Below are 230686 nucleotides of genomic sequence, written 5' to 3' on the forward strand. Positions count from 1 at the left end.
ACGAGTCCCTTGTATGCAACTGCCGTAGGCCTGGTAATGAACAGTCTTGAACACCGCAGAAATGAACCTGAAGCACAACAGGATACTGCAATTGTCGAAGAAGAAGTTATTGAGGAGCAGCCGGAAACAGCAATAGAGACAGATGAGGAAGAAGAAATAGTGCAGCCAAAAGAGAAAAAGATTAGAAAAAGCATATTTGATACTTGGGCAGAAAAGTTCAAGGATTTTCTTGATAATGCAGAATAAGAAATTGAAAAAGAAAAACATCCAACTAATAAACCGGTAAAACGATATATTATGAGCAACACAGATTTTGAAAACATTTCGTTTGATTTACCAAAAAATCAGAGCAACGTCATTAAAGTAATTGGAGTAGGTGGAGGTGGTAGTAATGCCATTAACCATATGTTTACGCAAGGGATAAAGGGAGTTGACTTTGTCGTGTGTAATACAGATTCACAAGCTCTGGAAAATAGTCCGGTACCTATTAGAATCCAATTAGGTGTAAGCCTTACTGAAGGATTAGGAGCTGGAGCAAATCCTGATGTGGGAGAAAAAGCCGCTATAGAAAGTTCTGAAGACATCAAGCAAATGCTGGGTACAAACACAAAAATGATCTTTATCACTGCCGGGATGGGTGGAGGTACAGGTACTGGTGCGGCGCCTGTAATTGCAAAAATGGCCAAGGAGATGGATGTTCTTACAGTGGGTATCGTAACTATCCCTTTTCAGTTTGAAGGAAAAATGCGTAATGAGCAGGCTCAATTGGGTGTAGAGCGTTTGCGTAGCCACGTAGATTCATTAATTGTTATCAACAATAATAAATTACGTGAGGTTTATGGTAACCTTGGTTTTAAGGCAGGCTTTAGTAAAGCAGATGAAGTACTTGCTACTGCATCACGTGGAATTGCAGAAGTAATTACACATCATTATACCCAGAATATTGACCTTAGAGATGCAAAAACAGTTTTAAGTAACAGTGGTACTGCAATTATGGGTAGTGCTCATGCAAGTGGTGGCAGTCGTGCTCAGGATGCCATTAGAAAAGCATTAGACTCACCATTATTAAATGATAATAAAATTACAGGTGCTCAAAACGTATTGTTGCTTATCGTTTCTGGTACCGAAGAGATTACTATAGATGAGATAGGAGAAATTAACGATCACATCCAAGATGAAGCAGGTCATAGTGCAAACATCATTATGGGTGTAGGTGAAGAAGAAAGTCTAGGAGATGCTATATCTGTAACAATTATTGCTACGGGTTTTAATGTAGAGCAACAAAATGAGATCGTTAACACCGAAACAAAAAAAATCATACATACTTTAGAAGATGAACAGCGTGCTCAGCACGAATTATCACCTAAAAGTACGGGAAGTCGGTTAAACTTTGATGCTCCTACTCCTGCCCCTAAAGAAACAGTTGAGCCAGAAAAGAAGCCTATAGTGCACACGTTAGATGACAGCGATGATCCTATAGATTTAATGGTGAATCAAAGTATGCAGGACTTGGGAAAGCCTAAAATGGATTTGATTCCTACTACAGATCTTATCCGCAATATTCAGGTTATTTATGAGGAGGTTCTTGATTATTCTGATGAAGAGCCACAGATGGTTGATTTGGATATGGACTTTAAAATTGTAAGTGTTGAGAAACCTACTCGTACTCCGCAAGTAAACCTATTTGAAGAAGAGGAAGAGCAATTTACGCTTTCTTTTGATCTTCCATTAAACGAAGAAAAACCGAAGCAACAGCCTGTAGAACCAAAAGCTGAAAAAAAAGAGGCAGATATTTTTTACAGTCTTGATGATGATATTAATAATATCGAAGTTAATCATCCGGTAGAAGTAGTTTCGGTTACTGAAGTAAATGAAAAGGGTGAAAAACGCTACAGTCTTGATGACTATATGGAAATGGAAGAGCATCTAAATAGAGCTAAGCCACAGCAGCCTGCAAGACAACCAGAAAAAAAGCAGGAAGAGCCTGTGGTATATGAGCGACCTGTAGTAGATAAAAAGCCTAAAGAATATACTCCAGAAGAGGATGAGAATCCTATGAACACGCCTATTTCAGAATTGCTTACAGAACGCGCTGCAGAACGTAAGCGTATGATGAAAGAATTTAATTACAAATTTCACAACAATCAATCTCGTATTGATGAGATCGAGAGACAACCAGCTTATAAAAGACAAGGGATAGATTTAAGTCAAAATCCTAGTGCTAATTCTGGATTGTCACGTACGTCAATAAGTAAAGATGATAATGATGAGATTCAATTAAGACGAAATAACTCTTTTCTACATGATAATGTAGATTAGGTGATGGCTATATACTGATCAAAACCCTAGATATTTTTATATCTGGGGTTTTTAATTTTAAATCGGTATCTAAAAGGTTTTGGTCATTTTTGAATTAAACTTTTGCAGTAAATGCTTTATAATAGCTATATTCGCTCTCCAAAAAAATACCATATTATGAGTTTACAGACAGAGGTGATGACCGCGATGAAGACTGCAATGAAAGCAAAAGATCAGAATGCTTTGGCTTCATTACGTGCCATTAAATCTGCTATTCTTACTGCTCAGACTGAAAGTGGAGCTAGTGAGGAGCTTGCTGAAGAGGAAGAGATAAAAATCCTTCAAAAATTAGTAAAGCAACGTAAAGATAGTGCTGCAATTTATAAAGAGCAGGACCGTACAGAAATGGCTGAAGAAGAATTAGCTCAAGCTGCGGTAATTGAGCAATTTTTACCAGAACAAATGAGTCCTGAAGAGATTGAAAAAATAGTTTTATCTATTATAGAGACCACTGGTGCTACAGGAATGCAAGATATGGGTAAGGTGATGGGATTAGCATCACAAGAGCTCGCAGGTAAAGCAGACGGCAAAACCATATCTACAATAGTTAGACAAAAGTTAGCTTAAGATTTAATATTTATTGGCCTCGTGGCGCAACTGAATAGCGCATCAGATTTCGGCTCTGAGGGTTGGGGGTTTGAATCCCTCCGGGGTCACTTTTAAAATCCATAAAACATTATAATTGTGTTTTATGGATTTTTTGTTTTGAAATTGTGTTTACTTCTGTCTATTATTAAAAAAATATTTCTGTCCTAAATAACTCCATTTTATTTATCTCTTTAAGTGAGTGGTAATACAAATTGATCTTCCAGTTTTAAATTCATTACTGTTTATGTTGCATAAATTGTAAAAGCAATTTCAAATACAATATGGAATTGACCGGGTAGAATAGTAAACCAGTGTGTTATTTAATTTATATTTTAGTTATAATAGTAATATAAATTGCCTAAATTCAGGAAGATAGATATTTATAGTAAAATTTCTGTTGGATGAAATATAAAGAAAGCCCTGAAATTAAATATCCTGAAAAAACAGTCTGGTTAAAAAATCTTATCTATTTAGGAGGTATTTTGATTGTCTGTAATACATTAGCTACGATCTTTTTTAATTTGACTGTAATAAGATATACTCGGTTTATCTCTTCTGTTCTCATTCTAGTGTTTTATCAATTTGTACTGCCCAAACACAACAAACTCTTCTTTTTTGCAATCACAGCATTTGTTTTAAGGGACTATTTTATGATTAGTTATGAAGATCAAAAAAACACCTATCTTTTCTTTACTTGCGGGTTTATAGCTTATACCTTATTAACTATTAAACAAGTAAGAAACTTGCTGCGATTCCGTTTTGAATTTCCACCCATATTGGCAATTGGTCTATTTGCTCTCATAAGCTTTTTTATTCTTTATGTATTAGAATCTCTTGTGAGGGGATATTTTCTGAATGTGCAAACTTCATACTTATTCTATGCGATGGGTACAAGTCTCATCTGTTTGATTTTTGTCGCTATTTACTATTATTACAGATTGGGTAATCTGAGATCTCTTGTGTTTTCATTTGGAGTATTCTCATTAATGATTTCTGATGTAAACCTTTGTGTTGCATATTACTTGGGATGTACGTCGTTAGATATTCCCGTGAGAGTTTTTTACATTCTTGGACTCGTACTTATAATTAATTATGGGGTTAACACAGTTATGCGCAAAAAGGAAATGAATTTAAAAGAAGAATTCTTCTAGAGAGTACATTTCTAATTTCATTAAAATAATCTCAGCAACCTTTGCTTCAATAATTAATTTTGCTGAGACATCCTTATTTTTTGCGTAAATTCGCAAGCAATTAAAAATTCCCATGTTAGAAAGATTAAACTTTATAAAACAACGCTTCGACGAAGTAAGTGATCTTATTATTCAACCCGATATAATTTCAGATCAGAAGCGTTATGTAGAGCTCAATAAAGAATATAAGGATTTACGCGCCATTATGGATGAGCGTGAAAATTATATAAAGCAGACCCAGCGTATAGAAGAAGCTAAAGAAATTATTGCAGACGGCAGTGATCCTGAAATGACGGAGATGGCCAAAATGCAACTTGAAGAGGCAGAATCAATTATTCCTGGTCTTGAAGAGAAAATTAGATTTATGCTTGTTCCTAAGGATCCTGAAGATTCTAAGAATGCAGTAATGGAAATACGTGCAGGTACGGGTGGTGATGAAGCAAGTATATTCGCGGGTGACATCTATCGTATGTATATGAAATACTGTGAGAGCAAAGGATGGAAAACCAGCACAATCGATTATAGTGAAGGAACCAGTGGTGGTTTTAAAGAAATTCAGGTAGAGGTTACGGGTGAAGATGTTTATGGTACGCTACGCTTTGAGGCAGGTGTACACCGTGTGCAACGGGTGCCACAGACTGAAACACAAGGACGTGTACATACTAGTGCAGCGACTGTTATGGTTTTTCCGGAGGCCGAAGAGTTTGATGTTGAAATTAATCCTAAAGAAGTGCGTATCGATTTCTTCTGTTCGTCAGGGCCAGGTGGTCAATCTGTAAATACGACGTATTCTGCAGTGCGATTAACGCATATTCCTACCGGCTTGGTAGCTCAGTGTCAAGATCAGAAGTCACAACATAAGAATAAAGAAAAGGCTTTTAAAGTACTGCGTTCCCGTTTGTACGATATGGAGTTGGCAAAAAAGCAAGAAGCAGATGCTGCTAAAAGAGGATCTATGGTTACCAGTGGGGACCGTAGTGCAAAAATACGTACCTATAACTATCCTCAAGGGCGTGTGACAGATCACCGCATCAACTTGACATTATACGATTTGTCTAATATTATAGATGGCGATATTCAACGTATTATAGACGAACTGCAATTAGTAAGTAATACCGAAAAATTAGCCGAAGGTGGCGATGCTATTTAAATAGAGCTTCTAACGAGAAAAAATATATTTCACTTGAATATTCAGCAGCTTTTTGAGCAAATAAAAAAGAAACAATCGGTACTTTGTGTAGGTTTAGACACTGATCTAGACAAAATACCGAACCATCTTTTGGAGTCAGAAGACCCTATATTTGAATTCAATAAAGCAATAATCGAGGCAACTCATTCTTATACGGTAGCCTATAAGCCTAACACAGCTTTTTATGAGGCTTATGGAATTAAGGGTTGGCAATCTCTTCAGAAAACGATAGATTATCTAAATACCCATTATCCCAACATTTTTACTATTGCAGACGCTAAACGAGGCGATATCGGAAATACATCTAGCAGATATGCAAAGGCGTTTTTTGAAGATCTGGGCTTTGATTCTGTTACAACGGCACCTTATATGGGTAAAGATTCTATGGAGCCTTTCTTAGCTTTTGACGGAAAGTTTACCATTATGTTGGCGCTTACTTCAAATCCGGGAGCATTTGATTTTCAGACTCAAAAAATTGGAAAAGCAGAATTGTATAAGAAAGTTCTAGAAACCTCTACTACCTGGGAAAATAGTAATCGTCTTATGTATGTTGTGGGAGCAACTAAAGCAGAATACCTTGCAGATATAAGGAAAATAGTGCCAGATTCATTTCTTCTCGTCCCTGGTGTAGGAGCTCAGGGCGGAAGTGTAGAGGAAGTGTTTAAGTATGGTGCTAATAGCAAGGCAGGACTTTTAATTAATTCGTCTCGCGGAGTAATTTATGCCTCAAATTCCTTAGATTTTGCTGAGGCTGCAGCTTCTGAAGCTAAAAAATTGCAAGAGCAGATGGCTCCTTATATTGCAGCTTTGTAGTAACAAAAAGTATGGCCTTATGTATGATCAGTTGGGGCGTAACGTAAGCATTACAAATCCTATAAATCGAGTAGTTTGTCTTGTGCCCAGTTTATCTGAACTGCTAATAGATTTAGGTCTAGATTCAAAATTAGTAGGTGTCACTAAATTTTGTGTACATCCTCAAGATCTAAGAGGGAGGAAGGTAGTTGTAGGGGGTACTAAAAGTATACACTTAGATAAAATTGCTGCTTTAAATCCAGATTTAATAATTGCTAATAAAGAAGAGAATTCTCAAGAAATCGTAGCATCGTGTGCAAGCCTCGCACCGGTGTATGTTTCTGACATTAACAATTTTGATGAATTTGAAATCTTCTTAAAGGATTTAGGTATACTATTTAATATCAAAGATCGAACCGATGCTTTGATGCGTAATTTTCAAAACCGACTTGATAATTTCAGAAGCAAATATAAAAGCTTACCGCGACGCAAAGTAGCTTATCTTATCTGGAAGAATCCACTAATGGCTGCCGGAGGTGATAATTTTATTAATGTAATTCTTAACGAACTTCATCTAAATAATATTTTTGAAAATAAGGCGGGTCGTTATCCTGAGGTAACTGAGAGCGAATTAAATGATGCCGATTTTATTTTTCTTTCATCAGAGCCCTTTCCTTTTTCAGAGAAACACATTCAAGAATTCAAAGATGTTACGAACACAAAAATTCTACTCGTGGATGGCGAATTTTTCAGTTGGTATGGAAGTAGACTCTTGCTGGCATTTGATTATTTTGATTTATTACTAAACGATTTGAAATAAAAAAAACGCCATCTATTAAGATGGCGTTTTAGTTATATTATACTTTGATTAAGATCCGTAAGTAGGATTTTGTTCAATTAAATTGTTAGTGTCCATCTCAGTCTGTGGAATAGGTAAAACTAGGCTTGGATCGTTGTACGGCAAACCGTCTACGTCATTTTGAGTACGTTTTAAATCGTGTAATAAGAAGCCTTCAAAAGCTAATTCTAATTGACGCTCAAGTAAGATGTCCTCTTGAGTTAGTGGTGCACTCACAATTGATGCGCCAGATCGTAATCTTAATGCATTAATATCATCCTCTGGACTTGCACCTACATTTGAGTTGGTCATTATATTTCCTTCAGCTCGTATCAAATACATTTCAGCAAGTCTTATAAGGGGAATATTGGCAAATTGATTGGTATATTTTCCAGTTAAATCATCGCCATAATCACCTATATAAGTCAGTTGTGCACGTTGATCTGATTGGCTGTCGAATAAATTAAAATAAGCTTGATTTAATACAATGTCTCCACCACGACCACCATTATCTTGCGAAGCATAGAAGGTAATAAAGTCACTATCTCCTGTTTGATTTGTAACTTGAAAATCAAATAAGTCTTCAACTGAATTGGCATCGTTGTTAAACGCACTTGCAAAATTAGGTGCTAATCTTGCTCCACTATTTACAATAACATCATTAGCTGCGTCACGTGCTCCAGCATAATTCTGCATTTGTAAATAAACCCGTGCGCGCAATGCTTGAGCTGCATACTTTGTTGCAAAAATTGTATTTGTTACAGGTAAATTAGCATATGCAGTTTCTAAATCTGATAGAATAAGTGCATAAACCTCCTCTACAGACGCTCGTTCAGCGGGTAGTGGTTGTGAATAATCTTCATAACCAGTAAGTCGTAATGGAACCCCAGGTTGGTTATTTGTAGTACCTGCTTCATAAGGAAGACCCCAAAGGCGCACCAGTTCAAAATAATTTAAAGCACGTAAAAACTTAGTTTCAGCTTCTATTACATTACGTCTGTCGTCACTACTCGTTACAATATCAAGATTATCTAAAATTAAATTTGCTTGGTTTATACTTTCGTAGCTATTGGCCCAAGAATCACTCACAAAGCTATTATCTACAAGAATATTTTTCTGTATAAGCTGTCGTGGTGCTAGAAAAGTGCCGAACCAGCTTTTTTCATCAGAAGCACCTAAAAGATCAGCGATAATTTGTAAATCTCCGCCAAAGCTAACGTCTTGGCCAGATTCTTCATAGATACCTAAAAGAAGTGCGCTTATATTTTGTTCTGAAGCTAAGGCTGTAGAACCGTCTATACTCTGTTGTGGTTCAATTTCTAAATTATCATCACAACTTTGAAAACCCAAAGCTAAAATGAATAAGAATGAAAATTTATATAATGATTTCATAGTTGTTTTTTAAAATTTCACATTAAGTCCTAATGAAATAGTACGTGCCGGAGGTGCAGAATAAAATGATTGTCCCACGCCACCTGCATCACTACGAGCTTCTGGATCGTAGCCATCGTAATCTGTAAAAGTCAATAAATTTACGCCGGTGCAATAAACACGAACTGAACTTAAACCATATTGTTCTATAGTTTCTTTAGGAATAGTGTATCCTATTGTAGCATTACGAAGGCGTACAAAATCACTCTTGTCTAAATAGCGAGTAGATTGTGCAGTACCATTGCCTCCAAATAGACGTGCTTGTGGTACATCTGTAATATCTCCTGGATTTTGCCATCTGTCTGTATATTGATCTAATGTTTGATTATCGAAGTAGTCTGCACTTGCAGATTGAAAACGACCCCCTCCATTATAGATAGATGCACCAAATTCTCCTTGAAAAGTAAATGATAGATCTATGTTGTGATAGTTTATTGTATTTGTAATACCACCATACCATTCTGGAAACGGATTGCCTACAACAACACGATTTGCTTCATTTGCGCTGTTTGTAGTTTCTCTATTTAATGATCCATCAGGATTTTCAGAATTTATGTAATAAAGCGCATCACCATTTGCAGGATCTACACCGGCATACTCTAACATATAAAGTGCGTTTACATTTTCTCCTACACGTTGAATATTTTGACCCACTACGATATCATTATTTCCGTTAGGAAGCGATAGGATCTCATTCTTGTTATAAGCTAAATTGAAACTGGTTGACCACTGGAAATTTTCAGATTGAACATTGTCTGTGTTTAAAACAAATTCTACACCTTTATTTTCTAATTCACCAATGTTACTACTTAATGTAGCCGCACCAGAACTTGGAATTAAGGGAACGTCAAATAGCAGACCATCTGTATTTTTGTGGTAGTAATCGATCTCTCCAGATATTCTTCCGTTAAAAAAGCCGAATTCAATACCGTAATCAGTTTGGGTAGTAGTCTCCCAAGTTAAATCTGGATTTCCCGGTTGAGATAATGAAATCCCGGGACGTTGATCGTAGGAAATTGCGCCAAATAAGTATCGAGAAGGGAAATCTCCAATGTCTGCGTTACCTGTTTTTCCCCAGCTACCCCGTAATTTTAAATAAGTCAATACTTCAGAATCCTGTAAAAATCCCTCTTCAGAAATCACCCAACCTGCAGAAAATGCCGGGAATACTCCATAACGTTCGTTCTCACCAAATCTAGATGAACCATCACGTCTTATACTAGCTTTAAATAAATACTTATTGGCATAGTCATAAGTAGCTCTTGCAAATAAAGAGAAAAATGCATTCTGTGAACGGTTACCGCTACCTGCAACAATATCTGCACCACCATCTACTGTTGTAAAGTCATCTGATGGAAATTGGTTTGCTGTAACGCTCTCATACCTACGCGTTGTTTCATTTAATTCTGTTCCTGCTGTAAGTCCTAAAGTGTGGAAATCTCCTAATTGCTTATCATAGGTCAAGAAACCAGAAACAATGTAGTTTTCTGCGTTAACGCTACTTGCAAACACTTCACCGTTTGTAGCTTGAAAAGGAGCATTTCTACCTGTGAAATTATCTTCTGTTTGATAATAAAGATCATAGGCGAAGTTTCCGTTAATTTTAAGACCTTCTAAAATCTCGTAATCTCCAAAGGTGCGTCCATTTACACGTCTAATGATCGTTTTGTAAAAGGAGTTTTCTTCCTGAAGTAAAAAGTTAGGATAAATTGTATTTGAATTTGGTGATCCATCCTCATTGTAAGCAGGAGAAATAGCAGGTTGTGCTATTGCTTGCAAAGGAGATACAAATGCATTATCATTTGCAATACGATCTATATCTGTACGTGAATAACTCAAGTTCATACCTATATTAAATCGATCACTGAATTTATGGTTAATATTTGTTCTACCATTAAAACGTCTAAGTGCATTTCCTTTAATTATACCTTTAGTTTCATTAAGCGACCCTGCAAAGAAAATACTTGTTTTTGCACTACCTCCGCTCATTGAGAAATCTGCATCAGATACAGATCCATTTTGGAAAGCAAGATCTTGCCAATCTGTATCTACAGCTCCATTTCTCCAGTCTGTTCCATTAGCAAGACCATCAAACGTATCTTCTATATACGCAATAGCTTCGGCGTCATCAGAAAAAGTACCATCACTTACACTATTTAAAGCAGCTTCACGGAATAGCTCAATGTATTGCGAAGAATTTAACCAGTCTCTCTTATTTGTAGCCTCGCTGATACCGTGGCTAATATTTACAGAAAATTCAGATTTACCTTCTTTACCGGTTTTGGTAGTAATTATAATTACCCCATTTGCTCCTCTTGAGCCGTAAATTGCAGCAGATGACGCATCTTTTAAAACTTCGATAGATTCAATTTCATTTGGACTAATAGATAATAAAGGATTTGTAGGAGCACCGTTGCTAGACTCATTAGCATTATAAAGTGGAATACCATCAAGTACATATAAGGGTTGGGTTCCTGCAGATATGCTGGTTGCCCCACGTACACGTATGTTTAAACCCCCATCAACCTTACCGTTAGTTTGTGTGATTTGAACACCGGCTGCTTTGCCCACTAAAGCACTTTGAAAGTTAGAAACAGGAACTTCACTAATATCTTCTGAAGTTAGTTTGACAATATTGTCTGTAAGCGTACGCTTACTTTGGGTTCCATAACCCACTACTAAAACCTCATCTAACTCATCTGCGCTAGCAGCTAAAGTAATGTTATAAGTAGAAGCTGAGGTAACAGTCACTTTTTGGTTTTTAAAACCTACATAAGAAAAGTTAAGTACAGCACCTTCAGTTGCAGATAAATTATAGTTACCATCAAAATCGGTTTGTGTACCTGTAGTAGTACCTTCTATTGCAATGTTAACACCGGGAAGCGGTACTCCCTGATCATCTTTTACAGTTCCTGATACAGACTTCGTTTGCGCAAACGAAAGGTAGCAGGTAAGCATCAAAATGAAGCTTAAAGAAAAATGTAATTTGTTCTTCATATTTAAGGGTTTAAAATTATTTAAAACTGAATAGGTCCCTAAACGTTATGATTAGGTTATAGATCATATAAATGTTGTGGGAGATAGTCAGCGCATTTGAACGCCAAAAATATGTAATTAATCGTTACTTGAGGAGCTTGTAAGTGGTAATAAGAGAATTAAGCGATATCAGTGATGATAAGGCTTGGGCAAGATTTTACGAAATTATTAAAAGCTTACATTTATATTATAAAATGTGTTTTTAAAAAGCATAATATTAACAAATTTCTATTATTTTAATATAAAAATGCAATACCTACCTAAATGTTAAATTTTGAATTTTTTTCAGAATGTACTCAAGTGGATCTATTTATTTAGAATATCAAAGTATTATGAACCATAATTAGCAACCCTGATTGCTTCTGTTTCCTCTGCGGTTTTAAAAACGTCCCAGTCTTTTCCTTGAGTACGTCTGGCTCCTAATATATTTGCAAATTGACCAGCCTTAACGGGATCATTATATTTTGCAAAGCCATACGCCAGACCGCCTGCAAAGGAGTCGCCACAACCTGTTGTGTCAACTACTTTAGAAACTTTTATAGAAGCTATCCAGTCCTTTTTCAATTGGTCATCTTCCAGCTGAAACAAAATACAGCCTCGAGAATCCATAGTTACATAAAAGTAAGAGACGCCCTTTTTGAGAACATGTAAAGCCAATTCATCTAAATGTGCGGTAGCATTATCGTCGTATATAGAGGGAATTTCGGTATCATACTCGTTTGAAAATGACATACATTGAGATTCCTCAAGATTCATTTTTAAAACATCTATATAGGGTAGCCATTCATCTTGATCGACCCAAAATTTACGGTGTCTGTGCCCTTTCACATCCATTGCTGTAGTAGCTCCGTGTGCATCAAAGATAATTGTAGCTTCGCTATGCTTTTTAATATATTTAAGTGTGCTTAGGCTAATCTCGAAATCTGTAATGGGAACAAATACAAATGCTGCAGCATCTAAGTGTTTTTTGATATGTTTGGGTCGTATGGGATTCATACAAGCCAGTTGCTTTTCTTCCCGGTTGTTTTGATCTTTAAAATCTAGCAGGATGACAGTACCACGATCTTTTTTACTATTTATACCTTGGAGATCAACATTCGGGAATTTTTTAAATTCATTAGCTATCCCATCGATATCTTTCTTGTGAATATTAGACACAGGAATTACCACTCCATTCTTGTCAAGCAATTTTGAAAGAGCAATTACAGGATGTGTTACACAACCGTATCGCATTATTATATCATTCTCGTAAGTGGAGATAGTGTCTCGAGGTATAGGTCCTGCAACGACAATTTTGAGAGGGTTTGCCATAAGTATTAATTAATCTTGTAAAGCAAATACTTTTTGAAGTAGGGTCGTAGTACGTGCGGCTGTATTTGTGCGTATATCTTTTTCTTCAACAGCTATCATTGTGTAAACCCCTTTTAACGCTTGATTTGTAACATAATCTGTCAAGTCTGGGTTAACATCATTTGTAAGAGGTAGCGCATTGTATTTTGTAATTAAATTACTCCAGATCTTATCTGCACCTACTTTATTAAACGACTGCTCTATGATAGGATTAAACTTTGCATATAAAGCCGCATTTGTTTTATTCTCTAAGTATTGTGTAGCAGAATTGTCACTACCCAATAATATATTTTTCGCATCATTGAATGTAATCTGTTTTACAGCGTCAACAAAAATGGGTGTTGCGGTACTTACGGCATCTTCCGCAGCACGATTCAAAACTTTAAGACCCTCGTCGGCCAAGCTTCCTAAGCCTACACTTCTAAGAGTATTATCAACTTTTTGCAATTCTTCAGGAAGCAAAATTTTAACCAAAGGGTTACCGTAATATCCATCTTCTTGAGTGAGTTTGGTTACTTGTTTATCTATTCCAAAATCCAAAGCTTGACGCAGCCCACTTGCAATTGTTGTATTATCAACACCTACTTGATTGGGTAAATTATTTACTACAGACTGTAGTTCTGCGCATCCACTTAAGAATAAAACGGCGATTACTGCAATTAATTTTTTCATTAGGTTAAGTTAGGTTTTTCTACTAATATTTTAAAACAAATACATCCCGCTCCAGAAAGACGGTAATACATTGTTATGTAACGTTGAATCAGGTAAACGAATATAGTCCTAGGCGAATATTACTGTTTTATTACCATATACTAAGACTTTATGTTCTATGTGTGCTTTAATTGCACGGGCTAAAACAATTTTCTCAAGATCTCTCCCTTTCAGAATAAAATCCTGAACAGAATGCACATGAGATACGCGTACAATTTCTTGTTCGATGATAGGGCCTTCGTCCAGATCTGCCGTAACATAATGACTAGTTGCTCCTATTATTTTTACGCCTCTTTCAAATGCCGCGTGATAGGGTTTTGCACCTATAAAAGCAGGCAAAAATGAATGGTGGATATTGATAATTTGATGTTTAAAATTAGCGACAAAATCATCTGAAATTATCTGCATATATCTGGCTAAAACAATAAGATCAATGTTATGTTCTTGTATGCTTTTTATTTGTTCGGCTTCAGCTTGTTTTTTAGTCTCTTTAGTTACCGGTATATATTTAAATGGAATATTAAATCGTTGTGCAACAATTTCAAGATCTCGGTGATTACTGATGATTAACGGAATTTCTACAGGTAACTCTCCGGAAGCATATCTGCCCAATAGATCATAAAGACAATGATCATACTTAGATACAAATAATGCGAGATTGGGTCTGTATAGCGCATCATATAACTGATAGGTCAATTTGTAATCTTCCTTAAATTTAGCTGCAAATTGATTTTCAAATTCAGGTATAGAAAACTCTGAACTTTCAAATTCGCACTCGAGACGCATAAAAAAGACGCTTTCTTGCCTGTCGACGTGTTGATCGAGGTAAACAATATTTCCGCTTAATTGAAGTATATAGTGTGTAATTGTTGTTACTATACCTTTACGATCGGGGCAATTAATTAAAAGTGTAATTTTCTGCATAATTCATCAAGCTATCTTAGAGCTAATCTAGAAAAATAAGCATCAAATTATAATATAAATAACACAAAATAAAACGCTTTTTGTTACCATTTATTTAAATTAGTGCCAGTTTAAAAGCCATATATTACGAATGAAACAAATAACACCATATAAGCCTGTCAATAAAGTACGTATTGTAACTGCCGCATCACTTTTTGATGGTCATGATGCAGCTATCAATATTATGCGACGCATCATACAAACTACTGGAGTAGAGGTTATTCATCTTGGTCATGATCGCAGTGTTGAAGAGGTTGTTAATACAGCAATTCAAGAAGATGCTCATGCAATTGCGCTTACCTCTTATCAGGGTGGACATAATGAGTATTTTAAGTACATGTATGATTTGCTTTGCGAAAAAGGAGCTGGACACATAAAGATTTTTGGCGGCGGTGGCGGTGTTATTTTGCCAGAGGAGATTGAGGAGCTTATGAATTACGGGGTTACCCGAATTTATGCTCCAGATGATGGTCGTGAAATGGGATTACAGGGTATGATTAACGATCTTGTAAAACAATCTGATTATGCTTTAGGTGATGCATTAAGTGATGAGTTTGATCATTTAGCTGCGCAAAATGATACTGCAATTGCTCGAGTAATTTCTGCTGCAGAGAATTACCCCGAGGTAGCCAAACCTATACTAGACAAAATCCACGATAAAAACAAAGATTCTAAAACCCCGGTTTTAGGTATAACAGGAACAGGTGGTTCTGGTAAATCATCACTTGTAGATGAATTAGTACGTCGTTTTTTAATAGATTTTCCTGAAAAAACTATTGGTATTATTTCAGTAGATCCTTCAAAGAGAAAAACCGGTGGGGCTCTATTAGGTGACCGTATTCGTATGAACGCAATTAATTCTCCACGAGTTTATATGCGTTCATTAGCTACCAGACAAAGTAATCTTGCTCTATCAAAACATGTACAGGAAGCTGTAGAGGTTTTAAAGGCGGCAGCTTACGATCTTATAATACTTGAAACAAGTGGTATTGGGCAAAGTGATACCGAAATTTTAGACCATAGTTCTATCTCTTTATATGTGATGACGCCAGAATTTGGTGCGGCGACACAGTTAGAAAAGATAGATATGCTAGACTTTGCAGATATAGTGGCTATAAATAAATTTGATAAGCGAGGTGCCTTAGATGCATTACGCGATGTTAAGAAACAATATGTGCGTAACCATCAGTTGTGGGAAACAGATCACGATGACCTTCCTGTTTTTGGTACGATTGCTTCGCAGTTCAATGATCCCGGAATGAACCAGCTTTACAAAACGATTATGGATGAGCTGGTAGCTAAAACAGAAACTGAACTTAGAAGTAGTTTTGAAATTACCGATGAGATGTCTGAGAAGATATTTGTCATTCCGCCAGCACGAACGCGTTACCTTTCTGAAATTGCTGAAAATAATAGAGCCTACGATAAAACCGCTATTGAACAGGCAGAAGTTGCTCAGCGACTTTATGGTATTTTTAAAACGATAGATACCGTTACCGGAAAGGCTCCAGAGTTAGATAAGTCAGGTTTAATAGTTGATGATAGTCAACAAGAAGACAACTTACCAAAATTATTACTTGCCGAATTTGATAGAGTTAAAATGGATCTAGATCCATATAACTGGGAAGTAATTACAGGCTGGGCAGATAAAGTAAGTAAATATAAGCAGCCGGTCTATAGTTTTAAGGTGCGTGATAGAGAAATAAAAATAGATACGCATTCAAAATCTTTATCTCATTCTGATATCCCAAAGATAGCTTTACCAAAGTATCAGGCTTGGGGAGATATTCTTACTTGGGTTCTTCAAGAAAATGTGCCAGGAGAATTCCCATATACGGCAGGTTTATATCCCTTTAAACGTACAGGCGAAGATCCTACACGTATGTTTGCCGGTGAGGGAGGTCCAGAACGTACTAACCGTCGTTTTCATTATGTAAGTATGGGTTTACCTGCAAAACGACTTTCTACAGCATTTGATAGTGTGACACTTTATGGTAATGATCCTGATCATCGACCAGATATATATGGTAAAATAGGAAATGCAGGTGTTTCAATTTGCTGTCTTGATGATGCTAAGAAATTATATTCTGGCTTTGATCTTTCAGACGCTATGACTTCTGTGAGTATGACCATTAATGGTCCTGCTCCCATGTTGCTTGGCTTTTTTATGAATGCTGCCATCGATCAGCGTTGTGAAAAATACATTCGGGAAAATGGTCTTGAAGAAGAGGTTGAAAAGACTATTGCTGATATCTACCAGAAAAACGGATTAGATCGTCCTAAATATCAAGGCGAACTTCCAGAAGGTAATAATGGTTTAGGTCTTATGCTTTTAGGTGTTACTGGAGATCAGGTGCTGCCTAAATCAGTTTACGAACAATTAAAAGCAGAAACTATACAGCAAGTACGCGGAACTGTACAGGCAGATATACTTAAAGAAGATCAAGCACAAAATACGTGTATTTTCTCAACTGAATTTGCTTTGCGTTTAATGGGGGATGTTCAGGAATATTTTATTGAGAAAGAGATTCGTAATTTCTATTCGGTTTCGATATCTGGATATCACATTGCAGAAGCCGGTGCAAATCCTATTACTCAATTGGCATTTACATTAGCTAATGGCTTTACGTACGTAGAATATTACCTAAGCAGAGGAATGGACATCAATAAATTTGGTCCCAATCTTTCATTTTTCTTTAGCAATGGCGTAGATCCTGAATATGCGGTAATAGGTCGTGTGGCCCGTAAAATTTGGTCAAAAGCTTTAAAATATAAATATGGAGCGAACCCGCGTGCTCAAATGTTGAAGTACCACATTCAAACATCGGGAAGATCATTACATGCGCAGGAGATAGACTTCAATGATATACGTACAACGCTTCAGGCTTTGTATGCGATTTATGATAACTGTAATTCGTTACACACAAATGCATATGATGAGGCAATTACAACACCCACCGAGGAAAGTGTACGCAGAGCAATGGCAATTCAGCTTATAATTAATAAAGAGTTAGGTTTAACTAAAAATGAGAATCCAATACAAGGAGCTTTTATAATTGAAGAGTTAACAGAGCTTGTTGAGGAGGCCGTTTTACAAGAATTTGATCGTATTACAGAACGGGGTGGTGTTTTAGGTGCTATGGAAACGATGTACCAGCGTAGTAAAATACAAGAGGAAAGTTTGTATTATGAAACCTTAAAGCACAATGGCGAATTCCCTATCATAGGTGTGAATACGTTTTTAAGCAGTAAAGGTTCTCCTACCGTAAAGCCTATGGAGGTGATACGGGCTACTGAAGAAGAAAAACAAGCTCAGATTGCAACCCTCACTAATTTGCATAAAGCTTATGAGAATGATGCAGAGGCTATTTTAAAAACTGTGCAGGAAGCGGCAATTCAAAATGAAAATATGTTTGAGCGGTTAATGGAAGCCACAAAAATTTGCTCGCTGGGTCAGATTACAAATGCTCTTTTTGAAGTAGGAGGGCAGTATAGAAGAAATATGTAGAGCTTATCAAATTATAAATTATAAAAAACACCTCACAGATTTTAAATCTGTGAAGTGTTTTTTTTTTCTGTATTGAATAGAAGTAGCATGTATTTCTAAGTGACACGAATATTAATAATTTACAGCTTAGTCTTCAAAATTAAAATCATCTGGATCTATAGAATCATCATCTTCTAAGTCGTTATAATTTACTCCTGGTGGATTGAAAAGTCCCCAGCGATCGATGATATAATTAAAAGGGTCAAAAGTCTTTACCCATTCTGCAAATAGAATCCTAAATGCTTCAATCTCGTTGCGTAGTAGATCTAAATATTCGGTTTCTCTAAAGCCATACATTTCTAATCCTGTCATATGTGTAGCAAGATCTTGAGCTGATTTTCGAATCAAACAGGCTTTTTCCATCTTAATATCATAGAGGTCGCAGTTAAAAGCTCCTGCAATTTTTGAAGGAATAATCGACGCATCTTCTCTAATGTAGAGCGCCTGACTTCTTAAAATTTCCTGATCTGAACTATCTGTAGCAGCTGTTTCATAAGATGCAGCTATCTCGGCTATACGATTAGAAAGTTTTAAAATTTCTGTAGCTTTTATATAAAGTGCAGAATTTTCACAACTGTTTTGTGAACTAAAATCGTCTTCTAAAGACATACGCTAATGTTTAGGTCAATCAATTTGTTATTTTGAATAGTAAGTACAAAGTATAAATTATTTAGCACAAAATAATCAGTGCTTAAAGAAATGCTTATAAAGGAAAATGTAAAGGAAGAGTTTAAAGTGTCATCATCCACTTGTGCTGAAGCTTTCTAAATTTTCTTACTTCAGAACGTAAAAGTCGCACAAAGTCTTTACCGCTACTTTCTGCACGTTCCAAGCGCTCGCAAGTAGCATATAAACTAGAAGTTAATCGGTCTAAAGATGCCGCGTGTCGTAAACGATCATCTTGAAAAGTTTGACTTTCTGCCTTGATAATTTCTGGAGCCAGCGAGTCTGAATGACGTACGATATCACCTGTAAAATACACATAAGGATTTTCTGTCCCATTAGATTCTAGGGGAGCGAGATCGTAAATCAAATAATTAGAAATTGAGCGTGAAAGTCGCAGTATTTCAATTGCTTGATTATATAAACGTGTATTTCTAGGTACTGATGACATAGCTTAATTGTGATTCAAATTTAGCAGTATTCACAGATTAATATATATGGATTTTAAAGTTTTAAATTATATTTACTTTAAATATTAAAGAAAATAACTCCTATTTATTTAAATATGCATATCGATTCAACTAACTGGAAAATTCTTCAAACACTGCAGAAAAATGCGCGTATAAGTAATAGTGCTTTGGGTAGAGCTGTAGGAATAACTTCGCCGGCTGTAGCAGAGCGCATACGTAAAATGGAAGATGCGGGGATATTAATAGGTTACAAAGCAGAAATTTCGCATTTTGAATCTGGACATCAATTAAAAGCTATAATCACATTGCGTGCATTTATGGGTAGGTTAAAACCCTTTTTAGAAAAAGTACACGAGTTTAGCGAAGTCTTAAATTGCTATCGCATTACAGGAAATGAAAACATCTTGTTAGAAGTAGTGTTGTTTGATCAATTTCATCTTGAAGAGTTCATTGATAAACTTATCACATATGGAGAAACCAAAACGCACATTGTACTTTCAACAGTAATTGAAAACGCACCCATACGCACAAGACGAGAAGACCGAATATCTAAAAAACCTAAAGTGTAGTTAGATACCAAATGCTAAAGGCTATAAGTAGTATAATACTTAATATGCTAAATGCATTTAAAAATTTACTTGGCCTATCTTCCAGAGGAACATTTTTACCATTCATTACGCAGTAATTAGCTATCGCAAAAAATGGAGCGGTTAAAAATGAGAGTATGGTGGCTATTTCAATGAGTGTTCCCATTTCACTAGTGAGTAAAAATAGAATACATCCAGTACCTAATATTAGAATCGCTAACCATATAGTATAGCTTCCTTTAATTGTTTTACCCAAAATTAATTCTACGGTTTTTGACATAACTCGTGGTGAAGCGTCGAGTGTGGTAAGGGTGGTGCTAAACATAGTTGTAAATGCGGCAATGCCTATGATATAAAACGCCCAGTTGCCGAGACTGCTAGTATAAAGATCTATAAGTTGTTTTGCAAACGAACTGCTGCTTGCGCTAAACTGGACTCCTGTGTTATGCATAACCAAAGCTCCTAATGCAATAAAACACGTACCGACAATTATTGTTCCCAGAAAACCGATGTTAAAGTCAAAGATTGCAGATTTTCTAGTAAGCTTACCTTCTTTAGCTTTTTCTAATGACCATAACGAATGCCAGATTGAGATGTCTAATGGAGCCGGCATCCAGCCCATAAATGCAATAAGAAAGGCAACTCCAGCAGCATCTGTAGGTAATACCTGAATAAAATCTATTGTTTGATGAGGTTCATACCCTGCGATCCCAACGGCTATTAATGTACTTATTGTAAGCGTTATTACAATAAACTTCATCAAATTATCCAGAAAATTGTATTTGCCTAGTAGGAGTAAGGTGGTGCAAAGTATAGTTATAACAACATTCCATGTGGTAAGACTCCAATCTACCGGAAAAACATAACTAGCAATCCCAGCGGTTACAACTGTCACCGCTGTTTGTATTGTAAATATAGTGAGCAGATTTATTATAAAGTAGGCAATTAGTACAGCTCTGTTTAGATTAAGATATCCTTCTAGCAGACTTGTGCCTGTAGCGGCGGCATACCTTGGACCATACTGAAAAAATGGGTATTTAATAATATGAATTAAAACTAGAACCCATACTAAGCCAAAACCGTAATCGGCTCCCGATCGTGTAGATTGCACGAGATGTGATACACCTATTGCAGCTCCTGCAAATAAGAGTCCAGGGCCTAATTGCTTAAGCAAAGTTTTCATAGAGATTTACGGCGTTTTTTCAATCAAGTCAGAAAGTAAGCGGCGCGCTCTTAATAATTTGACTTTGACATTGCTTAATGGTTCGTCGAGACTGTTAGCCATTTCTTTATAACTCATCTCTTGAAAGTAGCGTAAATTTATTACTTCTTGATAATGAGGTTTTAATTTTTTGATGTGGGCTAATAATTCAGATAAATTTTGTTCGGTAATTAAAGAATCTTCGGCAGTGGGATTTTTATCTACGACACTATTAAGTTTAAATTCTTTATGAAGTCGCTTTTCGGCTCGAGTTTCTTTTCGCAAAAGATCTATATGAAGATTTTTAGATATGGTAACTAACCACGTGCTAAACTTATACTTATTGTCGTAGGTGCTTAATTGGTTGAATGCCTTTGAGAAAGTTTGTATGGTAATTTCTTCAGCTTTAAAATCATCTTGTGTTCTTTTTAGCTGAAAAGAGTAAACCAGGTTCCAGTGCGAGTTGAGCAAATAATTATAGGCACTCTGGCTACCTTGTTTTGCTTCACTAATTTTTAGATCTATAAGGTTCTGGTCTAGTTCCAACGTCGGGGTTTTACCATAATATTTGAAATAAAGATAAGCATTTGGAGAATTATTAGAAATGGCTCTAAGAAAGGTAAATATTTAATGAGATCTGCTTCTCTTAATTTAGCGGCAGCTTTAGATAAAATTACCCAGAAAATAACCGTACGTATTAGAATTAAAACGACTACCAAAGTCAAAAATTGCTGATTAAATAGAACAAAAGGAATCAAAGCAAAAAATAAAAATTGTGTGATATAAAAGAGGGCTAATTGTATTTGATGTTTTTGTTTGTACAATTTCGCAACATCTGTATGCCTGCGTTTTTGAATAAACCAATCTTTCCATTTTTTTTTAGGTTCAGAATAGGTGAAAGATTCAGGATTTACGCAAATAGAAATATTGGTTGAAGTTGCATTTTCATTTACAAATAAATCATCGTCTCCTGCTCGTATGTGAGCGTGCTTATCAAATCCATTTGAGGATTTAAAAATGCCCTTTGTGTAGGCTAAATTTCGACCTACACCCATATACGCATTATTGTGAACGGCATACCCCAAATATTGCGTAGCAGTTAGCAGAGTCTCGTAGCGTATTATTTTATTAAGTAATGATTGACCATATCTTATATAACCACTATACCCCAGTACAATATGTTTCTCATCTATGAGATTTTGTATCATTAAAGCTGCCCAGTCTGTACTTATTGGAATACAATCTGCATCAGTTAAGAGTATTTTTGAATATAAAGATGCATTAATTGCTCTCGTAATTCCTGCTTTCTTGCCAGTTTCAGCATTTAGATTTATGACTTTTAAACGTGAATTCTCAATTGCAAGCTGTTGAAGAATTTCTAACGAATTATCATTAGAATTATCGTTTACAACTATAATCTCAAACAGATTAAGATTTTGAAGACTAATAAGCTGAATGAGATTTTCTAAACGTTGAGATTCATTTTTAGCACAAATAATTATAGACACCGCATCGTGTCTTTTAATATTCTGAAAGCGAGGCGTCCTGCTAAATGAAAATTTTGAAAAGTATAAGTAATAAGAACAATTTAATACAACTACACCACTGAAAATTGTTATAAACAGCTCTTCAAATAGAATAGATAGCAAAATTGCGTTTTATGAAGCTTTTGGTGCGCAATCTCCCATTTCTTCGGGCATTTTACCACACATACCACAAGCTTCACCCTCTTTATTTAAAAAAGGATTCTGACTCGCACATGTTCCTGCAAATTTACCATCTTTCTTTGCCCAGATTTTAATTGCAATCCCTGCGAAGGCTAATCCTAAAAGTACAAGAGTTATAAGAAGTAATTTCATAGCTTAAAATTATGCTGCAAAGATACGACCTAGATAAGAGAGACCCAAAGTATTTTCCGAAATCCTAATTAGTTAAATTCACTAAAAAGAAGCCTATTTATTTAACTAAAGATTAGTAGGCGCTTGATATATTGAATGTTAATTATTAATACATTTGATATTCACAAACCATTAAAAATTAATTTATGAAATTTAATAAACCTTTTGTATTCGTGTTACTTATGGGCTTTGTAGTTGCTTTTAGCTCTTGCGAAGACAATAAGAAAAAGGAGCAAATACAATTAGAGGAGCAAGAAGCTACTGCTAAAGCAGAAAGTGATGCTAAGGAAGCTGAGATGAAAGAAGCTCAGGCAAACGAAGAGAAAATGAAAGAAGAAGCAAGAACTAATAGTATTGCTGGAAAAGCAATGGCTTCTCGTGATCTTGATACCTTAGTTATTGCACTTAACGCAGCAGGTCTTTCAGATATGTTATTAGCTGAAGGAGATTACACCGTATTTGCACCCACAGATCACGCATTTTCTGAATTGAAAAAAGGAATGCTAGACGATCTTACAAAACCTGAGAATAAAGAAATGTTAGTAAGTGTTTTACAATACCACGTAATTGCAGGTAAAATGAGGTCTGAAGATCTTGGAAAAGCAATTGACGCAGGTAAAGGAAAAGCTGAGTTAACAACTGTAAAAGGTGATAAACTTACTATTATGAGAGATGGAGATCAGATCGTAATAAGAGATGGTAAGGGTAAAAAAGCTCAAATAGTTTTAGGAAATATAGATGCATCTAACGGAATTATCCATCAAGTCAATAAAGTATTAATGTCGAAATAATAATTTCGCATCTATGAAAAAGCCGCTTAACTTAAGTTAAGCGGCTTTTTTTATTTTACAATATTCACTTCAGGCTCAATATTGATTTTGAATTTTTTATAAACTTCATCTTTGATTTGAAGTGCTAAATCCCACAAATTATCTCCGGTAGCATTCCCATAATTTACTAAAACTAAAGCTTGTTTATCGTGCACGCCCGCATCTTCAATACGATATCCTTTAAAACCGGCCTGCTCTATAAGCCATCCTGCAGGAACTTTTACTTCTTCATTTGATAGAGGGTATACTGGCAAGCCAGCATACTTGCTTTGCAGTGTATCATAAAGCTCTTTACGAATTACCGGATTTTTGAAAAAGCTTCCGCTATTTCCTAATAGTTTAGGGTCTGGCAGCTTTGAAGATCTAATATGTATTACTGCTTCTGCTATTTCTTTAATCGTAGGGTTTTTTATTTCCTTTTGCTTAAGAACTTCTTGTATAGCCCCATAACCGGTATTGAGATTATGATCTTTTTTACTGAGTTTAAAAGTAACCGATGTGATAACATATAGGTCCTTAGCCTCATTTTTGAAAATAGATTCTCGATAACCGAATTTACAATCTGAATGCGTAAATATTTTCGATTCTAACGATTTACGGTTAATTGTAGAACACGAATCAAAAACATCTTTAAGCTCAACACCATAAGCTCCTATGTTTTGAACAGGGGAGGTGCCGGTATTACCAGGAATTAGCGCTAAGTTTTCTACACCGCCATAATTATTATTTACGCAGTGCATAACAAAACTGTGCCAGTTTTCACCAGCAGCAACTTCGAGCCAAATAGAATCTTTATCTTCTTTTACAACTTCAATACCTTTAAGGTTAATATGAATTACGAGCGCTTCAATATCATTCTTTATGAGCATATTACTGCCACCTCCTAATACGAATTTACGTTTGGTAGTTGTACTCAGGGCTTCTTTTAGTTCGTCTAGTGTACTTACTGATACAAAAGAACTGGCTTTAGCATCAATGCCAAAAGTGTTGTATTTTTTTAGAGAAACGTCGTGCGCAATATTCATTAATCCTTATACTGTTGTAAAGCTTCTTTTAATAAGGATACAGCTTCGATAAGATCCTCTTTTTTTAATACGTAAGCTATTCTTACTTGATTAATTCCTTCTCCTTCAGTAGAATAAAATCCTGCTGCAGGTGCAACCATTATTGTCTTTTTATTATGCTCAAAAGATTCCAAAAGCCAACGCGCAAAGTCATCAGCATTTTTAACAGGTAATTCTACTATACAGTAGAACGCTCCTTTAGGTTTAGCAACACGTACACCAGGAATAGCTTCCAAACCTTCAACAAGTGTATTTCTGCGATCTACATATTCAGAAATTACTTCGTCAAAATAGGACTGAGGTGTATCTAAGGCAGCTTCACTAGCTATTTGTGCTAGTGTAGGAGGGCTTAATCGTGCCTGAGCAAATTTCATTGCAGTTGCCATCAAATTCTTATTACGACTTACAATACAACCTATACGTGCTCCACACATAGAAAAACGCTTAGATACAGAGTCTATCATTATGGTATGCTCATCGATGCTACGTTGATTTAATACGGAACGATGTTGAAGACCATCATAAGCAAATTCTCGATATACTTCATCTGCAATTAAAAAGAGATCGTGCTTTTTTACTAATTCTGAAAGTTGATCTAATTCTTCTTGGCTGTATAAATAACCGGTGGGATTACCTGGGTTGCAAATAACAATAGCTTTAGTTTTAGCTGTTATTTGTTTTTCAAATTCTGAAATCGGAGGTAATGCAAATCCACTTTCAAATGAAGAGATCACGGGTTTTACAGTTACTCCAGATGCTGTAGCAAAACCATTGTAATTTGCATAAAAAGGTTCTGGTATTATCACTTCATCACCCGGATCTGTAACGCTTCCCATAGCAAACATTAAAGCTTCAGACCCACCTGTAGATATAATAATATCTGAAGCAGTTATGTCTATTCCCTGTTTTCCATAATATGCGGCTAACTTTTCTCGGTAACTTAAAAAACCTGCAGAGTGACTATAAGATAGCACCTCAATGTCTGCATCTTTAACAGCGTTAAGAGCGGCCTGAGGAGTTTTAATATCAGGTTGTCCAATATTTAATTGGTGTATAGAAATCCCTCTAGCTTCTGCAGCTTCTGCAAATGGCACAAGTTTACGTATAGGTGATTCAGGCATTGACTGTCCTTTGTGTGAAATCTTCGGCATAAAAATCCTTTGTTTTTAGATCTGTAAATTTGCAAATTATTAATGAGAAAATAATTTAAGTGAATTGTTTATAAAATATGGCGTAAAAGTATTAAATTGAGAGTAATTACCTCTTTTTTATGAGATATGCTCAGTTAATATATTTATTTACTGCTTTATTGTCATTAAACTGTGCTTTTGCGCAGGGAAGATTTCTTTTGCCTAAGAATGTATCTAAAGAAAAAATTAAAGTAAAAATTGTAAATAACCTGATCGTGATTCCTGTGCACATAAATGGCGTTGAGCTTTCTATGTTATTAGATACGGGTGTACGCTCGACCATTCTGTTTAATGCGAATTCAAATTTAAAGCTAAACAATGAAACAAAAGTTGTTTTAACCGGAGCAGGAGCGGGCGAGGATGCTGAAGCAATTAAATCTACCCACAATATTATAAATATAGGCACCACTTCTGCTATTAATCAGACCATTGTTCATTTATCAGACAACGAGCGTAACTTTTCTTCTAGACTAGGTTTTCCTGTTAACGGGATAATTGGTTACGCATTATTCAAAGATTTTATCGTAGAAATAAATTATGCCCGAGAGTATATTAATCTTTATAATAAAGCGGACTATAAAAGACGCAATTGCCGGTCTTGCGTTACCATACCTTTAGAGTTTCATAGTAGCAAACCTTATGCATTATTACAAATGCAAATTGGTAAAAATTCGTTTTTAGCAAAGTTGCTCGTAGATACCGGTAGCGGTGATGCGCTCTGGTTATTTGAAAAAAGTCATAAGGGCATAACAATACCAGATAATTCTTTTAAAAATAATCTTGGTTTAGGTTTTAATGGAGAAGTTACTGGTGTACGGTCTAAACTTGACCGACTTGATCTTGGAGATTTTTCTTTAGAAAAAGTAAATGTAGCCTACCCCGATTCGAACTCAATTAACTATATAAATAGACTCCATTTCCGAAATGGTAGCTTAGGCTCTGAAGTTTTAAAGCGATTTACAGTTGTGATTGATTATAACTCAAAAAAGATGCTTTTAAAAAAGAATAAGTTTTTTGATGAGCCTTTTAAGTATGATCGCAGTGGCTTAGTTATTCAGCATAATGGTTCTGATATTATAGCAGAATATGATCGTAAAATTGTAGAAGAATTTAGTGGTGATCAACAATCTGGAGGTTATGAAAGTATATTTCTAGCTACAAATACTGTTGAGTTTAAACAATTTAAATTGTCACCTAATTATGAAGTAGCAGCAATTCGCGAAGAATCACCAGGATCAAAAGCAGGGTTAAGAGTAGGAGATAAATTGATAAAAATAAATGGTAAGAAAGTACGGAACTTAAAATTACAGGATATCACACGTTATTTTTATCGTGATGAAGGAGAGGTTTTAAAATTAGAAATTCTAAGAGGAGGTATAGCTTATGATTATAAATTCACCTTAAAGAAGATACTTAAAGATTGAGCAAAAAAAAAGCGGTCGTTAAGACCGCTTTTTTACTTATATATTTTCTGAATTAATTTACCGCAGGTAAAAGATTCCCTTTTATTTTTAAAGTATAAGGCTCTGCAGATGCATTTGTATACACAGTTATTGTTTTACGTATCGGGCCTGGAGCACGATTTGTATCGTATTTTACTTTAATAACATTGCTTTCTCCAGGAGCAATAGGATCTGTTGGAGGACTTGGTACAGTACAACCACATGTTGAGTATGCTTTAGATATTACCAGAGGAGCATTACCAGTATTCGTAAATTTAAATTCACGTGTGCCGTCTGCGCCATGGGCAACATCACCATAATCAATAACATCTGATTCAAAAGCAATCTCAGCTTTCTTCTCTTTAGCTTCTTCTTGAGCTTGCAAGCCTATTGTCATAAGTCCTACAGCAAGTATTAAAACTAATTTTCTCATAATTCTAAGTGTTAATGAAGTATAAAAATAAACCTATTAAAGAGTTTATGCAATAAAGTAGCTTTTTTTTAAGAAGCTTACCTCTAGAATAAGGTTATCTAAAGTAATTGCAATCGCCAAATATCAGTTTTATTTAATTCCTCGGTTCTTTTAAAATACTTACTATAATAAGTACTTTTGCTACTTAAGTCAAAAACTAGACCAAGAATGGCATTAGCTTCAAAATATAGCTCGAAAGATGTTGAACAAAAGTGGTACGACTACTGGTTAAAACACAATTATTTTCACTCAGAGCCTAATGAAAAAGAACCCTATACAATTGTAATCCCGCCTCCTAATGTGACAGGTATTCTGCATATGGGACACATGTTGAATAATACCATTCAGGATGTTCTTATACGACGAGCTCGTCTAAAAGGTTTTAATGCATGCTGGGTGCCGGGTACAGATCACGCCTCTATTGCTACAGAAGCTAAAGTTGTAGCAAAACTTAAAGCCGAAGGTATTAATAAGAGCGATCTTACCAGAAAAGAGTTTTTAAAACACGCCTGGGAATGGACCGATAAATATGGAGGGACAATCCTTGAGCAATTAAAAAAGTTAGGAGCATCATGCGATTGGGAGCGCACACGTTTCACAATGGATGACACAATGTCTGCTAGTGTTATTGAAAGCTTTATTGATCTATATAACAAAGGACTTATTTACCGAGGTCATCGCATGGTTAACTGGGACCCTGAAGCAAAAACAACTTTGTCTGATGAAGAAGTTATTCATGAAGAGCGTCAAGGGCATTTATACTATTTAAACTATAAGTTGGAAGGCAGTGATGAGGTTCTAACTATTGCAACAACACGACCAGAGACCATTTTTGGTGATACTGCAATTTGCATCAATCCTAACGATGAGCGCTTTGCTCACTTGCGCGGTAAGAAAGCTATAGTGCCTATAGCTAATAGAGTAATACCTATTATTGAAGATGAATACGTAGATCTAGAGTTTGGTACAGGTTGTTTAAAAGTCACTCCTGCTCATGATGAAAATGATAAAATGCTGGGAGATAAGCATAATCTGGATGTCATTGATATTTTTCATGACGATGCATCTTTAAATTCATTCGGAATGCATTACGAAGGAAAAGATCGCTTTGTGGTTCGGGAAGAGATTGTAAAAGAGCTTAAAGATCTTGGTGCTTTAGTTAAAACGGAAAGCCATATTAATAAAGTAGGTACATCAGAACGCACAAAAGCGGTAATTGAGCCTAAGCTTTCAGATCAATGGTTTTTGAAAATGAAAGACTTGGCAGAACCTGCAATTAAAGCAGTATTAGAGACTGAAGAGATAAATCTTTTTCCGAAGAAATTCGACAATACGTACCGTCACTGGATGGAAAATATTAGAGATTGGAATATCTCTAGACAGTTATGGTGGGGTCAACAAATACCAGCTTTCTATTTTGGCAATGGTAAAGAAGACTTTGTAGTTGCTAGAAATATGGAGGAGGCTTTAATTTTGGCAAGAGCAAAAACAGGAAATGAAAATCTAACGCTTGCAGATTTAAAGCAAGATGAAGATGCGCTTGATACTTGGTTTTCATCTTGGTTGTGGCCCATGAGTGTTTTTGATGGTATTGCGAATCCTGACAATGAAGAATTTAAATATTACTATCCTACAAATGATTTAGTTACCGGTCCAGATATTTTATTTTTCTGGGTAGCACGTATGATAATGGCAGGGTATGAGTATACGGGAAAAAAACCGTTTACTAATGTGTATCTAACCGGTCTAGTGCGCGATGCAGAACGCCGTAAAATGTCTAAATCATTAGGTAATTCACCAGATGCTATGATGCTAATCGATAAGTATGGTGCAGATGGTGTGCGTGTAGGTTTATTGTTAAGTGCTTCTGCGGGTAACGATTTGCTTTTTGACGAAGATTTATGTCAGCAAGGTAAAGGCTTTATAAATAAAATATGGAATGCTTTTAGACTTATTAAAGGTTGGGAAGTTGATGCTACGATAGCGCAACCTGAAGCTAGTTTAAAGGGGTTGAATTGGTATGCAGAACGTTTTAAAGATGCTGGTGTTGAGATTGAAGATCACTTTAGCAAATACCGTATAAGCGATGCATTGATGGCTACGTATAAATTAGTCTGGGATGATTTCTGTAGTTGGTTGCTTGAGATTGTAAAACCTGAATATGGTAAGCCGATTGATAAGAAAACTTATGATATGGTGATTAATGCTCTAGAAAATAATCTACGCATTTTGCATCCGTTTATTCCTTTTGCTTCGGAAGAAATCTGGCAAAATATCGCAGAGCGTACTCCAGATGAGGCATTGATAATAAACAATTGGCCAGAAGTTGAGGCTGGAGATAAAGAACTACTGAATGATTTTGATCTGGCGACTCAAATAATAACGGGAATTCGTGCTATACGTAAAGAGAAAAATATTTCATTTAAAGAAGAGCTTGAGCTTTACGTGATGAATACTGAAGGTTTTACAGACCGTTTTAATGGAATAATTAAAAAGTTATGTAATCTATCTACTATTGAGACTACTACAGCTAGTAAAGATGGTGCATTGTCTTTTAGAGTTAAAGCTAATGAATATTTTATTCCGCTAACAGGAGCGATAGATATTGAAGCAGAACTCGCTAAAATTGAGGAAGAATTAAACTATACCCGAGGGTTTATGAATTCGGTAACTAAAAAGTTATCTAATGAACGCTTTGTAAGTGGAGCGCCCGAACAAGTAGTAGCGATAGAACGTCAAAAACAAGCAGACGCACAGTCTAAAATTGATGCGTTAGAAAAGAGACTAGCAGCTTTGAAATAGGATTATTTCTTTAACGGAGTAATAAAATTTAATCAGGAATATATTGAGCTACAAGCTTAATGTATTCCTTTTTTGCTTCTGTAGCAGTGAGTCCTTTGATTTGAATAAGAGCATTGTACTTAAAGGCACTTCTTAAATCATTTTCCTTTAAATTCTCAACAGGAATAAGTTTGCTTTTATGATTGCCTTTTTTGTAATAGGCGTAGAGTAACAACTGAATATCTGGAGGTAAAACAGTCTTTGTGTTACTGGCTCTTTCAGCAGCATTCTGGAAGTCTTCATCCAATTTTTCTTTACTCAAAACGATCTACTTAAGAGTTGCTATAATACTCTGTGATCCTTTAACCTTCTGATTTAATTTAACAGCCAGAGGTGTGCCTAAAGGAAGATAAATATCTACACGAGAACCAAACTTTATAAAACCGCTATCATCTCCCTTAACAGCTTCATCGCCTTCTTTTGCATAGTTTACAATGCGTTTAGCTAGTGCGCCGGCTATTTGTCTATAAAGAACATCTCCAAAACCAGTAGAACGAACTACGACAGTGGTGCGCTCATTCTCTTCAGAAGCTTTAGGATGCCAAGCTACAAGATATTTTCCTGGGTGGTATTTACTATATACTACTTTCCCAGTTACAGGATAACGGGTTACGTGAACATTGATAGGTGACATGAAAACCGAAACCTGTAGTCTTTTTTCTTTAAAATATTCTTTTTCAAATACTTCTTCAATTACTACTACTTTCCCGTCTACAGGAGAAACTACGTCTTGGGTGTTTATATCTGCTATTCTACTCGGATTTCTAAAGAACTGCAAAATGAGGATTAAAAATACTACCAGTGTCGCATAACACACATACTGAAGCCAAACTGGAGATACCCAGGTTTGCGTACTTATAAAACCAATAGCTACAATTATTAGTGTAACTATTATTATCGTATAACCTTCTTTATGAAACATATTCAAAAACTATTAGAACCAGATATATAAACGGACTTGCAAATAAAATACTGTCTAGACGGTCGTAAAGTCCGCCGTGACCCGGCATCAATGTACCGCTATCTTTAACTCCGGCTTCGCGTTTCAACTTAGACTCTATGAGATCTCCAAAAGTTCCCAAAGTACTCATTACAACTGCCAGAGACAGCCATATATTAAAATTAAGACTGCCGGTAAATTTATGAATAAAATAACTGGCAATACAAGCGAAAACTAATCCGCCAAAAAAACCTTCGATAGTCTTCTTAGGAGAGATACTGGGAAAAAGCTTATGTCTACCAAAACTTTTACCTACGATATAAGCAAATGTATCATTTGTCCATATAAGAATAAAAAGTCCGGCGACTGTGTATGGTGAAAACTCATCACCGTGAGAGGGTAAAAGTGTCAGAAACACAAAACTCGCGATAATATAAAATACCGTGATGTGTAATTTTTGAAGTTTACCATACTTTCTAATTTTCTCACTGAAGAGATTTTTCATTAGATATAGTCCCGTAACTACAGTGAAACCTAATAGAATTAAAGTGGCAATTTTGGAAACCTTAAAATAACTGAAAAAAAGTATGAAAGAAATTAAAATCGCGTAGGTGTACCAAAACTGAAAGCCTATAAGTCTTAGGAATTCTCGAAGTGTTATAATACCAAATAATAAAAACAGAAGTATATACCATTTCTCAGAATAGAGAATGGAAAACAATAAAATTATGACATACAACAGTCCGGAAAGTGCTCGTACAGTAAGTTCGCGCATACTATAAATCTTCTAGAAGCAATAAATAAAGGTTTTTTGCACTGCTTCCATAAGACATAAAATCTTTGGGTCCTTCTTTAGGTTCAAAGTTTTTTATGGTTGTTATATTAGTAGGGATGTAGCCTGTGTTTTTTTTCTTTATTCCGCGTAAGCCTTCGCCAATGCTATTTACAATTTGACTTGTAGTAGCAAAAATCACAAAGTTCTGAGGGAGTTCTTTTAGTTTCTTTTCTTTAATTTGATTTGAAGAAATGAGTAAACTACCATCGTCAGCGATTAGATTTTCACAGGTCGACAACATAAATTTTGACTCAGATTCTGTTCCGTACATCAAATTGTAGTTGCCAAAGAGGCTTTCAAGCTTATCATCTAAACAATAAACGTCTTGCTCATACCAGTCATTCTCAAGGAGTATATTGTCAAAACTTTCGTGTATTTCCTCCATGTTTACGCAGTATAAAAATTTACCGCCATTAAGGATGAAATGTTTTGTAAAACGCTCATCTGCAGGAGCGCTAATATCTGGCATATATTTCCCACGCTCAGCTTTTGTAGTGCCTGGCTTATCAGATTCTTCTGAATTTTTGGGTTTAAAGAGTTTCTTTAAAATACTCATAAATGAGTGTGTATGCTTATGTTATTAGGTGTTTATCAAATATAAAAAATCTTAACTCAACAAAGCGTTAAGTTAAGATTTAAAATTTGTACACCAGAAGTGTTTTAATTCTCGCTAACCGGAAGTGTGTTTTCTTGCATTTTTTGCTCTACACCTTCAGGTTTTTCAAATGGACGCTTACCGAAAATCTTCTCAAGATTATCTTTAAATATTACTTCTTTATCAAGCAATACTTCGGCTAGTTCATTTAATTTATCTTTATTTTCTTCAAGAATTGTGATCGCTCTCTGATATTGCTCTTCAATAATTTTTGAAATTTCTTTATCAATTAATTCAGCAGTTTTTTCACTATAAGGCTTGCTAAAGTTGTACTCATTCTGTCCTGAAGAGTCGTAATAGGTTAAGTTACCTATTGCATCATTAAGACCATAAGTAGTAACCATCATACGAGCTTGTTTCGTCACTTTTTCAAGATCGCTTAAAGCTCCGGTAGATATTTTATCAAATGTAACCTTCTCAGCAGCACGACCACCCATAGCAGCACACATCTCATCAAGCATTTGCTCTGGGCGTACGATTAGACGTTCTTCTGGTAAATACCAGGCAGCTCCTAATGAACGACCTCGAGGTACTATAGTCACTTTTACCAAAGGAGCGGCGTGCTCAAGCATCCAGCTCACTGTAGCATGACCAGCTTCGTGAAATGCAATTGCTTTTTTCTCGTCTGGCGTAATAATCTTATTTTTCTTTTCAAGACCACCTACTATACGATCTACTGCATCTAAGAAATCTTGACGTCCTACCGCTGTTTTGCCTTGTCTTGCAGCAATTAATGCTGCTTCGTTACAAACGTTAGCAATATCTGCCCCAGAGAATCCAGGCGTTTGTTTTGCCATAAACTCAGTGTCAAGTTCATCAGCAACTTTCTTCAGGGGTCTTAAATGAACTTCAAAAATTTCTTTACGTTCACGTACATCTGGCAAGTCAACATAAATTTGACGGTCAAATCTACCTGCACGCATAAGTGCTGTATCTAGTACATCTGCTCGGTTAGTAGCTGCAAGTACAATTACATTTGTATTTGTGCCAAAACCGTCCATCTCTGTAAGCAGTTGGTTTAAGGTATTTTCACGCTCATCATTAGAACCGCTAAAATTAGCTTTACCTCGCGCTCTACCTATCGCATCAATTTCATCAATAAATATAATTGCAGGAGATTTTTCTTTGGCTTGCTTGAAAAGATCACGTACACGAGAAGCACCAACCCCAACAAACATTTCTACAAAATCTGAACCTGATAATGAGAAAAATGGCACTTTTGCTTCACCGGCAACAGCTTTAGCTAATAAAGTTTTACCAGTTCCCGGAGGACCTACAAGTAATGCTCCTTTAGGTATTTTACCACCCAGGTTTGTATACTTACTCGGGTTTTTTAAGAAATCAACGATTTCCTGAACCTCTTCTTTTGCACCTTCTAAACCAGCAACATCTTTGAAAGTAGTTTTTACATCGGTTTTCTCGTCAAAAAGCTTAGCCTTAGACTTTCCGATATTAAATATTTGTCCGCCTGCACCACCTGCACCGCCAGAAGACATTCTTCTCATTATAAATATCCAAATACCTATAATAACTGCTATAGGCAATAAGGTGAGTAATATATCACCAAATACATTATTATCTGGAGGAAGTACTTTACGAGATATGTAAATTCCTTGATTTTCTTCTATTTTAGCTAATTGATCGGTAAGATCTTCAAGAGTTGCATAACGATATTCATAATCAGCACCAGAATCTGAGCTTAAAATAGACATACCATTATCTGCAGGTTTTGCATGAACCTCTTTCTTTTCAGCTTCTGCAGTAAGATAGATGTAGGCGATTTGTTTCGATTTACTGATATCTATTCGCTCAACATCACCATCCTTTGCATAAGTTAATACCTGATTCTCAAGAATTTCTTTAGGATTTCCATAATCTGAACTACTGCTGAAATAATTTAATGCTAGAAATACAAGAATTATTGCGGTATATATCCACCAGGCGCTAAATTTTGGTTTATTAGGTGCCGGCTTTTTTGATTTGTCTGCCATCTATGTGATTTAATAATTTGTTTCGATTGATGTTACTTTGGCATCTCCCCAAAGACTCTCAATGTCATAATATTCCCTCACGTGTTTTTGAAATACGTGAACAACAACATTTACATAATCCATTAGCACCCATTCAGAATTTTGCAATCCTTCTACGTGCCAAGGTTTATCCTTAATTTTTTTGCTTACGGTTTTTTGAATTGAATTTACAATGGCATTTACCTGAGTATTTGACGTACCATTACAAATAATAAAGTAGTCGCAAACCATGTTTTCTATCTCCCTAAGATCCAATATATCAATATTTTGACCTTTTACCTCTTCAATACCTTCTAGAATAGTCGTTATTAGTAGATCTGTACTTACTTCTTTTTTCGCCATTAATTCTTTTTTAGTCTGACAAAGTTATTACAATTTTGTTTCATAAGGTTTTTTGTAAGAACTTTTAAGCTATTCATATTACTCTATGCAAATAGTCAAACTTAATGCCACAACTTCTACTAATACCTACTTAAGAGCATATGCAAAAAAGCTCGACGTAGTAGAGGATACAATTGTATGGGCTGCCGAGCAACTTGCCGGAAGGGGTCAACGTGGTGCTTTTTGGGAATCTGAAAAAGATAAAAACCTCACTTTTAGTTTGTTCAAGCGGGTTGGGGAGTTGCGTATTGACCGTCAATTTTACATTACAATGGCTACTTCATTAGCAGTTTATGATGCGCTAAAGCAGTTAGGAATAGAACAACTTTCGGTAAAATGGCCTAACGACATATTGGCAGGTAGATCTAAGATTTGTGGGGTACTTATAGAAAGCGTGATACGTAATGGTCTGTATGCTGTAATTATAGGAGTGGGTTTAAATGTGAATCAACGAGTATTTACAAGAGCGCCGCGAGCTACCTCGATAGCATTAGAAACCGGAAAACATCATGAGCTTGAGGAGATTTTACATATTCTTATTTCTAAATTTTATCATTACGTAGAATTAATTGCTCAAGGACAACTTATTGCCTTGAAGAAGGATTATGAATCAAAGTTGTTTAGAAAAGATAAAGCGTCAACTTTTAAACTCCCAGATGGAAGTACGTTTACGGCTATCATCAAAGAAGTTTCAAAAACAGGAAAGCTCATCCTTCAGTTAGAAGATGAGCTTTACAAAGAATTTGACTTAAAAGAAGTTAAGATGCTCTACTAGATATTCTGTAGATTTTCTGAAAGTGTCTGTATAAATTTTGTGATAGGTGCTTTTATCATCATTGACATCATCGCATTAAATTCGCCTTCAAATTCAAAATGAGCTTCGCTGCTATCACTTGTAAGTTGTTTAATATTTGCCGTAAGTGTAAATGGTAATTTTTCACTTGCAGCCCCTAAAACCACTTTGTTATACGGGACGCTATTTTTTAATTCTAAAACAATATCGGGCATTCCTTTTAATGCAAACAAAAAGCGCTTTTCACTTAAGATTTCAAACTTACTAATGCTGTCTGGCATTAGCTGTTTGTAATTATTAACGTCTTTTAAAAACGTATAAATAACTTCAGGGCTCTTGTTAATTGTTTTTTTTGGACTTTCTATAAACATAGGTTTGTTTTGAACTGTAAAATGAGTTTAGGTTTAATTATAAATCTGCATTCCACGTGTCTGGAGAAAGACGCCATGATTGCAAAGTATGTTTTTCTTTTTCTGAAATATAGCGGGTATCTAAAGCCTGCTCCAGGAGATGCTCATAATCGCTTAATGTGTAAAGGTCCAGGTTGTACGCTTTGAAATTTTCAAGTGCGATGTCAAAACCGTAAGTGAAGATCGCAAGCATGCCTTTAACATTTGCCCCAGCTTCCTTTAAAGCATCTACCGCCATAAGACTGCTTTTGCCGGTACTTATTAAATCTTCAACAACTACGACAGATTGTCCAGAATCGAGTTTGCCTTCGATTTTATTTTGTCTCCCGTGCTTCTTTGCTTCAGGACGTACGTAAACAAATGGCACATTAAGATAATCTGCGACAAGCATACCTATACCTATTGCTCCGGTTGCAACGCCGGCAATTACATCTGGCTTGCCATATAAATGCTCTATTTGCTGAGCAATATTTTCCCGTAAATAATTGCGTATTTGTGGGTAGGAGAGCGTGATACGATTGTCACAATAAATTGGAGATTTCCAACCGCTAGCCCATGTGAAGGGATTTTGTGGTTGTAATTTAATTGCATTAATTTGCAATAACAACTCAGCTGTTTTTTTAGCTGTTTCCTTTTTTAAAATCATGGTACAAATGTATAAAGTTTTTGTAAATGATGTGCCCATTATACTTTCTACTGAAAAGTATATTGGCGCAAATTACACATCAATTCCTTTAAAACGTGCAAAAATTAAAAGCATTATTAAACAAGTAAATCTTGGACAGCTTACCTACATAAATTTGTACCATCCTAAAGGCGAAAAACTGCTTAAGTTCCTAAAGAAAAAACTTCCTGTTGTTATTGCGGGAGGAGGAATGGTTTACAATAAAAATTCAGAAATTTTATTTATCAAGCGTAACGGTAAGTGGGATTTGCCTAAAGGGAAATTAGAGAAAAACGAATCTATCGAAGCTTGTGCAATTCGTGAAGTAGAAGAGGAAACAGGTTGTAGAGATCTCGTACTTGGCGATCATATCACAACGACCTATCACATCTTTAAGAGAAACAATAAATTTAAGCTTAAAGAAACATACTGGTATAAAATGACAACGACTTACGAAGGTGACCTCGAGCCACAACCATCTGAAGGTATCAAAAAAGTACGTTGGAAGAATTTTGAAAAATCTCAAAAAGCGCTTTCAAAATCCTATGAAAATATTAAGCTACTTTTTCCTAAAGAATATTTACTACTCAATCCTAAAGATCGGGTAGCGTAAATAGGCCTCTTCCGAATTTTCAGATTTTTGATGAAGCCATTCTAGTTGAGCATACCAGTTATTACTAAAATCGCTATCATTCATTTTTTTCGTTTCAAATTCTTTTTTCAGGTTTATATCAGTATTAAGTAATTCTAGCGCTTTATCTTCCCATACATACGGAGAAAAGCCCTCTTTCTGTTGTAAAAACGTATCAAAATAATTCCAATTAAAAAATGAATCTACCGCCGTAGGTTCTAATGTTTCTAGTAAATAACGCAGACCAGATTGAGCAGTATATATCAGTAAATCTCCCGCTTTTACAGCGATGTTTTCTATACTCTTTGAGACATTTGTGTTCGAGTGTAAATAGTGTCCTTCATAGGGAGAATTACGTGTATTATAATCCTTAATATGGTAAACCGTGGCTTGTAAGATGCTATCCTTTTTAAATGTAGTATATGCGATTTTATTTTCTTTAAGTCTGTTAATTATAAGATGTTGCCCGGCAGGAACTATATAAGCAGCAGGAATTTTTACGCTATCAGTTGGCATCACATTATTATAATAAGCTACCTCCTTAGTAAAGGGTTTATCCCTATTATATTTTAAACGCTCAAATCCAGTTACGGCACTCTTTATTTTTTCACCTTCATATCCCTTAAATTGAAGTGTAGTAGTTTGAGAACTGTCTATAGCGTATTGCGTATTATAATATGTATTAGTTAGACTTCCGCTTTTATAAAGAGAGTCAATTTCAGCACGCATATGCTTAATTTTTTTTGCGTCTCTAGAGGTAAGTTTCAGCATAGATTTCATTAACTCATAAGTTCCTTCTACCCGAGGTTTATAGGGTTTTAGCATGTGTGTTTCTACCATCATACCCAGCGTATTCCATAAGGTAGAATAACCTGTAGAATATCTTGGGTAATCCATAAACTGACTAAAGCCTATTTCGGGTACTTCGTTAAATACATTTACATAGGGAGTGATTGGCCATCCTTTTGATTCTAATGATTTTTCAAGATTAGGATGTAATTCAGTATTTAAGTACGACCCTAGTTTACCTCCTAGCTTATTATGTTGAGTAAATAAATGTGTTAAAACATATTGATAATCGGCTCCATTACTTACGTGGTTGTCTATAAGTACATCTGGATTAATAAGATGGTAGACTTCTGCAAAACTGCGTGCATTTTTAGTATCTGCTTTTATAAAATCACGATTTAAATCATAATTACGGGCATTGCCTCTAAAACCATACTCTTCTGGGCCATTTTGATTAGTTCTGCTTGTGCTGTTCCTATTAAGAGCTCCTCCTATATTATAAACTGCTATAGCGCCTACCCAGACATTTTCGGGAGTTTCTATTTTACCATTTGCCAGATCCCGCATCATCATCATGGTAGCATCAATGCCGTCTGGTTCTCCAGGATGAATACCATTATTAATAAGTATACGCAGGGCATTTTCATTTTCTGAAAATTCTGATTCTAAACTCCGATTTGGATTATAGGTTACAAGTGTTAGCGGTAGTCCACTATCAGTTGTGCCTATTTCATAGGTTTTTATAGATACGTAAGCAGAATCAAGATTTTTATAATATTTTATTACCTCTATATAGGTTGGAGTTTGTGTACCATTACTTTTTTCAAATTGAGTTTCTAGATCAAAATCTTCAGGTTTTGGTTTTTCTGCACAAGCAGTTAAGATTAGGAGAATTAAGCTGAGTGTATAAATTTTCATCTTGGAAATTATTGAAAGATTAAACGTAAAAATGTTATTGAATCAAAACTGTTCTAGTAATCCTCAGTAAAGTAGGGTTTGTATTGATTCACTCTAAAATCGAATGTTGTGTATAGTGGATTTATATCCTTTTGAAGCTGATAAGCTTTCATACTGCCTATAGCACGATTCGCAGCTCCAGATGGAGCAGTCAAAGAGACTGTTTTAACTAATCTCCCGGCAATTTCAAAACTGTATATACGAGGTACTTCTGCAGAAATAACCTGAAGCTTAATTCCATTTTCTTTAGTCTGACGGCGAAAAAAATATTCAGGACCATTTTTACTATTGCCTCCTGTAAATAATAAGGTGTTGATTTGAGAATGTTTTTTAAGGATACCTATTAAGTCTCTAAGTTCTACTTGTTGCATCCCCAGATCAGAAGCGTCTATTTTTTCCCGCCACGCTGATGCTACTATATCACAAACACCTATTCTATGTTTCTTCAAAAAATTTAAGCGCTGGTCAATTGCAAATTGCGAATTGTCATATTTAAGATTGAGAGAAAATATTTGATCCAGAATGGGCCATAGCATTCCATTTTTGCTGCCGTAGCAAAAATCTACATCATCTTTTAGGAGTTCTCCGGTAGTAAATCGGGGAGGAGGTAATGTGCCTACGATGAGTTTTGTAGCCTCTTCTATATTAAATGGTGCGTAAGGATGAATATGTTCAAACATTTATTACAGATTCTTCCATTTAATACCGCATCCTATACTGGGTTTCTGAACATCACTTTGTTTACGGTTGTTGAATATATTATCTAATGCTTCTCTAAAATCTCTACCATTTACAGGAATTCCGTTTCCAGGTCTAGAATCGTCGAGCTGACCTCTGTAAACTAATTTTAATGCACTATCAAACAAATAGAAATCTGGAGTACACGCCGCATCGTATGCTTTTGCTATCTCCTGACTTTCATCATATAAGTATGGGAATGGAAAATTATATTTATGTGATGTATCACGCATAAGCCACGGACTGTCTTCGGGATATTTTTCTACATCATTACTGCTTATCGCAACAAAGCTAAACCCAAGCACACGGTAGTCATTTGCAATACGCACAATTTCATCATTAATGTGCTTTACAAAAGGACAGTGATTACAAATAAACATCACCACGGTTCCTCGTTCTCCCACGCAATCTGTAAGAGAGACATATTTATTAGTAAGCGGATTTAGCAAAGAAAAGAATGGAGCTATTGTCCCTAACGGAAGCATGTTTGATTGAGTTCTTGCCATTTTTTATTTTTAATTGAAGCTATAACCTATTAGTAGCGTAAGTATTGTAAAGTTACAAATACTAAAGTTGTTTTAATTATTTGGGGGCATTCCTACACCTTCGTAACTTTAATCTAAATCAAATAATTATGAAAAATACATATAGTTCGCTTTCAGTAGCAATAGAAGCTTTAAAAGCTAAAGGGTACGATACAGATTTTAATCTAGTAGATGAAGGAATTGAGTCAAAACATCTTAAAAAAACCTGGAAAGCAGAGCAGATAGAAGTAGAAGAGTCTTTCAGGTTTGAAGGAATGACAAATCCAGGAGATAACAGTGTTCTTTATGTAATTAACACAAAAAGTGGAGAAAAAGGGTTACTTGTTGATGCTTATGGCGCCTATAGTGGTCAAATCTCTCAAGAAATGATTCAGAAACTGAAGATTGAATATTAATGAGTGATCTCAAATGGTCAGAATTTGAACGCATTGAAATGCGGGTAGGTACAATACTTACTGTTAGCGATTTCCCTCAAGCAAAAAAACCGGCGTACCAATTGCAAATCGATTTTGGTGAGAAAATAGGTGTTTTAAAAACTTCAGCACAAATTACAACACAATATGACCGTGCTAAACTTGTAGGAAAACAGATCGTTGCTGTAATAAATTTCCCTAAGAAACAAATTGCAAATTTTATGAGCGAGTGTCTCATACTTGGTGCAGTTGATGACTCTAATGTAACTCTACTTAGTCCAGATATGCCTGTAAAAAATGGCCTACGAATTGGTTGAAAATTTTACTAAATACTGACTAATGTTTAAATAAAAAAATCTCAAATGCGTTTTTAACGTATTTGAGATTTTTTAGTTAATGTGAGGCGATAAATTGAGTTATAATTAAAGCTGCGTATGTTCAAAAGTTCTCATTTTCTGTAAATAGAGAGATAGTTTTTTACTTGACTCCTGCTGAATTTTAAGTTTCATATAATCGCTCCATCCCAATAATAGACCTTTTACTCCTAAGGCTTGTCTCGACCATTTCCAAAGATTAAAATGATCTGTATGTTGGAGAATTTTTCCATTCTGAAAATAAAATGTGCCTACTACGTGATTAACAACTTTTCTGCGATTGGGCCCAAAATAATATGTCGCTACCCATTTTGCACTACCGGTGTAATCATCTGCCTGAATATCTTCATACTTAATAGTTAGGTCATCTCCTCCACGTTCGATGAGCATGTGCCACATCGCACGAACCCGATCTCCCTTAATATGACCAAAAGCAGGATCAGCAAACGTAATATTTTTGCCATAACATGCGGTCATTTCTTTGGGATTATGATCTTTAAATGATTTGTAGAAGGTGTTAAGCAGTTCTTCGTTTGGATGCATAGAGTTGTATTAATTACTAAAGATGCGACAACTTATTTAAATAATTTTTTTATTTTCAATTAGCTACCTATTAATACGATTAAACGAAATATAGACTTTAATCTGTGATGTCATGATGTGTGACAAATACTATTGTCCTAAAAATGAATTGTAATGCTCACTAAGTGAAAACTTAAAGATAAGATGACCTGAATTTTTTAATTTTTTCTTAATTTACTAGATATTGTAGGGTATCAAGTATCAAAATTTGATAAAACGATAAATGTTGCTGGATAACTGGCACTTATTTTAATTCATATATTATGCATAAGTTGCAGTCAGTATAGAATTTAGTTATCTAAACATAAAAAGTATAAATTAAAACTATGCCTTTTTTAGGCTTTAATTAAAGTTCTTTACATTCTCTAAAAGTAAAAAATTCAATCTATTATGGAAAATCAAAATAATCATGATCATGGTACAGACGGGAAAGTCTGGGATGTGAATGAATCAGAAGCAAAATGTCCTTTTTTAAATGGTGAAATGCATCATACAACTGGAGGAGGTACTACAAACCGCGATTGGTGGCCAAATCAGTTAAAATTAAGTGTATTGCGTCAAAATTCAGAGCTTACCAATCCAATGGATCCTGATTTTAATTATGCAGAAGAATTTAAGTCTCTAGATCTGGAGGCTGTAAAGGAAGATTTACGTCATTTAATGACAGATAGTCAAGATTGGTGGCCGGCAGATTACGGTCATTATGGTCCGTTTTTCATCCGTATGGCTTGGCACAGTGCTGGTACTTACCGTATTCAAGATGGTAGAGGTGGAGCAGGTACTGCACAACAACGTTTTGCACCATTAAATAGTTGGCCAGATAATGCAAACTTAGATAAGGCTAGATTACTATTATGGCCTATTAAAAAGAAATATGGTAAAAAATTATCTTGGGCAGATTTATTAATCCTTACAGGTAATGTTGCTCACGAATCAATGGGCCTTAAAATGTTTGGTTTTGCCGGTGGTCGTGAAGATGTTTGGGAACCTGAAGAAGTATATTGGGGAGCAGAATCTGAGTGGTTAGGTAACGAATATCGTTATGCAGGTGGAGATTTAGAAAAGCCATTAGGTGCTGCGCATATGGGTCTTATATATGTTAACCCAGAAGGACATAATGGTAATCCTGATCCAGTTGAGGCTGCTCAGTACATTCGTGAAACGTTTGGCCGTATGGCTATGAATGATTATGAAACTGTAGCACTAATCGCTGGTGGTCATACATTCGGAAAAACTCACGGTGCCGCAGATCCTGCTGTTTATGTAGATGCAGAACCTGCAGCTGCTGGTATTGAGTCACAAAGTATGGGTTGGAACAACCGATACGGTTCAGGAAAAGGAGCAGATACAATTACAAGTGGTCTTGAAGGAGCGTGGACAGATACTCCGGTACAATGGAGTCATACTTATTTTAATAACCTATTTGGTTATGAATGGGAATTAACTAAGAGTCCGGCTGGAGCGCACCAGTGGAAACCGGTTAATGATGGTGGAGCAGGTACGGTGCCAGATGCACACGATCCAGACAAGAAACATGCTCCATTTATGTTGACTACAGACCTTTCTTTGAAAATGGACCCTGAATATGAAAAAATATCAAGACATTTTCATAAGAATCCACAAGAGTTTGCAGATGCATATAGCCGTGCGTGGTTTAAGCTTACTCACCGTGATATGGGACCAAAAGAACGTTACTTAGGACCAGAAGTTCCTCAGGAAGAATTGATTTGGCAAGATCCTATTCCTGCTGTTGATTACGAGCTTGTGAATAATGATGATATTGCAGGCTTAAAATCTTCTATATTAGCTAGTGGTCACAATCTTTCAGAATTTATTTCTACAGCTTGGGCTTCTGCATCTACTTTTAGAGGTTCAGATAAGCGTGGTGGTGCAAATGGTGCTCGTGTACGTTTAGCTCCTCAGAATAATTGGGAAGTAAATAATCCACAGCAATTAAAATCAGTTTTAGAAACTCTAGAAAGAATTCAAAACGATTTCAATAATTCTCAAGGTGGAAATAAGAAAGTCTCTTTAGCAGATCTTATAGTTCTTGCGGGTTCAGCAGCAGTGGAGAAAGCGGCTAGTGATGCAGGTTACTCGATTTCAGTACCGTTTAGAGCAGGTAGAGCAGATGCTTTTGCAGAGCAAACAGATGTAGAGGCTTTTGAAGCATTAGAGCCTATTGCAGATGGATTTAGAAACTATCTAAAAGAAGGAGTAAAGGTTACTGCTGAAGAATTATTAGTAGATAAAGCAAACTTACTAACTCTTACAGCTCCTGAAATGACTGTTTTAGTTGCTGGTATGCGTGTTTTAAATACAAACTTTGACGGCTCAAATAAAGGAGTATTTACAGATAAGCCGGGAACTCTTTCTAATGATTTCTTGGTATCAATTACAGATCTAGGGATTACATGGAAAGCTACTTCAGATTCAGATGCAATATTTGTAGGTAGCGATCGCAGAACTGGCGAAGTGAAATATACGGGAACCAGAGCAGATTTAATTTTTGGTTCTAACAGTGAACTAAGAGCCCTTGCTGAAGCGTATGCTGCAGATGATGCAAGAGAAAAATTTGTAAAAGATTTTGTGAAGGCTTGGGATAAAGTAATGAACTTAGATCGTTACTAATAAGTAAAATAGCGTTAAGATGGAAAGGGTAGCCAGTTGGCTACCCTTTTTTTTGATACTAACTAAAATTTTTCAAAAAACTATTCCTGAAAAGACCAGGCTACAATACGGCTTGATTTATTTCCGGTTCCCAGTGGGATGGTTTTTAATACGTTTACCTCTGCTTTTCTAAGCTGCTTGTAAATACTCTTCAAATTATCTTGTTTAGAGACTAAAGTCGTAAACCATTTGCATTGTGTGCCTCTCGTTTTACTTTGTTTAATCATTATTTTGATAAACTCTACCTCACCACCTTCTGTGATTAATTCATTGCTTATTCCTGCAAAATTCAATTCTGGTTTGGAGTTAGTAGAACCTGTAAGATTTTTTGTTTTTCTACGGGTACCTCTCAAAGCATCTTCTTGAGATGCGTGAAAGGGTGGGTTGCACATGGTAAAATCAATTTTATCATCAGGATTGAGAATACCATTAAAAATACTGTCTGCATTTTTTTGTAATCGCAATTCAATTTTACCTTTTAAGGAATCGTTAGCTTCAATAATGTTTTCTGCGGAAGCAATAGATTTTGCATCAATATCAGTAGCTATGAAACTCCAGTCATATTCGGTGACACCCAGAATAGGGTAAATCAAACTTGCTCCTGTACCTATGTCAAGTCCTTTGATTTGACTACCTTTTTGGAGTTCGCCAGTACCTTCACTTAACAAATCGGCAATAGCGTGTAAATAATCGGCGCGTCCCGGTATAGGTGGGCATAGATTAGCATCAGGGAAATCCCATTTTTCTATTCCGTAATAATGATTAAGTAAGGCCTGATTGAGTAATTTTACAGCTTCAGCACTTGCAAAATCAATAGATTCTGTACCGTACTTATTAAGTTTTATATGTTTTCCTAACTCAGGAGCTACATTTACAAGAGCTTTTAAATCATACGGTTCACGGTTGCGATTGCGCGCATGTAGAGTTGATTTTATAGTAGGTTTGATGGATTTATCTTTCTTCAAAATAGCTGTTAGGATTAGTCTATAAAATTAGTATTATGCATCACATCACTTTCTGCGCTAGCAAGCGCTGAACTGCATATACATCTATACTTTTATTAAATTTTTTAGAAACCGATGGCATATCTTCACTCGAGATCCAGATTTTTAATTCGGCATCCAAGTCAAAGGTACCTGCGGTCTCTAGTGAAAATCTTGATATATTTTTATAAGGCAAAGACTTATATTCCATTTTACTGCCGGTTAAACCTTGTACGTCTATAAGGATTAAACGTTTATTTGTAAACATAAATACATCGCGGAATAGTTTAAAGCCTAGCTCTACAGTTTCCGTTTCAATAAGTAACCTACCGTATTTTTGAGTAAGTTCTTCAGATGATACTTCACTGGCGTTACCCAGTATATTATTAAATAATCCCATTTTATTCTTATTTAAATTTCTTTTAATAACTCGACATTACGCTTGTGACGTTGCTTTGTAAATCTAGCGATTAGGTCTTTAGTTTTCCAGAAGGATATCATAAAAACTAAAAAACTGCAGAATCGATTACGAAACTGCAGTTCTATTCTTTATACAAAGAGTCTTATTTTGAGTAAGCTCCTGATGAATACGTTAATTCATAAGAGTGCGTATAAATCTCAAATACAATCCCAAACGGATCTTCTACGTAACACATTTTAAAGGGCTTGTCTTCTGGGTAATATTCACGAATAGGCATACGTTGCTTTCCGCCGTAAGAAACTATCTTCTCTATTAATTCTTCAATATTAGGATCCTGAACACAGAAGTGAAAAAGACCGGTATTGAACGGGTTAAATTCTGGAGCTTCTTTTACGCCGTTAGGAAATGAAAACAATTCAATACCCACGCCGTTTGAAGTTGCTAAATGAGCGATTTCAAAAGTTTCCCAGTCATCCCCGAATACATCAATACACATTTGTCCAATAGCAGTATCTTTTTCTTTCTTTACTAGAGAAGGTTCCATAATCGTATACCATCCCATAACTTCAGAATAAAACTCTACTGCTTTCTGTATATCTGGTACCGTAATTCCTATGTGAGAAAATGCTTTCGGATAATTTTTAGTTGTCTTCATAATCTTGTTTTAGACTACAAAATAAGTATATATTTGCTTTAATAACAATAACTTACCTAAAAGTAGTATAGTAACCAAAACGAGTTAATTACTGAAAATCAGCCGATTAGAATAGCCAATGAATACTGATAATTATTGTCCGCTAAATTATACGATGAATTTAATAGGAAGTAAGTGGAAGCCTTTGGTTTTGTTTCATTTACTTGAAGGTCCATTACGTTCTGGAATGTTGCAGAAAAAAGTACCTGAAATATCAAATAAGATGTTTACGCAGACCGTTCGCGAATTAGAAAAGGATGGTTTAATTGCTCGGAAAGTATTTCCTGTAGTTCCCCCAAAAGTAGAATATACCTTGACTGCACGCGGCAAATCTTTAGAGTCTATTTTAAAAGCCTTAGATCAATGGGGGTTGGAAGACTTGAAAAAATAGCTTTAATATTAATATGTCAAAATAATTACTTAATAATCTCTGCGCTCTACAATTTTTAAGATTCTGCCATAACTGATTTCTGCTAAATTCCATTCATAACCATTGAAATCGGTGGTGTTATTAAATTGAATAATAACAGTATCAATATCTTCATGATATTTTGCAATACTTTGATAACCCGGAAGTAAACCCGTGTGCTCATACTCATAAATACTGGTGTAAATTTCTTGTTCGCCCGCTTCAAATACAGACCCATCATTTAATGCTCTTATAAAAACACCCACGTCTTCTGCCGTGGCTATCATTAACCCGGTTTCTTCGGTTTTTAAATCTTCTTCAATTCCTACATAATACCCACTCATCAAATTAGCGATGTCTATATCCTGAATAGATCCATATGTATTTGTAAGATTTAGTGGAATTAAAATTTCTTCCTTGATGAACTGTTTATGGCTATATTCTACTGTTTTGTCAATAAGATCTGAAATTAACATGTAGTTTGTATTTGAATATCCGTAGTCTGTATCGGGATCAAAATCTGCCGGTAAGTCTAAGGCATAATTAAGAGTTTCTTCCTTGCTAGAAGGCGGATTGATATAATAATCGGGATGATCTACAAAGTTAGGAATACCACTGCGGTGTTGTAACATCATCCGTAAAGTGATTTCATTAGAATTTTCTATTCGGTCGGCTAGTTCAGGGAAGTATTCAGCTAATGTTTTATCTAATGATAAACGATTTGCCTTAACTAATTTTGTTGTAGCTACGGCTACATAAAGTTTTGTGATACTAGCAATTTTAAATAAAGCTTTAGGATTTGCAGGTATTTTGTTTTTTCGGTCGTGCCAACCAGCAGCATAAAATTCAGGTGCTTTATCACCTTGATCTATATATACGATCATACCGTCAAAACCGTAATTTAGCGCCTGATCCAGTTGTTCTTGTACGGTTTCGGGAAGAGGAAGTATCCATGCTTTTACTAAAACCCATGGTACAAAGTATAAAGAACCTATACTTGCGGCAATAAAGAGGATTCTAAATACTTTTTTTAATTGTTTTTTATTCATTTTCTAAAGGAGAAACATGTTAGATTCTGCTAATTTAATGAATTCAAAATCAAGCGAACTGATAAATATTATCTGTTAAATCTTCAGATGCTAAATCGAAAGACTACAAAATTTATTAAGGTTAATAATCTTCATAAATAATAAGAGCGACAATTTTTGGATTGTCGCTCTTGTAGTATAAATAGTTAAGAAGTCTTATTCAGAATACGCGTGTTCATACGCTTCACCTTTTAAAATCTTAAGCATATCTTGTTCCAGACTTTCTATAGGATATTCTACAATACGGCCTAGTTCTTTGCCATCCTTGCTAAATATAAATGTAGGAACTCTTATAATATTCTGACCATTTTCAAGTCCTTCCGGAGTTTTACGCTCTCGATTTACGGTAATTAAATTAATAGCTTCTGTCTTATTTACAACATCCAGAATCTTATAAAAGTGTGGCGTCTCACGCTTACTATCTTCACACCAGGTCCCCATAAAAATTGTTATATCGACATCAACTAATAATGTCTTTAACTCCTGAATGAAGCTGGTGTCTACTCCATAATTCTCATAACCGGAATTAAACCACATTCCAAATTTTTCTGTCTCTAAAGTGTTGCGTTTTGTAGGGCCCGTAATAACATCCTCATCTTGTTCTACAAGCATTTGTTCTGTGGGTTCCGATACTTGCTTAGCAATTTGATTCTTTGCTTTGCAGCTCACTAGTACCGTGACAAAAACCATTATGACCGCGTATCTTAAGTTTTTCATAGCAACTTTTCTATCTAACTAGGCTCTCCTGATCCATTACCGCAGGTTTTGCTATACCCATCATATCAAGAATAGTTGGAGCCACATCTCCTAAAATTCCGTTTTCAACAACCTTAATTTCGTTATCGACAACAATAATAGGTACCGGGTTTGTAGTATGTGCGGTATTTGGAGAGCCATCTTCATTTTGCATTGTTTCACAATTACCATGATCTGCAATAACAATGCTGCTGTATCCATGTTCTAGTCCGGTTTCAACTACCGCCTTTGCGCAAGCATCTACAGTTTCTACAGCTTTAATAGCTGCTTCTATGATACCCGTATGACCTACCATATCCGGATTTGCAAAATTAAGACATACAAAATCGGCTTCTTCTTTTTTCAATTCTGCTACAATTTTGTCGCGAACTTCAAAAGCACTCATTTCGGGCTGTAAATCATAAGTAGCTACATTAGGTGATTTTGCTATAAGGCGCGTTTCCCCTTCAAATGGTAATTCTCTTCCTCCAGAAAAGAAAAAGGTAACATGAGGATACTTCTCTGTTTCAGCAATGCGTATTTGCTTCTTGCCTGCATCGGCGATAACTTCTCCGAGCGTATTTACCAGATTGTCTTTATCAAATATTACGTGGATATTTTTAAAAGTCTGATCATAATTAGTCATTGTCACATAATACAGGTTCATCTTCTGCGTGTTCTGTTCTGCAAAATCTTCCTGAGATAGCATTCGTGTTAATTCGCGTCCACGATCTGTACGATAATTAAAAAAGAGCACCACGTCATTCTCTTTAATTTGAGCAACCGGTTTATCGTTTTCTGTAACTACTATAGGCTCCAAAAATTCGTCTGTAATACCGTTGATGTAGCTTGCTTTAATGACAGCAACAGGATCATTACTATGTGTACCTATACTATGTACTGATGCATCATAAGCTTTTTTAACACGCTCCCAGCGAGTATCTCTGTCCATTGCAAAATACCTACCGGTTATAGTAGCTAATTTTGCACCATTATTTTGTGCATAATGATCCAGATCTTCAATAAATGCCGCTCCGCTTTGCGGGTCGACATCGCGACCGTCTGTAAAAGCGTGAACATATATTTCTTTGATACCTGCCTCGTAAGCTGCTTTTATTAACCCCTTAACGTGGTCAATATGAGCGTGAACCCCACCATCAGAAACTAAACCTAATAAATGAACGGGTTTATTATTTTCTTTAGCATAAGCAAAGGCTTTTTCAAGCTCGGGTTGCTCGCGTAATTTGTTTTCTTTAAGTGATTTATTGATTTTTGCAAAATCTTGATACACAATGCGACCGGCACCCAAATTCATATGACCTACTTCACTATTTCCCATTTGCCCATCTGGCAATCCCACGTTGCCACCGTGTGTGAGTAATTGAGCATGTGGGTATTTTGTATAAAGACTGTCTATAAATGGAGTTTCAGCAAGATCAACCGCAGAAACGTTTTTATTAGGTGCAAATCCCCAACCATCGAGGATCATTAGTATAACTTTTTTGTTCATGATTTGTGTGTTGTTCTACAAAGATAAGGACTTAACAAATCAATGGCTAAAAGTTTAAACAGCAATCACGATAGCGTTTGAAATTCTTCTAGAAATAGTTGTAAAAAATAACTGCAGTAAGAAGTTTACTATGAGTTAATTTATGCGATATTTCTTAATAGCTGCCTGTATTTTCTCAATACGATTTTCAGGATCTGGATGCGAACTTTGAAACTCAGGAACACTTTGGCCACCACTTGCTTCTTTTAAAATTTGCATTACCTCAATAAGGGCTTCTGGATTATAACCGGCTTCGATCATAAATTTAACTCCTAAGTCATCACTTTCTAATTCATCGCCACGACCATTTTTTAATAATAAGGTTTGACCTATTTGTGAAGCAAGCATACCCGCATCTGCACCTACCTGAGCTCCTGTAGCAACAGTATTTGCAAGTTCGCTTTGTGCTATACGTTCTGCAGAATGCCTGCCTACAACGTGACCAATTTCATGACCTAAAATCCCGGCAAGTTGATCTTCGCTATCCAGGCGCTCCATAAGAGCGTAGGTAATAAATATCTGACCACCCGGCAATGCAAAGGCGTTTACAGTATTGGGATCACGTAAAAGATGAAACTCATATTCATAAGGTGTTTCTCGAGCAATAGTATTGTCTACAAGCTTTTTACCTACTTGATCTACAAACTCCTGTAATTGAGCATCCGGGTGAAGACCTCCATGTTGTTCTGCCATAATAGGGGCATTTTGTAAACCAATTGCTATTTCCTCATCGGTAGATAAGTTTATCGCCTGTGTGCGACCAGTATATGGGTTTTCTTCCTGACTCCCACAATACCGAACTAATCCAAATGCTACTATGGCCACTCCTAAAACAATTTTAAGCGATCTTCCTCCTAATTTCATAATGTCTGATTGTTATAGGCTATTGCCTGTGTTTATAATAATTTTGGATTGATGTCTAAAATGTTTTCATTGCGGTAAGCAGTTATGAATTCGCTTGTAAAAGCTTCACTACCTAGGAGTTTTTTTTGCTGAAGAATATGAGTAATATCAAGTTTTTTAAACTCATTTAAATAGCCTTTTGAAAGTGGAGCATAGCTAAAATGCCAAGGTTCATAATTGAACCCTTTTCTACCGTAATCATTCGTATAAACTTCGATAAAACCGAAAGATTCTGCATATTTATCTAACCAGGCTTTGAGTTCGCAAAATGGTCCATTTCCGTGAAATTTTTTAGGATCTAAAACATTTGTTGTTATTCCTGTTCCACCTTGTATAATGTCAAGATCAGTAGCCCAATGATGTCGGGATGTTCCGGGAATCGTACTGTATTCTATAATTTTCTCTATAGCTGCAATTTTTGATAAACCGCTGCTGGTGTAATTTTTAAACTTACGTTCCCAAATGCGATTTTGATGTGCATAATTGCGGTAGCTAGAAACCACTTCTATACGCAATCCGTCTTTTTTTGCTGCGGCCGATAATTTTTCAAAAGCTTCGGAAGCTTCGGGTCGCAAACGGTAGCCATTTTTTTCAATGAGTTTAGGGTTTCCTTGACCTAATAGCTCAGATTCAGGTAGGTTGATAGCCGCACTAAGTGTATTAGGAAATAAACTCAAAGCTGTTATGCCTAAAGCCGTGTTTTGAATAAAATGGCGTCTTTTCATTGTAATTTTTTGGAAAGTAAATAATGCACTCCTACATTTTCAATGTCAAAGGGTAAACCACTTATCGTAAAACCTTTCCGCAGATAAAAATTAAGTGCTTTGATACGGGCATTGCACCATAATACTTCTACTTTTAATTGCTTAAGCTTTTCTTCCCCGGCATCTATAAGTAAGCCGCCCAACTTCTTTTTTTGATGGGATTCTAAAATACCCATTCCGCGTAATTGATATTGTCTACCCGTAAATTGAGAATTTTGGTTGTTCATAAAACTGGCGACGCCTACTAGATTATTAGAATCAAATAAGCCTAAATGCAAAGTGTCTGCATTTAAATCCCCATCCATAGAGCAAGTAGCTAAAGGTCTATCAGCTCTTAGAACAGGATGACGAACCGCCCAAGTTTCTTGAGCGGTAATTTCTTTAATTGTATATGACAAACCGATTAACTATTAATTTGCGCGTACATCTGCGTACTCTGGATGCTCATCAAATTTTACCTCTGCAAAAGGGCAAAGAGGTTCAATTTTAATATTTTTTGAGCGCGCATATTCTACTGCTCGTTCCATAAGTTTACTTGCATATCCTTGACCTTCATACTCCATTTTAGTCTCGGTATGATCTATAAGAATCGTGTTTGCGTCCTTTATTGTATAGGTAAGCTCAGAAATTATCCCGTTTTCACCTTCAATTAAAAAAACTCCTCTAACGTCATTTTCTTTGTGTTGAATAGTTACTGAATCCATTATTTTTACGTTTTAGACTAAATTAAATAATTATGAGCAAACTTAATGTCAAGAGATTGTATAAGGAAGACATTAACAACTTTTTACCACTCATACAAGAGTTGATGGGGCATCGATTAGACGATGCTATTTTAAAAGAACGATTTAAAGAAATGTTTGATCATAAATATGAATGTCACGGTATTTATGTAGATGAAACACTTGCTGGAGTATTTGGTCTTTGGTTTGCAACACGTCATTATTGTGGTAAAACCTGTGAGCAGGATCACGTATATATAAAACCAGAATACCGAAGTATGGGTTTAGGCAAACAAGTCTTTAAATGGATTTATAATTATGCTAAAGAGAAAGGTTGTGAAACGGCAGAATTAAACAGTTACGTTGAAAACTACCCAAGCCACAAATTTTACCTAAACGAAAATTATGTCATTAAAGGATATCACTTTTTAAAAAGCCTTGACTAGTATTTAATCAAAATTTATAATAGAGCCAGTTTCTAGTTCATAAGGTGCTTTACCTGCTTCAAAAATACGAGCACTAAAGTCACCTTTAAGTATGTTGGTTTTATCTTTAACCGCTATCCAACTTCCTTCACGCAGGCCTACTACGGGTAGTGTGTTAAACTGGTGAAATTCTGCTATACGAGTTTCACGTGTTTCTCCCATATGTTGACTGCCAGACACAGGATCTAAATAATGCGGATTTATATTAAAAGGAACTGCACCTATTGTTTTAAAACTAGGAGGGTAAATTATAGGCATATCATTGGTAGTCTGCATCGACACACCAGCTATATTTGTGCCAGCACTTGTACCTAAATACGGTAGGCCCTCAAATATGCGTTTGCGTAATGTGGCAAATAAATCAAATTTGTATAATTGATCAACAAGTAAAAACGTATTACCACCGCCAGTAAAAACAGCTTCAGCTTCTTCGAGTGCAACTTTTGGATTGTCAAATTCGTGAAGCCCTACAACTTCGATATCCAGTTTATCAAATGCTTCTTTTGCTTTTTCTGTATACAAATCGTGAGAAATTCCTCCCGGTCTGGCAAAAGGGATAAATACTAAGCGTTCTGCTTTTTCAAAATGCGTATTAAGCTCCGGCAAAAGGTAATCTAAATAGGATCCGCCAAAAACGGTAGAGGTACTTGCTAGTATTAAATTTTTCATAGTTGCAGTTTTGATTCAAAGTTAAGTTTAATGGGCATTTAACAAAAATTTACAGGCTTTTTGATTAAAAAATTAACTTACTTGTCGTTACTTATAATTGTAAAATAACACACTTACCTATGAAATTTTATACGCTTATATTTTTATGCTTATTGGGCATCTATCCAGCTATAGGACAGCAAGTCGCACGTGTAATGGTAGGAGGCCAGATACTTGTTCCTGCAGGTGATGATCCTAGCGGAATTGTCATTTATAATGAGACTTCTATGCGTGGTACTATTACTTCCCTTGAAGGTACTTTTGAAATTGCGGTTGCAAAAAATGATGAGATTGTAATACAATCTGTACAATTTGCGCCGGTGACTGTACTTGTCGATAAAGGAATTGTAAACACTAAGAAAATGAGCATTACGTTGCGTGAAACTGTAAATGTTCTAGATGAGATTATAGTTACGCCTTACGATCTTACCGGTGATATTATTGCAGATGTTAATCGCATTCGGGTAATTGAACCTGTACCTTTTAGTGCAAAAGATATACGCATCGAGGATAGTCAATATGATAAAAACTCACCTGCAGAAAATGTAGCTATAGATAATGAGCGTTGGAGATACGGACTCAATTTTGTAAATATTTTTAAAGCAGTTTTTAATATCAATAAAGATAATGCTGATATTGAGAGTAGTGCAGAAGATGAACTTGCTGCGATGTACTCAAATCAATTTTTTCAAGAGAATTTGAATATTGAAAAGCAATCTATTGGCGCTTATATGGATTATGTTGCGGCAAATGGTCTAGATAAAGAAATGCTTGAAAATGGAAACGAACTAAATCTCATTCAATTCTTAATCGAAAAGCGAGATGACTTTATTAAAATTCAGACTCAAAATGATTAAGTAGACGTGCAACTTTTATATACTTGTCACGTATTTAAGAAAACAAATCATTAGTCCACTATCTCACGTGTTTAGGAATAAGCAATACTTTCTATTTTTTGTACTCTTCGGTAGTATGCTTATACCTTTGCATATTCAGGGGCAAGAGGCTATTCAGTTAACTGGTAAAATCACTAATGATTCTATAGATCACGAGTATCTACATGTTCTCAATTTAACCTTGCAAAAAGGGACAATAACAAATGAAAAAGGTGTTTTTAGAATTCCAGTGCGCGAGCAGGATACACTATATATATCAGCCGTACAGTTTAAGCCAAAGGAAGTTGTAATTACTTCAGAAATTATAGCTAAAAACTTTCTAAAACTAGAGCTTGAAACTAATGTTACCGAACTCGAAGATGTAAACATTAGCGATATAGATTTAAGTGGAAGGCTTGGGGATGATATGAATATCCCAAAAGTTGAGAAACCATTCAATCCTGCAGATGCAGGTCTTCCTGTATATACAGGTCCCATCATTACGCAAGAAGAGCGTAAACTATATACTGCAACTCATTCTGGTGGAGGTATCATACCGGTAAATGCTGTTATAAATGCAATTTCTGGACGTACTAAAATGCTAAAAAATCATGTTCGTATTTCTAATATGGAAATAAGAGTTCAAAAAGCACGTAATCTAGTTTCAGACAGCACATATATTTATCAGCTCAATATTCCAGCAAAATATATTGATGATTTTGCGCATTATATTTATCAGGACAAAACTGAAAACCTTCAGATAGCTTCAGAGGATAATCCGTTATCCTTAATTGAACTCCTAATGGATCAGGCACCATTATATCTTCAGTTTAAGCAAATAGATGGTGTTAATCTTCAGAAAAAGGAATAATCTAATTTTTGGAATATATTTTGTTCAGATAGATTTGAAAAAAAGTTTAAGACTTCTTTTAAAGTTTTAATTTTATAAAATCTATGAAAAAATTACTTGTTTTAATTCTCGTAGCTCTACCATTAATGGCTGCGAGCGCCCATAAATATTATTTTAGTGTAACTCAGGCAGACTACGATGTAAAGTCTAAATCTCTAAAAATAGTTACGCGCGTGTTTTATGATGATCTGGAAAAAGTTTTTCAAGAACGTTATGACAAATCCATCAAGGTAGATAAAACTTATGATCAGGAAAAATTAGATGCCTACATTCAAAAATACTTTAATTCAAAGTTCATTGTCTCAATAAATGGCAAAGAGCAGAAGCTATCCTATATAGGTCATAAGGATGAAGTTGACTACGTGGTATGTTTTGTGGAAGTTAAGAACATTACTAATCCTCAATCTATAGAAATTGAAAATACTTTGCTGATGGATATGTTTCCAGATCAAAAGAATGTGATACATCTTCAAGTGGGCAACACCAAGAAAAGTTACCTGCTTAACAAAGAAAATGATAAAGCAATGTTAAAACTTTCTGAATAATTTATTAACATATACCTAATCTTTACTTTTATAGAATTCAAAAGCACAAAATCGAATTACAATTTATGAAACAAATCAAGTACACATTATTTAGTTTGATGTTTCTAGCAGCCTCTGTAGGTTTTGCTCAGGAAGCACCAGCTAAAGAAGAACGCCAGGCTGGGCACACAAACACTAATAAGTTTAGACAACTTTATAATGAATTTGCTACGCCTAATCAATTCCGTACGGCTTCTGGAGCCCCAGGACCTGCATATTACCAGAATGAAGCTGATTATGAAATTAAAATTGAGCTTAATGATGATAATCAGACCATAAGTGGTTACGAGACCATTACATACAAAAATAATTCACCAGATAAATTAGAGTATTTATGGGTGCAATTAGATCAAAATATACGCAAAAAAGATTCTCCTGCACTAGAGAAAGATGGTAGCGGATTAGCACCGGTAAACCAACCTGGTTCAATTGTGAATAGTTATATGAAAGAACCTTTTGATGGGGGGTTCAATATTTTAGAAGTTACTCAAGACGGGAAGCCTCTAAAGCATATGATAAATTTCACAATGATGCGAATAGATATGCCACAACCACTAGCGCCAGGTGAGGAATTTGAATTTAGCGTAAAGTGGAATTTTAATATTGTTGAACATACTGTAGACAGAGCACGCTCTGGTTATGAAAGTTTTCCTGACGGAAACAAAAACTATGTTATTGCACAATTTTTTCCAAGAATGTGTGTATACAATGATGTAGAAGGATGGCAAAATTATCAGTTCTGGGGTAACGGTGAGTTCGCACTACCTTTTGGCGATTATGATGTAGAAATTACAGTTCCTGCAGATCATTTATTAGACGGTACGGGGGATCTTGTGAATAGAAAAGAGGTGTACTCAAAAGAAATGATGAGCCGTTGGGAGCAAGCTCAAAAGAGTTATGACAAGCCGGTTATCATTAGATCACAAGCAGAAGCTGTCGAAATTGAAAAAGGTCGTAGTAAAGCAAAGAAAACCTGGAAGTTGCATGCCGATAATGTACGTGATTTTGCATTTACATCTTCTCGCAAGTATATAATGGATGCTCAAGCGGTTAAGTTTCCTAAAGGAGATGTAATGGCTATTTCTATTTATCCTAAAGAAGGTAACCCGCTTTGGGAAGAATATTCAACCAAAGCTGTGGTACAAACTTTAAAGTCTTATTCAAGAATGACTTTTGATTACCCATACCCTAAAGCTATTTCTGTACACGGTCAAAATCAAGGGATGGAATATCCTATGATATGCTGGAATTATGGTCGCCCAGATGAAGATGGTTCTTATAGCGATCGTACAAAATATGGTATGATCAGTGTAATTATTCACGAGGTAGGTCATAACTTTTTCCCAATGATCGTTAACAGTGACGAGCGCCAGTGGGGTTGGATGGATGAAGGTATTAATACTTTTGTACAATATGTAGCAGAGCAAGATTTTGGAGAGAATTTTCCTGAGGCAATAGCACCAAATTCGAAGTATCCTTCACGTCGTGGAGAGCCTTCAAAAATAACAGGTTATATGGGTGGCGATCAAAATTTTATCTCGCCTATCATGTCAAATCCTGAAAATGTTTATCAGTTAGGAAACAATGCCTACGGAAAACCTGCAACTGCGCTTAATATTTTAAGAGAAACAGTTATGGGTCGTGAGTTATTTGACTATTCTTTTAAAACTTACGCACAACGCTGGATGTTTAAGCATCCTACACCTGAAGATTTTTTCCGCACGATGGAAGACGCTTCTGCTGTAGATCTTGACTGGTACTGGAGAGGTTGGTTTTATACAACCGAGAATGTTGATATGGGTGTAGAAAGCGTTAAATCATATTACTTAACAAATAAACCTACAGCTGCTGGTAAAGAAATGCTTGCAAGATATGGTGCAGACCCTGCTAATGTAGACGCTGTTTATGTTGTTGAAGAAGGTGGTGAAGATTATGATGCAGCTATGAAAGGTAAGGCTGTTACTGAAAATGCGCCTAACCTTAATGAGTTTATGATGGATAACTTTACACCGGCAGAACGTGCAAAGTTAAAAGCACCAAAACATTTTTACGCAGTAACATTTAATAAGCCGGGCGGGATACCTATGCCTATTATTGTTGAATATAGTTATGCAGATGGTTCTAAAGAGAAAGTTACATATCCTGTACAGGTATGGCGCAAAAATGATGCGGCAGTAACAAAAGTTCTTGCAACAGATAAAGAACTTGTAGGTGTTATGCTGGATCCTAATTTAGAAACTGCAGATGTTGACGTTACTAACAACAGCTGGCCAAAACAAGAGCCGGTAAGCGAATTTGATAGCTTTAAAGAAGGTTCTGAAGATTAATTAATTTAAGAATTAATTACATTAAAAAGCCGGTGATCTTTCATCGGCTTTTCATTTTTCCCCATATATTTGTAGAACTATGAATATACCATTTTTTATTAGCGGCGCAGAAATAGGCTTTATCGTTTTTATCATTGTAATGGTATTTGGCGCTGATAAAGTTCCTGATATTGCAAGAGGTCTCGGTAAGGGAATGCGTACTTTAAAAAACGCTACAAACGATATCAAAACTGAAATTACTAAAAGTGCAGATAAGCAGGGAATCAATACAGACATAGCAAAAGATGTCAAGAAAGAAATTGATGATGCCAAGAAGCACATAAGCGAGATTACAGGAAGTGTAAAGCGTAATCTGTAAACTATCAACACATTATACTTATAGTTGAATTAGATAATTATTAATAATAAGTATACTTATTGAATATTGCTTAGTTTTATTATTATTTCTGTAAGGTTATTGATGTATTATTCAAATATTAGTAATATCTTCATATTATAATAACTAACAACCGTTTTAAAATAGATAGGACTTTGTAAGATTGAAATATCTTTTTTTAGAATAATTTACTACCGTGTTAATTACCGAATCCCATCTTTTAAGATGGGATTTTTTTTCGGCTTATGGTAAGTCCGTCTCGTATTGTAAGCAAAACTGTTTCTAGTCGGGGATCTTCGGCAAGAAGTTTATTATATTCTAATAACGCGGCGGTTGAGGTGTCTTTAGGATTTAAAGTTTTTACAACTTTTCCGCTCCATAGCACATTGTCTGATAGTAAAATACCACCCGGTTTTAAACGATCTACTATAAGGTCAAAGTAAGCAGGATAATTAGGTTTATCGGCATCAATAAATACCAGGTCTAGTTCTTCAGTAATTTGGGGGATTATGTCCAGAGCATTCCCCAAATGTTGTTTGATAGTGGACCCATACCCAGATAAGTCAAAGTATTTTCTTTGAAAATCTACCAGTTCTTCATTAATATCTATGGTATGAAGTGTACCATTTGCTTGCAAGCCTTCGGCAAGACATAGGGCAGAATATCCCGTATACGTTCCTATTTCTAAAATAGTTTTAGGATTTACAAGTTTTGAGATCATACTCAAAATTCGTCCCTGATAGTGACCACTAAGCATACGCGGTTGTACCACTTTTTGATAAGTTTCGCGTGTAAGGTTTTTTAAGAGCTGCGGTTCTTTAGAAGAGTGAGCAACTGCATAATCATCAAGTTCTTCAGAAATAAAATGCATATTTTTATTCTTCTTCTAATCCTTCTACAACCTCATCGTCATGAAGCATTTTGCGGGTTTCTTGTTTTACGAGATTTAGTTTTTCTTGAAGGGTCATACTTTCAGAAAACTTCCCGTCGTAAATTAAATTTAAAATAGCTTTATCTTGAACCCGGCCTCTGCGCATTGCTTCAGAATAGCGTAAATCTTCTCTAAAAGTTACCAGAGAATACTTAGAAAAATACTCTTGCGGAAATTCATTTTCAAAGGCAATCTCTAATTTTCTTTTTTCCTGAAATATAGGCCGTGCAGTATGCGCTTTCATCTCGTGGAAGTTATCTACAGCAAGATCTGCAATCGCATCTGTATCTTCTTTGCGTTCATCCTGATAAGCTTTAAAAACTGCTTTCCAGTCTCCCTCGTGCTTATTTAAAGCTTTATCTAGGACATCAATATCTTCAAATGCAGAATTCATTCCTTGACCATAAAATGGCACTATGCCGTGCGCTGCATCTCCCAGAAGTAAAACTTTGCCATAGGCGTGCCAAGGTGAGCATTTTATAGTTCCTAATGGAGAAGTGGGATTTTCTTTAAATTCTTGTATTAAATTAGGCATTAACGCTAATGCATCTGGGAATTCTCTTTCAAAATAATCAAGTATCGCCGCATCAGAATTGAGACTTTCAAAACTGTCTTTTCCTTCGTCCCAAGATAAAAATAGGGTGACCGTGAAACTCCCATCAAGATTAGGTAATGCAATCATCATATCTTTTCCTCTAGGCCAGATATGCAAAGCATTTTTTTCTACTAAAAAACCACCATCGGCAGACGCCGGAAATGATAATTCTTTGTAGCCGTGAGTTAAAAAATCTTGCCCATAGCTGAATAAAAATTTGCGATGGTCTAGCATACTTTTACGTAACGCTGAACCTACGCCATCTGCACCCATTAAAATGTCTGCTTGATAATGTGTCTCTTTCTGAGTTTTGTAATCTTCAAATGTCGCTTTTGCTGTTTCAAGTTCAACACCAGTACATTTTTGATTAAAATGCATCGTTATATCTGGCATTTTATCACACTCATTTAAGAGCATAATATTGAGGTCCTCACGAGAAATAGAGTTGATGTATTCGTGATTTCTTCCGCTGTAGGCGCTCATAAATAATTGCCCGTCAGCACTATGAATCATACGTCCGTTCATAGGTATGCATAGCGGTAAGACCTTATCTTCTAGTCCAGCAAGGCGTAGACCTTTCATTCCGCGGTCTGAGAATGCTAAATTTATTGAGCGGCCAGAATCTACAATCTCTTCTCGTAAATCTGGACGCTTTTCCATCAACGTAACCTTATAGCCTCGCTGAGCCATGCGTAATGCTAGTAAAGAACCACAAAGTCCAGCACCAATAATTAATATATGTTCTTGATTTTTCAAAAGTGATCTATTAATGGGTGGTTGTTTAAAACGACCGTTTATTTTTTAGCTAAAAGTTCTTTTAGACGTTGAGTCATTTCATATACATCCTCAAAGCTATTGTATAGAGGAGCGGGAGCCACGCGTATAACATCTGGCTCTCTCCAGTCACAGATAATACCTGCCTGCATAAACCCGTCGTGCAGGCTTCGGTCTGCATTTTTTACTTGAATAGATAATTGACAACCGCGCTCTTCCGGATTTTCGGGAGTCAAAATAGCTATACGATCATCTTTTAAATCTTTTATTAAAAATTCTAAGTAGCCTGTGATTTTTTTGGATTTTGCACGTATATTTTTAAATCCGGCTTCAGCAAACAATTCAAGAGATGCCCGTATGGGAGCCATTGATAATATGGGCGGATTGCTTAATTGCCAACCTTCTGCACCCTCAATAGGATCAAAATCAACACGCATATTAAAACGGCTATCCATTTTATGTCCCCACCAGCCAGTAAGGCGTGGGATATCTCTATCATTTGCGTGACGCTCGTGTACAAAGCAACCGCCTATAGCACCAGGACCACTGTTTAGATATTTATAAGTGCACCAGACCGCAAAATCAGGTCCGTTCTCATGTAGGTCTGCATCAATGTTACCTACACCGTGTGCAAGATCAAAACCTACTTTACATCCATATTTATGGCCTAATTCTGTAATTGCTTTTATAGGATACTTTTGACCGGTATAGTAATTAGAATTTCCTATCATTACCAGCGCAATTTCATTACCGTGCTCCTCAATAATTGCTTCGAGATCTTCAAAACGACATAAGTGCTCCTCTGTTCTGGGTTTCCAAAGTATTAGAGCTTCGTCAGGATCGTATCCTTTTTCTTTAATTTGAGATATTACAGCATAGCTATCTGAAGGAAAGGCGTCACTTTCAATCAAAATTTTATAACGCTTTGAAGTAGGTCGGTAAAACGAAATCATCATTAAGTGCAAATTTGTACTTAGCGTGTTCATAATCACAACTTCGCTTGGCTTTGCACCTACAATGTCTGCCATAGGTTTAGTTAGCAGCTCGTGATATTCAGTCCACGGAACTTTTGCTTTAAAATGACCTTCAACTGCAATTTCTGCCCAGTTATTAAGCTCCTCTTCAACATAATCTCTGGCTTTTTTAGGCTGTAGTCCTAAAGAGTTTCCGCAGAGATAAATAAGATTTTTTCCATTCTCATCTTTAGGAAGATTAAAACGCTCTCTAAAATGTGCTAATGGATCTTCTGCATCAGCCTGTTTTGCATAGGCTAACGAATTCTGGTATGTGCTTTTTTCTTCTAACATAAGCTGTAAAAGTAGCAATTAAAATAGTTTTAGTACGTGCTTAGATTTTTGGTATTTTTCCTTTTCCAAAATTAAAGATACTATGAAAGCACTCCGTCTTGTTTTTAGCAATATGAGATACTTTACACCAGTATTTTTATTTGCTACACTAAATATCGTATTTGGTACTTGGGCTATTTACATACCTCAAATAACGGCCAAGCTGCAAATTAGTGAGGGTATGTTAGGGTTTGCGGTGTTTTTTATGGCGTTAGGAACACTTGCCACCATACCCTTTGTCCCAAGAATTATCAAATTTCTTGAACTAGGAAAAACTACGCTTCTGGCAATTTGTGGGTTTTGTATTGTCTTTATTGGTCCTTTTTTAGCTCCAACTTATACATTACTTTGTGCGGCTTTGTTTGTTGTAGGAGTATTTTCCGGGTTGCTTGATGTATCAATAAATACACTAGTAACCGAACTTGAGAAGAAAGATAAAATTCACTTTATGTCTGTTTCTCACGGGTTTTTTAGTCTAGGCGGAATGCTGGGAGCGGGTATAGGTACTGTTATACTTCCCTATATAGCTATGCCTTGGTATCACATGGCCGGGGTAATTGTTCTCTTGGTACTTGCTAATATTGTTCTAAGTAAAAACTATCTACATCTTAGAAATGTTCACGAAGAGGAAGAAACCAAGTTTAAATTAAAAAATTTACGACCGCTAGTCGGGTTGGCGGTAATTGGCTTTTTGGTTATGGCGGCAGAGGGGGCCATTGTAGACTGGAGTGCATTATATTTAGAGAAAGTAACATTAGCAACTGCTACCTTAGTAGGTATGGGTTATACTATTTTTAATGGAACAATGGCATTTGGGCGATTTTTTGGAGATACTGTGAGTTCAAAATATGGATCTCGATCCATTATGATTGCTGGCAGTTTTGTCGCCACATTAGGGTTTGCTCTCGTGCTTTATGGAGAAACTACGCTGGCATTGATAGGATTTGGTTTTGTAGGTATCGGACTTTCAATTGTCGTACCGGAACTCTTTAGATATAGTGGGAATTTAAAAGGAATTAGGGCTGCAGAAGGTATTAGCTTTATTGCGGGAACTGGTTTTACCGGTCTTTTGTTAGGTCCTGTATTTCTGGGTTTTTTAGCGGAAACTTTTAATTTAAAAGGAAGTTTTATAGCCTTGATGATTTTCACATTTCTTGCGGGTTGTGTAGCATTCACCCTGAAGCGGAAATAAAAAACCCACCTTTTGGTGGGTTAATATTTTTTTTGAAAAAGTTTATTATTACTCTTCCGTCTTAACCGCAATATCTGTAAAATATAAGTGAACAGCATTTTCCGGAGCTTTATGATCTGAAGCGATCTTTATACCGTTATAATTGTTGTAATCTTCCCAAGTAGTAACCATAGAGTATTCTGAAACATTCCCTTTTCGGTAAACCCATTCTCTTACCATATAATTTTCATCGTAATAAAAATCATAAGCATCTCCTGGAGTATAACCACCTTCGTCACCATATGTAATAGTAATTTTTTTCAGAAGTTTTTTGCTCATAGGCGCAGTTGCCGTGTCTTGTAATTTCAAATTGGTCCCGGTCTCATCCCATACCAGATGCATTGGAGCAAGAAGCCAGTATGAATCATTTATAAAACCTTTATCTGCATTCATAGCTAGGCTATCAATAGCATGACGGTTGTAGTTAACCGAATCCTTCTCACTTATCATAGTGATATCATTCGTTTTAGGACTCCATTTCCAAGCACGCTCAAAATGCGTATCTCCACGATCTACATTAAATGTAAATTCTAATTGAGATACATTTTCCCAATTTGCAAGTCCGTTAGCCTCCGCAATTTTGAAAGCCACCTCTTGTTCAGGAGTGCGCTCTTCGGTAATAATTTGTGCTTCAGTAGTAGCAGTGTCTGTATTTTTATCTGTTTCAGTTTTGCAAGAATTAAATGCAATCGCAGCAAAAAGAGTAAGTAAGGATTTTTTCATAAGATTATTCTTTTAAGTTGTAAAAGTACGACGCTTTAAATTAACATTCAGGATGACTCAATTTTAAAATGAATAGAGGTCTACGGTAAGTATGGGTAAGTTTTGAGTTGGTTTCCGACTATATTTAGGTAGTATGAATACTTATTTTTTTAATAAATATAACTGTGTAAATTATGAAAACAATTCTTCATAAATCTGATTCTCGAGGAGATGCAAATCACGGATGGTTACATAGCAAGCACTCTTTTAGTTTTGCTAATTATTACAATCCCGAACGAATGAACTTCGGAGCATTACGTGTTTTGAACGATGATAAAGTAAGTGGCGGTATGGGATTTGGCACTCATCCTCACAAGAATATGGAAATCATATCAATCCCGCTTTCTGGTGATCTAGAGCATCAAGATAGTATGGGAAATACTACAGTAATAAGGGAAGGAGATATTCAAGTAATGAGTGCAGGAACCGGTGTACAGCACAGTGAGTATAACAAGAATAAGGATGAAGAAGTTGCTTTTCTACAAATTTGGGTTATTCCTCATACTCAAAATGTGACTCCCCGTTATGATCAAATAACTTTAAACAAGGCAGATCGAAAAAACAAGTTACAGCAAATACTATCTCCTAATCAAAATGATGCTGGTGTCTGGATTTATCAAGATGCTTGGTTTAACCTTACCGATCTAGACGCGGGAAAGACTGTAAATTATACAATGAATAAAGCTGAAAATGGCCTTTATATTTTTGTATTAGAGGGCAGCGTTAAAATTAATGAACAACAACTTGACCGCAGAGATGCTTTAGGAATTATTGATGCTACCGAATTGGAGATTTCAGCTCTTGAAGATGCTTATGTGTTATTAATGGAAGTACCTATGGATTTAGCTTAAATGGAGTTACTTACTCTGCGTATCCTTAGAAATGAGAAGAAGTTTATTTGCTTTACTATAATACGATTTATAGTGGGGCTTTTTACTGTGTAATCGCTATAGATTAGCGATTATTTTTATCATTTCTATAACACTAGTTTTCCTGTTATCTTAGGTGAGTGGTCTAATTTTGCGACTTGAAATTCTTCAATGGCAAAACGTTATACTACATCCTCACGTAATCTTATTGTACTCATATTAGGAACACTAATAGCAATAGGTCCTTTCTCAATAGATATGTACTTGCCGGGTTTTGAAAATGTGGCAAATGATTTTAATGTTGATATTAGCAAAGTAGGCTATACATTAACCAGTTATCTTATTGGTATTGCACTAGGACAATTAGCGTACGGCCCATTAATGGATAGGTTTGGAAGAAGACGACCCCTTATCGGCGGACTTACCTTATTTATTTTTTCATCTCTGATTTGTGCCTTTAGTTGGAAGTTAGAAATTCTCGTAACTGCTCGATTTTTTATGGCGTTAGGAGGGTGCGCAGGGATGGTAGCTTCAAAAGCTATGGTGCGTGATTTATTTGAAAAGAAACAAGTTGCCGATGTACTATCGACACTCATGTTAATTATGGGAGTTGCACCCATTATAGCACCTACTGTAGGTGGTCTGGTTATAGGAGCATTTGACTGGGAAGCTGTTTTCTTTATACTTGCCGGTTTTGCCGTATTAATGCTATTACTTATCACTTATATTTTGCCCGAAAGTGCCAAGCCGAATACGGCAACCAGCTTACGGCCAAAACGTATTCTATCTGAATATCTCTCTATCTTAAAAAATAGAGAATTTTTCATTTTTGCGATGATACGTGGATTTTCTTTGGGTGCTTTACTAAGTTATGTGAGCAGTGCGCCCTTTATATTCTTGTCGTTTTTTGAGCTAACAGAACAGCAATTTGGATGGGTTTTTGGAAGTAATGCACTTGGTCTGATACTAGGAAGTCAAATTAACCGACTTGCGCTAAGAAGATTTTCATTATTTAATATAGCAGTAACTATTAGTATCGCACTAACGTTACTTACATTTGGCGGTTTAGTCGTAAGTAGCGTTGTGGGTGTACAATTTTGGATTATATATCCATTCTTGTTTATGATGCTTTTTTGCATCGGTTTTCAAAACCCAAATACTACAGCCTTGTCATTAGATCCATTCACAATTCAGGCTGGTAGTGCTTCTGCCTTAGTAGGAAGTATAGGAATGTTATTTGGTTCCGTAGCAAGTGTTGCTGTTTCTCAATTAGTTACAAATGGTGTAATGCCATTACTTTTTATTCTATTTTCTTGTGCACTTTGTAGTATGCTATTGATTTTATACTACAGACGTAAAATTAAAAGGTAAGTTGAGATTCAGTAATTGCTTTAATTATTAGTACTCAACTTATAGTATCAAAATAAATATGAAAAAGATAGCTTAGTGTTTTTCTGCGGAAGTTTTATGTGTAATTATACGACCACCAACACTCATTCTGTTTTCTTACAGCACTTATAAAATATGCGACCCAATTTAGATAGTATTTCAGATAATAAAAAGACCAATGTAAGAGCGTCATTTCAAGCATTGCGATTTATTCCTCGTTTTTTTAAAGAAATCTGGTCTGTTAGTCCGCAATTGTTTCTAGTAAACTTACTCTGCAGACTAATAAATTCGTTTGCTCCTGTAGTTATTCTCTGGGTAGGAAAACTTATAATAGATGAGGTAATTGCTCAGGTGGCTGCAACAGATCCAGATTACACGCAATTGTGGAATTATGTAATTCTCGAATTTGTAATTGCAGTGGTTTCTGATGTTATAAGCAGAATAATCGCTATTACCGATGGTCTTCTAGGTGACAAATACAACATACGCTCATCTGAGACAATGATTAGAAAAACAAGTGAAATAGATATGAGCCAGCTTGAAGACTCAGAATTCTATGATAAACTTGAACGTGCCAGACAGCAAACTCAGGGTAGAGTAGGGCTTATGAGCAACGCACTGGGTCAAGCTCAAAGTATTATTTCTATAGCTACACTCATTGCTGGTCTAATATACTTCGAGCCCTTGCTCATTGTACTTCTGGCTTTAAGTATTATACCATTATTTATAAACGAAATTCGATTTAGCGGTCAGCAATATTCATTATCAAGAAGCTGGACAACAGAACGCAGAGAATTAGATTATTTGCGATATATAGGTGCAAATGATAAAACAGCCAAGGAGATAAAACTTTTTGGACTTACAGATTTTATAGCAACACGTTTTAGAAATCTAAGTGAGCAATATTATTCTATCAATAAGAGTATTACCGTAAAACGAAGTATTTATAGTGCACTTTTTAATATCCTGGGTGTAATATGCTATTATGGTGCATATATAGTCATCATCCGCAGTGTATTACTAGGTGAGATTACAATAGGTGAACTTACTTTCTTATCGGCATCCTTTAACCGCCTTCGTAATAACTTACAAACCTTCTTTTCAAATTTTACGCGTATTACTGAAAGTGCATTGTATTTAAAGGATTATTTTGATTTTGTAGATTTAATCATTCCAGATCAAGATAAGAATTTTCTAGAACTTCCTACTGAAATTAAAATTGGATTTGAACTTCAAGATGTGCACTTTGGTTATCCCGGCAGTGATACTGAAGTGTTAAAAGGGGTGAGTTTTGAACTAAGAGCCGGAGAGAAAATGGCTTTTGTAGGTCAAAATGGTGCCGGGAAAACTACACTTATTAAATTGATGCTGCGGTTTTATGAACCCACTCAAGGGGCAATTTTATTAGATGGAATCAATATTAATCAATATAATAAAGCAGAATTCCAACAAATGTTTGGAGTAATCTTTCAGGATTTCTTTAGATATGAATTTACCCTGCGTGAAAATATCGCCGTAGGAGATATACTTGCCGTAAAAGATGATAAACGTATAGATAATGCAGCCCAGTTGAGTCTGGCTACTGAAGTTATTAAAGATTTACAAGACGGTTATGAGACTCAATTAGGAAAAAGATTTAAAAAAGGCCAAGAATTATCTGGCGGGCAGTGGCAAAAAGTTGCGCTTGCACGAGCTTACATGAAAGATGCTATGGTAATGGTTCTAGATGAGCCAACCTCTGCATTAGATGCAAAAGCCGAATACGAAGTTTTTGAACGGTTTATAGATCTTACTAAAGGTAAAACGAGTATAATAATATCGCATCGTTTTAGTACGGTACGTATGGCAGACCGTATTCTTGTTTTAGAAAAAGGACGTATTCTTGAACTGGGAACTCATGAAGAACTCATGAAAGCTCCCAGATTATATGCAGAACTATTTGACTTGCAAGCCCAAGGTTATAAATAGCTTACAACGCATTTGCACTTAAACCCCCATCTACTTTAATGTTTTGTCCTGTGATAAAAGAAGCTTTTTCCATAGCTAAAAAAGCTATCGTTGCTGCCACCTCTTCCGGAGATGCAAAACGTTGCATAGGTGTACGTTCTATTATCTTATCGTAACGTTCTTTTTGATTAATAACCTCTTCAACAAAGGGCGTTTGAGTGTACCACGGTGATACCGAATTCACACGTATATTATTCTGTGCCCATTCTGAAGCTAAGCTGCGGGTTTGTTGTAATAAACCTGATTTTGACATGGCGTAAGGCGTGCCACTTTTTACATCCTGACTGCCTGCAACAGAGGCAACATTAATTACAGAAGCCTTACCAGATCTTTTTAATAAAGCGTAAAATTTACGGGTAAGCTCAAAAGGCGCGATGAGATTTACTTCAAGAATTTTTCGGTATTCTTCGGTCTCATAGTGCGTAGCTTCTTTTCTAATATTAAGTCCAGCATTATTAACTAAAATATCTAAACTACCACTTCGTTCAAACACAAAATCTGTAAGACGATCCTGATCATCTTCCAGACTTACGTCAGATACAATACCGTTGCAGATATAGCTTTTTTCCTGTAGCTCACTTTCAAATTGGTCAATATCTTTTTGATTGCGTGAAGTGAATATTACCTTAGCTCCTAATGCTAATAATTCTAATACTGTAGCTCTTCCTATACCCTTAGTTCCGCCGGTAACAAGTGCTGTCTTTCCATCTAAATTCCACATAAAATCAAATTTTGGGTTGTAAAAATACAAAGCCCTAGTGGGATTAGAGAAAAAATAGGGAATAGATTGTTTTGAGTATATAATAAAAAACGGCTGTCTTTAAAAACAACCGTTGATTAATTTATTTGAAATTATAATAACTAATCTCTAAAATTAGAAATCAAAATTATCTGGATCTGGTCCTATACGTTCTTCTCTATCGAGTGCATTTATTTTTTTCATGTCAAGGTCTGAAAGTTCAAAATCAAAAACTTCACTATTGCTTTTTATATGGTCTTTTGAAGTCGATTTTGGTATCGTGATTACACCATTTTGTAGATCCCAGCGTATAACTATTTGTGCAGGAGATTTATCATATTTTTCACCGAGTTCTTTTAGAGTATCATTATCAAAAGCTTTGCCTTGCATTAAGGGTGACCAAGCTTCATACTGAATAGAATTCAGTTTACAGAAGTCCTGCAAATCAGATTGTACAAGCCAAGGGTGGAACTCTAACTGATCTACCATTGGGTTTATTTCGCAATCCTTCATTAAATCTTCAAGATGATGTTGTAAAAAATTGCTGACCCCTATTGCTTTTATTTTTCCGTCTTTATATAATTTTTCAAGAGCTCTCCAGGTATCTTTGTATTTACCTTTAACTGGCCAGTGAATTAGATAAAGATCTAGATAATTTGTATCGAGACGTTCTAGTGACTTCTCAAAAGCCTCTATTGTAGAATCATAGCCTTGATCACTATTCCATATTTTACTGGTTAAAAATAGGTCTTCTCTTGCTATTTTACTTTGTTTTATTGCTTTGCCTACACCTTCTTCGTTTTCATAAGCTGTAGCAGTGTCTATATGCCTGTAACCAGTTTCTAAAGCCCAGCTTACCGCATTTATAACCTCTTCGCCTTCGTTAGCTTTGTAAACCCCTAATCCTAAATAAGGCATTTTAACTCCATTATGCAAAGTCCAAGTCCCACTTAAACTCTCAATCTTCTTTGTATTTCTGAATGTGTTCATAGCGTATTTTTTTTCTAATTTATAAATTAGATCTCATACACCTGATATCTTTAACGGCTGTTAACGCTTGATTGTTAAGGCAATTAAGATTTAAAGAAAAAAAGTCTGTATTATAAATACAGACTTTTTTCAATTTATTTTTTAAGATTATTAATCTACAGCATCTTCAACAGCATCACCTACATCATCGGCTGCATTTTCAATTTTATCACCGGTAGTTTCAGTTTCACGGCAGCTGTATAAGGTTGTGCTTAACAATCCCGCGATAAAAAGCATTAAAAAAATACGTTTCATACTATTAATTTTTGATTTAGATTAATTAAAGGCGTCTTCCAGTTGCCAACTTATACAAAATTGCAATTACGGCAAGGACAAGAAGAATATGTATTAAACTCCCTACAGATTCTGCAAAGCCAAAATACCCTACAAGCCATCCTATGATAAGTATTACAATAATAAGCCAAATGATATCTTTCATAATTATAAATATTGGTTAGTGATATAAAAGTAATTTTTTAAAAAAACTTAAGCATAGTGCTTAACAGTGTGTTAACGTGTAAATTAGAAATTTTGTGGGTTTTTTATGATATCCTCGGCTCGATTAATAATTTTTTCCATTTGTTCTTGTGGAATCTTATCGAGCAGGTTCAACATCATTTTCATTCTATGGTTGTTAGTAAAATAGCTCTTCTTTTTTGAGAGAAAATTCCAGTATAAACTATTGAATGGGCAGGCATCATCTTCTGTTTTTTTATTAACGTTATAGTGACAACTACTGCAATAATTGCTCATTTTGTTAATATAACTACCACTTGAGATATAAGGTTTTGTAGCTACTATACCACCGTCTGCAAACTGACTCATACCACGTGTGTTTGTAATCTCAACCCATTCTATGGCATCAATATATATTCCTAAATACCAAGCATCCACCTCGTCTGGATGCGTTTCGGTAAGCAGGGCATAATTACCTGTTATCATCAAACGCTGAATGTGATGTGCATATGCATGATCTAGGCTTTGCTTAATACTGTGATGCAAACAATTCATTTTTGTATTAGCAGTCCAATAGAAACCAGGAAGCTCATTTGTGTTTTTTAATTTATTTGTCGTCTTGTAATCTGGCATTTTCATCCAGTAAACGCCTCTCATATATTCTCTCCAACCTAGAATTTGTCGTACAAAACCTTCAACCTGGCTTATATCGATCTCATCTTTATGTTCTCGCCAGTGCTCTATAACTTTATGAATAACTTCTAAAGGGTCAATAAGCTTACTATTAAGGGCAAAACTCAATCTGCTGTGAAAAAGATAGATTTCATCGGGATCCATTGCATCTTGATAATCTCCAAAATGAAGTAGTAAATGTTCACAAAAATAATTGAGTACACTTAGAGCATCCTGTCGGGAAGTGGGCCAATTGAAGTTTTCATTATCTACTGATCCTATTGTTTTGATTTGAGCTTGTGAAATGCGTTTAGCTATTTTAGTAACATCCTTTTTGAAACCTCGTTCGTGAGGAATAATGGGTTCCCCTTTCCACTTTTTTCTATTACTTTGATCAAAATTCCATTTACCACCTTCGGGATCTTTATCGGTTATCATCAATATCGAATATCGTTTACGCATATCACGATAAAAATATTCCATGGTGAGCGTTTTCTTTCCTTCAAAAAATTGCTTTAGATCTGTGCGAGAATTAAGAAAATGCTCAGTGTTAAACGTTTCTGTTTCAATATTCAGTGTTTCTGTAAAAGTTTTCAGCTGTTGATCTAGCCGGTACTCATCAGGAAGTTGATATTCAAACTTTGAAATTTTATGAGCTTTAATAAGTTTGTTTAAATTTTTTGCTAGGTCTTGTGTATTATCTGGATGATCAAGTTTGTAAAAAATGACAAGATTACCTCGTGATTCTAACCAATTTGCAAAGATTCTCATTGCTTCAAAAAATGCTATTATTTTTTGAATATGGTGTACAGCATAATCAGTTTCCTGACGCATTTCAGCAAGAAAATAAATGACATCTTGAGAATTATCATTGTACCAAGAATGCTTATGATTTAATTGATCTCCAAGAATTAAACGTAATTTTTTCAAGCTTATATTATTTAATCAAATAGATTGTTTTGAGTCCACAAACGTGTATAATTACCAGATGCATCATAGCGTTCTGTTTGCTTCTCTATATTAAAAATACGATCTCTGGGATCGTTGCCTACACCACTCGCATACATCCAATTTCCATAATTGCTGTGTACATCATAATCAATAAGCATACTTTCAAAATAAGCTGCTCCTATGCGCCAGTCTTGTTGATTTTCTTTTGACCAGAAGCTTGCAACATTTTGCCTACCGCGATTGCTCATCCATCCAGTTTTTGCGAGTTCGATCATATTAGCATTTACAAATGAATATTTTGTAGCGCCATCAATCCATTCTTTTCTTATGGAATTATTTGATTTCCATTCATATGTTGCAGTAGATATTCCGTTTATTTTGAAGATTGAATCACCATGTTTAAGCGAAATATATTTGAAGAAATCACGCCACATTAATTCAAATATTAACCAATAGGTACTGTCATTTTTAATGTATTCTTCTTCAAACTTTTTTACATACCAGTAAATAGTACGTGGTGAAATACTGCCATTTGCAAGCCACGCAGATAGTTTTGAACTATAAGCAGAACCTACAAGGCCATTGCGGGTTTCTTTATAGTTTTTTAAATTCTTAGACTTAAAAAAGTAGGATTGAATTCGTTCTAGAGCTTGATTTTCTCCACCTTTAAATGGAAATGCAGAACGTGAATCTCTTTTAAAATGCTCTAGACCTAAAGACTGTAAGGATGGTATATGAGTGGTATTATCTAAACGATTTTCTTGAGATAATTTTTTTGGAATTTTTTTTGCAGGTCTTACGCTTGTATGCTTTTCACACGTTTTTCTGAAATTAGTAAAGACCTTGGGGATTTGAGAAAAGTGATTGTAAGGGATATCATCTGGATGCCACAAGAACTGATCATATTTCTCAATAAATTTAATGCCTTGTGGAATATTTTGTTGAACATTTAGTAAAACAGCAGCTTCTTCAGACGTCCATTCTTTTTGAAGATAAATATTCTTTATATCGTACTTCTCTATTAATTCGGGTAGAATATCTTCAGGTTTACCTAAATATACGAGCAATGATATGTTTAAATTATTTAGATTTTCCTTTAAATCTGAAACGGTTTCTAGCAAGAATTGAGCTCTGTATTTTTCAGTCTTTTTAAAACCAAATTCATCAATCTGATAGTGTCGTGGATCAAAAAAGTATACTGCCAGAATAGACTCGCCAGCTCCTGAGGCATCTATTAAATTTGAGTTGTCCCGTATTCTCAGATCATTTCTAAACCAGACTAAATCCATAGGTTCTTTTTTGTACGTCTACAGCGTTCACTGCAATATTTTACATCATCCCAAGAAGTTTTCCATTTTTTACGCCAGCTAAATGGTTTATCACAGGTTAAGCAAATTTTCTCTGGAAGGTTCTCTTTTTTATGCGCCAAGGGGTTTATAGGGTTTTAATAGATTCTCCAGGTTTAGCATACGAAAATCTATTTAAAATTTGAGGCAATGCATAACCATCCAGTCCGTCTATACAAACAGTTTGAGCGCGTTCTAGATTTAACCAGCCATCTTCATCTTGAATTTCTTTATCAACATAAATATGTTGCACTTTTCCTATTACAAAAATGCAGTCATTTTCTTTAATAAAGTATTCATTTTCAAATGTACAGCCTAGTTTAATGCGACTTTGCTTTACATAAGGAGCCTTAAAATTATCGAGGTATTCTTCTTCAAGTAACGTTTCTCTAAATTCTGAAACCGTACCGGCGTATTTTGCAGAGGTTTGATGTGCTTCCTTTATAAAGTTCTGATTTACGTGATTAACTGTAAATATTCCAGATTTTTTTATATTGTCGTAGGTATTACGTTCTACTGTAGTGGGTCGCAATACAAAGCCAAGAAGTGCAGGGCTGCTTCCAAGATGTGTTACCGAACTAAATATCGCAACGTTTGTAATATTGTCTTCTGATATAGTGCCAAGTAAGTTTGCCGATTTGAAACCGGTAACACTATTAATAAAATGCGCTCTATATCTTGAAGGCATTTCTCCTATTTGCTCTGCTCTAAAATGTTTCATAAAAAAAGGGTAAGTAAAACTTACCCTAAAATTATATTTTGTTTAATAATTATGTTGTTAACATTAAACGAAATAACAAAACATTTAGATTACAGATTACGCATCTTGAGTTTCTTCAGCGTAGGTAGGATAATCAATATATCCCTTTTCTCCTTGTGTATAGAAAGTATCATCATCCCACTCTGCCATCGGTGCATTAATTGCAAAACGTTCAGCAAGATCAGGATTAGAAATATATAATTTTCCGAAGGCAACTAAATCTGCATTACCTTCTTTAATAACTTCATTTCCTTTTTTCTGATCAAAATTAGCGTTAATCATAAGATTACCCTTATAGATGGGTCTGTAGCGTTTAGCGATTTCAGTTTCTAAATACTCGATTTCACTTACGTCATTAAAAGGCTCAGATAAATGCAAGTACGCTAAATCATAATTATTCAAGCGTTCAATTATATGATCGAATGTAGGTATTGTATCTTCGGTTGCATTTATACCAAATATCCCATTTAGAGATGGATTTAAACGAACACCAATTTTATTTTCTGGACAAACTTCTTTAACCTTATCTAAAGTTTCAAAGAAGAAACGAGCTCTGTTTTCAATACTTCCGCCATAATTGTCTGTACGTACATTTGAATTTGTATTAAAAAACTGATGAAATAAGTAGCCATTAGAACTATGGATTTCAATACCATCAAAACCTGCTTCTAAAGCATTTTTTGCAGCATCAACAAACTCTTGCTGAGTTTCTTTAATTTCTTCAAGTGTCATTTCTTTTGGAGTGACAGTATCTTTAAAACCTTCAGAAGTAAAGGCCTTAGAATTAGGATTTACAGCACTGGGAGCGATTGGTTTATTTCCATTATGAAAATCTGGATGCGATATGCGTCCTACATGCCATAATTGTATAAATATTTTACCATCTTTTGCGTGTACGGCATTCACAACTTTTTTCCATCCATTAACTTGTTCTTGAGTATGAATTCCTGCAGTATGTATATAGCCTACAGCACGTTCAGAAACTTGTGAGCCTTCTGTAATAATTAAACCGGCACCCGCTCTTTGAGTGTAATATTCTACATGTAAATCTGTAGGCACATTACCTGCATTCTCTGCGCGGCTTCGTGTCATAGGAGCCATTACGACCCTATTTTTTAACGTGATATCTCCTAGTGCGAACGACTCTAATAAAGGTTGATTAGTTTTCATAAATTTTCTTTTTCAATTTTTTAAAATTATAGATTAACGCGCTTATTGCGGTTGACCTATGTTATTAACTTAGTCAATGAATTTACAGTACCCTAACTAAGTCTTCTGTTAAACGTATTATAAAAGAAGATTCGCGTATCCTATAGTATTGTTAACCTCTAGAGAGTAGATGGTAGTATATGGAAGATTTTAAATGATTATATTTTTGTAATAGGTGGATTACGAATCCTAAAATCTGAAAAATTAATCATCAATATTTTGACGCATTTCGCGTTGACGCATAGGCATTTGATCAATAACTTCAAATATTAAGCGTGGTTCAATAGCATACTGTTTTTGTAGCTTCACACCGCCATCTTTTCCTATTAAGGTAATTCCTTCATAACCTAGCGGAATTTTATACTTTTTACGTAGGGGAGCGATATGATAGGAGGAAACAACTTTAAGATCTTTGTCATAAATTCTCCCTTTAGAGAGTGCGAAAATAATAATGTTACGATCGTCTAATTTCTTTGAAGCTGATTTAAATTGATCCCATTGCGCTGTGAAATTTTCATTTTGAAGACTCGTTGTTGAAAAGACTAAAATTCTATTGCGAGATTTAAATTTTGAAAAATCCTCCTGAGCTGAAGCTGTTAAAGCGAATAAAAATAGCGGGAGTACGGTTTTTTGTATCATTAGTGTAATTTTTTATCTTTTAATACTTCGGGATAATTTTCTTTAAATTTTTTAAGTCGGGGCAATGAAACTCCTATAATATATGGATCTCGGGGATGCTTGGATTCATAATCTTGATGATAATCTTCTGCTTTCCAAAATTTTTGAAAAGGAAATACTTGTGTAGTTATATTGCCGTCGTAATGCTTCTCATTTAAATCTTTTATAGTTCGATCTATGATCTCTCTTTCATTTTCATTTTGATAAAATGCAATAGACCGATATTGTCTTCCGGTATCAGGTCCTTGGCGATTGCGTGTGGTAGGGTCGTGCGACGCAAAAAATACAGAAACTAATGTTTGGAATGATATAATTTGGGGGTTGTAAAGTACTTCTACAGCTTCAGCATGGTTAGTCTTCCCATAACTTACGTTTTCATAAATAGGATTTTCTTCTATACCACCGCTATAACCGCTAATGACCTCTTCAACACCTGCAACACTCTCAAATATAGCTTCTACACACCAGAAACAACCACTTGCAAAATAGGCTCTTGCTAATCCATTTTTGGTTTCGGTTTGAACAGGAAGCTTTTGCATCATGGCAAGATCATGTTCTGTATTGCCAGAATTTGTACACGATAAACTCATTAAGAATAGAGCGAATGTAATTAAGAAGGCGCGCATCGTGTGAATTTTCATTAAATGTAGGAGAATCTTATAGGTGTCGCTGCTAACAGCTTGTTAAACTATAATATAAGGCAAAAAAAAAGCTCCGTATTTACGGAGCTTTTTTTAATAGTTATGTGAGAATCTTACAATTTTGCAAAGACTTCTTGCATTTTCTGTTGCTCTTCACGGGCTAATTCTTCATCAACAAGAATTCTACCACTATGCTCATCGGTAATGATTTTTTTGCGACCTGCAATTTCTACCTGAACCTGAGGTGGAATTGTAAAAAATGATCCTCCAGATGCTCCACGCTCGATTGCTACGACAGCAAGACCGTTACGTACGTTAGAACGTATACGGTTATAAGCTTTAACAAGACGCTCATCTATAGAGTTTTCAAAAGCCTGGCTTTGCTCTAAAAGTGCTTGTTCTTCTTTTTCAGTTTCACCTAAAATAGCATCAAGCTCTTGTTTCTTATGCTTCAAGTGCTTTTGACGTTCTCCAACGCGCTCTTTAGTTTGATCAATCACAGAATTTTTTTGCTCTATTTGAGCACGGTATTCTCTGATATTTTTTTCAGCAAGCTGAATTTCTAATTCTTGAAATTCAATTTCTTTACTTAAAGAATTGTACTCTCTGTTATTACGTACATTCTTTTGCTGCTCAGTATATTTCTTAATTGAAGCTTTTGACTCTTCAATAAGAATTTTCTTAGCTTTTATCTGATCATCAATTAAGCCAAGTTCACCTCCTAATTTTTCAAGTCGGGTATTTAATCCTGCAACTTCATCTTCAAGATCTTCTACTTCTAAAGGAAGCTCACCTCGCACATTGCGAATGGTATCAACACGAGAATGTATCAGCTGCAAATCATATAATGCTCTGAGTTTCTCTTCAACGGTAGCTTCGGTCTTTTTTGCCATATTATAAATACTTAATAGGATTGGTGTTTTCGTCTTCTAAAACGACTGCAAAATTAGTAAATTTTTTCGTAAGAAAGTCAGTAAGAATATTTTTTGTGAATTGCTCACTCTCATAGTGCCCAATATCTACAAGTATAAGTTTATTTTCAGCTTGATAAAACTGATGATATTTTAAGTCTGCTGTTATAAAAGCATCTGCTCCTGAGTGAATTGCGGCCTCTATGGCAAAACTACCGCTACCTCCTAAAACAGCAACTTTTTTAATTGGTTTTTCTAACTCAGCAGAGTGACGAACTCCCTTAGCCTGAAAGCTGTGAGCTACAAATTTTAAAAATGAAGGGGTATCTAGTGCTTCTGGTAATTCTCCCAGCATGCCCATTCCTATATGTTGATTGCTATTATCGAGCGTGGTAACCTCATAAGCTACTTCTTCATAAGAATGCGATTCAAATAAGGTATTAAGAATAGCTTTTTCTAAGTGTGCTTCAAAAGTTACATTTAATTGTAATTCTTTTTCTACTTGTAGTTTGCCACGTTCTCCTTTTGTAGGATTACTTTCTGGTTTACCTAAAAAAGTTCCTTCGCCGTATGTGCTAAAACTACACGACTCATAGTTGCCAATAGTTCCGGCTCCGGCTTTAAATAGTGCTGTTCTCACCTTTTTGTAAATATCTTCAGGAATATAGGTGGTCAATTTTTTAATTTTTCCTTTTTTAGGAATCAGTACTTTTCGGTTTGTCAGACCTAAAGCATCACACATTCCTTTACTTACACCATGAGGTACATTATCTAATGCTGTATGAATAGCATAAATAGCGACATCATTTTTAATAGCTTTTAATACCACACGTTCGACATAATTTTTTCCGGTTATTTTTTTGAGACCGCTAAATAGTATAGGATGAAAACTTACCACCAGATTACAATGCTGCGCAATAGCATTATCAATGGTTTTTTCTAGGGTATCTAATGTTACTAGAATTCCAGTAACTTCAGTATTAATATCACCTATGAGAAGGCCTACGTTATCAAAATCTTCTGCATTTGCCAAAGGGGCAAATTCCTCTAGAGCATTAATAATTTCTTTAACTTTCATAGTATACTTAGCTTATATATTTCTCACTCAATAATCATCTCGTGGTGCGTAAATATAAAAATTATAACTTCGAGCCTGTGAAGAACGCACGTAAAATACTATGGCCAATTGCGGTTGCTTACGATGGAGTAACGCAACTGCGAAATTTCTTGTTTGATAAAGAAGTATTTAATTCTAGGGTTTACGATTTTCCAGTTATCGGGATAGGCAACCTCTCTACGGGTGGTACTGGTAAATCTCCTATGACCGAATATGTTATTTCGCTTCTTAACGATTCGTATACAGTTGCAACATTAAGTAGAGGATATGGTAGAAAAACTACTGGTTATCTCGATGTTAGTCAAAATTCTACAGCATCAGAAGTAGGTGATGAACCATTGCAGTTTGCACGTAAGTTTAAAGATGTTCAGGTTGCTGTCTGTGAAAATAGAGTAGAAGGTATTTCAAAATTACGTGAGAAATCTATTTGTCCTGATGTAGTTGTTTTAGATGATGTTTATCAACATCGTAAAGTGTCACCCGGACTTTTGATTTTACTTACTGCTTACGACGATTTGTTTTATCAAGACCTTGTGCTTCCTGCAGGCAATTTAAGAGAAAAGCGCACGGGTGCAGACCGGGCAGATTGTATTGTAGTTACTAAATGTCCTGATAACCTTTCCAAAGAAAATCAATATAAAATACGTGCTAAAATCTCTAGGTACAGCAGTGCGCCTGTTTATTTTGCAGCCATTGCATATAGCGAAATACAGTCCATTAGGGGTTCTCTTGATTGGGAAGCTTTTTTAAATAAAAGGATAACTGTAGTAACGGGTATCGCAAAACCAGAGCCATTTCTAAATTACTTAGAAAGTAAAAAAATAGATTTTAATCATCTCAAATTTTCAGATCATCATAATTTTACTGAAGACGAAATTAACAGGTTAGACGATTCTGAAATTATAATTACTACCGAAAAAGATTTTGTTAGACTAGACGGAAAACTAAAAAAATCAAAACTCTACTATATTCCAATAGCTTTTAAATTTTTGGGTGATGCTAAAAATTTTGATGAAATAATCTTAAACTTTATCGCTTCTACTTCTAAATAATGACATTTTTGCGTTTTAACGCATTGTGAATTTTAAAGAAGAATTCTTCAATTTTATAAGGCTTAGGTATAATATCATTAAAACCGGCAAGATAAAAATCATCAATATTTTCATCTATAGTTACAGCGGTTAACGCAAGAATAGGAAGGTCTTTGTTAAACTCTCTTATTTTCTGTGTTGCTTCTATTCCGCTTATTCCAGGCATATGAATATCCATAAGGACCAGGTCGTAATTTTCAAAACGTACCTTTTCAATTGCAATCTCACCATTGTCTGCAACGTCACACTCCATAGAATTTTTCTCTAAAATCTTACGGGTGATCATTTGATTGATTTTGTTGTCTTCAACTACAAGTAGTTTTCTTCCTTTTAGAGATTCGTAATCTATCTCATAAACACGCTCTTCAGGTTCTTTGTCTTTACTCAATGGGAGTGCATATTTTATATCGAAGAAAAATTTTGATCCTTTACCCAGTGTGCTCTCTAATTCAATTTTACTTTTTTGAAGATTGAGCAGGCGCTTAACAATAGATAATCCTAAGCCAGTACCACCAAATTTTCTATTAATTTGAACCGATCCCTGAGTGAAATTCTGAAAAATATCTTTTTGTTTTTTCTTGCTTATACCTTCACCGGTATCTTCAATCTCAAAGTGTAAAAACGTTTGCGTTTCATTTTTACTTAGTTGCTGAATGCGTATGAAGATAGAGCCGTCGCGCGTAAACTTATTTCCGTTACCAATTAAATTGATTAAAATCTGAGACATCATTAGGGGGTCTCCCACAATTTGTTCAGGTATTTCTTTGTCGTATTCTAATATAAGTTTATTTCCTTTTTCTTGTGCAGAACGTTCTAGTGCAAAAAGAACATCATCCACTCGTTTGCGTAAATTAAAAGTAGCTTTCTCAACCTCTACCTTATCTGCTTCAAGTTTGTTCAGATCAAGAATATTATTGATGAGAGAGAGGAGATATTCTCCAGAGAACTTTAGAGAGTCTAAATGTTTTTTTTGCTCATCTGTAGGATTTTCACTTAGCAATAAATGCGTAAGGCCGGTAACAGCATACATAGGAATACGCAATTCGTGAGTAATTGTTGATAGAAACTGAGCCTTTACTACAGATGCTTTTTCTGCATTTTCTTTAGCAATTATAAGTTCCGCATTTTTGGCCTGAAGTAGTTCGTTTGCTTTTGCACGCAGATTATTATTCTTATAAAGTGAGAGTGCTAGAAGACACAATATGGTGAATAATGCTATAATTAATACCGTTGTAATTTTATTAGCCTGTACTAATCGAGCGGGATTGTAATCTGCAGGATCTATTTCAGATAACAAAGCATTTTTTATGGTGAGCGCTTTTGTATTAGAGCCGTTGTCACCAAAATAAGTTTGTCTTTTTTGATTGTAGGTATCAAGATAGGCGAAGGCCTGCTCGTAATCTTTTGAATTACTGTAAATCGTTCCTAAAAGTGCTAGAGCATCTAATTCAATTTGCGGAAAATTGTTGTTTATGCTTATATCGTGAGCCTTAGAGGCATAATCAAGACTCTTGTCTCTATTTGTAAGACTCTCATATGCTCTGGAAGCTTGTATATAAATACGAGCAATTACATAGTAATTTTTCTTTTTCTGATTTTGCAATAAGGAGAGTGCATTTTCATATTTGGGAAGCGCTTCATCAGGTTTTTTTGATTCCTGAAGAATATTTCCGTGGTAGAGATATGCAGACGCCAGATCATCTGCTACGCCGGGATCCCGTGATCCTTTTAGAATAGTTTCAGCTTGCTGAAGAAAGGGTAGTGCCCGCTGTGACTCTTGAGTTTTAATTAAAATTTGAGCATAATACAAATAATCTTTTCCCAGTTGATCTGTTTCTTTAAGCTCCTGATGGGTGATTATTGCATCCCTGATTTCGACATTTGCTTTATCAAATTCGCCTTGTTTTAAATAGACGTTGCTCAGTAATTGACTCGCAGTTGCAACCCGGCTTTTATTATCTATTTTCTGCGCAAGGTATCTTGCTTCTTCGAGTTTCTTTACAGATTCTGTAAAATTAGAAGACGCTATTAATTTAACTGCGTTAATAATTAAAGAGTCTATTTTAATGTTGCGTTCATTTTCATTATTGTTAGGTCGTTGACCAAAACAAACCGCTGAAAACAACAGAAAAACGAGAAGTAGTTTTTTGTCGAAAAGCATTATTTTCTTCATTGAGCTACTAATATAGACACTTTGCCAAAATTAGAAACGATCTTTTATGATTTTCGTGAGATTTTTAGGATTAAATCTATAATTCGTGCAGAGTAGCCCGTTTCATTGTCGTACCAACCTATTAATTTTACGAGGTCACCAATTACGGATGTCATTTGAGCATCTAATATGCACGAATGGGTATTCCCTACGATATCTATAGAAACTAGCGGAACTGTTGTGTATTCAAGAATTCCTTTTAAATAGGTTTCTGAAGCAGTTTTGAATGCTTCATTTATTTCTTCTATTGTAGTGTCGCGTTCCACATTAAGTGTGACATCTGTCAACGAACCGTTAGGTACGGGTACGCGTATTCCGCAGCCACCAATAGCATTAGATAACTTCGGAAATATTTTTGTTAATGCTTTTGCGGCTCCGGTTGTTGTAGGAACTATCGATTGTCCTGCAGCTCTGGCTCTTCTTAAATCTGGGTGAGGCTGGTCGTGTAAACTTTGATCTGTGGTGTAAGAATGTACCGTAGTGATATAGGCTTGCTTCACACCACAAAGATCGTTTACAACTTTTATCATTGGGGCTGCGTTATTTGTAGTGCAGCTTGCATTAGAAATAATGAGTTCGTCGCCCGTGATCAAATCATCATTTACGCCTAAAACAATTGTTTTAATACGATCATCTGTAGCAGGTACACTCAATATAACTTTAGGTGCACCGGCCTCTAGATGTTTTTCTAGAAGGTCATAAGTTTTAAACTTACCGGTACTTTCTACGACAAGATCCAGTGAATGTAAGGCCCACGGAATATGCTCAGGTTCTGAAAACTGGTATAAATTTATTTCACGATCGTTAACTAGTAAGCAGCCATTTGAGAAGCTAATATCTTTGTCAAAAATTCCGTGAATACTGTCATATTTGAGTAAGTGCGCAAGCGTATTACCATCTGCACGGTCATTTATAGCAACAATTTCTATTGATGGATTGTCATATAATAACCTAAAAAGTCTGCGGCCAATGCGACCAAAACCGTTTATTCCTATTTTAATTTTAGACATTGAAAATTAGCTATAGAAGGTGTTTTTGAGCTTTATAAGAAGATCGTACTAATGCACCACTTTCTACATGTCTAAAGCCCATTTCTAGCCCTAAAACTTCATATTTTTTAAATTGGTCTGGTGTGATAAACTGCTTTACCGGAAGGTGTTTCTTTGAAGGCTGTAAATATTGACCTATTGTGACAATATCTACGTTAGCGCTTCTTAAATCACGCATGACTTGTAAAACCTCATCTTCAGTCTCTCCAAGGCCAAGCATAATACCAGACTTTGTGCGTCTAATACCATTGTCTTTTAAATATTTTAAAACACCCAGACTTCTCTCATATTGAGCTTGAATACGTACTTCTCGAGTAAGACGTTTTACAGTTTCCATATTGTGAGACACTACCTCTGGAGAAACTTCAATAATTCTATCGATGTTCCTTTCATTTCCTTGAAAATCTGGAATAAGTGTTTCTAAAGTTGTATTGGGATTCATTCTGCGTATAGCCTTTACAGTTTCAGCCCACATTATTGATCCCATATCTTTTAAATCATCACGATCTACAGATGTGATAACGGCATGTTTGATAGCCATTAACTTTATAGATCGGGCAACTTTCTCTGGTTCTTCCCAATCTAAAGTGTCTGGTCTACCCGTTTTTACACCACAAAAGCCACAAGATCGCGTACAAACATTGCCTAATATCATAAATGTAGCAGTACCTTCACTCCAACATTCTCCCATATTAGGGCAACTTCCTGATGTACAAATAGTATGCAAATCATATTTGTCTACTAATGATCTTAACTCAGTATACTTCTTACCTGTAGGTAATTTAACTCTTAACCATTTTGGCTTTGGAGTTCGTACAGGTGATGCAATAGTTTCAGTATTCATGCCTTGTTTTTTGCTGATGTAAAGATACAAACTGTAGCGTAATTACGTACGTATTCTAAACCTTTAGGTAATGCTCTTAAAATTTGACATTAAGCAGTTTTAACAAAGTATAACCAGATCGTTAAATTTATAGTAATTAGTAATTTATTGTGATTGAAAATAGGAGAATCGCGATATTTTTACAACGGATATTAAACTTAAAAACACTCATATGAAACGATTTACACTTCCTTTTTTGATTATCGCACTTATAACAGGAGTATACGGTTTTGGGGGTTTTAATCTATGGGCAACAGAAGCAGCACGCGTATTATTTCTAATATCTGCAGACTTATTTGTTGTTTCTTTATTTGCTAAATTTTTATTTAAAAAGAATCAAGATCAAGTTACCCAACGGGTAGAATCATAGAATAACAATACTTTCATTCCTAAATACAAAACTGTCTGCCAAGGCAGTTTTTTTTATTTTAAATTGTAGCATAATTATTGTTGATGATAATCTAAAAATCAAATGCGTATATTTTACTTTCTATTTATAATTCTATTAAGCACTACTCAATATTCTTTTGCACAAAAGCAAACCTTGCTAAAGGGAATGGTGACAGAAATTGAAGTGGTCTCAGATAGTTCAAACCTTGCTTATTCAATTTATTTACCGGCTAATTATACTAAGGCAACTCCTTCTAAAGCTTTATTTGTACTGGATCCTAATGGAGATGGTATGCGAGCAGCCCGTCTCTTTGTGTCGGCAATCGCTGGTGAAGAGTATGTAGTAGTTTCTAATAACTTTAAATTGAGTAAAAATTTGGATAGTCTGGATACAAATGCACAGCAGGCTGTAACAATGATGCGCGACGTGTTTGCAAAAGTGGCATTAGAATCTGGGCAAATTTATATAACAGGTTTAGGTTCTGGCGCTAAGACTGCAAGTGCATTATCGTATGTTTTAAAAAATACTGCGGGAATTCTAGTGATAGATGATATTTATTTTGCGGAGCAATACATTGAGCAAGCTAGTGGTAATGCAGTTATAGGTGTCGTAGGAGATTCATCACCTAGTTATTATCAGATGGCAAATCATTTTAATATGATGAAAAGTTTAAATAATTACAATGAACTATATACATATTCAGATCCAGGTGCCTGGCCTAGCGCAAATTTCTTAGGTATTCTTATTAATAGATTAAATCACTTCCAGGCAGATAGGTTTGACTTGCAAGTGGCCGATAGCATATGGCAACGCAATTATAATTCAGACATTGAAGCACTCGACAAGCTTGTATTAAAAGGGGAATATCTTACCGCTTATGACCTGAGTCAAGATTTAAAAGGCGATTATAGGGGCAATGTATCATTAGATAAGTTAAAAGATTTTTATAAAGATCTTCGTGGGACTGATGCTTACAAAACGGCTAAGCGTGCAAACAGATCAGGAAATTTACAGGAACTACTTCTTCTAGAGGATATTCAATACTTTCTTGATGAAGATATCACGCTAGCTAATTTTGAAAATCTTGGATATTGGGATAGCCGAATTAGTAATTTTAAAAATTCTGTTGACAATGTAACAATGGCAAACGAGCAAAAAGTAGCTCATAGAATGCTGGGTTATATCTCTTATACTATCGAAGATTTTCTGACACTAAATAAAGTGGGGTTAATTCCTCAGCGTATTTTTGGAAATGTTTTAGCTACGATGTTAGATGCTAGAAATTATCGAGCTTATTTAAATATTATCAGTTTATCTGCTCAAGATGACGATGATAATACCGCTTATTTCTATCTGGAAGAGTTGCTTAAACAAGGATATACCGACTATGAATCGTTGTATGCTATTCCAGAAACGACAACCCTTAGGATTAAGCCTACTTACAATCAAATTATAGCTAATTATCTTGGGAAATCTAAATTTTAGAAACTTCGGTAAGAAGATCGTCTTCTTTTTTTAGAAATTTTTTCACGTAAAATAAAAGTAGAAGAGCAATAAGAGTTACTCCCATCATAAAAATCCAAGTGATATCGTAACTAAACGTGTTTACAAGTTGCATACCTATATTGTGCCCAAAAATGTGAGATAAAGAGAACGACATGCTGTAAAGTCCCATATAAGCACCTTGTCTACCTAATTTAGCTCTTCTTAACGCAAGCGCATTGCCAAAAGGAAAAGCTATCATCTCTCCCAATGTGGCTACTACCATACCTACAATAAGAAAACTAGTATACTGAGTAGTGAAAAAGAATATAAAACTTATCCCTGTAAGAATTAATCCTCCTATAACACTCGATATTTGTGACCATCCTTTGCGCTCTGCAAAGGCTATAAGTGGCATTTCAAACAAGAATATGACAAGCCCGTTTAAGCCAAGAAGTAGTCCTATTTGTAGCTCAGAAAGATCCCGGATTTCTTTATAATATAACGGTACTGTAGAGAAATATTGAACGAAAACAACACCAAATAGAGCCAGGGCGACTAGAAAAATAAGATAAATTTTATCTTTATAGGGTGATAACGGATTGTCTATTAAGATCTCAGTATCTGTAACTTTTGCTTTTTTAGGATTTAAGGTATTAATTAATAAAAAACCTGCCGATATACAAGAAATTCCATCTACCCAAAACAGACCATAATATCCTATGCCAGCAATTATGAGTCCGCCAATTGCAGGTCCTGCCGAAAAACCAAGGTTTATGGCAAGCCGAATAAGAGTTAAAGAGCGTGTTTTATTTTCCGGTTTACTATAAGCGCTTAGTGCTACAAAAAATGCAGGTCTTGACAGGTCTGCAATTGCAATTAACATAAAAAAACCAATACAAATTGCCCAGAAACTGGTTATAAATTGAAGACCGAAAAAACCTAAGCCTGTTCCTATTAGGCTAATGAGTATAGTTTTATAGAACCCTATTTTGTCTGACAATATGCCTCCCAGCCAGGATCCGGCTAAAGATCCAAACCCAAAACAAGTCATAACCCATCCTACATCACCAAGGCTAAAATTTAAATCATCTCTAAGATAAAGTGATAGAAAAGGAATTACCATAGCTCCAGCACGATTCACCAATGTTATTAGCGCTAGCCACCACACCTCTCTAGAAAGACCCTTGAAACTATTGAAGTAAGAATTCAGAAACTGAAACATAATTTTAAATCATAAAAAAAGTCTGACGTTCTAATGCCAGACTTTTGTGTTTTATAAATATTATAAGGGTTAACACAAACTATCAGGCAGAGGCTTTGAGACCTTATAAGTAGCTTGATATTTTGTACTATTATTTTTCATAGTATGTAAAAACTGTATGCTGATTTTAATTGCTTAAAACTAAGGTAAATGTTTTAAAATTTTATTTAAGGGAATTAAATAATTATGAATTTTATTTCAATAAATCTTAGAGATCCAAATGCCTATAAATACTGCGGAAAATCCCAAAATCAAACTTAATAGGGTATAAATTATAAAATTGAAAAAATCGCCATTCTTTAAGAATAGATGATTTTCATAAGCAAATGCAGAGAAAGTTGTGAACCCACCACAAAAACCTGTTGCTAGAATTAAAGTTGAATTAGTAGAAAGAGAGTTAGTCTTTAGAGCCCAACCTAAGATAAATCCTATTAATAAACTTCCGATAATATTTGTAGTCAGTGTCCCGTACGGAAAACCATCAGTTGAAGGATTAAGCCATTTTGCTAGTAAATATCGAAGCGAGCTTCCTGCACCACCTCCTATAAATACTAGTAGTAATTGCTTCATAGGGCTTCAGAAGTTTGCTCTTCAACGGCTATAGGTATATACAATTCTGTTATCCACTCTGCTGGGTTAGGATTGTCTTGAGGGCCTACCACATAAATTTCAAAAGGATAGCTATTTTCAGCCTTAGATAAATTATTCTTCGCTAGGTATGTTTCAGTGTTTGACCAAGCTTCTTTTAAATTTTTGTAATCTCCTATAAGTGTAGTTTTAACTACGGTGTATGAAGGCATAAAGCCGCATAAAATAGTACTGTCTTCAGCAACTATAATTTGAGATGTTGTAGGTAAACCACTTGATATTATAGCGCTATTATTATTTAAATCTCTACTATTAAAAATTGAAAGCGGCTTTCCAGAGACGGTAATGTTATTACCTTTCATATAGTTATTAACCTGCGGAATCATTTGTTTTATTTTGTTGCGGGCTGCATCTAATGTTGTAGATGTAGTTACATACATATAAAACCCACCGCTGTATTGCGTTATACCGTCTGTCTTAATAGAATAAGCCTGCATATCTTCACGCACACTGCTATCTAGAGAGCTAAGACCGGTTTTATACATGGTGCGCATGGCTTCATCAAAATCATAGCTTGTAAATGAGAAGTAAGCCTTATCCATTAATGTATGCTCTCCGCGCATTCCCCATGTAACTTTAGTGCCATTCTCAACCTTTTCAAACTGCCAATAAACATTTGCGTGACGTTCTCCTGCGGGAGTTATAAAAGTAATCTCTTGTTCTAGTCTTTGGTTTTTTATTGCTGAGGTAGTTCGCATAGATCCATCTACTTCTTCACCGTTCCAGCTGTAGCTTGCACCTTTTCCGCTTGTTTTTTCAGGATAATTAAAAACCATTGTTGGGTCTTCTTTTTTCCAGGGTCCCCAGTTTTCCCAAGACTTGTAATCATTCACCTTGTTGTATACTAATGAAATGGGAGCTTCAATAATTTGAGACTCTTCAACTTCATAAGAGCCGTCTTTTGTAGCAAAATATATTGCTCCTGCTATAAAAAGTATGAGCAGTAAAAAAAATAAATACTTTAATATTTTCATCTAGAGGTGCGATTAGGAATTCAAATTTAACAATTAAATATGATTTAATATTTAACTGTTGTCATATTAGTTATTTGCGACTATTCTTTAAGAAATAACTTAATTGCAAATAAGATGACTACAAATACTATGAAACCAATTAAAATCCAGAAACTACCTTTATATTCTTTTTTATGCAGCTTGTTATCTTTACGATAACTCATAAACACAAATATGACAAAAGCTATAAAAAAAAGGGCTGCAAAAATTAATTGACCGGTACTAAACATTACAAAGTTTTTTAAATGAAATACGCTGAAAAATTTGTAATCTACTAAACATTTATTTTTCAATACGTAATTTACACGAACAGGTCAAAATTAACTCTTTAAATAGAATAATATGAAAAAACGACTAGCAGCTGTTCACGAATTTCATACTGCCTTTGGACTAGGTATTAATGATCGTCCAATCGCAGATTTAGGTGAGGCAAAAAACAGGCTTCGGTATAACCTTATGAAAGAAGAAAATGAGGAATATCTTGAAGCGGCAATTTCTAATGATTTAACAGAGGTGGCAGATGCACTAGGAGATATGCTGTACATTTTATGCGGAACCATTATAGAACACGGAATGCAGCACAAAATTGAAGAAGTTTTCACCGAAATTCAACGTAGCAATATGAGTAAATTAGGTGCAGATGGGAAACCTATTTATCGCGAAGACGGAAAAGTATTGAAAGGGCCTGCATATTTTAAACCTAATATTAAAGAGATACTGGATAGGTAAACCAATTAATGAGTTTTCTACTCCACATTTAAAGGCTAAATTCGCAGCCTATGAGTGCAATAAATTATGTTTCGGTTGAATCTATCGCAAAGGCTTTTGGAGAGAAGGTCTTATTTAAAGATTTATCATTTGGTATTAATGAAGGCCAAAAAATAGGGTTGGTAGCAAAAAATGGTACTGGGAAAACCTCTATGCTAGATATTTTAGCTGGTGCCGAAAATCCCGATAGTGGTCAAGTGATTTTTCGTAAGGGAATCAAAGTGGCATTTCTTCCTCAAGAACCCAATTTAGATCCTTCGTTAACAGTGGAAGAAACAATCTTTGATAGCGATAATGAAATCCTAAAAGTTATTTCAGATTACGAGCACGCACTATTAAATATGGAGGATGGTGATGCGTATCAAAAGGCTTTTGATCAGATGGAAGTTCATCAAGCCTGGGATTTTGAGACGCAATACAAACAAATTCTCTTTCAGCTTAAATTAGATGATCTTGATAGAAAGGTTGAAAAACTAAGTGGAGGGCAGAAAAAAAGATTAGCTCTTGCTAATATGCTTTTGAGCAAACCTGATTTGTTAATTCTTGATGAGCCCACAAACCATTTAGATTTAGAGATGATAGAATGGCTTGAAGCATTTTTTGCAAAAGAAAATTTCACGCTGTTTATGGTTACTCACGATCGCTATTTTTTGGAGCGTGTGTGTAATGAAATTATAGAACTTGAAGAGGGAAAACTATATAATTACAAAGGTAACTATTCCTATTATCTAGATAAAAGAGAAGCGCGTATTGCTACTGAAGAAACTGAAACAGGTAAAGCAAAACAACTCTTCAAGAAAGAGCTAGAGTGGATGCGACGCCAGCCTAAGGCCCGTACTACAAAGTCAAAGTCAAGAATTGATGATTTTGCCGAAATAAAAGATAAGGCCTCAAAAAGACGTAATGACCACGAAGTTCAACTTGAGCTTAATATGGAGCGTTTGGGTAGTAAAATTGTGGAGTTTCATAAAGTATCAAAATCATTTAAAGACCGAAAAATTCTTGATGGTTTTGAATATAATTTTCAGCGTGGAGAACGTATAGGGATTATAGGAAAAAATGGAACCGGTAAATCTACATTTTTAAATATCTTAACGGGGAGTATGCCTCCTGACAGCGGTAAGATTGTGATAGGGGAGACTATCCAATTTGGGTACTATACTCAAAAAGGAATTACTATAAAGCCCGGTCAGAAAGTCATCGATGTAATAAAAGAATTTGGAGATTATATTCCACTTAAGAAAGGAAGGCAAATATCTGCCGGTCAGTTACTAGAACGCTTTCTTTTTGATCGTAAAAAGCAGTATGATTTTGTAGAAAAGCTAAGTGGGGGAGAGCGAAAGCGTCTGTATTTATGTACTGTTCTTATTCAAAATCCTAACTTTTTAATTCTTGATGAACCTACAAATGATCTTGATATTGTGACACTGAATGTACTAGAAAGTTTTCTTTTAGACTTTCCGGGATGTTTACTTGTGGTATCTCACGACCGTTATTTTATGGATAAGATCGTAGATCATTTATTTGTTTTTAGAGGCCAAGGAGAAGTTGAAGATTTTCCGGGTAACTACTCAGACTTTAGAGTATATGATTCGGGGCCTGCTATTGAGCAGGAAATAGTTGTTAAGCCAAAAGAGGAAAAGGCCACTACAAAAGATAACTGGAAGACCGCATCAACTTCACTATCTTATAATGATCAAAAAGAATACAATCGTATTGAGCGTGATATTCAAAAATTAGAGAAAGAAAAAGCAAGTAAAGAAGCGGAGTTTCTTAATCCGGATTTATCAGGAGAGGAAATTAATAAACGTTCTATAGCGCTTCAGGAGGTACAAGATAAGATAGATGCACTTACCGAAAGATGGTTTGAATTAAGTGCAAAAATGGAAGGATAGTTCAAACTTGATCGACATTGTTAATAGTATAAAATATCAAGTTTAGAGCTAATTATGTGGTATACGCTTAAAGCTTATTTCAATTTTTTACGAGAAGCGACAAATCAGCACGGAGTACATTCTCCCTTTATTTATCAATTTGTAACAAAGTGTCTTTACGATCGCAAAGAATATACTCACTATCGAAGGTTACTAGATTACCGAAAAGGACTTTCAAATTCAAGAGAGATTATAACGGTTAAGGATTTTGGAGCTGGATCCCGAGTTTTTAAAACTAATGAGCGTTCTGTAAAGAGTATTGCAACTCATGCAGGTGCTTCATCAAAACGAATGAAGTTACTTTGCCGAGTAAGTTCTTACTTTGGTGTGAATCACGCATTAGAATTAGGAACTTCTGTAGGTCTTGCAACTGCTGGTCTTGCTTTAGGAAGTGATGCTGTGACAACCTTAGAAGGATGTTCTCAAACTGCTGAGGTTGCTAAGCAACATTTACGTAGTGCTAGTATTGAAAATGTAAATATTATAATTGGCGATTTTAAGGAGACCTTAGTTAAGCAGCTAGATAAAAATTATGACCTTATTTACTTTGATGGAAATCATAGCAAAGAGGCTACGCTGAACTATTTTGAAAAGTTACTACCAACGATTCATAATGATTCAGTATGGATTCTGGATGATATATATTGGTCTTCAGAAATGACTGAGGCTTGGGAGAATATAAAAAACCATCCTCAAGTTGTTGTAACCGTAGACTGTTTCTGGTTGGGATTTGTTTTTTTTAGAAAAGAGCAAGCCAAAGAAAATTTTAAGATTAGAGCGTAATTACTGTAACTCAAATATCATTTTGACTACTTATAGATGTAATCACCTGTTTTAATAACAGATTCAAAATAATTCTATGGCCAGTTTGATCGATATTAAGAATATAAAACGAGATTTTCCGCTAGGAAATGAAATTGTGCACGTCTTAAAAGGGATTGATCTACAGATTGATAAAGGTGAGTATGTAGCTATAATGGGCCCTTCGGGTTCTGGAAAATCTACATTAATGAATTTGCTAGGATGTCTTGATACACCAACATCTGGTACTTATATACTAAATAATAGAGATGTGAGTTCGATGACTGATGACGAGCTGGCAGAGGTACGTAACAAAGAAATAGGTTTTGTTTTTCAGACTTTTAATTTATTACCACGTACAACGGCTTTAGATAATGTAGCATTACCTATGGTTTATGCTGGTTATTCTAAATCAGACAGACACGCAAGAGCCGAAGAAGTACTTAATGATGTAGGGCTTGCAGATCGTATGGATCACAAACCTAACCAGCTTTCTGGGGGTCAGCGTCAACGTGTGGCTGTTGGAAGAGCACTAGTAAACAAGCCTTCAATAATACTTGCTGATGAGCCTACGGGGAATTTAGATTCTAAGACTTCAGTAGAAATAATGGGGCTTTTTGATGATATACACGCCTCTGGGAATACGGTTATTTTAGTAACTCACGAAGAAGACATTGCAGAGCATGCACATCGTGTAATTAGACTTAGAGATGGTTTGATTGAAAGTGATATACGCAAAAATGTACTCGTATAATTTTAGTTTGAATTATTAAACTCAATCTAACAAGCTTATTTCTGTATTCTTAAATGTTATCGAAACGTCGTTTATTAGTGTATTCGAAAATGTATTTTTGATAAAAATATAAGATATGAAAGCAGTAGTTTCTCCGGCAAAATCACTAAATTTTGATTCAAAGTTGCCTTCTTCACGAGCAACCCAGCCTATTTTTTTAGAAGAAGCAGACACACTTAATAAAAAATTAGAGCGTAAAACAAAAGCTGAGATTTCAGAATTGATGAACATTAGTGATAAACTTGCAGATCTCAATTACCAGCGTTATAAAGATTTTACAGTTCCTTTTGATAAATATAATGCCAGACCTGCTGTATATACTTTTGATGGTGATGTTTATACAGGTTTAGATGCATACACAATTCCTACCGAAAAATTTGATACACTTCAGGATACTCTACGTATTTTGAGTGGGTTATATGGTGTACTAAAACCCTTTGATTTGATGCAAGCATACCGTCTTGAAATGGGAACCAAACTTAAATCTGGGCGTACTGAGGATTTATATGAATTCTGGGGAGATAAGATTACAAATGCTTTAAATGACGAACTTGAAAATGATGAGTTGTTTTTAAACTTAGCCAGTCTGGAGTATTTTAAAGCTGTAAATGTTGAAAAACTTAAAGTGCCGGTAATTACTCCTATATTTAAAGATTACAAAAATGGCAAATTAAAAATCATTTCATTTTATGCTAAAAAAGCCCGTGGTTCAATGGTACGATACATTATCGATAAAAATGTACAAACCATTGATGACCTTAAAGGTTTTGATTATGATGATTATGGCTTTAGTGAGCAGTATTCAGATTTATCTAATAACGAATTGGTTTTTGTAAGATAATATTAAGGTTTTTTATCTATTAAACTTTTCTCAGAGGAGGCTGCATCACCGGCCTCCATTGTTTTTTTAGCGGTTTGTTTAGTAGGAACATCTGCCGTTGTAGCAGTTCTTTTATTGCGGCCTCTAGGTCTTAGTTTCCCAAAGCTTCCGCTATTAATTTTTCCACGTTTAGTTTTTTTATCACCTTTTCCCATTGTATTATTTTTAGTGTTTTCTCTAAGTTAATAAATTCGAGTAGTTTGACAAAATCACAAAAAAAATCCCGCAATTTGCGGGATTTTATATAGTATATTTAAAATTATTTTACGTCCATAAGCTCTACGTCAAATACTAATATAGCATCTGGAGGAATTACTCCACCAGCACCTCTACTACCATAACCTAAATCTGAAGGTATTACGAAGCGAGCTTTATCACCTACTTTTAAAAGTCCGATTCCTTCATCCCAACCGGCGATTACTTGACCTACACCAACCTGAAAATCTAAAGGCTGATTTCTTTTATAAGAAGAGTCAAACACGGTACCATCTGCTAATTGACCTTTGTAGTGAACAGAAACCATTTTGCCTGATTCAGCTTTTTTGCCAGAACCTTGCTGAATTATTTGATAACGCAAGCCGCTAGCAGTTTCTTTAAAACCTTCACTTAATTTATCTAATGCATCGGCTTTAGCGGCACGTTCTGCAGCAACACGCTTTTCTCTTGCTCCTTCAAAAGTTCTAAAAGCTTCAACAGCATTAAAGTTTTCTGCTTCAGAACCCTGGCGTATAATTTCAACTTTCTCCATTTTATCGCCCTGAGCGATAGCATCAACAACATCCTGACCTTCAACCACACTACCAAAAACAGTGTGTTTGCCATCTAACCAAGGTGTAGCGGTATGTGTTATGAAAAACTGACTTCCATTTGTTCCTGGTCCGGAGTTTGCCATAGATAATTTACCTGGAGCATCATGCTTTAATGAAGCATCAAACTCATCGTCAAATTTATAGCCTGGATCTCCTGTTCCTGATCCCTGTGGGCAACCTCCCTGAATCATAAAATCTGGAATTACACGGTGAAATTTAAGACCATCGTAATATGGAGTTCCTTGATTTTTCACTTTGTTTTCAAGATTACCTTCGGCAAGGGCAACAAAGTTACCTACTGTTCCCGGGGTTTTCTCGTGTTCTAGTTTTACTAAAATTTCGCCTTTTGGCGTATGAAATTTAGCATATATTCCGTCTTGCATCTCTTCAGTTTAAAATTGAATTGCAAAAATACACTTAACTATTACAAACACAAAACCCGAAACATATCGCTACGTTTCGGGTTTTAAAATTTTCAATAAAAAAATTATTAAACGGTCATTGAAGGCACTTCATAACGCCATCCAAATGGATCTTCAGCTCTATTAGCTTGCAACGAAGTTAAATGCTGTTTCAATCTAGCACCATAAGCATCCTCTAATTTTGGAAGATCAAACTCTTTATCTTTATGAGTAAATCCACAGATTGGCGAAATAACTGCAGCTGTACCAGCTCCAAACATTTCTTTTAAAGTGCCATTTTCTGCTGCTTCTACTATTTCTGAAACTTTTACAGGACGTACCTCAACATCAATACCTTCGCTCTTTGCCAACTCAATTAAGCTTTTACGTGTAATACCATCAAGAATACGATCACTTGTGGGAGCTGTAAGTAATTTATCACCTACTCTAAAGAAAACATTCATAGTGCCAGCTTCTTCCAGGTATTCGTGAGTATTTGCATCTGTCCACACTACCTGCTGGTAACCTCTTTTTTTAGCAAGTTCTGTAGGGTAGAATTGAGCAGCATAGTTACCTGCAGCTTTTGCAAAACCTACTCCACCATCTGCAGAGCGGCTGTATTGATCTGCGAAAAGTACTTTTACCTCTCCGCTATAATATGCCTGTGCCGGAGCACAAATAATAATGAATTTATATTTTGAAGATGGTGATGCAGAAACACCATTTTCTGTAGCAATTACAAATGGACGTAAGTAAAGAGAATTGTCGTTACCTGGTTTAATCCAATCGCTTTCTAAATTTAATAAGGTGTTTAGACCGTCGAAAAAATAATCTTTTTCAAAAGCAGGCATTGCAAGACGTTCTGACGATTTATTGATACGGTTGAAGTTTTCTTCTGGACGAAACATAAAGATTTTACCATTATCATCTTTATATGCTTTCATACCTTCAAAAACTGCCTGACCATAATGAAAGACTTTGGCAGAAGGATCCATACTGATTGGACCGTAAGGCACAATTTCAGGTTTTTTCCAAGCTCCGTTTTCGTATTCGCAAACAAACATATGATCTGTAAAGACCGTACCAAAAGAAAGCTTGCTGAAGTCTACATCGCTTATCTTAGATTCTGCAACCTTGGTTACTTTTATTGTATCTGTCATTATATTCAAATTTATAGACACAAATTTATCATTTTCTGCATGTCTTCGAGCTCATGAATTGATTAAATTTACGAGCTCTTTCAAATATTAATTAAGAAATCGCTATGAGAAAAATTTTTACAACCGCTGTTCTAGCATTAGCATTAGTTGCTTGTAAACAGGAAACTGCTACAAAGACTGTTGCGGAAACCGAATCTAATGAGGTGGAGTTAACAAAAATGAAGTTATACGGTGAAGATTTTAAAAATCAAGCGATGCTAACTTCTTTTGAGCTGGGAGATATATACAGTAATCTTAAAGCTGGAGATACGATTAATGTATCTTTTAAAAGTTCAGTTGAAGAAGTATGTCAGGAAAAAGGATGCTGGATGCAAGTTGACGTGGGTGCTGTAGATCCTGTAATGATAAAATTTAAAGATTATGCTTTTTTCGTTCCTAAAGATATAAAAGACAAAAGCGTAATGGTGCACGGCGTAGCTTATGTAAGCGAAACTCCAGTTGAAGAACAGCAGCATTATGCTAAAGATGCCGGTAAATCACAAGAAGAGATTGATGCAATCAAAACTCCGAAGCGTTCATTTAGTTTTTTAGCTAGCGGTGTAAAAGTCGCTCAGTAAGTTGGAGCGTAAAATAGTTAAAACAGGGGATGGTTCTACAACCATTCAAATTACCGAATGGAATGAACAATATCATTCTATGCACGGGGCAGTGCAAGAAGCTCAGCACGTATTCTTAAAAATGGGTTTAGACTATATTGTCACTCAAAATCCTCATTTAACTGAATTAAATATTCTTGAGATCGGTTTTGGTACTGGTTTAAACGCTTTACTTACGCTTATACACGCACAAGAACAGACTGCTTTACCTATTAAGTATGAAGGGGTAGAGGCTTACCCTGTCCTTAAAGATGAATTAGATCAATTAAATTATTTTGAGTTAATAGATTCTAATACGGCACCAGAATTATTTGAAAAAATGCATAATACTGCTTGGGAGCAAGCTGTAGCTATTTCTCCGACATTTAGTTTAAAAAAAAGAAAGCAGACTTTTGAAACTATTATAGATAAGAATGCGCACCATTTAATTTACTTTGACGCTTTTGGAGCACGAGTACAACCAGAACTATGGGAACAACCTATATTTCAAAAGATGTTTGATGCCTTATTGCAGAATGGAGTTTTAGTCACTTATGCAGCAAAGGGAAGTGTGCGTCGTGCAATGCAGGCAGTAGGGTTTAAAGTAGAAAGACTTCCTGGGCCTCCGGGAAAAAGAGAAATGCTACGCGCAGTAAAAATTTAACCTTTAAGCTTAAGTGTAATTTTATCTAAAAAGTTCCCAGTCTAACTTGAGTGAAAATATATTTGAATAGATAGCGGCACTTTGATCGCCAATGTCTGTAAGTGCATAATCGATGTGAATGCCTTTATACTGAAAACCAACCCCAATATTAGGTTGAAATCCAATGCGGTTGCTGCCATCAAGTTGTGTGATTTCCTGAAAATTGCCAACTCCAGCTCTTAAAAAGACTAAACCTGTATAGCCAAATTCAAAACCTGCAGCCGGGCTTGCACTTACCGAAGAACTTGAGAAAATATCATTAGTTTGCGTAAAGCGAAGTAGTAAATCTACTTCTGCCTTTATAGTATAGTCGTAGTTAATTTCCCAATTGCGATTAATACCTAACTGTATTTTTGGGATGGTAATCTCTAACGTTTCAGGTAAGTCTTGATTTTGATCTGCTACCGCATTGCTTATTTTAGCAAACTCCTCTTCATTAATGGACCAGGTATTTACTGATGTGGTAATATCGCGAGCCATTAATCCGAAATTCCAATTTCCTTTTGTGAATTGTAATCCTACATCTAGTCCAAATCCCCAGCTAGAGGCAAAATCACCTATAATCCTACGTATAACTTTAGCATTTGCACCAATCTTCAATCCTTGAACAGGTAATTCCCGAGCATAAGAAAGTGTTAAGGCATAGTCTGCGGTAGAAAATAAACTTATACGGTTGTAGTCAATATTTCCGTTGGCATCGATAAGCTGCGTTGTATTTAAGATATCATCAACTCCAAACCGGATCAATGATATCCCTAGAGCGCTTCGATCATCTAAAGGTGTCGCAAAAGCCGCATAGTCATATAAAGCAATATTTGCAAAATAACTAGCGTGCATAAGAGCAAGTTCATTATCTTCTAGTGCAACCAGCCCTGCAGGGTTCCAGTAACCACTATTTACATCTGCACTACTTGCAGTTACAGCATTTGCCATAGCAAGTGATGCGGCATCAACCCCAATATTTAAAAATTCGTTAGAGTATTTTCTAACGACTTGTGAAAAGGAATTAACAGTAATAAATAGCAAAATTAAGGGTAAAACTTTTTTCAATTCCGTCTTCTTTTTACGGTAAAGGTGGCTAAATGTGGTGAGAAGTTAAAGTTTATTTTACACGTATATCACGAGTAAGCATACTTTAGTACTTTTACAGAAACAATCAACTATGAAAATCACACGTTATATTCCTAATGCATTTACAATGGCTAATCTATTTTGTGGTATGCTGGGTACTTTTTTTGCAGCTACCGGGCGACTGGATTTTGCGGCTTATGCAGTAGTGCTAGGAATCTTTTTTGATTTTTTTGATGGTTTTTTTGCCAGACTTTTTAAAGTAGAGGGAGAGTTAGGGTTGCAGTTAGACAGTCTGGCTGATGTTGTTACTAGTGGTGTGGTTCCAGGAATGGTAATGTTTCAATTATTACATAAGCTTGAGCACTGGAATACGGGTGAACGTTGGGTAGATGCAGGGCTATCTTGGGATTCAATTTCTGTAATTCCGTTTTTAGGATTTGCAATTACACTTGCTTCTGCATTTAGGTTAGCCAAATTTAATATAGATACCCGGCAAACAACCTCATTCATAGGTTTGCCAACACCTGCAAACGCATTACTTATCATTAGTCTGCCTTTAATAATACAGTTTCAAGATATTGCGATTGCTGAAAATTTAATTACAAACACCTATTTTTTACTTGCGCTCACTGCTTTGAGTTGTTTTATGCTTAATGCAGAAGTACCACTGTTTGCTCTAAAATTCAAAAGTTGGGGTATTGCCGAAAATAAAGTTCGTTATGGATTTCTATTGCTGGCGGGAATCTTACTCTTTTGGCTTACGTTTCTAGCTATACCTATTATCATCGTATTGTATGTTCTAATATCAATGGTTACTAGAACGACTACTAGCATTTAATAGAAGTTAAAAGATTTCTTCGGAAAAAGGATAAAATGGATAGCTGATTTGTAGTCTATATTGGGCATCTTGTATGCTCACAGTAGTCATATGAGATGAGTTGTAAAACGTTCTCAAGAATTACCAGATAATGAATGATATAAATGATCAATTACTGAATGCTGTAAAGCAGATAAAAGCATTAGCTGAAGCTGGCCTTGTTTATAATTCTCAAAATTATGATGCAGAGCGTTATGAAGAAATGCGAACAGTATCTTTAGAAATGATGAGTATTCTTAGTAATCTTTCAGTTAAACAATTTACAAATTTCTACTTGCCAGAAAATGATTATCCCACTGCAAAAGTAGATGTACGGGCGCTTATCACAAATGATCGTAATCAAGTTTTATTAGTCAAGGAAACTTTAGATGATAAATGGACATTGCCTGGGGGTTGGGCAGACGTTGGTTTATCGCCGTCTGAAAATGTACTTAAAGAAGTTAAAGAAGAAACAGGATTTGATGCAGAAATAATTAGACTTTTAGCGATTTTAGATAAACGATGCTATCCGCATCCACCTCAGCCACACTACGTTTATAAATTATGTTTTTTGTGCAAAATTAAGGATGGAGATTTTGATCCTAACTTTGATATAAGCGCTGTTGGATGGTTTTCATTAGACAAACTACCAGATCTTTCTCCAGATCGTATTTTAGAAGAGCAACTTCATAAATTGGTTTCATTAGCCAATGCCAATGAGGGGATCCACGTAGATTAATTCAATTGAACGAAAAAAAAAAGGGTTGAGCAATTTCTATGTTCAACCCATTATTTTATTTTCTTAATTAAGACTAGAAAAGTTTCTTTTTTCGTAGCTCAAAATTTTGTCCCAGATAAACTTTTCTTACCATTTCATCTGCAGCTAATTCTTCGGGAACACCGTGTTTTAAAATGTTTCCCTCAAACATTAGATAAGTATGATCTGTAATAGCTAAAGTTTCTTGAACATTATGATCTGTGATTAAAATCCCTATATTTTTCTGTTTTAATTGAGCAACAATACGTTGAATATCTTCTACGGCCACGGGATCTACTCCTGCAAAAGGTTCATCAAGCAGAATAAAATTAGGATTAGTTGCTAGTGCTCGTGCAATTTCAGTACGACGACGTTCTCCCCCAGATAATAAGTCTCCTCTACTTTTACGAATATGTCCTAAGCTAAACTCATCAATGAGTTCTTCCATTTTAGCAAGTTGTTCTTTCTTACTCAGTTTTGTGAGCTGTAAAACACTTAAAATATTTTCTTCAATACTAAGTTTTCTAAACACAGAAGCTTCTTGAGCTAGATATCCGATTCCGTGCTGTGCTCTTTTGTACATAGGATATTTTGTAATATCCTGATTGTCTAGATGAATTGTGCCTCCATTAGGTTTTATTAAACCTACTATCATATAAAAAGAGGTGGTTTTTCCAGCTCCGTTGGGACCTAGTAAACCTACAATTTCTCCTTGCTGAACTTCAACAGTGATGCCTTTAACGACCTTTCGGCCTTTATAGGATTTCATTAAATTTTCTGCGCGTAGTTTCATTTCCTCAATTTACAATTAGACTAAAAAATAACAACGGGGAAATCCCAGGATAAGTATTATTTAGTAGCGTTTTCCTCTAGTGCTTCCCAAAATTCATAGGCTCTCCTTAAGTGAGGAATTACGATAGTACCGCCTATTAATGTTCCTATGCTTAAAGTTTCCATTACCTGCTCCTTAGAGATACCTTCTTTGTAGCAACTTTCTAAATGGTATTTTACACAATCATCGCAGCGTAAAACGGTAGAAGCGACTAATCCCAGAAGCTCTTTAGTCTTCACGTCTAATGCGCCGGCCGCAAAAGCGTTTGTATCTAAATTAAAAATTCTGTTGATGATCTTATTTTTATCACCTAGAATTTTATCATTCATTTTAGCGCGATATGCATTAAATGATTCTACTTGATTTTGAGAATTATCAGACATATAAGGGGTTAAATATTTAAAGTTTGTTTTTAGATTTTTCGGCTCTCTTTAATTGCCTTGCTTCTTGTCGTAATACAAATGCAGAGATTACAATACTCACTTCATATAATACAAGAATAGGTATTGAGACAATTACTTGTGTTGAGATATCTGGAGGAGTTATTACTGCAGATATGACCAGGACTATTATAAGTGCATATTTACGGTATTTACGTAAAAACTGTGGTGTGACTAAACCTATTTTAGTAAAGAAGTACATAATAATAGGCAATTCAAAGATCACACCAGCTGCAAGAGCACTAGCGCGTACTAAACCGATGTATGAATCAATATCAAATTCGTTTTTAACTTGTTCACCTACGGTAAAGTTGGCTAAGAAATTTATGGAAAGTGGGGCGATAATATAATACCCAAAAAGCACTCCCGTAAAAAACAATAGCGATGATATAATAATAAATCCACGAGAGTTCTTACGTTCTTTTTCATAAAGACCTGGAGATATAAACTTCCAAAACTCGTATATTACATAAGGAAAAGCAACTACGACTCCTACTATTATAGAGGTCCATATCGCAGCATTAAATTGCCCACCCATTGTGCGGTTTTGAATTATAAAATTCATCTCATTCACACAACCCTTATCTGAACCAAAGATATTGGCTATCTGACAAAGTAAATCATAGGAAATAAAATCGGGTCTGGCAGGTGCAAAAATTATATCGTCAAATATAAAATCTTTAAAAATAAAGGCGACAACACCTACAATTACAATAGCCAGTGTGGCTCTAATTAAGTGCCATCTAAGTTCTTCAAGGTGATCTAAAAAAGACATTTCGTCTTGGGAGGTATTTTGTTTTTTTGCCATTAGAGAATTCCTTCTTTAATTAAGTCGTGTAAGTGAACGACGCCTGTATAATTATTATTTTCATCAACAGCAAGAAGCTGTGTAATGCTATTTGTTTCTAAAACTTCGAGCGCAGCAGTGGCCATCGAATGATTTGAAATTTGCTTGGGATTGCTACTCATAATATCTTTTGCCGTTAAACCGGTAAGAATATCATTTTTTTCTAGCATTCTGCGTATGTCTCCGTCGGTAATAATACCTACTATTTGCGAATTTTCTACTACAGCCGTTACACCCAGTCGTTTCTGAGATATTTCAACAATAACATCTTTTATGGGGGCATTCTCGTTTACTTGAGGCTTATCGTGCAGTTCTACTAAATCACTAACACGTAGGTACATCTTTTTTCCTAGAGCACCTCCTGGATGGTATTTTGCAAAATCTTGAGGTGAAAATCCTCTCAAATCAAGTAATGCTAAAGCTAAAGCATCACCCATAACCAATTGTACAGTTGTACTTGTGGTAGGAGCAAGGTTATGAGGGCAAGCTTCTTTTTCAGCGTATGCTAATATAAGAGCATCAGCTTGTTTAGCTAAAAAAGATTCTTTGTTAGAGGTCATTGCGATAACCTTATTATTTCGGCCTTTTATTAATGGAATAAGCACTTTAATTTCGGCTGTATTGCCACTATTTGAAATACACACAACAACATCACCTTCTTGAATAGTACCGAGATCACCGTGAATAGCATCGGCTGCATGCATAAAAATAGACGGTGTTCCGGTAGAATTTAGCGTAGCAACAATTTTTTGCCCTATTATTGCACTTTTTCCAACTCCAGAAATAATTACCCGACCTTGAGCGTTATAAACTAGTGATACAGCTTCAGCAAATCGATTATCTAAAAGCGTAGTCAAATTAGCTACAGCTTCCTGCTCCAAAGCGATAGTTTTTTTAGCGCTTTTTAAAATCTGGTCGTAGGTATTCAAAAGATATAAGATTAAGCCGTTTGTTTGGAGTAGAAATTACTATATTTAGAATACAAATGTATGCAAATTTGAACAAGCTTTAATGACTTCAGAAGAAATAGACTTACACGCAGCTCTTAAAAAATATTTTGGTTTTAGTCAATTTAAGGGTCTACAGGAAGATGTAATCAAAAGTATTGTTAATGGTGAACACACTTTTGTGATTATGCCCACCGGTGGCGGAAAATCTTTATGTTATCAATTACCAGCATTAATTGCCGAAGGAACAGCTATAGTTGTTAGTCCTTTAATAGCATTGATGAAAAATCAGGTTGATTCTCTCCGCGGGATTTCAAAGGAACACGGGATTGCTCACGTTTTAAATTCTTCTTTAAATAAAGGAGAGATTAAACAGGTTAAAGAAGACATTTCTAATGGTATTACAAAACTTCTATATGTAGCTCCAGAATCGTTAACCAAGGAGGAAAATGTCGAATTTTTACGGTCTGTAAAAATTAGTTTTGTAGCAATAGATGAAGCTCATTGTATCAGTGAATGGGGACATGACTTTAGACCAGAATATCGCAATCTTAGACATATTATAAAACGAATAGGTGATTCAATACCTATTATCGCGGTGACTGCGACAGCTACTCCAAAGGTTCAGGAGGATATAATGAAAAATCTAGGTATTTCTGATGCAAACTCTTTTAGAGCATCATTTAATAGGCCTAATTTATATTACGAAATACGCCCTAAAACTAAAAATGTAGATGCTGATATCATTCGGTTTATCAAGCAAAATCAAGGTAAGAGTGGTATTATTTATTGCCTAAGCAGAAAACGTGTTGAAGAGCTTGCTCAGGTTTTACAGGTAAATGGCATATCGGCCGTACCTTATCACGCAGGTCTGGATGCTAAATCTCGAGCAAAACATCAAGACATGTTTCTTATGGAAGATGTGGATGTAGTGGTTGCTACAATTGCGTTTGGTATGGGTATCGATAAACCAGATGTACGCTTCGTAATTCATCATGATATTCCTAAAAGTATCGAAAGCTATTATCAAGAGACCGGTAGAGCTGGACGTGATGGTGGTGAGGGGCATTGTCTTGCTTATTATGCTTATAAGGATATTGAGAAGTTAGAGAAGTTTATGAGTGGCAAGCCGGTAGCAGAACAAGAAATTGGTCATGCATTGTTACAAGAAGTAGTTGCCTATGCTGAAACTTCTATGTCTCGCCGCAAATTTATACTTCATTATTTTGGAGAAGAGTTTGACAATGAAACAGGTGAAGGCGGTGATCTTGATGATAATGTGCGAAACCCTAAGAAAAAGCACGAAGCTAAAGATGAGGTTGTAAAGGTGCTTAATGTTGTTAAGAAAACTGGAGAAATATATAAGAGTAAAGAGCTTGTACTTACATTAGTGGGTAAGCCAAACGCTATTATTACATCTCACAAAACAGATGATGAAATCTATTTTGGGAGTGGTAAAGATAAAGATCAAGGATATTGGAGAGCTCTTTTAAGACAAATTCTTGTAGCAGGATATCTTAAGAAAGATATTGAAACCTATGGCGTAGTCAAAATTACCGAAGCCGGAGAAAGTTATTTGAATAATGCGGTATCTTTTATGATGACCGAAGATCACACTTTTGAAGGAAGAGAAGATGTTGTTGACAGAGGAGCCGTTACTGGTGGAGGAGCAGACGCTAAATTAATTGCGATGCTTAAAGATTTACGTAAAAAAGTAGGAAAGAAAAAAGGTGTTCCTCCCTATGTGGTATTTCAGGATATGTCTCTTGAAGATATGGCTATTAAATACCCTACCACATTTGATGAAATGGCAAATGTATTTGGTGTAGGTGAAGGCAAAGCAAAAAAATATGGTAAAGAGTTTATAGATTTAATTACAGTTTATGTGGCTGAGAATGATATTTTCAAACCAGATGAATTAGTTGTTAAATCTACAGGTACAAATAGTGCTTTAAAACTCTATATTATTCAGAATGTTGACCGCAAATTACCTTTAGATGACATTGCTTCCGCTAAGGGATTGGATATGAGTGATTTTGTAAAAGAAATGGAGGTGATCGTTAATAGCGGTACCAAGCTCAATATCAATTACTGGATAGAAGATATTCTAGATGAAGATCAGCAGGAAGAGCTGTATGATTACTTTTTAGAAGCTGAAACCGACAGTATTGAAGCAGCTCTTGAAGAGTTTGATGGTGATTACGATGAAGAAGAACTTAAGCTTTATCGTATAAAATTTCTTAGCGAGGTCGCAAATTAATTCTCAATTTATTCGGACTGTTAATTGGCAATTTTCTGAAAAGGAAGTTGCCAAACTTCCTTGTATTCCTATTTCATAATAAATTGTTAAGGGCTATATTTGTCGAAGTTGCAATCCCAACTAATATGAAAATTCCTACAAAAAACACCCTCTTTTCTCATAATTGGGACTTAGAACAGCGAAGCTCTATCTACTCGTCACTTTTTCCAAAAAAACTTAATATTGGTTCACTTTACAAAATAGTAGTATTAATGCTTCTTGTAATGATGAGTTCGTGTATTTCTACTAAGAAGCTTACCTATCTTCAGGAATCTCAAAACACTGCCGACAGTTTAATTCAAGTGAATGTTTTGAAAAGTCCCTACAGAGTACAGGTTCACGATGTGCTTAGTATTAGAATAAAAGCTCTGGATCAAGAACTGGTAGCGCTATTTAATCCACAAGGAGGAGAAGGAGAAGGTTCAAGCTTAGGAGAAGGTTATTATTACGATGGCTTTGTAGTTGATGACCACGGTAATATACGTCTTCCTACACTCGGTGAGATTTCTGTTTTAGGTTATACAGTTGAAGAAATACGAGAACGCGTCGAAGAAAAATTATTAGATGACTATTTTACTGAAAATGCAAACATATTTGTAACCGTAAAATTAGCCGGTATAAAATATACAATAGCTGGTGAGGTTGGAAGTCCTGGAACCAAAGTAGAGTTGGTGGAAGAATTATCATTACTCGAAGCTATTGTAAATAGTGGAGATATCACCGAATTTGGAAACAGAACTGATGTATTGATATTGCGTCAATACCCTGGTGGACGAAAGGTTCATCACGTTGATTTAACAAAAATTGAAGCTTTAAATTCGCCTTATTATTACATACAACCTAATGACTTGATTTTAGTGAATCCGCTTCCGCAGAAGTCATTAGGAGTAGGAACTACAGGTTTGCAATCTTTAAATACCATTGTTTCATTATTTACCCTAGCTGTGACTACAGTTTTATTAATCACCCGACTTTAAATGGAAGATGAGTTTGAAATAAGAGATCTGCAAAACTTCTTTGATTTTAAAGGATTTCTAGTCAAAGTAGTTAGTTGGTGGCCTTTATTTGTGATTTGCATAGGTATTGCATATTACATTGCTCATTATAAAAATGTGCGTAAACAATCTGTATATCGTATGAGTAATATGATTACAGTAAAAGATGACCAAAATCCGTTTTTCACCTCAAATACTAGCTTAACATTTAATTGGGGAGGTACGACAGATAAAGTGCAAACAGCAATTATCTTACTACGTTCAAGAAGTCATAATGAAGCTGTTGTTGAAAAGCTTCAGTTCTATGTAGATTATTTAAAACAAGGTGAGTATCATTTAGAAGACATTTATGGGTCTACGCCATTTAAGGTAGATGTAAATACCTTAAGACCACAGGTTCTGGATAAAATGGTGAAAGTGGTTTTTCTATCCGATAAAAAATATCGTTTAGAGATTGACTTTAATGGAGGTTCTGGTTCTGCTCAGAATTACAAAACCAAGGAAATAAGTTCTTTATCACTTCCTCAAAATACGATAGCAAAAGAATACAATCTAGGAGACCCTGTAGATTTTCCGTACTTCAATTTTAAGCTAAACCCTACTGATATTCCAGTAGAAATAGGAAAAGAATACCTCATCAAGTTCAATGCATTTAACGGTGTTGTAAGTCGTTATCGCGGTATAGGGCTTGATCAAACACCCACTGGATCGAGCATTTTAACTCTTAGTCTTACTGGAACTAATAAAGCAAGATTAGTAGATTATTTAAACTCTTCTGTAAATGTATTGAGTGAAACTCAGTTAGAACGCAAAAATCTTTTTGCAACTAGAACAATCAAATTTATAGATAGTAGCCTGGCGGTAAAGACTGCTGAGATGAGTAGTGTTCAAGAAGAATTAGATTCATTTAGAGACAATAACTCATCAGTAGGTATAGGCGGCAGCGAGGAAGGGTTAATAACTAAGATAACTGAACTTGATGCACAAAAGCAGAATTTAGAACAGCGACTTGATTATTATCAAGATTTAGAGCGCTATTTGAAAACCAGAGAAGATTATAGTGTAGATATTCCTGCACCTTCAATTACGGGAATAGGAGAAGGAAGTGTAACGCAGAGTGTTTCTAATATCATAGAATTAGCCGAAGAACGTAAGAGATTAGCTTATTCCGCAAAACCTAATAACCCTGCCTTTAAAGACTTAGATAGACGTATAAATGCGATTAAATCTGTTTTGTTTGAAAATATGGCTTCAAGCCAGCAAATTTTAAACAGACAACTGCGAGATGTGCGAAGTGAGATCGCGCAGACCGAATCTCAAATGCGGAAACTCCCTAATGAGCAGCAGCAGTTATTTGGAATACAAAGACGCTATAATCTGAGTGAAGGTGCTTACGGACTTTTCTTAGATAAACGTAGCCAGGCAGGAATTGTCAAAGCTGCAAATGTTTCAGATATATTAATCATTGATGAAGCCAAAGATACCGGAGATGGACCAATAGGCCCTAATACCGAGGTGAGTTATGTGATGGCAATTGTGGGAGGTACTGCTGTGCCTTTAGTTATATTGTTTTTGCTTTTCTTCTTTGATACAAATATTAGCAACCCTAATGAAATTAAGAGGCTTTCTAATATTCCAGTACTTGGTGCAATAGGTAAGAGTAGTTTAAAAAGTAGTTTAGTAGTTATTGAAGACCCACGCTCTGCAATCGCAGAGGGATTTAGGGGACTTCGATCTAGTCTTCAGTTTATATATAGGAAACAACAAATTGAAGGAGCCAAGACAGTACGTGTCACATCATCTGTGAGTGGTGAAGGGAAAACTTTTTGTAGCATTAATTTAGCCAGTGTGTTTGCATTAAGTGAACGCAAAACAGTTTTAGTTGGTCTCGATTTACGTAAACCGAAAATATTTGGAGATTTTAATTTGCCATCCGATAAAGGGGTGGTGAACTATCTAATTGGAGAAGATAATTTAGATACTATAATACAAAATACTCAGATTCCCCATTTAGATGTGATATTAGCAGGATCAGTACCTCCTAATCCATCGGAGCTTTTGATGAGTGATCAAATGGATGTTTTAATTGCAGAACTGAAACAAAAATATGACTATATAATTTTAGATACTCCTCCATTAGGACTTGTTTCTGATGCATTAGAACTTGATGAATATGTAGATGCAACTTTGTATATTATAAGGCAACATTACACTAAGAAAGGGATGCTACGTCTCATAAATGATAAGTATAAGAAGAAGGAAATAAATAATATAAGTTTCGTTCTCAATTATTTTTCAGCTAAAAGTAAAATGGGCTATGGTTATGAATATGGTTATAGTTATGGGAAGTATGGAGACGCCTACAGACAAAATGGAAATTCTGGCTTGTTTTCAAAAATAAAGAGATATATAAAAGATATTACGAAGTGGTTTAATAACCAATTAGAGAAATAATTAATGAAGGATCAAGATGAGTGGTTGTATGAGATCAATGCTAAACAACCATTAATTGATATAGATTTTAAAGAGATTTGGAGATATAGAGATTTACTCTATCTGTTTGTAAGACGGGATATAATTTCTGCTTATAAACAAACTATTTTAGGTCCTTTATGGTATTTAATACAACCTTTATTCACAGGTATTATATTCACTTTAGTTTTTAATAATATCGCAAGTATTTCAACGGGGGGTGCGCCACCGTTTTTATTTAATTTAGCTGGTATTACCATGTGGAGCTATTTCGCCCAGTGTTTAAATAATACTTCAAACACGTTTGCTAGTAATGCCGGTCTTTTTTCAAAAGTATATTTTCCTAGAATTATCTCCCCGATGTCACAGGCTATTTCAGCCTTATTTAAATTGAGTATTCAGCTTTTTATTTTTGCCTGTTTTTATATGTATTTCGTTGTTAAAGGATCAGAAATACAACCTAATAGTACGCTTTGGTTTTTCCCTGTTCTTCTGCTTATTGTGGCAGTATTAGGTTTAGGAGCAGGAATGTTGATTTCGTCTTTAACTACTAAATACAGAGATTTTAGAATTTTAATTGGCTTTGCGACGACACTTCTTATGTATATATCTGCGGTAATGTACCCGATTTCTGAAGTGCGTAATAGCGCTACTTTAGCGGAGTATACCTGGGTAGTCGAACTAAATCCTATAGCTATTCTAATTGAAGCTTTTCGATATATGACGTTGAGTGAAGGCTTATTTGAATGGCCTTTACTTACTTATTGCTCAGTGTTGAGTCTGGTTTTATTTTTTGTTGGTCTTATTGTTTTTAACAGGACGGGGAAGAATTTTATTGATACGATATAATGAGTAATATTATTCTTAAAGCAGAAAACATTTCAAAACAATATCGCTTAGGCAATGTAGGTTCAGGTACCCTACGCGATGACTTTAAACGGAACTGGGCGCGCATACGAGGGAAAGAAGATCCTTTTTTAAAAGTAGGTGCAGTTAATGACCGCAGTCAAAAATGTACGGAGGATTATGTCTGGGCATTGCGCGATATTAATTTTGAGGTTCAGCAGGGTGAAGTACTTGGAATCATCGGTAAAAACGGAGCCGGTAAATCAACGTTATTAAAGATTTTATCACGGGTAACCGCACCCAGTACCGGAGTTATTAAAAGTCGTGGCCGTATCGCCTCGCTACTTGAAGTAGGTACGGGGTTTAATCACGAACTCACCGGCCGGGAAAATATCTATCTTAATGGAGCAATTTTAGGAATGACTAAAGCTGAAATCTCTTCAAAACTTGATGAGATTATAGACTTCTCGGGGTGTGAACGTTATATAGATACACCTACAAAACGATACAGCAGTGGTATGACCGTGCGACTAGCATTTGCCGTTGCAGCTTTTTTAGAACCGGAAATTCTCGTTGTAGATGAGGTGCTTGCCGTAGGAGATGCCGAATTTCAAAAAAAGGCAATAGGTAAAATGCAGGATATCTCGCAGGGAGAAGGCAGGACGGTTCTTTTTGTAAGTCATGATATGAATGCAATTGCTCAATTGACTAACAGATTAATAATTTTAGAAAAAGGAACTGTGTCCTATACTGGTAATCCTTTAAATGGAATTGCCGAGTACCTTAAGGATGGAGAATCCCGAAATTTATTGTCTTTCAATGCTACTTCTCTTAAACCCCATTTAAAATCGGCAGTTGTTAAAACGAGTTTAGCCAATAATGTACACTTATTTGGAGAAGAACTCACTTTTGAGTTTTCAATTGTATGCCCTTCAGACGTAGATAATCTTGCCTTATCATTTCAAATTATAAACGGGCGTGATATTCCCATTACACACAGTTGGATTTTTGATGCTGACAATGAAAAGTCAAGAAAGGCAGGGGATTATATCATGAAGTGTGTGTTTCCTAACCCTAAAATATATATGGGTAATTATTATATCAAGATATTTTTAAGTAATTCATTAACTAAAGAAAAGTTTCAAGAAGTTGAAGCTATTTGCGATTTTAAAGTTAAAATGTTCAACACGAAAAGGACAGATTATAGTTGGAAGGAAGGAACCTGTGTTTATTTAGAAGATGCAAATTGGAAAATAAGAAGCTTATGATAGCTCGCCTTAAGAAAAAAATAAAATCAAAAATCTATAGTAGATATTTTGCACAGAACTCAAATACCATAACGATTGACCGATCAGAATCTGATTTTGAGGAGCATGAAGTAGAAATTATAGGGAGAGTATCTCCTTACACCATGACAGGTGCGTTGCGCATAGTTAATTTTATTAGAGCAGTAGATTATATTGAAGAAAAAAAGATTGAAGGTGCTATTGTAGAATGTGGGGTTTGGAAAGGTGGCAGCATAATGGCAGCTCTCTTAGAACTTATAAGAAAGAATACTAGTGGCAGACGTGAAATATTTTTGTACGATACTTTTGAAGGTATGAGTGAGCCTACAGAAAAAGATTGGTCATCCAGAGCAGGGTCTGCAATTACTGCATTTGAGAAAAATGATGAATCTTGGAATCGGATAAAATGTTATTCTAGTTTAGATGAAGTGGTGAAAAACATTAAGAGCACTGGTTATAATTTAGACCAAGTTCATTTTATAAAGGGAAAAGTTGAGGAGACTATACCTAAGCAATTACCAAAAAAAATAGCTATTCTTCGTTTGGATACGGATTGGTATGAATCTACCAAACACGAAATGATTCATCTATTTCCTTTATTAGTAAAAGGAGGAATTCTTATCATTGATGATTATGGGCATTGGGAAGGATGTAAAAAAGCTGTAGATGAGTATATACGTGAGCACAATCTTAAACTTTTTTTAATTCGTGTTGATTATACTTGTAGGATAACTATAAAGTCTTAGTTAATGAAACAATTTTTAAATGTAAAGTTAAGTAATAAAAATTTAGACATATATGTGATTCGAACCGCAATATTTAAGGCTATTAAAACTAACTTAAAAAACTTTGACGGTACATTACTTGATATTGGATGTGGAAAAATGCCATACAAGGACTATATTTTAAAAAACTCCAAGGTAAAAAATTATACAGGCTTAGATATTGAAAATGCATTACTTTATGATGCAACTGTAAAACCTGATTTTACATGGGATGGTTTAAAAATGCCCTTTGAAGCTAATTCTTATGATTGCGCTTTTGGTACAGAGGTTTTAGAACATTGTTCTGATCCTGATCAAATACTGAAAGAAGTTTTTCGAGTAATAAAGCCCGGCGGTATATTCTTCTTTACGGTTCCATTTCTCTGGAATCTTCATGAGGTGCCTCACGATGAATACCGGTATACCCCATTTTCTTTAAAACGTCATTTAAACGAAGCGGGTTTCCGAGATGTACAACTGACAGCAACAGGCGGTTGGCATGCCTCGATGGCTCAAATGTTAGGCCTCTGGATTAAAAGAAGTAATATTTCTAAGAAAAAGCAAGCATTTATTATTCCTATAATAAAACCTGTTATAATAAAACTTTTGAAAATGGATCGGAATCAAATGGTACATTTTAAAGAAGGTCAAATGATAACTGGACTTTCTGGTATAGCCTATAAATAAATGGATGGAAAAAACCTTAATATAGCTCTGTTTAGTCCAGCCAAGAATCCTTATTCAGAAACGTTTATTCAAGCTCAAAAGAATAATCTTAAAGGGAATGTATTTTATTTTTATGGAAGCGGAGATGATATTAAATTAGAAGGAGAAGATTTTAATATTACACAACTTAGTTTTTGTCAAAAGCTAAATAAAAAAATAAGTCATAAACCTGTCTCCCAATTTAGGGCAACTAATATAGTGCGTTCTCTCAAAAAGAATCGGATTGATGTTGTATTGGTGCAATATGGTAATCATGCACATCATCTAATGCCGGTTTTTAAGCAGATGAATATAGGAGTTGTAGTTCATTTTCACGGGTACGACGCCTCTGTCAAAAATGTTATTTTATCAACCAATACCTATAAAGAGGTATTTTCGAGATCAACTTATATCATAGCTGTTTCGAAAAAAATGAAAGAAATGCTTTTAGATTTGGGCTGTCCAGAAGAAAAACTTATTCTCAATATCTACGGACCAAACCCCTTATTTTTAAAGGTAAAACCTGCTTGTTCAGAAAAAACTATAATTGCTATAGGACGTTTTGTAGATAAAAAGGCACCGCATCTTACTATACTTGCATTTTCTAAAGTACTTGAGAAGCATCCTGATGCTATTTTATTAATGGGCGGAAGTGGAGTTCTATATAATGCGTGTGTCGATTTATCTATTGCACTTGGGTGTTTTGATTCTATACGGTTTTTAAATATCATAAAACCAGAAGAGTTTCAAGAGGTATTGTCAAGAGCGAGGTGTTTTGTTCAGCATTCAAAAATAGCCTTAAATGGAGATATGGAAGGTACTCCTGTCGCTGTACTTGAAGCATGTGCTGCCGGGGTGCCCGTAGTTTCAACATATCACGCAGGTATTCCAGATGTAATTCAACATGGGAAAACAGGTTTACTAAGTGTCGAAGGCGATATAAGATCAATGGCTGAACATATAATTCAGTTATTGGATAATCCAGATTATGCTAAACAGTTGGGTCAAGCAGGAAAGAAAAGAATTAAGAATCATTTCTCAATGGAGCGATATATAACTAAACTTGACGAATTAATAAGATTATCAAGTGGATTATAATCAAAAACCCTTAGTTTCTATACTAATCCCTACCTATAATCGAGCACACCTAATCGGGGAGACCTTAGATTCGGTATTGGCTCAGACTTATGAAAATTGGGAATGTATTGTTGTAGATGATGGGAGTACGGATAGTACGGCTGAATTGTTAGCGTCCTATGTTCAAAAAGACGCTCGTTTTCAATACCATCAAAGACCTTCTAACAGGCTCAAAGGAGCTTCGAGTTGCCGAAATTTCGGCGCTGAGAAGGCAGATGGTGAGTATTTTATTTTCCTAGATTCAGATGATCATCTTTTAAAAGATTGTATTAAAAACAGATTATTAAGAATTGAAGAATTTCCCTCTTGTTTTTTTTGGATTTTTCCAATGCTAACACAGAGTAGAGAAGATAGACTTCCTTTAAAAAGAGAAATTCCAATTAAGGTAAATTATTTAGAAGAATTTTTATCAAATCGTATTCTTTGGCAAACAACGGCCACTGTTTGGAGCAAATCATTTCTACTAGATTTAGGTGGGTTTGATGCTTCTTATCCTAGATTAAATGATCCCGAAATACATATTAGGGCTTTTATTAAGGCGGATACTAATTTTAAAGTTTTTTATAGTGCTGATGGAGACTATGTTTATAAACAAGTATTTTCAAAAGAAAAAAGAATATCGATTTATATAAATTACAATCTCTCACTAAGGATTTTAGTAAAGAAAACAGTACCTCTTCTTTTATTAATAAAGAAGGATGAGCTCATAAAATTGATGAAATCTTTTTTAATTGATTACTATACTGAGGCCTATAAACACAATTCACTTTATAGAAACATTAGACTTTTGAATGCTTTTAGAGTCTATGATGTCATTAGTTTAAAGCAATTTTTAAGAATAGTATATTACAAGTCATGTTTTTTATTAGGCTTAAAAAACAAGTCTAGAATTTCCTTAAGTCAGCTTTTCTATAAATGAATGTTTTGGTATCTATAATTGTTCCTTGTTATAATCAAGGAAGATTCCTAGGTGAATGTCTGCTCTCGATTCAAAATCAGACTTACGAAAATTGGGAATGCATCATTATTAACGATGGAAGTTCAGATGATACTTTAATTATCACAAATAAATGGACAGCTAAAGATCAGCGTTTTAGTTGTATTAATCAAGAGAATAAAGGTTTGAGTGCTTCCCGTAATATTGGTATTAAAAAAGCTTCAGGGACTTATATACTTCCAATAGATGCAGATGATAAAATAAAACCTGAATATTTATCTAGAGGATTAGCAGTATTCAAAAAGAATTTAAAACTTAAAATAGTTTATTGCAATGCTGAAAAATTTGGAATGGAAGAAGGGATATGGGATTTGCCTAAATACTCGTTACGAAATCTAGCACTAATGAACATGATTTTTTGCAGTGCAATTTTTAAAAAAGAAGATTGGTCAAACGTAGGAGGATATGATACAAAAATGGTTTACGGTTGGGAAGATTGGGAATTTTATATTAGTCTTTTAAAGAATGGAGGAGAGGTTTTAAAATTAGATTATGTAGGGTTTTGCTATAGAATTAAAAATAAATCTATGATTAACTCTATAAATGCACAACAATCATCGATTTTATTAAAATATTTAAATCAAAAGCATCAAGATTTTTATATAGAGCAGTTTGGGATTTATCATGATTTATTGAGGAAATTTGATACAGAAAAAAAAACAATTGAAAATCAACTAAATAGTAAAAGAATAATATTAGATCGCTTTCTTAAATTATTTTGTGGTATTAATATATCAAAATATATTCTAAAAAAGAGATAATAACAATGCTAGCAATTGTCATCCCTTACTTTAAAATAGATTATTTTGAAAAATGTCTTGATAGTCTATCAAATCAAACAAATAAAGAGTTTAATGTCTATATAGGAAATGATAGTTCTCCAAGTGATCCAACTTCAATAATTACTAAATACCAGAATAAATTAAATATCACCTATAAATATTTTCCGTTAAATGTAGGGCAGTACGCTCTCACTGAGCATTGGAATAGAACAATAAGTTTAATAAAAAATGAAAAGTGGATTATGGTTCTTTGTGATGATGATCTGCTCGGAACAAATGTTGTCAATGACTTTTATAAAAATATTAAAGAAGTAGAAAAAGCTGAGATAAACCTTATTCGGTTTGCAACTCAAGAAATTAATGGTAAGGGAGAAATTATTTCTAATATATATAAACATCCTGAACTACAATGTTATAGCGATGTATTTTGTTCTAGATTCATCAACAGGGGAAGGAGTTCCCTTTCAGAACATATCTTCAGAAAAAAAACGTACGAGAAGTATAAATTTAAAAATTTCCCGCTTGCTTGGCATTCTGATGATTATGCCTGGTTAGAATTTAGTGAGTTTGGTTTTGTTTACTCTATAAATACTGAATTAGTTTATTTTAGATTATCTAATTTAAACATTTCTCGGCCAAACTATTTGCTTGAAGAAAAACGGGAATATGCATTGAATTTTTTTAAACTAGTTTTAAAAAATCATATTCAAAAATTTAAACCAGAACACCAATATCTTATAATTAAACATGCAGAGATGTTGAACTATCCAGATATTAAAAGACCACTCAAATTATGGAGGGATTTTTTTTTATTGACATTGAGATATGGGGGAGTATTAGAAACTTTAAAGTTCTCTAGGCGCGTCTATTTAAATAGTTGAATTGTGAGTAAGAAGGTGTCTATTATTATTCCCGTTTTTAATAGGGAGAATCTTGTATTAGAAACTTTAGACTCTATAGTAAAACAGGATTACCCCAACTGGGAATGTATTCTTGTTGATGATCATTCTACAGATAATACTGTAAAAGTTATTAAAGCTTTTATAGAAAGCGATGCACGCTTTAGCCTATACCATCGACCTAAGGATCTTGCTAAAGGAGCAAATTCTTGTAGAAACTATGGTTTTGGGTTAAGTAAAGGTTTCTATATACAATGGTTTGATAGCGACGATCTCATGTTACCTTCACACATTAGCTCACTGATTGATGCGATTCAAACAACAAATTCAGATTTTGCAGTAGGCGATTCACAAAACTTTATAAAAGGAAAGGGCTTATCAACCAAACCTTACACCACCCCAAGGTTGGCAGGTAGTATAAATGCAACTACATATGGAATGCAGGGAATAGGATGGATTACTAATGATTTTTTATGCAAAAGAGAAGTTCTTTATCAAGTTAGTTTTAACGAAGATTTTCAAACTGACGGCGATGAATATAATTTTTTCACACAATTTCTGCATTTAAATACAAATGGAGTTTGGGTGAATAAAATTTTGACCCATCGTCGTTTACACGAGCAATCTTTGAGTGCAAGTATAGATACAAATTCCAAAAAATATTTATGGAAAATTGCAATTATAAAATTTGTTACCGCAAGAGATATAGAAATTTATGATAATTATCAATTGTCGAAATGGTTTTTAAGTGGCTATATGCAATACGCTTTTACATTATCTTTAAAAGGACACGTTCCTCCTTTTTTTAATAAATCTTTTTTAATAATCGCTAGTCATTTTGGAAAAAAACAAGCCTTATCTTTTATAGGTTCTATTTTTAGCGCATTACTTTTTAAAAGGGGTTACTTTTTATTAAAGAAAGCGATTCAATTTTAAAATATTAATGAAACCTTTAATTTCTATTATTCTCCCTACTTTTAATGGTCAGAAATATTTAGAACTGGCCATCATCAGTATTTTAAATCAAACATATCAAAATTTTGAATTAATAATTGTTGATGATTTCTCTAGTGATTCAACACCTCAAATAATAGAAAAATACCTAGAAATTGATTCTAGAATAAAAGCTATTAGAAATCCTAAAAACTTAAACTTACCAACTTCATTAAATAAAGGACACTGTCTTGCTAAAGGTGCATATATGACTTGGACCTCTGACGATAATATTTTAAAAGTAAACTTTTTAGAGTGTTTATTATTAGGTATTTTAAAAACGGATGTGGATGTTATATATTCAAATTTTGAAATAGTTGATCATAGTAATAATTTTATAAGAATAAATAAAGTGGGAACAATTGATCGCTTACCATTTGAAAATGTAATTGGTGCTAGTTTCTTGTATAAGTCAATTGTGTTCACTAATATACAGTATCGAGAAAGTTTGAGTGGAATTGAGGATTACGATTTTTGGATTCGAGCAGCTCAATCATATAAGTTTAAGATAATAAAAGATGTTCTCTATAAATATAGAATTCATACAGAAACCCTTACTTATTCATTAAGAAATGATAGGAAACAAGCAGAACGTTTTGAAGATAACTTAAAGGTTGTGATTGATAACTTAAATGAATTAAGTTACGCAAGTAAAGTGCTGCTGTTCAATTTTCATTGCCGTGAAGGTCAATGGAATTGGGATTTTTTTTTAAAGAACAGGGGTGATTTTGAAAAAGAGTATTTAGTTTGGTTAAATACATACGGTATAAAGGACTTAAGTGTTTCTAAACGTTATTTATCAATACTTAGAGAACTTTTATTACAAACCAATAGTAAAAAAATAATACTAAAACTTCTTTGTCAAAAACCGACCTTATTAAGCTCTAAATTTAGCAGTAGGACGACTCTTAAATTGCTAAAAAAACTATTTTAAATGATTCAGGCTATAGTGATAACTGCATATAAAAATTTTGATCATTTAAAATAGATAGTAAGTTACTTTGATAATAATATTGAATTTTACGTTAATATTGATGTAAAAAGTCAAATTAGCGCAGAACAAATAAATTATTTAGCTTCTTTGGTAAATGTGGCCTATATAGAAAAAAAATGGTCTATAATTTGGGGCGGTTTCAACCATTTGAAAGCTATTCTTTTTCTTACCAATCTAGCTCTACAAAATAGGAATGTTCACTATTTACATCTAATAAGTGGTCAGGACTTTCCGGTTAAAAAGCTATCTGATTTTAAAAGTTTTTTCAATCTACAGAATAAGAATTCCTACATAGATTGTTTAAAAATAGAAGATATAGGTTGGTCAGGGAATAACGGCCTAGACCGAATTCAATACTATAATTTTCATAATTGGTTGGATGCGAAAAATTTAAAATCAAGGAGTATTTTAAATAAATTTTCAGTGATTCAGAAAAAAATAGGACTAAAGCGAAAATTAGCATTTTCTCAAAAAGAACTTTATGGCGGCTCTATTTGGTGGAGTCTACCAAGAGAAACCGCAAATTATGTAGCTCAGTTTTATAAGCAACATAGACGAGTTTTAAATAAATTTCGACATACGTTATGTAGCGAAGAGTTCTATTTTCAAAGTGTGCTTAAAAATTCATCGAATTCGTTTCAGTTAGATAAGAGTAATTTAAGATATGTTGACTGGAATGCTAGAAATGGAAGTAATCCTTCTTTTTTAGATTTAGAAAATTATCAAGCAATCAAATCATCTGATGCTTTTTTTGCTAGAAAATTTCATGAGCATATTTCAAAATATTAAATAAAATTCTAGAAGAAAATACTGCTTAGGGCATATTTAAATGATAGATGTGGTTGAAATCTCAGTAATACTACCTGTATATAATTCAGAACATTATCTCAAAGATTGTGTATACAGTATTTTAAACCAGACTTTTTCAAATTTTGAGTTGATTATTATTGATGACTGCTCAAATGATAAGAGCATTAGTATAATTGAAAGCTTTTCAGATAAGCGCATACGCTTTTTTAAAAAAGAATCAAATACAGGTTATATTGAAAGTTTATCTTGGGGAATTAAAGAGGCGAAGGGTACTTACATTGCACGTATGGATGCTGATGACCTTTGTAATCCATTTAGATTTGAAAAACAACTTGATTTTTTAAAAAGTAATCCTGATGTTGTTCTTTGTGGTACTGATGCAGAAATAATTGGAGCCAATTTTGATTTTGGATATCCCGAAGAATACGAAAAATAAAAATAAATTTATTGTTTGGAAGTTCTCTCATTCATCCATCAATAATGGGAAAAAGAGAAGTATTTCTAAAATATCCCTATGATAAAAGTTTGGAGCCAGCAGAAGATTATGACCTTTTTACACGTATAGAGCTTTAACTGAAAAAATTTGCAATTTACTAGAAAAGCTTTTGAGCTATAGAGTACACGATACGCAAGTTTCAAAAACTCGGAGTCAAGTGCAGCAGGCTCATATGCGATCTAGTATGTTGCGTATGTTCAAGGTTTTTAATTATGACCGTAAGGGTTATACTGATGATGAACTGCTAAATGTTGTAATGCCTTATAGAGCTATAGATTTGAAAGAGTTTGATAAAATCATCAATTGGTTTAAATCATTGCCTGAATTAGATCGAACTAGTTTCTACGATAAGTCTCATCTTATCAAAGCCATTAAAAGAAAACAATATAACTTGATTAAGTATTATCTAGAGAATCCTTCAGAGCGAATCGATTTTGGTCCTGAATTAATGATTTTTAAAATGTTTAACTTGAATATTAAGTGGACTGTCAAATATTTTAAAAACAAATATTTAGGCCTAAGCTTATAAGTTTTGGAAAACAAAGTAATCATACTTCTAGCGACTTTCAATCGTGCGCATTTGATTTTAGAAACTCTTGATTCAATTAAAAACCAAACCTACACAGATTTTAAATGTTTAGTAACAGACGATAATTCTACAGATGAAACTAAAGAAGTGGTTACTGATTTTTGTAAGAATGACTCCAGATTTAGTTATCATAGAAAACCATCAACTTATCCTGAGGGACTATCAGCAAATCGGAATTTTGGACTGGATTTAGCAGAGGAACTGGAAGCACAATTTATACAGTTTTTCGATGATGATGATCTAATGCATCCGAAAAAGCTAGAACTTCAGGTTGCTCCCCTTTTAAAAGATAAAACTCTTGATATGACCCTATGTATGTATCGTAAGTTTGATTTAATCGAGATAATAGAATTTAATTTTGAAAAAGCAAATGACGGAAGTTGCCATATTGCTTTTAAAGATCTTTTTAAAGCATTTTTCCTAAATCAGGCAAACCTTAATTCTTTAGGTCCATTATGGAAAGCTTCTAAAATTTTAAAGTATCGATTTGATGAGGAACTTTACTATGCTGAGGAACGCGAGTTCTATTTGCGTATATTTCTACTTGAAGAAATAAGATATAAGCCAGTTGAGAAAGTGTTATTTTGGTATCGAAAACATGAAAAGGCAATTACCAGTAATCTTTATTGCGATTCTTCAATTAAAGAAAAGTCTGAAGAATTATTCGCTAAAAAATATTTAGACGCTATTTTGTCTAGTAAAAATGCTCCTTATTTTTTAGTTAAATCCTATTTGAAAATTAGTATTAAATCAAAAAGGGTTATTTGGATTAAAAAAATCAGAAAATATCTTTCAAAGCCAGAAAATTTAAAAGATCCAAAAAAAATTGCTTTATTGATATATAGCTATTTAAAGTATTGAAAAAAAAAGTATTAATCATTGGGCCTTTTGCAGAACGTGGCGGAAGAGAGATCGAGGCGGTATTTATTGCTCAAGCTTGCTTTAACAATAACTACGATGTACGTATCGTTTCAACTACTTATTTGCCTTTAAAATCAGTGATCTTAAATTATATTGATTCTAGTTTTTGCGACTCTATATACTCTCTTATTTGTGCAAATTTTAAAATCTATATTTTTGCTCTACTCTCTTACTTAAAGAATAAGTGTAATCTACAATTTGAAGCTTATGCTGCAAGTCGCGCAGTTAAGAAGTTTTGTAACTATGATTATATTTATGATCAAGAACTGTCAAAAACTATTGAAAAATCTGATTTAGTTTTATTTTTAGGACAAATATCTTCGTTGCAGGTAGAAAAAATAACTAATATCTGTTTTCAAAATCAAAAACCTCTTTTGTTTAGAATGACTGGTTATTTAGATTATAATTATCAGATCCCTAATTATTTGAAAAATATAACTGCTTTTATTCATCAAAGTGAAAACAACTTTTCTGAAAACTTATTAAAAGTCAATTCAAATTATGTAATTATTGATCAGGCAGCACTTTTTGAGCAAAGACTTTTAGATCTTCATTTAGAAAGAAGGAAAATCAAAAATTTTTTGATAATAGGTGAAATTTGTGAAGCAAAAGGCTCTAGAATATTAGCATTTCTATTTGAAAAATACTGTATAGAGGGTGAAATACTAACTTTTGTTGGTAAAGGGAATCAATCGGAAGAACTAAAAGAAAAATATTCAAAGCATAAGAACATAAATTTTATTGGGCAAATTCCTAATACTAAAATGTGTCATTATTTTTCTCAAAACGATTGCCTAATAATCGCATCATATTCAGGAAGTAGTAATTTTGAAACAGGACCATTTGTAGGGATTGAAGCAATGGCGGCCGGAAAAATTATTATGTCTACACAAGTTGGAGCTATGGAGAATAGGTTATCAAATACAGAAAATGATTTTTGGTTTGATATAGAAAACCCTAATTCTTTTCAATCAACTTTAATGCAATTGCGAAACCTAACTGATGAAGATGTCTATAGAATTGCAACTAAAGTGAGGCTTAAATATATTTCCTGTTATTCTAAAGATATAGTAAGTAAACAGTATTTAGATTTAATAAAAATTTATGCGTAAAGGCGTAAATCCTGAGAAATATAAAAATGAAAATTTGCCTCAATTTTCACATCGGGTTATCGTACCTGTTTATATACCAAATCTTGAAGAAGACTACTATAAAAATCAATTATCTGTTTTTAATGCATTTTTAGAAAATCTATTTTTAACCATTGATCTTAAAGTTTCTGCTGTTACTCTAATAGATAATAATTGTTGTACTTCTATTAAAGATCTAATAAATAGTTATTTGGATAACATAGATAAGTATATCGTTTATGCTGAAAATAAAGGAAAAGTATTGCCTGTTCTAGAAGAAGCTAGAGGCGCCCAGGAAAAATTTATAACGATTACAGATGCGGATGTACTTTTTTATAACGGATGGGAACAAGCAGTTTTTAAAATATTCAACGGTCATCCTAAAGCTGGTGTTGTTGCACCATTACCTTCCCCGTCTCTAGCTTTTTACGAAAACACGAGTGTTTTTACAGAGAACTATTTGTTCGGTAAAATAGGGTATGCAAAACTCATGACTGATACAGACGCTGAATTGTATTTATATGGTATGGGGAATAGCTCTTTACTTAATCGGGAAAATCGACCCTATTCATGGAAAGAAAAACAGTATTTTTTAAAAAAAGAGCCAAAAGCTATTGTAGGAGCCGGTCATTTTGTGGCCACTTATAAATCAGCAATGTTTAAAGGCGAAACTAATTATCCCACAAAAAAATTTGAAAATGGCTTAGAAAAAAAATTTATAGATGAATTGTGTGATCGTAAAGGTTGGTATAGATTGTCAACAGTTGATACCTTTGCGTTTCATATGGGCAATAGTATAGAAGACAATCAATTAGCTTTAGGAAATAAAGAAGGCTTGATATTTAGTGAACATCTTTTTGAGAAATCTGTCGTTTATAAAAAATCAATTATCCCCTATAATATTAGAATTTTCTTGTTTAAAGTTTTAAAAAAATTTCTGAACCTTTAGAATGATATTAAAGATAGACTTTGTTGATTTCTGGAAATATTTTGACAAAAAAGACAATCCATTTTTTAAAATATTATCACAATACTTTGAAGTCAAAATAGATAAAGATCCTGATATTCTTTTTTACTCGTGCTATGGTTGGGATTACTTAAATTATAAGTGTCCTCGAATATATTATACTGCAGAAAATAAAGCAGTAGATTTTACAGGTGCGGATTTTGGTTTTTCTTTTCGTTTTTCTAAAAATAGAAAGCATTACAGATTTCCTTTTTATGCCTATATAATTTATCAAGACAATCTACTTCCTGTCTTAACCCGTAAACTCTCTTATGATCAAGCTCGTGAAGCATGGAATAGTAAAGATAAATTTTGCTGTATGGTCATATCTAATTCCAATGCCCCTAAAAGAATTAGTTTTTTTGAAAACCTTTCTTTGTATAAGAAAGTAGATTCCGGTGGAGGTTATTTAAACAATATTGGTTTTAGAATACAAAATAAAATAAATTTTATAACAGATTACAAATTTGTTTTGTCTTTTGAAAATGAGTCTTTTAGGGGTTATACTACGGAAAAGATAATTCACGCATTACAGGTGAATAGTATACCTATTTACTGGGGAGATCCGTCAATTAATGACGAATTTAATAGTAAGCGTTTTTTAAATCTTGCAGATTTTGAAAGTGAGGAAGATTTAATAAACAAGATTTTAAATATATTGTCTGATGAGCAAGAAGCAATAAATATATTAACAGAGCCAGTTTTTAAAAATGAAGAGTTACCCAAAGCCTTAAATTTTAAGAATTTTGAGTTGTTTTTACTAAATGCCGTAAGGGAATCCCTCAAAATTAAGCCAGTAGCTATTACGTACAAAAGACATTTACACAAACTTAAAATTTTGACTGTAAAGTTTAAAAAGAAAGTATTTTTTTTAAAGAAAAAATTAAGAATCAATGGCTCTTAATGTTTTAATTCTAGCAGAAACCATAGATGTTGATACCAGTAGTGCCGGGAAAGCTAATCTTGCTCTAATAGCGTCTTTAGTAGATGAGAGTATTGCTGTTAGAGTCTTTCATTATTCTCATAAGGAAGTACTAATATCAGGCGCAGAAACTATTTTAATACAAGAGAATAAAAAAGATTTTTACTACTGGCTAAGCAGGTCGCAACGGATACTGCAGCGAATTACTAAAATCAACTTTTCTAAGCTACTTGAGGCTCGGTTTGGTTTTTCTCTTACTTTTAAGAATGATGTGAACAGCATGGTGGTTGCTTTAAATAAAGAAGCGCCCGCAGCTTATGACTTTATACTAACTTTGAGCAAAGGATCCTCCTATCGCACTCATGCAGCTTTACTCAAGCTACCTCAATGGCATAGTAAATGGCTGGCGTATATTCATGACCCTTATCCTTTTAATTGGTATCCTGAGCCTTACAACTGGAAGGAAGCCGGGAGTATACAGAAAGAGCTTTTTTTTAAAATAGTTGCACAAACTGCAATGTGGTTGGGATATCCTTCTGAGCATTTAAGGGTATGGATGGGGCAATTTGATTTAAATTTTAAAGAAAAAGGAGTATTACTTCCGCATCAAATTACGCATCGTATTTCAAAAAAAACGCTTCCAGCTTTTTTTAATTCTAATGACTTTAATGTTTTGCATGCCGGTAATTTGCTAGAACAGCGTAATCCTTTTTACCTTATAAAAGCTTGGACTGTGTTTTTAGAAGCCAGACCTAACGCCCGAAATTGCTCTCAGCTCTTACTTATAGGTCCCGGTAATTTTCATGAACCCAAGCTTTCTGAGTTGTGTATAACGGAAGAAACGATCTATCGTTATAGCGGTTTTATGGATTATGATGTGGTGCTGGAACTTGAAAGACAAAGTAGTGTAAACATTGTGTTAGAAGCTGAAGCAGATATCAGTCCCTTTCTACCTGCTAAGTTTCCAAATTTAATTATGACAAACCGACCTTTATTGCATTTGGGACCGAAGAAGAGCGAAGTGAGAAGGTTATTAGGTTTTGATTATAGTTATGTTGCAGAGGTTCAGGATATTCAAGCTATAGCAAACCAATTAATACTGCTTTTTGATAGTTGGATTGCAGGAGAACTTCATATTCAATCTTACAGTGCTGATTTAAAGTATTATTTATCGAGTGCTTATTTAAAGGAAACATTGAATCATCTAATCACAAAGCATTGAAGGTTTCGATTTGTATTGTTTCCCGAAATAGGAAGTTAGAGCTTAAACGAACTCTGGAAATCTTGCACGATTATACCGAAGCAACTCTCTGCGAGATACTGGTCTTTCTGGATGGTTGTTCTGATGATTCTAAAGATTTAGCAGCAGAATTCCCGGAATGTATTTGGGAAGTACAGGATAATTCAATAGGAGCTTCTCCTGCACGGAACTTGCTTTATCAAAAAGCTACCGGAGACTTGATTTTTGGGTTTGATGATGATGCACATCCGCTTCAAAAAGATTTTATAAATAAAGCACGGCTGATTTTTTCTAAGAATAAGCATCTGGCCGTATTAACATTTGAAGAAATTAAGGGGGTTTTTGATAATGATGCTCAAGCCTTAGAAAAGCACGTTCCAAATGAAGAATTTTATTGCAGGGAGTTTGTAGGCTGTGGTTTTGTAATTAAAAAAGCAGCGTATGAGCAGACATCTGGATTTCCAAATTGGATGAAAATCTATGGAGAAGAATCATGCCTTTCTATCGAATTATTGGACTTGGGTTATGCTATTTTATATACTTCTCAAATTTGTGTAAACCACCGGGTAAATAAGGAAGAGCGTAAGCATTTGAAGAAAACGATTTACCGATTTGAAAACCAATTGTCTAATTCTGCACTTTTCTATTTTGCGTATTATCCTAAAATTTTAATTCCTAAGCGCTTAACTGCTCTTTTATTTCACAATTTTCGTAAATATGCGTTTGAGGATATACCATTTTTTAAAGCTTTTTTTAGGGCGATGATCAATTTTTTAATCAGAATCCCAAAGGTAATTACATATAGAAAAGTGGTGAAAAAAGAGACGCTGAAAAAATCATTAGGATTACCTCTACCAAAATATGGTTAAAAATGAAAAACTACCTCGTCCTTATCCCAGCCCGAGCTGGTTCCCAGCGACTACCGGGTAAGAATATGAAGATGCTAGGCGATTTGCCTTTGATAGGGCATAGCATTTATTATGCATGTCAAGCAGGTTTTGAAGATATAACAGTTACGACAAATGATTTTGAGGTTGCTGCTTATGCTAAAAGTAAAGATTTAAACGTGATTCATAGGCCAGACGAACTTGCTGGCAACCAGGAACCTGTAATTACTGCAATTCAACATTCTTTAGAAAGTATGTCTAAAAAATTTGATGCTGTTATTCTGCTTCAACCTACAAATCCGTTGCGGCCGGTAACTCTTTTAAAAGAAGCAATTCAGATTTTTGAACAGGAAAACTGTGAGAGCTTAATGACTGTCTCCCGAAATGCCCACAAACTGGGAACTATTAAAGACAATGTTTTTGAACCCTATAATTATACTATGGGTCAGCGCAGTCAGGATTTAGAACCTTTATATTATGAGAACGGTTTGCTTTATATCTTTAAAACCGAATTGGTCAAACAAGGTAAACTCTTGGGTGAAGCGAATTACCCTTTAGTCGTTGAGCATCCATTTGCTGAAATAGATATTGACACGAAAGCGGACTTTAGAAAGGCTGAGATGTACCTTAATTTTTATAAAGACAATTACTAATTCTAAAAGTACTTAATTCCTTGAACCCATACATACAAATAGCACATCGTAAAATAGGATCAGATTATCCGCCACTGCTGATCGCAGAAATTGGCATTAATCACGAAGGCTCCCTACAAGTTGCTAAAGAACTGGTGGATGCTGCTGCTCGAGCAGGGGCTGAAGTGGTAAAACATCAAACGCACATTGTAGAAGATGAGATGAGTGCTGCGGCCAAAAAAGTGATTCCGGGAAATGCAGACGTTTCCATTTATGAGATTATGCGCCGTTGCGCACTCGATGAAGCAGATGAGCTTGCCTTAAAAAACTATGTCGAAGAAAAAGGAATGCTCTTTATTTCGACACCCTTTTCACGAGCTGCGGCAAACCGACTTCAAAAAATGGAAGTCCCCGCTTATAAAATAGGTTCCGGAGAGTGTAATAATTATCCCTTGCTTAAGCATATCGCGAGTTTTGGTAAACCAGTAATCTTGAGTACGGGGATGAATACTCTTGAGAGTGTATCTAAAGCGGTACAGATTTTTAAAGAAGCGCATACGCCACTAGCACTTTTGCATACAACCAACTTATATCCTACGCCTATTCATTTAGTGCGATTTGGAGCGATGACTCAATTGCACGAGGCGTTTCCTGAAGTTCCATTCGGGTTGTCAGATCATACCTTAAATAATAATGCATGTCTGGGCGCAGTAGCGCTTGGAGCCTCTATTCTCGAGCGTCATTTTACAGATCATAAACAGCGTACGGGACCGGATATTGTGTGCAGTATGGATGAGGCTGAATGTGCAGCATTAATTAAATCTAGCACAGAAATATGGCTGATGCGTGGCGGTATAAAAGCTCCTGCCGCAGAAGAGCAGGTTACCATAGACTTTGCTTTTGCCACAGTTTGTACGATTGCTTCTGTTCAAAAGGGCGAGCGGTTTACCGAAGAAAATATTTGGGTTAAAAGACCGGGAACGGGTGAGATTCTTGCAGAGGATTTTGATTCTATATTAGGCAAAATAGCTACTAGAGATATTGCAGTAGATGAGCAATTAAGACGAGATGATATACTGTGAGAAAATTGAAAATTGCATATTCAAGAGTTTTTAATTTTTTAATTTACAAATACTTTGAATTAAGATTTAAGAAGAATAAAGAAATTCTCGAGAAGAATTTTGATAATGGAAGATTTGCGATTGAAGTATTTTCTAAAATGGGATTTGGAGCCAATTTAATTTGGGTTTTAGAGATATTAGCGTTTTGTGAGGAGAAAAACTTAACTCCGTATATTAAATTTAGAAATCCTTCGAAGCGAGTTGGTGCTACCAGTTTTTCTGAAATTATAAAAGTTCAACCTGAAAATTGTGAATCTGCCACAATTAAATATGTCGTAATACGTAAATTTTCAGAACTTAATCTTCCAAATCCCTGGGACTATAACGCACGGTTAACGATTGAACGTGCAAATTTTCTGGTAAAAAAATATATAAAATTAAACCCTCAAATACTTCGTGAAGTAAACACTTTCGAAGCATTAAATTTTAAGGGTCACACAGTAATAGGAATTCATTATAGAGGCACAGATAAGATAACTGAAGCACCTGCGGTACGTTATGATGCGGTTTTATCTGTCATTCAACAGCAAATTATTGAATTAAAAAAGGAACTCAAATTTTTTATTGCCAGTGATGATCAGGGTTTTGTAGATTTTGTAAGAAAAAATATTCCGGAATCTGCACTTATAATTCGTTCCTTAAAACGTTCAGGTAACGGTAAACCTATACATATTTCTTTTAAAAACTATAGGGCAGTAAATAGGGAAGCTCTGATTGATTGTTTACTGTTATCAAAATGTTCAAAGCTTTACAAAACAGCTTCTATATTAAGCGGTTGTTCTGTAATTTTTAATCCTCAGCTTAAGGTAGAAATGTTAAATGAGCCTTATCCTGAATACAGATTTTTTCCAGAAAAATTTCTAATAAGTAAACCTAAAATTTGAAAAAAATAGCCTTCTTAAGTGGTACCCGCGCAGACTTTGGTAAACTAAAATCCCTGATTCAGGCGGTTCAGAAAGGTGCTGAATTTGAATACGGCATTTTTGCAACAGGGATGCATTTACAAGAGAAGTACGGGATGACGGTGATTGAGATTGAAAAAGCGGGATTTACAAACATTCATCGCTTTGAAAATCACACCTCAGAAACAACAATGGATCTTACTTTGGCTAAAACTATTGAAGGATTTTCGGCTTATGTAAAGGAGTTTCAACCAGATTTAATTGTTGTTCACGGCGATAGGGTAGAAGCGCTTGCAGGAGCTATTGTAGGCTCTCTAAATAATATTTTAGTTGGGCATATTGAAGGAGGCGAACTTTCGGGTACGGTAGATGAGTTGATTCGGCATTCGGTGAGTAAATTGAGTCATATTCACTTTGTATCCAATAAAATGGCGGCTAAGCGACTGGTGCAAATGGGGGAGTTAGAGTCGTCTATTTTTACCATAGGTTCTGCAGATTTAGATGTGTTGTTCAGTTCGCAGTTACCTTCTTTGGAAACTGTAAAGGCCTATTACGACATTTCGTTTGATGAATATGCGGTGGTCCTTTATCATCCGGTTACTACAGATTTATCAAATACTAAATCGTATGCTGCACATTTTGTAGCTACTTTACTTCAGGATGACACTAACTATATTGTAATTTATCCAAATAACGATTTGGGTTCTAACGAGATTTTAGCGGAATATGAAAAACTGAAGAACAATCCCAGATTCCGTATTTTTCCTTCCTTACGATTTGAATACTTTATCACGCTTCTTAAAAATGCTAAGTTTCTAATAGGTAATAGTAGTGCAGGTATACACGAGGCACCGTACCTAGGAATCCCAACGGTAAATATTGGTAGGCGACAGGAAAACAGGGACTTGCATACAAATACGATCGTTCACGTTACAAATACTGTTGCCGCTATTTTAGAAGGAGTTGATACAGCTAAAAATATGCAGGCAAGCCCTAAAAAACGTAAATTATTGCAAAATGCTGCTGCTCTTTTTCTACAAAATCTTTCTTCTCAAAAACTTTGGGAGATAGATCATCAGAAGCAATTTAGAGATCTTTAATTTCTAAAACAGGTTTCATTACGAGACAACATACTTCTATTCTCGTAAACTCCTCAAAAATGGCTATTTTCGTCTTGCCCAAATTAAGTTCATGAAAGCTGATAATAATTCCTTAGGTATCGTTATAACAGATGGTGTTGGTTTTCGCAATTTTGTACTCAGTACTTTTTTAGAAAAGGCCGCTAACGACTTCTCTAAGATTATGATTTTTTCAGGCCTACCTATTTCCGCATATCCACAGCTTGACTCTTCTATTTTTAATATTGTAGAATTACCTGTTTTTGTTGAAACGAAGCAGAATTGGTTTTGGCGTAAACTCAAGGAAATTGCTCATTTGCAAAATCACAGGCAGAATCCTGGGATTGCAGATAATTACCAGATGAATAGGAGCAAAGGCAGGAGTCCTCATGCCATTCTGGTGAAAGCAGTTTATGGGATTAGTCGGTTTTTTCATTCTGAAAAGAATATTCTTTTTTTTGAAAAGCTGCAAGAAACCAGTTTTGCAAATGATCCTATAGTAAAGCAGTATGGTGAGATTTTGGAAAACTATAAAACGGACTTATTATTCTTTACACATCAGCGGCCACCCTTTATCGCAACCTTAGTTTATTGGGCGAAAAAATTAAATATACCCACCGCATCTTTTATTTTTTCGTGGGATAATCTGGCTTCAAAAGGGAGAATGGCTGCAACTTTTAATTATTTTTTGGTATGGAGCGATTTAATGAAAACGGAATTGCTTCGGTTTTACCCGCTTACACATGCACAACATATTTCGGTAGTAGGTACTCCGCAATTTGAACCTTATGTTTTGCCAGAATATGAGCTTTCTGAAGCAGAATTTTACAGGGAATTTAATCTCTTTCCGCAGAAAAAAATAATCTGCTACAGTTGTGCAGATGCCACTATAGGTCCTAACGATCCTTTGATTATTGCTACAATTGCTGAAGGTTTACAAAATGGGGAAATTAGTGATGCCCAATTATTGGTGCGTACTTCCCCGGCTGAAGATGAACGCCGTTTTGCTGAAACGAAAGCCCTTTATCCTGAAATAAAATGGAATCACCCCAAGTGGGAGCTTACCCGTGACGGTCATCCAGAACCCTGGTCACAGCGCATTCCAACTCAAAAAGATCTTACGGTTCTTAAAGCTGTTTTGCAGTACTCAGACCTAAATGTAAATATGTTATCTACAATGAGTCTCGATTTTATGCTTTTTGATAAGCCGGTAATTAATACAGCTTTTGGAAACCCGGAGAACGGATTGTATAATGATCAGCGCTTTTTAAGCTACGAGCATTACGATAATGTAGTTAAAAGTGGAGCCGTAAAAATCGCGACCAATAAAGAGGAACTTTATAGCGCCATTAATACCTATTTGCAAAATCCTGAAAGTAATAAAAAGGAGCGAAAAGATCTAATAACTATGCAAATAGGACAACCTTTGAATAAAACCACACAAGCCTGTGTAAATGCTTTAAAAGCAATTTTATGAGTAAAAAAAAACTGGCAGTAGTTTGTAATTATATATTGCGAACAGACCGTATAGGTGGAATGGATCGTTTTTTTGTTGCTTTTGACACCGCTGCAAAAAAGATTAATTATGAGATTGACTGGTTTTTTCCAGATGCCGAAACTTTTGATTTTTATAGAGATTTAACTGTTTTTTCTGCGGAGGACAAACTTACAGTTGAAGCATTTTTCTTAGATCACCTCACAACTTCTAAAGCTAAATATAACGGCTTAATTACACATTTTACTGAGCTGAGCACTCCATTTTATAAGGATGCTAAAAAGCTGGGGTCTATAAAACAGATAATTGCAGTAGATCATAATCCCAGACCTTTAAATGGGTTTCCGCTTAAAAAGCAACTCAAAAACAAATTAAAAGCATTTTTATACAGTAAGGCAATCGACCGTTTTATAGGCGTTTCCAGTTATACAGCTAAGCATATCGTCAAAGACCTGGGCAAAACCGTTTCTCTAAAAACCGGCGTTATTTACAATGGGATTGATACTTCGGTATTTAAAAAAAGGGAAGGTGAGTCTGAAGCCAAAACAGCGTATAAATTTATAGTGGTTTCACATTTACGTGAATCTAAAGGAATTCAGGATTTAATTGATGCGTTGAGTTATTTGACAGATGCAATCAAGATGCATATTCACATAAGTATTTACGGGGAAGGACCCTTAGAAGAAGATTTAAAACATCAGGCCCAGGATCTTGGGGTTTCTGAACTATTGGAATTTAAAGGCAGTTCGTCTGAAATTCCTCAGATACTTGCTAACTACGACTACCTGATACAACCTACGTATATGGAGTGTTTCAGTCTTTCTATTTTAGAAAGTCTTTCAGCAAATGTGCCTGTTATAACGACAACGGTAGGAGGTAATCCTGAGATTATTACAGATGGAGTTAATGGCTTTCTTTTTCAGCCTAAAGACAAAACAAAACTTTCTTCGATACTTACAGATATAGTAAAAGGCGATCTAAAAATCACAAATGAGACATCCGTATTGATAGAAAAAGAATACGCTTTAGACCGAATGGTTGCAGAACACATCAATCTCTTAAACTAATGCACGTTGCCTTTTTAACTCCTGAATACCCTCATCCTGAACTTAAAGGTTCAGCGGGTTTAGGAACGAGTATTAAAAATTTGGCAGCGGGTTTGATCGCTAAAGAAATACAGGTTACTGTTTTTGTTTATGATCAGCAAAAGGATGTTGTTTTTAATCACCACGGAATAACAATACACAGCATTGCAAAGCGCAAGTTTAAACTGGGTGGCTGGTATTTGTATCGTAATTTTTTACAGCGTTATGTAAATAAATTCATCACGCAAAATGGAATACATGTATTAGAAGCTCCAGACTGGACCGGGATTACAGCATTTATGTCATTTAAATGTCCGCTTATAATACGCCTGCACGGAAGCGATGGCTATTTCTGTAACCTGGAAAATAGACCCCAAAAAACAAAGAATCGTTTGTTTGAAGAATCGGCGTTGAGAAGAGCAGATTACATTCTTTCCGTAAGTCAATTTTGTGCAGATTTAACAGATAAGATTTTCAATTTAAAACGGGATATCAAAGTGATTCCTAATGGTGTAGATACTGCTGCTTTTACGCCAGAGAAGGAGTCTGAGGTTGATTTTCAGCTTTTATATTTTGGCAGTATCATTCGTAAAAAAGGGGTTTTGGAATTGGCTAAAATTATGAATCTTGTTTTTAAAAATGAGCCAAAGACACATCTTGTTTTAGCAGGCGCAGATGTTAAAGATATTTTTACGCAACGATCTACTCAAGATCTTTTTTTAGAGGAGGTTGAACCTCAATTTCATAAGCTTATTTTTTTTAAAGGTGGTTTGCTTTATAATGAGATAAAAGCAGAGATTGCAAAAGCCTCGGTAGTAGTTTTGCCAAGTTTTGCAGAGGCTTTACCTATGACCTGGCTAGAAGCGATGGCGATGCAGAAAGCACTAGTGACTTCAAATATTGGCTGGGCAAAAGAAGTGATGATTGATGAGCAGACCGGTTTTACGGTAGATCCTAAAAATCACGAAAAGTATGCACATCGTATTCTGGAGCTTTTAAGTAATTCTGCTTTGCGGGAGAAAATGGGAGCTGCTGCACGTAGGCATGTGGATTCTAAATTTGCTTTAGAACACGTAGTAGATCAAAATATATTATTTTACAAAAAAGTAATAGCAGATTGATTGTTTTAATACATAACGGGCAAAAAGCCATATCGGTTACAGACCGTAACACGTGGAAAACCATTGCTGTAAATACTCGTATACTTCCTGAAATACTTATAGAATTAGCGCAAAAATTTAGTGGTCGTAAACTTATATGGGTGCATCAGGAAATAAGTGAGCTGGTAGATTTTAATTTTATTCGCTCGCAGAAAAATGCTCAAACTCTATTAAGTTTTGCGGTTGCACACCCCTATATTTTGAATGAAGAATTGGGGTTTGTAGATCAATCGGTATTTTTAACTGTTAATCAAGCTGTTTGTTATCCTACGTATTTAATGAGTGCAGATGTGGGGTGTATTACATCAAATACGTTACTACATTTTGCACCACATATCCCTGCATATTCAGATTTCAATTTATTTCTAGCGGTCTTAGCAAAATTAGGAATGCCCAAAGGCCTTTTGTGTTATAGTGAGCCACGATTAATACAATCTAGAAGTACTAATTTCAAATTGCGTTTTTCTAAAAATCAGAAATTCACCTATTCTTTTATTGCTGCCACTAAGAGTAAAGCCTGGCTACTACTTTATGAATTTCAGCGTCTTATTTATACAAAATCTATAAGTCCGTTTTATTTATTAAATGCTTTAGGTCAAGAACAAATTGATACCTCTTCGATTCAGTATTTACCTAAAACTGAAGTCAAGGAGTCCTTTAATTTTATTATACAATCTATTGATGTAGTTATACCTACAATAGGTAGAAAAGCAATATTGTATCAAACTTTACTAGACTTAGCTGCCCAGAGCGTGACTCCCAAAACAGTGTTGCTCGTAGAGCAAAATCCAGATTTAGGGACTTTTTCAGAGTTAGATTACTTGCAGACTGAAAATTGGCCGTTTGAAATTAAACACGCATTTACACATAAAACAGGTGCGTGTAATGCACGTAATTTGGCATTAGATCAGATTACTTCAGAATGGGTTTTTCTGGCTGATGATGATTTAAGAATTTCTTCAGATTTTCTGGAGGAGGCATTACAATTTATTGGGCAAGCTAAACCTGAAGCCTTTACGGTAAGTTGTTTGCAAAAAGACGAACAAGAAAGGGTTAGATCTGTTATTCAGTGGGAAGCTTTTGGTTCGGGGTGTAGTTTTGTAAAAGCTTCGGTAGTTAAAAAGATACGTTTTGATACGACTTTTGAATATGGTTTTGGTGAAGATGCAGATTTTGGAATGCAATTACGCAACTCCGGAGTCGATGTATTGTACAATCCGTTTTTAAAATTAATACATCTTAAGGCGCCATTAGGAGGTTTTAGAACGCAACTAAAAAAGCCCTGGGAGTATGAGGAGATTCAACCAAAGCCTGTTCCTACAGTGCTTGCTTTCTTTTTAAAACATAAAATTGATTCTCAAATATTAGGATACAAAACCTTGTTGTTTCTAAAGTTTTATAAGAATCAATCGGTAAGAAATCCATTTTCTTATCTTCGGCAAATGCAAAAACGCTGGAGCTTGAGTAAATCCTGGGCAGAAAAACTCCTTTCAGAAAAACAATGAATTTTTCACTAATCATTTGTACGTATCAAAGACCAGATGCCATTACGAATCTTTTAAATTCAGTAATAAATCAATCTGTCTATCCTAATCAAATTATTGTTGTGGATGGATCTGAAGGTATAGAAACGCAAAATCTTTCTTTAGAAAAAACATTTAAAAGTTTAGAGTATTTTAAAGTAGAAGATGACGTTCGTGGTCTTACGAGACAGCGTAATTATGGTATTTCGCGGTTAAATGAAGAAGCTGAGGTAGTTTGTTTTCTTGATGATGATGTGATTTTAGAAACTAAATACTTTGAAGCGGTTATAAAAACATTTCGAGATCGTAGCGATGTTGTAGGAATAGGTGGTGTTGCCACAAATGAAAACCTTTGGAAACCTTCAGATAGAATTGAATCTACAGACAAAGTTTATGTTTTAGATGGTTTTGAACGCAACGAATCTCAGCGTTTTTACCTTCGGAATAAACTAGGTTTACAATCTCCAGACTTACCTGGGATTATGCCTTCTTTCTCTCACGGGCGTACATATGGTTACCCACTTACGGGTAAAGTTTATGAAGTTGATTTACTTATAGGAATGGCGATGAGTTTCCGCATAAGTGTAATAGATGCAGAAAAATTCAGCTTGTATTTTGATGGTTATGGTCTTTATGAAGATGCAGATTATAGTCTTAGAGCCCTTAAATATGGAAAGAACGCTATCTGTACATCTGCAAAACTCCAGCATTATCACGATCCTGCCGGTAGACCAAAACCCTATAAATATGGTATAATGGTTCTGCGTAACGGCTGGTATGTATGGCGTATAAAATATTCTAATCCAGATCTCAAATCCCGATTAAAATGGAATGCTACGGCACTTTTATTAACGCTCATTCGCTTTAGTAATGTGTTTACAACTTCTGCAAGAAAAGATGCTTTTTTAGAAGCTTCAGGCAGAGTGGTGGGTTGGTTTAGTTTGATTTTCAGTAAACCACGGAGTTAATGAGATTTGCAGTAATTACACAAATTGAACATTATAAGGCAGACAGAAAATATTACTCTTATACGCCTTATGTAAAAGAAATGAATCTGTGGTTTAATCATGTAGATGAGGTTTGTATTGTAGCACCCTTCAATCCTGGAATACCTACAGAAATCGATAGTGATTATAACTTAAATGAAATTGAGTTTAAGAAAGTATCAGCTATTAATCTTACATCATTTTTTCAAGTTGTAAGAGCTCTTATGAAGCTTCCTGGTATATTAATTACTATTTATAATGCGATGTCAAAAGCAGATAATATACATCTAAGATGCCCGGGTAATATGGGTTTATTAGGTGCATTTGTACAGATTTTATTTCCGCGGAAGCGAAAAACAGCAAAATATGCAGGTAATTGGGATCCAAAAGCCACACAGCCTTGGAGCTATAGGCTTCAGAAATGGATATTGAGTAATACTACTCTCACTAAGAATATGCAGGTTTTAGTTTACGGAGATTGGCCCCATCAAACTGAAAATATAAGGCCATTTTTTACGGCCAGTTATTCAGAAGCTGACAAATATGATATTCCGTTAAGAAAGTATGATTTGCCGCTACGTTTTTTATTTGTAGGAAGTTTAGTGAGTGGTAAGCAACCCCAATATGCTATTGACCTTATCGAAGAACTTATTTTAAAAGGCTTTCCCAGTGAATTACATTTTTATGGAGATGGTGTTCTAAAAAAGTCATTAGAAGAAAATATTAATAATGAAAATTTAAAAGGCTCATTATATTTCCACGGAAATCAAAAACCGGAAGATGTACAGGAAGCTTATCAAAAAAGTCATTTTTTAATATTACCATCTAAAAGTGAAGGTTGGCCAAAGGTAGTTGCGGAAGCGATGTGGTGGGGAACAATACCCATTGTCACACCTATTTCTTGTGTGCCCTATATGCTCGGTGAGTCGAAGCGGGGAGTACTTATCAGTAATGATTTAAAATCAGATTTAGATAAACTAATTCCAGTATTAAAGAACAAAGATGCGTTGAAATCAATGGCTATGGAGGCATCAAAATGGTCTAGAACATATACTTTAGATCGTTTTAATAATGAAATCGAAAAGCTCTTATAATGCGTGTTCTTCAGTTAATAGATAGTCTTGAAGTGGGAGGGGCAGAACGTATGGCTGTAAATTACGCAAATGCTTTATTGAATGAGATTGAAGTTTCAGCATTATGTACTACACGGGCCGAAGGAGATTTAAAAAACCTTGTGCAACCTGATATTCCCTATTTATTTTTAAATAAAAAACATACATTAGATCTTTCTGCCTTTTTACGCCTGCGTCGATTTGTAAAGAATCATAAGATACAGATTATTCAGGCACATGGCAGTTCTTATTTTACTGCTGTTTTAGTAAAAATAATAACACCAGCTCTTAAAGTCGTTTGGCACGATCATTATGGCAATAGTGAATATTTAAAGGAAAGAGAGACCCGGTTTTTAATGCCATTAAGTCGATTTTTTGATGCTGTTATTTCTGTAAATGACAAATTGAGCCGCTGGTCTAATGAATATTTGAATATTGAAAAGCATATTTTTTTAAAGAATTTTATTGCTGATGCGTGTCCATTAGATCAAGATTTTAATCCTAATGGTATAAAAGGAAAGCGATTAGTTTGTGTTGCAAATCTTAGACCTCAAAAAAATCATACGCTTTTATTAAAAGCTTTTGAGGAAGTGCTCAAGAAGGATGATGAATATACTTTGCATTTGTTTGGAAGCAAGGTAGATCCAGTTTATTCACAAATGATCCTAAGCAGCCTTAAAACTCCTCACTTTAATGGCAAGATATTTTATTACGGGACGCATCTCAAACTATCCGCTGTGTTGCCTTATTTTGATATAGGTATTTTAGCATCTCATTCTGAAGGTCTGCCTTTAGCTTTATTAGAATATGGACAAGCGGGTCTTGCTGTTATAGCAACCGATGTAGGGGATTGCGCTAAAGTTCTTGACGGCTGTGGACAGGTTATCCAACCTGGAAATTTAGACAGTTTAGTGGCGGCGATTTCAAAATACGCTGAGGAACCAGAATTAAGATTGAAATATGCGACATTATTAAAAGAACGGATTGATACTGAATATTCTGATCAGGCTCAAGTAAACCAACTATTATATTTATATGAGCACATCATCCACTAATTATAACAAAACCTACATACAACTCATTGCATTACACATTGCAATAGGTTTTGCTATATACTTGTTTCAGTTTCTTGGGATGATCTACTTTCTTGGATCTGTAGCATTATTAGTGTTTTGGGTTTTTCAAACTGGGAATAAGCAAAATCAAGTGCTTATTGCAGCTGCCTATATGACTTCTGGCGAAGTCTTTTTTAGAATGACAGGCGGCAGTATTATACCTTGGGAAGCAGGTAAATATTCTGTTATATGTTTTATTTTATTAGGGTTAGTTTTTAGCGGAACTTCTAGAAAATCATCCATTTATTGGCTCTATTTATTGCTTCTAATACCGGGTGTAATTTATGCGGCATCTACACTCAATTTTGATACAAATGTTAGAAATGCTATTGTATTTAACCTAAGCGGACCATTTTGTTTGGGTATTGCAGCTCTGTATTGTTATGATCGTAGAATTACTAGAAATCAGTTGCACCATATCGTCTGGGCGTTATTGATGCCGGTTGTTGCCTTAGGATCGTATCTATACTTTTTTACTCCGGACACTCAAGATGTTTTAAATGGAACTCAATCTAATTTTGCATTATCTGGGGGGTATGGCCCCAATCAAGTGGCAACTGTTTTGGGAATCGGGATGTTTGCGTTAACGATACAATTATTTGTAAATGGGAGAAATAAGCTCATATTCGGATTAAATCTGGCCTTACTGATGTTTCTTACTTATCGTGCCATTATTACATTTTCCAGAGGGGGGATATTTACAGCTGCTATTATAAGTGTTGTGTTTATGTTTTTTTATTTTCAAGGTGTATCAAAGAAAAAGAAAAACGCGCTTTCCTTTTATATGATTGTTCTTGGAATTGCCATTGCAATGACTTGGTTTGTATCCTCAGTGCGCACAATGGGTCTTATTGATTTGCGCTATGCAAATAAAGATGCTGCAGGTCGTATTAAAGAAGATATTTCTACGGGTAGGCAGGAATTAGTGAGTTCAGAGCTTAACTTCTTTATTGAAAATCCTGTGATGGGTATTGGAGTGGGTAAGACCCGGGAATACCGCGAAGAAAAATTAGATATTCTGGCAGCTTCTCATAATGAACTCAGTAGATTATTATCTGAGCACGGAATATTTGGTTTGTTTGCCTTACTTATTTTATTAATTGCTCCGTTATTTTTTAGAATAAGTAATAGGAAAAACTATCTGTTTTATTCATTTTATGGTTTTTGGTTTCTCACGATAAATCACTCTTCAATGCGTATAGCAGCACCGGCTTTTTTATATGCGCTTGCGTTAATTAATATTATTGATGAAAAAAAAAATCCTGTACATAGGAAACAAATTAGCGGCTAAGGGTGCTACACCCACAAGTATAGATACGCTAGGTCCTAAGTTAGCGGCATCGGGATTTTTATTACGTTATGTAGGGACTAAAACCTCAAAGGCAAAACGTTTAATCCAAATGTTATTTGCGATTTTTAAGAATAGAAATTGGATTGATTATGTACTTATAGATACCTACAGCACTCAAAATTTTTGGTTTGCCTATTTGTCAGCAAGATTATGCGTTTTTTTTCAACTGAAATATATTCCTATTCTTCACGGTGGTAATTTACCGTATCGCTTAAAATCTAATCCTAAGGCGAGTGACTTCTTATTTAAAAAGTCATACTTGAATGTGAGTCCATCTTTGTATCTCAAAGTGTTCTTTAATAGCCAAGGTTATTCGGTTATTCATATTCCTAATGCTATAGAACTTGAAAAGTATAAATTTAAAAAGCGTGAATTATTGCGACCAAAGTTACTTTGGGTAAGATCATTTGCTGAATTATATAATCCTCTTCTTGCTTTAAAAATTTTTGAAAGTTTGAAGCAATCTTTTCCCTTAGCAGAACTTTGTATGGTGGGGCCTGCTAAAGATGCAAGCTTAAATGAGTGTAGAATTTATGCTGCTAAAAATAAATTGCCTGTGACATTTACAGGAAAGTTGTCAAAGTCGGAGTGGATTGCTCTATCAGAAAACTATGATATCTTTATTAATACTTCTCATTTTGATAATTTCCCTGTGAGTATTATCGAAGCAATGGCTCTTGGTCTGCCAGTAGTAAGTACTAATGTAGGTGGAATTCCCTACATGATAGAAGATAAGACTACCGGATTTTTAGTTGAAGATAATGATCTCGTAAATTTTGTAGAGAAGATAAAGTTCTTATTGAATAATTCTCAGAAAATCTATGAAATAACAGGCAATGCACGTGCACAGGTAAAAGACTTTAATTGGTCTGTTGTTGAGAATCAATGGATTAAAATCTTACAATAAATAGGCTATATTTGAAAACCACAAATGCCCCTTAAAATGTCTTGGATCCCTAAAATCCATTTTGAAATATCAGAGCGTAAAATCCTGTTGCGCCTATTTGATCTTGCGGCCATCTTTTCTATGCTGGCCTTTTTAGTCATTTTTTTTCAGTTTGATTATTTTAAAATTAATTCAGAACGTTGGGAGTGGACCTTAGTTTTAGCCACTTATTATTCGGTATTTGCCGTTATTTTTGAGATGTATGATTTGCAGAAAGCAGCATCGTTTCAGACAACTCTTCAAAATGTAATACTAACCGTTTCTGTAACGGTTTTGTTTTTTATACTTACTCCGTTTTTAACACCCGTTTTGCCAGAAAATAGACTGCAAATTGTCTATTTCTATTTTGCGATGGTTTTAGGACTTTTAATATGGAGGTATGCGTATATAACTTTAATCTCTGCGCCTAGATTTAATAAAAGAATACTAATCGTAGGGAACAGTTATGACATAAATTTAATTGCTGAAAATCTTCATATTGCCGATCCTAATTATCGGGTTATAGGATATATAAACACAGATGCAATTAAGAAAGATGCGCTTGATAGAAGACTAAAGGCTATCGAAGTTTCAGATTTAGTAGATTCAATCTCAAAATTTTCAGTATCAGAAATTGTTGTTGCTAGTCCGTCTAAAGGTGTAGGAATAGACCTTTATAATCAGTTAATGTTGCTCTTAGGAGAGGGATTTCCTATTAGAGAATATACGCAAGTTTATGAAGAAATTACACAACGCGTACCCGTGCAACATGTAGAACGTGACTTTTATAAATACTTCCCATTTAGTCGCAGCAATAAAAATAGATTCTACTTAACGATAAGCAGATTATTCAATATCATATTTGCCATAGGAGTACTTATTATAGCAATCTTTTTACTGCCGCTGGTTCTGGTGGGTAATATGCTTGGCAATCGCGGGCCATTACTATATTTTCAGGACCGTGTGGGTCAAAATGGTAAGCTTTTTACTATTTTAAAACTGCGCACGATGGTGAAAAATGCTGAATCTAATGGAGCACAATGGGCTCAAAAATCTGACCGAAGAATAACTCCCTTCGGAAAAATTCTTAGAAACACCCGCGTTGATGAAATACCTCAATGTATAAATATATTAAAGGGCGAAATGAGTCTTATCGGGCCTCGACCAGAACGTCCGGTTTTTGTTAAAGAGCTATCTCAAAAAATTGCTTTTTATGATATTAGACACGTAGTGAAGCCGGGTTTAACAGGGTGGGCGCAAGTACGTGGACGCTATGTAAACTCTGTGGATGACACCCTAGAAAAGCTTCAGTACGATTTGTTTTATATTAAGCATCGCAACTTATTTTTAGACTTAAATATTCTTCTCAAAACCATTAGTACTGTAATCTATTACAGAGGGCAATAGGTGCTATTTTTTCCGTCTAATAAAAGAAAGTAACAGAATAATTCCCGCTGGTATAAAAGCCAACTTCGGAATATAATCTCCATACTGGGTATAAAAGGTGAACGTGTCTGAGCTATTTATAGTTCCTTTTAAAGTACCCTTTAATCCATATCCAAGCTCTTTTTCAATTTCACCTTTTTGATTAATAAGTGCAGATATACCGGTATTAGCGCTTCTAGCGATACTTCTGCGATTTTCAATTGCGCGCAAACGGGCATAGTTTAAATGTTGTTTATGTCCCTGCGTATTCCCCCACCAGGCATCATTTGTCATAATTGCAAGAAATTGCGCACCCTCCTTCACATAACCCGTTACATAATCTCCATAAACAGATTCATAGCAAATTACTGGAGCTACTTTTGTGCCATTAATTCCTGTAAAAGCAGTTCTGTTCTTTTGAATTGTTTTCATAGATACAGTACCGCCGAGATCTATCATTACATCTCCTAAAATAGGTTTTAATATACTCTGATATGGAAAATTTTCTACACCTACAACCAGTTTACTCTTATGATAAATCTGGGATTTTTCAGTTCTATTTAGCAGAAATGCAGAATTGAAAAAATCTGCCCAAAGTGGATTTCCCAAGCGATCATTACCCACAAAATTACTGGTAGGCAAAAGATCGTTTTCATTAGTATAAAGCCTGTAAAATTGTATTCCCGCCATATAATTTAAGTCAGGATATTTTATTAAAAATTGTTGAGCCTTGTCTTTTTCTGCACTGTATTCAAAGTTTCTGAGATCTACACCTGCACCTTCTGCTAAAACTGTTTCAGGAGCTATTAAAAATTCGGTGTTTGATGTTAGCGAAGCATTTGCTTCTTCAAATAATAAATCACCGATGCGATCATTAGTAGTGTTGTATTTTTCAGTATAGGGATCAATATTGGGTTGTAACAAAACCACCTCTATAGGATTATTTACTTCAGTATAGGTGTGGTAAAGAATTTGGCTAATTGCAATTGGAAGTACGATTACAACTAATGGTAACAAAAGATTTTTAATCAGTATTTTAAGGTTGTTATTCTCATTGTAAAAAATTATGGCTTTGAAGATCAATACATTTACCATCCATACCCATAGCGTGCCTCCAAAGGTTCCGGTATATTCATACCATTGAATCCAGCCCGTTGTGATTGCAAAAGCATTTCCTAGATTTAACCATGGCCAGGAGAAATCCCAGTTTAGATGTAAATATTCAAAAAGCATCCATAATGTGACTAAAAATAGCAAACTAAGGTTTGTATTAAAGCGTTTGGAAATGCGTACATAGAGTAACCACACCGATGTCATTAAAAGAGCATTTGCAAGTACAGCAAACCACATTCCAAAACCAGTAGAGTTGTATAGCCACCAAGTCGTAATTATATTGAATATGAAAAAGCTTACGTATGTGCTGCCAAATATTTTTAATGCAGGTCTTTTAATACCTGTTCTTATGTAGTTGCGAGTAGCTATAAGTAAGGGTACAAATCCAAAGAATAATAATAGTGGAAATCCATATGTAGGCCACGCGATTGCGAGTACAATCCCTGAAGAAATGGCTAAGAAAAAGTTTTTCATAATACGCTAAAATGATGATGCAAGTTAAGATTTCGATTTTTTAAATCGTGGAGATAATCAAAAACCTACACATAAATTTAATGATGTTAAAGCTGTTCTAAATATAATTTGAAGCAGGGATATAGTGAGTAATTTAGAAAAAAAACGAGATGAGTATTTTAATAACAGGGGCAACAGGATTAGTAGGAAAAGCTTTAACCGAAGAATTGTTAAATTCTGGTAAACAGGTCAATTATTTGACTACAAGTCCTAATAAAATAGAGACGAAGGAAAATTATAAAGGTTTTCTTTGGAATCCTAGCGAGGGAGAAATCGATGTGAGATGCTTTCATGGTGTAACCGCTATAGTACATCTGGCAGGAGCAAGTATAGCAGAACGTTGGACTGAGGCGTATAAGTCTATAATTGTTGACAGTAGAATTGAAACTGCTCAGTTATTATGTAGTACATTAAAAAATATTGATCATACTGTCGCTCATTTTGTATCTGCTAGTGCTATTGGAGCGTATCCATCTTCTAAAACAAATGAGTATTCTGAAAATTTTGAGGTTTATAATTCTGGTTTTTTAGGCGATGTTGTAAAAGTATGGGAGGAAGCAGCAGACCTTTTTAAAGAATTAAATATTAAGGTTTCTAAGATACGTATTGGCGTTGTTCTATCAAAGAAGGGTGGTGCCTTAGAAAAATTAATTCAACCTATCAAAATGTATGTAGGAGCCCCATTAGGAGATGGTGAGCAATGGCAATCTTGGATTCATTTAAAAGATTTGGCTCGCGTATTTAATTATGTGGTAACTCACGAACTTGAGGGTATTTATAATGCTGTAGCGCCTTCACCAGTAACTAATAAAGAAATGACTAAAGAGGCGGCTTCTGTTCTCAACAAGCCTCTATTTTTGCCAAAGGTACCTGCATTTATGCTCAAATTATTATTGGGTGATATGGCTGCTATAGTTTTAGAAAGTCAAAAAGTAAGTTCTAATAAAATAGAACAAAAGGGTTTTGATTTTAAGTTTAAACAAGTAGACGTAACGCTACAGGATTTATTAAAATAAAAAAAGCCCAGCAATGCCGGGCTTTTTTTGTTCTATACTAAATTTTACATCTGCTGATTTGCAACAATTGTAAATTCTAATTCAATATCATCATTAATAAATTTATCACCTAAATTATCAAATACAGATTTTGATCCGTAGTTAACTCCCCAATCTGTACGGTCGATTGTAAAAGGCTCAGACTTTAAGGTTAATGTATTTCCGGCAACTTCATACATTACAGGGAATTCAATATTTTTCTTAGATTCCTTGATAGTCAAGTTTCCAGACATCATTTTCTTACCGTCTTTTTCTGTAACACCGGTAATTTCAAATGCAGCCGTAGGGTATTTTTTCACATTAAAGAAGTCACCTTCTTTACCAGCAACTGTACCCTTTAAATGGTCTTCTAGACTTACTTTTTGATCTCCTTCTAAATCAGTAACAACAATTGAAGTCATATTAATAAGAAAACTACCACTTATTTTGTCTCCTTCTAAGCGAACAACTCCAGATTCTACAGCTACAGTACCCGTGTGAACTCCTGTAGGTTTTTTACCTTCCCAGTTAATTGTAGATGCTTCTTTGTCTAGCATATATTTTGCAGCTTCCTGAGAAGCCTCTACAGCAGATTCTGCATCTGTTGCTTCAGTCTCATTTTTTGCTTCATTCTTGCAAGAAACGAAAGCTGTAACAAGCACAGCCATAGTAAAAAGCGATAATAATTTGATCTTCATTTGATATACCTTTAAGTGTTAATTTTTAGCAATCAAATTTATAAGATTGTACGAGATAACCTCTTAAATAAAATATAAATTATCTCAGTGACATTTTGACATTTTGATAATATTGGCAGCAATTTTGCCTATGCAAGAGAAATTACAATAAAAATGAGTTCAGAAAATAGAGACGATATAGTAAATGATCAGGAAGATCTAAATACAGAGACTAGCAATCAAGAAACTGAAGTTTCTGAAAATGAATTAACTGTAGAAGATCAAGTGCTTAATTTACAAGCAGAATTAGATAAGGAAAAGGATAAATTTCTTAGACTTTTTGCAGAATTTGAGAACTACAAAAGACGTACTGGTAAAGAACGTGTAGAGATGTTTAAAACTGCGGGGCAGGAGGTTATGCAATCTATGCTTCCGGTTCTTGACGATTTTGACAGAGCACTTATTGAAATTCAGAAAGCAAAAGATAAAAATCTTCAAAAGGGAGTAGAGTTAATATCTAACAAATTGCGAGAGACTTTAAAGTCAAAAGGACTTAAGGAAATGGAAGTTTCTGCTGGAGATGTTTTTGATGCAGATATTCACGAGGCAATTACTCAAATTCCTGCACCTAAAGACAGCTTGAAGGGTAAAATTGTAGATGTTATCGAGAAAGGCTACGAACTTGGTGAAAAAATTATTCGTTTTCCAAAGGTTGTTACCGGTAAATAGTTAACCTGCAAAACGAGGCGAAGAATACGATTTAAATTATTGAAGAGACGATTGGGATGAAAGAAGATTATTACGACATATTAGGATTAAGTAAAGGAGCAACTGCTGCCGAAATTAAAAAGGCATACCGTAAAAAGGCAATTCAGTATCACCCGGATAAAAACCCAGGAGACAATGAGGCCGAAGATATGTTTAAAAAAGCAGCGGAGGCTTATGAGATTCTAAGTGATGAGAATAAGCGTGCGCGTTACGATCAATATGGACACCAGGCCTTTGAAGGTGGCGGTGGCTATGGCGGTGGTAATATGAATATGGATGATATCTTCAGTCAATTTGGTGATATTTTTGGCAGCGCTTTCGGCGGCGGAGGCGGTGGCTTTGGAGGTTTTGGTGGCGGCTTTAGTGGCGGTCAACGTAGAACCAAAGGTAGCAACCTACGCATACGGGTAAAGCTTACGCTGGAGGAAATTGCTAACGGCGCAGAAAAGAAAATAAAAGTAAAGCGTAAAAAGCAAGCAAGTGGCACCACGTACAAAACGTGTTCTACTTGTAATGGTATGGGGCAAGTTACCCGTGTTACCAATACGATTTTAGGTAGAATGCAAACAGCATCTCCTTGTACAACTTGTGGAGGAAGTGGTCAGATTATAGATTCAAAACCTGCAGAAGCAGATTCTCAAGGTATGCTTACTGAAGAGGAAACCGTATCTATAAAAATACCTGCAGGTGTTGTAGATGGTATGCAACTTAAAGTAACCGGAAAAGGTAATGAGGCTCCCGGTAATAATGGGGTTTCGGGAGATTTACTGGTTGTAATTGAAGAAGCTCCTCACGAGACTCTTAGTAGAGAAGGCGATAACTTACATTATGATTTGTATGTGAGTATTCCGGAGGCAGTTCTGGGAACAAGTAAAGATATTGATACAGTTACTGGTAAAGTGCGTATTAAGATTGAAGAAGGTGCGCAAAGTGGTAAAATTTTACGCTTACGCGGAAAAGGGATTCCATCTATAAATGGTTATGGGAAAGGGGATTTATTAGTACACGTAAATGTCTGGACTCCTAAAAATTTGAATAAAGAGCAAAAAGAATTTTTTGAAAATATGCTCGATGATGAGCACTTTTCTCCTCAACCTCAAAACGAAGATAAATCGTTCTTTGAGAAGGTGAAAGACATGTTTTCTTAGATTTTAAGAGCTTATTAAGAAAAATGTGTATATTTGAATATCACTAATCACTAGTTAGTGATATTTTTCTTTTTCATAGCAATTTTTTTCCCATCCTTGATGCAAATTAAGGGTGGGTTTTTGTTTTAGGCTAATTTGTGTTGAAGAATATTCACCTAATAAATTGCAAACTAGTTATTTGATTGACTATTTTTTAAAACGAGTATCTAAAATTATTTTTTATTGGCTTACTAAATATATCATAAGAAGCCTGTTGGCTCTAATCATTTCAATATCTTTAAACTTTATTTCTTTTTCTATGACAAACCTGCTAGTCGCTGATAATATACACAAGAAATACGGCAACTATACTGCACTAAATAACCTTTCTATTTCAATTCCAAAAGGAAGCATATTTGGTCTTTTAGGACCTAATGGAGCTGGTAAAACCACTTTAATACGTATCATAAATCAAATAACGATACCAGATTCTGGAAATGTGTTGTTAGATGGAGAACCTCTTAATGCTAAACATATTGCCAATATAGGGTATATGCCCGAAGAGCGCGGACTTTACAAATCTATGAAGGTAGGTGAGCAGGTTATTTATCTTGCTCGATTAAAAGGACTCTCTAAAGCTGAAGCTAAAGAACGCAGTCTCTACTGGTTTGAGCGATTAGGGATGTTAAGTTGGTGGAATAAAAAAATTCAGGAACTTTCAAAAGGACAGGCCCAGAAAGTACAATTTATAGTTACGGTATTGCACCAACCTAAGTTGTTAATTTTTGATGAACCCTTTAGCGGATTTGACCCTATTAATGCTTCGCTTATTAAAGATGAGATTCTAAAACTTAGAGATGATGGTGCGACGATTTTATTTTCTACCCATAGGATGGAGTCTGTAGAACAGATGTGTGATCATATTGCCCTCATAAATAAGAGCAATAAAATTCTGGATGGTAAATTATCTGACATAAAACGTGACTATCGCACACAAACTTACGAGGTGGGAATTGAAACAATAGATGACAGCCGAAGTAGTTTAGAAAATCTCGAAAAAATACTATTACCAGAAATGGCAGCACATTGGGAAGTCACTCCTGCTAATTTTAAAACTATTAATGAAAATGATCTTAAGATGATTGTAAAAATTCCGCAGGAATTGAAATCTAAAGATTTACTACTTTATCTTTCTAACAAAGGTTCGATAAATCATTTTGTAGAAGTTATACCTACAGTAAATGACATTTTTATTCAAACGATAAATGCAGATTGATGGGAGCACTGGGTTTAATTATTAGACGTGAATACAAAGCGAGAGTAACAAACAGGTCATTTATTATAATGACATTTTTGAGTCCGTTGATAGTGGTAGGAATGATTTTTCTTATCACTTATCTCACACAAGTTAATGAAGCGGGTAAACGTACGATCGTAGTTGTAGATGAGAGTGGTTTGTTTTATAAAGATTTTGAAAGTACAGAAAGTATAGACTATGTAGATTTATCTCCTGCAGGCCTTACCGTTGCAAAAGATCAAGTAGAAGATAATAATTATTTCGGTCTCTTGTATATACCGGCAAATATTAAAATTAATACTTCTGGAGTAAGGTTTTATGGCAATGAAGTACCTGGATTTGCTACGCTAGAAAGCATTGAAAATCAAATATCTGCAAAATTAACTAACGAGAAATTACTTGATCGTGGTGTAGATTTAGATATGATTGATGAGTCTACAACTTCCGTTTCTGTAAGTATTGAAGATTTCGAAGGAGAGCGTACTTCAAAAATATCAAACTGGATAAAAGCAGGTTTTGGAGGTGGAGCAGGTTATCTGTTAATGATGTTTATAATTATTTATGGCAATATGGTTATGCGTTCTGTTATTGAAGAAAAGACAAACCGTATAATCGAAGTAATTATCTCCTCTGTAAAGCCCTTCAAGTTAATGATGGGTAAAATATTAGGTACTACACTGGCCGGTATTACACAATTTATGATTTGGTTAATTATAGGTGGAGGGTTATTGATATGTCTTACTTTATACCTGGGTCTTGATCCTGAAACAGCTAAAACTCCGGTGGGCAATATGGCAGCAACAGATCTTGATAAAATCGAACTCATTCTATTAGATATTTTGAGACTACCCCTATTAAAGTTGGCTGGTTTCTTCTTGATTTATTTTATAGGAGGTTATTTTCTTTATAGTTCAATATACGCAGCAATAGGTGCGGCAGTTGACAGTGAGACAGATACACAACAATTTATGTTGCCTATAATTATGCCGCTTATGCTGGCAATTTATGTAGGCTTCTTTGCGGTTATAGACAACCCAGACGGTTCGGTAGCAACTACATTTTCAATGATACCACTTACTTCTCCTATTGTAATGCTTATGCGTATACCATTTGGCGTGCCGTGGTGGCAGTTAGTCCTTTCTATAGGGATTTTAGTAGGTAGTTTTTTATTTACTGTGTGGTTTGGTTCAAAAATATATCGAGTAGGAATTCTTATGTATGGTAAAAAGCCCACATATAAAGAAATTCTAAAATGGATTAGGTATTAGAATGATTCAGGAAAACGTAAAAGAAACGGTCAAGGACGGTGCCGAGAAGGTAAAAGATGTCATACAAGAAGATATCTGGGGTACAATTTTAGAATTTTTGTCTATCGGTTTTCATTTTAAAAGTGGTAATAGTACTATTGATTTAACGATAGGACATTTATTGCTCGTTATTCTTGCTTTTATAGTTGCTAGCGGTATTCTTAGGCTTATTAGGAGTTTAATTACCCGCAAAATGGACCTGGAGAATGAGCTCAAGTTTAAAAGTATATTTAAGTTTATACGATACCTTGTTTATCTTACTGTTATACTAATAACGCTTAGTGCTTCAGGAATAGATGTTACGGTATTATTAACTGCTTCGGCAGCACTTTTTGTAGGTCTTGGTTTAGCATTACAAGATTTATTTACAGATATCATAGGAGGAATTTTTATTATGCTAGACAAATCACTTTCAGTAGGTGATGTGATAGAAGTAGAAGGAAAAGTATCTCGGGTATTTGAAATAAAATTACGTACAACTCGTGCTTTAACCAGAGATGATAAAGTTATCATTATCCCAAATCATAAGTTTATAAGTGATATTGTTTTTAATTTCACGCAAAATCATCGTACAACTCGTGAGGCTGTCAAAGTGGGAGTAGCTTACGGAAGTGATACAGATCTGGTAAAGAAAATATTGCTTGATTGTGTAGCTAATCAAAATGGCGTGCTTAAAAGCCCTAAGCCCTTTGTTCTTTTTGAAGATTTTGCAGATAGTTCGTTAGCTTTTGGAGTCTATTTTTTTATAACAGATAGCTTTTCAGACCCGCGAATAAAAAGCGAAATACGCTTCAGAATAGACAAAGAGTTTAGAAAGAACAATATTTCGATTCCCTTTCCGCAGCGGGATGTACATGTTATTAAAACCCCAACATCAATTTAATACAATTAATAAAATGATTAAGAGGCTTCTTGTAAGTTTAATAGTGGTTCTTGCAATATCAAATATGCAATCGCAAAGTACAGATATTGCGCGTGTAGAATATATGCATATCCCGTTTAGTAATTCTCAAAATACGGTGAGTAGATTTAGAGGATTAGTACAAGTGCCTATTCCTTTAGATAAAGAACTCGATAAAATTTTTGTAGTAGGTTTTGAATATCAGAATATTAATATTGATATTAATGATGAAACTCCACCTACCTTTAATACTAGAGATGTGGGAACGCTACATCGTATAGATGGATTTCTAGGTTACACCTGGAAATTAAATGAAAATTGGAGATTAGGTGTTAAAGCTGGTGCCCGAATTAGTTCTAATCTTCAAGATGGTTTGATGGGTGATGATTGGATTTATACAGGTTCTGTATATCTTATAAATGATATGAAAGACGCTACATCGGTAAATAAACCATATCGATGGATTTTTGGATTGGATTATTCAACCACTCCAGGGCGTAATTATCCATTGCCTCTCATAAACTATTATAGGGAGTTTCATCCTAATTGGACATATACTCTAGGAGTGCCTAAAACAAATGTTAGGCACTATTTAAATAACAATCATAAAGATGCATTGCAGGCATTTGTAACCTTAGACAACTTTTTTGCTAATATTCAAAACAATGTGGTTGTTGATGGAAATACCGCAGAAAATATATCGATGACCATTATATTGGGCGGATTAGGCTATGAGCATTTTTTTACAAAGCATTTGTTATATTACGCTTACGCAACACATTCTATTAGCAATGATTTTAGATTGCGAAATAATGAGCGTGACGATATTTATACAATAAACAGTGAGAATACCTTTTACTTTAGATCTGGAGTAAAATTTAAATTTTAAAAATGGCAAAGATTCTAATTATTGAAGATGAAGCTGCAATTCGCAGAGTTTTAAATAAAATCCTATCTGAAGAAAGTAAAGACTATCTGGTTGAAGAGGCAGAAGATGGGCTTGCGGGTATGGAGAAAATTAAAGACAATGATTATGATCTTGTTTTGTGTGATATCAAAATGCCAAAAATGGACGGAGTTGAGGTTCTTGAGGCTACAAAGAAAATAAAACCAGAAATTCCAATGGTTATGATCTCTGGTCATGGAGACTTAGACACCGCTGTAAATACAATGCGTCTAGGTGCCTTTGACTATATTTCTAAACCGCCAGATCTTAATAGACTCCTTAATACGGTACGCAATGCATTAGATCGTAAGAATCTGGTTGTTGAAAATACCATGCTCAAGAAAAAAGTGAGTAAGCAATATGAAATGATTGGAGAGAGTGATGCAATTTCAAAAATTAAAGAAATAATTGAAAAAGTAGCACCTACCGAAGCTCGTGTACTTATTACAGGACCTAATGGTACGGGTAAAGAACTTGTGGCGCACTGGTTACACGAGAAAAGTGAGCGTGCAAAAGGACCATTAGTTGAGGTTAACTGTGCCGCTATACCGGCAGAATTGATAGAGAGCGAATTGTTTGGTCACGTGAAAGGTGCATTTACTTCAGCAAACAAAGACCGAGCTGGTAAATTTGAAGCTGCAAATGGTGGAACAATATTTTTAGACGAGATAGGCGATATGAGTTTGTCTGCTCAGGCAAAAGTGTTACGTGCGCTTCAGGAGAGTAAAGTGTCTCGCGTGGGTAGCGATAAAGATATTAAGGTTAATGTGCGTGTCCTAGCAGCAACAAATAAAAACCTTCAAAAAGAAATTGCCGATGGTAATTTTAGAGAAGATTTATATCACAGACTAGCAGTTATTCTAGTACCTGTCCCTGCACTTAATGAACGTCGTGATGATATTCCTCTTTTAATAAACCATTTTTCTAGTAAAGTGGCGAGTGAACAGGGAACTGCCTTAAAAGTATTTACGCCTAAAGCTATAGAGAAGTTACAAGAGTATGACTGGACGGGTAATATTAGAGAATTACGCAATGTGGTAGAGCGACTAATCATTCTTGGTGGCTCAGAGGTTTCAGAAGAAGATGTAAAATTATTTGCAAGTAAATAGAAATTATGAAAGCATCAGATTATCAAATTACAGCACCCATACATTTAAAGGATAGAAAGACTCACGAAGATTTTGGCAAAAAAAGTGAACTGGAAGATGAGCTCGATTCTGTAAGTAAAGATATTGCGGAAATTCAAAATGCCATGTACGCACATGGTAAGTATGCTGTGTTGATTTGTATACAGGGTATGGATACCGCAGGGAAAGATAGTCTTATACGAGAAGTGTTTAAAAATTTTAATGCGCGCGGGCTGGTTGTACATAGCTTTAAAGTTCCTACAGATTTAGAACTCAATCACGACTATTTATGGAGACATTATATTGCGCTTCCCGCACGGGGAAAATTTGGGATTTTTAATAGAACGCACTATGAGAATGTTCTGGTGACTCGTGTGCATCCTGAGTATATTTTAGGTGAAAGAATTCCGGGGATTAATGAACTTTCAGACATTGATGAAGCATTCTGGGAAAAACGTTTTGAGCAAATAAATAATTTTGAAAAGCACATTGCTGAAAACGGTACCATTATATTTAAGTTCTTTTTACACCTTTCCAAAGAAGAGCAAAAGAATAGATTATTACGCCGTTTAGATAAGCCCAACAAGAATTGGAAATTTTCTCCGGGGGATTTAAAGGAACGTAAACTTTGGGATACCTATCAAGAGTACTACGAAGATGCGATTAATAAAACTTCAAAGTTTCACGCTCCTTGGTACGTGGTGCCGGCAGATGATAAGCCTACAGCAAGACTTATACTAGCAAAAATAGTTTTAGAAAAACTCAAGGCTTATACAGATATTAAAGAGCCTGAGTTAGATGCTAAAACTGCTGGAAATATTGATGAGTATAGAAAACAACTAGAATCTGAATAGTTTCGATTCTAAAACGAGAATAAAAAAAATCGCTTCTTTGGAAGCGATTTTTTTGTTTAAGGCAGTATTTAACAAATGAGTAGCTTATTTTTAAAATTCAACTATAAACAAGATATTTTGAAAAGACTGGTACTTTTAGTGTTATTAACTACAAGCAGTATTGCTTCTGCTCAAGTTAAAAATGATTCAACACAAATACGTGACTTTTACGATTTAGCATTACTCGAAGGGCAAAGTTATCAATGGTTAGATGATTTGTCTAATGATGTAGGACCGCGACTTAGCGGTAGTAAAGGCGCAGAAAATGCTGTTAACTGGGCGAAGTCTGAATTAGAAAAAATAGGGCTCGATAAAGTATGGCTACAGCCAGTGATGGTTCCTAAGTGGGAACGTGGTGCTGCTGAAAGGGCTTATATAGAAGGTCCTGACGGAAGAATAGAAGTTCCTGTTTGTGCTTTGGGAGGTTCTGTAGCCACTGTACAAGATGGTCTTACTGCTGAGATTATAGAAGTTCAAGGTCTGGCTGATTTAGAAAAATTGGGTACAGATAAAATAAAAGGAAAAATTGTTTTCTACAATCGTCCTATGCAAGCAAATTTAATTCAGACGTTTTCAGCTTACGGGGGTTGTGTAGATCAACGTTATTCTGGAGCGAGCGAAGCTGCAAAATATGGTGCTGCAGGTGTTATCGTGCGCTCTATGAATTTGAGAATGGATGACTACCCACACACCGGTGCAATGTCATATGGTGATTTGCCTAATGAAAAGCGTGTGCCTGCTGCTGCGATTAGTACAAATGGAGCAGCATTATTGAGTAAAATGCTCAAGCAAAATGATAAAACACAATTCTATTTAAAAATGAATTGTAAAAATTACGAAGATGTTCCTTCATTTAATGTTATTGGAGAACTTACAGGTAGTGAGCGACCTAAAGATTTTATGGTAGTAGGAGGGCATCTTGATTCTTGGGATTTAGGAGACGGAAGTCACGATGATGGAGCAGGTGTGGTACAAAGTATGGAAGTGCTACGATTAATGAAGGCCGCAAACTATACTCCAAAGCATAGTATAAGAGTAGTTCTATTTATGAACGAAGAAAATGGTCTTCGTGGTGGAAATGAATATGCCGCAGTAGCAAAGAAAAAAGGTGAAAATCACGTATTTGCTTTAGAAAGTGATTCTGGTGGTTTTACGCCAAGAGGTTTTTCTTTTGATGCTGATCCTGCAAATTTTGCGCAAGTTGAAAGTTGGTCTTCACTTTTCAAACCTTACTTAATTCATTATTTCGAACTGGGTGGTAGTGGCGCAGATATCGGTCCTTTAAAAAATGAAGCAATTGTATTAGCCGGTCTCAGACCAGATTCTCAACGCTATTTTGATTATCACCACGCTAGTAATGACACATTTGATGCAGTTAATAAACGCGAACTTGAACTGGGTGCAGCGACTATGACAAGTCTGATGTACTTGTTTGATACCTACGGCGTAATTCCTGTAAATGAAAGATAGTATACTGCTTAATTGACAAATGACTGCTAATTTTATTTATGAAAAACCTCAAATTTCCTATAGACCTTGTTTTTAAAATAGGAACTTTTTCTAATGATTTTACAGCAACAGATGCTAACGGAATCCTATTGGCATATGCTCGCCAGAAAATGTTTAAGCTTAAAGAAGATATTCAGATTTTTGCTGACACTTCTAAAAATCAATTGAACTATCAGATAAAAGCAGATCGTTGGTTAGATTTTTCAGCGGCTTATGCCTTTTATGATGCAAACGGAAATGCTTTCGGTAAGATTGTAAGAAAGGGGTGGCGGTCGATATGGAAAGCAAAGTATCAAATTGTAGATGCTAGCAATAATCCCGAATATACAATCGAAGAAGAAAATGGATGGGTCAAAGTAGCCGATTCTTTATTGGGTGAAATACCTGTGGCAGGTGCTTTTACCGGCTATTTATTTAATCCTTCTTATAGCGTGACAAATTTGAAAGGCGAGAAAATAGCTAGACTTAAAAAGCAAGCTTCGTTGTTTGGGCGTAAGTTTCAAATTACAAAGCTGGGTGAATTAGACGAGGGTGATAGTGAGCGAATTATGCTAGGACTTATGATGCTCATATTGCTTGAGCGCAGAAGGGGATAATAGCTGATGGTTATTAGCAGTTGAGAACAGAATAATAGCTGTTAGAGAAAGCTTTAAAGAGTCCGCAGATATATGATTTGTAGCTACGGACTTGAAACGCATAGCCAAATCTAAAGGGGGATTACTCCAATTAAATTGATTCAATTTATAGCAACATATTCTTGTTAAACTTCTTATAACTTGAGACCTCGTTTTTACGAGGTCTCTTAATTTTGAGAATATCCAAAACAAACTATCCAATGGCAATCTTAGGCGCACTTATAAAAGGAATAATTGATATTTCAGATAAAATTATAGCAGAGTCAAATCCTATTGATGAGCAGCGAGAAGTCTTAATAGAACTGCTGAGGAAAGCCAAAAACACACAGTTTGGGGAGCATTACAATTTTGAATCGCTTTTGGATTCTGAAAACCCATTGACTGCATTTGCTGAGCAGATACCTTTTTTTGATTATAACAGCCTTAACAAGCAATGGTGGTCAAAATTACACGAAGGCGAAAGCGATGTTACCTGGCCGGGAACTCCAGATTATTTTGCCTTGAGTAGTGGTACTACTGGTAAAACCAGCAAGCGTATTCCGGTTACAAATGAAATGATCGATGCAATACGTAATGCAGGTATTAAACAAGTAGGAGCACTGGCCCATTTTGACTTGGAAGCAGATTTCTTTGAAAAAGAAATTATGATGTTAGGTAGTTCGACAGATTTAGCAGAAAAGGATGGACATCAGGAAGGTGAGATAAGTGGAATTAGCGCTAGTAATATTCCGTTTTGGTTTAGAGGATATTACAAGCCCGGAGAAGAAATTGCTAAAATTGAAGATTGGGATGAGCGCGTACAGCACATTGCAGAAAAAGCCGAAGATTGGGATATAGGAGCTTTAAGCGGCATTCCCAGTTGGATTGAGTTGATGTTAGAAAAAGTGATTGAACATCATAATTTGAATAACATACACGAGATTTGGCCTAATCTTCAGGTTTATACTTCTGGCGGAGTTGCATTTCAACCTTATGAGAAAAGCTTTAATGCATTACTAGGGAAGCCTATAACCGTAATCGATACGTACTTAGCTTCAGAGGGTTTTATTGCATTTCAGGCACGACCAGAAACCGATGCGATGAAGTTGGTTACAAATAATGGGATCTATTTTGAATTTGTACCTATGAATCCAGACTATATTAATGAAGACGGATCTATTGTACAAGATGCACCTGTTTATACACTTGCTGAGGTTGAAGAAGAAAAAGATTACATTTTAATTATTTCTACAGTTTCTGGGACTTGGAGGTATCTTATAGGTGACACCATAAAATTTACAGACAAAGCAAGAGCGGAAATTAAAATAACCGGCCGCACCAAATTTTTTCTAAATACTGTAGGATCTCAGTTATCTGTTAATAAAATGGAAGCTGCTGTACAGGAGCTTGAAGAAGAATTTGATATTAAAATTCCAGAATTCACTATTGCCGCAAAGCGCAATCCTGTTGACGACGAATTTTATCATTATTGGTATTTGGGAACTGAAACTACAGTCCCAAATGAAGAACTAGCTAGTAAGCTGGATGCTAGTTTGCAAGCTGCTAACAAAAATTATGGTGTTGCCCGCAGTAAAGCTTTAAAGGGAGTTTTTGTAAATACCGTAAAGCCCGAGATATTTTATGAGTGGAGTGGTGCCAATAAGAAAAAAGGAGGTCAGGTTAAAATGGAAAAAGTAATGAATGAAGAGAAATTTGCCGAGTGGGAAGCTTTTGTTAAAGAGCATACGCAAGGCTAATATTTTATTCTTTAGCTACGTATTGCGAATAGTACTTACTAATCTTTGTTTATAAGATTCATAATTTCTTCTGGAGAAAGATAGAGGTGTTTAATACGTGCTTTATATCCTTCTGAAATATGTGCGTGGTTTAAAATAAAGTCTTTAGTTTTCAGGATATATTGACCCATTCCGTGAGCAACTGCAAATGTATCTGCAGCACGTTCTGCTTCCTTTATAAATCTTGAAAAGTATAGATATTTAATACCGAAGATAACCAGACCTAAACTACTACGCTCTCTATAATCCATTATATGCCCCAGTTCATGTCCTATCCATCCTATAAGAACATCTGAAGGGATGTCGGTAATTTTAAAAGATTCTTGTTCTATCTGAACTTTTCGGCTAATAAAAATAAAATACGATCTGTTTTTACGTGATTTTAGTAAAGACTTAAATGCCGGTTGAGCCTGCATCGTAGACTTTTTAATATTGTCTTTGAATTTAAAAGTGATGGGTGTTCCTGCTAACTGTGGATAATACTCGAGAGCAATTTTAATTTCGCGCTCAATACTTTCAGGAATTATTTTGTTGTCAAAGTCTATTTTCTTTAGCATAATCTTCAAATTTAAGAATACAACTAGCGATGCGTTGTTAAGGCTTCGGTAAATTAATAATTCACTACAATTTGATTAAGCGGGTTTACTTGAGTGATACCTATCTTATACTTTAAGCTTACTTTTGCACATCTCAAAAATACCTTGTTTTGTTAGCTGATTATACAAAAGAATTTCGTCAAAATTTAAAAATCGCCTACCCTGTTATGCTGGGTCAATTGGGCCATATTTTAGTTGCACTTGCAGATAATATTATGGTGGGTCGTCTTGGTGCTGCGCAGCTAGCCGCTGTATCACTAGGTAACAGTCTTATATTTATCGCCTTGTCATTGGGAATTGGTTTTTCATTTGCTATTACACCATTGGTTGCAGAATCTGATGGAACAGGAGATACGGCTATGGGGCGTAATTATTTTCATCACGGTATTGTTATGTGTACGCTTAATGGTATACTTCTTTTTATACTCTTGCTTTTAGCAAAGCCTATTCTCTATTATCTTGATCAACCTGTAGAAGTTGTAGAACTGGCTATTCCTTATATGGAAATTGTAGCATTTTCTCTTATTCCATTGATGGTGTTTCAGGCATTTAAGCAATTTGCAGATGGTTTATCTAATACAAGTTATGCGATGTATGCTACCTTAGTTGCAAACGTGGTTAACGTGTTTTTTAACTTTATACTCATTTATGGATTCTGGATTTTCCCAAGATTAGAACTTGTAGGAGCTGCATATGGTACTCTAATTTCTAGATTTTTTATGCTTTGGATGCTTTATTATATTCTTAGCAAGAAGAAAAAATTTAAGCCTTATTTTATCTGGACAAGGCGTAAAGCCTTCCAACTCCCCATTTTTAAAAAATTATTTGATTTAGGGTTTCCTACTGCAATGCAGATGCTTTTTGAAGTGTCGCTTTTTACCTCGTGTATTTTTCTTTCGGGAATTTTAGGTACAAATGCACAGGCTGCAAATCAGATTGCATTAAATCTTGCGGCAATGACATTTATGATAGCAGTAGGTCTGGGAGTTACCGCAACTATACGTGTAGGTAATCAAAAAGGAAAAGGAGATTACAAGAATATGAGACGTATAGCGATCTCTTTATTTCTTCAGGTTTTTTTAATTGAAGCTGTCTTTGCAATCGGATTTATTCTGCTAAAAGATATACTTCCTATTTTCTATATAGATAATATAGAGGTGATTGTTCTTGCATCACAGCTTCTAGTTGTTGCTGCATTATTTCAATTAAGCGACGGGTTGCAAGTTGTAATTTTAGGAGCGTTACGCGGACTTCAGGATGTGAATATACCTACGGGAATTTGTTTTATTGCCTACTGGTTAATTGGGTTTCCGGTAGCCTGGTATTTTGGAAAAGAAGATATGATGGGAAGCCAGGGAATTTGGTATGGTTTACTCGCCGGGTTGAGTGCTTCGGCAATATTACTGTATGCGCGATTTATCTATTTAAGCCGAAAACTTATTCAGAAAACATCATAAAATAGAATATTATGAATGATCTAATCACCGATCAAAATTACAGAAGGATCAATTTTAAAGAGGAACCCATAAAGGCAGATTTTGAATTGTGCACGTTTGAAAATTGCTCATTTTCAGAAGCTACTATATCACACCTAAGTTTTACAGAATGTACTTTTGAAAATTGTGACCTTAGTGGCGTGAAAGTGATAGCGACTGCTATTCAGGAGTGCGAATTTATAAGCTGTAAAATGCTGGGGATTAATTTTGAAAATTGTAATAATTTTTTATTTCAGCTAAATTGCAAGGATTGTACCTTAGATTTCAGCACATGTTATAAAGTAGATTTAAGATTGTCTCAATTTACAAACTGTCAATTAAATCAAGTAGATTTTACAGAAGCAAATTTAACAGGCATTACCTTAGATAAATGTGAGCTTGGAGGTGCTATTTTTCAACAAACAAATCTTTCTAATGTAGATTTTTCTTCAGCTACTAACTATAACATACATCCAGAGCAGAATAAGATAAAAGGTGCAATTTTTAGCAATGACGGTGTTAAAGGATTATTACAAAGCTATAATATCAAAATAATCGACAATTAAAAAGTCCGTTTAAAACGATCTGTTTCAAACGGACTTTTTATAATACTATCGTCAGTTAACTACTGAATAGGCTTAAAAGAAAATTTTTGTCCGCCTACTGCAGCTTCAGCCATCAAGCCAGCTTTAGGCATAGCAAATACGGCAACACCATCCTTATATTGAGCATTTTCAGCTTTACCAGACTTTACAACTACCGCTGATGCCTGTGCAGAAAATTCAAACTCACCTTGCTTAAAGTCTGCAAGTGCAGCTTCGTCTTCAAAGAAAATTACTTCAGAAATCGCTTGACCACCTGCTTGTAATCCTATGTCGAGTTTCTTTAGATCTGCCATTCCTACAACTGAGCCATTTTCATAAACAACTCCATTTCCAGAAGCACCACCCACTATAAGACCTCCTTTTCCTACATTTGGGAAAATTACATAACCTGCAGATTCAGAAAAGAAATCCTCTAAACCTTGATCTTCAGCAATCATTGACTTCATAGCAACTTCTGCATCAGCTATAATCTTTTGATCTTTTTCGTTTTGTGCTTGTAAACTTGTGCCTACAAATAATATTAATAGTGCACTTAAAATTCCTAACTTTTTCATGATTTCTAGTTTTTTTATTAGTTAACACAAAGCTAGGAGCATTATCTGTTAACTAGAGTTAATGCTATGTTATAGACTATCTAAATCTCTGAATGATGTATAATTTGAGATTAGCAGCAACTTTAAAACGTACTTATGTTACCTTTGAAAATTGTGAAAATATAGTATGAATCCAGAAAACTTAATAGAATTAGCACACTATAAAATGCCCTTTGGTAAATATCAAGATCGCTATTTAGTTGATTTACCAGAATACTATTATACGTGGTTTAAACAAAAAGGATTTCCTGAGGGGAAATTAGGGATGATGATGCAGCAGATGTATGAGATAAAAGTAAACGGATTAGAAGAACTTATTTATAAAATAAAGAGCCAATATCCTGCCCCTAAGCTAAAAACAAGACCAAAAAAATAATAGACAATTCGGTTAAAAGGGTTCGCCATTAAATCCCTACCTTTGCATCCCGTAGACGTGCTCAGATTGTTAAAGTGAGCATAAATAATCAAGATACAGATGGCAGATACTAAGTACATCTTCGTCACGGGCGGGGTTTCTTCTTCATTAGGTAAAGGTATAATCGCAGCTTCATTAGCAAAGCTGTTACAGGCACGTGGTTATCGTGTTACAATTCAAAAATTAGATCCATATATAAATGTTGATCCGGGTACATTAAATCCATATGAACATGGGGAATGTTATGTTACAGATGATGGTGCAGAGACCGACTTAGACCTTGGTCATTACGAGCGTTTTTTAAATGTAAATACCTCTCAGGCAAATAACGTAACTACCGGGCGTATTTATCAAAGCGTAATTGAGAAGGAAAGACGTGGGGAATTTTTAGGAAAAACTGTTCAAGTTGTACCTCATATCACCAATGAAATTAAAGAACGTATTAAAACTCTAGGTAATACGGGTGATTATGATATTGTTCTTACCGAAATAGGTGGTACTGTAGGTGATATAGAATCACTTCCTTATATCGAGGCGGTACGTCAACTTAAATGGGAACTTGGAGATGAGAATGCCTTAGTTATACACCTTACTTTGGTACCTTATCTTTCTGCCGCCGGAGAGTTGAAAACCAAACCTACCCAGCATTCTGTAAAAACCCTAATGGAAAGTGGTATAAAAGCAGATATTTTGGTTTGCAGAACAGAGCACGAATTAAGCGACGATCTACGTGAGAAGTTGGCTTTATTTTGCAATGTGCGTAAAGAAGCAGTAATTCAGTCTATAGATGCATCAACAATTTATGATGTGCCTAATATGATGCTAGAAGAAGGACTAGATACAATTACTCTTTCAAAATTAAATTTATCTGCAGAAAACGAACCTGTATTAACACGCTGGAATGAGTTTTTACGCAGACATAAAAATCCTAAGGCTGAGGTTAGAATAGGATTGATTGGAAAATATGTTGAGCTTCAGGATTCTTATAAATCAATTTTAGAAGCTTTTATACATGCAGGCGCTGAAAATGAAGTGCGTGTAATTGTTGAGCCTATACATTCAGAATTTATTTCTCAGCAGATAATAGACAATAAAATATCAAAATTAGACGGTCTATTAGTCGCACCTGGTTTTGGAGAGCGTGGTATAGAAGGTAAGATTAAAGCTGTACAATATGCGCGTGAGCATAAAATTCCTTTTTTAGGTATCTGCTTAGGTATGCAAATGGCTGTTATCGAGTTTTCTCGCAACGTAGCTGGTCTTTCTGATGCAAATTCTACAGAAATGCAACCTGGCACTACCACGCCGGTTATTAGTCTTATGGAAGATCAAAAAGATCTTAAGCATATGGGAGGCACAATGCGTTTAGGTTCGTGGGATTGTAGTTTAGCTGAAGATAGCATTGTATCTGATGTGTATCAAAAAGCTACTATTACCGAGCGTCACCGTCATCGTTATGAATTTAATGATGCTTACCGAGCTCAGCTAGAGAATGCCGGACTTAAAGTTACCGGTACTAATCCTAAAACTGGACTTGTAGAAATCATTGAAATAGCAGACCATCCTTGGTTTGTAGGTGTACAATACCACCCCGAATATAAAAGTACAGTCGCTAATCCGCATCCACTATTTGTAGCTTACGTACAGGCTGCTGTAAAATATAGCCAGTCAAAAAGTACAGACAATGTGGCACATAACTAATCTCTGGGATTGTTATTGCTTCTAAGCCGTTTGTAGATTTTCGCTGTAGCGATAGGTATGCACGCAAGTTTATTAAAAATTAGAATAGGCACTTTGCCGCACAATTATGGAAGAAAAGAAATTTGACAAACAGTCAATGATAGGGTTCCTTTTAATAGGAGCAATTTTATTATTTATGCTTTGGCAAAACCAGCCATCGCCAGAAGAGCTGGCTGCAGAAAAAGCTAAGCAAGAGCAAATAGATGCAGAAAAGCGAGTAATAACTCCTACAGCTACAAAAAATACCGAACTTGCTGATGCAACTCTACCACAAGATTCAGCGGCAATGGAACGATACAAAGCAACATTAGGTAGTTTTGCCTATTCTGCTTCATTACCATCTGCTACAGATAATATTACCGAACTTGAGAATGATGTTTTAGCTCTTAAAATTAGCAATAAAGGAGGTTTTATTGTTGAAGCTCGTTTAAAGCAATTTAAAAGTTATGACTCTTTACCGGTTTATTTAATAAAGGACGGAAACAGTCGGTTTAATCTAAACTTCGCTACTACAGATAACAGAACTTTAAATAGTGAAAACATGTATTTTGAACCTTCGCTAAGTAAGGAAGGAGAAAATCAGGTTCTTTCTATGAAACTGAAAGTTGCTGCAAATGAATATCTAGAATACCGCTACACGTTGAAACCAGATGATTATATGATGGGTTTCGGTATAAAAACGGTAGGTCTTCAAAGTGTGATAAATACTTCGCAGCCAATAAATTTAGACTGGGAGCTTAAAGGGTATCGTCATGCTAAAAGTATTAGTTATGAGAATCGTTACACACGTTTAACGTACGAATATGAAGAAGGTGATCACGATAAATTAGATCAATCAGGTGAAGATGACGCTATTGAGACAGATGTAGACTGGTTAAACTTTAGACAACATTTCTTTAGTTCTATCTTATTAACAGACCAGCCTTTTGAGCAAGTAACTTTTAAATCTCAAAATCTAGTTGAAGATGAGGAAGTAGATACAATTTTTACTAAGAAATACGCTGCAGAAATGTTACTTACTCCGGTTAATGGAGAGCTTAATTATGCAATGGATTTCTATTATGGTCCTACAGATTATCAAGTTCTTAATAACTATGATCGTGATATCGATGAGGCTATGCCTTTAGGATGGGGAATTTTTGGATTTATCAATAAGTATTTAATTATACCATTCTTTAACTTCCTGATCGCTTATTTTCCTGCAGGAATTGCAATTATATTATTAACGATTGCTATCAAATTATTACTTTCTCCAGTTCAGTACAAGCAGTATTTATCTCAGGCAAAAATGAAGGTTCTAAGACCTGAAATTAATGAGATTAACGAGAAGTATGCTGATAATGCGATGAAAAAGCAGCAAGAAACTATGAAGATTTATAGTAAAGCTGGCGCGAGTCCATTAAGTGGATGTATCCCAGGATTACTACAAATACCGGTTTTCTATGCTTTATTTACATTTTTCCCATCTGCATTTGCATTAAGACACGAAAGCTTTTTATGGGCAGACGATTTATCAAGCTATGATAAAATAGCAGACTTACCGTTTTCAATTCCGTTTTATGGTGATCACGTAAGTTTGTTCCCAATTTTAGCTTCTATTGCGATATTTATCTATATGACAATGACTACCGGTCAAAGTATGCAACAGGCACAACAACCGGGGATGCCTAATATGAAATTTTTAATGTACTTGTCGCCATTAATGATGTTGTTTTTCTTCAACAACTACGCTAGTGGATTGAGTTTATACTACTTTATTTCAAACTTAATTACCATTGGAATTATGCTGGTAATCAAAAATTTCATCTTAGATGAAAACAAGATTCACGCAAAAATCGCTACAGCAAAGGCAAAGCCGAAAAAACAAAATCGTTTCACTAAGAAGTTTTCTGAAATGATGGAGCAAGCCGAAGCGCAACAAAAGAAGAAATAATAAAGCAGCAATGCTAAATAAAAAAGCCCTTCAAGTTAACTTGAAGGGCTTTTTTATTTAGGGTGTAATTGGTATATATTGATATAACTAAAGGGATGCTTCTATAATAGTTATGTTTGTTGAAATTAGGATTCTATACGATGACACGGATGTAGTTGCATACTATGAGACTATGTTTCGTAATTTTGCAAAACATTTTGCGACTTAAAAAAATCAAATAGAAGTTTATGAAAACCGTAGTTGTAGGTCTTAGTGGTGGTGTAGATAGTAGTGTTTCTGCATATTTGCTAAAGGAAGCAGGTTATAATGTGATAGGTCTGTTTATGAAGAACTGGCACGATGATTCTGTGACCATATCAGATGATTGTCCTTGGCTTGATGACAGTAACGATGCTATGCTAGTAGCCGAAAAGCTGGGTATACCTTTTCAAACTGTCGATTTAAGTGTTGAATATAAAGATCGCATAGTTGACTACATGTTTAGGGAATACGAGATGGGAAGAACGCCTAATCCTGATGTATTGTGTAACCGAGAAATAAAGTTTGATGTCTTTATGAAAATTGCACTAGAGCTAGGAGCAGATTTTGTAGCAACGGGACATTATTGTCAGAAAGGAGAAATTGAAGTGGATGGAAAACCGATATTTCAATTAAAGGCAGGAGCAGATGATAATAAAGATCAATCTTATTTTTTATGTCAGTTATCTCAAGAGCAATTAGCAAAAACGTTATTTCCTATTGGAAGTCTGCAAAAGAGTGAAGTACGCAAAATAGCCAAGGAGCAAAACCTTGTTACAGCCGATAAAAAAGATTCTCAAGGTCTTTGTTTTATAGGAAAAGTTCGTCTTCCAGATTTTCTACAGCAGCAGTTAAAGCCGAAGGAGGGAGTTATTGTAGAAATTTCTGCAGCAAAGGCTCAGGAAAAATTAGATTTAATACAAGAAGAACAAATAGATAGTGTTGCAATATCTGCTGCTGCGGTTTCAGTACTTGCTGAAAAACCAAAGTATACCATCACTGATGGTAAAGTTGTAGGTAAACATCAAGGAGCTCATTATTTTACAAAAGGCCAGCGTAAAGGTCTTGCGGTAGGCGGTACTGCAGAACCTTTATTTGTCATCGATACTGATGTCGAAGAAAATATAATTTATACAGGGCAAGGCAAAGATCACCCGGGTTTATTACGTTCTGCACTATTTGTTCAGGAGAGTGAAATTCATTATATACGAGAGGATTTACATCTTGAAAATGGAGAAATTAGAGAGGTCGAAGCGCGTATTAGATACCGTCAGCCACTCCAAAAGGCGTGGCTTCACAAAGAGAATAGCGGTTTGTATGTTTCGTTTGATGAACCTCAGGCAGCAATAAGTGAAGGACAATTTGTAGCTTGGTATGATGGTGCCGAATGTCTAGGCTCAGGAGTTATATCATAAAACTATAGCATTGAATAAAATCACATCACTTTTCAAAATACAATATCCACTAATTCAAGCGGGAATGATCTGGGCCAGTGGCTGGAAACTAGCTAGTGCGGTAAGTAATGCTGGTGGATTGGGGATTTTAGGAGCAGGTTCTATGTATCCTGATGTTCTTAAAGAGCATATTATTAAATGTAAAAAAGCTACCACAAAACCCTTTGGTGTTAATGTTCCTTTATTATACCCGGATATTGATAAGCTAATTGAAATTATAATTGCTGAAGATGTTAAGATAGTATTTACCAGTGCGGGAAATCCAAAAACCTGGACTTCCTATCTTAAGGAAAAAGGAATTACTGTTGTACACGTAGTAAGTAGTGTGAAATTTGCACTTAAAGCCGAAGAAGCGGGTGTTGATGCCGTGGTAGCTGAAGGTTTTGAAGCAGGCGGACATAATGGACGTGAAGAGACTACAACATTTACTCTTATACCTATGGTTAAGCAGCATCTTCGTATTCCGCTTATTGCAGCAGGAGGTATCGCTACAGGCACGGGTATGCTTGCAGCAATGGTGCTGGGAGCAGACGGTGTACAAATAGGCAGTAGATTTGTAGCTTCTGATGAGGCTAGCAGTCACCTCAATTTTAAAAATAGTGTGCTGAAAGCTCAAGAAGGTGATACAGAGCTTACACTTAAAGAATTAGCGCCGGTACGTCTTCTTAAAAATAAATTTTATGATGAGGTTAAGGAGCTTTATAAAAAATCACCAACTAAAGAACAGCTAGTAGATTTATTAGGAAGAGCTCGTGCAAAAAGAGGAATGTTTGAAGGAGATCTGGATGAAGGCGAACTCGAGATAGGTCAAATAGCAGGACTCATTAATACGATTAAACCGGCAGCAGATATAGTGAGAGAAATAATGTCTGACTTTAACCAAGCAAAAATTAACGCAGCTAAACTTTAATAAGTACCCATAAAAAAACCGCTTTCTTATTGAAAGCGGTTTGTATTTACTTTAATCTCGTTAAGTTACGCAACAACCTTTTCCCATTCCATCGTTTCTAGGATATCGTGAATCATTGTTTTATACGCTTTACTATCATCTCCTTTCACAGCTAGAGCAACATCAATATAAGTATCTTCAGTTTCCTCATCATTAGTAATTTTCACTAAGTAATGTTCTACTTGTAATCCTAAACTATTAGGAGCTGAGTATTTGAACATCTCATAATTACCTATTAATTCAGGAGTTGTACTTTTTATATATTTTTGAGAATCCTCATTATTTACAATACTTACAGTCATATTAAATCCGTCTGTAAGACCTCCATAAAAAGAATTGTTTTCTCCAGAATATTTCACCATTAATTGATTCCCAACTACATCGACAGATGCTTTTTCAGGATGAATCATAGTTAATTTCCATTCTTTATTTAACGTTCCACTTTTATAGAGTTCGTATCCTTCAGGAATTACTAGAGCGGGTGGTTCTGGTTTCTCAATTTTTACTTCAGTTTGTGTGTTTTCCGCCACATCAGTGTTTTTTACATCTGTGTTACAGGCAGCAATTGATAACCCTAAAACTGCACTTGTTGTATATAAAAATAATCGTTTCATTTCTTTAGATTTTAAATGTTATAGCTAAACTAGTCACATTTAAACTCGTGTATTGCCTATGATTTACTAAAAAAAATAGCAATATGTTAAGCAGTGTTAAGAGTAAATTCAAAATTTTTAGATAATTTAATAGTGTAGATATCTTAATATTAGCTAGTTATGATTAAAATTTATTTAGGGTTTTCAAGATGTTAAACTTTAGCATATTTATCTAGAATCTTCCCCATTTTAAAAAAAAACGAGTTGAATTTGGGCGATTTAAACTCTTGGCGAAGGGAACAAAAAAAACGGATTGAAAATTAATTCAACCCGTTTCTTGATTTCAAATTGCTATAGGTTCTAGGGAAAACAATTCAACAACTTGAAGACTTATTTTGTAAGTTATGCAGAAATTCTTTCCAATAGAAGCTCTGCAACTTTTTCTGATGAAGCAGGATTTTGACCCGTGATTAAAAGACCATCTTCCTGAGTAAATACGCTCCAGTCATCACCCTTGGCATAAAGACCTCCGTTATTCTTCAACATATCTTCTACAAGAAAAGGAACCACATCTGTTAGTTGAACAGCTTCTTCTTCGGTGTTAGTAAATCCGGTTACCTTTTTACCTTTTACAAGAAAGCTGCCATCTTTAGCTTTTGTATGTTTAAATACAGCAGGCGCATGACAAACGGCGCTTACGGGTTTATTGTTAGCATAAAAAGATTCAATTAATGCGATCGAGTCTTTGTCTTCTGCTAAATCCCATAATGGACCGTGACCTCCCGGATAAAATATGGCATCAAAATCATCCTGACTTACTTTTGATAAGATGATGGTATTAGCCAATTTCTCTTGTAAAGCTGTATCGTCATTAAAACGTTTTGTTGCTTCAGTCTGTGCATCATCTGCAGCGCTTTTAGGATCTATAGGCGGTTGACCTCCTTTAGGAGAAGCAATAGTGATATCTATATTCTTATCATGAAGTAAGTAATATGGAGCTGCAAATTCTTCAACCCAGAAGCCAGTTTTTTCTCCGGTGTTGCCTAATTCAGAATGACTCGTAAGAACAAATAATACCTTTTTCATAATTGTTATATTTTAAAGTGTAGCTAAACACCATTTGTTAAATTTATTTTGGCAAAGCTATGAGCATAAATCTTTTTAAAAATTGATCTATGATAAGTAGCTGTGTTAAATAAAAGTTGATGGAATATATAGCCTCACTTTAAAATTTATATTTCCCACTAAGACCACAACGTTCTAATTATTTTTTTTCAAGTAAAACAATCGTATAAGGTGTGTTAATTGAAATTTTTCCGTCTTTAACTGTTGCTTCCGTATTAGAATATGCATCTCTTAATAATACTCCCTCACCAAAAGTTTGCGGGATACTTATCGTCTTTTCGCCTTCAGCTAAATCCAATCCTACAATTACATAATCTTCTACATTCTTCTTATTATACGTTCTTGAAAACAAGTAAGGTTTAGCTTGAAGCATATTATGTCTTCCTGCTCCAATAGCTGGGTGATCTCTACGGAATCTTCCTAATTTTTGCCAGTGTTCTAATATGTCTTTAGTAGCAGTGTTATTTAAATCTTCCCATGGCATCATACTGCGTAGTGTTGCATCGCCTTCTGCATTTTCAACAGTAAGATTACGAGCAATCTCGTCACCATAATAGACTTGAGATAAACCTGGAGTTAGTAATAATTTGGTTCCTGTTTCAAGAGACTTACTACGATCTTTATCAAATGGCTGACCGTCATCGTGAGATGTTGCGTAGTTTAAAATACTTTTATCTTTAAGTTGGTTGTTAAGTATAGAGTCGTACGTGGCAAACATAACTTCATAGTCTCCAGTCGCATCATACTTAAATTGAAAGTTTATTAAGTTGTCAAAACCGTGGGCAAAGTAATCTACCTTCTTAGAACCAAAATCATAAATTCTACCACTTCCTATATTATAATTGTAAACCTCTCCAAGCATAAAAAAGGCATTGTCATCCAGAACTAATTCTGGGTTGTTTTGCTTCCACGTCTCAAATGCGGAATCTGCCTGGGTTCTTAAAACAGACCACGACTCTTCATCTACGTGCTTAACAGTGTCTACTCTAAAGGCGTCTATTCCCAGATCACGTATGTAATCTGTAAGCCATTTAATAATGTAATTGCGAGGAGTTTTTGTCAAACCGCTGTTTGCAAAAAATGTATTTAGCTCTTCAATCTCAGTTTCATAACGCCCTTCTTTTTTCCATTTGTCAATTAAGAATTGAGGTAATTCTACAACCGCATCACTTTCCGTTTTAATATCTGGCAGATTTCTAACCAATGTACATATAGTTGTGGCGTCATAACTGTCGTATGTACATTGTGGCTCTTGTCTAGCCCATTCTTCTCCCCAGAAATTATCTATGCTGGTAACCGGCCCAGTGTGATTAAGTACCACATCCATAACGATGCGTATTCCGTTTTTATGAGCTGTTGTAACTAATTTCTGAAGTTCTTCGTAAGTTCCAAAATTAGGGTCAAGTGATGTCCAATCGCGTGTCCAGTAACCGTGATAACCATAAGTAGCTCCCGTTCCTTCATTAACCAAACCGTGTACTTGCTCAACAACAGGAGTAAACCATATTGCATTTATGCCCAGCTCTGTAAAATAACCGTCTTCAATTTTTTGAGTAATGCCTGTAATATCACCACCTTCAAAGCCCCTAAGAATTGCAGTTTCTTCGGTACGCTCAAAATTGATATCATTACTTGTGTCACCATTATTAAAGCGATCTGTAAGTAAAAAATAGATATTGGCAGCCTCCCATATAAAAGGAGTCTGTGTATCGGCGCTGTCTGTTGTAGCTACCGTTTTAGAATTGTCATTCTTAGATTTGCAACTTAATAAGCAACAGCTTAAAAAGATAAAGAGTACTATTTGTTTCATGTCTACTTGAATTTTAAAAAATGAAAAGTAAGTATTTTGAGGTAAACTATAAGATTTTAGAAATTGATTTTAAAGCTTAGTTCATTGAAGTGCTTCCCTAGTGAGATTTTAATATACGGGTAGATAAGACTACTTTTACCTATAAAGTATAAGTTTTATGACACGAGTAAAAGCGTGGATTTCTGCAGCCAGATTGCGTACACTTCCATTGTCTGTTTCAGGAATTATTGTAGGCAGTGCGTTAGCTTACAACGCCGGAGCATTTAGATGGAGTATATGTATACTCGCATTACTGGCAACGCTGGGATTTCAAATTCTTTCTAATTTTGCAAATGATTACGGTGACGGTATTAAAGGTACAGACAATGAGGAGCGCATAGGACCTGCACGTGCAATGCAAAGCGGACTTTTAACTGCTAATCAACTAAAAACAGGTATTGTTTTTACAGCAATTTTGACCAGCCTCTTGAGTCTTGCATTAATTTATACTGCCTTTGGCTCTGATAAATTCATACAATCATTATTGTTTTTTATTTTAGGCCTGTCTGCAATACTTGCAGCGGTAAAATACACTGTAGGTCGCGGTGCTTATGGATACCGAGGTTTAGGAGATTTTTTTGTTTTCATATTTTTCGGACTTGTCGCAGTTGTAGGTACTTATTATATGTACACACTTAATTTGCGAAAGGTTGTTTTTCTTCCAGCATTAACCATAGGCTTCTTAAGTATGGCAGTGCTCAACCTCAACAATATGCGTGACCGATTATCTGATTCCAGATCTAAGAAAAATACACTTGCTGTTATTTTAGGAGAGAAAAAGGCAAAAATTTACCATTACAGCTTAATTGGTGGAGCTTTTATTGCAAGCCTGATTTTTTTTCAGCTTACAAACACTTTTAAATATTCTGCAGCCGCACTGGTTGTTTTTATTCCCTTAGCAAAGCATATTAAAGTTGTGAGAGCAAATCACAGTCCGGCGCTTCTGGATCCTCAATTAAAAAAGGTGGCACTAGCAACATTTTTCTTTTCATTATTGTTTGCTTTGGGATTTCTTTTTTAACGAAACCTTATCAGCTTAGCGGTAGAAGTAAAATAGGGGTTTTCGTAAATTTCGAATATTGAAAAATAGCAAACGAAACTATTATGAAAATTACTTATTACGGCCAGAATTGCTTTGGTTTTAAAACTGAAAATAATTTTATACTTACAGATCCATTTATTACAGGAAATGATTTGGCTAAAGATAAAATTGATATAAAAGAGCTTAATCCAGACTATATATTTTTAACTCACGCGCATCAAGATCATACTTTAGATGCTGAAGCGATTGCTAAGCAAGCCGGCGCAACCATAGTAAGTAATTATGAGATAGCAAATCACTATTCTGAAAAAGATATTGAAACGCATCCTATGAATCATGGTGGGAGCTGGGAGTTTCCATTCGGGAAGGTAAAATATGTTAATGCAATTCATACCAGTTCTTTCCCAGATGGAAGTTATGGAGGTCAACCCGGAGGTTTTGTTTTTAGTATAGGCGACAAAACTATTTATATGGCAGGTGATACCGCACTTACGATGGATATGAAACTCATACCCTTAGAGTTTAATCTGGATCTAGCAGTACTACCTATAGGTGACAATTTTACGATGGGAATTGCAGATGCTGTACGCGCTAGTGATTTTATAGAATGTAATAATGTTATAGGATGTCACTATGATACATTTGGCTACATAGAGATCGATCATGATGGTGCCAGAAAAGCATTTGAGGCGGTAGAAAAGAAACTTACTCTTTTAGAAATAGGAGAATCGTTCGAACTATAAATACGAGTAGTTGAAAGCAACTTATAAAAAGTACATACTCGACTTTAAAAAACCCAGTGGGACCTCACGCGGTATTCTCAATCAAAAGGAAACCTGGTTTATAAAGATTGAGGAAGCCCAAAATATTGGTATTGGTGAATGCGGAATTCTGAGAGGTCTTAGTGTAGATGACCGACCCGATTATGAAGAAAATTTAAAATGGGCGTGTGATAATATTCACTTGGGCGAGCAAACACTATACGATCGACTAGTTGATTTCCCGAGTATACAATTTGGAATTGAAATGGCTTTTAGATCATTTCATGCAGAGAATCCATTTATACTGGATCCTTCAGACTTTACAAATGGAACATCAGGAATTTCAATTAACGGACTTATCTGGATGGGTAAGCCGGAATTTATGCAAGCTCAAATTGCCGATAAACTGGACTCTGGTTTTGACTGTATCAAAATGAAAATAGGAGCAATTGATTTTGATGCTGAAATTAAAATTTTAGAAGGAATCCGTGAGAAATTTTCCGCAGAGCAAGTTACTTTGAGAGTTGATGCTAATGGAGCATTCAAACCTGAAGAAGCGTTTCATAAGTTAAAACGACTAGCCGCATTAGATTTACATTCTATAGAGCAACCTATAAAACAACGTCAGGAAAATGCTATGGCGCAACTATGTGCTGACACTCCGTTACCTATAGCTTTAGATGAAGAACTAATAGGGGTTTATGGTTATGAGCGACAAAAGCAACTTTTACAACAAATTAAACCGCAATACATAATTTTAAAACCCAGTCTAATAGGTGGTTATAGAGGTTGTGATGCTTGGATACAGCTTGCAGAAGAACAAGGTATAGGTTGGTGGATTACTTCGGCATTGGAAAGTAATATAGGCTTAAATGCCATCGCGCAGTATACGTATTCTAAAAATACGATAATTCCGCAAGGCCTTGGTACTGGCGGGTTATACTCAAATAACGTATCTTCCCCATTAGAAATAAAGCAAGGAATGTTGTGGTACAATCTGCTTCAAAACTGGAGCTTTCAATTTTAGTTTATGTTTATAGAATTAGCTTATAAGTCGTTACACAATTTTTGGAGGTATCTTTTAGGTTCTTTGCTTGTTATTCTAGCCTCAACAATAGGTCAAATACCCTTAACAGTGGCAGTCCTTTTCAAGATGGGATTGTCAAAGATTGACAATCCTGAAGAGATGCAAAGCTCTATGGAAAACTTAGATCAAAATGCAATTATGGGGGTTTTAGATAAAAATCTCACGTTGTTTTTAATCTTGATCTCCTTCGTCTTTGCTCTGGGAGGCTTACTATTTGTTTTAAAATTTATACATCAACAGCGTTTTAAGGATATAATTACAACTCGAAAACAATTTGATTGGGGCAGGGTTTGGTTTTCCTTTGGTATGATCGCAATTTATACAGTTATAACCGTGCTTTTATCTTACTTTTTTGCTCCAGAAGATATGCAGGTTTCTTTTAATCTCGTTCCTTTTTTAATTTTGGCAGTAATTGCTGTGCTATTTATACCTATTCAAACAAGTGTTGAAGAGTTTGTTTTTAGAGGTTACTTAATGCAAGGTTTTGGAGTATTGGCTAAGAATCGCTGGTTCCCACTTTTACTTACTTCGTTTATTTTTGGGGGGTTACATTATTTCAATCCGGAGATTAGCGCTATGGGAGATATTGTAATGGTATTTTATTTTGGCACCGGTCTTATTCTAGGAATTATGACATTAATGGATGAAGGGATGGAGCTCGCGCTAGGATATCACGCTGCAAATAATCTTATTACAGCATTACTGGTTACTGCAGATTGGACAGCCTTTCAGACAGATTCTATCTTTAGAGACATATCAGATCCTAAAGCAGGCATACTAGATGTGTTGCCCGTATTTATTATTTATCCTATATTTTTAGGAATTCTAGCTTATAAATACAAGTGGACAGGATGGAAAGAAAAACTTTTTGGAGCTATTAATGAGCCGGAAAGTCCTAAATTAGAAGACCATTTTGTGGCAGATTAAAAACTTAGGCGATGTCTAAATATGAAGTGCATCCAGATTTTAAATTAAACGGCAAGTCGCTGCGAGCAGTAGACTTAAAAATCTTAGCGACAGAACTTATTGAAAGTGGCGAACTCTATGAACAAGAGCTCGCCTCTTTTATTTTAGACTGGCTCAACGATAAGGATTTTGTATTTGTAAATACATCTGGTTCTACAGGAGCACCTAAAAGTATTAAACTGCTTAAAAAGCACATGATAAATAGTGCTAAAGCAACAGGAAAACAGTTTAAACTAGATGCGGGAACTACCGCGCTACATTGTTTACCCACGCGATTTATTGCGGGTAAGATGATGTTTGTACGTGCTGTAATTTTGGGATGGAAACTCGATGTTGTTCCACCTTCTTCAAATCCATTAGATCAGGTTTACAAGCGGTACGATTTTTCTGCAATGACTCCTTTTCAGCTAGATAATAGTATTGCAAGGTTGCATCTTCTAGGTAAATTGATTATAGGCGGTGGTTCTTTTTCTGAAAATCTAAAAGAACTCGTTAAAGATAGTACTGCAAAAATATATGAAACGTATGGTATGACAGAGACCATTACTCATATTGCAATACGCCGAGTGAATGGAAAGAAAGCTAAAGATCAGGAACCTCCATTTAAAACCTTAAATAAGGTTACCGTAAGTCAAGATGATAGAGGATGTCTTATTGTAAAAGCTCCCAAGGTCACGACAGATCCAATAATTACTAATGACCTGGTAAATCTTCTTTCTTATAAAAAATTTCACTGGTTGGGACGTATAGATAATGTGGTAAACAGTGGAGGTATAAAGCTATTTCCGGAGAGTATAGAAAAAAAGTTGGCACATCAAATAGATGTGAATTTTCTCGTTGCCGGTATTGCAGATGACCAGTTAGGAGAGCGTCTTATATTGATTATGGAGTGCGATAGTTTTGATGCTTCTAAACTCAACTTCGAGGTTTTAGAAAAATATGAAGTTCCTAAAGAATTATTTTGTGTTCCTAAATTTGCACGTACTCCTAATGGAAAAATTAAGCGGAGCGATATTATAACCGGCTTAAAATCAGATCAAAAAATCTAAATTAGTATCGTTTAAGATCTTTGGCAGGAAAGTTGATATTTTCAATATCGAACTTTAAAGCAAACATCAGATGCAAAAATTTACTTTATTCCTATTACTACTCTTATTAATTGGAGCAAGTTCCACTTCCTGGGCGCAAGACAAATTATCTATTTCTGGTATCGTAACCGGCAAAGGTAAACCACTTTCTGGAGTACAAGTAACAAGCAAATTAACTAAACAAAAAACCAGCACAGATGCAAAGGGTATCTTTACCATTGCAACGCATTTAGGTGATACATTAGCTTTTAGTTATCTAGGATTTGAAACAGAATTTATAGCAATTAAAGAAGGAACTTTTTTAAAAGTTGATTTACGCTCCTCTCAGTCTTTAAATGAAATTGTAGTAGTCAATGAAGTTTCTGATATAGCTATTAGAGGATATGCCTCCAATTCTTATTCTAAAACAAATCTAATTGCAGATTATTCATCGTCCGTTAGAAATACAGAGAGTTATGCACGTATAGATGAAAATCAGTTTGAACACGTAGGCACAAATCCCTTGTCTACCTTTTCTGTAGATGTCGATCGTGCCGCATATAGCAACATTCGTAGGATGATTAATGCAGGACAAAAAATTCCTGTAGATGCTGTACGTATAGAAGAAATGATTAACTATTTTAATTATTCTTATAAACAACCCGATAGTAACGAGCCTTTTTCTATACAAACAGAACAGGCACAAACACCTTGGAACGCAGATACGCAATTAGTGAAGATAGGAATCCAAGGAAAAGAAATTCCGGTAGGAAATTTACCTCCTTCTAATCTTGTTTTCTTACTAGATGTATCCGGTTCTATGAATAGCCCTAATAAACTACCCTTACTTAAATCTGCATTTAAAATACTTGTGAATCAGTTGCGCGAGCAAGATAAAGTGTCGATTGTAGTCTATGCCGGATCAGCGGGAACGGTATTAAAACCTACTAATGGATCAAACAAAACTGAAATTTTAAATGCTTTAGATAACCTTAAAGCAGGTGGAAGTACCGCGGGAGAAGAAGGCTTAAAGTTAGCGTATACTTTAGCTGAAAATCATTTTGTCGATGGCGGGAATAACAGAATTATTTTAGCAACAGATGGAGATTTTAATGTAGGCTTATCTAGTGATCGCGAGATGGAAAATCTTATTACTGAGAAGCGAAATTCTGGAATATATTTCACGGCCTTAGGTTTTGGGATGGGGAATTATAAAGATTCAAAGCTAGAATTATTAGCCAATAAAGGAAATGGCAATTACGCCTATATCGATACCATGCAAGAAGCTCAAAAAGTTCTTGGAACTGAATTTGGTGGGACGTTGCATACTATTGCAAAAGATGTGAAAATACAAGTTGAATTTAATCCCGCAGTAGTGAGTGGTTATCGACTTATAGGATATGAAAACAGGCTCTTAAATGATGCAGATTTCAATGATGATACAAAAGATGCCGGCGAGATAGGAAGTGGTCATAGTGTAACTGCCCTTTATGAGGTATTGCTTGCAGGCAAAGAATCTAAATTTCTAAAGCCAGTTGACGATCTTAAATACACAAATACTAAAGCTGTAAAACCGAATTCTAAAGGTGAATTATTTACGGTTAAACTGCGTTATAAAGAGCCTGATGGAGAAATAAGTAAATTAATAGAAAAGGCTGTTTCTTTTGAAGATAAAAAAATTAAAAGCACTTCAGACGATTTTAATTTTGTTACTAGCCTAGCCCTTTTTGGAATGCAGCTAAGAGATTCTCCCTTTAAAAATGATGCATCCTTAGCATTAACACTTGACCTGGCTGAAAAAGGTAGAGGGGATGATAAGGAAGGATTTAGAGCAGAATTTATAAGGTTAGTTAAGGCGTCTAATTAATAATATTTTTATTCCTTTGTATATAAATTAGAATTATGAAGTATTTATTTTTCATTGCAACTGTAATTTTTTTAGGTATTTATGATGCATCAGCGCAGTATGGTTACGGTGGTGGAGGTTATGGAGGTAACGGTTATGGTCGTAGTCGTATGGGAAGTAGTATGATGGGAGCAGGGGCTTCTCAACAAGGACCTCGTGAAGAACCCAAAACTTCTGCAGAATTAGTGGATGAGCGAATTAATGATTATGTGACAACATTTGAATTGGATCCTTTTGAAACCGAAGTTTTACGTACCTATCTAGAAGATCACTTTGATAATGTAATGGGATTGCAAAAAGATAAAACTAAAGATGCCGAAACGTTGCGTAAAGATTTTGAACGTATGCAAACGGAATTTAAAACAAACTTGAAGTCCATTCTTACTGAAGAGGAAATAGAAAAATTTATTGCAATGGATTTTTCTTCTTCAGCGGTTCGAAAGCGAAAAAAAGACAGAGATAATTAGTTGTAAAAGGTGCCTTGAGCACCTTTTTTTATTGGGGGTTAATACGTACTTTCGGCTAGAAATTTATTAGGTATGCGTTATTTTCAATTCTTCTCCATTTTCATTTTTTTAATTTTTAGTAATGCGCAAGCTCAGATTTTACCAGAGCGTGATCGTGCAAATCTGGTAGACAAAATTCTGGCAGATCGGTTTGATAACGTGTTGCCTAATTTAATGTATCGTACTGGGATAGATATGTGGGTGTTAATATCTAGAGAGTATAATGAAGATCCGGTTTTGCGAACAATGCTTCCGGCAACTTGGCTCAATGCCCGCAGACGCACGATTCTTGTTTTTTATTGGAACGAATCTAAAAACAAACTAGAAAAATTAGCTGTTTCCAGATATAACATAGGAGATAATATTACTTCTGCCTGGGATAAAGAGCAGGAGCCCGATCAGTGGAAAGCTTTGGTTAAGCTTATAGAAGAGCGTAATCCCAATAAAATTGCTCTTAATTATTCAGAAGATTTTGGCATTGCAGATGGTATTGTAAAGACAGATTATGAGGCTTTTATAAATGAATTGCCCGGGCAATATGTTTCAAAAGTTGTATCTGCCGAACCACTAGCTGTTGGTTGGATAGAAACTAGAAGTCCATTAGAAATTCAGCTTTTTCAAGAGCTCGTAGGTATTACTCATTCGATTATTAAGGAAGCTTTTAGCAATTCAGTAATAAAACCGGGAACCACTACTACCGAAGATGTAGTTTGGTTTTTACGACAAAAAGTAACAGATCTTGGCTTGGAGACTTGGTTTCATCCCACAGTTGATATTCAGCGTGCAAATGAAAAACTAGAGAGTCATCTTACAGCATTTACAAATCACAACGCGGCTCAAGTAATTTTACCCGGCGATTTAATTCATTGTGATTTTGGGATTTCCTATTTGAGGTTAAATACAGATTGTCAGCAACACGCCTATATTTTAAAAGAAGGAGAATCAAGTGCTCCTCAATTTCTAGTTGATGCTTTTGCTAAGGGAAATAGACTACAGGATATTTTAACTTCCAATTTTGCGACTGGTAAAACAGGTAATGAAATTCTTGAAACATCTTTATACCAAGCAAAATCTGAAGGATTAGTACCTTCAATATATACTCATCCATTAGGCTTGTACGGTCACTCGGCTGGTACCACCATAGGAATGTGGGATGCACAAGACGGCGTAGCAGGAAGCGGGGATTACAAATTGTTTCCAAATACGGTTTATGCTATCGAACTTAATACAACCGTGACTTTAACAGAGTGGAATAAGGATATTCGCATAATGCTTGAAGAGGCCGGATTATGGAGTTCAAAAGGTTTTAGATATGTAAACAAGCGTCAGGAAGAGTTGATACTTATTAAATAATTAAACGCTTTCGGTACGAAGTAGTAACTGTTTTCTATGATAGATTACTCCTATTGATAGACCCACACCACATAAAGCAAGTATAGCGCCTACAAGTTCTGGGGATGTATAACCATAACCAGCTGCGATAGGTAAACCACCCAGAAACGCTCCAAGTGCATTGGCTACATTAAACGCTGCCTGATTTACAGAGGAAGCTAGCATCTCAGACTCTTTTGCAGATTTAATCATAAGCATCTGTATAGATGGAGCTGTTGAAAAGGCAAATGCTCCCGTAACAAATACCATTATTAACATCATCCATTGTATAGGTGCTATAAAATATATAGTAATTAAGCAGAGAGTCATTACACTAAGAAGTATCGCCGTTGCCTTTATAGGAGAAAATTTATCTGCTAATTTGCCGCCCAATACATTTCCAAAAGTCATTCCCAGACCCGCGAGCATTAGTATAAATATCACCATACCGTCATCAAAATTACTCACTTCGGTAAGTAAGGGAGTTATGTAACTATACCACGCAAAAAAACCACCGGTTCCTATAGCAGTAATACCGAGAATTAACCAAAGCTCTGCTCGCTTAAAGATCTTTAAGGCGTCTTTAATAGGGATAGGAGTATTTTTTTCTATTTTGGGTAACCAGAAAAGAATGGCCAATACAGTGATTATCCCTACTGCTACAACAATCATAAATGTATAACGCCAGGATATATTATGGCCTACGTATGTGCCTAACGGAATGCCGATAATGTTTGCTACGGTTAATCCACTAAACATCATTGCAACTGCACTGGCAGCTTTTTCTTTAGGGACAAGTCTACTGGCTACAACAGCTCCCACTCCAAAAAAGGCTCCATGAGGTAGCCCAGAAAGCAAACGGGAGAGAAACATAAAGTTGTAAGAATTAGCAAATATTGATAGCGAATTAAAAATTGTAAACGCTACCATAAGAGCAAGCAATATTTTTTTAGGAGAATAGTTTCCAGCTATTGCCACCAGTATGGGGGCACCTATTACAACACCAAGCGCGTAAGCCGATATAAAATGCCCAGCTTGAGGGATGCTTATGTTGAGGTCATTAGCAACATCAGGTAAAATACCCATCATAACAAATTCGGTCATTCCTATTCCAAAACCACCTATTGCAAGGGCTATTAGACTCTTTTTAAACATAATACTGTTTTAAATTACCATTAATACAATGAGAATGGATAGTATCGCGCAAATATATGATAGATTTTAGGGCTGAAACTATGTTTGCTTAACCGATTTAGTTAGTTAATTGTAGTAGAGGTAATGTAATAAAAATGATTTTAGATTTGTTTTCGTACTTTGAAAGTTATGATGAAAGTCGTTCCGACATTAAGCTGACTTGAAACATCAATTGTTCCCCCAAGACTGGTAACGTGATTATAAACTAAATAAAGTCCTATTCCTTTACCATCGATTTCAGCACTTGGATTGAAGCGTTGATGAAGTTTAAAAAGATTCTCTCCTGCTTTTTCTAGATCGATTCCTATTCCATTATCACTAAATATCAATTGAACATTATTTCCGCTCTTTTTTGAAGAAATTCTAATAATCGGACTTACACCAGATCGGGCATATTTAATAGCATTAGTGATAATATTCAAAAAAATACTTTGGAGGTAATCTGGTGAATAAACGACACTTGGAGCCTCACTAAAATCAGTGAGAAATATTACTTGATCTTTACGTATTAATTCATTTATAGCGTTCTTAGTTTTATTTAAAACATCATCAAACTTGATTTCTATAAGATCCAGGATCAGTCGGTCTTTCTTAATCCATTTCTCCATATAGGAGCTAATGATTTCATTCAGATTTTGAGTAGATAATTTTAAAAGCGCAATATATTCTGCGACTTCTGGGTTTTCAATAGCACTGTCATCTAAAAGTTGATGTAAGGCCAGAAGATTACTTAGTGGAGATCTCAAATCATGGGAACTAGAATAGTTAAAATGCTTGAGGTCTTTATTCGTCTCATTTAATGTCTGCAACAACCTATTGCGTTCAATTTCTATATTCTTCTTAACTGTCACATCTTTAGCAACTGCATACACTACCTGCTCATTTTGTAATGCAATTGAAGACCAGCTCAACCATATGATAGCGCCATTTTTATGCTGGTACCGGTTTTCAAAATGAGTAAGAAGATTGCTTTTAAGTAAGTTTTCCCGTTTTGATTTTGTTATTGCCCGATCTGCCTGAACAATAAATTCTGAAATAGGTTTGGCAAACAATTCAGCTTCAGTATATCCCAATGTGTTTATAAAAGAAGGGTTGACTTTTTTAAAGTATCCGTCAAAACCGGCTACACACATTAAGTCTGGAGAAAGCTCAAAGAAATATTCAAGATTTAAATCTGATTTATCAGTAAACTTTTCTTCAGTGTGCATATTAATTACTGTAAAGGTCTGGGGTTATTTTTAATGTAACTGCCGGTAAACTATCATATCCAAAATAATGATAGTAAAGTGTAATTTTCTTTTCTCTAAAGTAATCCATTTCCGGATTATTTTTTAAACGTGCAATGAGTGCTGGTTTCACATATTTTGTAACGGTGTCCTTATTAACAGCATCAGATCTGTAAATAAGCGTATAGTAATATGCAAAGCTATTTTTATTCATTGCAACAGCACTGTCAAGAGTAGTCTCCTCATCCAGTTGCAAAGGTGTTTGAGTATTAATATAGGCAGCTTCTTTTTGTAGCGATTGAAAAATATCTGATTTATCTCGTAACAGGTACTGAATCACCAAAAATGAAATTACCGCAGTAGGAATTGCTACTACTGCGGTAATTAAGATTTTTTTAAATGTTGTAGTCATCAAATTACACTTGAATAATCCCCAAGTTAAATTTTTTCTGAATAGGTGCGTGATTTGCAGCATTAATTCCTGTTGAAATCCATTTTCGCGTATCTAACGGATCTATAATCGCATCCGTCCAAATACGTGATGCAGCATAATATGGAGAAACCTGCTCATCATAACGCGCTTTGATTCGGTCGTAGAGTTCTTTCTCTACTTCTTCAGTAATTTCTTTTCCTTGTTTCTTTAGAGACGCAGTTTCTATTTGTAAAAGAACTTTTGCAGCACTATTACCACTCATTACTGCTAATTCCGCCGAAGGCCAAGCTACAATTAATCTGGGGTCATAAGCTTTACCGCACATCGCATAGTTTCCTGCACCATACGAATTGCCAATTACAATGGTGAATTTTGGCACTACAGAATTACTTACTGCATTAACCATTTTAGCACCATCCTTTATAATACCGCCATGCTCACTTTTGCTACCTACCATAAACCCGGTAACATCTTGAAGAAAAACAAGAGGAATTTTTTTCTGGTTACAATTAGCTATAAATCGAGTTGCTTTATCTGCGCTATCGCTATAAATCACACCACCAAATTGCATTTCACCATTTTTAGTTTTCACTATTTTACGCTGATTGGCAACAATACCTACTGCCCACCCATCAATACGGGCATAAGCAGTAATTAGAGTTTGACCGTATGCTTCTTTGTATTCTTCAAATTCAGAATTATCAACTAATCGTTTTATGATATCTTTCATATCATATTGATCGCTCCGTTTAGCCGGTAAGATGCCATAGATATCTTTAGGGTCTTCTGTAGGTTTTGAAGATTTAATGCGATTAAATCCTGCCTTATCAAAATCTCCTATTTTACCCATAATATTTTTTATTCGGGTAAGTGCGTCCTTGTCGTCAAGTGCTTTATAATCTGTAACACCACTAATTTCGCAATGGGTAGTAGCTCCTCCTAAGGTTTCATTATCTATCGATTCACCTATTGCAGCTTTAACTAAATAGCTACCTGCTAAAAAAATGCTACCGGTTTTATCAACGATCATAGCTTCATCGCTCATAATAGGTAAGTATGCCCCACCGGCGACACAGCTACCCATTATTGCACTTATTTGAGTAATTCCCATACTACTCATTACGGCATTATTCCTAAAAATACGGCCAAAATGCTCTTTATCTGGGAATATCTCGTCTTGCATAGGCAGGTAAACTCCAGCGCTATCAACCAAGTATATTATAGGAAGATTATTTTCTATGCTTAACTCCTGGGCTCTTAAATTTTTCTTTCCAGTTATGGGAAACCAAGCGCCTGCTTTCACGGTAGCATCATTAGCAACAACTATACATAACTTGCCACTCACTTCCCCTATTTTAACAACGACACCACCACTGGGACAACCCCCGTGCTCTTCATACATACCGTCACCCGCAAAAGCAGCTATTTCTATTGCTTTCTCCGAGTTGTCCAGTAAAAAATTTATACGTTCTCTAGCGGTAAGCTTACCAGCGTTGTGGTGTTTTTCTATACGTTTTTCACCACCACCTAATTTTACTTTAGCGAAGCGTCTTTTTAAATCAGATACGAGAAGTTTATTATGGTCTTCGTTTTTGTTAAATTTTATATCCATTCAATACGTGTATTATGTTCAGATCAAGCTAATAACTGAAAAGAAAAGCCCTTATTATAAGAGCTGATTACTTGCAGAACAGGGCCTGATTGTATAGTAACGAAAATACGAAATCGCTTTCGTAACTTCGGTTATATTTAAATGAAAAAAAGGCGATATTTGCTTTTTGCATTATATTCCTGATTGTAGCTGCGTTGCAAAAAGAAAAACTTATACTTAGATTATATATCCAACGCAGTATTTAATAAATCTTTCAGTTTCTCGATGTTTGCAAATTAAATCTATTACTCATGATGAATAAAAATACAGTACTTAGTTGGGCAACTTTTATAATGATAGTTGTGGGACTGGCACTTATAGCATTAGGTGCTTTTAGATATAATGAAATTGCAGGTTATGGTTTTGCTGCTGTGGGTATTGGCTTTTTTGCCATTGCCTGGGTTTTCAACGCATTAAAGGGACGGGTTTAATGATAGAAAATACGATCAAAGACCAACTTTTAAAACATCTCAAAGGGGGCGAAGCATTCATCTCTATTGATGAATTGCTTGAAAAAATAAGTTTTAAAAGTATAGGTGATCGTCCGGTAGGTCTTCCATATTCATTTTATGAAATTTTCTATCACATACGTTTTGCACAACGGGATATTCTCGATTTCTGCATTTCAGAAAATTATATACTTCCTAATTGGCCAGCAGATTACTGGCCATTAGAAAATACTGCTAGTTCAAAAAAAGAATGGAAAGAACTTAAAGAAAATTTTATTTCAGAACGTTCTGCCCTTTCAAATTTTATTGAACAGGAAGATGTTGATTTATTAGCTGTGGCAAAACACGGTGAAAAACAGTCTGTACTTCGAGAGCTAATGCTTGTTGTAGAGCATAATGCTTATCATACCGGTCAATTAGCACTTATATTAAGACTGTTGGGTCTGCACTAGGCTACTTCAATTTTTGTTTTCATTATTTTTTCGGGTGTAATAGGTAGGTCACGTACGCGTTTGCCGGTGGCATTAAATACTGCATTTGCAATTGCTGCAGCGATGCTGGTGATTCCTAATTCACCTATACCTTTAACTCCCATAGGATTAGCGATATAATCATCTTCTGGTAAAAAGATTACATCAATTTTACCTAAATCTAAGTTTACAGGCACGTGATAATCTGCAAAAGAACGCGTGATGAAATTTCCGTGGTTAGGTTCAACTTGCGAATGTTCGGTTAATGCTTGTCCTACACCCCAGGTAATACCTCCTATAATTTGACCATATGCGGTTTTTGGGTTCAGTATTTTTCCTGCAGATCCAACATTTACAAAGTGTTCAAGGCGCACCATACCACTATACTCATCAACCCACACTTCACAGAAGTTGGCGCCAAATGAATACACCGAATAATTCTCAAATTCTTCAGTAGGACCTGCCGTTCCTTTTGCTTCAAATTCAGTTAAATCAGCCTTCTTCATTAATTCTATCACCGAAAGATCTTCACTGGTACTCGCTAATGTCTTAAGGGTGCTTATGGCATTGTCACAAGCTACTTTTACACCATTTGTATAGGATGCAGCACCCCAGGAGCCACCCGATCCAGGTGTTTTTGGAAATTTTGAATCTCCTAACTCGACACTTATTTGTTCTAATGGGATATCAAGATATTCTGAAATAGTTTGCCCAATGATAGTGTAACTTCCGGTGCCTATATCGGTAGCATCTGTTTGTACAGTTACTTGCACTTTATCGTTGTCTAGTTTTAACTTTATAAGCGCAGAGCTTTCCATATAGGGCGATTGTCTAGAAGAACCACTCATACCGTAGCCTACTAACCAATTTTCTTTTTTAGTATGTCCGGGTGTAGGTTTCCATTTATTTTTCCAGTCAAATTTCTCTGCCCCTATGCGTATACATTCTACAAACTGTCTCGATGAGAACGGTTTGTCAACGCTAAGATCGTGCTGTGTATCATTTTTAATACGGAATTCTGCCGGATCCATTTGTAATTTATAAGCTAGTTCATCCATTGCAGATTCTAGCGCAAAACTTCCAGGAGCTTCACCGGGAGCTCGCATCCATCTCGGGGATGGTAGATTTAATTTCATTAGTTTATGAGTAACTAATGAGTTTGGAGTGTTATAGAGTGTTTGTGATATAGCGCCACAAGGTTCCTGAAATTCTTCATAAGTAGATGTAGCCGCTGAGGTCTCATGTGATAATGCAGTGAGGTTACCTTCTTTATCTGCTCCCAGACGCATATGTTGTCTGTTATGCTGTCTAAAACCTACTGCTGTAAACATCTCGTGTCGCGTTACAGTTAGTTGTACAGGTCTCCCGATCATTTTAGAAGCCATTATTCCTAAAGTTCCGTGCTCTCGTAATTGCAATTTAGAACCAAATCCTCCACCTACGTAGGGTGTAATAACACGCACGTTATCTTCTGGAATTTCAAAAGTATCTGCAATTGTTTTCACGGCGTGAGCTACTATTTGTGTAGAGGCATAAGCAATAACTTTATCCCCTTCCCAAGTTGCTATTATATTGTGAAGCTCCATGGGGTGATGGTGTTCTACAGGAGTGTTGTAGGTAACATCAATGGTTTTGTAAGCATCCTTAAGTCCTTTCTCTACATCGCCCCATTGCGTATTTGTTTTGGCTTTATCGTTGATTTCTTTGGGCATGTAGAGTTCGTCTAAATGCTCATCAAAAATAAATTTCGGCTCGCTTTTAGCGTAGGTAACTTTGACTAGATTAGCAGCATATCGAGCTTGCTCAAAGGTTTCGGCTACTACCACGCCTATATATTCTCCATAGTAATGTACATCTGGGGTTTGAAGACTAGGAGAGATACTTTTTGTGTCTGGTTCTTCAAAGCGCCCACCGTAACCTTTAAGTTTTAAAGCATTTTCGTGGGTTATAATTTTAATCACGCCCTCTTGTTTTTCGGCCAATGAAGTGTCAATGCTCGTTATTTTTCCAGCTGATATCGTACTTTGTATTCCTTGGGCAAAAGCTAAATTATCAATAGCAAATTCTGAAGAATATTTTGCCTTACCCATTACCTTTAAAGCACCTTCTAAACGATTTACTGAAGCGCCTGTTTTTGATTTTGTTTGATCTTTCATATACCGGTTTTAACTTCTAGAGGTTGCTTGTAAAAGTGCACGAACGAGCGTTTTTTTTGCAAGTTCAATCTTATACGCGTTATGTTTTAAAGGTTTTGCATCTTGCAAGGCTAACTCTGCAGCCTGCTCAAAAACTTCTTTAGTGGCTTCTTTTCCTATTAAAAATTGTTCAACCTTTTCTAGTTTCCAGGGTTTATGAGCAACTTTTCCTAATGCTAGACCCGCTTTTCGTATTGTTTTACCGTCAAGTTGCAATCCTACTGCGGCTGAAACCAAGGCAAAAGCATAACTAGAGCGCTCTCTAACTTTTAAATAATAATAATGAGTAGGGAATTCTGATTTTGGTAATTCTATACTGGTAATTAATTCTGAATCACTAAGTGTTGTATCTTTTTCCGGACGATCTTCTGGAAGTCTGTGAAATTCGGTAAAAGGAATCCTGCGAGATTCTCCATTTTCACTTTGAACAACCACTGTAGCATTTAAAGCCGCGAGAGCGACACTCATATCTGAAGGATGTGTTGCTACACAAGATTCGCTCCATCCAAAAATGGCATGCTTGCTATTCTCACCATCCAAAGCGCCACAACCCGTACCGGGTTCACGCTTATTGCACGGCATTGAAGTTTCAAAATAGTATGGACAACGCGTGCGCTGTAGCAAATTACCGCCATTAGTTGCCATATTGCGTATTTGCTCTGTAGCCGCAGCTAAAATGGCCATTGATAAAAGCGGATATTTGTTTTTAACTTCAGTATTATTAGCGGTGTGCGTGTTACTCATCATTGCACCTAATGCGAGTCCGCCTTCAGAAGTGGATTTAATATCTTTATATGGAAGATCTGCAACTTCTATTAAATGCTCGGGACGTTTTACATCTTCCTTCATTAAATCGAGAAGATTTGTTCCTCCACCAAGATAATGTGTTTCCTTATTTTTAGTATGTTGTACTACAGCTTGAGAAGCAGATTGTGCACTATAAAATTCAAATGGTCTCATTGGTTTATTTTTTAGTTAATCTGCAGATTTACTGTTTGTTAATTGTTCTTCGGTTGCAAAGCTCCATTTTGTACTAGTGCTTTCTCCTAAGTGTACTTCTTTAATTGCGTCCAGGATGTTGTTATACGCTCCACATCGACAAATATTACCAGACATACGCTCTCGAATTTCTTCATCTGAAAGTATAGTTACCTTATCTTTTACGTTAGGAGTTACATAGCTTACTTCACCGCGTTTTGCTTCATCTAGTAATGCGACTGCAGAACAAATTTGGCCAGGAGTACAATATCCGCATTGAAACCCGTCGTGTTTTAAGAAAGCTTCCTGCATAGGGTGCATTTTATCTGCGGACGCAATACCTTCTATAGTTTTAATTTTTTTGTCTTTGCAGGATGCAGAAAGGGTTAGACAAGACAGTTTACGTTCCCCGTCAATTATTACTGTACAAGCTCCACATTGACCGTGATCACAGCCTTTTTTTGTTCCTGTAAGATCTAGTCTTTCACGCAGGGCATCAAGCAATGTCATTCTTGAATCTACTTGGAGCGGATAGGTGTCGCCGTTTATTTGAAGTTGAACTTCAATCGGGTTGAGAAGTGCTTTTGGTTCCAATGGCAAAATATTTTTAGTTTTTTGAGCAAATAAGTCTGATGAAAAATGGGGTAGGGCTACAAGACCAATGCCTGCGGCAGACAACTGACCTAAAAAGGAACGTCTGGCAGTACCGAAAATTCCCAGATCGTCTAAAATTTTTTCCTCATCATCAAGCATTCGCTTATTGGTATTACTTTCAGTGCTGTCTTGAGAATTATCCATTTGCAACCTTTGTTAAATTGGGTTAGTAATTACATAATCTATTATATGATAAAGGATTATGAAATTTAATTTTGTAACAAGCAGTTTATTGTTGCTTAGTTATAAATTTCAGTAATATTCTTTAAGCTTAGTTTCTATATGCTGTTATAATTTTCCCAAATAACAAAAAATGGGAAAATAATGAAGTTAATAAATGAGCCGAATTCAGCTTAATAAACAGTTTCTAAACACACGTCTTTTCAATACCTTTGCACCGCTGCAAAACAATTGTAGAAAGTGATTTTTGCAGTTTTCTAACTAATTAATTAACGCATATGAGCGACGATAAAAAGATCATCTTTTCGATGACCGGTGTGAGTAAAACCTATCCCGGAGCAAATACCCCGGTATTAAAGAAAATATATTTAAGTTTTTTCTACGGAGCAAAAATTGGTATTCTAGGTCTTAACGGATCTGGTAAATCTACTTTGATGAAAATCATTGCCGGTTTAGATACAAATTTTCAAGGAGATGTAACATCAGATAAAGAGTTTACGGTAGGATATTTAGAACAGGAGCCTAAATTAGACCCTGAAAAAACTGTACTAGAAATTGTAAAAGAAGGTGCAGCAGAAACGGTAGCTATACTTGAAGAATACAATAAAATTAATGATTCATTTGGTCTAGAAGAGGTTTACTCTGATCCTGATAAAATGGATAAATTAATGGCTAGACAAGCTGTGTTGCAAGATGAGATCGATGCACGTGGGGCTTGGGAATTAGATAATAAACTAGAGGTTGCAATGGATGCATTACGCACCCCACCAGCAGATCAAAAGGTTGGAGTATTGTCTGGTGGTGAAAAGAGACGTGTAGCCTTGTGCCGTTTATTATTACAAGAACCTGATGTATTATTACTGGATGAACCTACAAACCACTTAGATGCAGAATCTGTACATTGGTTAGAGCATCACCTTGCACAATACAAAGGAACTGTAATTGCGGTAACTCACGACCGTTATTTCTTAGATAATGTGGCAGGATGGATTCTTGAGTTAGACCGAGGTGAAGGTATTCCGTGGAAAGGTAATTACTCTTCTTGGTTAGACCAGAAGTCAAAACGTATGGCTCAGGAAAGTAAGACAGCCTCAAAACGTCAAAAAACCTTAGAGCGCGAACTCGAGTGGGTACGTCAGGGTGCTAAGGGTCGTCAAACTAAGCAAAAGGCACGTCTTCAGAATTATGATAAGATGATGAGCCAAGATCAAAAGCAGGTAGATGAAAAATTAGAGATTTATATTCCTAATGGTCCTCGTCTGGGTACAAATGTGATTGAGGCTAAAGGGGTGAGTAAAGCTTTTGGAGATAAATTGCTGTACGAAGATTTGAATTTTAATCTTCCTCAAGCTGGTATTGTGGGAATTATAGGACCTAACGGTGCAGGTAAAACAACCATTTTCAAGATGATTATGGGTGAATTAGAAGCAGATAAGGGCGCTTTTGAAGTAGGAGACACAGCAAAAATTGCCTACGTAGATCAAAGTCATAGTAATATTGATCCCGATAAAACTATATGGCAAAATTTCTCTGATGAGCAGGAACTTGTGCTAATGGGTGGCAAAGAAGTAAACTCGAGAGCGTACTTAAGTCGTTTTAACTTTAGTGGAAGTGAACAAAACAAAAAAGTTTCAACATTATCTGGAGGAGAGCGTAACCGCTTACACCTTGCAATGACTTTAAAAGAAGAAGGTAACGTACTTCTTCTCGATGAGCCTACAAACGATCTTGATGTTAATACATTAAGAGCCCTTGAGGAAGGTCTTGAAAATTTTGCAGGATGTGCTGTTGTTATTTCTCACGACCGTTGGTTCTTAGACCGTATCTGTACGCATATTCTGGCTTTTGAAGGAGATAGTCAAGTTTATTTCTTCGAAGGAGGGTTTTCAGATTATGAAGAAAACAAGAAAAAGCGCCTTGGTGGAGATTTAATGCCAAAGCGTATTAAATATAAAAAGCTAGTTCGCTAAGTTGCGCTAACCTAATTGTAAGCCCCAGTATGCAAATAGTATGCTGGGGCTTTTTTATGAGTTCAATTCTGAAGAGCTTGAATGTGATAACGAGAAAATATTTTTATTTTTATTAAGTCTAAATAGTTCAAAGTCATTTTGATTTTTATATTTGCGCTTAATTCGATAAATAATATCACTCATTAGATTAAGGTTACTTATAGCTGATTTCACAACATGAAGAAAAAAAAGAAATACACTTTTAGAAAATTTTTAAATGATGTTCACTTATGGCTAGGACTTGCAAGTGGTATTATTTTATTTTTAGTATGCTTAAGCGGTACAATTTTAGCTTTTGAACATGAGATTAAAGATGCATTTGCAAGTGAGTTAGTTGTTGAACCTAAAGGAGAACAGTTAAGTATTACCTCTTTAACTGAAAAAGTTACAGCTGCAAATAAGGGGGTTCTAACGAGTATTAACATTCCTGCAAGTGCTGATGAACCCTATATATTTTCAATTAAGGAAAATCCTAAAGAAAGACGTGGAACAAACCTTATGGTTAATCCCTATACTGCCGAAACTTTAGTTCCTGAAGCAAACCCGGCAGATGCCTTTTGTTTTTTCTTTTTTAAAATGCACCGCTGGTTATTGCTCGACAGTACAATAGGTAGACCTATTGTAGGTGTAGCAACAATCATTTTTCTTATTCTAGCGGTTACTGGCCTAGTGCTCTGGTTTCCGAAGAAGGTAAAATGGAAAAATGTAAAATCTGGTTTTAAGATAAAAACTAAAGCTAACTGGAAACGGGTTAATCACGATTTGCATAACACCTTAGGATTCTATTCATTAATCTTTGTTGTGATTATGGGTATTACCGGATTGTGCTGGTCGTTTGAGGGATATAGAGAAGGATTAAGTAAAGTTATAGGTGCTGAAATTTTTAATAGATCTTCTCCAGAATATCAGGTAGATATGTCTGATGAAAAAGTGGCCACATTACCAGAAGTATTATCTACTGTTAACACTGAGCTTGACTATGCTGGGGAGGTTTCTGTTAGTTTGCCGGGAGGTCGTTCTCCGTACTATAGTGTGAGAAAATACAATACGGCTAACTTTTCACCAGTAACCTATGATGTAGTGTATTTATCTAAGGCGGGTGCAGTTTTAGATGTAGAAAAGTTTAGTGATAAGCCATTAGGCATGCAAATAGCATCGTTAATTAAACCACTACATACTGGTGAAATTTATGGCTATTTATCAAAAATAATTTATTTCATCACGTGTCTTATTGCTACAAGTTTACCCGTGACTGGTACGCTTATCTGGCTTAATAAAATGAAAAAGAAGAAAAAATAAAGGTTCTGTTATTTTATCAAAAAGGCAATTCTACTTATGTAGAATTGCCTTTTTTTATTCTAAATTTTCAATCTTCTTCATAATAACATCTGCTTCAGCATATTTGTTGTCACTGGCAGAACGGTTACTGGTAGATAAATCGTAAGCTTCTTTCATGAGCTTTTTATACGCTTCCTGTAATTTCTCTTTCTCGTTTTTCTTCTTGAATAGTCCAAACATATTTTAAGTTTCAATTTTTATTTTGAAGATAGTAAGAATATTTCTGATGATGAGTAGAACACTTAATAAGTTGACTGCCTCCGCTAGTAAATAGTACTTTTACATCTAATTCTAAATAATATACATTGAATTTAAACGAGATTAAGGTTATAGCCTTCGATGCAGATGATACCCTTTGGGTTAATGAAACTTTTTTTAGAGATGCAGAAATAGCATTTGCAAAGGAGCTATCTGCGTATGGTGATGAAGAAGATATCGTACGTATTTTATTAGATACCGAAATTAAAAATCTGGATACTTATGGATACGGCATAAAAGGATTCACATTATCTATGCTTGAAACTGCCCATCGTCTTATGGGAGATAAAATGAATTCTGAAATTACAGAGTTTATTTTAGAGAAAGGAAAGCAAATGCTGGCTGAGCCTGTGGACCTTTTACCTCATATCGAACTTGTCTTAGAGCAGCTTTCAAAGAAATATAAACTAGTGGTTGCCACAAAAGGAGACCTCCTAGATCAAGAACGTAAATTAATAAAGAGCGGTCTAATTGATTATTTTCATCACGTAGAAATAGTTTCTGATAAAAAAGAAACACAATACAAAAAACTAGTAAAGCATTTAGATATTAAGCCTAACGAATTTTTAATGATAGGTAACTCACTAAAGTCAGATGTTATACCGGTGCTTGCTATGGGAGGATATGCTTTTCATATTCCATTTTACACTACCTGGTCTCACGAGCAGGTAGATGAAGCAATTAATCACTCAAAATTTAAAGCGCTCTCTAATGCAAAAGAACTTTTAGAAATACTCTAATTATTGGCGTTTTGGTAAGAAACTGCGTAAAATATAGATCAAAGCAGCGAGCCCTAAACCTAGTAAAAGTCCTTTGCCAAAGCTGGCATTAAAAAACCATACAATTATTGCTATTACTGCTAATGCGCCAAAAAGAATGCTAGCGCGTTTGTGTTCTTCTTTCATAAAACAAAGATAGGAATATGAAAAATATTACTTAATTCATTTTTATAATATTAAACAAACGTATTTGTCTTTTTTGTAAGTTTGCTCGCTTTTTTAGGGAACAATTCTGTTGTTATAGTTAAAAAACAGTAAATTATAGTTTCTGTTTTTAAAACTTTTACACACTTTTGAATCTTGAAACGCGTTAACAATTAATTAAGTAGAAAAGCTTAAACTAATCAAATTTAGAATTTATGGAAAACGAGAATAAAAATAACGGTATAAAGATAGTAACGGGTATTCTAGCCGTGCTTCTTATCATTGCCGGTGCTTTTGCAATTAAACTGTATAATCAGGAAAAAAATACGAAGGCCGAATTAACTGAAGAGAAAGAACTAGTACTTAATGACCTTAAGCAAATGGTGACTAAGTATGATGCTGTTATCGAAGAAAACAACCTTAAGGATACAGAGCTTAATCAAGCTAGAGATCGTATACAAACGTTGATCGATTCTGTTCAAAAAATGGAAGCTAACGTTTCTGTATTGCGCAAATACCGCGATGAGGTTTATAAACTTAAGAAGGAGCGCGATTATTTATTTGCTCAAAATGATAGTTTGAAAGGAATGAACCGTGTATTAGCGATGCGTGTAGATAGTACATCTTATGAATTAGAAGTGTCTCAAATGAAGCGTGACAGTCTTGCGTTAGCAAAAGATGCCCTTGCAGAAAAAGTAGCTTTAGGCTCTTCTCTTGCAGCAAACAAGCTAGTAGGAACAGGTGTAATTGTTAGAAATAGCGGTAAACTTGTAGAGAATGACAACGCGCGTCGTGTAGATCGTATTAGAGCTTGTTATACTGTACCTCAAAACAGAATTGCTGAAGCTGGTGACAAACAATTATATGTGCAGGTTTTAGATCCTCAAAATAACATTTTAGGAGACAATAAAACTGTAAAAATTGATGATGCTACTAGCATTACTTACAGTACAATTTCTAAGTTCTATTATGAAAATACAGCGCTTGATATCTGTGAAAATATCGCGCCAAAAGGAAGCGATTTTCCAAAAGGATTATACAAGATCAACGTATTTGATGGAGGTAAAGTAATTGCAACCACAAGTCTTGTTTTAGACTAATAAGCGACTATAAATAAATTAAAAAGACCGTTTTAGATTTCTAAAACGGTCTTTTTTTATATTCTAAATCATTATTTACTTACCGCCATTAGCGCGTAAATCTTCGAGGCAAAATTCATCAAACGCAGGTAGGGTTGTCATTCTTCCACCTAAAGCGTCTCCTACCGTCTGAAAGTACATTAAGCAGTCTTCTTGATTACAGTGCTTATTATCTTTTATAATCTCATTATTACTTGAATCTGGCTGCTGATCTTCGTGTGGTCGTACCATTTCAGTTCCTAAGTTTACTAAACCAAACAAATGACCAAATTCGTGCTGGGTGGTTATACTTTCTAGTAGCGTTAAATTGGCTCCGCCAATGCGACCACTAAATTCCTGAAGGGTTTTTTCATATATGATACAAGATGTATTTAGATATGCGGTTCCTAAAATACGCGTGTTGCCTTCATCACTTTCAGAATTTTGATCTGCAAAAAAGATCCATACTGCAAGCTCGTCTCCTGTATTAAATAAGGTTCTGTTATCATTTTCAATTTTGACGTATTCTTCACGATTCAGGCTCCCTGAAGTAGTAGCCGGCACAATAGTTTCTTTAAATGTAATACCGTCTGGCTTATTAAGGCGTTTATTAAAGAATGTTCTTAGGTTATTAAGAGTTGTAGTCGATGGCTTAAAACCTTCTACATATGCGATCTCTACACTCAATCCTGTATATTCTTCGGCACTCAAAAAGTCCCTGGCCGATGATCCTAAATTTTTATTATTAGGTTGATCTACTACTGGAGTGCTACTGTCTGATGAACAAGAAAGTATAAATAGGGTTGCAATTAGGGTAAGGTAGGGGGTAATCGAATTTAATTTCATTAGTCAGTTTTGAAAAATGCTAAAAATAATTTAAAGCTTATTTAAACAAGCCTGTATAGCAGGGTTTAGGATAGATTTAGCATTGTTAACGTATATAATCTACGCAGTAGCGAGGTTTAAAGTTTTGTAAGACGCGCTAAATATTCATAATGCGATCCTTCTAAGATTTTCTCACATTTGAGACCTACTTGCACTGACTCCTTCTCAAGACTATCGAAGTCAAGATATAACCAGTCAAATGCTTCAGATGTTTGATTTTTATATTTGATTTGAAAAGTTACTTCTCCGTAGTAATCTCTACTTGCATCACGCCAATAACTGCCATCTTCTTCTTCATACATAAATGATATATCAGATGAGTCAACGAGTATTTGTCCATTATCATTAAGTAGTTCCTTAAGATGTTTTAAATAGTTCTGAGTATACTCTAATCTCTGAAATATACCGGTGCCATTCATCATTAATAATAACGTATCATAAGTACCTTCCTTAAAATCTAAAATATCTGAAACACTAGTTTTATGTACACCTCGTTTTGAGCACACTTTTATTGCTCCCTTAGATTGATCAAGAGCCAACACATCAATACCTTGCTCTTGTAAATATAAGCTGTGGCTACCGGCACACGCACCTATATCTAGCGTTTTACCTACCGTAAGATTTAAAGCCGTCTGCTCTATTTCTGGCATTTCTGTATAGGCTCTAAATAGATAAGGGACGGGTATTTCATCATTTTCGGTAAGGGAGGAGATAACAGTAATATCTTCAGTATAATCATTGGAATGGTAATCGAGCAAAGCAGAACCAAAAATATCAGGATTATCAGAATCTTTTTTCAGCATAAATTAGAGGCGGTTTATTTACTTATTTTTGTCTTATGGATGAATTTATTGAGCAGTTGCCCAATCTTGCCAAAGATAAGCATAAAGAAAATGCTGCCTATTTTAAAAAGCTAAAGCGCAAACCACCAAAAGATCTTGATTATAAAATGCAAGAATTGCACGAGGAGGAGTTTGCTGAAACAGATTGTTTAAAGTGTGCAAACTGTTGTAAGACTACGGGACCGTTGTTTACCGATAGAGATGTGACTCGCATCGCAAAACATTTTAGAATGAAAGATGCGCAGTTTATAGATGCTTATTTGCGCATTGATGAAGACAATGATTATGTTCTACAAAATTTGCCCTGTACTTTTTTAGGAGCAGATAACTACTGTATGATTTACGATGTGCGCCCTAAAGCTTGTGCCGAATTCCCGCATACCGACCGTAAAAAATTTCAGCAAATCACCAATATTACCTTAAAGAATATTCCTGTATGTCCAGCAGCGTATAACATTGTTGAGAAAATGAAGGACCGTATTAAATTAAAATAGATATTATGAAAGTTGAAATTGCAATTCTTACAGGTTTAATTACAATGCTAAGTCATAGCCAAAATATTCCGGCAGAAAAAAGTGCTTTTGCTCATACTTTTTCAATTGTAGCACGAGATGCTGCTACAGGAGAAATGGCGGTGGCGGTTCAAAGTCATTGGTTTAGTGTAGGGTCGCTGGTCTCCTGGGGAAAAAGTGGTGTTGGGGTAGTAGCCACTCAATCTTTTGTAAATCCTGCCTACGGACTTAAGGGCTTACAATTAATGGAAGAAGGCCTGTCTGCCGAGGAAGCTTTGCAAAATCTTATAGCTGCAGATGATGGCAAGGATTACCGTCAGGTAGCATTTCTTGATATAAACGGAAACGCATCAGCTTACACTGGAGCAAAATGTGTGATTTATGCAGATCAGATTACCGGTGATAATTTTTCGGTACAGGCAAATATGATGCTTACCGATCAAACGGTACCTGCAATGGAAAAGGCATTTAACGAAAATAAAGGAATGCCACTGGCTGAACGCATGGTAGCAGTTTTAAAGGCGGCAGAGCAAGCTGGTGGAGATATCCGCGGAAAACAAAGTGCGGCTCTAATTGTTGTAGGTCCTGATCTAGTTGAAAATCCGTGGGAAGAATACCGAATTAATTTACGCGTTGATGATCATGAGAATCCTATAGAAGAACTCGATCGTTTATTAAAAGTAGCCCGTGCTTATGAATATATGAATAAAGGTGATCTTGCTGTCGAAACAGGTGATATGCCCGAAGCATTAAAACAATACGGCACTGCGGAAGAACTGTTTCCAGATAACTTAGAAATGAAATTTTGGAAGGCAGTTGCCATGGCAAATGATGGACAGCTTGAGATGGCTAAACCTATTTTTAAAGCAATATTTGAGCAGAATGAAAACTGGCGCGAGATGATAGGAAGGCTAGTAAAACCGGGATTGCTTACAGTAAGTGAGGCAGAAGTTATGGAAATTAAGAATCTTTAAAAATTTAACGTGCAGGTGAGAAGTACTGCAATTAGCAATATTAAAAAAGAGCCTTGAGAATAATCTCAAGGCTCTTTTTTTTAAATCATATTAATGTGATTTATTATTAATCATCAAGTCCGCCACGTCTCGTGCTATCGCGAGCTTCAGGCCAAGTCATTTGCTCACCTGTACGCTTACTTATAGGTAAGACAATCTTATCACGTGAAGTTTTATCTTCATCTTCACTAGCCATATAAGCTAAGACTGCAGTAAGAATGGCATTGTTCTGCACATCATCCCAAACAATTTTATCATAAGTATCGCGGTTAGTATGCCACGTATAATTCCAATAATCCCAACTTAATGAACTTAGGTTAAATGCCGGAGCACCAGCTGCAACAAAAGATGCATAGTCAGATCCACCACCACCAGGAATACCTGGGAAATTAGTTTCAATACTTGCGACCTCATCAGGAACAGCAGCTAACCAGCTACCCACATAATCGTAAGCATTTAAAAAGCCATTACCTGAAATGGTCGCCACACGACCGGTTCCATTATCTTGATTAAACACGGCCTGAACACCTGCTACAATTTCCGGATGATCCTTAACAAATGAGCGCGACCCATTAAGACCCTGCTCTTCACTTCCCCAGTGACCTACTAAAATTGTTCGTTTAGGATTAGGATATACTTTTTTAAGAATACGCATTGCTTCCATCATAACTAGGGTACCAGTACCATTGTCTGTTGCTCCCTGAGCTCCATCCCAAGAGTCAAAATGCGCAGAAAGAATTACATATTCTTCTGGTTTTTCAGATCCTTTAATTTGAGCAATTGTATTAAAAGTAGGTACTTCACCTAGATCTTTTGATTGTGCCATTACTTTGATTACTGGTTTATCACCATATTCAGCAAGACGGTATAGAAGTCCGTAATCTTCAAGAGCGATATCTACCATTGGTATTTTCTCTGTATATGCCGAAAAGATTTTGTTTACACCAAAACCTCTAGACCAGTTGCTCGTTACGATTCCTGCAGCACCAGCTTTTTCCAGTATTTTAGGTAATTCTCGTGAAGAATATCCCGTCGTTTTAATACGTGCATTCCAAGCATCATTTTGAGCTTCTCTTTCCATTTTCATTTTTTCGAATGATTCTGGCGTAGCCCATTTTTCCCAATTGTCATCAGGTCTTCCGGTAGGTTGAGGCATTGAGATTAATACAAATTTGCCTTTAACCGAATTTAAAGTTTTCTGAAAACTAATAGAGTCTTTTGCCTCAGGGAGAATTACCACTTCAGCTTCAATTCCTTTAGATGAAGTAGAAGGACTCCAAGCAAGTTGCATCCCCTCTAAGCTTACACTACGCGGGCTTACCATATCTATATGCGTAATTCCGCGGTCCCAGCCTCTCCAAACACCCCATTGTTCATTCTCTGCAGGAATGCCCCAGTCTGCATATTTTTGAACAGCCCAGTCGTGCGCATTTTTCATTTCTGGAGACCCTACTAATCGTGGCCCTACCACGTCGAGTAATTCGTGAGCTAGATTTTTGAGTTGTGAGTTTGTAGTTGCCTCACTTACAATGTTTTTAACGGTTTCTTTCTGGTCTTGAGCAAATAGGCTTGTGCTCAACATAAGACCTAAAACCGGTAGATAAAAGGTTTTTTTCATTAAAATAGATGTTAGTTATGTCTTAAAAATAATGCAACTATTTTTAATAAAATAATTTACTAGTTACGATTTAGTAACACTGATGTCTATTCTATGTGATTTTTCAATGATTATGTGGTTTATTAACTACTTAATTAAATTTATAAAATGAGCATTCTGAAATATTTGCTTAGTTAGATGGATAAGCTAATCTTTGATTAAAAATTTATTGAATCCTTTAGAATTACTGAAAAAAAAATACGCCCTGAATAAGGCGTATTGGATTTATAATTGAACTCTTTTCTGTAATCTACTCACTGTTTTTATTTGTAGATCCTATTGATATAATTCTACCTGAAGATTTTAATAATTTTGAACTATTAAATTGCTCTTCTGAAAGTTTGATTTTATTATTTTGAGATTCATATTCCTCTAGAGTAAGCGTGCGTGTTTTGTAACCTACCATATTAAAAAGAATCGTATCCTCTTTTTTTAAGCCATCTGCTTGTTCAAAATAGAAGACCCCATCGTTTTTTGAAGTAACACCTTTCTTTAAAGATTTTATAAAAACATTTACTCCCGCAATAGGTTGATCTGTTTCTGCGTCAGAGATAGTACCGTAAAGACGTTGCCCATAAAAGTTAGCTGAAAACAGTAAAAAACAAGAAAAAAGTAATAAATATTTCATTTCTGGTCTGCTTAAAATAAATTAGCTCATATACTAGGCCATAGCATATTAGCGCGTAAGATATTAAAATTACAGAAATATATATCGTTTTCGTAATTAATTTAGAAAATATTATAGTTAAAATACTATTGATTTATTTGGGGTTATTCTGCAAGAATTTATAAATAAAGCAGATATTTCTGGCGTATTTGCTTAAACTTCTCCAGATCTTCTTGCCAGCCTAATTGTATTTCTTCAAAAGAAACTCCTTCTTGAATTTGTTTTTGAAGTTTAGGAGTACCAGCATGCGCAGTGAAATTCTTTGTATCGAAGAACGTGTCTTTTTGTGAATAACTAGTATAAGCATCTATAATAAATCGAAGATTTACTTCTCTAGGATTTTCTAGTGATCGCAAATCTAATCCGTTGCAGGTAACACCATTAAACTTAGGATTTTTGGAGCCAAAATTAGGTTGAGGTGTATAGGTTAATTTATATAAGTTAGAGGGCAAAAATGGTGAACCGATAACCTGAAATTGCATTTCGGTGCCACGACCTGCATTGAGAGCAGTGCCTTCACAAAGTCCTAAACTGGGATATAATAGTACCGCTTGATCGTTGGGTAAATTAGGTGATGGTCGTACAGGTAGCGAATAGGGCATTGTATGCTCGTAGTTTTCCATAGGAATGACCTGTAGATTTATTTTTTTAGAAGTGTTAAGCCAACCTTCAGTAGCCATCATTTTTGCATACTCACCTATCGTCATACCGTGAACCAAGGGTACGCCTGCATGCATCCCTAAAAAACTGATGTGTTCTTTTTGCATTACAGGGCCATCAACATAACTTCCATTAGGATTAGGTCGGTCAAAAACAAGTACCGGAATGTTAGAATCTGCGGCAGCTTCTAACACATAATGTAGAGTTGCTATATAGGTGTAAAAGCGTACACCAACATCCTGAATATCAAATATGATTATATCAATACCTTCTAATTGTGCTGATTTTGGTTTTTTATTGTTTCCGTATAAGGAGATTACATCGAGCCCCGTCTTAGGATCTTTACCATTTTTAACAGCTTCGCCAGCATCGGCATTTCCTCTAAAGCCGTGTTCTGGTGAAAATACTTTAACCACATTTTGATTAAGGCTCAACAGCGAATCAACCAGATGTGTGTAGCGTTCTGGCTTTTTTGAGTCTTTTAAAATCAACGAACTCGGGTTACCTACTATAGCAATTCTTTTTCCCGAAAGTAAGGGTAGATAAGTTTCAGTGCGGTTTGCCCCTAAGATGAGATGTGGGTTTTCAAGATCTTCGGAATTTATCTCTTGAGGTAATGAAGCGGAGTTAGAACCTGCTTTTAAATCATCAGTTTTTGTCTGTTTACCGTTTCCGCAGGAAATTGCAATTACAAAAACTAAAAAAAAGGTACTTTTGAGCGAACGAAACGCCATAGGATTGAATTTTGAATATTTTACAGCTAAACGCATAATTGGCGCAAAGAAGTATAAAAGTACTGCTTCAACACCTATTATTAAAATTGCCATAATAGCTATTATTTTGGGGATGGTAATGATGATGATTACCATTGCTACTGGAGTAGGTCTACAACAGAAAATTAGAGAAAAAGTCTCTGCTTTTAATGGAGATATTATAATCTCACAGTTTGATGGGAACAACAGTGATATTACCTTAAACCCAATCCCGTTAGAACAATCGTTTTATCCCAAATTCACTTCAGTTCCTGAAGTAAGCCATATACAAGCTACAGCCACAAAAGCTGGAGTTATACGCACCCCTTCAGATTTTGAAGGTATCATTGTAAAAGGAGTAGGTGCTGATTACAAATGGAGTTATATGCAGGAATTTCTTATTGAAGGAAGAATTCCAGATTATTCAAGTTCACTTAATACTGAAGTACTTGTTAGTAATTATCAGGCCAATCGTTTAGGTTTTAAAAATGGTGATAAAGTCATTGTTTTCTTTTTAAAAGATGATGGAGGATTTTTGAATAGACGTTTTGATATTGTAGGTATTTATGATAGCGGGTTTCAGGAATTTGATGAGACGTTTTTGTTTGCAGATATTAGACATATACAAAAATTGAATAAATGGAACAATGATCAAGTAGGTGCTTTTGAAGTATTTGTTTCTGATTTTGATCGTCTTGATGAAATAGGAAATGCTGTTTTTGAGAATACAGGTTCCTTTTTAAATTCGATGACTATTACAAATAAATACTATTCAATTTTTGAATGGTTGTCTTTATTTGACTTTAATATCGCGCTTATCATTGTGGTTATGATTATTGTTGCTGGCATTAATATGATTGTAGCCCTGCTTGTGTTGATTTTAGAGCGTACCCCAATGGTAGGTATTCTTAAAGCTTTAGGTGCAAGTAACTGGAGCATACGTAAAATATTTATGTATAATGCGCTCTATCTTGTGGGTATAGGTTTATTCTGGGGTAATGTTATAGGTATTGGGTTATTGATGATTCAAAAATATTTTGGGATAATTACTCTCAATCCAGAAACTTATTATGTGAGTCAGGCACCGGTATATTTAGATTGGTATTATATCGTTCTTCTCAATTTAGGAACTTTCTTGCTCTGTGCTATAATGCTTTTAGTACCGTCTTATGTGATAACTAGAATATCACCTGTCAAGACCATTAAATTCAATTAAGAAGTATTATTTATAAAGAACACTTCAGGTTGAAAATTCTACAGTTGGGTAATTACTTATTTTTATAATAAGTAGATCTCTTCATATTTGATTTTATTAAAGATTTTAAATATGATTGAGACAGTAATTACATTAGCCATTTATGTACACGCCCTATTTGGAGGAATAGGTTTAATTGCCGGCACACTTAGCGTTATCACAAAAAAAGGAAGTTCATTACATAGAAAATCAGGTAAATGGTTTGTAATCGGTATGTTGTTGAGCTCTGGAATTTCTCTTCCTATTGCATGCATGCCGGGTCATATTAATCTGTTTCTATTTTTGATTGGTCTCTTCACCATATATATGGTAGTAGTAGGAAAGCGTGCTTTGCGCTATAAGTTTAGAAAAAATAAGGTTGCTCGATTAGACTGGACAATTACTATAGTTATGTTTTGTATTTCAATAGTAATGATACTTTGTGGTAGTCTCATGTTTGAGAAGGTTTCAGTTCTTTATATATACTTCGGAATAGTTGGAGTTGTGTTATGTATTTCAGACTATAAATTTTTAAGAAATCCTCACAAAACGAGAAATATGTGGTTGGTACAGCATATAGGTAAAATTATGGGAGCTTACATTGCTTCTGTTACGGCTTTTCTAGTAGCAGGATTAAGTATCTCAGGTGTGGCAATTTGGATAATTCCTTCGTTTTTTGGTACAGCAATCATTATATATTATATAAAAAAGGTGAGAAGAACATCGCTACGACCAGAAGTTAATTGAAGTACTAGTTATGCAGTTGTTCCTAGGAGAATTAAGTGTGATCCTGCTGCTGAAAATGTAATTTGTATCTCTAAAATTTAACTTATTTTTCGAATTAAATACTGTGATGCGTGATTATGTAAAAATCTAATAAAATTATACCTTGCACACTTAAGCTAAAATTTTATGCAATACGCTCAAAATATTCTTGAAACGATAGGTAAAACACCTCTTGTAAAACTTAATAAACTAACTGCAGAACTGCCTTGTTTAGTTCTTGCTAAGTATGAGACTTTCAATCCGGGAAATTCAGTGAAAGATCGCATGGCTTTGCAAATGGTTGAAGATGCAGAAGCAGCCGGCATTTTAAAACCTGGCGGAACCATTATCGAAGGAACTTCTGGTAATACGGGTATGGGGCTGGCATTAGTGGCTATAGTTAAGGGGTATAAAATGGTCTGTGTTATCTCAGATAAGCAGAGTAAAGAGAAAATAGATATTTTAAAAGCTGTGGGTAGTGAAGTAATTGTATGTCCTACCGATGTTGAACCGGAGGATCCGCGCTCGTATTACAGTACATCTAAACGTCTAGCCGAAGAAACTCCCAATTCTTGGTATGTAAATCAATACGATAATCCAAGTAACAGCAAAGCTCATTTTGAATCTACAGGTCCTGAAATTTGGGAACAAACTGAAGGAAATATAACACACTTTGTAGTAGGTGTAGGAACAGGCGGAACAATTTCTGGAGTAGGTAAATATTTAAAAATGCAAAATCCCAATATTAAAGTATGGGGAATAGATACATATGGTTCAGTTTTTAAAAAATACCACGAGACGGGAATTTTTGATAAAAATGAAATATATCCATATATAACAGAAGGGATAGGGGAGGATATTCTTCCTAAGAATGTGAACTTTGATGTTATCGACGGCTTTACAAAAGTTACAGATAAAGACGCAGCTGTTTACACACAACGTCTAGCAAAAGAAGAAGGTTTTTTTCTTGGAAACTCTGCCGGTGCTGCAATCAAGGGTTTATTACAACTCAAAGATCATTTTAAGAAAGATGATGTTGTAGTAGTCCTTTTTCACGATCACGGTAGCCGCTATGTAGGTAAAATGTATAACGACGAGTGGATGCGTGAAAAAGGATTTCTAGATTAATTACTGGTTCTCACGAGTAACATTCATCTCTTGTATTTTAAAATCGCCATCATCTCCTTTTTTGGAGATTGTGGCGTATCCATTATAGGATTCAGTATTGCCTTGTTTTGTTTTTACAACATATCGTATAGGTAATTTAATGTCTGTGTTATCACCTTGCATGGACACTTCACCATCTTCAGTAAAACTTAATTCTACAGATTCGATATTTGCATTTTTTTCTGAAAAAGAAGAGCGTGTACCACGATCGCTAGAAGTAGCCATTTCTTCATAGGCTTTTAAATCATCACCATTATTAAGCGCTTCAAAATATTTGTTTACCTGATTTTTAGCGCTGTTAATTGCAGCAAGTTCGTCAGGATCTTGTGATGAAACGCTCAATCCGGTTTGGTCCATTTCATCTGGAGAGATTTTTTCAGCCTTTTCTTCTAGCCGTATTTCATCAGTGTCTGTTTGTCTGTTGCCGCAAGAATAAAATGCTAATGTTGTAGCGAGGCTACATATAAAAATTGATTTTCTCATAGTAATATATTTAGTTGTTATTTAAAAGTAGTAAGCCTTATTGGTTGATGTTATTAAGGTTATGCTAAAATTGAATTATATTTATAGTAATGAAAGAATCATTACTTCATTATTTATGGAAATTCCGAAAGTTGGGAGCTAGCCCATTATCTTCCCCTCTTGTTACCACCTCGGGTGAGATAATAACAGTCATCAATACCGGAATTCATAATCATCAATCTGGGCCAGATTTCTTTAGCGCACAATTACGTATAGGAGAACAACTATGGGCGGGTAATGTCGAAATTCACGTAAAAAGTTCAGACTGGTATTTGCATAATCACGAAAATGACGTTGCCTATTCTAATGTTATTTTGCACGTAGTCTGGGAAGAAGATTGTGAGGTGTTTAATAGATCTAATCAAGCAATCCCTACATTAACACTTAAAGATAGGATAGATCCTCCACTGCTCATTAATTACCAAAAATTACTGGAAGCAAAATCTTACAATTTTATAAATTGTGAAAAGCAATTTGCTGAGGTAGATACAATCATAATTAACAATTGGTTAGAGCGTATTTATTTTGAACGATTAGAGCGCAAGGTAATTGGTGTCGATCATTTATTAGAAGTAAAAAAAGGAGACTGGGAGGCTGTTTTGTTTACTATGTTGGCTCGTAACTTCGGAACCGTCATTAATGCTGACGCGTTTGAAGAATTAGCAGAAGCACTAAACATAAAAACAATTCGTAAGCTTACGCAAAGTAGCGGCGAATTAGAGGCGGTGTCTTTTGGTATATGCGGATTTCTAAATGAAATAGAACATTTAGATTCTCAAACTCAAAGTTGGAAGGAGACATATACATACGCAAAAGCAAAATATAATTTCAAACCTACTTTGCAGCACCGTATCGAATTTTTCAAGTTACGCCCACCTAATTTTCCCACCATTAGACTTTCACAATTGGCACGCCTATATGAAAAGAATGAATCCTTATTTTCTAAAATTATTACGGTAAGTAACCGAAAAGAATTTCACAAGCTGTTTAACATAACCACATCAGAATATTGGAGCACACATTATAATTTTAAAAAACTACACAAAAAACGTGTCAAAAAACTTACCACTTCTTTTATAGACCTTTTACTAATTAATACACTCCTTCCTCTAAAATTTGCATATGCAAGGGCAAAGGGAGTAACTAAAGAAGATGACCTCTTAAAATTAGTTAGAAGTATTCCTTCAGAAAAAAATACGATAGTTACAGGATTTCAAGAACTGCAGAATTTTAAAAATGATGCCTTACATTCACAAGCTTTTATAGAATTGAAAAAAAATTACTGCAATAAGAATAGGTGTTTGTCGTGCCAAATAGGAAATTTTATTCTCAACAAAACTTAGTATTCTGGCACAGCATTAATTTTAGTAATTTGCAGAAGCTTCGAACCTCTGATAATGGAATTGATTTATAATATTAGGCACTTTTTTGAGCGCAATGGATTTTACGTTTCTTCACGTCTTGCAGATCGCATGGGGATTAGGGCTAAAAATGTACGTTTATTTTTTATCTATCTTTCCTTTGCAACAGCTGGCTTAGGTTTTGCTGTTTATCTGGTATTGGCCTTCTGGTTTAAACTCAAAGATCTGGTTTATACAAAGCGTACATCTGTGTTTGATTTATAACAATGGAGACTATTTTTAAGAATAGAATTTATGTAGCAATTATACTGGTTATAGGAATGCTTTGCCTGGGAATAATGGGGTTCCGTTTTCTGGCATTATATACCTGGACAGATGCTATTTATATGACTATAATCACCATTAGTACGGTGGGTTTTGGTGAGGTGCAACCGCTTAATGATACCGCAAAAATTTTTACGGTAATTCTCATATTAGTAAGTGTATTTGTACTGGGTTATGCCATTTCAATAATTACTGAATATATCTTAAGCAGGAGTAATGTAGAATTATTAAAAAAGCGGAGAGTGCAAAAAAAAATTGATAGTCTTAAAAATCATATTATCGTTGTTGGCTATGGTCGCAATGGAAAACAAGCGGTTCAGAAATTAACAACTTACGGAAAGCCTTTTGTTGTTATTGAAAAGGATGAAGAAGTTGTAAATAAATTTCAATCTGAATCCATGCCGTTTATACAAGGTAATGCTAATGAAGATGAGGTGTTGATCGAAGCTGGAGTTTTTCGAGCATCTACTTTAATATCTGCACTCCCGGATGATTCTGACAACTTATTTGTAGTATTGTCTGCAAGGCAAATGAACGCATCTATGAAAATTATAAGCAGAGCATCTGAAGAGACTACTTATCAAAAGCTAAAATTTGCTGGAGCCGATAATGTCATAATGCCAGATAAAATAGGCGGTGATCATATGGCTTCTCTGGTGGTCGTTCCAGATTTAGTTGAGTTTCTAGATAATCTACAAGTTACAACTGCAGGTCGCGTAAATGTGCAGGAAATTACATTTGAGGCTGTGTGTCCTGATTACGTTACACGCACAATTAGAGATATTGACTTACGTAATAAGACTGGTTGCTCTATTATAGGCTACAAGGCTCCTAACGGAGATTATGTGATTAATCCTGAAGCATCAATGTTGCTTGAGAAAAATTCTAAACTTATAGTAATAGGTAGGCCAGAACAGATTGAAAATTTACATAAAGAATTTGCTATTTAGTAGTATGTTTACTAAATATTGATGAGTAAGCAACATTATCAGTAATGATTTAAGGATTGCTCTATTTTTAATTAAATGTATTTTCAATTTTATGAAACAACTCTCTTTAGCAAGTTTCTTGCTTTTATCTGTATCTAATTTGTCTGCTCAAGAAACGGTAGAAATAGGTATCGACCAGAAAATTGATCAGGCTTTTGCTCCGATTTCAGACTTCTTCTTTAACCTTATTTTTTTCAATGTTTTAGGAATACCATTTGTACTGGTCCTTTTAGTATTTAGTGCATTTTTCTTTACTATTTATTTCGGATTTCCAAATTTTAAATATTTCTGGAGAGCAATACAAACAGTTCGTGGTAAGTATGAAGACATAGAAAACCACGGTGCAAAATTGCTTTATGGTGAAGATGGGATTGCAAATGGGGTTGATCTAAATAAAGTAGATATTGAAGAACATATTGAGCAATTAGATGATAACCTTGCAATTGATGGTGATATTGTAGATACGATACGAGATGAGGCTTCTGCAGGAGAAGTTAGTCACTTTCAGGCTTTAGCTACAGCCGTTTCAGGAACTGTAGGAAATGGAAATATTGCAGGTGTTGCTTTGGCCATTGCACTGGGTGGTCCCGGAGCAACATTCTGGATGATTGTTTGTGGCTTACTGGGAATGTCGACAAAATTTGTAGAATGTACACTAGGTGTTCAATATAGAGATGTTGGTGAGGATGGCACTGTGTATGGTGGTCCTATGTATTATTTGACTAAAGGTCTTAAAGAAAAGGGATTTGCGACTTTAGGAAAAATCGCAGCTGTCATTTTTGCGATTTTTTGTATTGGTGGTTCTTTTGGAGGAGGGAATGCGGCTCAAAGTAATCAAGCAACTATAGTATTAAAAGAGTTATTTAACTTTCAAAGTGCAGGAGCTGGTTTTTGGATTGGTGTAGTAATTGCTGTTCTGGTAGGTATAATAATAATAGGTGGAATTAAAAGAATTGCTCAGGTAACCGAAAAAGTAGTTCCGTTTATGGCTATTATGTATTTAGTGGCTTGTATTTATATTATAGGATCTAATTTCTCGCTAATTGATGATGCTTTAGCCCTTATTGTAGAAGAAGCTTTTAATCCTACAGCTTTAGGCGTAGGTGGTGTAATAGGAGTACTACTCGTAGGTTTTAAGAGAGCGGCATTTTCTAATGAGGCAGGAGCCGGTTCTGCATCTATTGCACACTCTGCAGTACGTACTAAATATTCTGCTAGTGAAGGACTTGTTGCGCTATTAGAACCTTTTATCGATACGGTGGTAATATGCACAATGACTGCTTTAGTAATTATAATTTTCAACTTTGGCGGATATTTTGAATATGGTGGTGATGGTACAGGAGCTGTTATAATAGATGGGTTATCTTATGAAGGAGCAGGTATAACATCAAAAGCTTTTGATGCTTATATCCCATTTTCAAATATCTTTTTAACTATAGCTGTTGTTCTTTTTGCGGTATCAACAATGATTTCCTGGTCATATTATGGCTTACAATCTTGGAAATTTCTTTTCGGAAGAGGAAAGCTGGCAGATTTAGTTTACAAAATGTTGTTTTTGACTTTTATTGTTATTGGTGCAGCAGCAAATATGGGATCTATATGGCAATTTTCTGACGCTATGATTTTTGCTATGATTTTTCCCAACATGGTGGGGTTGTTTTTCTTATTTCCTGTAGTTAAAAAACAATTAGACAGATACTTGGCTGCTATCAAACTTAAACGAGAAGCAATTAAATAATAGCTATTTAACTTAACTTTAAAGCTCTGTTTGTAATTTACAAGCAGAGCTTTTTTGATTTGATACCTTGCTGAAATTTTAAGCTTCACATTGCTAAAGATGATAGATATTAATTGCAGGATTCTAGGTAAAATCCAATTAACGTTTCATTTTTAACGAGCCTGATCTTTGAGAAGGTCTTTTTTTTTAGCATATTGCAACTTTTGACAAAATAAATATTGAACTTAATACGAACTATGAAAGTAAAATTATTTCTTTTGACCTTCGTCTTACCAATTATGGTATTCGCGCAAGATTTAAAAGTAACAGCAGAAGCTTCAAACCCTACTTCAAAAATTAACGACGGTGTTGCAAAAATTTCAGTAACTGGAGGTCAAGCTCCATACACCTACAAGTGGAGTGATCAGAGTACCGCCCTAACTTCTAATGAAGCTACCTCCCTTACAGAGGGTGTTACCCATAAAGTAATGGTTACCGACGCTGCAGGAACAACTATTACAAAAGAATTTAAAATTGAAGCAGAAGCTATAACAGAAATATTTAATGGTACTATGACACCGGCGGTAGCGGCGATGGGTTCAGTATTATTTTGGGATCCTTTTGCGGCCCTAGGTATTTATGATCCTATTATATATGCAGATTTAAAAATGGTTTCAATACCTGGATGGACTGCAGATACACAGGATACATTTACTTTAAATGAATGGCTTGTAGCTGATGGGGCGAAAGTTAAAAAAAATCAGGAGATTGCTGTTATTTCTGAAAGCAACGGGACTGAAATTGTAGTCAAGGCAGATGCTAATGGTACTATTAAGCATCTTGAGGAAGCAGGTAATGTTATATACAACGCGAACAATCAAAAGCATTTAATTCAAACAAATGCCGATGTATTTGCAGAGATTTTTTATGATGAACCGGTTCCGCTAGTATATGCTAATGGTGATGAGAAAACAAATAGTATTCCTTTTATAGTCGTGTGGTTAATATTTGGAGCAGCATTTTTTACCGTTCGTATGGGCTTCATAAACTTTAGAGGTTTTAGTCATAGTCTTGAATTGGCTAAAGGGAAATATGATGATCCTAATGCTCCGGGAAGTATAACTCATTTTCAGGCATTGGCAACCGCAGTTTCAGCTACTGTAGGTTTGGGTAATATAGCGGGTGTGGCTGTGGCAGTTTCTTTAGGGGGTGCAGGAGCTACATTTTGGATGATCGTCGCTGGTCTTCTGGGTATGTCATCAAAATTTGTGGAATGTACCTTAGGGGTAAAGTATCGTGATATTTTACCAGACGGTCGAGTTTTTGGTGGTCCTATGAATTATTTACGTTACGGTCTAGAAAAGCGTAATATGGGCGGATTCGGTAAAGTGCTTGCAGGAGCTTTTGCAATTTTGGCAATTGGAGCCTCATTTGGTGGAGGTAATATGTTTCAGGCTAATCAATCTTTTGAAATCTTAAGTGGGCAGTTTCCGGGGTTAGAAGGTAACGGTTTTTGGTTTGGAATTACCGTGGCGGTTCTTGTAGGTGTCGTTATTATCGGTGGAATCAACAGTATTGCTAAAGTTACAGGTAAGATTGTACCTTTTATGGCTGGAGTATATGTGCTTGGAGCGTTAACCGTAATATTCATAAATATAGAAAATATAGGTCCTGCATTTAATGCAATTATAGATGGTGCATTCAGCCCAAGTGCACTTAAAGGGGGTATTCTTGGAGTTTTAATTGTAGGTTTTCAACGTGCTGCATTCTCTAATGAGGCTGGTGTAGGTTCTGCAGCCATTGCACATAGTGTGGCTAAAACCAATCACCCGCCTTCTGAAGGATTTGTAGCATTATTAGAGCCTTTTATCGATACTGTAGTTGTATGTACACTTACAGCTTTAGTATTGATATTTACAGGGATGCACGAAGTTACAGGGGTAGCAGGAGCAGATTTAACTTCAGATGCTTTTGGTAGTGTTATCTCTTGGTTTCCATATGTACTGGCTGCGGCAGTATTCTTATTTGCATTTTCTACTATGATTTCTTGGTCTTATTACGGAATGAGAGCCTGGACCTACCTATTCGGAAAAAGTAAAAAGATGGAATTATTATATAAAATTTTATTCTTATTTTTCGTAGTGGTAGGTGCTTCGGTAAGTTTAGGAGCCGTCCTCGATTTTTCAGATATGATGATCTTAGCTATGTCATTTCCTAATATTATAGGACTCTATATTATGAGTGGGGAAGTGAGAAAAGACTTGAGAGAGTATTTTAGAAAACTTAAGGCTAATGAATTATTTAAAAAGCAACGTGTAGCTCAGGAAAAGAGTTAATCTCAATATAAAGATAAATGAATCTAAAATCCCACTTTCAGCTTGATAACAAAAAGCGAAGTGGGATTTTGCTTTTAATAGCAATTCTTATTTGTTGCTGGTGGGCATACTTCAGTTTAGGAAAAATTGAACAAGAATCCATATCAGATTCCGAAGTACTATTAATTCAACGGCAAATAGATTCACTTCGGAGTAGTAAAGCTGCTGAAGAAACAATAAAAATCTTTCCGTTCAATCCTAATTTCATGACAGATTATAAAGGATATACTTTAGGATTAAGTCCGGAAGAGATTGATAAACTACTTGCATATAGATCTCAAAACTTATGGATTAATTCTGCTTCAGATTTTCAAACTGTTACAGGGGTTTCAGATTCACTATTGGCTACCATAGCACCTTTTTTTAAATTTCCAGATTGGGTTAAGAATGCTCAAAGTAAAAAGAGCAATACTAATTCAGCATATAAATCATTGGCTAATAAACGTGATCTAAATAGAGTAACCTTTGCAGATTTATCTAGCCTTCCAAATTTTACCAACGAAAGCGCGAGGCTTGTCTTAAACTATAGAAAAAAGATAGGTGGTTTTCTTGAAGATGATCAATTGTACGACATCTACAATTTAAAGCGAGCTCAAGTTTTTGAGGTTAAAAAAGAATTTACCGTAAAAACAAAACCAAATATTGATCGTTTAAATGTGAACGAGGTCAATGCTTCAGATCTTGCAACTATTCCATTTGTGACATTTGATATTGCAAGAAGTATAATTAATTATCGCATCTTAAATGAAGGAATTGTAAATCTTGATGAACTACTAAAAATTGAAGGTATAACTGCATACAAGTTAGATCGAATTAAATTATATTTGTCAACCAACCAATAAAATGCAGGTTTATTTGAGAATAATGCAATTTCTCCTTGCGAAATTCCCTTTCCAGTGACCTTATAATAATATAAAGCGTAATTAAATGAAAAATATATACTTTTCAGAAGAGCACGAGCTCTTTAGAGAAAGTCTTAGAGGATTTCTACAAAAAGAAGTTGTTCCTAATATTGATACTTGGGAAGAGACCGGTACTATAGATCGTTCTATCTGGACTAAGATGGGGGATATGGGATATTTCGGCTTGGCCTCTCCAGAAGAATATGGAGGTTTAGACCTCGATATTTTCTATACGGTAATATTTCTCGAAGAATTGCAACGAATAAATAGTGGAGGTTTTGCTGCTGCTATGTGGGCTCACGCTTATTTAGCAATGACCCATTTGAAGGCAGAAGGAACATCGGCAATAAAAGAAAAATATCTTCCAGCTAGTATTTCAGGAGAGCTTATAGGTTGTCTTTGCATTACGGAACCGTTTGGAGGCTCTGATGTTGCAGGAATGCGCAGTACGGCGGTACGCAGTGGAGAGCACTATATTTTAAATGGATCTAAAACTTTTATTACTAATGGAGTTTATTCTGACTATCTTATTGTTGCGGCTAAGACAGATCCTGAAAAGGGAAATAAAGGCTTAAGTATATTTATAGTAGATAGAGATACCCCTGGCATAAGTGCAACAAAACTGGATAAGCTGGGATGGCGTGCATCAGATACGGGTGAGATTGCTTTTACTGATGTAAAAATTCCTGTAGATAATCTTATGGGGGAAGAAAACAAAGGATTCTCTTATATTATGCAGCATTTTGCATTAGAGCGTCTAATTATGGGTGTAAACGCTCATGCAAGAGCTGAATATGCTCTCGATTATACATTAGGTTATATGGCCGAACGTACAGCTTTTGGGAAAACTATTGATAAATTTCAAGCTTTGAGACATACTGTGGCTGAGATGGCTAGTGAAATTGAGATGGTTAAATCTTTCAATTACAGCATTGCTAACAACCTTAACAGTGGAGATTATGTAGTGAAGGAAGCAAGTATGTCTAAGTTGTTGTCTACAAAAATTGCAGATGAAGTAATTTATAAGTGTCTTCAAATGTTAGGTGGATATGGTTATATGGAAGACTATCCGCTAGCAAGAATGTTTAGAGATAGTAGGCTGGGGCCAATAGGAGGAGGTACTTCAGAGATATTAAAAGAAATTATAGCCAAGATGGTTATTGACAAAAAAGAATATAAGCCAGCAGCAAATTAAGCGTAGCTAATAATAAAATAAAAACAGGCTTGCTAGTTTTAAAGTTTAGATTATATTTGCAGCCTGTAAACTGAAAAGAATTTTAAAGAAAGGAGGTACCACTATGTTAATTATACCAGTAAAAGACGGAGAAAATATCGATAGAGCGCTGAAGCGTTTCAAAAGAAAATTTGATAGAACGGGAACAATGCGTAAGCTGCGTGATCGTCAAGCTTTCACAAAACCTTCTGTTTCTAGAAGACGTGAAATTCAAAAAGCTTCTTATATTCAAGGACTTCGCGATCAAGAGAATATTTAATAATTTCCGTCTGTAAGAATTTTTATTCTTACTAGGATTATTAACAGAGAGACTAATCCTCTTTCAACAATATAAAATCCGCTAAGAGTATTTCTTAGCGGATTTTTTTGTTTTGTATCTTCCTGTTCATTTTTTAATTTATGTATTTAGAGGCATTCTTAGATTATCTTAAACTCGAACGTAATTATAGTGCTCATACTATTCTTGCATATAATGCAGATATACAAACATTCTTTAATTTTCTTCAGGAAGAATATCAAATTGAAAACCCTAAGCTAGTGGAATATGTGTTTATAAGAGCTTACGTGGTTCACCTCTCTACGCGGAAATTAAGTCATCGAAGTATAAACAGAAAAATAGCTTCTATAAAGGCTTATTTTAAATTTTTACAAAAAGTAGGAGAAATACAGATATCTCCATTATTAAAACATAAATCCTTAAAAATTAAAAAGGAAATTCAAATTCCTTTCTCTCCAAGTGAAGTAAATCAAGTCATAGAGAACTTAAGTAAGTCAGATGCTTTTGAAGGGAAAAGAGATTATGTGATTATCTCAATATTTTATGCTCTCGGGATAAGGAGAAGTGAGCTAATTAATATTAAGATCTCTGATATCGATTTTTCATCTCATGTGATCAAGGTTCTAGGAAAGCGCAATAAGGAGCGTTTAATACCTATGATAAAATGGTTAGAAGGTCTCATAGAAGAATATATCAGCCTACGAGCACGAACTTGGGGTAGTGATCATTCGCCATATTTATTATTAACTAATAAAGGAGATAAACTATATGAAACTTTTGTTTATAGGGTCATAATTCGCTATTTTAGTGAGGTGTCTCAAAAAACTAAAATAAGTCCGCATATGCTAAGACATACATTTGCTACTCATTTATTAAATAATGGAGCAGATTTAAATGCGGTTAAAGAGCTATTGGGTCATTCCAGTTTAGCGGCAACTCAAGTTTATACCCATTCTAGTATAGCTGAATTGGGAAAGGTTTATAAAAATGCCCATCCAAGAAATCTTAAAAATTAGTTTTTTGATGTATTAATTAACTTTTAAATCCAAATCTATGAAAGTAAATGTCCAAACTCCCCATTTTGTAGCCGATCAAAAATTGATTAATTATCTTCAGAAGAAGATGAATAAATTAGATCAATTTCACGATCAGATCATTTATGCTGATATTTTTTTAAAAATTCAGAATACGAGTAGTAGAAATAATAAAATTGTCGAAATATTGTTGAGTATTCCGGGTAACGAGCTGATTGTTAAAAAACAAGCTAAATCTTTTGAGGCTGGTGCCTATAGTTGTGCGAGCTCATTAGAGCGTCTTCTAATTAAGCAAAAAGAAAAAAATAGAGCAATTGCATAAAAAAATTTCAAAAAATGTTTTGGTAATATGTTTTTTGTTTTACATTTGCACTCCGTTAGAAACAGCGGAGTTTTTTACTCCTCAAAATCTAACAAAAAGCCGATGTAGCTCAGCTGGCTAGAGCAGCTGATTTGTAATCAGCAGGTCGTGGGTTCGAGTCCCTCCATCGGCTCTTTTTAAACTAGAGTTTTTAAATTGTATAAGTTTAAAAACTTGCGCTAAGCGCGGTAAAAGCGTTTTTTGAAATATTGATTTACCAATATTGGGGAGATACTCAAGCGGCCAACGAGGACAGACTGTAACTCTGTTGTTTTACGACTTCGCAGGTTCGAATCCTGCTCTCCCCACAATTTATGCAAAACGTATGATTTATCATATTGTTAATGCGGGAGTAGCTCAGTTGGTAGAGCGTCAGCCTTCCAAGCTGAATGTCGCCGGTTCGAACCCGGTCTCCCGCTCTAATTGCTGTTAATTTAATTAATCGCAAGCAAGGTCGTTAGATTTACATCTTCGGTCTTATTAAACCAAATCTGATAGGCTTTGGTTGTAGTCATTATATGACTTTTATGAGCCCTTTAGCTGAGAAGGTCGGTCCTGGGTAATTCTGACTTCGGTCGTTTTGATGGGAAGTAATTTAAGCCGACGTAGCTCAGGGGTAGAGCGTTTCCTTGGTAAGGAAGAGGTCACGGGTTCAAATCCCGTCGTTGGCTCAATAGCAGTCGCTGCTAATTAAACGAGTGTAGTTTTACGCTCGGTTTTTTGCGTTTTGTAAAGAATCTATAATCAGCGTGTCAGGTAAGTTTAAAAAATAAACACTAATAATAACTAAGATTAAAATTATTTAAATCATGGCAAAGGCAACATTTGATCGTTCCAAACCTCACTTAAATATTGGTACTATAGGGCACGTTGACCACGGTAAAACTACCTTAACTGCTGCTATTACTACTGTACTTGCTAACGCAGGTCTTTCTGAAATGAGAAGTTTTGACTCTATTGACAACGCTCCAGAAGAAAAAGAAAGAGGTATTACTATTAACACTTCGCACGTAGAGTATTCTACTGCTAACCGTCACTACGCTCACGTTGACTGTCCAGGTCACGCGGATTACGTTAAGAACATGGTTACTGGTGCTGCTCAAATGGACGGTGCTATTCTTGTTGTTGCTGCAACAGATGGTCCTATGCCACAAACTCGCGAGCACATCCTTTTAGGTCGTCAGGTAGGTATTCCTCGTATCGTTGTATTCATGAATAAAGTGGATATGGTTGATGATGAAGAATTGCTTGAGCTTGTTGAGATGGAAGTAAGAGATCTTCTTAGTTTCTATGAGTATGATGGTGATAATGGTCCTGTTGTTCAAGGTTCTGCTTTAGGTGCTTTAAATGGTGAGCAAGTTTGGGTTGATAAAGTTATGGAGCTTATGGAAGCTGTAGATAGCTGGATTGAACTACCTGCTCGTGATGTTGATAAGCCATTCTTAATGCCTATCGAAGATGTTTTCTCTATTACTGGTCGTGGTACTGTTGCAACTGGTCGTATTGAAACTGGAGTAGCAAATACTGGAGATCCTGTGGAGATCATAGGTATGGGTGCTGAAAAACTTACATCTACTATTACTGGAGTTGAAATGTTCCGTAAGATATTAGATAGAGGTGAAGCTGGTGATAACGTAGGTATCCTTTTAAGAGGTATTGAAAAATCTCAGATCACTAGAGGTATGGTTATTACTAAGCCAGGTTCAGTTAAGCCTCACTCTAAATTCAAAGCAGAGGTTTATATCTTGAAAAAAGAAGAAGGTGGACGTCACACTCCGTTCCATAATAACTACCGTCCTCAGTTTTACGTTCGTACAACTGACGTAACTGGAAACATTTCTCTTTCTGAGGGTGTTGAAATGGTAATGCCAGGAGATAACTTAACAATCAATGTAGAGTTAATTCAGCCAATAGCGATGAATGTAGGTTTACGTTTTGCGATTCGTGAAGGTGGTAGAACTGTAGGTGCAGGTCAGGTAACTGAGATTGTAGAATAATTACGGATTATAATTTATAGAATTAAGGCGTCCGTTTATACGGATGCCTTGATTTTTATTAAGAAGACAGCTCTTTAGCTAATTCTTAATTCTTACGGGCTTAGCTCAGTTGGTAGAGCACTGGTCTCCAAAACCAGGTGTCGGGAGTTCGAGCCTCTCAGCCCGTGCAGACTTATTAAAATCTATTTAAATTTTAATAATATTTATTCTATTACTAATAAATAGTAATGGTTAGTTTAAAAGGTATAGAGCCTTATAAATAATATACAATAATATGGCCGGATTAGTTAATTACATTCAAGAGTCTTATAACGAATTAAAAAATCACGTAACCTGGACTCCGCTATCTGAGGCGCAACGTTTGACTGTTGTTGTTGCTGTTTTCACAATTATTTTTTCGTTAGGAATTTGGGGTGTTGATACTGTTTTTAGCAGGGCTATAGAGGCGTATTTTAATCTGGTAGGAGCTTAAAATAATTACAATGGCTATAGTAAACAATACCAAAGATAAAGACTGGTACGTGGTAAGGGCCGTTAGTGGTCAGGAAAACAAAGTTAAAGGATATATAGAGCAAGAGATTTCTCGCTTTAACCTTGAGGATTATATTGAGCAAGTTCTTGTTCCTACAGAGAAAGTTATCCAGATACGTAATGGTAAAAAGATAAATAAAGAACGTGTTTATTTTCCTGGATATATTATGATTCATGCAAACCTTGGTGGTGAAGTGACTCACATGATAAAGTCTATTAATGGCGTTATCGGTTTCTTAGGTGAAACTAAAGGTGGTGATCCTGTTCCATTAAGAATCTCAGAGGTAAATAGAATGTTAGGTAAAGTAGATGAATTATCTGTAAAATCAGATAGCGTCGCTATACCTTTTGTTATTGGAGAAACTGTCAAAGTTATCGATGGTCCTTTTAACGGTTTTAATGGTTCTGTTGAGAAGGTTAATGAAGAAAAGCGTAAGCTAGAGGTGATGGTTAAGATTTTTGGTAGAAAGACGCCTTTAGAATTGAGCTACATGCAAGTTGAGAAAGTATAAGTGTTACACATATATTAGGTATTGTTCTACTGCTTCCACAAATGAACGTATCAAACTAAATTTTTAAAAATGGCAAAAGAAATAAGTAAGGTTGTTAAGTTGCAAGTTAAGGGAGGAGCCGCAAACCCTTCCCCACCTGTTGGACCAGCTTTAGGTGCTGCCGGAGTAAATATCATGGAGTTTTGTAAGCAGTTTAATGCTCGAACTCAAGATAAAGCCGGTAAAGTATTGCCTGTTGCTATCACTGTTTACGGTGATAAATCTTTTGACTTTGTGGTTAAAACACCACCTGCTGCCATCCAATTGATGGAAGCAGCTAAGATTAAAGGAGGTTCTGGTGAACCAAACCGTAAAAAAGTTGCTAGCGTAACATGGGATCAAATTAAAGCTATCTCAGAAGACAAAATGCCAGATTTAAACGCTTTCACGATCGAGAGTGCTATGAAGATGGTTGCAGGTACTGCAAGGTCTATGGGAATAACTGTAAAAGGACAAGCTCCTTTTTAACATCCAAAAAAGCAATTTAAAATGGCAAAAGTAACAAAAAAGCAAAAAGAAGCCCGCGCTAAGGTAGACAGTAGTTCTGCTTATACACTAGCGGAAGCTTCTGCTTTAATAAAAGAAGTAAGCAAAGTTAATTTTGATCCTTCTGTTGATTTGGCTGTGCGTCTTAATGTAGATCCACGTAAAGCAAACCAAATGGTTCGTGGAGTGGTAACACTTCCTCACGGAACTGGTAAAGACGTAAAGGTTCTTGCTCTGGTAACTCCAGATAAAGAAGCTGAGGCTAAAAAAGCTGGAGCTGACTTTGTAGGTCTTGATGAATATCTAGAGAAAATTAAAAACGGTTGGACAGATGTTGATGTTATCATCACTATGCCAAGTGTTATGGGTAAATTAGGTCCTTTAGGACGTGTGTTAGGTCCTCGTGGCTTAATGCCAAACCCAAAAACCGGTACTGTAACTATGGACGTGGCTAAGGCTGTTTCTGATGTTAAAGCTGGTAAAATAGATTTCAAGGTTGATAAGACTGGTATTGTACATGCTGCTATAGGTAAAGCATCTTTTGATGCAGATAAAATAGCAGATAACGCAAGAGAATTGATAACCACATTAGTAAAATTGAAGCCTACTACGTCTAAAGGTGTTTATATTAAAAGCATCTTTATGTCTAGCACGATGAGTCCTAGCGTAGAAGTAGATTCAAAACGTTTTGCTGAGCAGTAAAAGTTAAATTATGACAAGAGAAGAAAAATCACAAGTAATAGAAGATTTGACTGCGCAGTTAGCTGATAGTGCTCATATATATTTAGCAGATATTTCTGGCTTAAATGCAGAAACTACTTCTAGATTAAGAAGAGCTTGCTTTAAGGCAAACGTAAAACTAGCCGTGGTTAAGAATACATTGCTTGCAAAAGCAATGGAGAGTTCAGATAAGGATTTTGGGGAATTACCTTCTATTTTAAAAGGAAATACATCTATTATGCTTTCTGAAACTGGAAATGCGCCAGCTAAGGTTATTAAAGAGTTTCGTAAGAAATCTCAAAAGCCTTTACTTAAAGGAGCATTTATTGAAGAAGCGATTTACATAGGTGACGATCAATTAGATGCTCTAGTTGATATTAAATCTAAAGAAGAACTTGTTGGGGAGATTATTGGTCTTCTTCAATCACCTGCTAAGAACGTTATTGGCGCTCTTAAATCAGGAGGTCAAACAATCGCTGGACTTCTTAAGACTCTTTCTGAAAAGGAAGGTTAATAATTACGTACGCACAAATAATAATAATAGAATAATTTTTTTTTAAAACGATAGAAATGGCAGATTTAAAAGATTTCGCAGAACAACTAGTTAACTTAACTGTAAAAGAGGTAAATGAGTTAGCTACTATTTTAAAAGATGAGTATGGTATCGAGCCTGCAGCAGCTGCTGTAGCTATGGCTGGTCCTGCTGGTGGTGGTGATGATGCCGCTGAAGAGCAAACTGAGTTTGATGTAATCCTTAAGGCAGCAGGTGGTTCTAAACTTGCAGTTGTAAAACTAGTTAAAGAATTAACTGGTGCAGGTCTTAAAGAAGCAAAAGAATTAGTTGACAACGCTCCAAGTCCAATTAAAGAAGGTATCGCTAAAGACGAAGCTGAAGCTATTAAAGCTCAGTTAGAAGAAGCTGGTGCTGAAGTTGAGCTTAAGTAAGCTTAACACTTATAAATACAAGGGTTTAGGTCTTTTCGATTTTTCGAAATAGACCTAAACCATTTGTCGTATATAAGGTTTTCATATTATTTACGACTATTATTGCTTTAGATTTCTTATGTTAAGAAATCAAATAGATCTGATCATACAGATCTTCAATTTATTTTAATTAAATTCCGTTCGTTGAAGATGCAAGCAAAACAAGCTGAAAGACTGAATTTCTCATCGGTAAAGAACAGACCTGAGTATCCTGACTTTTTGGATATTCAGATTAAATCCTTTCAAGATTTCTTTCAATTAGAGACTAAGTCTGAAGAAAGAGGAAATGAAGGACTTTACAACACATTTCTAGAGAATTTCCCAATTACGGATACCCGTAATAACTTTGTACTAGAATTTTTGGATTATTTTGTTGATCCACCTAGATACTCTATTCAAGAATGTATCGAACGAGGCTTAACGTATAGCGTTCCATTAAAAGCCCGTTTAAAATTATACTGTACTGATGATGAGCACGAAGATTTTGAAACAATAGTACAGGATGTATATCTTGGTACTATTCCTTACATGACACCAAGCGGTACTTTTTGTATCAATGGTGCAGAGCGAGTAGTTGTTTCTCAGTTACACCGTTCACCTGGTGTTTTCTTCGGCCAGTCTTTTCATGCTAATGGTACCAAGCTTTATTCAGCAAGAGTAATACCTTTTAAAGGTTCTTGGATTGAATTTGCTACAGATATTAATAGTGTAATGTATGCTTACATAGATCGTAAGAAAAAGTTACCTGTTACTACTCTTTTTCGCGCGATAGGTTTTGAGCGTGATAAAGATATTTTAGAAATCTTTGACCTTGCAGAAGAGGTTAAGGTTTCAAAAACTGGTCTTAAGAAATATTTAGGCCGTAAGCTTGCTGCTCGTGTTCTTAACACTTGGCACGAGGATTTTGTGGACGAAGATACAGGTGAAGTTGTTTCTATCGAACGTAATGAGATTGTTTTAGATCGTGATACAGTTTTAGAAAAAGAACATGTAGATGAAATATTAGATGCTGGTGCTAAAACGATTCTTCTTCATAAGGAAGATAATCAACTAGGTGACTATGCGATTATTCACAATACGCTACAGAAAGATCCTACAAACTCAGAAAAAGAGGCTGTAGAACATATATATCGTCAATTACGTAATGCTGAGCCGCCAGATGAGGAAACAGCACGTGGTATTATTGACAAATTATTCTTTAGTGATCAACGCTATAACTTAGGTGAGGTAGGTCGTTATAGAATGAACAAGAAATTAGGTCTTGATATCGGGATGGATAAGCAGGTGCTTACCAAGCAAGATATCATAACTATCGTAAAATACTTAATCGAGCTTATTAATTCTAAAGCTGAAATAGATGATATTGATCACTTATCTAACCGTCGTGTACGTACTGTAGGAGAGCAATTATCTACTCAGTTTGGTGTAGGTTTAGCTCGTATGGCCCGTACAATTCGTGAGCGTATGAATGTACGTGATAATGAAGTATTTACTCCAATTGACTTAATTAATGCGAAAACACTTTCGTCTGTAATTAATTCATTCTTTGGTACAAACCAATTATCACAGTTCATGGATCAGACTAACCCTCTTGCAGAGATTACGCACAAGCGTCGTCTTTCAGCATTAGGACCAGGTGGTCTTTCTCGTGAGCGTGCAGGTTTTGAGGTGCGAGATGTACATTATACACATTATGGTCGTCTTTGCCCTATTGAAACTCCTGAAGGGCCAAACATTGGTTTGATATCTTCATTAGCAGTTTACGCCAAGGTTAACAATATGGGGTTCATTGAGACTCCTTACCGTACTGTAACCGATGGTAAAATTGATCTTGAAACTGAGCCTAGATATTTAAGTGCAGAAGAAGAGGAAGGAATGTTAATTGCTCAGGCAAACAATCCTATGACCGATGATGGGTCAATTACTGAAGAGAAAGTAATTGCTCGTATGGAAGGTGACTTCCCGGTTGTGGAACCTAACACGGTACATTATGCCGATGTTTCTCCTAACCAGATTGCATCGATATCTGCATCGTTAATTCCTTTCTTAGAACATGATGATGCAAACCGTGCATTGATGGGATCTAACATGATGCGTCAGGCAGTACCGCTTTTACGTGTTGATTCTCCTATTGTAGGAACAGGTCTGGAACGTCAAGTGGCATCTGATTCTCGTGTATTGATTAATGCCGAAGGTGATGGTGTAGTTGAATATGTTGACGCCAATGAAATCACTATAAAATATGACCGTACCGAAGAGCAACGTATGGTTAGTTTTGAAGAAGATAGCAAAACATACCAATTAATTAAATTTCGTAAGACTAACCAAAGTACTTCTATTAACCTTAAGCCTATCGTAAGTAGAGGTGATCGTGTTAAAAAAGGTCAAGTACTTTGTCAAGGATATGCTACCGAAGCTGGGGAACTCGCTTTAGGTCGTAACATGAAAGTAGCCTTTATGCCTTGGAAAGGGTATAACTTTGAGGATGCTATTGTTATATCTGAGAAAGTTGTGCGTGAAGATATATTCACTTCTATTCACGTTGATGAATATTCCCTAGATGTACGTGATACAAAATTAGGTAATGAAGAATTAACTAATGACATACCTAACGTTTCTGAAGAGGCTACAAAAGACCTTGATGAAAATGGTATGATACGTATAGGTGCAGAGGTGAAGCCTGGAGATATATTAATAGGAAAAATTACTCCTAAAGGAGAATCAGATCCTACTCCAGAAGAAAAACTTCTTCGTGCTATATTTGGTGACAAAGCAGGTGATGTAAAAGATGCTTCTTTAAAAGCTTCTCCTTCATTAAGAGGTGTGGTAATACAGAAGAAACTTTTTGCACGTGCTATAAAAGATAAGCGTAAGAGAGCTAAAGATAAAGAAGATATCGCTGCTCTAGAAGCTGAGTACGATCAAAAATTTGATGATCTAAAAGCAGTTCTTGTAGATAAGTTATTCCAACTAGTTAATGGAAAAACTGCTCAAGGTGTTAAGAATGATTTAGGTGAAGAAATACTTCCTAAAGGAAAGAAATTCACTTTAAAGATGCTTAATTCTGTTGAAGATTATACGCATTTAAATCAAGGAACTTGGGCAACTGATGATACTACCAATGTAATGATCGCAGATCTGTTACATAATTATCGTATCAAAGAAAATGATCTACAAGGAAATTTACGTCGTGAGAAATTTACAATTTCTGTAGGTGATGAATTACCTGCTGGTATTATAAAACTTGCCAAAGTTTATGTTGCTAAAAAGCGTAAACTAAAAGTGGGTGATAAAATGGCAGGTCGTCACGGAAACAAAGGTATCGTTGCGCGTATTGTGCGTGAAGAAGATATGCCTTTCTTAGAAGACGGAACTCCAGTTGATATCGTGTTGAATCCATTAGGGGTACCATCACGTATGAACATTGGTCAGATTTATGAAACTGTTCTTGGATGGGCGGGTCAAAAATTAGGTCGTAAGTATGCGACACCTATTTTTGATGGAGCTACATTAGATCAAATTAATGAGTTGACAGATGAGGCAGGTATACCTCGATTTGGACATACTTATTTATATGATGGTGGAACAGGAGATCGTTTTGATCAGGCTGCAACTGTAGGTGTTATCTATATGCTGAAGTTAGGTCACATGGTAGATGATAAGATGCACGCACGTTCTATAGGTCCTTACTCATTAATAACACAACAACCATTAGGTGGTAAAGCACAATTTGGTGGTCAGCGTTTTGGAGAGATGGAAGTTTGGGCGCTTGAAGCTTATGGTGCTTCAGCAACTTTACGTGAAATTCTTACAGTTAAATCTGATGATGTAATAGGTAGAGCTAAAACTTACGAAAGTATAGTAAAAGGTGAGCCTATGCCAGAGCCAGGATTACCAGAATCGTTCAACGTATTAATGCACGAGCTTAAAGGTCTTGGACTAGACATTCGTCTAGAAGATTAGATACATTAAAGGTTTCGCTTCTTCGGAAGCGAAACTTATTATAGTATCAAAGAATTTTAAAATGAATAATTTTCGACATAAGGTATTATGGCAAGAGATAATGATAAGAATGCAGTAAAGAGGTTTAATAAAATCTCTATTGGTCTTGCGTCTCCTGAAGCAATTTTGGCTGAATCGCGCGGAGAGGTGTTAAAACCAGAAACTATAAATTACCGTACACACAAACCAGAACGTGACGGTTTGTTCTGTGAGCGTATCTTTGGTCCTGTAAAGGATTATGAGTGTGCTTGTGGAAAATACAAACGTATACGATATAAAGGTATTGTTTGTGATCGTTGTGGTGTAGAAGTTACTGAGAAGAAAGTACGTAGAGATCGTGTAGGTCACATCAATCTAGTTGTGCCTGTTGCTCACATCTGGTACTTTAGAAGTTTGCCAAATAAAATAGGTTACATATTAGGTCTTCCGTCTAAAAAATTAGACATGATTATCTATTATGAGCGCTATGTAGTAATACAGCCAGGTATAGCTAAAAGTGAAGAGGGTGATGATTTAAAGAAAATGGATTTCCTTACTGAAGAGGAATATCTTAATGTTCTTGAATCTATACCTCAAGAAAATATGTATTTAGATGACAGCGACCCAAATAAGTTTATCGCTAAGATGGGTGCTGAGTGTCTTATAGAGCTTTTAAAGAGAATAAATCTTAATGAGCTTTCTTATGATTTACGTCATAAGGCAAATAATGAAACTTCAAAACAACGTAAAACTGAAGCGCTAAAACGTCTTCAAGTTGTTGAAGCTTTAAGAGATGCAAATAAAAATCGCGAGAATCTTCCAGAGTGGATGATTATGAAAGTAATTCCCGTTATTCCACCAGAATTACGTCCATTAGTACCATTAGATGGTGGTCGATTTGCAACATCAGATTTAAATGATTTATATCGTCGTGTAATTATTCGTAATAACCGTCTTAAGCGTTTAATGGAAATTAAAGCGCCTGAGGTTATTTTGCGTAATGAGAAGCGTATGCTTCAGGAAGCGGTAGATTCATTATTTGATAATACTCGTAAATCTTCAGCTGTTAAAACAGATTCTAACAGACCTTTGAAATCTCTTTCAGATTCATTGAAAGGTAAGCAGGGTCGTTTCCGTCAAAACTTACTCGGTAAACGTGTTGATTATTCTGCACGTTCAGTAATTGTTGTTGGGCCAGAATTAAAACTTTACGAATGTGGTATTCCTAAAGATATGGCTGCAGAACTTTATAAGCCTTTCGTTATTAGAAAGCTTATAGAGCGTGGAATTGTAAAGACTGTTAAGTCTGCAAAGAAAATAATAGATAAAAAAGAGCCAGTAGTTTGGGATATATTAGAAAATGTCCTTAAAGGACACCCAGTATTACTTAACCGTGCTCCTACGCTTCACAGATTAGGTATTCAGGCTTTTCAGCCAAAACTTATTGAAGGTAAAGCGATACAGTTACATCCATTAGTTTGTACGGCTTTTAACGCTGATTTTGATGGGGATCAGATGGCGGTACATTTACCATTAGGCCCAGAAGCAATTTTGGAAGCTCAAATGTTAATGCTTGCCTCTAATAATATTCTTAATCCTGCTAATGGTGCTCCTATTACGGTACCATCTCAGGATATGGTACTTGGTCTGTATTATATGACTAAGGCACGTAAGAGTACTCCAGAGCATCCTATTCAAGGTGAGGGAATTACTTTTTACAGTGCTGAGGAAGTTGTTATAGCTCACAATCAGAAGCGTGTGAATATCAACGCGATGATTAAAATACGTACTAAAGATTTTAATGAAGAAGGTAAGCTTGTTTACCAAATCATAGATAGTACTGTGGGTCGTGTATTATTTAATGAAAGCGTACCTGACGAAGCGGGTTACATTAATGAGGTACTTACTAAGAAATCACTTAGAGATGTAATTGCACGTATTTTAAAACTTACAAGTGTTCCACGTACTGCGGAATTCTTAGATAGTATTAAAACTCTTGGTTATACATTTGCATTTAGAGGTGGTCTTTCATTCTCACTTGGTGATATAATTATTCCTAAGGAAAAGTATGAGATGATTGATGAGGCAAATACTCAGGTAGACGGAATTATGTCTAGCTATAATATGGGTCTTATTACAAATTCAGAACGTTACAACCAGGTTATTGATGTTTGGACATCAACAAATGCTTCACTTACAGAGCTTGCTATGAAGCGCATTCGCGAAGATCAGCAAGGATTTAACTCGGTGTATATGATGCTTGATTCTGGTGCAAGGGGTTCTAAAGAGCAGATTCGCCAGTTAACTGGTATGCGTGGTCTTATGGCTAAGCCTAAGAAATCTAATGATGGAGGTGGAGCAATTATTGAAAACCCAATTCTTTCTAACTTTAAGGAAGGTCTTTCAATTCTTGAATACTTTATCTCTACTCACGGTGCTCGTAAAGGTCTTGCCGATACGGCTCTTAAAACTGCAGATGCGGGTTATTTAACTCGTCGTCTTGTAGATGTATCTCAAGATGTTATCATTAATAGTGAAGATTGTGATACCTTAAGAGGTGTTGAAGTTTCTGCATTAAAGAAAAATGAAGAAATTGTTGAAACTTTAGAAGCACGTATCATCGGTCGTATAGCATTAAATGATGTTATCAATCCGTTAGATAGTGAAGTAATCGTAAAAGCTGGAGCAGAAATTACTGAAGAGCTAGCTGCTGAAATTACAAAAGCACCTATTGAATCTGTTGAAGTACGTTCTGCATTAACGTGTGAAGCTACTAAAGGTATTTGCTCTAAGTGTTATGGTAGAAACCTAGCAACCAATAAAATGGTTCAAATGGGTGAAGCAGTAGGAGTTGTGGCAGCACAATCCATTGGTGAACCAGGTACACAGCTTACACTAAGAACATTCCACGTAGGTGGTATTGCGGGTAACATTTCAGAAGAGAATAAGGTTGTTGTGAAATTTAGCGGTCGCTTAGAGATTGAAGATCTTAAGACTGTTGAAGGAGAAGCACCAGATGGTTCTATTTCTCAAATTGTTATTTCACGTACATCTGAAGCTAAAATATTTGATAGTAAAACCGGTATTTTATTAAGTACTAATAATATTCCTTATGGTTCACAACTTTCTGCAAAGGATGGTGATACTGTTTCTAAAGGTGATGTTATCTGTAGTTGGGATCCATATAACGGTGTTATTATATCTGAATTTGCTGGTAAAATCAAATATGAGAATATCGAGCAAGGTCTTACTTATCAAGTAGAAACAGATGAGCAAACTGGTTTCCAAGAGAAAGTAATTTCAGAATCACGTAACAAACGTATGATTCCTACATTACATATCTTAGGTAAAAAAGATGAAGTGATTCGTTCTTATAACCTTCCAGTAGGGGCTCACCTTATGGTAGATGATAATGATAAAATTAAAATCGGAAAAATTTTAGTTAAGATACCTCGTAAATCTGCAAAAGCGGGTGATATTACTGGGGGACTTCCTCGAGTAACCGAATTATTTGAAGCACGTAATCCTTCTAATCCAGCTGTTGTAAGTGAGATTGATGGTGTAGTTTCCTTTGGTAAAATTAAGAGAGGTAACCGTGAAATTATAGTTGAGTCTAAGCTTGGAGAAGTTAAAAAATATCTAGTTA

224 protein-coding genes, 6 tRNA genes and 1 pseudogene (2 of these 231 only partly in view) are annotated in these 230686 nt (G+C 35.4%); 140 read left to right on the plus strand and 91 right to left on the minus strand.

All coding sequences use genetic code 11. The annotated features are described in order from the left end of the window. From ftsA to DSM00_RS02850, 8 genes are all read left to right on the plus strand, one after another. A protein-coding gene (gene ftsA / locus DSM00_RS02815; RefSeq protein WP_128756495.1) for a cell division protein FtsA crosses the window boundary here: on the plus strand, positions 1 to 246 show its final stretch. Its footprint begins 1104 nt before the window's first position; 246 of the gene's 1350 nt are visible here — the last part of the coding sequence; its start codon lies beyond the left edge, outside the window; its stop codon occupies positions 244 to 246. Between the two features lie 51 nt (positions 247 to 297). Continuing rightward, positions 298 to 2319, plus strand: coding sequence for a cell division protein FtsZ (ftsZ, locus tag DSM00_RS02820; RefSeq protein WP_128756496.1), 2022 nt, complete (start codon positions 298 to 300; stop codon positions 2317 to 2319). Between the two features lie 156 nt (positions 2320 to 2475). Further along, positions 2476 to 2925, plus strand: a complete 450-nt coding sequence (locus DSM00_RS02825; RefSeq protein WP_128756497.1) for a GatB/YqeY domain-containing protein — start codon at positions 2476 to 2478, stop codon at positions 2923 to 2925. A 15-nt stretch (positions 2926 to 2940) separates the two neighbouring features. Next, positions 2941 to 3014 (plus strand) — tRNA-Arg (locus tag DSM00_RS02830). A 333-nt stretch (positions 3015 to 3347) separates the two neighbouring features. Next, positions 3348 to 4097 carry a hypothetical protein gene (locus tag DSM00_RS02835; protein WP_128756498.1) on the plus strand — a complete coding sequence of 250 codons (750 nt, stop codon included), beginning with the start codon at positions 3348 to 3350 and terminating at the stop codon, positions 4095 to 4097. A gap of 112 nt (positions 4098 to 4209) precedes the next feature. After that, on the plus strand, positions 4210 to 5286 hold the full coding sequence (prfA, locus tag DSM00_RS02840) for a peptide chain release factor 1 (RefSeq protein ID WP_128756499.1): 1077 nt from the start codon (positions 4210 to 4212) through the stop codon (positions 5284 to 5286). Between the two features lie 33 nt (positions 5287 to 5319). Then, the gene (gene pyrF, locus DSM00_RS02845) at positions 5320 to 6138 is read left to right on the plus strand and encodes an orotidine-5'-phosphate decarboxylase (RefSeq protein ID WP_128756500.1); all 819 of its coding nucleotides are present in this window, start codon (positions 5320 to 5322) and stop codon (positions 6136 to 6138) included. A 19-nt stretch (positions 6139 to 6157) separates the two neighbouring features. Continuing rightward, entirely contained in the window at positions 6158 to 6937 is a 780-nt protein-coding gene (locus DSM00_RS02850; RefSeq protein WP_128756501.1) for an ABC transporter substrate-binding protein, read from the plus strand. A 48-nt stretch (positions 6938 to 6985) separates the two neighbouring features. Here the strand turns inward: DSM00_RS02850 and DSM00_RS02855 are convergent, their stop codons facing one another. The 5 genes from DSM00_RS02855 to purU all read right to left on the minus strand — a co-directional run bounded on the left by DSM00_RS02855 (position 6986) and on the right by purU (position 14407). Then, complete coding sequence (locus DSM00_RS02855) at positions 6986 to 8347, minus strand: RagB/SusD family nutrient uptake outer membrane protein (protein WP_128756502.1); 1362 nt, start codon at positions 8345 to 8347, stop codon at positions 6986 to 6988. A 9-nt stretch (positions 8348 to 8356) separates the two neighbouring features. Further along, positions 8357 to 11383: a SusC/RagA family TonB-linked outer membrane protein gene (locus DSM00_RS02860; protein WP_128756503.1), complete on the minus strand. Its 3027-nt coding sequence runs from the start codon at positions 11381 to 11383 to the stop codon at positions 8357 to 8359. A 369-nt stretch (positions 11384 to 11752) separates the two neighbouring features. Continuing rightward, positions 11753 to 12733: a carbohydrate kinase family protein gene (locus DSM00_RS02865; protein WP_128756504.1), complete on the minus strand. Its 981-nt coding sequence runs from the start codon at positions 12731 to 12733 to the stop codon at positions 11753 to 11755. A 9-nt stretch (positions 12734 to 12742) separates the two neighbouring features. Beyond that, complete coding sequence (locus DSM00_RS02870) at positions 12743 to 13444, minus strand: DUF4197 domain-containing protein (RefSeq protein ID WP_128756505.1); 702 nt, start codon at positions 13442 to 13444, stop codon at positions 12743 to 12745. Between the two features lie 108 nt (positions 13445 to 13552). Beyond that, on the minus strand, positions 13553 to 14407 hold the full coding sequence (gene purU, locus DSM00_RS02875) for a formyltetrahydrofolate deformylase (RefSeq protein ID WP_128756506.1): 855 nt from the start codon (positions 14405 to 14407) through the stop codon (positions 13553 to 13555). Between the two features lie 130 nt (positions 14408 to 14537). On the opposite strand from purU, the gene DSM00_RS02880 reads away from it, so the two are divergent. Further along, positions 14538 to 17954, plus strand: a complete 3417-nt coding sequence (locus DSM00_RS02880; RefSeq protein ID WP_128756507.1) for a methylmalonyl-CoA mutase family protein — start codon at positions 14538 to 14540, stop codon at positions 17952 to 17954. A gap of 126 nt (positions 17955 to 18080) precedes the next feature. Here DSM00_RS02880 and DSM00_RS02885 read toward each other — a convergent pair whose 3' ends face one another. Together DSM00_RS02885 and DSM00_RS02890 are read right to left on the minus strand one after the other, a co-directional pair. Further along, complete coding sequence (locus DSM00_RS02885) at positions 18081 to 18602, minus strand: hypothetical protein (protein WP_128756508.1); 522 nt, start codon at positions 18600 to 18602, stop codon at positions 18081 to 18083. Positions 18603 to 18723: 121 nt separating this feature from the next. Further along, a complete protein-coding gene (locus DSM00_RS02890; protein ID WP_128756509.1) occupies positions 18724 to 19107 on the minus strand; it encodes a hypothetical protein in 384 nt (127 codons plus the stop codon). 114 nt (positions 19108 to 19221) lie between these two features. Between DSM00_RS02890 and DSM00_RS02895 the strand changes: the two genes are divergently transcribed. Then, positions 19222 to 19695, plus strand: coding sequence for an Lrp/AsnC family transcriptional regulator (locus DSM00_RS02895; protein ID WP_128756510.1), 474 nt, complete (start codon positions 19222 to 19224; stop codon positions 19693 to 19695). Here DSM00_RS02895 and DSM00_RS02900 read toward each other — a convergent pair. From DSM00_RS02900 to DSM00_RS02915, 4 genes are read right to left on the minus strand one after another with little or no spacing between them, the layout of a single operon-like run. Further along, the gene (locus DSM00_RS02900; protein WP_128756511.1) at positions 19685 to 20896 is read right to left on the minus strand and encodes an NRAMP family divalent metal transporter; all 1212 of its coding nucleotides are present in this window, start codon (positions 20894 to 20896) and stop codon (positions 19685 to 19687) included. The two genes, DSM00_RS02895 and DSM00_RS02900, sit on opposite strands and share 11 nt — an antisense overlap. A 6-nt stretch (positions 20897 to 20902) precedes the next feature. Further along, positions 20903 to 21460 carry an RNA polymerase sigma factor gene (locus tag DSM00_RS02905; RefSeq protein ID WP_128756512.1) on the minus strand — a complete coding sequence of 186 codons (558 nt, stop codon included), beginning with the start codon at positions 21458 to 21460 and terminating at the stop codon, positions 20903 to 20905. After that, positions 21451 to 22563 carry a glycosyltransferase gene (locus DSM00_RS02910; RefSeq protein WP_164916285.1) on the minus strand — a complete coding sequence of 371 codons (1113 nt, stop codon included), beginning with the start codon at positions 22561 to 22563 and terminating at the stop codon, positions 21451 to 21453. Before DSM00_RS02910 ends, DSM00_RS02905 begins: the two co-directional genes overlap by 10 nt. A 9-nt stretch (positions 22564 to 22572) precedes the next feature. Beyond that, positions 22573 to 22773, minus strand: coding sequence for a membrane or secreted protein (locus tag DSM00_RS02915; RefSeq protein WP_128756514.1), 201 nt, complete (start codon positions 22771 to 22773; stop codon positions 22573 to 22575). A gap of 185 nt (positions 22774 to 22958) precedes the next feature. On the opposite strand from DSM00_RS02915, the gene DSM00_RS02920 reads away from it, so the two are divergent. Beyond that, complete coding sequence (locus tag DSM00_RS02920; RefSeq protein WP_241652341.1) at positions 22959 to 23603, plus strand: fasciclin domain-containing protein; 645 nt, start codon at positions 22959 to 22961, stop codon at positions 23601 to 23603. Positions 23604 to 23653: 50 nt separating this feature from the next. Here the strand turns inward: DSM00_RS02920 and murB are convergent, their stop codons facing one another. Together murB and DSM00_RS02930 are read right to left on the minus strand one after the other, a co-directional pair. Next, complete coding sequence (murB, locus tag DSM00_RS02925; RefSeq protein ID WP_128756515.1) at positions 23654 to 24667, minus strand: UDP-N-acetylmuramate dehydrogenase; 1014 nt, start codon at positions 24665 to 24667, stop codon at positions 23654 to 23656. Next, positions 24667 to 25857: a pyridoxal phosphate-dependent aminotransferase gene (locus DSM00_RS02930; RefSeq protein ID WP_128756516.1), complete on the minus strand. Its 1191-nt coding sequence runs from the start codon at positions 25855 to 25857 to the stop codon at positions 24667 to 24669. Before DSM00_RS02930 ends, murB begins: the two co-directional genes overlap by 1 nt. Positions 25858 to 25976: 119 nt before the next feature. Here DSM00_RS02930 and DSM00_RS02935 point away from each other — a divergent pair, with 119 nt between their 5' ends. After that, positions 25977 to 27320 (plus strand): PDZ domain-containing protein, encoded by a 1344-nt coding sequence (locus tag DSM00_RS02935; RefSeq protein ID WP_128756517.1) that lies wholly within the window; start codon positions 25977 to 25979, stop codon positions 27318 to 27320. A gap of 52 nt (positions 27321 to 27372) precedes the next feature. Here DSM00_RS02935 and DSM00_RS02940 read toward each other — a convergent pair whose 3' ends face one another. Next, positions 27373 to 27771: a DUF1573 domain-containing protein gene (locus tag DSM00_RS02940; protein ID WP_128756518.1), complete on the minus strand. Its 399-nt coding sequence runs from the start codon at positions 27769 to 27771 to the stop codon at positions 27373 to 27375. A gap of 207 nt (positions 27772 to 27978) precedes the next feature. On the opposite strand from DSM00_RS02940, the gene DSM00_RS02945 reads away from it, so the two are divergent. Further along, the gene (locus tag DSM00_RS02945) at positions 27979 to 30612 is read left to right on the plus strand and encodes a valine--tRNA ligase (protein ID WP_128756519.1); all 2634 of its coding nucleotides are present in this window, start codon (positions 27979 to 27981) and stop codon (positions 30610 to 30612) included. Between the two features lie 28 nt (positions 30613 to 30640). On the opposite strand, the gene DSM00_RS02950 is transcribed toward DSM00_RS02945, so the two are convergent. The 6 genes from DSM00_RS02950 to rsfS form a co-directional block, all read right to left on the minus strand. Continuing rightward, positions 30641 to 30913, minus strand: a complete 273-nt coding sequence (locus tag DSM00_RS02950) for an acyl-CoA-binding protein (RefSeq protein WP_241652342.1) — start codon at positions 30911 to 30913, stop codon at positions 30641 to 30643. 6 nt (positions 30914 to 30919) lie between these two features. Continuing rightward, positions 30920 to 31573: a phosphatidylserine decarboxylase family protein gene (locus tag DSM00_RS02955; RefSeq protein ID WP_128756521.1), complete on the minus strand. Its 654-nt coding sequence runs from the start codon at positions 31571 to 31573 to the stop codon at positions 30920 to 30922. Then, complete coding sequence (locus DSM00_RS02960; RefSeq protein ID WP_128756522.1) at positions 31563 to 32366, minus strand: phosphatidate cytidylyltransferase; 804 nt, start codon at positions 32364 to 32366, stop codon at positions 31563 to 31565. Before DSM00_RS02960 ends, DSM00_RS02955 begins: the two co-directional genes overlap by 11 nt. Position 32367: 1 nt before the next feature. Then, positions 32368 to 32982 carry an LUD domain-containing protein gene (locus tag DSM00_RS02965; RefSeq protein WP_128756523.1) on the minus strand — a complete coding sequence of 205 codons (615 nt, stop codon included), beginning with the start codon at positions 32980 to 32982 and terminating at the stop codon, positions 32368 to 32370. Between the two features lie 104 nt (positions 32983 to 33086). Then, complete coding sequence (gene ftsH / locus DSM00_RS02970) at positions 33087 to 35072, minus strand: ATP-dependent zinc metalloprotease FtsH (RefSeq protein WP_128756524.1); 1986 nt, start codon at positions 35070 to 35072, stop codon at positions 33087 to 33089. 9 nt (positions 35073 to 35081) lie between these two features. Then, positions 35082 to 35453, minus strand: a complete 372-nt coding sequence (rsfS, locus tag DSM00_RS02975; protein WP_128756525.1) for a ribosome silencing factor — start codon at positions 35451 to 35453, stop codon at positions 35082 to 35084. Between the two features lie 85 nt (positions 35454 to 35538). Here rsfS and DSM00_RS02980 point away from each other — a divergent pair, with 85 nt between their 5' ends. Next, positions 35539 to 36267 (plus strand): biotin--[acetyl-CoA-carboxylase] ligase, encoded by a 729-nt coding sequence (locus DSM00_RS02980; RefSeq protein ID WP_128756526.1) that lies wholly within the window; start codon positions 35539 to 35541, stop codon positions 36265 to 36267. Here the strand turns inward: DSM00_RS02980 and DSM00_RS02985 are convergent. After that, positions 36264 to 36656 carry an SRPBCC family protein gene (locus DSM00_RS02985; protein WP_128756527.1) on the minus strand — a complete coding sequence of 131 codons (393 nt, stop codon included), beginning with the start codon at positions 36654 to 36656 and terminating at the stop codon, positions 36264 to 36266. The two genes, DSM00_RS02980 and DSM00_RS02985, sit on opposite strands and share 4 nt — an antisense overlap. Positions 36657 to 36693: 37 nt before the next feature. Then, positions 36694 to 37341 (minus strand): orotate phosphoribosyltransferase, encoded by a 648-nt coding sequence (gene pyrE, locus DSM00_RS02990; RefSeq protein ID WP_128756528.1) that lies wholly within the window; start codon positions 37339 to 37341, stop codon positions 36694 to 36696. Positions 37342 to 37348: 7 nt separating this feature from the next. Between pyrE and DSM00_RS02995 the strand changes: the two genes are divergently transcribed. Next, a complete protein-coding gene (locus DSM00_RS02995; RefSeq protein ID WP_164916286.1) occupies positions 37349 to 37972 on the plus strand; it encodes an NUDIX hydrolase in 624 nt (207 codons plus the stop codon). Here the strand turns inward: DSM00_RS02995 and DSM00_RS03000 are convergent. Genes DSM00_RS03000 through DSM00_RS03010 form a run of 3 tightly spaced genes read right to left on the minus strand, consistent with a single transcriptional unit; the run spans position 37943 to position 40980 of the window. Next, a complete protein-coding gene (locus tag DSM00_RS03000; RefSeq protein WP_128756530.1) occupies positions 37943 to 39697 on the minus strand; it encodes a M14 family metallopeptidase in 1755 nt (584 codons plus the stop codon). The genes DSM00_RS02995 and DSM00_RS03000 overlap by 30 nt on opposite strands. 53 nt (positions 39698 to 39750) lie before the next feature. Next, entirely contained in the window at positions 39751 to 40416 is a 666-nt protein-coding gene (locus tag DSM00_RS03005) for a uracil-DNA glycosylase family protein (RefSeq protein WP_128756531.1), read from the minus strand. 3 nt (positions 40417 to 40419) lie between these two features. Continuing rightward, the gene (locus DSM00_RS03010) at positions 40420 to 40980 is read right to left on the minus strand and encodes a thioredoxin family protein (RefSeq protein WP_128756532.1); all 561 of its coding nucleotides are present in this window, start codon (positions 40978 to 40980) and stop codon (positions 40420 to 40422) included. 128 nt (positions 40981 to 41108) lie between these two features. Here DSM00_RS03010 and DSM00_RS03015 point away from each other — a divergent pair, with 128 nt between their 5' ends. Both DSM00_RS03015 and DSM00_RS03020 read left to right on the plus strand, forming a co-directional pair. Beyond that, on the plus strand, positions 41109 to 41414 hold the full coding sequence (locus tag DSM00_RS03015; protein WP_128756533.1) for a phosphoribosylpyrophosphate synthetase: 306 nt from the start codon (positions 41109 to 41111) through the stop codon (positions 41412 to 41414). After that, positions 41414 to 41749: a tRNA-binding protein gene (locus DSM00_RS03020; protein WP_128756534.1), complete on the plus strand. Its 336-nt coding sequence runs from the start codon at positions 41414 to 41416 to the stop codon at positions 41747 to 41749. The genes DSM00_RS03015 and DSM00_RS03020 overlap by 1 nt, the downstream gene beginning before the upstream one ends. A 105-nt stretch (positions 41750 to 41854) precedes the next feature. On the opposite strand, the gene DSM00_RS03025 is transcribed toward DSM00_RS03020, so the two are convergent. After that, a complete protein-coding gene (locus DSM00_RS03025; RefSeq protein ID WP_128756535.1) occupies positions 41855 to 42349 on the minus strand; it encodes a nuclear transport factor 2 family protein in 495 nt (164 codons plus the stop codon). A gap of 429 nt (positions 42350 to 42778) precedes the next feature. On the opposite strand from DSM00_RS03025, the gene katG reads away from it, so the two are divergent. Next, complete coding sequence (gene katG / locus DSM00_RS03030) at positions 42779 to 45019, plus strand: catalase/peroxidase HPI (protein WP_128756536.1); 2241 nt, start codon at positions 42779 to 42781, stop codon at positions 45017 to 45019. 80 nt (positions 45020 to 45099) lie between these two features. Here katG and rlmF read toward each other — a convergent pair whose 3' ends face one another. The 3 genes from rlmF to DSM00_RS03045 all read right to left on the minus strand — a co-directional run bounded on the left by rlmF (position 45100) and on the right by DSM00_RS03045 (position 47117). Next, on the minus strand, positions 45100 to 46023 hold the full coding sequence (gene rlmF, locus DSM00_RS03035; protein WP_241652343.1) for a 23S rRNA (adenine(1618)-N(6))-methyltransferase RlmF: 924 nt from the start codon (positions 46021 to 46023) through the stop codon (positions 45100 to 45102). 40 nt (positions 46024 to 46063) lie between these two features. After that, on the minus strand, positions 46064 to 46441 hold the full coding sequence (locus DSM00_RS03040) for a PH domain-containing protein (RefSeq protein WP_128756538.1): 378 nt from the start codon (positions 46439 to 46441) through the stop codon (positions 46064 to 46066). A 163-nt stretch (positions 46442 to 46604) separates the two neighbouring features. Continuing rightward, entirely contained in the window at positions 46605 to 47117 is a 513-nt protein-coding gene (locus DSM00_RS03045) for a VOC family protein (RefSeq protein WP_128756539.1), read from the minus strand. A gap of 118 nt (positions 47118 to 47235) precedes the next feature. Between DSM00_RS03045 and DSM00_RS03050 the strand changes: the two genes are divergently transcribed. Then, the gene (locus DSM00_RS03050; RefSeq protein WP_128756540.1) at positions 47236 to 47547 is read left to right on the plus strand and encodes a winged helix-turn-helix transcriptional regulator; all 312 of its coding nucleotides are present in this window, start codon (positions 47236 to 47238) and stop codon (positions 47545 to 47547) included. Between the two features lie 29 nt (positions 47548 to 47576). On the opposite strand, the gene DSM00_RS03055 is transcribed toward DSM00_RS03050, so the two are convergent. From DSM00_RS03055 to DSM00_RS03085, 7 genes are all read right to left on the minus strand, one after another. After that, the gene (locus tag DSM00_RS03055; RefSeq protein ID WP_128756541.1) at positions 47577 to 48614 is read right to left on the minus strand and encodes a serine hydrolase domain-containing protein; all 1038 of its coding nucleotides are present in this window, start codon (positions 48612 to 48614) and stop codon (positions 47577 to 47579) included. A 195-nt stretch (positions 48615 to 48809) separates the two neighbouring features. Beyond that, positions 48810 to 49370: a thioredoxin family protein gene (locus DSM00_RS03060; protein WP_128756542.1), complete on the minus strand. Its 561-nt coding sequence runs from the start codon at positions 49368 to 49370 to the stop codon at positions 48810 to 48812. A gap of 10 nt (positions 49371 to 49380) precedes the next feature. After that, the gene (gpmI, locus tag DSM00_RS03065) at positions 49381 to 50898 is read right to left on the minus strand and encodes a 2,3-bisphosphoglycerate-independent phosphoglycerate mutase (protein ID WP_128756543.1); all 1518 of its coding nucleotides are present in this window, start codon (positions 50896 to 50898) and stop codon (positions 49381 to 49383) included. Positions 50899 to 51033: 135 nt separating this feature from the next. Continuing rightward, positions 51034 to 51801, minus strand: a complete 768-nt coding sequence (locus DSM00_RS03070; RefSeq protein WP_128756544.1) for a M48 family metalloprotease — start codon at positions 51799 to 51801, stop codon at positions 51034 to 51036. A gap of 32 nt (positions 51802 to 51833) precedes the next feature. Then, on the minus strand, positions 51834 to 52565 hold the full coding sequence (locus DSM00_RS03075; RefSeq protein WP_128756545.1) for a M15 family metallopeptidase: 732 nt from the start codon (positions 52563 to 52565) through the stop codon (positions 51834 to 51836). Beyond that, positions 52562 to 53002, minus strand: coding sequence for a GNAT family N-acetyltransferase (locus tag DSM00_RS03080; RefSeq protein WP_241652344.1), 441 nt, complete (start codon positions 53000 to 53002; stop codon positions 52562 to 52564). The genes DSM00_RS03075 and DSM00_RS03080 overlap by 4 nt, the downstream gene beginning before the upstream one ends. A gap of 12 nt (positions 53003 to 53014) precedes the next feature. Beyond that, entirely contained in the window at positions 53015 to 53308 is a 294-nt protein-coding gene (locus tag DSM00_RS03085; protein ID WP_128756546.1) for a GNAT family N-acetyltransferase, read from the minus strand. A gap of 32 nt (positions 53309 to 53340) precedes the next feature. Here DSM00_RS03085 and DSM00_RS03090 point away from each other — a divergent pair, with 32 nt between their 5' ends. Further along, complete coding sequence (locus DSM00_RS03090) at positions 53341 to 53772, plus strand: GNAT family N-acetyltransferase (RefSeq protein WP_128756547.1); 432 nt, start codon at positions 53341 to 53343, stop codon at positions 53770 to 53772. Between the two features lie 3 nt (positions 53773 to 53775). On the opposite strand, the gene pepE is transcribed toward DSM00_RS03090, so the two are convergent. Then, positions 53776 to 54480, minus strand: coding sequence for a dipeptidase PepE (gene pepE / locus DSM00_RS03095; RefSeq protein ID WP_128756548.1), 705 nt, complete (start codon positions 54478 to 54480; stop codon positions 53776 to 53778). Positions 54481 to 54599: 119 nt separating this feature from the next. Between pepE and DSM00_RS03100 the strand changes: the two genes are divergently transcribed. The 5 genes from DSM00_RS03100 to DSM00_RS03120 all read left to right on the plus strand — a co-directional run bounded on the left by DSM00_RS03100 (position 54600) and on the right by DSM00_RS03120 (position 59573). Next, complete coding sequence (locus DSM00_RS03100) at positions 54600 to 55376, plus strand: peptidase associated/transthyretin-like domain-containing protein (protein ID WP_128756549.1); 777 nt, start codon at positions 54600 to 54602, stop codon at positions 55374 to 55376. Between the two features lie 115 nt (positions 55377 to 55491). After that, complete coding sequence (locus DSM00_RS03105; RefSeq protein ID WP_128756550.1) at positions 55492 to 56265, plus strand: peptidase associated/transthyretin-like domain-containing protein; 774 nt, start codon at positions 55492 to 55494, stop codon at positions 56263 to 56265. Positions 56266 to 56348: 83 nt separating this feature from the next. Next, positions 56349 to 56849 (plus strand): DUF6702 family protein, encoded by a 501-nt coding sequence (locus DSM00_RS03110; protein WP_128756551.1) that lies wholly within the window; start codon positions 56349 to 56351, stop codon positions 56847 to 56849. 65 nt (positions 56850 to 56914) lie between these two features. Continuing rightward, a complete protein-coding gene (locus DSM00_RS03115) occupies positions 56915 to 59215 on the plus strand; it encodes a M1 family metallopeptidase (protein ID WP_128756552.1) in 2301 nt (766 codons plus the stop codon). Positions 59216 to 59294: 79 nt separating this feature from the next. Further along, positions 59295 to 59573: a Sec-independent protein translocase subunit TatA/TatB gene (locus tag DSM00_RS03120; protein ID WP_128756553.1), complete on the plus strand. Its 279-nt coding sequence runs from the start codon at positions 59295 to 59297 to the stop codon at positions 59571 to 59573. A gap of 238 nt (positions 59574 to 59811) precedes the next feature. Here DSM00_RS03120 and DSM00_RS03125 read toward each other — a convergent pair whose 3' ends face one another. From DSM00_RS03125 to kynU, 3 genes are read right to left on the minus strand one after another with little or no spacing between them, the layout of a single operon-like run. After that, a complete protein-coding gene (locus DSM00_RS03125) occupies positions 59812 to 60462 on the minus strand; it encodes an O-methyltransferase (protein ID WP_128756554.1) in 651 nt (216 codons plus the stop codon). 4 nt (positions 60463 to 60466) lie between these two features. Then, positions 60467 to 61873, minus strand: coding sequence for an FAD-dependent oxidoreductase (locus DSM00_RS03130; RefSeq protein ID WP_128756555.1), 1407 nt, complete (start codon positions 61871 to 61873; stop codon positions 60467 to 60469). A gap of 38 nt (positions 61874 to 61911) precedes the next feature. Beyond that, complete coding sequence (gene kynU / locus DSM00_RS03135) at positions 61912 to 63198, minus strand: kynureninase (protein ID WP_128756556.1); 1287 nt, start codon at positions 63196 to 63198, stop codon at positions 61912 to 61914. An 82-nt stretch (positions 63199 to 63280) separates the two neighbouring features. Here kynU and DSM00_RS03140 point away from each other — a divergent pair, with 82 nt between their 5' ends. Continuing rightward, complete coding sequence (locus DSM00_RS03140; protein ID WP_128756557.1) at positions 63281 to 64429, plus strand: MFS transporter; 1149 nt, start codon at positions 63281 to 63283, stop codon at positions 64427 to 64429. A 48-nt stretch (positions 64430 to 64477) separates the two neighbouring features. Here DSM00_RS03140 and DSM00_RS03145 read toward each other — a convergent pair whose 3' ends face one another. Next, on the minus strand, positions 64478 to 65191 hold the full coding sequence (locus DSM00_RS03145; RefSeq protein WP_128756558.1) for a hypothetical protein: 714 nt from the start codon (positions 65189 to 65191) through the stop codon (positions 64478 to 64480). 173 nt (positions 65192 to 65364) lie between these two features. Between DSM00_RS03145 and DSM00_RS03150 the strand changes: the two genes are divergently transcribed. The 3 genes from DSM00_RS03150 to DSM00_RS03160 all read left to right on the plus strand — a co-directional run bounded on the left by DSM00_RS03150 (position 65365) and on the right by DSM00_RS03160 (position 69456). Then, positions 65365 to 66081, plus strand: coding sequence for a pirin family protein (locus DSM00_RS03150; RefSeq protein ID WP_128756559.1), 717 nt, complete (start codon positions 65365 to 65367; stop codon positions 66079 to 66081). Positions 66082 to 66270: 189 nt separating this feature from the next. Then, complete coding sequence (locus DSM00_RS03155; protein ID WP_128756560.1) at positions 66271 to 67470, plus strand: multidrug effflux MFS transporter; 1200 nt, start codon at positions 66271 to 66273, stop codon at positions 67468 to 67470. Between the two features lie 153 nt (positions 67471 to 67623). Further along, complete coding sequence (locus DSM00_RS03160; RefSeq protein WP_128756561.1) at positions 67624 to 69456, plus strand: ABC transporter ATP-binding protein; 1833 nt, start codon at positions 67624 to 67626, stop codon at positions 69454 to 69456. Position 69457: 1 nt separating this feature from the next. Here the strand turns inward: DSM00_RS03160 and DSM00_RS03165 are convergent, their stop codons facing one another. From DSM00_RS03165 to DSM00_RS03220, 13 genes are all read right to left on the minus strand, one after another. Beyond that, the gene (locus DSM00_RS03165; protein ID WP_128756562.1) at positions 69458 to 70216 is read right to left on the minus strand and encodes an SDR family oxidoreductase; all 759 of its coding nucleotides are present in this window, start codon (positions 70214 to 70216) and stop codon (positions 69458 to 69460) included. A gap of 153 nt (positions 70217 to 70369) precedes the next feature. Then, positions 70370 to 71224 carry an aldo/keto reductase gene (locus DSM00_RS03170; protein ID WP_128756563.1) on the minus strand — a complete coding sequence of 285 codons (855 nt, stop codon included), beginning with the start codon at positions 71222 to 71224 and terminating at the stop codon, positions 70370 to 70372. Positions 71225 to 71374: 150 nt separating this feature from the next. Beyond that, on the minus strand, positions 71375 to 71518 hold the full coding sequence (locus DSM00_RS15500) for a hypothetical protein (protein WP_164916287.1): 144 nt from the start codon (positions 71516 to 71518) through the stop codon (positions 71375 to 71377). Positions 71519 to 71543: 25 nt separating this feature from the next. Next, the gene (locus DSM00_RS03175) at positions 71544 to 71702 is read right to left on the minus strand and encodes a lmo0937 family membrane protein (protein ID WP_117434326.1); all 159 of its coding nucleotides are present in this window, start codon (positions 71700 to 71702) and stop codon (positions 71544 to 71546) included. A gap of 83 nt (positions 71703 to 71785) precedes the next feature. After that, positions 71786 to 73321, minus strand: a complete 1536-nt coding sequence (locus DSM00_RS03180) for a cryptochrome/photolyase family protein (protein WP_128756564.1) — start codon at positions 73319 to 73321, stop codon at positions 71786 to 71788. A gap of 11 nt (positions 73322 to 73332) precedes the next feature. Then, entirely contained in the window at positions 73333 to 74631 is a 1299-nt protein-coding gene (locus DSM00_RS03185) for a DASH family cryptochrome (protein WP_128756565.1), read from the minus strand. Then, on the minus strand, positions 74622 to 74771 hold the full coding sequence (locus DSM00_RS03190) for a DUF2256 domain-containing protein (RefSeq protein ID WP_128756566.1): 150 nt from the start codon (positions 74769 to 74771) through the stop codon (positions 74622 to 74624). Before DSM00_RS03190 ends, DSM00_RS03185 begins: the two co-directional genes overlap by 10 nt. A gap of 5 nt (positions 74772 to 74776) precedes the next feature. Continuing rightward, positions 74777 to 75409, minus strand: a complete 633-nt coding sequence (locus DSM00_RS03195; protein WP_128756567.1) for a flavin reductase family protein — start codon at positions 75407 to 75409, stop codon at positions 74777 to 74779. 96 nt (positions 75410 to 75505) lie between these two features. Beyond that, positions 75506 to 76618: an alkene reductase gene (locus DSM00_RS03200; protein ID WP_128756568.1), complete on the minus strand. Its 1113-nt coding sequence runs from the start codon at positions 76616 to 76618 to the stop codon at positions 75506 to 75508. 243 nt (positions 76619 to 76861) lie between these two features. Then, the gene (locus DSM00_RS03205) at positions 76862 to 77296 is read right to left on the minus strand and encodes a DUF4174 domain-containing protein (RefSeq protein ID WP_128756569.1); all 435 of its coding nucleotides are present in this window, start codon (positions 77294 to 77296) and stop codon (positions 76862 to 76864) included. After that, on the minus strand, positions 77296 to 77976 hold the full coding sequence (msrA, locus tag DSM00_RS03210; RefSeq protein ID WP_128756570.1) for a peptide-methionine (S)-S-oxide reductase MsrA: 681 nt from the start codon (positions 77974 to 77976) through the stop codon (positions 77296 to 77298). The genes DSM00_RS03205 and msrA overlap by 1 nt, the downstream gene beginning before the upstream one ends. A 113-nt stretch (positions 77977 to 78089) precedes the next feature. Then, positions 78090 to 78869: a zinc ribbon domain-containing protein gene (locus DSM00_RS03215; RefSeq protein WP_128756571.1), complete on the minus strand. Its 780-nt coding sequence runs from the start codon at positions 78867 to 78869 to the stop codon at positions 78090 to 78092. 1 nt (position 78870) lies between these two features. Further along, positions 78871 to 79965 carry a Nif3-like dinuclear metal center hexameric protein gene (locus tag DSM00_RS03220; protein WP_128756572.1) on the minus strand — a complete coding sequence of 365 codons (1095 nt, stop codon included), beginning with the start codon at positions 79963 to 79965 and terminating at the stop codon, positions 78871 to 78873. A gap of 77 nt (positions 79966 to 80042) precedes the next feature. Between DSM00_RS03220 and lpxK the strand changes: the two genes are divergently transcribed. After that, positions 80043 to 81056 carry a tetraacyldisaccharide 4'-kinase gene (gene lpxK, locus DSM00_RS03225; RefSeq protein WP_128756573.1) on the plus strand — a complete coding sequence of 338 codons (1014 nt, stop codon included), beginning with the start codon at positions 80043 to 80045 and terminating at the stop codon, positions 81054 to 81056. On the opposite strand, the gene DSM00_RS03230 is transcribed toward lpxK, so the two are convergent. From DSM00_RS03230 to lipA, 3 genes are read right to left on the minus strand one after another with little or no spacing between them, the layout of a single operon-like run. Beyond that, a complete protein-coding gene (locus DSM00_RS03230) occupies positions 81049 to 83256 on the minus strand; it encodes a tetratricopeptide repeat-containing hybrid sensor histidine kinase/response regulator (protein WP_128756733.1) in 2208 nt (735 codons plus the stop codon). The genes lpxK and DSM00_RS03230 overlap by 8 nt on opposite strands. A gap of 56 nt (positions 83257 to 83312) precedes the next feature. Beyond that, positions 83313 to 84317, minus strand: coding sequence for a type I glyceraldehyde-3-phosphate dehydrogenase (gap, locus tag DSM00_RS03235; protein ID WP_128756574.1), 1005 nt, complete (start codon positions 84315 to 84317; stop codon positions 83313 to 83315). Positions 84318 to 84327: 10 nt separating this feature from the next. Continuing rightward, a complete protein-coding gene (gene lipA / locus DSM00_RS03240) occupies positions 84328 to 85200 on the minus strand; it encodes a lipoyl synthase (protein ID WP_128756575.1) in 873 nt (290 codons plus the stop codon). A 211-nt stretch (positions 85201 to 85411) separates the two neighbouring features. On the opposite strand from lipA, the gene DSM00_RS03245 reads away from it, so the two are divergent. Next, the gene (locus tag DSM00_RS03245) at positions 85412 to 85609 is read left to right on the plus strand and encodes a DUF1328 domain-containing protein (RefSeq protein WP_128756576.1); all 198 of its coding nucleotides are present in this window, start codon (positions 85412 to 85414) and stop codon (positions 85607 to 85609) included. 102 nt (positions 85610 to 85711) lie between these two features. Continuing rightward, positions 85712 to 87115: a hypothetical protein gene (locus DSM00_RS03250; protein ID WP_128756577.1), complete on the plus strand. Its 1404-nt coding sequence runs from the start codon at positions 85712 to 85714 to the stop codon at positions 87113 to 87115. Here the strand turns inward: DSM00_RS03250 and DSM00_RS03255 are convergent. The 4 genes from DSM00_RS03255 to DSM00_RS15640 form a co-directional block, all read right to left on the minus strand. After that, entirely contained in the window at positions 87105 to 88337 is a 1233-nt protein-coding gene (locus DSM00_RS03255) for an MFS transporter (RefSeq protein ID WP_128756578.1), read from the minus strand. The genes DSM00_RS03250 and DSM00_RS03255 overlap by 11 nt on opposite strands. 237 nt (positions 88338 to 88574) lie before the next feature. Then, complete coding sequence (gene crcB, locus DSM00_RS03260; protein WP_128756579.1) at positions 88575 to 88946, minus strand: fluoride efflux transporter CrcB; 372 nt, start codon at positions 88944 to 88946, stop codon at positions 88575 to 88577. Continuing rightward, complete coding sequence (locus DSM00_RS03265) at positions 88943 to 89998, minus strand: SRPBCC family protein (RefSeq protein ID WP_128756580.1); 1056 nt, start codon at positions 89996 to 89998, stop codon at positions 88943 to 88945. Before DSM00_RS03265 ends, crcB begins: the two co-directional genes overlap by 4 nt. Before the next feature lie 80 nt (positions 89999 to 90078). Next, positions 90079 to 90267 (minus strand): hypothetical protein, encoded by a 189-nt coding sequence (locus DSM00_RS15640; protein WP_128756581.1) that lies wholly within the window; start codon positions 90265 to 90267, stop codon positions 90079 to 90081. A gap of 112 nt (positions 90268 to 90379) precedes the next feature. Here DSM00_RS15640 and DSM00_RS03275 point away from each other — a divergent pair, with 112 nt between their 5' ends. From DSM00_RS03275 to yaaA, 5 genes are all read left to right on the plus strand, one after another. Beyond that, positions 90380 to 90766, plus strand: a complete 387-nt coding sequence (locus DSM00_RS03275; RefSeq protein WP_128756582.1) for a pyrophosphohydrolase domain-containing protein — start codon at positions 90380 to 90382, stop codon at positions 90764 to 90766. 59 nt (positions 90767 to 90825) lie between these two features. Further along, positions 90826 to 92700 (plus strand): ABC-F family ATP-binding cassette domain-containing protein, encoded by a 1875-nt coding sequence (locus DSM00_RS03280; RefSeq protein ID WP_128756734.1) that lies wholly within the window; start codon positions 90826 to 90828, stop codon positions 92698 to 92700. A 54-nt stretch (positions 92701 to 92754) separates the two neighbouring features. Then, positions 92755 to 93522: an O-methyltransferase gene (locus tag DSM00_RS03285; protein ID WP_128756583.1), complete on the plus strand. Its 768-nt coding sequence runs from the start codon at positions 92755 to 92757 to the stop codon at positions 93520 to 93522. Positions 93523 to 93598: 76 nt separating this feature from the next. Then, positions 93599 to 94294, plus strand: a complete 696-nt coding sequence (locus DSM00_RS03290) for an ABC transporter ATP-binding protein (protein ID WP_128756584.1) — start codon at positions 93599 to 93601, stop codon at positions 94292 to 94294. A gap of 115 nt (positions 94295 to 94409) precedes the next feature. Beyond that, positions 94410 to 95174, plus strand: coding sequence for a peroxide stress protein YaaA (gene yaaA / locus DSM00_RS03295; RefSeq protein ID WP_128756585.1), 765 nt, complete (start codon positions 94410 to 94412; stop codon positions 95172 to 95174). A gap of 121 nt (positions 95175 to 95295) precedes the next feature. On the opposite strand, the pseudogene DSM00_RS15645 reads toward yaaA, so the two are convergent. The 3 genes and pseudogenes from DSM00_RS15645 to DSM00_RS03310 form a co-directional block, all read right to left on the minus strand. Beyond that, positions 95296 to 95368: pseudogene (locus DSM00_RS15645) on the minus strand (30S ribosomal protein THX); the annotation flags it as partial. 104 nt (positions 95369 to 95472) lie between these two features. Beyond that, positions 95473 to 96405 carry a peptidylprolyl isomerase gene (locus DSM00_RS03305; RefSeq protein WP_128756587.1) on the minus strand — a complete coding sequence of 311 codons (933 nt, stop codon included), beginning with the start codon at positions 96403 to 96405 and terminating at the stop codon, positions 95473 to 95475. 107 nt (positions 96406 to 96512) lie between these two features. Beyond that, entirely contained in the window at positions 96513 to 97583 is a 1071-nt protein-coding gene (locus DSM00_RS03310; protein WP_128756588.1) for a branched-chain amino acid aminotransferase, read from the minus strand. Positions 97584 to 97687: 104 nt separating this feature from the next. On the opposite strand from DSM00_RS03310, the gene DSM00_RS03315 reads away from it, so the two are divergent. Beyond that, positions 97688 to 98200: a DUF4920 domain-containing protein gene (locus tag DSM00_RS03315; RefSeq protein WP_128756589.1), complete on the plus strand. Its 513-nt coding sequence runs from the start codon at positions 97688 to 97690 to the stop codon at positions 98198 to 98200. A 1-nt stretch (position 98201) separates the two neighbouring features. Further along, positions 98202 to 98882, plus strand: coding sequence for a tRNA (5-methylaminomethyl-2-thiouridine)(34)-methyltransferase MnmD (gene mnmD / locus DSM00_RS03320; protein WP_128756590.1), 681 nt, complete (start codon positions 98202 to 98204; stop codon positions 98880 to 98882). A gap of 21 nt (positions 98883 to 98903) precedes the next feature. Here the strand turns inward: mnmD and DSM00_RS03325 are convergent, their stop codons facing one another. Then, positions 98904 to 99971: a putative type IX sorting system protein PorV2 gene (locus DSM00_RS03325; protein ID WP_164916288.1), complete on the minus strand. Its 1068-nt coding sequence runs from the start codon at positions 99969 to 99971 to the stop codon at positions 98904 to 98906. A 112-nt stretch (positions 99972 to 100083) separates the two neighbouring features. Between DSM00_RS03325 and DSM00_RS03330 the strand changes: the two genes are divergently transcribed. Together DSM00_RS03330 and DSM00_RS03335 are read left to right on the plus strand one after the other, a co-directional pair. After that, entirely contained in the window at positions 100084 to 100830 is a 747-nt protein-coding gene (locus tag DSM00_RS03330; RefSeq protein WP_128756591.1) for a CDP-alcohol phosphatidyltransferase family protein, read from the plus strand. Between the two features lie 130 nt (positions 100831 to 100960). Continuing rightward, positions 100961 to 101587, plus strand: coding sequence for an NUDIX hydrolase (locus DSM00_RS03335; protein ID WP_128756592.1), 627 nt, complete (start codon positions 100961 to 100963; stop codon positions 101585 to 101587). A gap of 73 nt (positions 101588 to 101660) precedes the next feature. Here DSM00_RS03335 and lptB read toward each other — a convergent pair whose 3' ends face one another. The 4 genes from lptB to DSM00_RS03355 are packed head-to-tail and all read right to left on the minus strand — an operon-like array spanning position 101661 to position 104653. After that, a complete protein-coding gene (lptB, locus tag DSM00_RS03340; RefSeq protein WP_128756593.1) occupies positions 101661 to 102398 on the minus strand; it encodes an LPS export ABC transporter ATP-binding protein in 738 nt (245 codons plus the stop codon). A 56-nt stretch (positions 102399 to 102454) separates the two neighbouring features. Next, entirely contained in the window at positions 102455 to 102820 is a 366-nt protein-coding gene (locus tag DSM00_RS03345) for a carboxymuconolactone decarboxylase family protein (RefSeq protein ID WP_128756594.1), read from the minus strand. A 16-nt stretch (positions 102821 to 102836) separates the two neighbouring features. Continuing rightward, positions 102837 to 103685, minus strand: a complete 849-nt coding sequence (gene tatC / locus DSM00_RS03350) for a twin-arginine translocase subunit TatC (protein WP_128756595.1) — start codon at positions 103683 to 103685, stop codon at positions 102837 to 102839. Beyond that, on the minus strand, positions 103685 to 104653 hold the full coding sequence (locus tag DSM00_RS03355) for a KpsF/GutQ family sugar-phosphate isomerase (RefSeq protein WP_128756596.1): 969 nt from the start codon (positions 104651 to 104653) through the stop codon (positions 103685 to 103687). Before DSM00_RS03355 ends, tatC begins: the two co-directional genes overlap by 1 nt. Before the next feature lie 82 nt (positions 104654 to 104735). On the opposite strand from DSM00_RS03355, the gene recQ reads away from it, so the two are divergent. From recQ to DSM00_RS03535, 37 genes are all read left to right on the plus strand, one after another. Continuing rightward, positions 104736 to 106931 carry a DNA helicase RecQ gene (recQ, locus tag DSM00_RS03360; RefSeq protein WP_128756597.1) on the plus strand — a complete coding sequence of 732 codons (2196 nt, stop codon included), beginning with the start codon at positions 104736 to 104738 and terminating at the stop codon, positions 106929 to 106931. 251 nt (positions 106932 to 107182) lie between these two features. After that, the gene (locus DSM00_RS03365; RefSeq protein WP_371455852.1) at positions 107183 to 107947 is read left to right on the plus strand and encodes a polysaccharide biosynthesis/export family protein; all 765 of its coding nucleotides are present in this window, start codon (positions 107183 to 107185) and stop codon (positions 107945 to 107947) included. After that, positions 107948 to 110419: an exopolysaccharide transport family protein gene (locus DSM00_RS03370; RefSeq protein ID WP_128756599.1), complete on the plus strand. Its 2472-nt coding sequence runs from the start codon at positions 107948 to 107950 to the stop codon at positions 110417 to 110419. A gap of 3 nt (positions 110420 to 110422) precedes the next feature. Then, a complete protein-coding gene (locus DSM00_RS03375; RefSeq protein ID WP_128756600.1) occupies positions 110423 to 111286 on the plus strand; it encodes an ABC transporter permease in 864 nt (287 codons plus the stop codon). Further along, the gene (locus DSM00_RS03380; RefSeq protein ID WP_128756601.1) at positions 111286 to 112551 is read left to right on the plus strand and encodes an ABC transporter ATP-binding protein; all 1266 of its coding nucleotides are present in this window, start codon (positions 111286 to 111288) and stop codon (positions 112549 to 112551) included. Before DSM00_RS03375 ends, DSM00_RS03380 begins: the two co-directional genes overlap by 1 nt. Continuing rightward, positions 112530 to 113315 (plus strand): TylF/MycF/NovP-related O-methyltransferase, encoded by a 786-nt coding sequence (locus tag DSM00_RS03385; RefSeq protein ID WP_241652345.1) that lies wholly within the window; start codon positions 112530 to 112532, stop codon positions 113313 to 113315. The genes DSM00_RS03380 and DSM00_RS03385 overlap by 22 nt, the downstream gene beginning before the upstream one ends. A gap of 3 nt (positions 113316 to 113318) precedes the next feature. Then, entirely contained in the window at positions 113319 to 114020 is a 702-nt protein-coding gene (locus tag DSM00_RS03390) for a class I SAM-dependent methyltransferase (RefSeq protein ID WP_128756602.1), read from the plus strand. After that, on the plus strand, positions 114021 to 115136 hold the full coding sequence (locus DSM00_RS03395) for a glycosyltransferase family 4 protein (RefSeq protein WP_128756603.1): 1116 nt from the start codon (positions 114021 to 114023) through the stop codon (positions 115134 to 115136). Further along, positions 115126 to 116094: a glycosyltransferase family 2 protein gene (locus DSM00_RS03400; RefSeq protein ID WP_128756604.1), complete on the plus strand. Its 969-nt coding sequence runs from the start codon at positions 115126 to 115128 to the stop codon at positions 116092 to 116094. The genes DSM00_RS03395 and DSM00_RS03400 overlap by 11 nt, the downstream gene beginning before the upstream one ends. Then, complete coding sequence (locus DSM00_RS03405) at positions 116091 to 116933, plus strand: glycosyltransferase family 2 protein (protein WP_128756605.1); 843 nt, start codon at positions 116091 to 116093, stop codon at positions 116931 to 116933. The genes DSM00_RS03400 and DSM00_RS03405 overlap by 4 nt, the downstream gene beginning before the upstream one ends. Positions 116934 to 116938: 5 nt before the next feature. After that, a complete protein-coding gene (locus tag DSM00_RS03410; RefSeq protein WP_128756606.1) occupies positions 116939 to 117835 on the plus strand; it encodes a glycosyltransferase family 2 protein in 897 nt (298 codons plus the stop codon). A 3-nt stretch (positions 117836 to 117838) separates the two neighbouring features. After that, positions 117839 to 118789, plus strand: a complete 951-nt coding sequence (locus tag DSM00_RS03415; protein WP_164916289.1) for a glycosyltransferase family 2 protein — start codon at positions 117839 to 117841, stop codon at positions 118787 to 118789. A gap of 7 nt (positions 118790 to 118796) precedes the next feature. Beyond that, a complete protein-coding gene (locus DSM00_RS03420) occupies positions 118797 to 119780 on the plus strand; it encodes a glycosyltransferase family 2 protein (RefSeq protein ID WP_128756608.1) in 984 nt (327 codons plus the stop codon). A gap of 78 nt (positions 119781 to 119858) precedes the next feature. Then, positions 119859 to 120629 carry a beta-1,6-N-acetylglucosaminyltransferase gene (locus DSM00_RS03425; RefSeq protein ID WP_262707463.1) on the plus strand — a complete coding sequence of 257 codons (771 nt, stop codon included), beginning with the start codon at positions 119859 to 119861 and terminating at the stop codon, positions 120627 to 120629. A 49-nt stretch (positions 120630 to 120678) separates the two neighbouring features. Next, positions 120679 to 121086 (plus strand): glycosyltransferase family 2 protein, encoded by a 408-nt coding sequence (locus DSM00_RS03430; protein ID WP_164916290.1) that lies wholly within the window; start codon positions 120679 to 120681, stop codon positions 121084 to 121086. An 11-nt stretch (positions 121087 to 121097) separates the two neighbouring features. Beyond that, on the plus strand, positions 121098 to 121223 hold the full coding sequence (locus tag DSM00_RS15705) for a hypothetical protein (RefSeq protein WP_262707461.1): 126 nt from the start codon (positions 121098 to 121100) through the stop codon (positions 121221 to 121223). A gap of 32 nt (positions 121224 to 121255) precedes the next feature. Continuing rightward, complete coding sequence (locus DSM00_RS03435; RefSeq protein WP_128756611.1) at positions 121256 to 121675, plus strand: hypothetical protein; 420 nt, start codon at positions 121256 to 121258, stop codon at positions 121673 to 121675. Between the two features lie 3 nt (positions 121676 to 121678). Then, positions 121679 to 122596, plus strand: a complete 918-nt coding sequence (locus tag DSM00_RS03440; protein ID WP_128756612.1) for a glycosyltransferase family 2 protein — start codon at positions 121679 to 121681, stop codon at positions 122594 to 122596. Next, complete coding sequence (locus DSM00_RS03445) at positions 122593 to 123768, plus strand: glycosyltransferase (protein ID WP_128756613.1); 1176 nt, start codon at positions 122593 to 122595, stop codon at positions 123766 to 123768. Before DSM00_RS03440 ends, DSM00_RS03445 begins: the two co-directional genes overlap by 4 nt. Beyond that, on the plus strand, positions 123761 to 124735 hold the full coding sequence (locus DSM00_RS03450; protein WP_128756614.1) for a glycosyltransferase family A protein: 975 nt from the start codon (positions 123761 to 123763) through the stop codon (positions 124733 to 124735). The genes DSM00_RS03445 and DSM00_RS03450 overlap by 8 nt, the downstream gene beginning before the upstream one ends. A 1-nt stretch (position 124736) precedes the next feature. Continuing rightward, positions 124737 to 125696, plus strand: a complete 960-nt coding sequence (locus tag DSM00_RS03455; RefSeq protein WP_128756615.1) for a glycosyltransferase family 10 domain-containing protein — start codon at positions 124737 to 124739, stop codon at positions 125694 to 125696. Continuing rightward, the gene (locus DSM00_RS03460) at positions 125686 to 126936 is read left to right on the plus strand and encodes a glycosyltransferase family 1 protein (protein ID WP_128756616.1); all 1251 of its coding nucleotides are present in this window, start codon (positions 125686 to 125688) and stop codon (positions 126934 to 126936) included. The genes DSM00_RS03455 and DSM00_RS03460 overlap by 11 nt, the downstream gene beginning before the upstream one ends. Continuing rightward, on the plus strand, positions 126933 to 127823 hold the full coding sequence (locus DSM00_RS03465; RefSeq protein WP_164916291.1) for a glycosyltransferase family 2 protein: 891 nt from the start codon (positions 126933 to 126935) through the stop codon (positions 127821 to 127823). The genes DSM00_RS03460 and DSM00_RS03465 overlap by 4 nt, the downstream gene beginning before the upstream one ends. 2 nt (positions 127824 to 127825) lie before the next feature. Next, on the plus strand, positions 127826 to 128494 hold the full coding sequence (locus tag DSM00_RS03470; RefSeq protein WP_128756618.1) for an acylneuraminate cytidylyltransferase family protein: 669 nt from the start codon (positions 127826 to 127828) through the stop codon (positions 128492 to 128494). Positions 128495 to 128514: 20 nt separating this feature from the next. After that, on the plus strand, positions 128515 to 129555 hold the full coding sequence (gene neuB / locus DSM00_RS03475; protein WP_128756619.1) for an N-acetylneuraminate synthase: 1041 nt from the start codon (positions 128515 to 128517) through the stop codon (positions 129553 to 129555). After that, positions 129552 to 130478 (plus strand): O-fucosyltransferase family protein, encoded by a 927-nt coding sequence (locus DSM00_RS03480; protein ID WP_128756620.1) that lies wholly within the window; start codon positions 129552 to 129554, stop codon positions 130476 to 130478. The genes neuB and DSM00_RS03480 overlap by 4 nt, the downstream gene beginning before the upstream one ends. Continuing rightward, complete coding sequence (neuC, locus tag DSM00_RS03485; RefSeq protein ID WP_128756621.1) at positions 130475 to 131596, plus strand: UDP-N-acetylglucosamine 2-epimerase; 1122 nt, start codon at positions 130475 to 130477, stop codon at positions 131594 to 131596. Before DSM00_RS03480 ends, neuC begins: the two co-directional genes overlap by 4 nt. Before the next feature lie 91 nt (positions 131597 to 131687). Next, entirely contained in the window at positions 131688 to 133091 is a 1404-nt protein-coding gene (locus tag DSM00_RS03490) for a hypothetical protein (protein WP_128756622.1), read from the plus strand. Next, positions 133088 to 134176 carry a glycosyltransferase family 4 protein gene (locus DSM00_RS03495; RefSeq protein ID WP_128756623.1) on the plus strand — a complete coding sequence of 363 codons (1089 nt, stop codon included), beginning with the start codon at positions 133088 to 133090 and terminating at the stop codon, positions 134174 to 134176. The genes DSM00_RS03490 and DSM00_RS03495 overlap by 4 nt, the downstream gene beginning before the upstream one ends. Continuing rightward, positions 134176 to 135315, plus strand: a complete 1140-nt coding sequence (locus tag DSM00_RS03500) for a glycosyltransferase family 4 protein (protein ID WP_128756624.1) — start codon at positions 134176 to 134178, stop codon at positions 135313 to 135315. The genes DSM00_RS03495 and DSM00_RS03500 overlap by 1 nt, the downstream gene beginning before the upstream one ends. Then, positions 135312 to 136859, plus strand: a complete 1548-nt coding sequence (locus DSM00_RS03505; RefSeq protein WP_128756625.1) for a glycosyltransferase family 2 protein — start codon at positions 135312 to 135314, stop codon at positions 136857 to 136859. The genes DSM00_RS03500 and DSM00_RS03505 overlap by 4 nt, the downstream gene beginning before the upstream one ends. Next, positions 136856 to 137845 (plus strand): glycosyltransferase family 2 protein, encoded by a 990-nt coding sequence (locus tag DSM00_RS03510; RefSeq protein ID WP_128756626.1) that lies wholly within the window; start codon positions 136856 to 136858, stop codon positions 137843 to 137845. Before DSM00_RS03505 ends, DSM00_RS03510 begins: the two co-directional genes overlap by 4 nt. Next, positions 137845 to 138957 carry a glycosyltransferase family 4 protein gene (locus DSM00_RS03515; RefSeq protein WP_128756627.1) on the plus strand — a complete coding sequence of 371 codons (1113 nt, stop codon included), beginning with the start codon at positions 137845 to 137847 and terminating at the stop codon, positions 138955 to 138957. The genes DSM00_RS03510 and DSM00_RS03515 overlap by 1 nt, the downstream gene beginning before the upstream one ends. Beyond that, on the plus strand, positions 138957 to 140030 hold the full coding sequence (locus tag DSM00_RS03520; RefSeq protein ID WP_128756628.1) for a glycosyltransferase: 1074 nt from the start codon (positions 138957 to 138959) through the stop codon (positions 140028 to 140030). The genes DSM00_RS03515 and DSM00_RS03520 overlap by 1 nt, the downstream gene beginning before the upstream one ends. Next, the gene (locus tag DSM00_RS03525; protein ID WP_128756629.1) at positions 140011 to 141381 is read left to right on the plus strand and encodes an O-antigen ligase family protein; all 1371 of its coding nucleotides are present in this window, start codon (positions 140011 to 140013) and stop codon (positions 141379 to 141381) included. The genes DSM00_RS03520 and DSM00_RS03525 overlap by 20 nt, the downstream gene beginning before the upstream one ends. Beyond that, a complete protein-coding gene (locus DSM00_RS03530; protein WP_128756630.1) occupies positions 141338 to 142348 on the plus strand; it encodes a glycosyltransferase family 4 protein in 1011 nt (336 codons plus the stop codon). Before DSM00_RS03525 ends, DSM00_RS03530 begins: the two co-directional genes overlap by 44 nt. A 36-nt stretch (positions 142349 to 142384) precedes the next feature. Continuing rightward, a complete protein-coding gene (locus tag DSM00_RS03535; RefSeq protein WP_128756631.1) occupies positions 142385 to 143773 on the plus strand; it encodes an exopolysaccharide biosynthesis polyprenyl glycosylphosphotransferase in 1389 nt (462 codons plus the stop codon). 3 nt (positions 143774 to 143776) lie between these two features. On the opposite strand, the gene lnt is transcribed toward DSM00_RS03535, so the two are convergent. After that, entirely contained in the window at positions 143777 to 145378 is a 1602-nt protein-coding gene (gene lnt / locus DSM00_RS03540) for an apolipoprotein N-acyltransferase (RefSeq protein ID WP_128756632.1), read from the minus strand. Between the two features lie 149 nt (positions 145379 to 145527). Here lnt and DSM00_RS03545 point away from each other — a divergent pair, with 149 nt between their 5' ends. Next, positions 145528 to 146433 (plus strand): TIGR01777 family oxidoreductase, encoded by a 906-nt coding sequence (locus tag DSM00_RS03545; protein ID WP_128756633.1) that lies wholly within the window; start codon positions 145528 to 145530, stop codon positions 146431 to 146433. A 44-nt stretch (positions 146434 to 146477) separates the two neighbouring features. Here DSM00_RS03545 and DSM00_RS03550 read toward each other — a convergent pair whose 3' ends face one another. Beyond that, positions 146478 to 147149, minus strand: coding sequence for a YceI family protein (locus tag DSM00_RS03550; protein ID WP_128756634.1), 672 nt, complete (start codon positions 147147 to 147149; stop codon positions 146478 to 146480). Between the two features lie 153 nt (positions 147150 to 147302). On the opposite strand from DSM00_RS03550, the gene DSM00_RS03555 reads away from it, so the two are divergent. The 11 genes from DSM00_RS03555 to DSM00_RS03605 all read left to right on the plus strand — a co-directional run bounded on the left by DSM00_RS03555 (position 147303) and on the right by DSM00_RS03605 (position 159374). Continuing rightward, positions 147303 to 147857, plus strand: a complete 555-nt coding sequence (locus DSM00_RS03555) for a nucleotide exchange factor GrpE (RefSeq protein WP_128756635.1) — start codon at positions 147303 to 147305, stop codon at positions 147855 to 147857. 56 nt (positions 147858 to 147913) lie between these two features. Next, entirely contained in the window at positions 147914 to 149044 is a 1131-nt protein-coding gene (gene dnaJ / locus DSM00_RS03560; protein ID WP_128756636.1) for a molecular chaperone DnaJ, read from the plus strand. 298 nt (positions 149045 to 149342) lie between these two features. Continuing rightward, entirely contained in the window at positions 149343 to 150299 is a 957-nt protein-coding gene (locus DSM00_RS03565; RefSeq protein WP_128756637.1) for an ABC transporter ATP-binding protein, read from the plus strand. Then, on the plus strand, positions 150299 to 151588 hold the full coding sequence (locus DSM00_RS03570; protein ID WP_128756638.1) for an ABC transporter permease: 1290 nt from the start codon (positions 150299 to 150301) through the stop codon (positions 151586 to 151588). Before DSM00_RS03565 ends, DSM00_RS03570 begins: the two co-directional genes overlap by 1 nt. Before the next feature lies 1 nt (position 151589). Then, on the plus strand, positions 151590 to 152510 hold the full coding sequence (locus DSM00_RS03575) for a mechanosensitive ion channel family protein (RefSeq protein WP_128756639.1): 921 nt from the start codon (positions 151590 to 151592) through the stop codon (positions 152508 to 152510). A gap of 13 nt (positions 152511 to 152523) precedes the next feature. Beyond that, positions 152524 to 153417, plus strand: coding sequence for a hypothetical protein (locus DSM00_RS03580; RefSeq protein ID WP_128756640.1), 894 nt, complete (start codon positions 152524 to 152526; stop codon positions 153415 to 153417). Between the two features lie 2 nt (positions 153418 to 153419). Next, positions 153420 to 154583, plus strand: coding sequence for a sigma-54-dependent transcriptional regulator (locus DSM00_RS03585; protein ID WP_128756641.1), 1164 nt, complete (start codon positions 153420 to 153422; stop codon positions 154581 to 154583). 5 nt (positions 154584 to 154588) lie between these two features. Continuing rightward, on the plus strand, positions 154589 to 155455 hold the full coding sequence (locus DSM00_RS03590) for a PPK2 family polyphosphate kinase (RefSeq protein WP_128756642.1): 867 nt from the start codon (positions 154589 to 154591) through the stop codon (positions 155453 to 155455). A gap of 117 nt (positions 155456 to 155572) precedes the next feature. Then, a complete protein-coding gene (locus DSM00_RS03595; RefSeq protein WP_241652346.1) occupies positions 155573 to 156964 on the plus strand; it encodes a M20/M25/M40 family metallo-hydrolase in 1392 nt (463 codons plus the stop codon). Positions 156965 to 157002: 38 nt separating this feature from the next. Then, positions 157003 to 157599 carry an LURP-one-related/scramblase family protein gene (locus DSM00_RS03600; protein ID WP_128756644.1) on the plus strand — a complete coding sequence of 199 codons (597 nt, stop codon included), beginning with the start codon at positions 157003 to 157005 and terminating at the stop codon, positions 157597 to 157599. Between the two features lie 239 nt (positions 157600 to 157838). Next, positions 157839 to 159374, plus strand: coding sequence for a GH3 family domain-containing protein (locus DSM00_RS03605; protein WP_128756645.1), 1536 nt, complete (start codon positions 157839 to 157841; stop codon positions 159372 to 159374). A 38-nt stretch (positions 159375 to 159412) separates the two neighbouring features. Here the strand turns inward: DSM00_RS03605 and DSM00_RS03610 are convergent, their stop codons facing one another. Beyond that, positions 159413 to 159970: a hypothetical protein gene (locus DSM00_RS03610; RefSeq protein ID WP_128756646.1), complete on the minus strand. Its 558-nt coding sequence runs from the start codon at positions 159968 to 159970 to the stop codon at positions 159413 to 159415. A 206-nt stretch (positions 159971 to 160176) separates the two neighbouring features. On the opposite strand from DSM00_RS03610, the gene DSM00_RS03615 reads away from it, so the two are divergent. Together DSM00_RS03615 and DSM00_RS03620 are read left to right on the plus strand one after the other, a co-directional pair. Further along, positions 160177 to 161466 (plus strand): MATE family efflux transporter, encoded by a 1290-nt coding sequence (locus DSM00_RS03615; protein WP_128756737.1) that lies wholly within the window; start codon positions 160177 to 160179, stop codon positions 161464 to 161466. 11 nt (positions 161467 to 161477) lie between these two features. Continuing rightward, the gene (locus DSM00_RS03620; RefSeq protein WP_128756647.1) at positions 161478 to 162050 is read left to right on the plus strand and encodes a pentapeptide repeat-containing protein; all 573 of its coding nucleotides are present in this window, start codon (positions 161478 to 161480) and stop codon (positions 162048 to 162050) included. 59 nt (positions 162051 to 162109) lie between these two features. Here DSM00_RS03620 and DSM00_RS03625 read toward each other — a convergent pair whose 3' ends face one another. Then, positions 162110 to 162643, minus strand: coding sequence for a lipid-binding SYLF domain-containing protein (locus tag DSM00_RS03625; protein WP_128756648.1), 534 nt, complete (start codon positions 162641 to 162643; stop codon positions 162110 to 162112). Between the two features lie 166 nt (positions 162644 to 162809). Here DSM00_RS03625 and DSM00_RS03630 point away from each other — a divergent pair, with 166 nt between their 5' ends. From DSM00_RS03630 to DSM00_RS03650, 5 genes are all read left to right on the plus strand, one after another. After that, complete coding sequence (locus DSM00_RS03630; protein WP_128756649.1) at positions 162810 to 163058, plus strand: DUF3820 family protein; 249 nt, start codon at positions 162810 to 162812, stop codon at positions 163056 to 163058. 99 nt (positions 163059 to 163157) lie between these two features. Further along, on the plus strand, positions 163158 to 164798 hold the full coding sequence (locus DSM00_RS03635) for a CTP synthase (RefSeq protein WP_128756650.1): 1641 nt from the start codon (positions 163158 to 163160) through the stop codon (positions 164796 to 164798). A gap of 106 nt (positions 164799 to 164904) precedes the next feature. Next, entirely contained in the window at positions 164905 to 166770 is a 1866-nt protein-coding gene (gene yidC / locus DSM00_RS03640) for a membrane protein insertase YidC (protein ID WP_128756651.1), read from the plus strand. Positions 166771 to 166997: 227 nt separating this feature from the next. Continuing rightward, positions 166998 to 168203, plus strand: a complete 1206-nt coding sequence (mnmA, locus tag DSM00_RS03645; RefSeq protein ID WP_128756652.1) for a tRNA 2-thiouridine(34) synthase MnmA — start codon at positions 166998 to 167000, stop codon at positions 168201 to 168203. Between the two features lie 4 nt (positions 168204 to 168207). Further along, positions 168208 to 169152, plus strand: coding sequence for an NAD(P)H-dependent flavin oxidoreductase (locus DSM00_RS03650; protein ID WP_128756653.1), 945 nt, complete (start codon positions 168208 to 168210; stop codon positions 169150 to 169152). Between the two features lie 65 nt (positions 169153 to 169217). Here DSM00_RS03650 and DSM00_RS03655 read toward each other — a convergent pair whose 3' ends face one another. The 3 genes from DSM00_RS03655 to DSM00_RS03665 all read right to left on the minus strand — a co-directional run bounded on the left by DSM00_RS03655 (position 169218) and on the right by DSM00_RS03665 (position 172719). Further along, positions 169218 to 169805 (minus strand): hypothetical protein, encoded by a 588-nt coding sequence (locus DSM00_RS03655; protein WP_128756654.1) that lies wholly within the window; start codon positions 169803 to 169805, stop codon positions 169218 to 169220. Positions 169806 to 170186: 381 nt separating this feature from the next. Beyond that, positions 170187 to 170870, minus strand: coding sequence for a type 1 glutamine amidotransferase domain-containing protein (locus DSM00_RS03660; protein ID WP_128756655.1), 684 nt, complete (start codon positions 170868 to 170870; stop codon positions 170187 to 170189). Positions 170871 to 171048: 178 nt separating this feature from the next. Then, the gene (locus DSM00_RS03665) at positions 171049 to 172719 is read right to left on the minus strand and encodes an alpha-amylase family glycosyl hydrolase (RefSeq protein WP_128756656.1); all 1671 of its coding nucleotides are present in this window, start codon (positions 172717 to 172719) and stop codon (positions 171049 to 171051) included. A gap of 157 nt (positions 172720 to 172876) precedes the next feature. Between DSM00_RS03665 and menA the strand changes: the two genes are divergently transcribed. From menA to DSM00_RS03705, 8 genes are all read left to right on the plus strand, one after another. Continuing rightward, positions 172877 to 173779 carry a 1,4-dihydroxy-2-naphthoate octaprenyltransferase gene (menA, locus tag DSM00_RS03670; protein WP_128756657.1) on the plus strand — a complete coding sequence of 301 codons (903 nt, stop codon included), beginning with the start codon at positions 172877 to 172879 and terminating at the stop codon, positions 173777 to 173779. Positions 173780 to 173862: 83 nt separating this feature from the next. Then, a complete protein-coding gene (locus DSM00_RS03675) occupies positions 173863 to 174543 on the plus strand; it encodes a metal-dependent hydrolase (RefSeq protein ID WP_128756658.1) in 681 nt (226 codons plus the stop codon). A gap of 10 nt (positions 174544 to 174553) precedes the next feature. Beyond that, the gene (locus tag DSM00_RS03680) at positions 174554 to 175588 is read left to right on the plus strand and encodes an o-succinylbenzoate synthase (protein WP_128756659.1); all 1035 of its coding nucleotides are present in this window, start codon (positions 174554 to 174556) and stop codon (positions 175586 to 175588) included. Positions 175589 to 175591: 3 nt separating this feature from the next. Then, positions 175592 to 176575, plus strand: a complete 984-nt coding sequence (locus tag DSM00_RS03685) for a CPBP family intramembrane glutamic endopeptidase (RefSeq protein WP_128756660.1) — start codon at positions 175592 to 175594, stop codon at positions 176573 to 176575. A gap of 11 nt (positions 176576 to 176586) precedes the next feature. Further along, a complete protein-coding gene (locus tag DSM00_RS03690) occupies positions 176587 to 177663 on the plus strand; it encodes an AMP-binding protein (protein WP_128756661.1) in 1077 nt (358 codons plus the stop codon). 70 nt (positions 177664 to 177733) lie between these two features. Further along, the gene (locus DSM00_RS03695) at positions 177734 to 179548 is read left to right on the plus strand and encodes a vWA domain-containing protein (RefSeq protein WP_128756662.1); all 1815 of its coding nucleotides are present in this window, start codon (positions 177734 to 177736) and stop codon (positions 179546 to 179548) included. A 35-nt stretch (positions 179549 to 179583) separates the two neighbouring features. Next, on the plus strand, positions 179584 to 180054 hold the full coding sequence (locus tag DSM00_RS03700; protein ID WP_128756663.1) for a hypothetical protein: 471 nt from the start codon (positions 179584 to 179586) through the stop codon (positions 180052 to 180054). Positions 180055 to 180126: 72 nt separating this feature from the next. Beyond that, the gene (locus tag DSM00_RS03705) at positions 180127 to 181446 is read left to right on the plus strand and encodes a M24 family metallopeptidase (RefSeq protein ID WP_128756664.1); all 1320 of its coding nucleotides are present in this window, start codon (positions 180127 to 180129) and stop codon (positions 181444 to 181446) included. On the opposite strand, the gene DSM00_RS03710 is transcribed toward DSM00_RS03705, so the two are convergent. From DSM00_RS03710 to DSM00_RS03725, 4 genes are all read right to left on the minus strand, one after another. Next, entirely contained in the window at positions 181447 to 182619 is a 1173-nt protein-coding gene (locus tag DSM00_RS03710) for an MFS transporter (protein WP_128756665.1), read from the minus strand. 140 nt (positions 182620 to 182759) lie between these two features. Next, positions 182760 to 183866 (minus strand): sensor histidine kinase, encoded by a 1107-nt coding sequence (locus DSM00_RS03715; protein ID WP_128756666.1) that lies wholly within the window; start codon positions 183864 to 183866, stop codon positions 182760 to 182762. A 1-nt stretch (position 183867) separates the two neighbouring features. Further along, positions 183868 to 184296 carry a hypothetical protein gene (locus tag DSM00_RS03720; protein ID WP_128756667.1) on the minus strand — a complete coding sequence of 143 codons (429 nt, stop codon included), beginning with the start codon at positions 184294 to 184296 and terminating at the stop codon, positions 183868 to 183870. A gap of 4 nt (positions 184297 to 184300) precedes the next feature. Further along, on the minus strand, positions 184301 to 185929 hold the full coding sequence (locus DSM00_RS03725) for an acyl-CoA carboxylase subunit beta (protein ID WP_128756668.1): 1629 nt from the start codon (positions 185927 to 185929) through the stop codon (positions 184301 to 184303). Between the two features lie 293 nt (positions 185930 to 186222). Here DSM00_RS03725 and DSM00_RS03730 point away from each other — a divergent pair, with 293 nt between their 5' ends. Together DSM00_RS03730 and DSM00_RS03735 are read left to right on the plus strand one after the other, a co-directional pair. After that, positions 186223 to 186399 (plus strand): CAL67264 family membrane protein, encoded by a 177-nt coding sequence (locus DSM00_RS03730; protein WP_241652353.1) that lies wholly within the window; start codon positions 186223 to 186225, stop codon positions 186397 to 186399. Next, positions 186399 to 186869: a DinB family protein gene (locus tag DSM00_RS03735; protein WP_128756670.1), complete on the plus strand. Its 471-nt coding sequence runs from the start codon at positions 186399 to 186401 to the stop codon at positions 186867 to 186869. The genes DSM00_RS03730 and DSM00_RS03735 overlap by 1 nt, the downstream gene beginning before the upstream one ends. Here the strand turns inward: DSM00_RS03735 and DSM00_RS03740 are convergent. Genes DSM00_RS03740 through DSM00_RS03750 form a run of 3 tightly spaced genes read right to left on the minus strand, consistent with a single transcriptional unit; the run spans position 186866 to position 190858 of the window. Next, a complete protein-coding gene (locus DSM00_RS03740; protein ID WP_128756671.1) occupies positions 186866 to 189043 on the minus strand; it encodes a xanthine dehydrogenase family protein molybdopterin-binding subunit in 2178 nt (725 codons plus the stop codon). The two genes, DSM00_RS03735 and DSM00_RS03740, sit on opposite strands and share 4 nt — an antisense overlap. A 9-nt stretch (positions 189044 to 189052) precedes the next feature. Continuing rightward, the gene (locus DSM00_RS03745; RefSeq protein ID WP_128756672.1) at positions 189053 to 190042 is read right to left on the minus strand and encodes an FAD binding domain-containing protein; all 990 of its coding nucleotides are present in this window, start codon (positions 190040 to 190042) and stop codon (positions 189053 to 189055) included. A 15-nt stretch (positions 190043 to 190057) separates the two neighbouring features. After that, positions 190058 to 190858, minus strand: a complete 801-nt coding sequence (locus DSM00_RS03750; RefSeq protein WP_128756673.1) for a 2Fe-2S iron-sulfur cluster-binding protein — start codon at positions 190856 to 190858, stop codon at positions 190058 to 190060. 314 nt (positions 190859 to 191172) lie between these two features. Here DSM00_RS03750 and ettA point away from each other — a divergent pair, with 314 nt between their 5' ends. Together ettA and DSM00_RS03760 are read left to right on the plus strand one after the other, a co-directional pair. Continuing rightward, entirely contained in the window at positions 191173 to 192864 is a 1692-nt protein-coding gene (ettA, locus tag DSM00_RS03755) for an energy-dependent translational throttle protein EttA (RefSeq protein WP_128756674.1), read from the plus strand. 216 nt (positions 192865 to 193080) lie between these two features. After that, complete coding sequence (locus DSM00_RS03760) at positions 193081 to 194202, plus strand: PepSY-associated TM helix domain-containing protein (protein WP_128756675.1); 1122 nt, start codon at positions 193081 to 193083, stop codon at positions 194200 to 194202. A gap of 54 nt (positions 194203 to 194256) precedes the next feature. On the opposite strand, the gene DSM00_RS03765 is transcribed toward DSM00_RS03760, so the two are convergent. Continuing rightward, positions 194257 to 194421 (minus strand): Lacal_2735 family protein, encoded by a 165-nt coding sequence (locus DSM00_RS03765; RefSeq protein WP_128756676.1) that lies wholly within the window; start codon positions 194419 to 194421, stop codon positions 194257 to 194259. Between the two features lie 125 nt (positions 194422 to 194546). Here DSM00_RS03765 and DSM00_RS03770 point away from each other — a divergent pair, with 125 nt between their 5' ends. Further along, positions 194547 to 195239 carry an HAD family hydrolase gene (locus tag DSM00_RS03770; RefSeq protein WP_128756677.1) on the plus strand — a complete coding sequence of 231 codons (693 nt, stop codon included), beginning with the start codon at positions 194547 to 194549 and terminating at the stop codon, positions 195237 to 195239. Here DSM00_RS03770 and DSM00_RS15505 read toward each other — a convergent pair whose 3' ends face one another. Beyond that, on the minus strand, positions 195240 to 195404 hold the full coding sequence (locus DSM00_RS15505; RefSeq protein ID WP_164916292.1) for a hypothetical protein: 165 nt from the start codon (positions 195402 to 195404) through the stop codon (positions 195240 to 195242). Between the two features lie 233 nt (positions 195405 to 195637). Here DSM00_RS15505 and DSM00_RS03775 point away from each other — a divergent pair, with 233 nt between their 5' ends. Further along, positions 195638 to 196522 (plus strand): CCDC113/CCDC96 family coiled-coil domain-containing protein, encoded by an 885-nt coding sequence (locus tag DSM00_RS03775; protein WP_128756678.1) that lies wholly within the window; start codon positions 195638 to 195640, stop codon positions 196520 to 196522. 75 nt (positions 196523 to 196597) lie between these two features. Here DSM00_RS03775 and DSM00_RS03780 read toward each other — a convergent pair whose 3' ends face one another. After that, positions 196598 to 197386 (minus strand): membrane metalloprotease, encoded by a 789-nt coding sequence (locus DSM00_RS03780; protein WP_128756679.1) that lies wholly within the window; start codon positions 197384 to 197386, stop codon positions 196598 to 196600. 116 nt (positions 197387 to 197502) lie between these two features. Next, positions 197503 to 198228 (minus strand): class I SAM-dependent methyltransferase, encoded by a 726-nt coding sequence (locus DSM00_RS03785; protein ID WP_128756680.1) that lies wholly within the window; start codon positions 198226 to 198228, stop codon positions 197503 to 197505. A gap of 35 nt (positions 198229 to 198263) precedes the next feature. Between DSM00_RS03785 and DSM00_RS03790 the strand changes: the two genes are divergently transcribed. Beyond that, positions 198264 to 198761, plus strand: coding sequence for a YkgJ family cysteine cluster protein (locus DSM00_RS03790; RefSeq protein WP_128756681.1), 498 nt, complete (start codon positions 198264 to 198266; stop codon positions 198759 to 198761). A gap of 5 nt (positions 198762 to 198766) precedes the next feature. Next, complete coding sequence (locus DSM00_RS03795) at positions 198767 to 199753, plus strand: DUF1028 domain-containing protein (RefSeq protein WP_128756682.1); 987 nt, start codon at positions 198767 to 198769, stop codon at positions 199751 to 199753. A gap of 106 nt (positions 199754 to 199859) precedes the next feature. On the opposite strand, the gene DSM00_RS03800 is transcribed toward DSM00_RS03795, so the two are convergent. The 3 genes from DSM00_RS03800 to DSM00_RS03810 all read right to left on the minus strand — a co-directional run bounded on the left by DSM00_RS03800 (position 199860) and on the right by DSM00_RS03810 (position 203510). Next, complete coding sequence (locus DSM00_RS03800; protein WP_128756683.1) at positions 199860 to 201410, minus strand: M20/M25/M40 family metallo-hydrolase; 1551 nt, start codon at positions 201408 to 201410, stop codon at positions 199860 to 199862. A gap of 289 nt (positions 201411 to 201699) precedes the next feature. Next, on the minus strand, positions 201700 to 202077 hold the full coding sequence (locus tag DSM00_RS03805) for a carboxypeptidase-like regulatory domain-containing protein (protein ID WP_128756684.1): 378 nt from the start codon (positions 202075 to 202077) through the stop codon (positions 201700 to 201702). A gap of 158 nt (positions 202078 to 202235) precedes the next feature. Next, entirely contained in the window at positions 202236 to 203510 is a 1275-nt protein-coding gene (locus DSM00_RS03810; RefSeq protein ID WP_241652347.1) for an exo-beta-N-acetylmuramidase NamZ family protein, read from the minus strand. 4 nt (positions 203511 to 203514) lie between these two features. Between DSM00_RS03810 and DSM00_RS03815 the strand changes: the two genes are divergently transcribed. The 3 genes from DSM00_RS03815 (at position 203515) to DSM00_RS03825 (ending at position 206655) form a co-directional block, all read left to right on the plus strand. Beyond that, a complete protein-coding gene (locus tag DSM00_RS03815; RefSeq protein WP_128756685.1) occupies positions 203515 to 204744 on the plus strand; it encodes an ABC transporter permease in 1230 nt (409 codons plus the stop codon). 111 nt (positions 204745 to 204855) lie between these two features. Beyond that, on the plus strand, positions 204856 to 205509 hold the full coding sequence (locus DSM00_RS03820) for a DUF2306 domain-containing protein (RefSeq protein WP_128756686.1): 654 nt from the start codon (positions 204856 to 204858) through the stop codon (positions 205507 to 205509). 165 nt (positions 205510 to 205674) lie between these two features. Continuing rightward, entirely contained in the window at positions 205675 to 206655 is a 981-nt protein-coding gene (locus tag DSM00_RS03825) for a PLP-dependent cysteine synthase family protein (protein WP_128756687.1), read from the plus strand. Here DSM00_RS03825 and DSM00_RS03830 read toward each other — a convergent pair whose 3' ends face one another. Beyond that, complete coding sequence (locus DSM00_RS03830) at positions 206656 to 207177, minus strand: hypothetical protein (protein WP_128756688.1); 522 nt, start codon at positions 207175 to 207177, stop codon at positions 206656 to 206658. Between the two features lie 89 nt (positions 207178 to 207266). Between DSM00_RS03830 and DSM00_RS03835 the strand changes: the two genes are divergently transcribed. The 24 genes from DSM00_RS03835 to rpoC form a co-directional block, all read left to right on the plus strand. Beyond that, positions 207267 to 208559 carry a DUF2851 family protein gene (locus DSM00_RS03835; protein ID WP_128756689.1) on the plus strand — a complete coding sequence of 431 codons (1293 nt, stop codon included), beginning with the start codon at positions 207267 to 207269 and terminating at the stop codon, positions 208557 to 208559. 54 nt (positions 208560 to 208613) lie between these two features. Then, positions 208614 to 208841: a PspC domain-containing protein gene (locus DSM00_RS03840; protein ID WP_371454863.1), complete on the plus strand. Its 228-nt coding sequence runs from the start codon at positions 208614 to 208616 to the stop codon at positions 208839 to 208841. Positions 208842 to 208843: 2 nt separating this feature from the next. After that, positions 208844 to 209851 carry a potassium channel family protein gene (locus DSM00_RS03845; RefSeq protein WP_241652348.1) on the plus strand — a complete coding sequence of 336 codons (1008 nt, stop codon included), beginning with the start codon at positions 208844 to 208846 and terminating at the stop codon, positions 209849 to 209851. A gap of 91 nt (positions 209852 to 209942) precedes the next feature. Then, the gene (locus DSM00_RS03850) at positions 209943 to 211628 is read left to right on the plus strand and encodes an alanine/glycine:cation symporter family protein (protein WP_128756691.1); all 1686 of its coding nucleotides are present in this window, start codon (positions 209943 to 209945) and stop codon (positions 211626 to 211628) included. 236 nt (positions 211629 to 211864) lie between these two features. Then, positions 211865 to 213943, plus strand: coding sequence for an amino acid carrier protein (locus DSM00_RS03855; RefSeq protein WP_128756692.1), 2079 nt, complete (start codon positions 211865 to 211867; stop codon positions 213941 to 213943). 17 nt (positions 213944 to 213960) lie between these two features. Then, complete coding sequence (locus DSM00_RS03860; protein ID WP_128756693.1) at positions 213961 to 214824, plus strand: helix-hairpin-helix domain-containing protein; 864 nt, start codon at positions 213961 to 213963, stop codon at positions 214822 to 214824. Between the two features lie 85 nt (positions 214825 to 214909). Then, a complete protein-coding gene (locus DSM00_RS03865; protein ID WP_128756694.1) occupies positions 214910 to 216079 on the plus strand; it encodes an acyl-CoA dehydrogenase family protein in 1170 nt (389 codons plus the stop codon). 103 nt (positions 216080 to 216182) lie between these two features. After that, entirely contained in the window at positions 216183 to 216377 is a 195-nt protein-coding gene (gene rpsU, locus DSM00_RS03870; protein ID WP_028377788.1) for a 30S ribosomal protein S21, read from the plus strand. A gap of 140 nt (positions 216378 to 216517) precedes the next feature. Continuing rightward, entirely contained in the window at positions 216518 to 217411 is an 894-nt protein-coding gene (locus tag DSM00_RS03875) for a tyrosine-type recombinase/integrase (RefSeq protein WP_128756695.1), read from the plus strand. 37 nt (positions 217412 to 217448) lie between these two features. Next, positions 217449 to 217751, plus strand: a complete 303-nt coding sequence (locus DSM00_RS03880) for an HPF/RaiA family ribosome-associated protein (protein WP_128756696.1) — start codon at positions 217449 to 217451, stop codon at positions 217749 to 217751. Between the two features lie 98 nt (positions 217752 to 217849). Further along, positions 217850 to 217923 (plus strand) — tRNA-Thr (locus DSM00_RS03885). A 92-nt stretch (positions 217924 to 218015) separates the two neighbouring features. Then, positions 218016 to 218098 (plus strand) — tRNA-Tyr (locus DSM00_RS03890). A 38-nt stretch (positions 218099 to 218136) separates the two neighbouring features. Then, positions 218137 to 218209: transfer RNA gene (locus DSM00_RS03895), tRNA-Gly, on the plus strand. A 180-nt stretch (positions 218210 to 218389) separates the two neighbouring features. Continuing rightward, a tRNA-Thr gene (locus DSM00_RS03900) sits at positions 218390 to 218461 on the plus strand. A gap of 138 nt (positions 218462 to 218599) precedes the next feature. Beyond that, on the plus strand, positions 218600 to 219787 hold the full coding sequence (gene tuf, locus DSM00_RS03905; protein WP_128756697.1) for an elongation factor Tu: 1188 nt from the start codon (positions 218600 to 218602) through the stop codon (positions 219785 to 219787). Positions 219788 to 219881: 94 nt separating this feature from the next. After that, positions 219882 to 219954, plus strand: a tRNA-Trp gene (locus tag DSM00_RS03910). Between the two features lie 107 nt (positions 219955 to 220061). Continuing rightward, entirely contained in the window at positions 220062 to 220259 is a 198-nt protein-coding gene (secE, locus tag DSM00_RS03915; RefSeq protein ID WP_128756698.1) for a preprotein translocase subunit SecE, read from the plus strand. Between the two features lie 10 nt (positions 220260 to 220269). Then, entirely contained in the window at positions 220270 to 220830 is a 561-nt protein-coding gene (gene nusG / locus DSM00_RS03920; RefSeq protein WP_128756699.1) for a transcription termination/antitermination protein NusG, read from the plus strand. A gap of 69 nt (positions 220831 to 220899) precedes the next feature. Beyond that, positions 220900 to 221337 (plus strand): 50S ribosomal protein L11, encoded by a 438-nt coding sequence (gene rplK / locus DSM00_RS03925; RefSeq protein WP_128756700.1) that lies wholly within the window; start codon positions 220900 to 220902, stop codon positions 221335 to 221337. A 21-nt stretch (positions 221338 to 221358) separates the two neighbouring features. After that, positions 221359 to 222057, plus strand: a complete 699-nt coding sequence (gene rplA / locus DSM00_RS03930; RefSeq protein WP_128756701.1) for a 50S ribosomal protein L1 — start codon at positions 221359 to 221361, stop codon at positions 222055 to 222057. A 10-nt stretch (positions 222058 to 222067) separates the two neighbouring features. Continuing rightward, complete coding sequence (rplJ, locus tag DSM00_RS03935; protein ID WP_128756702.1) at positions 222068 to 222589, plus strand: 50S ribosomal protein L10; 522 nt, start codon at positions 222068 to 222070, stop codon at positions 222587 to 222589. Between the two features lie 56 nt (positions 222590 to 222645). Beyond that, entirely contained in the window at positions 222646 to 223020 is a 375-nt protein-coding gene (gene rplL, locus DSM00_RS03940; RefSeq protein ID WP_128756703.1) for a 50S ribosomal protein L7/L12, read from the plus strand. Positions 223021 to 223209: 189 nt separating this feature from the next. Then, on the plus strand, positions 223210 to 227022 hold the full coding sequence (gene rpoB, locus DSM00_RS03945) for a DNA-directed RNA polymerase subunit beta (protein WP_128756704.1): 3813 nt from the start codon (positions 223210 to 223212) through the stop codon (positions 227020 to 227022). Between the two features lie 87 nt (positions 227023 to 227109). Next, positions 227110 to 230686, plus strand: partial view of a DNA-directed RNA polymerase subunit beta' gene (gene rpoC / locus DSM00_RS03950; RefSeq protein WP_128756705.1) — the 5' portion only. Its footprint extends 725 nt past the window's final position; only the first 3577 of its 4302 coding nucleotides appear in the window; the start codon lies at positions 227110 to 227112; its stop codon lies beyond the right edge, outside the window.

This window comes from Leeuwenhoekiella aequorea (assembly GCF_004104375.1).
Taxonomy (GTDB): domain Bacteria; phylum Bacteroidota; class Bacteroidia; order Flavobacteriales; family Flavobacteriaceae; genus Leeuwenhoekiella; species Leeuwenhoekiella aequorea.

Bases quoted from the DNA above. Each gene is read 5' to 3' on its own strand.
- gpmI (WP_128756543.1), bottom strand. From the start codon at position 50,898: ATGAACAAAAAAGTTATACTAATGATCCTCGATGGTTGGGGATTTGCA.
- DSM00_RS02915 (WP_128756514.1), bottom strand. From the start codon at position 22,773: ATGAAATTACTTCTTATAACTCTTGTACTTTTAGGATTAGCCTTCGCA.
- DSM00_RS03805 (WP_128756684.1), bottom strand. From the start codon at position 202,077: ATGAAATATTTATTACTTTTTTCTTGTTTTTTACTGTTTTCAGCTAAC.
- DSM00_RS03265 (WP_128756580.1), bottom strand. From the start codon at position 89,998: ATGAAAATATTAAAGTATTTATTTTTTTTACTGCTCATACTTTTTATA.
- DSM00_RS03750 (WP_128756673.1), bottom strand. From the start codon at position 190,858: ATGGATAATTCTCAAGACAGCACTGAAAGTAATACCAATAAGCGAATG.
- DSM00_RS03545 (WP_128756633.1), top strand. From the start codon at position 145,528: ATGAGTATTTTAATAACAGGGGCAACAGGATTAGTAGGAAAAGCTTTA.
- DSM00_RS02880 (WP_128756507.1), top strand. From the start codon at position 14,538: ATGAAACAAATAACACCATATAAGCCTGTCAATAAAGTACGTATTGTA.
- DSM00_RS03090 (WP_128756547.1), top strand. From the start codon at position 53,341: ATGAGCAAACTTAATGTCAAGAGATTGTATAAGGAAGACATTAACAAC.
- DSM00_RS03345 (WP_128756594.1), bottom strand. From the start codon at position 102,820: ATGTCTGATAATTCTCAAAATCAAGTAGAATCATTTAATGCATATCGC.
- DSM00_RS03055 (WP_128756541.1), bottom strand. From the start codon at position 48,614: ATGAATAAAAAACAATTAAAAAAAGTATTTAGAATCCTCTTTATTGCC.
- DSM00_RS03165 (WP_128756562.1), bottom strand. From the start codon at position 70,216: ATGTGGAATTTAGATGGAAAGACAGCACTTGTTACCGGCGGAACTAAG.
- DSM00_RS02995 (WP_164916286.1), top strand. From the start codon at position 37,349: ATGTATAAAGTTTTTGTAAATGATGTGCCCATTATACTTTCTACTGAA.
- DSM00_RS03075 (WP_128756545.1), bottom strand. From the start codon at position 52,565: ATGAAAAGACGCCATTTTATTCAAAACACGGCTTTAGGCATAACAGCT.
- DSM00_RS03655 (WP_128756654.1), bottom strand. From the start codon at position 169,805: ATGAAACGATTATTTTTATATACAACAAGTGCAGTTTTAGGGTTATCA.
- gap (WP_128756574.1), bottom strand. From the start codon at position 84,317: ATGTCTAAAATTAAAATAGGAATAAACGGTTTTGGTCGCATTGGCCGC.
- DSM00_RS03155 (WP_128756560.1), top strand. From the start codon at position 66,271: ATGGCAAAACGTTATACTACATCCTCACGTAATCTTATTGTACTCATA.
- DSM00_RS03100 (WP_128756549.1), top strand. From the start codon at position 54,600: ATGAAATTTTATACGCTTATATTTTTATGCTTATTGGGCATCTATCCA.
- DSM00_RS02865 (WP_128756504.1), bottom strand. From the start codon at position 12,733: ATGGCAAACCCTCTCAAAATTGTCGTTGCAGGACCTATACCTCGAGAC.
- tatC (WP_128756595.1), bottom strand. From the start codon at position 103,685: ATGGCAAAAAAACAAAATACCTCCCAAGACGAAATGTCTTTTTTAGAT.
- DSM00_RS03725 (WP_128756668.1), bottom strand. From the start codon at position 185,929: ATGGATATAAAATTTAACAAAAACGAAGACCATAATAAACTTCTCGTA.
- DSM00_RS02955 (WP_128756521.1), bottom strand. From the start codon at position 31,573: ATGTTTCATAAAGAAGGTTATACGATAATAATAGTTACACTAATAATT.
- lipA (WP_128756575.1), bottom strand. From the start codon at position 85,200: ATGAATACTGAAACTATTGCATCACCTGTACGAACTCCAAAGCCAAAA.
- DSM00_RS03635 (WP_128756650.1), top strand. From the start codon at position 163,158: ATGGCAGATACTAAGTACATCTTCGTCACGGGCGGGGTTTCTTCTTCA.
- DSM00_RS03040 (WP_128756538.1), bottom strand. From the start codon at position 46,441: ATGGGATTATTTAATAATATACTGGGTAACGCCAGTGAAGTATCATCT.
- DSM00_RS03455 (WP_128756615.1), top strand. From the start codon at position 124,737: ATGATATTAAAGATAGACTTTGTTGATTTCTGGAAATATTTTGACAAA.
- DSM00_RS03625 (WP_128756648.1), bottom strand. From the start codon at position 162,643: ATGAAAAAGTTAGGAATTTTAAGTGCACTATTAATATTATTTGTAGGC.
- DSM00_RS03675 (WP_128756658.1), top strand. From the start codon at position 173,863: ATGAAAATTACTTATTACGGCCAGAATTGCTTTGGTTTTAAAACTGAA.
- DSM00_RS03800 (WP_128756683.1), bottom strand. From the start codon at position 201,410: ATGAAAAAAACCTTTTATCTACCGGTTTTAGGTCTTATGTTGAGCACA.
- DSM00_RS03780 (WP_128756679.1), bottom strand. From the start codon at position 197,386: ATGAAATTAAATTCGATTACCCCCTACCTTACCCTAATTGCAACCCTA.
- DSM00_RS03565 (WP_128756637.1), top strand. From the start codon at position 149,343: ATGACAAACCTGCTAGTCGCTGATAATATACACAAGAAATACGGCAAC.
- DSM00_RS03495 (WP_128756623.1), top strand. From the start codon at position 133,088: ATGAGTAAAAAAAAACTGGCAGTAGTTTGTAATTATATATTGCGAACA.
- DSM00_RS03050 (WP_128756540.1), top strand. From the start codon at position 47,236: ATGAATACTGATAATTATTGTCCGCTAAATTATACGATGAATTTAATA.
- yaaA (WP_128756585.1), top strand. From the start codon at position 94,410: ATGAAAGCAGTAGTTTCTCCGGCAAAATCACTAAATTTTGATTCAAAG.
- DSM00_RS03850 (WP_128756691.1), top strand. From the start codon at position 209,943: ATGAAACAACTCTCTTTAGCAAGTTTCTTGCTTTTATCTGTATCTAAT.
- DSM00_RS03070 (WP_128756544.1), bottom strand. From the start codon at position 51,801: ATGAAATTAGGAGGAAGATCGCTTAAAATTGTTTTAGGAGTGGCCATA.
- DSM00_RS03585 (WP_128756641.1), top strand. From the start codon at position 153,420: ATGGCAAAGATTCTAATTATTGAAGATGAAGCTGCAATTCGCAGAGTT.
- DSM00_RS03810 (WP_241652347.1), bottom strand. From the start codon at position 203,510: ATGGCGTTTCGTTCGCTCAAAAGTACCTTTTTTTTAGTTTTTGTAATT.
- DSM00_RS03580 (WP_128756640.1), top strand. From the start codon at position 152,524: ATGATTAAGAGGCTTCTTGTAAGTTTAATAGTGGTTCTTGCAATATCA.
- DSM00_RS03060 (WP_128756542.1), bottom strand. From the start codon at position 49,370: ATGAAAAACTTAAGATACGCGGTCATAATGGTTTTTGTCACGGTACTA.
- DSM00_RS03245 (WP_128756576.1), top strand. From the start codon at position 85,412: ATGAAACGATTTACACTTCCTTTTTTGATTATCGCACTTATAACAGGA.
- DSM00_RS02960 (WP_128756522.1), bottom strand. From the start codon at position 32,366: ATGCGCGAACTTACTGTACGAGCACTTTCCGGACTGTTGTATGTCATA.
- DSM00_RS03335 (WP_128756592.1), top strand. From the start codon at position 100,961: ATGAATGATATAAATGATCAATTACTGAATGCTGTAAAGCAGATAAAA.
- DSM00_RS03490 (WP_128756622.1), top strand. From the start codon at position 131,688: ATGAAAGCTGATAATAATTCCTTAGGTATCGTTATAACAGATGGTGTT.
- DSM00_RS03450 (WP_128756614.1), top strand. From the start codon at position 123,761: ATGCGTAAAGGCGTAAATCCTGAGAAATATAAAAATGAAAATTTGCCT.
- DSM00_RS02885 (WP_128756508.1), bottom strand. From the start codon at position 18,602: ATGTCTTTAGAAGACGATTTTAGTTCACAAAACAGTTGTGAAAATTCT.
- DSM00_RS03420 (WP_128756608.1), top strand. From the start codon at position 118,797: ATGAAACCTTTAATTTCTATTATTCTCCCTACTTTTAATGGTCAGAAA.
- DSM00_RS03730 (WP_241652353.1), top strand. From the start codon at position 186,223: ATGAATAAAAATACAGTACTTAGTTGGGCAACTTTTATAATGATAGTT.
- DSM00_RS03250 (WP_128756577.1), top strand. From the start codon at position 85,712: ATGCGTATATTTTACTTTCTATTTATAATTCTATTAAGCACTACTCAA.
- DSM00_RS03520 (WP_128756628.1), top strand. From the start codon at position 138,957: ATGCGTGTTCTTCAGTTAATAGATAGTCTTGAAGTGGGAGGGGCAGAA.
- DSM00_RS03310 (WP_128756588.1), bottom strand. From the start codon at position 97,583: ATGACAGATACAATAAAAGTAACCAAGGTTGCAGAATCTAAGATAAGC.
- DSM00_RS03735 (WP_128756670.1), top strand. From the start codon at position 186,399: ATGATAGAAAATACGATCAAAGACCAACTTTTAAAACATCTCAAAGGG.
- DSM00_RS03305 (WP_128756587.1), bottom strand. From the start codon at position 96,405: ATGCAAGACGGAATATATGCTAAATTTCATACGCCAAAAGGCGAAATT.
- DSM00_RS03830 (WP_128756688.1), bottom strand. From the start codon at position 207,177: ATGAGAAAATCAATTTTTATATGTAGCCTCGCTACAACATTAGCATTT.
- nusG (WP_128756699.1), top strand. From the start codon at position 220,270: ATGGCTATAGTAAACAATACCAAAGATAAAGACTGGTACGTGGTAAGG.
- DSM00_RS03005 (WP_128756531.1), bottom strand. From the start codon at position 40,416: ATGTTTGAACATATTCATCCTTACGCACCATTTAATATAGAAGAGGCT.
- DSM00_RS03590 (WP_128756642.1), top strand. From the start codon at position 154,589: ATGAAAGCATCAGATTATCAAATTACAGCACCCATACATTTAAAGGAT.
- DSM00_RS03555 (WP_128756635.1), top strand. From the start codon at position 147,303: ATGAGTTCAGAAAATAGAGACGATATAGTAAATGATCAGGAAGATCTA.
- rplA (WP_128756701.1), top strand. From the start codon at position 221,359: ATGGCAAAAGTAACAAAAAAGCAAAAAGAAGCCCGCGCTAAGGTAGAC.
- DSM00_RS03790 (WP_128756681.1), top strand. From the start codon at position 198,264: ATGGATGAATTTATTGAGCAGTTGCCCAATCTTGCCAAAGATAAGCAT.
- DSM00_RS03605 (WP_128756645.1), top strand. From the start codon at position 157,839: ATGGCAATCTTAGGCGCACTTATAAAAGGAATAATTGATATTTCAGAT.
- DSM00_RS15640 (WP_128756581.1), bottom strand. From the start codon at position 90,267: ATGTTTAGTACCGGTCAATTAATTTTTGCAGCCCTTTTTTTTATAGCT.
- DSM00_RS03315 (WP_128756589.1), top strand. From the start codon at position 97,688: ATGAGAAAAATTTTTACAACCGCTGTTCTAGCATTAGCATTAGTTGCT.
- DSM00_RS03795 (WP_128756682.1), top strand. From the start codon at position 198,767: ATGAAAGTTGAAATTGCAATTCTTACAGGTTTAATTACAATGCTAAGT.
- rpsU (WP_028377788.1), top strand. From the start codon at position 216,183: ATGTTAATTATACCAGTAAAAGACGGAGAAAATATCGATAGAGCGCTG.
- DSM00_RS03685 (WP_128756660.1), top strand. From the start codon at position 175,592: ATGTTTATAGAATTAGCTTATAAGTCGTTACACAATTTTTGGAGGTAT.
- DSM00_RS03740 (WP_128756671.1), bottom strand. From the start codon at position 189,043: ATGAAAGATCAAACAAAATCAAAAACAGGCGCTTCAGTAAATCGTTTA.
- DSM00_RS03375 (WP_128756600.1), top strand. From the start codon at position 110,423: ATGAAGGATCAAGATGAGTGGTTGTATGAGATCAATGCTAAACAACCA.
- DSM00_RS03470 (WP_128756618.1), top strand. From the start codon at position 127,826: ATGAAAAACTACCTCGTCCTTATCCCAGCCCGAGCTGGTTCCCAGCGA.
- DSM00_RS03395 (WP_128756603.1), top strand. From the start codon at position 114,021: ATGGATGGAAAAAACCTTAATATAGCTCTGTTTAGTCCAGCCAAGAAT.
- DSM00_RS03370 (WP_128756599.1), top strand. From the start codon at position 107,948: ATGGAAGATGAGTTTGAAATAAGAGATCTGCAAAACTTCTTTGATTTT.
- DSM00_RS02835 (WP_128756498.1), top strand. From the start codon at position 3,348: ATGAAATATAAAGAAAGCCCTGAAATTAAATATCCTGAAAAAACAGTC.
- DSM00_RS03715 (WP_128756666.1), bottom strand. From the start codon at position 183,866: ATGCACACTGAAGAAAAGTTTACTGATAAATCAGATTTAAATCTTGAA.
- rplK (WP_128756700.1), top strand. From the start codon at position 220,900: ATGGCAAAAGAAATAAGTAAGGTTGTTAAGTTGCAAGTTAAGGGAGGA.
- DSM00_RS03025 (WP_128756535.1), bottom strand. From the start codon at position 42,349: ATGCATCCAAACGAAGAACTGCTTAACACCTTCTACAAATCATTTAAA.
- recQ (WP_128756597.1), top strand. From the start codon at position 104,736: ATGACTTCAGAAGAAATAGACTTACACGCAGCTCTTAAAAAATATTTT.
- DSM00_RS03785 (WP_128756680.1), bottom strand. From the start codon at position 198,228: ATGCTGAAAAAAGATTCTGATAATCCTGATATTTTTGGTTCTGCTTTG.
- DSM00_RS03460 (WP_128756616.1), top strand. From the start codon at position 125,686: ATGGCTCTTAATGTTTTAATTCTAGCAGAAACCATAGATGTTGATACC.
- DSM00_RS03615 (WP_128756737.1), top strand. From the start codon at position 160,177: ATGCTGGGTCAATTGGGCCATATTTTAGTTGCACTTGCAGATAATATT.
- secE (WP_128756698.1), top strand. From the start codon at position 220,062: ATGGCCGGATTAGTTAATTACATTCAAGAGTCTTATAACGAATTAAAA.
- DSM00_RS03120 (WP_128756553.1), top strand. From the start codon at position 59,295: ATGAATATACCATTTTTTATTAGCGGCGCAGAAATAGGCTTTATCGTT.
- pepE (WP_128756548.1), bottom strand. From the start codon at position 54,480: ATGAAAAATTTAATACTAGCAAGTACCTCTACCGTTTTTGGCGGATCC.
- msrA (WP_128756570.1), bottom strand. From the start codon at position 77,976: ATGAAAATTCACACGATGCGCGCCTTCTTAATTACATTCGCTCTATTC.
- DSM00_RS03510 (WP_128756626.1), top strand. From the start codon at position 136,856: ATGAATTTTTCACTAATCATTTGTACGTATCAAAGACCAGATGCCATT.
- DSM00_RS03125 (WP_128756554.1), bottom strand. From the start codon at position 60,462: ATGCATTTTATTTCTGAAGAACTTGATGATTATGCAGTTGCTCACTCT.
- DSM00_RS03775 (WP_128756678.1), top strand. From the start codon at position 195,638: ATGGAAAACGAGAATAAAAATAACGGTATAAAGATAGTAACGGGTATT.
- DSM00_RS02965 (WP_128756523.1), bottom strand. From the start codon at position 32,982: ATGAGTATTTTAAAGAAACTCTTTAAACCCAAAAATTCAGAAGAATCT.
- DSM00_RS03720 (WP_128756667.1), bottom strand. From the start codon at position 184,296: ATGACTACAACATTTAAAAAAATCTTAATTACCGCAGTAGTAGCAATT.
- lnt (WP_128756632.1), bottom strand. From the start codon at position 145,378: ATGAAAAACTTTTTCTTAGCCATTTCTTCAGGGATTGTACTCGCAATC.
- DSM00_RS03220 (WP_128756572.1), bottom strand. From the start codon at position 79,965: ATGAAAGTTAAAGAAATTATTAATGCTCTAGAGGAATTTGCCCCTTTG.
- kynU (WP_128756556.1), bottom strand. From the start codon at position 63,198: ATGTTAGAAGAAAAAAGCACATACCAGAATTCGTTAGCCTATGCAAAA.
- DSM00_RS02860 (WP_128756503.1), bottom strand. From the start codon at position 11,383: ATGAAGAACAAATTACATTTTTCTTTAAGCTTCATTTTGATGCTTACC.
- DSM00_RS03215 (WP_128756571.1), bottom strand. From the start codon at position 78,869: ATGGCAAAAAAGACCGAAGCTACCGTTGAAGAGAAACTCAGAGCATTA.
- DSM00_RS03290 (WP_128756584.1), top strand. From the start codon at position 93,599: ATGGCCAGTTTGATCGATATTAAGAATATAAAACGAGATTTTCCGCTA.
- DSM00_RS03710 (WP_128756665.1), bottom strand. From the start codon at position 182,619: ATGTTTAAAAAGAGTCTAATAGCCCTTGCAATAGGTGGTTTTGGAATA.
- DSM00_RS03275 (WP_128756582.1), top strand. From the start codon at position 90,380: ATGAAAAAACGACTAGCAGCTGTTCACGAATTTCATACTGCCTTTGGA.
- DSM00_RS03690 (WP_128756661.1), top strand. From the start codon at position 176,587: ATGTCTAAATATGAAGTGCATCCAGATTTTAAATTAAACGGCAAGTCG.
- DSM00_RS03045 (WP_128756539.1), bottom strand. From the start codon at position 47,117: ATGAAGACAACTAAAAATTATCCGAAAGCATTTTCTCACATAGGAATT.
- DSM00_RS03570 (WP_128756638.1), top strand. From the start codon at position 150,299: ATGGGAGCACTGGGTTTAATTATTAGACGTGAATACAAAGCGAGAGTA.
- DSM00_RS03600 (WP_128756644.1), top strand. From the start codon at position 157,003: ATGAAAAACCTCAAATTTCCTATAGACCTTGTTTTTAAAATAGGAACT.
- DSM00_RS02850 (WP_128756501.1), top strand. From the start codon at position 6,158: ATGTATGATCAGTTGGGGCGTAACGTAAGCATTACAAATCCTATAAAT.
- DSM00_RS15505 (WP_164916292.1), bottom strand. From the start codon at position 195,404: ATGAAAGAAGAACACAAACGCGCTAGCATTCTTTTTGGCGCATTAGCA.
- rsfS (WP_128756525.1), bottom strand. From the start codon at position 35,453: ATGGCGAAAAAAGAAGTAAGTACAGATCTACTAATAACGACTATTCTA.
- DSM00_RS03410 (WP_128756606.1), top strand. From the start codon at position 116,939: ATGCTAGCAATTGTCATCCCTTACTTTAAAATAGATTATTTTGAAAAA.
- DSM00_RS03255 (WP_128756578.1), bottom strand. From the start codon at position 88,337: ATGTTTCAGTTTCTGAATTCTTACTTCAATAGTTTCAAGGGTCTTTCT.
- DSM00_RS03230 (WP_128756733.1), bottom strand. From the start codon at position 83,256: ATGCTTTTCGACAAAAAACTACTTCTCGTTTTTCTGTTGTTTTCAGCG.
- DSM00_RS03845 (WP_241652348.1), top strand. From the start codon at position 208,844: ATGGAGACTATTTTTAAGAATAGAATTTATGTAGCAATTATACTGGTT.
- DSM00_RS03015 (WP_128756533.1), top strand. From the start codon at position 41,109: ATGAAAAATACATATAGTTCGCTTTCAGTAGCAATAGAAGCTTTAAAA.
- DSM00_RS02900 (WP_128756511.1), bottom strand. From the start codon at position 20,896: ATGAAAACTTTGCTTAAGCAATTAGGCCCTGGACTCTTATTTGCAGGA.
- DSM00_RS03365 (WP_371455852.1), top strand. From the start codon at position 107,183: ATGCTTCTTGTAATGATGAGTTCGTGTATTTCTACTAAGAAGCTTACC.
- DSM00_RS03620 (WP_128756647.1), top strand. From the start codon at position 161,478: ATGAATGATCTAATCACCGATCAAAATTACAGAAGGATCAATTTTAAA.
- rplL (WP_128756703.1), top strand. From the start codon at position 222,646: ATGGCAGATTTAAAAGATTTCGCAGAACAACTAGTTAACTTAACTGTA.
- DSM00_RS03405 (WP_128756605.1), top strand. From the start codon at position 116,091: ATGAATGTTTTGGTATCTATAATTGTTCCTTGTTATAATCAAGGAAGA.
- tuf (WP_128756697.1), top strand. From the start codon at position 218,600: ATGGCAAAGGCAACATTTGATCGTTCCAAACCTCACTTAAATATTGGT.
- DSM00_RS03535 (WP_128756631.1), top strand. From the start codon at position 142,385: ATGTCTTGGATCCCTAAAATCCATTTTGAAATATCAGAGCGTAAAATC.
- DSM00_RS03140 (WP_128756557.1), top strand. From the start codon at position 63,281: ATGAAAGCACTCCGTCTTGTTTTTAGCAATATGAGATACTTTACACCA.
- DSM00_RS03875 (WP_128756695.1), top strand. From the start codon at position 216,518: ATGTATTTAGAGGCATTCTTAGATTATCTTAAACTCGAACGTAATTAT.
- DSM00_RS02825 (WP_128756497.1), top strand. From the start codon at position 2,476: ATGAGTTTACAGACAGAGGTGATGACCGCGATGAAGACTGCAATGAAA.
- katG (WP_128756536.1), top strand. From the start codon at position 42,779: ATGGAAAATCAAAATAATCATGATCATGGTACAGACGGGAAAGTCTGG.
- DSM00_RS03660 (WP_128756655.1), bottom strand. From the start codon at position 170,870: ATGAAAAAGGTATTATTTGTTCTTACGAGTCATTCTGAATTAGGCAAC.
- DSM00_RS03145 (WP_128756558.1), bottom strand. From the start codon at position 65,191: ATGAAAAAATCCTTACTTACTCTTTTTGCTGCGATTGCATTTAATTCT.
- DSM00_RS03105 (WP_128756550.1), top strand. From the start codon at position 55,492: ATGCTTATACCTTTGCATATTCAGGGGCAAGAGGCTATTCAGTTAACT.
- DSM00_RS03330 (WP_128756591.1), top strand. From the start codon at position 100,084: ATGAAAATCACACGTTATATTCCTAATGCATTTACAATGGCTAATCTA.
- purU (WP_128756506.1), bottom strand. From the start codon at position 14,407: ATGCAGAAAATTACACTTTTAATTAATTGCCCCGATCGTAAAGGTATA.
- DSM00_RS03705 (WP_128756664.1), top strand. From the start codon at position 180,127: ATGCGTTATTTTCAATTCTTCTCCATTTTCATTTTTTTAATTTTTAGT.
- DSM00_RS03205 (WP_128756569.1), bottom strand. From the start codon at position 77,296: ATGATACAAAAAACCGTACTCCCGCTATTTTTATTCGCTTTAACAGCT.
- rpoB (WP_128756704.1), top strand. From the start codon at position 223,210: ATGCAAGCAAAACAAGCTGAAAGACTGAATTTCTCATCGGTAAAGAAC.
- DSM00_RS02920 (WP_241652341.1), top strand. From the start codon at position 22,959: ATGAAATTTAATAAACCTTTTGTATTCGTGTTACTTATGGGCTTTGTA.
- murB (WP_128756515.1), bottom strand. From the start codon at position 24,667: ATGAATATTGCGCACGACGTTTCTCTAAAAAAATACAACACTTTTGGC.
- crcB (WP_128756579.1), bottom strand. From the start codon at position 88,946: ATGAAGCAATTACTACTAGTATTTATAGGAGGTGGTGCAGGAAGCTCG.
- ftsZ (WP_128756496.1), top strand. From the start codon at position 298: ATGAGCAACACAGATTTTGAAAACATTTCGTTTGATTTACCAAAAAAT.
- DSM00_RS03835 (WP_128756689.1), top strand. From the start codon at position 207,267: ATGAAAGAATCATTACTTCATTATTTATGGAAATTCCGAAAGTTGGGA.
- menA (WP_128756657.1), top strand. From the start codon at position 172,877: ATGACACGAGTAAAAGCGTGGATTTCTGCAGCCAGATTGCGTACACTT.
- DSM00_RS03760 (WP_128756675.1), top strand. From the start codon at position 193,081: ATGAAGAAAAAAAAGAAATACACTTTTAGAAAATTTTTAAATGATGTT.
- DSM00_RS15500 (WP_164916287.1), bottom strand. From the start codon at position 71,518: ATGAAACGTATTTTTTTAATGCTTTTTATCGCGGGATTGTTAAGCACA.
- yidC (WP_128756651.1), top strand. From the start codon at position 164,905: ATGGAAGAAAAGAAATTTGACAAACAGTCAATGATAGGGTTCCTTTTA.
- lptB (WP_128756593.1), bottom strand. From the start codon at position 102,398: ATGAAACTACGCGCAGAAAATTTAATGAAATCCTATAAAGGCCGAAAG.
- DSM00_RS02945 (WP_128756519.1), top strand. From the start codon at position 27,979: ATGGCATTAGCTTCAAAATATAGCTCGAAAGATGTTGAACAAAAGTGG.
- DSM00_RS03745 (WP_128756672.1), bottom strand. From the start codon at position 190,042: ATGAGACCATTTGAATTTTATAGTGCACAATCTGCTTCTCAAGCTGTA.
- DSM00_RS03840 (WP_371454863.1), top strand. From the start codon at position 208,614: ATGGAATTGATTTATAATATTAGGCACTTTTTTGAGCGCAATGGATTT.
- DSM00_RS03530 (WP_128756630.1), top strand. From the start codon at position 141,338: ATGAAAAAAAAAATCCTGTACATAGGAAACAAATTAGCGGCTAAGGGT.
- DSM00_RS03380 (WP_128756601.1), top strand. From the start codon at position 111,286: ATGAGTAATATTATTCTTAAAGCAGAAAACATTTCAAAACAATATCGC.
- DSM00_RS03020 (WP_128756534.1), top strand. From the start codon at position 41,414: ATGAGTGATCTCAAATGGTCAGAATTTGAACGCATTGAAATGCGGGTA.
- DSM00_RS03825 (WP_128756687.1), top strand. From the start codon at position 205,675: ATGCAATACGCTCAAAATATTCTTGAAACGATAGGTAAAACACCTCTT.
- DSM00_RS03765 (WP_128756676.1), bottom strand. From the start codon at position 194,421: ATGTTTGGACTATTCAAGAAGAAAAACGAGAAAGAGAAATTACAGGAA.
- DSM00_RS03110 (WP_128756551.1), top strand. From the start codon at position 56,349: ATGAAAAAATTACTTGTTTTAATTCTCGTAGCTCTACCATTAATGGCT.
- DSM00_RS03195 (WP_128756567.1), bottom strand. From the start codon at position 75,409: ATGAAACATTTTAGAGCAGAGCAAATAGGAGAAATGCCTTCAAGATAT.
- DSM00_RS03860 (WP_128756693.1), top strand. From the start codon at position 213,961: ATGAATCTAAAATCCCACTTTCAGCTTGATAACAAAAAGCGAAGTGGG.
- dnaJ (WP_128756636.1), top strand. From the start codon at position 147,914: ATGAAAGAAGATTATTACGACATATTAGGATTAAGTAAAGGAGCAACT.
- DSM00_RS03010 (WP_128756532.1), bottom strand. From the start codon at position 40,980: ATGGCAAGAACTCAATCAAACATGCTTCCGTTAGGGACAATAGCTCCA.
- rplJ (WP_128756702.1), top strand. From the start codon at position 222,068: ATGACAAGAGAAGAAAAATCACAAGTAATAGAAGATTTGACTGCGCAG.
- DSM00_RS03150 (WP_128756559.1), top strand. From the start codon at position 65,365: ATGAAAACAATTCTTCATAAATCTGATTCTCGAGGAGATGCAAATCAC.
- DSM00_RS03115 (WP_128756552.1), top strand. From the start codon at position 56,915: ATGAAACAAATCAAGTACACATTATTTAGTTTGATGTTTCTAGCAGCC.
- DSM00_RS03160 (WP_128756561.1), top strand. From the start codon at position 67,624: ATGCGACCCAATTTAGATAGTATTTCAGATAATAAAAAGACCAATGTA.
- DSM00_RS03390 (WP_128756602.1), top strand. From the start codon at position 113,319: ATGAAACAATTTTTAAATGTAAAGTTAAGTAATAAAAATTTAGACATA.
- DSM00_RS03185 (WP_128756565.1), bottom strand. From the start codon at position 74,631: ATGGATTTAGTCTGGTTTAGAAATGATCTGAGAATACGGGACAACTCA.
- DSM00_RS02935 (WP_128756517.1), top strand. From the start codon at position 25,977: ATGAGATATGCTCAGTTAATATATTTATTTACTGCTTTATTGTCATTA.
- DSM00_RS03575 (WP_128756639.1), top strand. From the start codon at position 151,590: ATGATTCAGGAAAACGTAAAAGAAACGGTCAAGGACGGTGCCGAGAAG.
- DSM00_RS02980 (WP_128756526.1), top strand. From the start codon at position 35,539: ATGCAAATAGTCAAACTTAATGCCACAACTTCTACTAATACCTACTTA.
- pyrE (WP_128756528.1), bottom strand. From the start codon at position 37,341: ATGATTTTAAAAAAGGAAACAGCTAAAAAAACAGCTGAGTTGTTATTG.
- DSM00_RS02930 (WP_128756516.1), bottom strand. From the start codon at position 25,857: ATGCCGAAGATTTCACACAAAGGACAGTCAATGCCTGAATCACCTATA.
- DSM00_RS03525 (WP_128756629.1), top strand. From the start codon at position 140,011: ATGAGCACATCATCCACTAATTATAACAAAACCTACATACAACTCATT.
- ftsH (WP_128756524.1), bottom strand. From the start codon at position 35,072: ATGGCAGACAAATCAAAAAAGCCGGCACCTAATAAACCAAAATTTAGC.
- DSM00_RS03515 (WP_128756627.1), top strand. From the start codon at position 137,845: ATGAGATTTGCAGTAATTACACAAATTGAACATTATAAGGCAGACAGA.
- DSM00_RS03700 (WP_128756663.1), top strand. From the start codon at position 179,584: ATGAAGTATTTATTTTTCATTGCAACTGTAATTTTTTTAGGTATTTAT.
- DSM00_RS03610 (WP_128756646.1), bottom strand. From the start codon at position 159,970: ATGCTAAAGAAAATAGACTTTGACAACAAAATAATTCCTGAAAGTATT.
- DSM00_RS02895 (WP_128756510.1), top strand. From the start codon at position 19,222: ATGCATATCGATTCAACTAACTGGAAAATTCTTCAAACACTGCAGAAA.
- DSM00_RS03200 (WP_128756568.1), bottom strand. From the start codon at position 76,618: ATGAAAACTAATCAACCTTTATTAGAGTCGTTCGCACTAGGAGATATC.
- DSM00_RS03695 (WP_128756662.1), top strand. From the start codon at position 177,734: ATGCAAAAATTTACTTTATTCCTATTACTACTCTTATTAATTGGAGCA.
- DSM00_RS03665 (WP_128756656.1), bottom strand. From the start codon at position 172,719: ATGAAACAAATAGTACTCTTTATCTTTTTAAGCTGTTGCTTATTAAGT.
- DSM00_RS02985 (WP_128756527.1), bottom strand. From the start codon at position 36,656: ATGTTTATAGAAAGTCCAAAAAAAACAATTAACAAGAGCCCTGAAGTT.
- DSM00_RS02870 (WP_128756505.1), bottom strand. From the start codon at position 13,444: ATGAAAAAATTAATTGCAGTAATCGCCGTTTTATTCTTAAGTGGATGC.
- DSM00_RS03285 (WP_128756583.1), top strand. From the start codon at position 92,755: ATGTGGTATACGCTTAAAGCTTATTTCAATTTTTTACGAGAAGCGACA.
- DSM00_RS03820 (WP_128756686.1), top strand. From the start codon at position 204,856: ATGATTGAGACAGTAATTACATTAGCCATTTATGTACACGCCCTATTT.
- DSM00_RS03170 (WP_128756563.1), bottom strand. From the start codon at position 71,224: ATGAACACATTCAGAAATACAAAGAAGATTGAGAGTTTAAGTGGGACT.
- DSM00_RS03085 (WP_128756546.1), bottom strand. From the start codon at position 53,308: ATGGATTCAGTAACTATTCAACACAAAGAAAATGACGTTAGAGGAGTT.
- DSM00_RS03550 (WP_128756634.1), bottom strand. From the start codon at position 147,149: ATGAAGATCAAATTATTATCGCTTTTTACTATGGCTGTGCTTGTTACA.
- DSM00_RS03000 (WP_128756530.1), bottom strand. From the start codon at position 39,697: ATGAAAATTTATACACTCAGCTTAATTCTCCTAATCTTAACTGCTTGT.
- DSM00_RS03175 (WP_117434326.1), bottom strand. From the start codon at position 71,702: ATGAAAGATATCATTTGGCTTATTATTGTAATACTTATCATAGGATGG.
- DSM00_RS03855 (WP_128756692.1), top strand. From the start codon at position 211,865: ATGAAAGTAAAATTATTTCTTTTGACCTTCGTCTTACCAATTATGGTA.
- DSM00_RS03865 (WP_128756694.1), top strand. From the start codon at position 214,910: ATGAAAAATATATACTTTTCAGAAGAGCACGAGCTCTTTAGAGAAAGT.
- DSM00_RS03500 (WP_128756624.1), top strand. From the start codon at position 134,176: ATGCACGTTGCCTTTTTAACTCCTGAATACCCTCATCCTGAACTTAAA.
- DSM00_RS02940 (WP_128756518.1), bottom strand. From the start codon at position 27,771: ATGAGAAAATTAGTTTTAATACTTGCTGTAGGACTTATGACAATAGGC.
- ettA (WP_128756674.1), top strand. From the start codon at position 191,173: ATGAGCGACGATAAAAAGATCATCTTTTCGATGACCGGTGTGAGTAAA.
- DSM00_RS03880 (WP_128756696.1), top strand. From the start codon at position 217,449: ATGAAAGTAAATGTCCAAACTCCCCATTTTGTAGCCGATCAAAAATTG.
- prfA (WP_128756499.1), top strand. From the start codon at position 4,210: ATGTTAGAAAGATTAAACTTTATAAAACAACGCTTCGACGAAGTAAGT.
- mnmA (WP_128756652.1), top strand. From the start codon at position 166,998: ATGAAAACCGTAGTTGTAGGTCTTAGTGGTGGTGTAGATAGTAGTGTT.
- DSM00_RS02890 (WP_128756509.1), bottom strand. From the start codon at position 19,107: ATGTCATCAGTACCTAGAAATACACGTTTATATAATCAAGCAATTGAA.
- DSM00_RS03630 (WP_128756649.1), top strand. From the start codon at position 162,810: ATGAATCCAGAAAACTTAATAGAATTAGCACACTATAAAATGCCCTTT.
- DSM00_RS02855 (WP_128756502.1), bottom strand. From the start codon at position 8,347: ATGAAATCATTATATAAATTTTCATTCTTATTCATTTTAGCTTTGGGT.